The organism is Oleiagrimonas sp. MCCC 1A03011, assembly GCF_003267965.1.
GTDB lineage: Bacteria > Pseudomonadota > Gammaproteobacteria > Xanthomonadales > Rhodanobacteraceae > Oleiagrimonas > Oleiagrimonas citrea.
The window spans coordinates 56913-287598 of the sequence record NZ_MSPY01000005.1; the positions used below are offsets into that span (position 1 = coordinate 56913).

Sequence of the window (230686 nt, forward strand, 5' to 3'; positions counted from 1 at the left end):
CGATAGCGCGGTCGTCGACCAGCAGACGCGGCCGCGGTGCGCCGCTCTGCAGCTTCACGCGCGCATACAGGCCCGGCGTGTACAGGCCGTCGCGATTATCGAACACCGCGCGCAGGCGCATCGTGCCGGAGCCGCTGTGCAGCTGGTTGTCGACGAAGTCGATGCGGCCGCGATGCGGATAGCCGGTCTCATCGGCCAGCCCCATGGTCGCGCCGATGTGCGCGGTGCCGCCGTTCCGCGCCGCCTCGGCGCGCAGGTGGTCGAGCTTGAGCCAGGTCTGCTCGTCGACATCGAAGTACACGTACACCGGATTGACGGTGACCACGCTGGTCAATACGTCGCGGGTGCCGACCAGATTGCCCGGCGTGATGCGGATGTTGCTGACGCGGCCATCGATGGGCGCGCGCACCTTGGTGAAATCCAGTTTCAGCTGCGCCGCCGCCAGCGCCGCGCGCGTGGCGTCGAACGTGGCCTGCGCACTCTGCGCCGCCGTATCCAGCCGATCCGCTTCCTGCTGCGCGATGGCGTGTTGGGCCAGCAGCATCTCGCCGCGACGCTGGTTGGTCTGCGCCAGCGCTCGTTCGGCCTTGGCCTGGGCCAGGCTGGCGCGCAGACGATCCACTTCGGCCTGGTACGGGCGGGCGTCCAGCTGGAACAGCACGTCGCCCTTGTGCACCAGCGCGCCTTCGTCGAAGTGCACCGATTCGACGAACCCGCTGACGCGGGGCCGTACCTGCACCGTGTTCACGGCCTGCAGGCGACCGGTGAAGTCCGCGCTGTCGCTGACCTTGCGGGTCAGCACGCGGGCCACGGTCACCGCGGGCTTCATGCCGGCGCCTGCCGTGCCCGCCGGCGCGCGACCGTGCAGCAGCCATGCGCTGCCGCCCACCGCGATGGCGAGCAGAGGGAGAAATACCCATCGCTTCTTGATCATCTCGAGCTCCCGGAGTCTTTGCGGCCGGGCACGTGCCCGGCGAGGGGTCGAGAGAATAGGTACACTTGCCAGTATAGAAAATACGTTCTACGCTCAATTCACTCTTGAGCCACAGTCACGAATCGACGGGAAAAACCCACGATGGAAGACTTTTCAGCCATATCCGCGTTCGTCCGCGTGGTCGACGCGAAGACCTTCGCCGCCGCCGCCAAGCAGCTCGGCATGACGCCCTCGGGGGTCAGCCGGGCGGTCACGCGCCTGGAGACCCAGCTCGGCGCCCGGCTCCTGTTTCGCTCCACTCGCTCACTACGTTTGACCGACGATGGCGCCGCGTTCTATGCACGTTGCAAGGAGATACTTGCCGATCTCAACGAGGCGACCGAGGCACTCGACCGCGCCAATCGCAAGCCGACCGGCAAGTTGCGGGTGGGCATCTCGCTGTCCGTGGGCCGCGCGGCAGTGATCCCGCGGCTGGACGAATTCGAGCAGCGCTATCCCGACATCCGTCTGGAACTGTCGATGACCGATTCGCCATCCAACCTCAACGGCGAGGGCCTGGATTGCGCGATCCGCGTCGGCCAGCTGGACGATTCCAGCCTGATCGCGCGCAAGATCGGCTACCTGCGCAACATCGTCTGCGCCTCACCGGCATATCTGGAACGCTTCGGCGCGCCGCGCAGCATCGACGACCTGAAGAACCATCGCTGCATCAACTATGTCCTGCCCAACGGGCGACCACGACCATGGCAGTTCGACACGCCCGGCGGCCAGCAGGCCGTCGACATCGACGCGCACATGCTCATCAACGACGGTGAATCAGTGCTGCAAGCGGTGGCGGCGGGATTGGGCATCACCCAGACTCCGCGAATGCTGGCCTCGTGCATGCTCGACAAGGGCATGCTTGAAGTGGTGATGCCGGAGACGATCTCGACCGGCAAACCCGTGTGGATCGTCTATCCGCAGCGCAAGCACCTGTCGGCGCGCGTGCAGGTGTTCATCGAGTGGGTGCGCGAGCTGTTCGACCGCACCAACGAGCCGATGGCGACCAAGCTCGGCAAGCCCGCGAAGAAAGCGCGCCCGCCGGAGCCGGTCGAAGCGTGACGACCCTCGCCGCCGCCCAACGCGGCGGCGAACTGCCTCAGGCGCCGCCCGGAAGCAGCAGCAGCAGGGCCACGCCCAGCGCGATCCGGTAGATCGCGAACGGCGTGAAGCGGTGCGTACGTATGTAGCCGAGCAGCCACTTCACGGCGATGAAGGCGACGATGGCCGAGACCACGAAGCCTACGCCCAGCGCCGTCCAGTCCTCGTGCGCCGCGCCGCCGTCCTGCAGCACTTTCAGCATTTCGTAGCCGGTCGCCGCGTACATGGTCGGGATGCCGACCAGAAATGCGAATTCGGTCGCCGACTCGCGGTTGCTGGTGCCGAACAGCATGGCCGCGAAAATGGTCGCGGCCGAGCGCGATGTGCCGGGGAAGATGCCGGCAACCATCTGCGCGATGCCGACCAGGATCGCCACGGTCCAGGTAATCTCGCGCCGGTCCGGCTTGCGCGCGGCGACCTGCTCGGCCGCCAGCATCCAGAAGCCACCGACGATCAGCGCCCACGCCACCGGCGTCACCGTCTCCGGCAGCTTGAAGCCGTGCTTGACCGCGATCAGCCCGAGCACGGCGGTGATGAGGAACGCGACAATGAGCTTGAACAGGTAGTCGCGGTTGGCCGGATCGCGCCACTGCGTCAGCAGCTGCCAGATGCGCTTCCAGTAGATCAGCGTCACCGCCAGGATCGCGCCCGCCTGAATGCCGACGTTGAACAGATCCGAGCGCGCGCCGAGCCAGCGTTCGGCGATCAACAGGTGGCCAGTCGAGGAGATCGGCAGGAACTCGGTAATGCCCTCGATGATGCCGAGGACGATGACGCGGATCAGGTCGTGCATGGGCGCGGGGTCCGTCGCAAAAAACCGCAGTGTACGCGTAACGTCGTCGGAAATCGGGGCAAAACACGGGCAAATCGCGCAATGAACCCGTCACACGGTGACTTTCGCCTTGGCTCCAGCCGCTTCCCTGCGACATGCCTCGTAATCTGCACCAGCAATTCGCACGATGTGCATGAGGCATGCGGTGCGGGTCCCGCTCCATACGCTCACGGGTGCGCCTGCACCGGTACTTGTGTCTTATCCGCCCGCCGGCCGAATGATCGGCGGGGGACGCTCAGGCCGCCAGCTCATCGAAGGCCGTCGGCGTGCGATCCGCGCCGAAGCGGAAACTCGACGCGGCCACCCCCATGAAGCGCTCGCCATAGACGCATACCGCCGGATCATCCTGCGCCGCGCCCAGCACCACCATCAACGGGATCAGGTGATCCTCGCGCGGATGAGCTTCGCGCGCCGAGGGCGCCTGCGCCCAGTGCATCAGCGCTTCGCGCCGCGCCTCGGGGCCGGCGGCCAGGGTTTGCCGTAGCCAACCGTCAAACTGCATGGCCGGCTCCGCGCCGGCGGGGCCGAACTTCGACAGATTGTGGTAGCTCAGTCCGCTGCCCACGATGAGGATGCCCTCGTCGCGCAGCGGCGCTAGCGCCTGGCCCGCGCGCCAGTGCTCGGCCGGGTCGTAACCGTGTCGCAGCGACAGCTGCACGATCGGCATGTCTGCATCCGGATAGATCGGCTTCATCATGCTGAACGTGCCGTGGTCGAAGCCGCGTTCGGCATCGGCGCGCGCCGGCAGATCCGCCGCGGACAGTAATCCGCGCACGCGCTCGGCCAGCGTCGGCGCACCTGGCGCCGGATACTGGATGTGATACAGGTATTCGGGAAACCCGTAGTAGTCGAACACCATGCCTGGTGCAGGCGAGGACGACACTGTGTATGCGTCTTCTTCCCAATGCCCGGTCACCACCAGTACCGCACGCGGCCGCTCCGGCAGCTGGGCGGGAAGATCCTGCAACGACCGTTCCAGCAGGCGGTAGTGTTCGCGCATCGGCCCTTTCATGTACGGCCAGGGGCCGCCGCCGTGGGAGAGGAAATAGGTGGGAAAACGCGGCGCGCTCATGACGGGTTCTCGTGATGTCGACGCGGGACCGCGAACCCACCGGTCCGGGGTCACGTGCGCGTCCGGCTGGATCTTCCCGCCCAGCTGCCGGCGCGCCACACCGGCGTGCGTCAGGGACCGGTGATGTCACCGATGTTGGCGTCGCGCTGGAAGTTTGCAATCGAAAAAGCGCGAACAAAGCGTTTCCCGATCATGCCGAGCGATCGCCCCAGAGCGAGCGATGCCATCCATGGCGGGCTGGACACGTGCACCGGAATCACCATGCTTGTGCAAGCTGTAGTTCTTTTGCATGAATTTGGTGCAAAAAGTGGCCCTGGCATCCGTCTGCACCGCATGGCGACGCGCTTTGCCCGTGGCATGCCCTATGCTTAAAGGGCACTGTCTCTCACCCATCAACGCTGGATGCCTCCATGACCGCCAACGCCGTACTGAAACTGATCAAGGACGAGAACATCGAGTTTGTCGACTTCCGCTTCGCGGACATACTCGGCAAGCAGCATCACGTCACCTACCCCGCGCACACCGTCGACGAGTCGACCTTCGAGGACGGCAAGATGTTCGACGGCTCGTCGATCTCCGGCTGGAAGGGCATCAACGAGTCCGACATGATTCTGATGCCGGATCCGGACACGGCGCTGATCGATCCGTTCAGCGGTCACAAGCAGCTGATCCTGACCTGCGACGTGCTGGAGCCGTCGACCATGCAGGCCTACGGCCGCGATCCGCGCTCCATCGCGCGCCGCGGCGAGGCCTACCTGAAGTCCACCGGCATCGCCGACTCGGCCTTCTTCGGCCCGGAGCCGGAATTCTTCGTGTTCGATTCGGTGCGCTGGCAGAACGACATGGGCCGCGTGTTCTACGAGATCGAGTCGCAGGAAGCCCACTGGAGCTCACGCTACAAGTACGAGGAAGGCAATGCCGGCCATCGTCCGGGCGTGAAGGGCGGCTACTTCCCGGTCAGCCCGGTCGATTCGCTGGGCGACCTGCGCGCGGACATGTGCAAGGTGCTGGAGGAGCTGGGCCAGGTGGTCGAAGTGCACCATCACGAGGTGTCCAACGCCGGCCAGTGCGAGATCGGCACGCGCTTCAACACGCTGGTGAAGAAGGCCGACGAACTGCTGATGATGAAGTACGTGGTCAAGAACGTCGCCCACGAGAACGGCAAGACCGCCACCTTCATGCCCAAACCGGTGGTCGGCGACAACGGCTCCGGCATGCACGTGCATCAGTCCCTGTCGAAGGGCGGCGAGAACCTGTTCGCGGGCGACCTGTACGGCGGCCTGTCGCAGACCGCGCTGTGGTACATCGGCGGCATCTTCAAGCACGCCAAGGCCATCAACGCCTTCGCCAACGCCACCACCAACAGCTACAAGCGCCTGGTGCCGGGCTTCGAGGCGCCGGTGATGCTGGCCTACTCGGCGCGCAACCGCTCGGCAAGTTGCCGCATCCCGTACGTGTCCAGCCCCAAGGGCCGCCGCATCGAAGTGCGCTTCCCCGACCCGATGCAGTCCGGCTACCTGACCTTCACCGCGCTGATGATGGCCGGCCTGGACGGCATCATGAACAAGATCGACCCGGGCGCGCCCGCCGACAAGGATCTGTACGACCTGCCGCCGGAAGAGGAGAAGAACATCCCGCAGGTCTGCTCCAGCCTGGATCAGGCCCTGGAAGCACTGGACAAGGATCGCGACTTCCTCAAGGCCGGCGACGTGTTCACCGACGACTTCATCGACGGCTACATCGCACTGAAGATGCAGGAAGTGACCAAGTACCGCGCCTCCACGCATCCGCTGGAGTTCTCGATGTACTACTCGTTCTGATCGCCTCGTGGATCGATCATGAAAAAGGGGCGCTTCGGCGCCCCTTTTTCATGAAGCATGACGCACGCCGGATCAGGAACTGTTCGCCTTCTCCGGTGCGGCCAGATGCGCATGCAGAAAGTCCAGCATGTGCGTGTAGAAGTCCTTGATGTCGTCCCGTCGACTCAGGCCATGCCCTTCCCACGAGTATTCGAGGTATTCCACCGGATGCCCCGCATGCCGCATCGCATGCCGCATTTCGCGCGCGTACTTCAACGGTACACGTCCATCCATGGCTCCATGGGCAAGCAGGACGGGCACCTTGATGCGGTCGGCAAGCTCGGCGGGCGAATGCGCCGCCAGCTCGCGCTTGTCCAGCCCGAGTACCGTGTGCAGGTAGTGCATGCCGTAATCGCTGCGATGGATATCTCCCCAGCGATACAGACGGGCGAGATCGTAGACACCCGCGTAGCCGATCGCGCAACGGTAGAGTTTCGGTTGCAGCGCCGCTCCCATCAGTGCCGCGTAACCGCCGTAACTGGCACCGTAGATGCAGATGCGATCGGGATCGGCCAGGCCCTGCTTGATCGCCCAACGCGTCGCGTCGGTGACGTCGTTCTGCATGGCCTTGCCCCATTGGCGATAGCCACGCTCGACGAAATCGAGACCGCTGCCTCCAGAACCGCGAAAATTCACATGCAGCACCGCATAGCCATGCGTCGCCAATAGCTGGGTCTCCGGGTCGAACGTCCAGTCATCGCGAATGAGGTACGGCCCGCCGTGCACGATCACGACCATGGGCGCATGCCCGCTCACGCCACGCGGCAGCGTGACGAAGCCGTGCAACGTGAGGCCGTCGCGCGCTTGCATCGTGAAGGGCCGCGTCGGCAGCAACTGCTTCGAATCCAGGTCCGGACGGGCGTCGAACAGATGATCCAGCTTGTGCGTGGCACGATCGAGCAGATAGAAACGACCCGGGTTGCGGTCACTGACGACACGCACGACGACGATGTTGCCGTTGTCGGAAGCGCTTTCCACGATGACCTTGCCATCGGGGAAGGACTTGTTCAGCGCTTGATGCCATTTGGCATCCACGCCTGTCATGAAGTAACGCGCACGCGGGCGTCCCGGTCCATACCAGGCGCCGATCATGCCGCGCCCGTCGAACGAACGAATCACCGTCAATGGATCGGAATCGGGATCATGTAGCAGCGGTGTGCGCTTGCCGGTGGCGAAATCGTAGCGTTCCAGCACATCGGTACCCGTCACCTGCTCCGTATCCAGCACGGCGCTGCGGTTGTCGCGGGCAATGCCGAGCGGGATCACGTCGACATGGGACACGTCGCTATCGTTGACCAGCTTCCACTTGCCCTTGCCCTGACGCAGGTACAGACGACTGCGCGCGTTCTTGTCCCACCCCAGTGCAAAACGCACGGTCCCGGCGTGATCGATGCTGAACAGATACGTGTGCTTGGGCGCGGTGGCCAGCAATTCGCTTTTTTCGTCGTCATCGAGAAGATTGATGCGACGCACGCAGTTGCCTCCGGGAAAATTCCCGCACGAAGACACCAGGACATGCCGATCGTCGCCATCGATGGTACCGAGAAAATCGTCCGCGAGAATCCTGGGGTGCTTCTTGTGCAAATCGACCAAGTACAACCGCGGCTCGACGATGGAGACGTTGTATCCGGCTAGGCGCCGATTGGCCGACAGCAGCAACCGCTCGTTGCCGAGCCAGGTCAGCTCGCCGACTTCACCGCGCGAACCCGGATCCACCTGTGTGATCGGCTTGCGGGTCGCGCTGTCGATCACAGTCACCCGGGTGCCTTCGTCCACCCGATAGGCAATGGCCAGCTTCGATCCATCCGGCGAAACTTCGACCCGCTCGTATCGGTTCCGCTGAAACAGCTGCGCGACCGTAGGCGGCGCGTGCGCAAGTGCGGCCGCATTCATGGCCAGCACGGCAATGCAAGATGCAATCATTTCCCTGTCCCGCAATCTGGACGGACCTTGGCCTGTTCCAAGCGATCGGAACGGCATGGAGGTGGCGACATCCTACGAATATCACCTGGCTGAGCGCAGCCCCGACCGGTGCGATGTCGCACCGGCCGGGGAATTCGCTCAATGGAACGGCGTCTCGAAGCGGAGCTGGATCGACTGGTCGCGACGGGTCGCGCTGTCGAACTGACTCTGGTACTCGATGCGGAAGCTGGTGCCGCCATCGGTCTGCGTCTCCAGCCCCAGGCCGACCACCGTGTGGTTCTGCGCACGGCTGCCGACATTCACGCGGTACAACGGCCCGGCCAGCAGGTCGGCGTAGCGCATGACCGCGCTGCTGTCGCCCTGGAAGTCATGCCGGTACTCGATGCGCAGCATCGGCACCAGCACGCCGAAGTCACGCTTGAACGCGCGACGCAAACGCACACCCGCCGCACCCGTGGTGGTGTCGATATTCTGGCGTTCGTAATACAGCGAGTACAGGTTGTCGCCGCTCTCGGTGTAGGCATCAAGCGTGGCCGAAGCCATGTCCAGACGACCGTAGGGTGAAACCTGCAGACCGTTGTCGCCGGCGTATTCGTAGGTCAACGTCAGCGCGCCGAAGGACTGCTTGCCGTCACGCTGGCCGTGCACGAGGTTGCCATTGGCCGTGACGTAGCGCCGCGCATCGAAGGACAGCAGCTGATACCCGGCCAACGCATCCAGATACAGCGACTCGGCCGGCTGGTAGCTGGCATAGAACGCCGCGCTGTAGGCATTACCCGTGCTGCGGCTTCCCTTGTGGCCGATGTCGCTGGAATCGTGGCCGAAGCCGATGCCTGCGCCGAGTACGAAACTCGAGGACAGGCGCCGATCCGCACCCAGGCTGATGCCCGACGTGTTGAAGTCGATGCCGTCGACGCTGGTACCCGGTTTCTGCGCACCGAAGTTGACTGCACCGCCGACCCAGAAATGCATGGCGTTCGGATCGGACGCGCCGTGCGTATCGACCGGCGTCTCATCGGCATCGGCCGGCTGCATCAAATAGCGGCGTTGCATCTGCGAGGCCGGCATCAGCTCCATGGCGCCATTCATCGGATTGTTGCGCATCCGGCTGCTGGCGGAGGTGAAGCTCAGGCTGTTGCTGAAGCGCCCTTGGCTTCCGCCTTCGCCGTGCAGGGCTTCGAGGCGACTCTCGAAGTTGTCCAGCTGGCCGCGCGCAAAGCGTCGGGTGCTGTCCGTCTGTGCGTTCAGCAGTCCGCGCACTTCGGCGTCCTTGCTCGGGTCCGGACGCGCGGTCACGTGGATCGTGACCGTGGCGTTCGCCGACGTCGCATACGCGTTCTTCAGCGTATAAACGACCTTCACCGTGCCCGAGTACATGCTGGACGGCGTGAACTGCAACTGATATCCGCCACCGCTGGCCGCCTGAATCTGACCGTTGCCCGCCGTACTCGGCGAGATCGAGACCAGATTCGCGCCGGTGAACGGTCCGCCGGTGGCCTTGTCGGTCAGGTTGACCGTCACCGGCGTGCCAGCCATGGCATTGGCGCTGAGATCAGGCGCCTGCGGCAGTGGGTTGATCTGCACCGCGACCGTCGCCGGCTGCGAGGTGCCATATGCGTTGGTCAGCGTATAGGTGAAGCTGTGCTTGCCGGAAGCCGTGGCCGGCGCGGCATAGGTGATCGTGGTGCCCGAAACGGTCGCCGTCCCCACGTCCGGCAGCGTCGCAATGGCGACACTGGTGTAGGGCCCGCCGCTGGCGCCGGCGGTCGCGTCGATGTTGACCGACTTGCCGCCCAGCACGGTCACCGACTGGTTCTTGGCAGTCGGCACGGCCAGCGCGGTCACCGTCACGGTCACCGTGGCCGCCGCCGAGGTACCGCCCGGTCCGGTGGCCTTGTAGGTGAAGGTGTCGGTGCCGAAGAACGTACCCGTCGGCGTGTACACCACCGACGTTCCATTGACCGTGGCGGTGCCGTGCGAAGGCGTGCTGGCCAGGGCGATGCTGTTGATCGTGCCGCTGTCGTTGCTGGTCACGGGAATAGTGACCGCCTGCTGCGACGGGGTGCTGGCGGTGTCGTCGCTCACGATCGGCGGATTGCTGCCCACGGTGACCGCATAGGCCTGGCTGCCCGAATAGGGCGCGGCACTGCCCGTCGTGGCGTCGGTCGCCGTCACCGTGAAGTTGTAGGGTCCGGCCGCCGCCGGCGTACCGCTGATGAGGCCGCTTGAGGACAGGGCCAAGCCGGTCGGCAGCGAACCCGAGGTCACCTGATAGGTGTAGGGCGCCGTGCCGCCACTCGCGCTCAGCTGCTGGCTGAAGGCCGTGCCCTGCTGCAGGTTCGGCAGCGTGCTCGGCGTCAGCACGATCGTGGGTGCACCCACGGTCAGGTTGTAGGTCACCGATGCGGTAGCTGGCGAACCGGCGCCGGTGCTGCTGTCGGTCGCAGTCACCTGGAACTGGAATGTGCCGGCTGCAGAAGGCGTGCCGCTGAGGACGCCGGCCGCCGACAGACTCATCCCCGACGGCAACGCACCCGAAGTCACCGCGTACGTGTACGGAGCGATGCCGCCGGAAGCAGTGAGCGCTTGATTGTAGGACGTGCCTGCGGTCGCGCTCGGCAACGTGCCCGGCGACAGACTCATCGAAGCCGCATTGATCTGCAGCGCGAACGACTGGTTGACGGTGAACGGCGCATTGGTGCCGGTACTCGAATCGGTACCCCTGACGGCCAGCGTGAAGGAGCCGCTGACCGTGGGCGTGCCCGAGATCGTGATGCTGGTGTTGTTGAAACCGGTGACGCTCAGACCAGCCGGAATGCCGGTGATGCTGTAGCCCTGATACGGCGCCTTGCCGCCGCTGAAGGTGAAAGTCTGCGTGAAGGACTGGCCCACGGTGGCCGTCAGCGACGTGCCGCCGCTCGAACTCGTGATCGCGAGCGTCGGGGCGGAGACGGTGATGCTGGCCGTGGCCGGCGCCGAAGTGCCAGCCGAATTGGTGCCGGTGTAGGTGAACGAATCGGCGCCCGTGTAGCCGGCGGTCGGCGTGTAGGTGATGGTCGTGCCACTGGCCGTTGCGGTGCCGTGGCTGGCAGGAGAAGCGACGGCTACCGACGTGGGCGTGCCGCCGGAGAAACTCGTCGAAACGACATTCGCCGTGCTGCTGTAGGGCACATTGATCGTGACCGGATTGGCCACCGGCACGATCGGCTGGACATCGAGCGTGTACGAACCGGAAACCGTGAACGGCGAGCCCGTCCCCGTCGAGCTGTCGGTCGCGGTCACGGTGAAATTGAACGTGCCGGCCTCCGTCGGCGTACCGCTCAACTGCCCCCCGTTACTCAGCGAAAGACCGTTGGGCAGCGTGCCGCCGGTCACCTGGTAGTTGTAGGGGGTGCTGCCGCCGCTGGCCGTGAACGACTGGCTGTAGCTGCTGTTCTGCGTCGCAGCGGTCAGGGTCGTCCCCGAGACCGGGGAAATCGACAGCGTCGGAGCAGCAACACTGACCGTATATCCCTGTGAGCCGGAGAACGGCGCACCCGTGCCCGTGCTCTGGTCCGTCGCCGTGACCGTGAAGCTAGCCGAACTGGTCGCCGACGTCGGCGTGCCGGAAAGCAGGCCGCTGCTGGACAGACTCAGGCCAGCCGGCACCGTACCCGAGGCCGCGAACGTGTATCCGCTGCCCTGCGTGCCGCCGGATGCGGTGAACTGCTGGCTGTAGGGCACGCCGACTTGCATGTTGGATATCGCACCGGGACCGACCGTGATGGTCGGCGCGTTCACCGTCATGCTGATCGAGGACGTGCTGCCGACAAAGTTGTTCGCATCCTTCGCCTGAACGGTGAAATTGAACGGACCGGCTTCCGTCGGCGTGCCGCTCAGCGTGCCGTTCGACGACAAGTTCATGCCGGCCGGCAGACTGCCCGCCGATACCGAATAGGTGTACGGCGTGGCGCCGCCGCTGGCCGTGAAGGTCGTCGGCGTATAAGCCACGCCCACGGTGGCGTTGGAAACCGTGTTCGGCGTGACCGCGATGGTCGGTGCGTTTACCGTCAAGGCGATCGACGGCGTGGTACCGATGAGATTATTCGCGTCCTTTGCCTGGACCGTGAAATTGGATGTTCCCGCCACCGTTGGCGTGCCGCTCAGCGTGCCGTTCGACGACAAGTTCATGCCGGCCGGCAGGCTGCCCGTCGAGATCGAGTAGGTATACGGCGCGGTACCACCGGTGGCCGTGAAGTTCGTTGAGGGATAGGCCGTGCCAGCAGTACCGGCAGAGACCGTAGTCGGCGTCACGCTGATGGGCGCGGGATTGATGGTGACATTCACCGTGACGATGTAGCCCCCACCGTCATTGAATGTGAACGTGTCCGACGTGGCGCCGTCGCCATTGTTGGCGTAATAGATCTGTACGTTGTAGTTGGGCGGCGCAGCATTGTTGTGCGTAACCGTGCCGTGGGCCGTAGAGACCGGATCGCTCATGATGATGCCGGCAGGTGCACAGTCGTTGTAATCAGCCGTGAGGTCGATGGTGTAGGTCGCCCCCGAGTCCACGGTGATGTTGATCGGGGACTCGGCCGAACAATTGGCAAGCGCCGTTCCCGACCACATCGTTGCAGCGAAAAGCACCAGCAACGCGCTGAACATACGCATACAACCGGACACACGGCTGCGCTTCGTGCGCACACGAAATACATCGGTCATCGACGACAACATGATCCACTCCCTGGCGCCCCGGCGTCGACTCGCCCCGTGCACGGATCCATTCGAGTGATCAGGCACGCCATCTTTCCCCATGAGCAAAACGGTTCCATTCCTAGCGAACCGATCCCCTTATTGCGCGGGCAATTACAACAGTTCTTTTCCACACAAGGAAGTACTTGGCAAAAAAAACAATTTCCGATCACAGCATTACGCTTGGTCAAAATATCGCTTGTCACCGCGATGCAATTGGATGCACACTCAGGAACTCAAATTCAGCCCGGCACCATTGGGGACCCATACGGATGAGGGGGAACGTCGGATGAGCGAAGTATTCCTCGGGCAGATCATGCTCGGCGGTTTCAATTTCGCGCCTGCGCATTTCGCGCTCTGCGATGGACAGATCCTTCCGATCGCGCAGAACCAGGCACTCTTTTCACTTCTCGGTACGCAATACGGCGGCAACGGCACCACGACGTTTGCCCTGCCGGACATGCGCGGGCGCGCGCCGCTCGGCGCCGACCCGAACAACGGCTACGTGCAAGGGCAAGCCAGCGGTGCCGAGAACGTCACGCTGACGAACAGTACCCTGCCGGCACACGTCCATGCCTTCATGGGCAGCACCGCCGACGCCGCGGTTCGATTGCCCACGGATGCGCTCTATGCCAAGACCAGTGGTGAGAGCCTCTACGCCGCGCCGGGTACTCAGGCCACGCTCGCATCGCAGACCGTCACCCCTTCGGGCGGCAGTCAGGCGCATAACAACATGCAGCCCTACCTGGCGACGAATTTCTTCATCGCCCTGAGCGGCATTTTCCCGTCGCGCAGCTGATGCCGGCCGCGGCGTGCCGCGGCCCCAAAGACTTTGGAGCATGACCATGAGCGAACCGTTCGTCGGCGAAATCCGCTTGTTTTCCTTTCCGCGCATTCCCAGAGGCTGGCTTTCCTGTGATGGAACGCTACTGCCCATCTCTCAATACGATGCGCTCTTTTCCCTGCTTGGCACTGTATACGGTGGCGATGGCCGGACCACTTTCGGCTTGCCCGACCTCCGTGGTCGACTGCCGATTGGCTTCGGCAACGGCAATGGCTTGACGCCACGACCGATCGGTCAAAAGGGCGGTAGCGAGACCGTCACGCTTCTCAACACGCAGATCCCGCAACATTCGCACCCTTTCCACGCCACTTCGGCGGCGGCTTCGAGCGATACCCCGTCCCCCAGCGTGCAACTGGGCACACCGAGCAACTCGGACACCATGTACGTCAGCGACATCACGGGACTTTCGCCCTATCCGCTCCAAGCCTCCGCGGTCGGTCCCAGTGGAGGCAACCAGCCGCACGACAATTGCATGCCCACGCTGACGGCTTCGTACTGCATTGCCTATGTCGGCATCTATCCGTCGCGCAGCTGAACCAGACGCAAGCCTGCACATTGTCTTGACGCTTTCGGGGACTTCATCATGACCACACCGTTTATCGGCGAAATCCAGCTGTTCGGCTTCAATTTCGCACCCGTAGGATGGGCGACTTGCGCGGGCAGCCTGCTGCCCATCGCACAGAACACGGCGCTTTTCTCGCTCATCGGCACCGCATACGGCGGCAACGGACAGAGCACCTTTGCATTGCCCAATTTTCAGGGACGCGCACCGACCAACCAGGGGCGCGGACCGGGTTTGAGTACGCGAACGGTCGGCGAGCCGTTCGGCGAACCGCAAGTGAACCTCATCGGCTCGGAAATCCCGGCACATAACCACGAACTCAACCTTTACGTGCAGCGTGATCCGAGCAAACGTTCAACCGACCCCCAAAACGGGTACGCGCTGACTTTCCCGGGTAACGTTCCTGCATTCGTCACCGGAGCGCAGCCGGATACGTCCTTCAATGCGAACAGCATCGGACCGGACGGCGGCAGCCAGGCGCATGAAAACCGCCAGCCCTACCTTGCCGTGAATTTCTGCATCGCCTTGCAGGGCCTCTACCCGTCCTTCAGCTGATGCCGAAGAAGTCGCAGACCCTGCCGGATTTCCCAGCAGGGTCGACGACGCATCTGCAGACGCCCTCGGCGCTGCAGCAGAATGGCTACGTGCTTCGGCACGCCGGCGCTGAGGATATTCCCTTTCTCCGGCACCTGTACGCGCAGACCCGCAGCGCCGAACTGGCCGCAAGCGGGTGGCCACAGGCATTGCGCGAGCGTTTCCTGGCCGATCAGTTCGCGCTGCAGCACACCCATTATGTCCGGCAGTTCGCCGATGCCGAATTCCTGGTGCTACTCGAAGAAACCCGTGCCGTCGGACGACTCTATCTGGATCGCCAGGGCCCCGACTTCCTGATCATCGATATCGCGCTGCTCGACGAGATCCACGGTCGGGGACTCGGCTCCGCTCTCATCATCCACGTACAGCAGACTGCAGCCCGAGCGGGCTGCGGCGTGCGCCTGCATGTGGACCTGCGCAATGAGGCGGCCTACCGGCTCTATCTTCGCCTGGGCTTTCGCGAAACCGGCATCGAAGGCGCCCACCGCGCCATGCGCTGGGACACCGACGTCAGTTGAACACCGCCTGATACAGGAATCCCGCGCGCTCGCGCGCGATCGGCACCAGGAAAATGCCGAATTCGCCGGTCGCCTCGTGATGCATGCGGTAGATACGCTGCGGGAACAGGATCGCTGCCTCGTTGCGGAAAAGCAGTGAGAATGGATCGCGGGCCTGACCGGACTGCGTGGTCGGTGCATTCACCGGTCGCGCTTCGACCAGCACGAACGGCGCGTTGCCCTCTCCCTGATCGAGGCTCACCGTGAACGTCTCGTTCACACGCGATGCGAAATCGCCGAGCTGCATGACCTGCATGTCTTCCTCTCCCTGTTTGATCAATGCAGCATGCCAAGGGCGGCGGCACGGTTCAATGTATTTGTCATCGTGATGCCCGCATCCGTACTTCGCGATGCCACGTTCCGCCCGAGCCACCGCTTCGCGCACAGCCATGCTTGCACGCATGACCTTGCGTTTCCCGATGGCGAATATCCGCGTGTTGCGCGCCTGGCTGACTGCACCGCACACCGTGCGCGCGGACGCGCTGCGCGAATTCCTCTGGTTCGGCCTGAAGGAAGCCGTCAGCTGCAGCTTCGCAGGCGGCTTCTTTCTGGTGCTGGCTGCATCGCGTGCGCTGTCGACTGCGCCTCTACCTCGCTACGACGCCATTCTGCTCGGGGCCATCGCGCTGCAAGCCGCGATGCTGTGGACCGGCCTGGAAACGCGTGACGAACTGAAAGCCATCTGCCTGTTCCACCTGCTCGGCTTCGCGCTGGAGGCGTTCAAGTCCAACCCGGCCATCGGCTCCTGGAACTACCCCGAGTTTGCCTACAGCAAACTGCTCGGCGTACCGCTGTACGCTGGGTTCATGTATGCCGCGGTAGCCAGTTACATGATCCAGGCCTGGCGCCATTTCGATCTGCGCCTGCACGATGCGCCCGATCCGCGACGGAGCGCCGCCGTGGCGATCGCGATCTACGCCAACTTCTTCACCCACCACTTCCTGCCCGATCTGCGCTGGCTGCTGGCCCTGCTGTTGCTCGGACTGTACCGCCGCACGCGGGTGTACTTCACGCCGTGGCGACGACGCCTGTGGATGCCGCTGCCGCTGGCGTTCGTGCTGATCGGCTTTTTCCTGTGGCTCGCCGAGAACGCGGCGACCTTCCTCGGCGCGTGGACCTACCCCGATCAGCACCTGAGCTGGCGCATGGTGCACGCGGGGAAGATCGGTTCCTGGGCACTGCTGGTGGTGATGACCTTTGTGATCGTGGCCGACCTCAAGGGCCTCAAGCAACGCCTGCATCGCGCCGTTCCGCCAGCTGCGCGCATCGGCCGACAAGCACCGTAGGCTAGGTCGCCACGCGCCCGGATGCGACTACGCCGGTCGACGCGGAACGCAACCAGCGTGCACGCAGACCGCGTTCGCAAGGTTGTGAAATCCAGCGCGCCACGACCCAACCCAGGCCTCCGGCCAGCAGCAGAATCGGTGGATACCACAGAAAACCCGTCGCCAAGGGTCGACCCACTGCACGATAAAGATCCACGGCCACGAAGACCACGAACATGTGAGTCAGATAGATCTCGTAACTGAGCCGTCCGCAAGCACGCAGCCAGCCGAAACCCGGAAGCGGCCGCCGTGCAGCCGGCGCTACGGCCGCGCGCGCATGCAGGCCCAGCACCAGCGTCACGGTCGACAGCACCAGCAGCAACATGACGCCGTTGCCCAGATACGGCCACAGCAGATCGCCTCGGAGCAGCAATCCGGTCAGCACCAGCCCGCCGCCGATGACCATCGCCCTTGCTGCCGAAGCGGAAGCCTGCCAGCGCGCGGCCAGCAACGCGCCGAGCACGCCGCTGGCGATCGCCGACATCCCCGGCAGATACGCTTTCTCCATCCAGATCTCGTTGCCCGCAGCCAGACCGCGCGTGTACGGCAGCGACAGCACCAGCAGCACCAACAGCGGCGCCATGAAGCGCACACGCCGCAGCAGCAGACACAGCAACGGGAAACCGAGATAGAACAACTCCTCGATCGACAGCGACCACAGCACATCCCAGTTGCCGGGCAAATAGCCGGTATGCGCCTCGTACACATTCAGATACAGACCGAACGCCGAGGCGACCGCACCACCCAGCGATTGCGTCGAGCGGTGGATCACGTAGTCGTGTACGCCAAGCTCGTGCAACAGTCCGAGCACCGCGATCAGCATCACCAGCAACGGCACGATGCGCGCGAAACGCCGCACGTAAAAGTCGCGCAGATGCACTGCTCCGAGCGTCCCCCATCGTTGCAGCGCGTTGCGCGTGATGAGGAAGCCAGACACCACGAAGAACACATACACCGCCGGCAGACCGTTGTAGATCAGCGCCTTCAGAAACCATGCTGGCAGCACCCCGGCAAGACCCGTGTGATGAAGCGGGATGCGCAGGCCGATGTGATTCATCACCACCAGCAGGATCGACACACCGCGCAGCAGGTCGATGCCGGCGTTGCGATGAGACGGGAAAGCGGCGTTGGGCATCATCGGTGGCGTGCTCGGGTGGAGCAGAGAGTATGTTGCACACGCGCCGCGAACCAAACCAGCGACGAACATGCCGACTTCGAGTCGCAGCATCGTCCCAGATCGAAGCGTCGACGCACAACGCATCGCAACCTTCGCGGCATAACCGTCCGAGCCAACACGCGCCGGGACGGCAAGGAAGGACCCGATAGCCGGCTACAACAATAATTTAAATGGTTGTTTTATATTATTTTTCTTGTGGCACAAACATCGTAAGTATGGCCTGTTTGCAGGCAGGCAGGCCGCCGCCCAAGAATTCGGCATGGATTACCTGCGCGCCCAGCTGTGTGGTTTCCTTAGGAAGTGGACACGCATCTTCCGCCATGTTGCGGAACACCTTTATGTGCTTAAACAAGCATCGCCGAACTTAGGTACGGTTGGTTCGTCGCCAAAACTCAGATTCGAAAGTTGTGGTTCACCGGCCTATGATTCCGTTGTTGGAGCGGTATCGAAGGGAAGGGGGCTATGGAGATTTCAATCGAGGGCATCGTCAGCACCAAGCTTGGGCTGGCGTCGCACCAGAACGCGGTGCCGCTGCTGCGGCAACTGACCATCCAGCACGAGGGTGAGGAAGGGCTGGACGATCTGGTCCTGGAGCTGGAGCCGAGCCTTCCGTTCGCTTCTGCGAAGACGTGGCGGATCGATCGATTGGCGCCCGGGTCCTCACTGGCCATCCCTGACCGGGATGTTGAGCTCAAGGAAGGGTATTTGTCCGACCTGACCGAGAGCATGCAGGCGGCCGTATATCTGCGCTTGCGGTCCGGCACGGACGTGGTGGCAGAGAGGCGATTCCCGGTTGAGCTACTGGCACGCAGTCAGTGGGGTGGCGCGGGCAGCATGCCGGAGCTCCTCGCAGCGTTCTGCATGCCGAATGACCCCGCGGTCGACAAGGTGCTCAAGAGCACGTCCGGTGTCCTGCGTCGAGCCGGTCGCCCTGATGGCATTGACGGCTACAACGCAGGCTCGCGACAACGGGTCTGGGAGCTCGCTTCGGCGGTTTGGTCTGCAGTCTGCGGCTACCAGATCAGCTATGTGCTTCCTCCGGCGAGCTTTGAGCAGGAGGGGCAGAAGATCCGATCGCCTTCACAGGTGCTCGATGGCAGCGTTGGTACATGCCTCGATACGGCCTTGCTCTTCGCCGCTGCACTCGAACAGGCGGGGCTGAACCCGGTCCTGCTGATGACCAAGGGGCACGCATTCACCGGGGTATGGCTACAGCCTCAGGAGTTTGCGCAAGTCCTCAATGAGGACGCTTCCTCGGTGCGCAAGCGCATCGAATTGCAGGAACTGCTCGTCTTCGAGACCACGCTAGCCACCCAGTCCCCCGCCCCGGGGTTCAGCCACGCGGTGGATACGGCCAAGCGCCAGCTGACCGATGAAGATTTCGTGATGGCGGTGGATCTGCGTCGGGCCCGTATGCAGAAGCTAAGGCCGCTTACGGTGACCGCCCAGGCCTCAGAGGCGCCACCCGAGCAAAGTGCCCCAAAGGCGAGTGAAGCGCTTGAATCGGCGCCTGAGCTGCCGGGTTTTGATGTCGAGGTTGAAGAAACTCCGGCGACGCCGGCCGACAAATTGGAGCTGTGGCAACGCAAGCTCCTGGACCTGACCACGCGAAACCGCCTGCTCCATTTGCCTGACCGCGCCAAGGCGATTCGGCTGGTTTGTCCCGATCCCGCGGGTCTTGAGGACGTACTCGCCGCCAACAAGAGTGTGCGCATCGTTCCGATGCCGGATCTTGAAGTAGGCGGTCGGGACAGCGAAATCTACGAGAAGCGCAATCGCGAAAGTCTGGAAGAAGAAGCGTCCCGTCAGGCCATGGCGCGCAACGAAGTGCTCTCCCGCATGGAGAAGGGCAAGCTCGACGCCGCACTCATCGATCTCTACCGCAAAGCTCGGTCCGATGTTGAAGAGGGTGGTTCGAACACGTTGTTCCTTGCTGTTGGCTTCCTGCGATGGAAGAAGGCAGAGGACGATCCCAAGAGCTACTTCGCGCCCTTGATCCTGTTGCCGGTGAAGTTGGAGCGGCGCAGCGTGCTCTCCGGGGTGAAGATGTCCATGCTGGACGACGAGCCAAGGTTCAATCTGACGCTGCTGGAACTCCTGCGCCATGACTTCCAGCTCAGCATTCCTGGTCTGGACGGTGATCTTCCCACCGACGAGAGCGGCATCGACGTCGAGGGAATCTGGAATCGGGTTCGGCGCGCCGTGCGCGACATGCCTGGTTTCGAGGTCACCGCCGATGTCGTCTTGGGCACCTTCTCATTCGCCAAGTACCTGATGTGGCGCGATCTGATCGATCGATCAGATCAGTTGCAGCAGAACGATGTGGTCCGGCATCTGCTCCACCACAAGCTTGGTGGATCCTCGCTGGAGCCTGTGGGCGAGTTCCCGGAGCCCAAGAAGCTCGATGCTGCGGTCGAGCCCGGTGAGCTCTTCACACCACTGCCGGCCGATTCCTCGCAACTGGCTGCTGTCGTCGCGTCGGCTCAAGGTCACAGCTTCGTGCTGGACGGACCACCTGGCACCGGCAAGTCGCAGACGATCGCCAACATGATCGCGCACAACCTGGCTCTGGGCCGGCGCGTGCTGTTCGTGGCCGAGAAGATGGCGGCGCTGGATGTCGTGAAACGTCGCCTGGAGGACAAGGGCATCGGCCAGTTCTGTCTGGAGTTGCATTCGAGCAAGTCCTCCAAGATGCATGTGCTGCGGCAGTTGGATCGGGCGTGGACCTCTCGCGACACGCTGACGGAGGCCGAGTGGAATTCGCAGGCCGAGAAGGTTCGCTCGCTCAGAGATCGCCTCAACGAAGTGGTTGAGGTGCTGCACAGGCGTTGGCCCAACGGCTGGTCGGTGCATGAGGCCATCGGCCGCGTTGTGAAAGATGCGACGTCAGGGACTCCGCGGCTGACATGGCCTGGGGGAACCGAGCACGATGCCGCACAGATGGCGCAACTTCGCGACGTTGCCCGGCGCCTGGACCTGAACCGAGGTGCCGCAGAGGGTGTTGGAGCGCGCATGGCGCTCGTGACACGAACTGAATGGTCCAACGCCTGGCAGGAATCCATCGTCGCAGTCGCCCGGCACGTACTTGCAGCGCTTAAGGCGTGCGATGAGGCATGTGTCCGCGTCGTGCAGAACACCGGGCTGTCGGTGGGAGGCTCGACGCCTGTGGCTTCCAAGCTGCTTGAGTTTGTGAGGCTTTTGCCGGATGCCTATGGAGTGGACCTCCGGTTCGCATTCTCCCCCGCACTCAAGACGATTCGCGACGCAGCCCAGCAAGCGGGATCACTGCTCAAAGAATACGAGGAGTTGGAGAGGGGGCTCTCCCAAAGCTATGCATCCGAGGCCGTCCGTCGCATCGACGTCGAAAGGCTGCAGAGCGACTGGGCGGACGCCTCCGGCAAATTCTGGTTCCTTGCTTCCCTGGCTAAGAAGAAGTTGGCCAAAGCACTAGCCGTCACTGCTGGAACGTCGACTACGCCGGATGTCGAGACGGATCTTCCGAAGCTGGCCGCGATGAAGGCGCTAGTCGCCAAGATCGATGCACTGGACTATGACCTGAAAAACGTTCCTGGCTGGTCGGCGTTGAGTACTGATGCGACGCGCCTGGCCTTCGCGATTCGGCTCGCGGAGGGCCTTCGTTCACACCTGGTGCCACTGGCGGGTTCGCCTGAGCAGCTTGTGAAGCTGCGCCATGAGGTGCAACAGCTGGTGGTCGACGGCAACGACTTGCTGGCGCCAGATGGTCCGATAGCGGAAGCGATCGGTCAGCTGGCCCACCGCTACAAGTCGCTGTTCGATGTAACCGAGCAGTTCGGCAAGGCGGCCGGTAGCGACATCGACCTCAACAAGCAGGTACCCGAACTCTTCGCGAGTGCCGAGGCGGTGGTCGAGAACGAAAAGGCGTTGAATGCCTGGTGCAGTTGGCGGCGCGTGAGGCAGGAGGCTCTTGCCTGTGGTCTGCAGCCCCTTGTCGAGGCGATCGAGGGCAACGTGTTGTCGGATGGATCGGTCTCCGATGTCTTCGAAGTCGCCTACGCCCGCTGGTTCGCTTCCCAGGCGATCGACGCAGAGCCTTTGCTTTGTCACTTCGTACCGGCCGAACATCAGAGTGATATTGAGGCCTACACAGCGGCGGTCGATGAACTGGCTAACCTCACGTCGGCCTATATCCGCGCAAAGCTGTCGGGCAACATTCCCGACAAGAACGGCGTGACGAAGCGCAGTGGTTTCGGCATCCTCAAACACGAGCTGCAGAAGCAGCGCCGTCACAAGCCGGTCCGCCAGCTCGCTCAGGAAATGGGTCAGGACTTCACGATGCTCGCCCCCTGCATGTTGATGAGCCCGCTATCGATTGCGCAGTATCTTCCTGCCGATCATGAGCTCTTCGATCTGGTGATCTTCGATGAGGCCTCGCAGATCGCTCCTTGGGACGCGGTGGGCTCCATCGCCCGAGGCAAGCAGGTGGTGGTCGCCGGTGATCCGCGGCAGATGCCACCCACTAGCTTCTTCAATCGCGGCACCAGTGCCGGTGAGGACGACACCGACGAGGATCTGGAGAGCATCCTCGATGAGTGCATCGGTGCTGGCGTGCCGCAGCACAGTCTGACCTGGCATTATCGCAGCCGTCACGAGAGTCTGATCACCTTCTCCAATTACCGCTACTACGGCGGTAGTCTGATCACGTTCCCGGCCGCCGACACCCGACCGAGCACGGTCTCATGGCGTCAGGTCGATGGTGTCTACGCCCGCGGCAAGGGCGGGCGGCACAATCAAATCGAGGCCAAGGCGATTGTCGAGGAGGTCGTCAATCGGCTGACGGATCCCCGTTTCATTGCGTCCCAGCAGTCCATCGGCATCATCACGCTCAACGCGGAGCAGCAGCAGCTCGTCGATGATCTGCTCGACCGGGCACGGCGCGAACACCCTGCTATCGAGCCATTCTTCAGCGACGGCCTGCCGGAGCCTGTCGTGGTCAAGAATCTGGAGACCATGCAGGGTGATGAGCGCGACCTGATCATTCTCGGCATCGGGTTTGGCCCTACGGAGCCGGGCGCCAACGTGATGTCGATGAATTTCGGCCCGCTCAACCGCGACGGCGGCTGGCGACGGCTGAACGTGGCCGTCACCCGTGCTCGTCGCGAAATGATGGTCTTCACCTCGTTTGATCCGTCGATGATCGACCTCAACCGTACCTCGGCGCGGGCGGTACAGGATCTGCGCCATTTCATCGAGTTCGCTGATCGGGGTCCCAAGGCCATCACTGCCGCTGTGCACGGTTCTATCGGCGACTATGACTCTCCCTTCGAGAAGTTCGTGGCTGACGCCCTACGGGCCAAGGGCTGGGAGACTCATCCGCAGATCGGCGTATCGCGCTTCCGTATCGACCTCGGCGTCGTTCATCCCGACCGCCCGGGGGACTATCTCGTTGGTGTCGAATGCGATGGCGCGACGTACCACAGTGCCGCCACCGCTCGTGACCGGGACAAGGTTCGAAGCGAGATACTTCGCGGGCTTGGCTGGCGGCTGGTTCGGGTGTGGTCAACCGAATGGTGGGTCAATCGCGAGGGCGCATTGGCTCGGCTGCATGAGGCGATCAGTGCCGAACTCGACAATCAACGTGCCATGGCAGCGGAGCTGGAACGGGCGCAGGAAGATGAGGCTGCAGCAGCAGCCAGGGCAGCCGAAGCGGAAGGTGATGCGATCGTTGAGCGGGATGCAGAGGAAGTCCCGGTCGGCGAAGACGAGGTCATCACCGAAGCTGATAGCGCGAGTCTTCAAGAACCTGCGGAGCCAGAGCCCGCACGGTTAGTCGCTCGTGGTCCAGTTCGCGAGGCAGACGCACCAACCAAGCGGGTGTATCGGAAGGCAGATCTCGCGGACATAACGGCGACGCTAGAGCCAGACAAGTTCCACGACACAGCCTACGACGCGACGCTGCTGCAGTGCATTCACCAGGTGTTGGAACAGGAAGCCCCGATTCTGGACAAAGCGCTCGTCGACCGCATCGCACGAGCGCATGGTTTCAAGCGCTCGGGGCGTCTCATTCGGGAGCGCGTCTTGGAGCTCGCGGAGCGTCGGTACCACTTCCGGCCAGATCTTGAACCAGAGCACGGAGACTTCGTTTGGCTTGCAGCAGACGATGCCGAGCGCTGGAACACCTACCGGGTCCCAGAGCAGGACGAAGACGTGCGATTCGTTGAAGAGTTGGCGCCAGAGGAGATTGCCGCAGCAGCGATGGCAGTGAAAGGAGAAGAGCGGGAGATTGAGGTCGCGAGGATCTTTGGAATCCGCAGACTCTCCGCAGCCGCGAAGACCAGGTTGAACGAGATTTTCGATCAAGGCACCAATGGACCCTAAGCAAGGCGCTTAGTGCAAAAAAGGATGTGTCGCGTTAAACGACTCGATCAGATCCGCAGCCAGCATAGGGGTCTCAATCTATCAAGCTGCAGGCGGTTCAAACCACGTCTGGAAAGATTTGCGTGTGCCCTGATGGCGCCGATAGATTGTCCTTGCATGTTCTAGGAATGCATGATTGCTCGACACTGCCGCAAAGAGCTCCATTCTCACCCTGTAAGACATTTTGTTCCTAGACTTCCGCGCATGCGCGCCCACAGCTGAGTGACAAAACCTATGGACAGCATTGTTTCAGCAGTACCTGGCGCATCCAAAATCCTTGGAACGGCCTTGCATCATCTGGATATCGACAACAACACTTGCGATCCTGTTCGAATCCCAGAAGACTCGGACCTAGAGGTGTATCTCGACATCCTCCTCGCAGAGATTGCCGGAAAACCGCAATCGCGGGCTTATACCTTGGTCAGCGACTCGACCGAATGCGCAGTCTCCCTCGCAAAATTCCATGATGCAGAGACATTGGTTAAAGATGCGGCTCAGGCGCTGGCTTCAAGACTGCTTCGTATCGAAATCGCGACTGATGAACGATATGGACATCTGGCGGCCCCCGGAACCACGCATGTTAAGCGGGGAAGCTTTCTCCAATTTCTCTATAAAAGTGCCGGAGTGCTTGGCTATCTTGCAGTGAAAGTGGAGCATCAATCTATCCTCGATGAAACCGACTTCAAGCGTCGGGTGGGGTTGGGCGAGTCTCAAAAAATCTACAAGGCTTGCCGAGTTGGCTTCGATGCCCACGGGAAGCCGCAACAGGCATTGGTGTTTGATACGAACGCAAAGCCATCTGTGTACTGGTGGAATGACGTGTGGGAGCTGGCGCCGGTCCGAAGCGATGAATTGAACACCAAAGAAGCTATTAAGCACGTCGTTCATGCGCTACAGAAAATAAAGAAATATGCGCCGGTTGACTATAATATTTTAAGAAATGCTTCCGTGGCGGCCTTCAAACAGACCGGTGCAATAGATTTCGATAAGTTCGTAACGTCGACCTTTTCTTCTTATTCGCCCGTGGCTGACGACTTGGCTAGCGAACTTCCAAACCTCGTGACGCGGCTTCGCGAATTGCCGAAGAAAAAGGGTTTCGATAGCCATTTCACGCTAGCCCCTGCGGCTGTCCCTTACAACAAAGTCAAGGTCCAACTGAATACTGGTATTAGCCTGTCTTACGATGAAGGTCTGGCCCACCTGAGCGACCGCATTTGGTCAACCACAACGAAAGACGGGAAAGAGGTGGTCGTCGTGGATGCTCCCGGGGCCAGCAAACATTTCCCATCCAAGCCTTGGGAATAAGGAAATGTCGTTTCTTCTGTTTCAAGCCGTAAGTGAGTCGGATCCCGTATCGGAACGCTTTGATCGGTTTGAAGTAACTATCGAGCGTGCCCTCACATCCGTTAAAGCGCACGAGTATGCTAATGCCATTTTTTCATCGCTTGCGCAGCTTCCGGTCCGTGATCGGTTTGCCTTGACAGTCGAAGTGTCTGGTGATGGAAAGCTAATTGGAGAGCTAGCCAAACGTGATGAGATAATTGAGCACATCGAGAGCTATCATGAAGATGGCGAGGTTATATCGTTTCGGATTGAAATCCTGAAGGAGGTCGTCGATCAATGTCTCTCTGTCTATTCGCCGACGGCGTTGGGTGCCTATCTTGAGAGCGCGCCTTTTGAGGATGCGCTCACTGCGTTGTCCAGTCGCTTTCAGGATCGCCTGATCTTTGAGTGCTATTCGGAAACCCCGGGAAGAGGCAGTCCAACGTTGTCCTTCGTCAGGGCTGGGGAAGCTAACCCGGATACTTTAAGCCCCTTCGCCTGGCGTCAGCGAGCGTTGGCTCTCCTCCACGATAACGCTTTCCGCACCAGCAATTTTGGCACGTTGGTGCCACAAGATTTCGCTATCAGCCAACCCATAGGTGTGGTCACGATAGACGCTTTTATTAGCCGTGCTAGCGCGGTCGTATCTGCAATGTTTTTGTCGAACTTCTCGGATCTCAGCGGGGATCAGCTGTCATACCGCATCAGTGGATACAAGCTGCTTTCCGGCACCGTGGACAACTTCTCAAGCCTAGCCGACGATGCGGCGACCTTTCAAAGGGTCGCTGATTGGGCCTATGGTGCGGAAGGAAATTCAGACAAAATCGGATTGGCGCGTAACGTGATCACGCTCTGTGTGGATCGCCTTGAGGATGTGCCGAGCCACCCCGAGATTTGGGATGCAATCCAGTCGAACTACCAGATCTACCTCAAGGAAAACATCGCTACTTACCTTGAGGTGAGGAATAAACTTGCTGAGTTACTTGCCGAATCGACGCACAAAACTCAAGCGCTCGTTGAGGGTTTGCTTGATTCGATTCGCAATGGGGTCTTGGTAATTCTGACCTTCCTGTTGACGGTCGTGGTTATCAATGGCCTCAAAGACACTGGTCTAAAGGTGATTTTTTCAGTCGAATACTTGGCGGTCGCCCTCACGCTACTAGTGCTTAGCTCCTTGGCGATATGGGCATCTTGTCGGGACGCGCGTAGTCGTTTTGAACAAAGCGCGAAAGCGACTGCGGATCTCCTGAGGAGAATGTATGCTCATGTCATGATTGCGAGAGAGTTGGAAGTGCAGGTCGCGCCAACTGTCGATGAAAATCGTTCCTATATTGGGCGTCAGGCAAATAAGTATCTCGGTTTTTGGCTTTGTTTCGCGTTGCTTGTGGCGATTGCGTTCGGCGTTGGGCATGTGGTGTTCGGCGCAACAACCGCTCCACCAGCGAGCGCAAGGGCGCATGTGAACAATGAAAAGCGGACAGGCGTACGCCAAGGTGGGGTGGTGCCACATGCATCGGTCGACGCGCGCCAACAGGCTTTAGCATCTGGTGCTGCTTCGGTAGAGCACCGCTCAAGCGCAGCGGGGCACTTTGCGTCCGGCAGTGGGAGACCCAAGGTGCTGCATCCAGGAGCTGGGCCTTCGCAGCGACACCCGCTCGGGAATCGCGCTGATAGAGCTCCCGTGCCATCCAGTGCCACAAAACGGCTACGGGGTGCAGAGGGCATCGGCCTGAAATCTGTACAGCGCGGTGGGGGGGGGGGTGAGTAGCGCCTTAGAGCGTCGCTGACGGCGAAGGCGGCGTTCTCGATGTCGGCTTAGCACGTGCGGCGCTGTAGCTACCAAGTCAACCAGTTGTCGAGGCGTTTTCCGACAGAAATCAATTGTAGCTGGAGTAGCGCGGTGCCGAGCCGCTGCAGGGCATCCCACGCCAGTAGGTCCAGTGTTGAACGTGCACAGAGGAGAAGGGTAGCGCTCAGCGGCCGTTGTCCTTGTTGGCACGAAACACCAATGTTTGTACGAGGAAGAATCACCATTGTCTGTACATAGCGCACAGACATTGGTGTTTTGCCCACACGACGAACGTGTTCCAGCGCATTGCAGGACACCCGATATCGCACTAGATTGGTGCAATGCCCGCACCGTTTTCAACCGATGCTCTCGCAGCCCTGGCCACCGGCATCGCCTTGCTGGACCGCAATCTGCGCGTGCTCTGGCTGAACGATGCACTAGCCGAGACGCTGGAAGTCGGCGTGCGCAGCCTGCGTGGACAGGACTTCTCCGCGCTGGTGGCCGAACCGGGTTTCGCCGGGCAGGTGGCCCGCGTGCTGGCCGAGCAGCCCCAGGTGCGCCTGCGCGCGGTCACCCTGCACACGCTGCACGGCGGCAGCTTGCGCGCGGATCTGGATCTGCAGGTGCGCGCGCCGGACACGCTGCTGCTGGAAGTCCACGCGCTCAGCGACAACGCCGGCACCGACACGCCGCTGTCGGCCACGCTGCGCGGCTTCGCGCACGAGGTGAAGAACCCGCTCGCTGGTCTGCGCGGCGCGGCGCAACTGCTGCAGCGACGCGTCGCCGATGCCGGACTGGCTGATCTCGCTGGCATGGTCATCGCCGAGGCCGACCGCCTGGCCACGCTGGCCGACCGCCTGCTGCGACACGGCGGCCGGCCGCAGCTCGGTCCGGTCGACATACACGCGGTGCTGGGCCGCGTCGAGGCGGTGCTGGACGGCCAGACCCAGGCCCCGCGCATCGTCCACGACTACGACCCCAGCCTGCCCGCCGGTACCGGTGACGCCGACCGCCTGCAGCAGTTGCTGCTGAACCTGGCGCGCAACGCGGTCGAGGCTGGCGCACAAACGCTCACCTTCCGCACCCGCATCGAACACGGCCTGCGCCTCGGTGACCGCATACTGCGTACGGCGCTGCGCGTGGACGTCATCGACGATGGCGGCGGCGTACCCGAAACGCTACGCGACACGCTGTTCCAGCCACTGGTCTCCGGCCGTGCCGACGGCACCGGCCTCGGCCTGGCGCTGGCGCGCGAAACTGCGCACGAACACGGCGGAGAACTGCGCTGCAGCAGCCGACCCGGCAACACCGTTTTTTCCCTGTACCTGCCGCTGGGCGACGCACATGCCTGACGCAACCCGACCTCGATAGAGTGGCGACTGCCCATGAACCGTGAAATCTGGATCGCCGACGACGACCGCAACGTGCGTTTCGTGCTGGCTGCCGCCCTGCGCGACGCCGGCCACGAAGTGCGTGAGTTCGGCAGCGCCGAGGCGGTGCGCGCCGCCTTGCCCGCCGGCGCGCCGGCGCTACTGCTGACCGACGTGCGCATGCCCGGTGAGGACGGCCTGACCCTGCTGCGCGAACTGCGCGCGCAGAGCGAGACACCAGTCATCGTGATGAGTGCGTTCACCGACATCGCCACCACCGCCGCCGCCTACCGCGCCGGCGCCCTCGACTACCTGGCCAAGCCGTTCGATCTGGATCAGGCCGTGGAAGCGGTCGCGCGCGCGCTAACCGAAGCACCGACCGAAGATCCCGTCGTCCCCGACGCACCGGCCGACGCCCTGCTCGGCGAAAGCGCCGCCATGCGCGAGGTGTTCCGCCTGATCGGACGCGTCGCTGCCAGCGATCTCAACGTGCTGATCACCGGTGAGACCGGCACCGGCAAGGAACTGGCCGCGCGCGCACTGCACGCCGAAAGCACGCGCCGAGAGCGGCCGTTCGTGGCCCTGAACACCGCCGCTATTCCCGCCGAACTGCTGGAGAGTGAACTGTTCGGCCACGAGGCCGGCGCCTTCACCGGCGCGACTCGTCGCCATGCCGGCCGTTTCGAACAGGCCGAGGGCGGCACGCTGTTTCTGGACGAGATCGGCGACATGCCGGCATCGCTGCAGACACGCCTGCTGCGCGTGCTGGCCGAGGGCGAGTTCTACCGCGTCGGCGGCCGCGAACTGCTGCGCTGCGACGTGCGCATTGTTGCCGCCACGCATCAGGACCTGGACGCACTGATCGGCGAGGGCCGTTTCCGCGCCGATCTCAAGCATCGCCTGGATGTGGTGCGCATCGCCCTGCCGGCGCTGCGCCAGCGCCGCGATGACATCCCGCTGCTGGCGCGGCATTTCCTCACTGCCGCCGCACGCGAACTGAAAGTCGCGCCGAAACGCTTCGCCGCCTCGGCCCTGCGCGCGCTGGCTCGACAGGATTTTCCCGGCAACGTGCGTGAACTGGAGAACCTTTGCCGCCGACTGGCAGTGATCGCGCCCGGCGCAGAGATCCGCCCCGCCGACCTCGGCCGCGGCCGCGACGAACCCGCGCCGCCACCCGGCGAAATCTGGAGCGAGGGCCTGCGTGCCTGGGCCGAGCAGGCGCTGGCCGACGGCGAAGCGGACATCCACGCCCGCGCCCGCGACACGCTGGACCGCACACTTCTGGAAACCGCGCTGGCCGCGCACGAAGGCCATCGCGGCCACGCCGCCGAAGCGCTGGGCGTGGGCCGCAACACGCTGACGCGCAAACTGGGCGCTTCGCGCACACGCAAGCCGCATGACGGATAATCCTTCGTGATCGCGTGCTGCGCCTGAACCTGGGCGATCACGCCTCTGCATGCCCACATCGGCTACGCCGCTTACGCACAGACTCGCCCAAGCACGAACGCTTCGATGGCGCGACCTGTTCACCGCAGTTCGCGGCCCGACAGACCGCGCAAGCGACGCAGCATGAAGAACATCGATCACACCATGCGCCATGCCCGCGCCGGGCTGCTAGGCTTGCGCCGAGTTTCCGTGTCATCAAATCCATGACCCAGCCCGCTTCCGATTCTCCCTGCACGGCCCTGCGCGGCGACGTGCTCAGCTTCCGCGGCGATCCGTTCGTCGACGGTCTCGACGCCAGCCTGCAGTACGAGCGCGATGCGCTGGTGGTGATGCGGGACGGCCAGATCGACGCCATCGGGCCTGCTGCCGAGCTGCTGCCGCGGCTGCCGGCCGACACGCCGATCGAACACTATCCGCACGCGCTGATCACTGCCGGCTTCGTCGACACGCACGTGCACTATCCGCAGTTGCCGATTATTGGTGCGCGCGGCCTGCCGCTGCTGGACTGGCTCGAGCGCTACACCTTCCCCGCCGAGCAGGCCTACGCCGACATCAATCACGCCCGCGCCATGGCGCGGCTGTACCTGGGCGAGAACCTGCGCAACGGCATCACCAGCGCGGCAGTGTTCTGCACCGTGCACCCGCAATCGGTGGACGCGCTGTTCGAGATCGCGCAGGGACTGGATATGCGGCTCGTCGCCGGCAAGGTGCTGATGGATCGTCACGCACCGCCGGCGCTGTGCGACACCGCGCAATCCGGCTACGACGACTCCGCCGCGCTGATTGCACGCTGGCACGGACAGGGTCGGCTCGGCTACGCCATCACGCCGCGCTTCGCGCCGAGCTGCTCGCCGGCGCAGCTCGAAGCGGCCGGTGCGCTGTGGCGCGAGCATCCCGACTGCTTCGTGCAATCCCATCTGTCCGAGAATCGTGCCGAGGTGGACTGGGTGCGCGAGCTGTTCCCGGACGCGCGCGACTATCTGGACGTCTACGACCGCTTCGGCCTGCTCGGCCCGCGCGCAATCTACGCGCACGGCATTCATCTATGCGAGCGCGAATACGGACGCTGCCACGACAGCGACACCGCGCTGGCGCACTGCCCGACCTCGAACCTGTTCCTCGGCAGCGGCCTGTTCGATCTGGCCGCCGCCAAACGCGCGGAACGGCCGGTACGGGTCGGACTGGGCACCGATCTCGGCGCCGGGACCAGCTTCTCGATGCTGCGCACCATGGACGAAGCCGGCAAGGTGGCACAGCTGCGCGACGCACCGCTCTCGCCGGCGCACGCGCTGTATCTGTCCACCCGCGGCGGCGCCCACGCGCTGCACCTGGACGATCGGATCGGCAGCATTGCGCCAGGCATGGAAGCGGATCTGGCCGTGCTCGACCTGCGCGCCACGCCGCTGATGGCCGCGCGCATGCAGCATGTCGACAGTCTGGATGAGGCGCTCGCCGTGTTGATGACCCTCGGCGACGACCGCGCCGTGCGCGCCACCTGGATCGCCGGCATCCTGCGCCACGACCGCGATCACGGCGAACCGGTCACGCGCCGCGTGCTCTGAACCGACATCGCGTCGCACGATCCGGTCCATGCGACGTCTCACCTCTTGGGGGACACGTACCGGCAATCGCTGCGACCCGGCCACGGATCCAGGTAAGCGCACCAAAACGTGCTGCGAGACTCCAGCGAACGAACGCGGGTTCCACCGTCACCCCGACGAGCGCATCGCCATCGCGACGGATGCGATCTTGCAGCTCGAATCGTCAGGTATCCGACGTGCGCCCGTGATCGAGATAGTCGGACAGATTGGTGTTCTCGACCAGGTCTTCCCACGTCACCACACCGACCACACTACCGGCGTTCTCCATCGCGCCGTCGCGGGTCATGATGGCGTTGCGGCATTGCTGCTGGCGCAACGCGGCGATCAGGTCGAACACGCGGATGTCGCTCTGCACCACGGCCACGTGCGTATCGGCCAGATCGCGCAGAGGCAGATCGCGCTCCAACCCGCGCCGCGCCGCACGCAGGATGCGCGCAGGCACCACGCCGACCAGCCGGCCATTCTCCACCAGCACCACGCGCGGTGTGCGGTAATGGCCACGGCGAAGGTCCAGCGCCATTCCCAGCGTGGCGTCCGCATCCAGGCACGTGAACGGCGCACGGATGAATTCCAGCGCGCGCCGAGCCAGATAGAGCTGACTCTGGATCGCCACCGGAATGCGCTGTCCGCGCCGGCTCAGCTTCATCGTGTAGATGGTGTCCACCATCAACAGACGGCGCACCGAATAGGCCACGGACACGCTGATGATGAGCGGGATGATCGCGTGGTAGTCGCGCGTCATCTCGAAGATCATCACCACCGCCGTAACCGCCGCGCCGGTGCTGGCGCCGACCATGCAGGCCATGCCGATCACCGCCGTAGTCGCGGGGCTGATGTCGACGCCCGGGAACAGCACATGCAGGCCGGCGGCGAAGGCCGCGCCTAGCGTCGCGCCGATGAACAGCGCCGGCGAGAACACGCCGCCCGACGCGCCCGAGCCCAGTGTCAGCGAGGTCGCCAGCAACTTCAGCACCGCCAGCAGCAGGACCAGTCCGCCCGCGGTCAGGCCGCCGTTGAGGATGTCCTGGATGGTGGCGTAGCCCACGCCCTCGACGTAGTAGTGCCCGGCATGCTGCAGCAGCAGGTACATCATGACGCCGACGATGGCCATGCCGATCACGTGGCGCAGGTAGTCGTTACCGGGCATGCGCTGGAACAGATCCTCGAACCAGTAGATCGAGCGCGTGAACGCCATCGCCGCCACGCCGGTCAGCAGACCGAGCACCACGTACGCGGCCAGCGCCGGCATGCCCGAACCCAGCACCGGGTGATCCAGCACCAGCGGCGGCAGGATGAAGGATGGATGATCACCGAAGAAGGCGCGCCCGATCAGGCTGGCGGTGCCGGTCGCGATCATCACCGGGATCAGCGTGCGCGCGCTGATCTCGACCAGCAGGATCTCGGTGGCGAACAGCACGCCGCCGATCGGCGTGTTGAAGGTCGCGGCAATGCCCGCGCCGCCACCGCAGGCGATCAGGGCCAGGCGCTGCCATTCCGGAATGCGCGTCCAGCGCGCCAGCATCGAACCAAAGGTCGCGCCGATCTGGATGATCGGTCCCTCGCGGCCGACCGCGCCGCCCGAACCGATGGAAATGGAGGACGCCAGCGCCTTGATCAGCGCCACCGGCGCACGGATGAAGCCGCGCTTGAAGTGCACCGCATCGATCACTTCCGGCACGCCATGGCCCTTGGCCTCCGGCGCGAACGTCTTGACCAGGAACGTGACGATGAGCGCGCCGACGATCGGCACGGCGATGATCCACGCGCCCCATGTACTGGCTTCGGCGTGCTTGAGCGCATCGAACGCCGTGCTGAAGCGCCCGAAGAAGAACAGGTTGTGGAACAGCGCGATCAATGCGCGGAACGCCAGCGCGCCGAACCCCGCGACCACCCCGACCGCGACCGCCATCAGGGCCATGCCCGCCTCGATGCGCGCTTCGCGCACCATATCGCGTTGCCCCATGACGATGTTCTTGCGCACGCCTGCCTCCTCGACATCCATTCAGCGCGAATCTCCGCGCGGCCGCTTTCGCCTGCATCCTGCAAGCGCTCAACTCACCCATCCTCCGCCCTGCGGCCATGCATTGCAACGCAGCGGAACGCGAAGCGTGCGTTCGATTCAGGGTTTGGCGCTGGAACCGTCGACCCGCTGCGTCACCGAAGCCACTTCCAGCACGGCACTGATGCGCGTGCCATCCCAGCGGTAGATGTAGTGACCAGCCTGCACGCACGGTGCAACCACATCCGGATAGAACGCAGCCACACACTGGCTTCCGACATCGCGCACGCTGTCGTAGACGATGCCGTTGCTGCCATGGCGGCGAAGTCTCCTGCCCAGCGCCTGACCATATCCGTAATCGTCCGGATCATGCGCCTTCGGCCAGCCGCCGCGCAGGTCGTGCAGGGTGGCCGAGATCGACGTGCGGTAGCAGCGCATCTGCAGATGGATCGGTGGCTCGCGCGTGGCGGCCAGGAAGCATTCGCGGTGATAGACGGTTTCCTCGATCGCCGTGGCGACGCGGTGCGCGGCGTAGAACACGCCGTAGCTGCCGTCGGAAAACCGGCTTCCTTCCGGGTTGAGGTGGGTGAAGGCCGCCATTACCGGCGTGCTGCCCGGACCGCTGATGCGGCGCGACTCGGGCACCAGCGACAGTTCGCCCAGTTCCTGGCGCAGTCGCGGATTGGTCATCGCCTCGATGGCGTAGAGCGCTTCCAGATCGCCCGGTTCGGCGATGCGATCGAAGGCACCGACCGGCGGAAAACGGCTGGATACGATGCGGTAGGCGTGCGTCCATCGCACGCGTTTCTTCGGGGGTTCGTCCATGACTTCAGTCTGCTTGGCCGGCATCTCAGTGTCCGAGAACGGCGCCCGGATCAGCCGCGCTGGGCGTCGAGATACTCGCGCACGACGTAGAGGTCGGCGACATTGCCGGAAAGCATGCGGTCCAGCGCGCTGCGACCGCCGAACGGCGCGGCATCGTTGGAGCGCCGGACCCAGGCATCGGCACGCTCGGGATTCGGCAGCAGAATCTGCAGGTCTTTCCAGATGCCGAGCAGATAGCTGATGCGCTCCAGCGTATCGCGCCCCAGTGCGCCCTCGCCTTCGCGCTTCCATTTGTAGAAGGTCGATTGCGGCGGGTCGCCCAGCAGACGCCGTTGCTCAGCCACGCGCAGTTTCCATGCTTCGGCCAGACGGAAGAATGCGCGAAGGGCCGGGCCGTCGAGGGTGCCGTCGTGCTCATGCAGCGGATAATCGGATGCGGCAAGCGCGGACATGGAACTTCTCCACATGAAGTTATTTTCTACTTTACTCCATTTGTGGAATTTTTGCGCATAGCGCCTCCGGTTGTTCACGCCGTGTTTTTCCTGCGTACACTGGCAGGCAAACTGCCAACCGGGCATGCGCATGAAAAACATCCTCGTACTGGCTTGTCTGCTGACGCCGATCTTCGCGATACCCGCCCGAGCCGACGTCGTGCAACACGCAGCCGACGGTTTCCACGTTCACGTGCAGGTCGATGTGGCCCATGCGCCGAAAAGGGTCTACGCCGATCTTCTTCGCATCGACCGCTGGTGGAGTTCCTCGCACACTTTCTCCGGCAAGGCCCAGAATCTTTCCCTGCAGGCACGCGCCGGTGGCTGCTTCTGCGAACACTGGAATGGCGGTTCAGTCGAGCATGCGCGCGTCATTGCGGCACTGCCCGGCCATGCACTGGTGCTGGAGGGCGCATTGGGGCCGCTGCAGACGATGGCGGTGGAGGGCGTGCTGCGTTTCGCCCTGACCCCGCATGACGGCGGCACGCGCGTCGAGGTCGATTATCGCGTCAACGGATCGTCCCTGAGTCAGCTGAGCGACGTCGCCCCCGCCGTCGACCGGGTCATCACGGAACAGGTGACGCGGTTCGCGCGCTTCAGCGACCGTCCGCGCGCAGCGACCGCACATTGAGCGCGCTTTTCCGCATCGTGCATGCAGCATGCAAAAACCCGCGCCCGACCGTTTCCGGCCGACCGCGGGTCCGTCCCCTACCGGATGCGCTCAGAAGCGGTAGCCCACGGCCACGCCGTAGACCCACGGATCGACATGCACGGTGCCGACCGAAACGCCGTTGACCTTGGCCTTGGCGTCGATGTTGATCCAGCGCGCATCGACCGTGAACAGCCATTTCGGATTCAGACGGAAGTCCAGGCCCGCATGCGCGGCCACGCCGAACGAGTCGTTCACGCTCAGGCGGGTACCGGCCAGCGGTCCGGTGGTGTGTTCGCCGAACACGTAGGTGTAGTTCACGCCCAGACCGACGAACGGCGACACCGTCGCCTGCGGACGGAAGTGATACTGCAAGCTGATCGTCGGCGGCAGATGCTTGAAGGTTGCCGCCTTGACGCCGTTCAGGCGCACCGTGTGCTGGAAGGGCGTCGAAGCCAGCACTTCCAGCCCCACGTGCGGGGTGAAGAAGTACTCGGCCGTGATGGTCGGACGCGTCGAGCTGCCGATGTCCGCCTTCAGGGCGCCGCCCGCGAGGGTGCCGTTATCGGACTTCGGCTCCACCACATGGGCGCCGACCTTCACCACCCAGTCGCCGTCGGCAGCATGCGCCTGACCGACGCCGGCCAGCGCGATGGCCGCGACCAGTGCGGTTCCCATCAACTTTTTCATTGTCGTACTCCTCGGTAGCAGCGTTGGATTTCGGCGAGGAGTGTGTGTCCGGACAGACCGGCGAATGTTGACCAGGATCAAGTACACGCAGCCTGCGACGCGCTGCCGCAGGGGTCCACGAAAGACCTTTGATTGAGTCATGCAAAGCTGCGCCGCGGCGCTGCCTGCGTTGTCAGCGCGTACCCTCGGCACCGTAATCCGGTTCCGGACCGCCCTCGGTGATGAAGCGATCGATGCGACGCGCCAGTACCGGTAATGGCACCGAGCCGGTCGACAACACGGTATCGTGGAACGCACGCAGGTCGAACTTCGGCCCCAGCGCCTTTTCCGCCTTGGCGCGCAGACGGCGGATTTCCAGATAGCCCAGCTCGTAGCTGAGCGCCTGGCCGGGCCAGCTGATGTAGCGGTCGACCTCGTTTTCGATCTCGCGACGGCTGAGCGCGGTGTTCTTCAGCATATAGTCGACAGCCTGCTGACGGCTCCAGCCCAGATGATGGATGCCGGTGTCGACCACCAGCCGGCAAGCGCGCCACATCTGGTAGGTCAGAAAGCCGAAGCGCTGGTAGGGCGTCTTGTAGATGCCCATCTCGTTGCCCAGATATTCCGAGTACAGCGCCCAGCCCTCCCCGTAGGCGGAGATGTAGCCGTCGCGGCGGAAGGCCGGCTGGTTCCTGGCCTCGTCGGCCAGTTCCAGCTGCAGGGCATGGCCGGGATAGGACTCGTGCAAGGTCAGCGCCGGCATGTTGTACAGCGGGCGCGACTTCAGATCATAGGTGTTGACCAGATACACGTGCGGACCGCCGCGACCGGAGGTGTAGTACGGCGCGATATCGGCCGGCACCGGTTCGATGGTGAAGCGCTCGCGCGGCAGGTGGCCGAAGAAGCGCGACAGCTTGCCATCGACCTCCTTCGCCACCCAGGCGGTCTTGTCGAGCAGTTCCTGCGGCGTCTTCGCGTAGAACTTCGGGTTGGTGCGCAGATAGGTCAGAAACTCGGCGAAACCGCCCTGGAAACCCGTCTTGCGCATCGTCGCCAGCATCTGCGCGTGGATCTTCGCGACCTGCTTCAGACCGATCGCGTGAATGGCATCCGGCGTCAGATCCAAGGTGGTGAAGGCGCGGATCTGCTGACGGTAATACGCCTTGCCGTCCGGCAGCGCCTCGGCGGCCAGCGTGGTGCGCGCGTTCGGCACATAGGTGTCGTCGAAGAATTTCAGCAGTCCGGCGTAGGCAGGAATCACGTCGTCGCGAATGACCGACAGCGCACGGTTCTTCAGGTCTTGCGCCTGGTCCGCCGACAGGCTCGCCGGCAGGTGCTCGAACGGTTTGTAGAAGCTGCTGCGGGTCGGGTCCGTAAGGTGGGCCACAGAGGCGATCGACTTGTCGCGCCCGTCCAGTACGGCACGCGGCACGCTGAATCCTCGCGCCAGCCCCAACTTCATGTTGGCTTCCTGCTGCGCGAAGTAGCGCGGTACCTGGCGCAGCTTGGCCAGGTACGCGCGATAGTCGGCCGGCGTGTGCAGGCGACCGGCATTCAGTTCATAGCCCAGGTCCGACCAGAACGCCGAATCGCTGTTGAACGGCATCTGCCAAGCCTTGAAGTTGCCGTCGGCGACGAAGTTGGCGATCTGGCGATGGTAGACCGCATAGTTGATGCGCTCGGCGGGCGAGAGTGCATCCACGTCGAGCGCGTCCAGTTCGGCCAGCACCTTCTTCCAGTACGCCAGTCGCTTGGCCTGATCGGCGGCGTCGACCGTGTCCAGACGGCTGTTGTCGGGCAGATCCATGCTGGCCGGTCCGCGCGAGGCGCCGCTGCGCCAGGCCCATTCCTGCTGGTAGATGGCCTTGAAGCGCGCATCCGGCGACGTCGCCTGCGCGTGCGCCAGCGGCGCCACCAGCAACGCGCCCGCCATCATCCAGCCCAGCCACTGCTTCATCATGTTTCTGCCTGCGTGAACACCCATTCGGCGATGATCGCAGACCCGACCGGCGCGGGCACGTGCCGAAGGTTCGTCGCGCTCAGCCCGGCGCGTGCGGGCGGCGACGGACGGCGGCCAGATACGCCTGCAGGCCGCGCGCCGGATCGTCCTCGAAACATTCGTCGGCATCGTCGATGACGCTGATGCGGTCGAGGCGGAAGTTGCGGAAATCGCCGCGCATACGGCACCACGCGCCCAGCGTCCACTTGCCGCCCCAGAATGCCAGGCACAGCGGTTCGACCACGCGCGCACTGGGTTGCTCGGCCAGATTCCGGTAGCACAGTTGCAACGCCTGCCGTGCGTCGATGGCGGCGTGCAGGCAGTCGATGATCCGGGCGAAATCGGCTTGATGCCGATCCTCGAAAACAGGCGCAAAGATGCGCGTGCGATCGGCGCGTTCGCGCAGGTTCTCGGGCAGCACCGCCTCGATCTTGCGCATGGCCGTGGCCGCGCCGGCGGCCAGTCGCGTGCCGGCGAAAGCGCGGGCGAAGCGCGCGCCGACCACCAGCGCTTCCAGCTCTTCGGGACGGAACATCAGAGGCGGCACATCCGCCCCCTTGCGCAACACGTAGCCGACGCCGGCCTCGCCCTCGATCGGCACACCGGAGCGCTGCAGATCGGCCACGTCCCGATAGACCGTACGCAGTGACACTTCCAGCAGCTCCGCCAGTTGGCGCGCGGGCAGGGCGGTGCGCCGCCCGCGCAGGGCGTGGATGATCTGGAACAGGCGGTCGGCGCGGCGCATGCGCGCATCATCGCGCATGTCGCCGCCGGCCGCGACGGATCAGCCCTCCTGGCTGGCCGCCAGCGCTTCGTCCTTGCGATCCGCACGCTGGATGCCTTCGCGCGAGGTCACGCGCTCGACGTAGGCCCGGAACACCGGCAGATCCGGCACCAGTTTCCACATCAGGAACCAGCGCAGTGCGCAGCCGTACAGCACATCGGCGGCGGTAAAGCGCTCGCCCAGCAGGTACGGCCCCTGTTCGAGCTGTTCGGCCAGCACCCGGATCACGCAGTCGTAGTCGCCGTAGCCGCTCTGCATCGCCGGCACCGGTTCGCGCTTGGCCGAATGGTCCATGACCGCCGGTTCCAGGCAGGACCCGTAGAACACCATCCAACGTAGATACGGGCCGCGCAGCGGATCGCCCAGCGGCGGCGCCAGGCCTTTCTCCGGATACAGATCGGCCAGGTACATCATCACCGCCGGCTGCTCGGTGATCAGCGCATCGCCATGGCGGATCGCCGGCACCTTGCCCATCGGATTGATGGCCAGGTATTCCGCATCGCGCTGGGTACCGGTCTTCAGGTTCAGCACATGCATGTCGTAGTCCACGCCCAGCTCCTCGAACAGGGCGCGGGTACCGCCGGAACGACTGTGCGGGGCATGGAAAAAAGTGACGTACGGGGTCGGGCTCACGGGATCACTCCTCGATCGGTGGGTCGATGCGTGCATCATGCACCGCGCCTGCTGCCAGCGTGGTGTCAGCAGCCTGAACGGGGCGGCGACTTTCGGGGGCGGCCCGCGTCCGCGACAATAGCGCCTTTCTCCGCGACGGAATCCCGCCATGAAGTCCATCACCCTGACCCAGTTCCTGACCGAGGAACGCCGCGCCGGCTACGGCAGCACCGACCTGACCCAGCTGCTGGAAGTGGTCGCGCGCGCCTGCAAGCGCATCGGCGTGGCGACCGGCAAGGGCGCGCTGGGCGGCGTGCTGGGCGAGGCCGGCTCGGACAACGTGCAGGGCGAGGCGCAGAAGAAGCTCGACGTGTTGTCCAACGAGATCCTGCTCGACGCCAACGCCTGGGGCGGGCATCTGGCCGCCTGCGCCTCGGAGGAGATGGCCGACCCGCAGCCGATTCCCGACGCCTATCCCAAAGGCGGCTACCTGCTGCTGTTCGATCCGCTCGACGGCAGTTCCAACATCGACGTGAACATTGCCGTGGGCACCATCTTTTCGGTGCTGCGCCGGCCGCAGGGCCATCGGCAGGACGTGTCGGTGAACGAGTTCCTGCAGCCGGGCACGCAGCAGGTCGCCGCCGGCTACGTGGTCTACGGCCCGAGCACGCTGCTGGTGCTGACGCTCGGCCACGGTACCCACGTGTTCACCCTGGACCGCGAGGTCGGCAGCTTCATCCTCACCCGCCGTGACGCGATGATTCCCGAGGAGACCTCCGAGTTCGCCGTGAACATGTCCAACCAGCGCTACTGGGAAGCACCGATGCAGCGCTACGTCGGCGACCTGCTGGCCGGCAAGGAAGGCCCGCGCGAACGCGACTTCAACATGCGCTGGGTGGCCTCGATGGTGGCCGATGTGCACCGCATCCTGACTCGCGGCGGCATCTTCAGTTACCCGCTGGACAGCAAGATCGCCGCCAAGGGCGGCAAGCTGCGGCTGATGTACGAGGCCAACCCGATGGCCTTCATCGTCGAACAGGCCGGCGGCGCAGCCAGCACCGGCCACGGTCGCATCATGGAGCTGCAGCCCGAAGCCCTGCACCAGCGCGTGCCGGTGTTCCTGGGCTCGAAGGCCGAAGTCGAGGCCGCTGAGCGCTATCATCTGGACGTGTAACCACCCAAACTATCTATTCAAGTATCTATTCTTATTTGTTTCATTTTTTTCATTCTTAGTTGTTTGTAAAGGTTTTTTCTTGTAAAAGTTAATTCATCTATCTATTCACTAAAGTGCGTATGCCTGCACAGACGGACGCCATGGTGGTGGCTTTGCTGAATACCCTACGTCGCCGCGGCCCCAGCGCCGCGGCGGACCTGAGTCGTGAACTCGGGATCAGCCAGCCCACTCTTTCGCGGCGTATCGCGGATGCAGGCGAGCACATCGTGCACATGGGTCGCGCCCGCGCCACGCGTTACGCGCTGGCGCGCGATGTCCGCGGGCTGGGTAGCCGCTGGCCGCTCTATCGCATCGACACGCAGGGTCGTCCCCATCGGTTCGCACTGTTGCATGCGCTGCACAACGATCATTTCTATCTCGAAACCGACCATGCTCCCGCGTGGCTGCGCGGGGAGTTCTCCCGGGGTTTGTTCCCGGGTCTTCCCTGGTTCATGGACGACATGCGGGCACAGGGTTTTCTGGGTCGCGCGTTCGCACAGCGACACGCCAACGAACTGGGTCTGCGCAACGAACTGAACTTGTGGGACGCCGCCGACACGCTCACCGCGCTGCTGTTGCGCGGTGACGATGCGCCCGGCAACTTCGTGGTCGGCGAGAACGCGTTGAAACGCGCCCTGGAAACTCCGCCTCAAACCGTGGATGCCGCACAAAGAGGCTCGCGTTATGCCGAGCTTGCCCAAGCGGCGATGCGGGGCGACCCGGTCGGTTCCTCGGCCGCCGGTGAACAACCCAAGTTCGCGACCAGAATCCTTGCAGATGACGGCTCCGTGCGCGACGCCATCGTGAAATTCACGGAGCGTCTCGATACCGGCGACGCTGTTGCTCGACGATGGGCCGACCTGCTGCATGCCGAGTACATCGCGGCACGTCTCATGAGCGCACACGGCATCGAGTGCGCACTCGTCGACTGCATCGATGCCGATGACAGGCGCTATCTGGAATCGATCCGCTTTGATCGCATCGGAGCACATGGGCGTCGCGGATTCGTCACCCTCGCCGCCCTCGACGATGCCCATTACGGAGAACGTGACGACTGGGCACATGCGGCACTTCGACTGCAAAGGGACGACTGGATCTCCCCGGACGACGCCAGGCAGATGAGCCTGCGCTGGTGGTTCGGCCGCCTGATCGCGAACAACGACATGCATTTCGGCAACCTCGGCTTCTTTCTGGACGACGCGTTGCCACTGCTATTGGCGCCCAGCTACGACATGCTGCCCATGGCTTATCGCCCGAAGACCAGCGGTGCGCTACCCGGTCACGTGACGGAACCGCCTTCGCCGCTTCCGGAGTTTCTGGATGTCTGGCGCGAAGCCGCCTCTTTGGCCGAAGGGTATTGGTGCACGCTTGCCGAAGATTCCAGGATCAGCTCTTCTTTCCATGACATCGCCGGGGCCAATGCCGCCCGCATTCGTGAGACCTTGAAGCGCTTCGGCTGAACATCAGGCCGAACGGTGCACAGAGCGCTGCGCACCGCCCAAATGCTTGCTTCACTCCGCGTTGCTGCGCGCGCGGATCTCCTCGAAGCGCCAGTCGCGCAACAGCTCGCCGTTTTCCCATACCGTCTCCATGGCGTGCGCCCAGCCGACCGGCGGCTGCAGCGCATCGACGCGGGTCAGTTCCGGCGGCACCTCGACGGTCTTCCAGGTGCCGTATTCGCGGTGGCGCAGCAGCGTCAGGCGGCCGCGCTTGGAGTTCTTTCCGGGGTCGGTGACGGGCTGCTTGTAGACGTCGATCCAGCGTCCGTCGACATGCGCCGCCGAGCACTTGAGCGCAAACTTCTGGGTATCGCGATTGAGCTTCTGCAGCAAACCGCCGCCCATGCCGAAGGTGAGGTTGTCGGTGGCGTAGCCGGCCTCGGTGACCCGCTCCAGGATCGCGCGGATGCTGTCCGGATCGACGCCATCGCCCTGGATCACGCGCACGTGGTTGAGCACCTTGAAGCCCTTGCCATTGACGCTGCAGCCAAAGGCTTCGTCGAGCAGCTGCAGGCAGCGCAGCACGACCTCGACCGGGTCGCCCGAGTCGGGGCGGACCACCAGCGTAGCGCCCGAGTCGATGACTTCCTGGCGCAACGTGCGGCCCCAGTGTTCGCGCACCGCGCGGTAGATGTCGTAGCTATCCGACACCACCGCCACCAGGCCACCCTCGCGGCCCAGCCTGCGCAGCATGTTGCGATAGGCGTCGACCTCGCGGTCGCGGCCCCAACTGGTCATGGTGCTGTGTTCCGAGGCCGGGATCGAGAAACCCGCCATCGGCTCGTGGTAGTAGGCCTTCGCCGTGAGCACGCCGGCGATGGTGTCGGTACCGAGGAAGTTCACTAGGTGCGCCGCGCCGCCGAGACCGGCCGACTCGGCGCTCGACACGCCGCGCGCGCCGAAGTCATGCAGCTTGAAGTCCAGCTGGCCGTGCGGGTCGTCACTGGTGCGCTCGAGGAACTCGCCGATCATGCGCTTCACGTGCCAGCTGATGGTGGCCACGGTGACCGGATACCACAGGCGCAGTAGCAGGGTCTCGACGTAGCTGGGCAGCCAGAACGCCTGCGGGTCGGTCGATTCGATGGTCGCCAGCGCGTGGTGCACCGGCACCACGCTGCCCTCGGGCACAGCGCGGATGCGCAGCGGCAATCGCCCGCCGTGGGCGTCGACGATGTGCCGCCATCCGTTCGTGTTGAACGGTTCGCCGTGGGCGTCGAAGAACGCCGCCGCCTCGTCGACGTCAGCATGGGTGACCGGCCATGACAGCCGTTCCTTGAGGATCGCCTGCAGGCCGAAGAACAGCGTGCGGTCGTAACGGCCGCCGCGCGATTCGACGTAGAAGAACGTGCCGTCGGTGTGCGGCGGGTACTGCAGCCAGTGGCTGGCCTTGTAGCTGTCGGTATCGAGGATGAGGTTGTCTAGATGGCGCATGACGAAAAGCTCCTTCTCGTCGGGGAATGAACCGGCGGTCTGTCCGCCGGCGGGATCGACCGCATCAGCTGCGACCGAGGACGAACTCGAGGATATGCAGATGGTCCTCGAACAGGCGCGGGCCCATGTCCAGCGCTTCGGCGACCGGGAACCAGCGCGCCTTCTCGGCATCGTCGCCACCGCGCACACGGGGCAGCTCGCCGCTGGGGAAGTCGAAATGGAAGGCGTGGGTGATGGTGCGCCCGCGCAGCGAACGCTCCGGATGATCGAACACGTGCCGGCCTCTGAGCGACCCGCGCAGCACCGGCAGCGGAAGCTTCAGGCGAGTCTCCTCACGCAGCTCGCGCAGGCAGCTGTCGAGGATGCTCTCTTCCTGCTGCACGAAACCGCCGGGCAGCGCCCACAGCCCCTTGCCCGGGGCCGCGCGGCGACGCACTAGCAGCACATGACCCGAGTGCACCACCACCGCGTCGGCGGTGACGAAGGTCGGCGGGTACGGCGCGTCGGCCCAGCCGGCGCGGTAGTCGCGAATGAAGCGGTATTCCTCGACCAGCTGCGTGTAGGCCGGAGTGTTGCGGCGGAACGCATCGAGCATCTCGAACACCGGCGCGGGTACGTTGGCCTGCAGCAGGCGCATCGCGCCGTTGCCGTCCTCGTCGGCGGCCTCGAACAGGTAGCGCCGCAGCTCGGTGGCCGACAGCGTCTCGGTGCGCTGCACGTCCTGCAGCGGCCATTGCGGGAACTCGCGCAGATAGTAGCTGCTGGCGTCCTTGTCCTGGCCGATCAGCCCGATGCGCGCGTCGCCGACGCCGCCGTCGGCCTGCACGACCTCGGCGACCGCGCGCTGCACGTCGGCCAGCCAGTGCGCCTCGTTGTAGAGATGGTCGCGCAATGGGCGGAACAGCAGGCGATCGGCCACGTCCTCCAGCGCCGCGCGTGCCATGATCTCGCGCTCGGCGACAGTCCAGGGGTTGCGGATGGTACGGGGGGCGTCGGCGCAGCCGACCAGGAAAATGAGCTTGCGCGCGCGGCCCAGGGCGGCGCGGGCGATGGCGGCATGACCGTTGTGGAACGGTTCGAAGCGGCCGATGAAGACCAGATAGTCGTAGTCCATGAGACTCCCTCACGGTGGCGTTGTCACCGCGGGTCTGTCCCGCGGCTCGTTTCCATCGTACGCCGCCACCGGGACGGTGCAAAGGACTTGACTTCACCCCAAGTGTATTGTTGTATTAATACACATGGATGCATCGATCCTCTCCATTCAACCGACGTCGCCAGAACCGATCTACCGGCAGATCGTCGAACAACTGCGGCGCCTGATCGCCGGCGGCCAGCTGACGCCCGGCGAGAAACTGCCGTCGGTGCGCGAGGTGGCCGGCTTCCACGCAGTCAATCCGATGACTGTGTCACGCGCCTACGGTCTGGCCGAATCCGAGGGTCTGCTCGAACGCCAGCGCGGCCGGGGCATGGTGGTGGCGACCGGACAGGGCATCAGCCGCAGCGAGGACGAGCGCATGCAACTGCTGGAACCGCATCTACACGAAACCGCGCGCCAGGCGCGCGAGCTGGAACTGCCCGCCGACGAGGTTCTACGTCGGCTGCAACGACTGCTGGGGGAATAAAAGCATGAACGCCGTACTGCACATGGACGAACCCGCCCTGGACGCGCCGCTTTCGGTGCGCGGCGTCGCCCATGCCTACGAAGGACGCAACGCCCTGCGCGGCGTCGACCTGGACCTGCCACGCGGCAGCGTGCTGGGCCTGATCGGCCGCAACGGCGCGGGCAAGTCCACCCTGATACGCGCCATGCTCGGCCTGCTCGAACCGCTGGCCGGCGAAGCGCTCGTGTTCGGCGAACCGGCCCTGCGCCTGTCCGACGCCGCCAAGGCACGCATCGCCTACGTGCCGCAGCAGCCGGAGGCGCTGGCCTGGCTGACCGCGACGCAGATGTTCGACTATCTGTCGCGCTTCTACCCGAACTGGGACGAGCGCTTCGTCGAACGCACCATGCAGCGCTGGGAACTTCCGACCAACCGCGTAATGGCCAAGCTGTCGCCGGGCGAGCGCCAGCGCGTGGATCTGGTCCGCGCCCTGGCCTCGCAGCCGGATCTGCTTGTGCTGGACGAACCGGCCGCGGCGCTGGACCCGGTGGCGCGCCGCGACCTGCTTCGCGAAGTGGCCCTGCGTGCCGGCGAGGCTGGTGCGACGGTGCTGTTCTCGACCCACATCGTCTCCGACCTGGAACGTGCAGCATCCGAAATCGCCTTCCTGCACGACGGCCAACTGCTGCTGCACTGTGGCCTGGACGAGACCAAGGAACGCTACGCGCGCCTGTGGCTGCCCGCCGGCCAGAGCGCTGCCGCGCCGCCGCACGCCCTGAGCCGCCATCGTCATGACGACGGCAGCCTGAGCGTGGTGGTCGAGCGCGCCGTGGACGGCAGCTGGCCCGAAGCCGCCCGCCTGCCCGGTGCGCGTGTGGATGCGCTGGGTCTGGAAGACCTGTTCGTGGAGATCGCCGAATGAACATGCGCGTTTTTTCCTCCGCGGCGCGATCGCCGATGACCTCGCAGGGCAAGGCATCCCACTGGCCGCTGCGCATTGGACTCATCGGGTTGTGCGTGGTCTGCCTCGCCCTGCTGTTGCACGCCGGTCCCGCCTGGATGGTCTGGTGCGCTTTGCTGCCCGCGATCGGACTAGGTCTGGAGATGAGCCGATGAACACGATCCTGATCACACCATGGCGCGGCACGCCGCCGCAGATGCGCTGGATCGGCGGTGGAGTGCTGGTGCTGTGCGCATTGGGCGCCGCCGTCTCCGGCATCGTCTCGGGCAGTGCCGACTGGCCACTGCTCTCGGCCGCCATTCTCGGCTTCGGTCTCGCCTACGGCTGGGCGTTCCTGATGGCCAGCACGCTTCTGATGGCCGTCGACGCGTATCAGCTTCGGCTGCCCGGCATTGCACGCAGCATCACCCTGAGCCTGCTCTTCTACCTGATCCTCAGCGTGGTACCCGCGACGCTGGTACTGGGCGCATTCGGCGGCCACTACCTGGCGATCGCGCTGATGCTGCTGCTGTTCTGTGTCGGCGGCCTGGCGTTCACCACGCTGCCGCGCTACATCGCCATGTGGATCGCCTTTCTGCCGGCGCTGAACGGCGCCCTGAAGCACGTCGTCACCATTCCGGGGCCGACCTCGCCGCTGTTCTTCGCCTGGGCAGGTCCCGCACTGCTGCTTCTGACCCTGGTGATCGTGCTGCGCTGGCGACGGCTGGTGCGCGCCGAAAAACGCCTGGAGCAGGGCCTGAGCAGCGCGATGGTGATGCAGTTCCGGCGCAAGTCCGGCTGGAACGAATGGAGCATGGCCTGCCAGGACGGCAGCAGCACGCTGCGCCACCGTCCGGACTGGATGCTGCCGCGCGTGGACCTGCGCAACGTCGGTCCGCAGAACGTGCCGCGCGCGCTACGCGTGGCGTTGGGCGGCTGGTACGTGCCGCGCACCTTCATCGGCCACCTGCGCAACCTGGCGCCGGCTTTGCTGCCGATGGTGGTGATTCTTCCCTTCCTGCTGGTGATGCAGGCCGGCGGCAAGCCCATGACCGCCCTAGTACGCGGCTTCAGCGTCGGCATGATCGGGTGGGTCGGCATCTTCGGCGCCGCCATGCTGGCGATCATGAGCGCCGTGACCCTTCGTCGCCGCTGGTCGCAAGTCAACAGCGAGCTTCCGCTGCTGGCCCTGATGCCCGGTCTGGGCGACCCCGCGCAGGTCAAACGCGCGCTTCTGCGCGCCGCCCTGCGCCCGCCCGCCACCGCGCTTTCGGTGGTGCTGGCGCTGATGCTCGTCGCGTCCTGGGCGCTGCATATGCACGCCCTGGGCATGGTCGCCGTGGCCCTTAGCCAGATCGGCTGCGGCCTACTGCTGTTCGCCCTGGTGCTGGACGTGCTCGGCGGTCGTCCGATGCGCTCCTGGAAGCTGGCGACCCTGATCACGCTGACCGTGCTGCTGACCAGTCTGTCGTGCTTCATTCCGATGACCTCGATCGGCCACCACTCGTGGACCTACGCAAATGACCTCACCGGGGTGCTGATCGCGGCGTGGGTCGGCATGGGAACGATGCTCCTTCTGCTCGGCTGGCGCGGGATGAAGCGGTTCCAGGATCGCGCCTACGCCTTCCTGATGCTGGACACGACGGCGCCACGATGATGCATACATTTCTCCATCTCGTGCGTCCTGACTTGCGCGATCTCCGGGACCGGTGATGTCGACGTCGCTACGCAAAGTACCCGTCGAGACCACGCCGTCCACGGCATGCCCGTGGTGGCGCCGACTGCTGGTTCCGCTCGCGCTCGCGGTGCTTGCCGTGCTCGTACTTAGTCCCGAGTTCGCTTTTCTCGGCGTGTTTCTCGACGCGGCCGTGCTTGATGTCCTGCTGATGATGCTGGGCATGCAGCTGCTGCTGTTCCGCGATCAGTGGTGGTCGCTCGCCCGCAGCGGCTGGGCCGCCATGACGCTTCTCTGGCGGAACGCGATGCACCGCTGAACGCGCTCAGTCGGTGCGGAACAGATCGCCCTGCGGTGATGCCTCGCGCGGCGGCCGGAACTGGCGCAGGTCCAGTTCGAGATCCCGCGCGCGACCGAAGCCGTGCCGGCGGCAGGCCACTTCGAAGCGCCGCCGCAGCATCTCGGCGAACACGCCCTGGCCGCGCATGCGGGTGCGGAAGTCGCTGTCGTAGTCGCGTCCGCCGTGCATTTGCTGAATCAGGCTCATCACGTGCTCCGCACGCTGCGGCACGTGCAGCGCCAGCCATTCGCGGAACAGCGTCTTCAGCTCCCACGGCAGGCGCACCGTGGTGTAGCCGGCACAGCGCGCACCGGCCTCGGCCGCCTGCGCCAGCACGGTCTCCATGTCCTTGTCGTTGAGCGCGGGAATGATCGGCGCCACCAGCACCCCCACCGGCACGCCGGCGTCGGCCAGCGTGCGGATCGCGCGCAGACGACGATGCGGCGCGCTGGCGCGCGGCTCCAGCTTCGCGGCCAGACGGTTGTCCAAGGAATTGACCGAAATGAAGACCTGCACCAGTCTCCGCTCCGCCATCGGCACCAGCAAATCCAGATCGCGCTCGACCAACGCGTTCTTGGTCACGATCGTGCACGGATGCCGGCAGTCGGCCAGCACCTCCAGTGCGCCGCGGGTCAGTCGCAGACGCTTCTCCACCGGCTGATACGGATCGGTGTTGCTGCCGATGTTGATCGGGCTGACGCCGTAGCCGGGCCGCGACAGTTCCCGCTGCAGCACCTCGGCCAGATTCTCCTTGGCGCGAATACGGGTCTCGAAATCCAGTCCCGGCGACAAATTCAGGTAGCTGTGCGACGGTCGCGCAAAACAGTAGACGCAGCCGTGCTCGCAGCCACGATACGGATTCATCGCCTGGGTGAAATGGATGTCCGGCGAATCGTTGCGCGTGATGACGCTGCGCGCGCGCTCGGCCGTGACCTCGGTGCGCGGACGCGGTGCGTCGGTGTCGAGCAGTGCGCTCTGCCAGCCATCATCCTCGACCTGATGGCGCACGGTCTCGAAGCGTCCCTCCGGATTGGAAGCGGCGCCGCGTCCCTTGATGGCTTGCGGTCGGTCGGGATCGAAGACGTGCATGCCGCGCAGCCTAGCGCCGCGGCGTCTCAGCAGCGGCGACGCACCGGCTACCTTCGCAGCAGCAGATCCAGCATGCGCCGGAAACGCGCACCGTAGGGCGGATTGAGCAGGCCGACCCCGTTCAGGCGCGCCTGCCGGAACACCGGCAGCATCTTCGAGAACGTGCGGAAGCCCGCCTCGCCGTGGTACGCGCCCAGGCCCGATGCGCCCACGCCGCCGAACGGAAGATGATGCTGGGCGACGTGGTACAGCGTGTCGTTGATGCACATGCCGCCTGCTGCCTGGCTTTGCTCGACACGTCGCTGCACGGCGGAATCATCGTCGAACAGGTACAGCGCCAGCGGATGCGGACGCGCGGCGACATAGGCCAGTGCCTCGTCGAGGGTATCGTAGGGCACCAGCGGCAGCAGCGGACCGAAGATTTCCTCGTCCATCACGGCGGCATCTTCCGGCGTATCCGTCAGCACGGTCGGCGGCAGCACGCGTCCCGCATCGGCCGGTGACGATGCAGCCAGCGCATGGGCTTGTGCACCACCGGCCACGGCCTCGTCGCGAAGCCGGATCAGACGCGCATGCTTGGCGTCGTCGATGATGCTGGCGTACTGGCCGCCGGTCGCCAGCTGCGGGTACATACGCGCTACCACGCGCTGGGCGGTGGCGATGAAGTCGGCTTCACGGCCTCGCGGCAGCAGGACGTAGTCCGGCGCGATGCAGGTCTGCCCCGCGTTCACGCACTTGCCGTAGACGATGCGCTCGACCGCGGACTCGAACCGCGCGCCCGGACCGATGATCGCGGGCGACTTGCCGCCCAGCTCAAGCGTCACCGGCGTCAGGTTCGCGGCCGCCGCGCGCATCACATGCCGGCCGACATCGGTCGAACCGGTGAACAGCAGGTGGTCGAACGGCAGCGCCGAGAACGCGCGCGCCACCCCCGCATCGCCGTTCACGACCCGCACTTCGCCCTGCGGGAAATAGCGCTCGACGAGCTGTCCGAACAAAGCGGAGAAGCGTGGCGTGTACTCGCTCATTTTCACCAGCGCCCGATTGCCGGCCGCTAACGCGTCCACCAGCGGCCCGACGGCGAGGAAAAGCGGGTAGTTCCACGGCACGATGATGCCAACCACGCCCAGCGGACGCGGCACCAGCAGCGTGCGCGCAGGAAGAAACCAAAGTCCGGCCAGGTGACGCTTCGGCTTCATCCAGCGCCGCAGATGCCGTCGGGTATGCGCCAGCGCCTGCAGGGACGGAAACAATTCCAGCAGGTCGGTCTCCTCGGCGGGACGACCCCCGAAATCGGCATCGATGGCCTCGCAGATCGCCGGTCGATTTTCACGCAGCAACGCAGCGAGCGCATCCAGACGAATTCGGCGCAAGGATGCATCGGGATGTGGTTGCTCACGTTGCGCCTGGCGCATGCGCTGCAACAGATCGGTCAGGCCGGAGACGACGGACTCGGACATGCGGTGACTCTCTTTGTATCGGGCGTCGCGGATGCTCCTCACCATACCCGATCCGCGGCACGGCAGGCCTGTGCTGTATCGCACGCAGCACCCGCCCGGACCGAGCTATGATCGGCAGCGTGTCCTTCCTCCGGAATTGCGCGCCATGACACGCTGGATCCTGCTGCTCCTGACTCTTGCCTCGATCCTTTTGATGATCCTCACCTCGTCGCCGGGCTGGATGGCGCTGGGCATCGCCGGCGCGCTGTTCGGCCTGGTCGCCACCGTGCTGGCCTTTGCACATGTGCGCATCGGCGCCGGTTCGCGGCAGGAAGAGCTCAACGATTTCGAGGTCGAGCAGCTGCAGAAGGCCGTGCGCAAGCCCGACGCGGGTGAACCGCCATCGGCCTGAACATGCACTTCACCTCGCGACGCGGTCGGCTACACTGAACCGGCTTGCCCGCCCGCAGGCATGCCCGCGGCGGATCCGTTTCTTTCACGTACGGAGGTGAGAACCATGTCCGAGCTGTACCCGGTGCCGCCTGATTTCGCGGCCGATGCGCGCATCGACAAGGCGCAGTACGAAGAGCGCTACGCGGCTTCGGTGCGCGACCCGGAAGCCTTCTGGGCCGACGTCGCCAAACGCCTGGACTGGATCACCCCGCCCACCCGCATCAAGGACGTCAGCTACGCGCGCGATGACGTACACATTCGCTGGTACGAGGACGGCGTGCTCAACGTCGCCGCCAACTGTCTGGACCGCCACCTCACCGAGCGCGGCGACAAAACCGCGATCATCTTCGAAGGCGACGAACCCGACGACGCGCGCCACATCACCTACCGTGAGCTGCACAGTGAGGTCTGCCGCTTCGCCAACGCCCTGCGCCATCTCGGTGTGGAGAAGGGCGACCGCGTCGCGCTGTACATGCCGATGGTGCCCGAAGCCGCAGTGGCCATGCTCGCCTGTGCACGCATCGGTGCGATCCACTCGGTCGTGTTCGGCGGCTTTTCGCCGGATTCGCTCGCCGGCCGCATCGCCGATTCCGCCTGCAAGGTGGTCATCACCGCCGACGAGGGCGTGCGCGGCGGCAAGAAGATCCCACTGAAGGCGAACGTCGACGCCGCTCTCGAACGCGACGGTACCCGCAGCGTGGAAACCGTGGTCGTGGTGCAGCGCACCGGCGCTGGCGTGCACATGCAGTCGCCCCGCGACCGCTGGTACCACAGTCTGATCGAAGGCCAGTCCGAGGACTGCCCACCAGAACCGATGAACGCCGAGGACCCGCTGTTCATCCTCTACACCTCCGGTTCCACCGGCAAGCCGAAGGGCGTGCTGCACACCACCGGCGGTTATCTGGTCTACGCCAGCTACACCCACGAATGCGTGTTCGATCTGAAGGAAGACGACGTGTACTGGTGCAGCGCCGACGTCGGCTGGATCACCGGGCACAGCTACGTGGTCTACGGCCCGCTGGCCAACGGCGCCACCACGGTGATGTTCGAGGGCGTGCCCAGCTACCCGGACGCCAGCCGTTTCTGGAATGTGATCGACAAGCACAAAGTGACGCTGTTCTACACCGCACCGACCGCCATCCGCGCGCTGATGCGCGAAGGCGACGAACCGGTCACGCGGACGTCGCGCCGCAGCCTGCGCGTACTCGGCACCGTCGGCGAGCCGATCAACCCGGAGGCCTGGGAGTGGTACCACCGCGTGGTCGGCGACGAACGCTGCCCGATCGTCGACACCTGGTGGCAGACCGAGACCGGCGGCATCCTCATCACACCTCTACCGGGTGCCACCGACCTCAAGCCCGGTTCGGCCACCAAGCCATTCTTCGGTATCCAGCCGGCCGTCGTCGACACCGAAGGCAAACCGCTCGAAGGCGCCTGCGACGGCAACCTGGTCATCACCGATTCGTGGCCCGGCCAGATGCGCACCATCTACGGCGATCATCAGCGTTTCGTCGACACCTACTTCAGCACCTACCCCGGCAACTACTTCACCGGCGACGGTGTACGCCGCGACGAGGACGGCTACTACTGGATCACCGGCCGCGTCGACGACGTCATCAACGTGTCGGGCCATCGCATCGGCACCGCCGAAGTGGAAAGCGCGCTGGTCGCGCACGCCAAGGTGGCCGAGGCCGCCGTGGTCGGCTGCCCGCACGACATCAAGGGCCAGGGCATCTACGCCTATGTCACGCTGGTGTCGGGTATCGAACCCGACGATGCGCTGCGTGACGAGCTGGTCCGCTGGGTGCGTGAGCAGATCGGACCGATCGCCAAGCCCGACTTCCTGCAGTGGGCCAACGCCCTGCCGAAGACGCGTTCCGGCAAGATCATGCGCCGCATCCTGCGCAAGATTGCCGAGAATCAGCCCGAAGCGCTCGGCGACACCTCGACGCTCGCCGATCCGTCGGTGGTCGACACCCTGGTGCACGAACGTCTGTCGCAGTAACGCGCGTGCCCGTCTACACCGCCGCCGCACCTGCACGCGCCTCGCGCCATCTCGGCCTGGATGACGTGCATGTGTGGCGGTTGGCGTATCGTCACGATCAAGGGCGGACACCGCTTCGCCAGATGCTTGCCGCTTACCTCGATGTCGATCCGGCCGACGTGCATTTCCATCATGGCGAGCATGGTCGACCCGCGCTCACGGGTCATGCGGAACTCGACTTCAACTGGTCGCACAGTCGGGACATCGCCCTGATCGCCATTGCTCGGTCGTTGCCGCAACTGGGCATCGATGTGGAAGCGTCGCGTCCACGGCCCCGCGCACTGCAGCTGGCCCAGCGCTTCTTCGCTGCATCCGAGCATGAGCAACTCGTCGCCCTTCCCGCTGCCAGCCAGCAGACCGCCTTCCTGCGGCTGTGGACAGCCAAGGAAGCTGTACTCAAGGCACTCGGCGAGGGTCTGCGGTACGGTCTGCACCGAGTGACCTTCGACCTCGGTCGCACTGCTCCGATCGCCCGCAGCTTCAGCGGATCCGCCGCTCCTGTGCATGCCTGGCAGCTCCATGCCATTCAGGATGCCGATTGCACAGCCAGCCTGGCCTGGCGCGGCGATGCACGCCGTGTGTACTGGTTCAGACCGACCGATTCGATCTAGCGGGAACTTTCCCCGATACCGGCAGTCCATAATTCTGCAAGCTCATTGTTGTCTTGCATCGTGGAATGCTGACCACAGGGATGTGGTCCTCTCTTCTCTGGTTTCCCCTCGATTCGAGCGCACGTGACCCACGTGCGCTTTTTTTTGACCTTCGCGGCCGTCCTTTCCCCGACCCTCGATTCTGTTCAGCATCGATCGCTTTGCGTACAGTAGGGGGCCGTCCTGCGGTGGATACCGGCATGACCGTACTCAGCGTCAACCTGAACAAGATCGCCGTGCTGCGCAATTCGCGCGGACACGATCAACCCGACATGGCGACCGCCGCTCGCGTATGCATGGATGCCGGTTGCGGTGGCATCACCGTGCATCCACGCCCCGACCAGCGCCACGTCCGTCCCGACGACGTACGCCAACTCGCCACGCAGACGCGTGACCGCGTCGAATTCAATGTCGAGGGGAATCCCTTTGCCGGCCCTCGCGAAGGCTACCCGGGCTTTCTTGAATTGATTCGCGAGGTCAGGCCGACCCAGGTCACGCTGGTGCCAGACGCCGACGATCAGATCACATCCGATCACGGTTTCGATCTGCGCAACGACATGGAGCGGCTCAAGCCGGCACTTGAGGCTATCCATGCAGCCGGCGCTCGCTGCAGCCTGTTCATCAATGCCGGGCACGACGACGACGAGGGTTTTGCGCTCGCCGAGAAAGCCGGTGTGGCGCGTGTGGAAATCTACACAGGCCCCTACGCGGAAGCCTTCGCTGACGGGACGCCGCAAGTCGAGTTGGAGCGTTGCGCACAGACTGCGCGCCGGGCACATGCCGCCGGACTGGCCGTCAATGCCGGGCACGACCTGAGTCAGGCCAATCTCGGCGCCTTCAAACAGGCGATTCCCGGACTGGCTGAAGTCTCCATCGGTCACGCATTGATCGGAGAAGCGCTTTATGCCGGACTCGATGCCACGGTACGGCGCTACTTGGACATTCTCAGCTGAACGCCGATCCGCGCATCGGATCTCTTGCTTGGCCAAGATCCGTATGCCTGGTTTCAAGAGCACGCGCCAAACATGCTGACATGGCCTGATATCCGCTTCCGGCCTGGATCGTCAGCTGAATACCACTTCGCTTTTCTCGTTGAATTGCCATAAAAAAACGGGCGCCGAAGCGCCCGTCTCACAAACTTGATTGCATCAAGGGTCGTACTTTATTGATCCATGTCGCGGAAGCCGATCTTCTGCATACCGACGCTCTTCGCGTCCGCCAGCACGTGCGCCATCACATCGTACTGAGCGTTGTCATTGGCAGCGATCTGCAGCTCTGGCTGCTTGTCTAGCTCCCTGCTTCCGTAGACTTCCAGCTGTAGCTTCAACCCGGCCTCGCTGATGGGCACGTCGTTGAGGTACAGCGAACCGTCCGCCTGGATCGTCAGCCGCAAGGGTTCCGGCGGATTTTCCGGCGGTTTGGTGTTGGGGTTCGGCTGCGGGAGATCGATGTTGATGTGGTGGGTCAACTGCGGCGCCGTGATCATGAAGATGATCAGCAGCACCAGCATCACGTCCACGAGGGGCGTGACGTTGATTTCCGACATCGCCGAGCCCGAACCTGCGTTGGAACTGAAAGCCATGTTGCATCCTCCGACGCCACGAACCCGTTCGATTCGCCTTGCCCGTAGCTTACCGCTGCCCGGACCGCGTCTGTCTACTTACTGTGATTGTGCTCAGTGGAGAACGGGGCGCATGAAGTCATGCCGCATGACGCCCCGCACGTTGCCGCCCGAAGACAGCTCCGGTCACTTCTTGCCCGTGGAAATGAATGCGGTGTGGACGATTCCCGCGTCCTTCGCATCCTTCAGCACGGCCTTGACGTCACCGACCTTCAACGCTTTGTCGGCACGAATCTGAAGTTCCGGCTGCGGACTCTGCGAGGCCGAAACCTTCAGCTTCGCGACCAGCTCAGCCTTCGTGACCGCACGGTCGTTCCAGTACATGCTGCCATCCGACTTGATTGCGAGATCGATCGGCTTGTTATTGGCCTTTTTCGTCTCGGTCTTCGGATTGGCGTTCGGAATCTCGACCTTGATCTTGTGGGTCAGCAGCGGTGCCGTGATCATGAAGATGATCAGCAGAACCAGCATCACGTCCACGAGAGGCGTGACGTTGATTTCCGACATCACGCCGCCATCATTACCTCCAGCGCTCATCCCCATGATTCAGTCCTCCACTTACTTCTTGGGCTGCGCCGGAGCGTCGACACGCGCACCAGTGGCGAAGAAGTCGTGCAGGTCATGCGCGAATTCGTCGAACTGGGCGTACGTCAGGCGGTTCGAACGCGTGAAGAAGTTGTAGGCCAGCAGGGCCGGGATAGCGGTGAACAGACCGATGGCGGTCATGATCAGGGCCTCACCGACGGGACCGGCCACGGCGGCCATGGAAGCCTCGCCGCTGGCGCCGATGCCGATCAGGGCGTTGTAGATGCCCCACACGGTACCCAGCAGACCGACGAACGGTGCCGAGGAACCGACGGTGGCCAGCAGGGTCATGCCGCCTTCCAGACGCAGGCTCTCGCGAGCCACGGCCTGACGCAGGGCGCGGTCGATGAACTCGGAACGGTTCAGCGACTCGGCCAGGCGACCGCCGTCCGAACGCTGGTGATGGGCCGCGGCCGACGCGCAGTCCAGAGCGATCTTGGAGAACGGCTCCGACCTCGGCTGGGCTTCCATCTCACGGATGGATTCCTGCGCCGACGGATTGTTCCAGAACGCGGCGATGACCTTGTCCGCACGGGAACGGATCATCGAGTTGCGAATGAAGTTCGCGATGATGAAGTACCAGGACAGCAGGGACATCACCAGCAGGGTGATGAACACGATCCACCCGAGCGCGTCGAAGTTGTGGATCAGGTTGTCGAAGCCCATCTGCGAAATGGCTTGGGCGTTGGCGTCACCACCCATGCTGGGCGGCGGATTGGTCGGAGTGGTCTGTTGGAACATAACGCTACCCTTGGAAAGTCAAGCGTGAAATTTTGCTATGGATTCGAAAAGTCTACTGAAACTCAGTAGCCACCAAGTTTGAACACGACCGGGATCTTCGCCCAGCCTTCGAAAGGAACACCGCCGCGGGTGCCGGGGTTGAACTGCCAGCGCTTCGCGGCCTGGATCGCGGCGCGATCCAGCTCGTGATAGCCGCTGGACTGGTCCACCTTCACTTCCTTCGGCGAACCGTCGACACCCACCAGGACCAGCAGAATCACCGTGCCTTCGTGGTGCATGCGTCGTGCACGCGACGGATACCGTGGCGGATGACGCAGCCGGTAGGAAAGATCCTGACCCGGAGCGATCGTGGTCGGCGGCGCCGGCGGTGACGGCGGCGCCGGCGGCGGGGCCGCGACAGCCATCGTCGAAGGCTCGTCGACCGGCGGCGGCGGGGCCGGCGGCGGCGGCGTCGGTGGCGGCTTGACCTGCTTGATCACCTTCGGCGGCGGAATCTTCGGCGGCTGCGGCGGCGGCGGCGGCGGCGGGGGAGGCGGCGGCGGCGGTTCGATGAAGGTCACCTGGACCACCTTGTCCTTCGCCTTCTCCTTGCTCGCCGGCGGCGCCGCTGGCGAAGCCAGCAGCAGGAGCGCGAAACCGTGCAGGGCGATGGTCACCGCCGTTGCCCAGGTCCGTCTCCAGTTGAACGGCACGCGGCCGGAGTTGTCAGTCTGTGAGGCCATTTGTGTCAGTTGCTAAACCCAACGAAATTTTGTTGTCCAGCAGTACAGGGCGACGCGCGGTAGGTTCCGCGTGTCGCCCCATCCGTGGAGCGGAAGTCATCCAAGGTACACCAGCGAAGCGGTTTTGTATAGACCCGGTTCATGTAGGTCAAATACCTTTGGATTCAACACGTTAGATAAAATTAACGTGACGCTTTTTTAAGCCATGCCTGTGCTTTGGCACGCGTGGTCGGATCCTGCTCGGCCTTCTTCATGGCCTTGATGGCTGCCGACTTGTTGTGCATGGCGCGCTCGGATTCGGCAATCACCATGTACGCTTCGCCCTCATGCTTGAGGCCGCGCTTGACGGCACCACGCGCCTTCAGTCGTGCGGCACTGTACTTTCTCTCGCTCAACAGAAGCTTCGCGCTGATCAGATCGATCTCGCCATTGGGGGCATCCTTCGATGCCTTCTCGTAGGCCGTCAGTGCACCCTTGATGTCATCGCTCAGATACGCCGCATCGCCCTCGACCTTGTAAGCCTGGTAGCCCGGCTTCACGACACCCTTGGCGATGCCTTCCTTGATCACGTCCACGGCCGCCTTGGCTTCCGGCTTCGGATTGTCGGAATCCTGCGCCTTCATGAGATGCAGCTTGGCCAGCGTGATGTAGCTCTTGCTCTCGGTGAACAGTCCCTTGCTGTTGGCCTGCTCCAGCAGCTTCATCGCCTCTTCGTACTTGTCGGCGGTGATCAGCAGCGAGACGGTATTGTTCAGCGTGGTCATATCGTCCGGGTGCTTGGCCAGCTGCGCCCGGGCCGAGGCCAGCGCCTCATCCGAATTGCCGGTCTCGGCATAGCTCGCGGCCAGGACCTGGTTCCACACGTCTTTCGGCTTGTCGGTCATCGACATGGCCTTCTTGATCGACGCGATGGCTTTCTCATACTGACCCATCTGGTAGTAGTCGATGCCTTCAAGTCCGTACGAATCGGCCGTCTCCAGCTTGCCGCCGGCACGCCACTTCTCGACGGTATCCACCGACTGCTGGAACTGCTTGTCGGCGTGATAGAACTGCGCCAGTTCGTACTGCAGATCGAAGTAGGTGTCGTTCGGCATCACGTTCAGCGCCAACGCCTTCTTCAGCATGTCGATGGCCTTCTTCACATCGCCCTGCTTGAAGGTGACGTTGGCCATGATCTGCAGCGCGACGACCTGCGCGTACTTGGAATCGGTTGCCGTGCCGTCCACGTACGGCTGCAGCAGCTTCTGCGCCGTGGCGTAGTCACCGGTGTTGTAGGCCTTGGAAGCCTTGTTGATGGTGTCGGCGTCGTCCTGCTTTTTCAGGTCCAGCTTGGGGGCCTTGCGGACCGAATTGGGATACTTCGACTGCTGTTTCTCGCTGGCCGACTGGCTGCCGTGCGCAATGGCCGTACCACCGACCATCATGAACGCCACGGCGCCTGCCAGCAGAACCTTCGAAAACGATACCAACTTCATCGTCCACCTCGTTACGTTGCGGTAGCTGCACACGTTTCGTGCAGCGAAGACTTCAAGAGTACCCGGTCTTTTGCCGTCAGCTCAAGTCAGCAGTACGGCGCTCCGGGATGCCCAGAGTGTTGTTTTTACTGAAATTTTACATTTGCGCGCGGCCTGCATGCGTGCACGACCGCGGCTTCGCGAACCCGCGCACTCCTGCGCGGGGACGGCTCAGATATCGAGATTGGCCACGCGCAACGCGTTGCTCTCGATGAAGTCGCGACGCGGTTCCACCGCCTCGCCCATGAGCATGGAGAACATCTGATCGGCGGCCACCGCGTCTTCGATGCCGACCTGAAGCATGCGGCGGGTATCCGGATTGACCGTCGTTTCCCACAGCTGCTCGGGATTCATTTCGCCCAGACCCTTGAAGCGCTGGATGCTGCGGCCCTTCTTGGCCTCGTCCAGCAGCCACTGGCGAGCGTCGGCAAAATGCAGGACGCCACGCGAGGCATTGCCGCGACGCGCTTCAGCGCCTTCCTGTATCAGGCCATTCAGTGCACGGGCGATATGCAGTATCGGACGGAATTCCGGTCCGGAGAAAAACGGCTGATTCAGCAGCCAGGTGTGCTCGAGGCCGTGCTGGTTGCGCACCACCTCAATCGCCGCCGGCTGTTCGCCGCTGGCAGGACGCAACGCCAGACGGAAGCGCGGCTTGCCCAGGCCGCTCGCGGCCAGGCGCGAGCTGAGTCCATCGAGCCAAGCCTGCATGGCCTTGGCGTCGTCCCACTGTTCCGGTTCAAGCGGCGCGTATTCCAGCATGGCCGTCCAGACCTGCGCATCGCAGCGTGCGGACAGACGCCCGATATGGTTCAGCGCCACTTGGTAATCGCGAAGCAGTTTTTCCAGCGCTTCACCGCTGATCGGCGGCGCATCCGGGGTGTATTGCAGTTCCGCGCCCTCAACTGCGTTAGAAATCAAATAGTTATCTAGGGCTGCGTCATCTTTCAGGTACAACTCGTTCTTGCCCTGCTTGATCTTGTAGAGCGGCGGCAGGCCAATGTAGACGTGACCGCGCTCGATCAGCTCCGGCATCTGCCGGTAGAAGAACGTCAGCAGCAGCGTGCGGATGTGCGAGCCGTCGACGTCGGCGTCGGTCATGATGATGATGCGGTGATAGCGCAGCTTGTCCGGGTCGTACTCGTCCTTGCCGATGCCGGTGCCCAGCGCGGTAATCAGGGTGCCGACCTCAGCCGAGGACAGCATCTTGTCGAAGCGAGCCTTCTCGACATTGAGGATCTTGCCCTTCAGCGGCAGCACAGCCTGGGTCTTGCGGTTGCGGCCCTGCTTGGCCGAACCGCCTGCGGAATCGCCCTCGACCAGGAACAGCTCGGATAGCGCGGGATCCTTTTCCTGGCAGTCGGCCAGCTTGCCGGGCAGTCCGGCGATATCCAGCGCACCCTTGCGGCGAGTCATCTCGCGTGCCTTGCGCGCGGCTTCGCGAGCGCGGGCCGCGTCGACGGCCTTGGAAGCGATCGCCTTGCCCTCGGCGGGATGCTCCAGCAGGAAGTCGCCCAGTTCCTTGTTGACGATCTGCTCGACCACGGTCTTGACCTCGGACGAGACCAGCTTGTCCTTGGTCTGCGACGAGAACTTCGGATCCGGCACCTTCACCGACAGCACCGCGATCATGCCCTCGCGCATGTCATCGCCGGCCAGGTTCACCTTGCCGCGCGACAGACCTTCCTTCTCGATATAGGTTTGCAGCGTGCGCGTCAGTGCCGCGCGGAAGCCGGTCAGATGCGTACCACCGTCGCGCTGCGGAATGTTGTTGGTGAAGCAGAACATCGTTTCCTGGTAGCCGTCGGTCCACTGCATGGCCAGTTCGACGGTGATGCCATCCTGCTCGGCGCTGATGCTGATGACGTTCGGATGCAACGCAGTCTTCAACTGCGCCAGGTGCTGCACGAAGGATTTGATGCCGCCTTCGTAGGCAAACACGTCGTGGCGATCGGTGCGCTCGTCGTGCAATTCGATGCTGACGCCGGAATTGAGGAACGCCAGTTCACGCAGACGCTTCGCCAGCACGTCGTAATGGAATTCGACGTTGGTGAAGGTCTTGGTGCTCGGCAGGAAACGGACCTGGGTACCGCTCTTGTCGGCCGGACCGATCACCTTGATCGGGAACTGCGGTTCACCGTCGGCGTATTCCTGATAATGCTCCTGACCATCGCGGTAGATGGTCAGCCACAGCTTCTCACTGAGCGCGTTCACCACCGACACGCCCACGCCATGCAGACCACCGGACACCTTGTAGGAATTGGCGTCGAACTTGCCGCCGGCGTGCAGCACGGTCATGACGACTTCCGCGGTCGAGCGGCCCTCTTCCGCATGCTGCTTGACCGGAATACCGCGACCGTTGTCCAGCACGCTGACCGAACCATCGTCGTGGATGGTCACGATCACGCGATCACAATGGCCCGCCAACGCTTCGTCGATAGAGTTGTCGACGACCTCGAACACCATGTGATGCAGGCCGGTACCGTCATCGGTATCGCCGATGTACATGCCCGGACGCTTGCGGACCGCTTCGAGACCCTTGAGGACCTTGATGCTGCTGGAATCGTAGGTTTGGTTCATGCTCGACCGCCAAAAGCCCGATCCATGCCGGGCGTGAAAATACAGAGGCTATTAGCCATTCTCTCGAGTATAGCAGGCGTCTCGCGCCACCCAGTGGAGCCTGCGTAACCGTAACGGCGGGCGCTCAGGTCGGCGGATGCCTGCGGACGTCTCCATGTTCCACGTGGAACAAAGTCGCATCGATCCCATCGAGAGCAGGAACGAAATCGGTACCCGTGATGAGTACCTGGGCCTGCACCGAAGCCAATGCAGCCGCCACGCTACGCTGATGCGCCTGATCCAACTCTGAAGCAAGATCATCGAGACACACAATCGGCCATGAACCGGATGATTCTGCATACAGGCTCCCCTGCGCCAACATGCAACCCATTGCGCAGAGTTTTTCCTGACCACGCGAAAGATGCTCTCGCTGGGGCGCGTGCTCGAACACAACATGCCAATCCGCGCGATGTGGACCCGTGGCGGTGTGCCCCCGCATAGCGTCACGCTCGCGTCGTTGCTCGAGCGCTTCCCCGAGTGCCTGTTCCTCGCTCCAGCCACGCCGATATTCGAGGCGCACCGCTCCAAGTTCAGGCACCAGGGCATGCAGATGCTGATCAAGGTGCGGCCGAAGGCGATCGATGTAATCGCGCCGTGCCGACTCCACCGCCTCCCCTGCTCGACTCATCTCAGCCTCCCAGGGTTCCAGCGCTGAAGCATCGAGCATGCGTCCCTGTACACGGAGCGTGGCATTCCGTTGTCGAAGTGCACGCTGATAACGACGCCAGTGCATGAGAAACGTGTGTTCCACGTGGAACACACCCCAATCGAGATAGCGACGGCGCTCTTCTGCAGGTCCAGCGATGAGTGCATGAGAACCCGGCTCGAAACAGATCGCGGCGCAATGGGCCACCAGTTCGCCCATGTTGCGACCCGCCTCACCGTCGATATGGGCCTGCCATCGGCCACCTTGTCGGCCAAGTCCCAGACGGTGATGCCGCTCCGCCGTGTCACTCACCTCGGCGAAGATACTCAGGCCGTCACGTCCGCGCTGAATCAAAGCTTCCCGTGCCCCACTGCGGAAAGAACGGCCATGTGAAAGCAGATAGACCGCTTCCAACACGCTGCTCTTGCCAGCCCCGTTGGGACCGATCAGCAGGTTGAGTCCTGACTCGAGCTCGATGCGGACATCATCGAGGCTGCGCAGGCTCTGAATCTGCAGGCGGCGGATATGCAATCAAACGGCTCCAGAAAAGAGAACGCCGGGCGCGTCCTGCAAGAACGCGCCCGGCGTGGGTCGAATCATACGGAACGAGGATCCGCGATCAGAGGCGCAACGGCATGATGACGTGACGGATACGATCGTCCTCGCTGGACTGCAGCAGGCAGCTGGACTGCGCATCGCGAAGATTCACCTGCACCTTCTCACCGGCCAGTGCACTGAGCGCATCCATCAGGTAGCCGACATTGAAGCCCACGGCGAGATCGTCGACGCCGGTCTCGGCTTCGAGTTCCTCGACGGCCTCTTCCTGCTCCGGGTTGTGCGCAATGATGCACAGCTTGTTCGGGCTGACTTCCAGCTTCACGCCGCGATACTTTTCGTTGGAAAGAATCGCGGCACGTTGCAGCGCAGCGCGCAAGGCATCGCGCTGCAGGTGCACTTCCTTGTCGGCGCCGATGGGAATCACCGCCTCGTAGTCCGGGAAGCGGCCATCGATCAGCTTGGACGTGAACGTCACTTCGCCGCGACGCACGCGTAGGTGATTGCGTCCGAATTCCAGCTCGACTTCGCCTTCTCCGGCCTCGAACAGGCCGATCAACTCCATCACGCCCTTGCGAGGAATGATGATCTGGCGGCGGGAACCGACCCCCGACGACAATGCCGTCTCGGCCAGCGCCAGACGATGACCATCAGTCGCTACGCAGCGCAGCGTGTCCTCGTTGAGATCGAGCAACATGCCATTCAGGTAATAACGCACATCCTGGTTGGCCATGGCGAAGGCCGTGCGGTCCATCAGATCTTTAAGCACCGCTTCGGGGAGACGGACGCGCTCGACCAGCTCGATGTCGTCGATGGTCGGAAACTCGCTCGCCGGGAGCGTAGCCAAGGTGAACCGGCTACGACCGGCTTTCAACGCTACGCGTTCGCCATTGAGGGCCAGGTCGATGTGCACGCCGTCCGGCAAGGCTCGAACGATGTCGAACAGCTTGCGTGCCGGAATGGTCACTTCACCGTCGCTGGCGCCTTCGACCGCGATGTTCGCGACCATCTCGACTTCCAGGTCGGTCCCGGTAAAGGCCACCTTGCCGTCTTGAGCCTGCACCAGGAGGTTGGCGAGGACGGGAAGCGTCTGCCTCCGTTCCACCACACCCACGACCTGTTGCAGGGGCTTGAGCAGCACTTCACGTTGAATCCCGAATTGCATGTCTATGCCCCTTATCCCCAATCCTATAAAAGGGTTATTTAAAGAAAAAGGCTGTAGTGGCTGGTCCTGTGGACGACGGGAAAAGCCTTAAAAGCCTTTTACATTCAGTTTGTTACGGAAAATCTTTCGGTGCGTCGTTTGTTTCGCAAGCTGTGTTTGACCTGTGGATAACTTTCGCGTCTGGCTGCATCCACCGGTTATCCACAGCTTTTCAGCCTGTGAGTATACGGATCAATTGATCCCAGTCCTGCTTCAGGCGAATGTCCTTGTCCATCAGACTCCGGATGGTGCGGCAGGCATGCAGCACCGTGGTGTGGTCGCGCCCGCCGAAGGCCTCGCCAATTTCCGGCAGGCTGTGCTCGGTCAACTCCTTGGCCAGCGTCATGGCCAGCTGTCGCGGGCGCGCCAGCGAACGCACGCGGCGCTTGGACAGCAGATCCGACAGACGCACCTGATAGTAGTCGGCGACCGTCTTCTGGATGTTCGGCACTGTCACCGCCTGTGCGTGCGTGCTGAGCAGATCCCGCAGCGTCTCCTGGGCGAAATCGGCACTGATCGCGCGGCCGAAGAAGTTGGCGCGCGCGGCCAGCGTGTTGAGCGCCCCTTCCAGGTCGCGCACGTTGGAGCGGATGCGCCGCGCCAGCAGCATGGCCACGTCCTCGGGCACATCCACGCCCTTGTCGTGGGCCTTGGACAGCAGGATCGCGGCACGGGTTTCGAAATCCGGCGGCTCGATCGCCACCGACAAGCCCCAGCCCAGACGCGACTTCAGACGCGGCTCGAGCTTGTCCACTTCCTTGGGGTAGCGGTCACAGGTCAGGATGATCTGCTGCTTGCCCTCGAACAGTGCATTGAAGGTGTGGAAGAACTCCTCCTGCGTGGTGTCCTTGCCGGCGAAGAACTGGATGTCGTCGATCAGCAGCGCGTCGACCGAACGGAAGCGGCGCTTGAAGGCATCCATGTTCTTGGCACGCAACGCCTCGATCATGGCGCTGACGAACTGTTCCGAGCGCAGATACAGCACCTTGGTACCCGGCTTCTGCTGACAGATCAGATTGCCGGCGGCGTGCATCAGGTGGGTTTTGCCGAGTCCTGTGCCGCCGTAGAGCAGCAGCGGGTTGTAGGCGCGACCGGGATTTTGCGCCACCTGCATCGCTGCGGCCTTGCCCAGTTGGTTGGACTTGCCCTCGACGAAGGTCTCGAACGTGTAGTGCGGATCGAGATTGTGGGCGGGCGTCTCCACGACGGCATGGCCGTTGACCGCGGGCGCGGCGGTCGGTGCCGTCTTCTCCGCGCGCGGTGCGCCGGCCGAGCCGACACTCAGATAGACGGTGACCGCGGCGCCGTGGATGTGCTCGAGCACGGCGCGGATACGCTCCAGGTAATCGCTGCGCACGACGTCGAGCGTGTAGGCGTTGGGAGCGAACAGGCGCAAGGCCCCCTCATCCTCGCGTGCCTGCAGCGGCAGCAGCCAGGTATTGAGGTCCTCGGCATCGAATTCGCCTTCCAGGCGCTCCAGGCAGCGCCGCCACAAATCACTCATCTAAGCTTCACCGACATCGTTCGCGAATGCGCCGGAGCGCGCAGTTCAAGCGTCCAGTCTAGCAGCATGCGCGCGCGGCTCCGTGCGTGCGAAGCGTGGGTTGGCGGTCGCCGAAAAGCTTGACAGAAGCCGTTTTGCTTCGCATACTCCCGCGTCTTTTTCCCTATATCAGTTCTGGAGCACGCCATGAAGCGGACCTACCAGCCGAGCAAGCTCAAGCGCGCCCGCACCCACGGCTTCCGCGCCCGCATGCGCACCGCCGACGGTCGCAAGATCATCAACGCGCGCCGCGCCAAGGGTCGCAAGCGTCTGATCCCGTAAGCGGGTCGATCATGCTTGATGCCGGCATGCCGCCCTCGTCGCGGCTACGCCGCGCCGCGGACTTTGCCGCACTGCGAAAGCCGACCGGACGTCTCAGTAGCGAATGCTTCCGCATTCGTTACCGGGACAACCAGGTCGGCTTTGCGCGTTTGGGTCAGGCTGTTTCGCGGCGTGTGTCCAAGCGCGCTGTCGACCGTAATCGCATCAAGCGCATCGTGCGCGAGTCGTTCCGGCTTGCCCGCGCGCAGATGCCGCACGTGGACGTGCTGATCATCGCCAATCCCGCGGCCGCGGCGGCCTCGCGCGCTGATCTGCGCGCTGATCTGGACCGTCTCTGGCAACGGCTGCAGCGGCGCGCACGTTGATGCACCGGCCCGCGCCCGGCACAATCGCGGGCTGACCTGTACGTTTCTGCCGATCCGAATGATCGGCCCATGGGCCGCACAGATGCTGCGCGGCCGACACCGGACTTCTCGTCATGCCCCAAACGCGCTCGTTCCTGCTCCTGGCGCTGGCCTTCGTCGGCTACCTGCTGTGGACCCAGTGGCAACATGATTACCACACCCCCGCCCCGGCACAGCCGGCTGCGGCCACCGCCTCGTCCGCGCCGACGCCGTCCGATCTCGATGCCAGCGTGCCCAGCGCCGCCAGCGCGCCGGCGTTGACCGCATCCGCGTCGATGCCGGCCGCGCCGTCCTCGTCGGCCGGCGTGCCCAGCGCGCCGAACCAGCGCGTCGTGGGCGCGAAGGCCGCCGCCAAGCCGACGGCCGAGCACGGCCCGCTGGTCACCGTGACCACCGACGTGCTGCGCCTGACCATCGACAGCCGTGGCGGCAGCATCATCCGCAGCGCGATGCTGAAGTATCCGGCCAAGCTGAAGTCCAAGGATTCGGTGCAGCTGTTCAGCGACAGCGCGAGTCACTTCTTTGTCGCGCAGAGCGGTCTGCTCAGCCGTGACGGTGCCGCGCCCGATCAGCGCGCCTTGTTCCACGCTGCGCGCAGCCACTACACCCTGGAACCGGGCCAGAAGAGTCTGAGCGTCGACTTCACCTGGACCGATGCCAGCGGCGTGAAAGTGGTCAAGCGCTACACCTTCACGCGCGGCAGCTACGTGGTTGGTCTGGATCAGCAGGTCGACAACGGCAGCGCCAAGGCCTGGACCGGCTGGCCGTATCGCCAGCTGCAGCGCGTGGTGCCGCCGGAACCGGTGCACAACAACTTCCTGGCCAAGTGGTCGGACCAGTCGCGTTACAGCTTCTTCGGCGCGGCGTGGTACGGGCCGGAGGCGAAGTTCAACAAGATCAAGTTCGACGATTTCGCCAAGGATGCGCTGAACAAGAAGGTCACCGGTGGCTGGATGGCCATGGAGCAGCATTACTTCATGGCCGCGTGGCTGCCGCAGGAGAAGAAGGCGCAGCAGTTCAGCACGCATGTCGTCGACGGCAGCAACCCGCGTTACCTGATCCGCGAGCTGGGACCGGGCTTCCAGGTCGCGCCGGGCGCGCAGGCCGTCACCCAGTCGCGTCTGTACGTGGGTCCGAAGCTGCGCAACGAGCTGGGCGGCATTGCGCCGGGTCTGGACCTGTCGGTCGACTACGGCATGTTCACCGTGGTCGCCGCGCCCATGCACATGCTGCTGACCTGGTTCCACCGCATGACCGGCAACTGGGGCCTGGCCATCATCCTGGTGGTGCTGCTGATCAACGTGCTGCTGTACAAGCTCAACGCCGCGCAGCACCGCTCGACGGCGAAGATGCGCAAGCTCAAGCCGCGCATGGACGCCCTCAAGGAGCGCTACGGCGACGACAAGCAGAAGCTGCAGCAAGCCACGATGGAGATGTACAAGAAGGAGAAGATCAACCCGGTCGCCGGCTGCTTCCCGCTGCTGGTGCAGATCCCGGTCTTCTTCGCCCTGTACACCGTGCTGCGCGAGAGCGTGGAGCTGCGCCAGGCGCCGTTCATCGGCTGGATCCACGATCTGTCCGCCGCCGATCCGTATTTCGTGCTGCCGATCCTGTACATGGGCGTGATGCTGCTGACCCAGCGCCTGATGCCGATGACCGCCAGCATGGACGCGACGCAGGCCAAGATCATGAAGTGGATGCCGATCATCTACCCGGTGTTCTTCGCCTTCTTCCCGTCCGGCCTGGTGCTGTACTACCTGGTCAACGGCCTGTGCCGCGTGGCGCAGCAGTGGTGGGTGATGCGTCAGTTCGACGCCGGCGACCACCACAAGGGCGGCAAGGGCGGCGGCAAGAAGCTCAAGCCGGCCTGACCGACTCATGGCGCAGCCGTTCGTGCTGCGCCATCATCGTCCGACGTGGACACTCTGACGCAAACGACCGACACCATCGCCGCCATCGCCACCGCGCCTGGCGCAGGCGGTGTCGGCGTAGTGCGCGTTTCCGGTCCCGCTGTGCCAGCCATCGCCACCGCCCTGCTCGGTCGCGAACCGCAACCGCGCCATGCCCACCTGGCTTCGCTGCGCGAGGCCGACGGCAGCCTGATCGACCGCGGTCTGCTGCTGTACTTCCCCGCGCCGCACTCCTACACCGGCGAGCATGTGTTGGAACTGCAAGGCCACGGCAGCCGCGTACTGCTGGATCTGCTGCTGCGACGCGTATGTGCGCTCGGCGCGCGGCTGGCGCGGCCGGGCGAGTTCACCGAACGCGCCTTTCTCAACGGCAAGCTGGACCTGGCCCAGGCCGAGGCCGTCGCCGATCTCATCGCGGCGCGTTCCGAGACCGGCGCGCGAGCGGCGATGCGCTCGCTGGAAGGCGTGTTCTCCGAGCGTGTGCAGACGCTGCTGGAAACGCTGATCGCGCTGCGCGTGCACGTCGAGGCCGCGATCGACTTCCCCGAGGAAGAGATCGATTTTCTGGCCGATCCGGCCATCGCCGAACAGATGCGCGCGGTGCGCGGGCACCTGAATCGTCTGCTCACCGAGGCGCGCCGCGGTGTGCGTCTGAACGACGGCCTCAGCGTCGCCATCATCGGACGGCCCAACGTCGGCAAGTCGAGCCTGCTCAACGCCCTGGCCGGCGCCGAACGCGCCATTGTCACCGACATCGCCGGGACCACGCGCGACGTGCTGCGCGAAAGCCTGGACCTCGACGGTAGCCACATCGAACTGCTCGACACTGCCGGATTGCGCGACAGCGACGATCCGGTCGAGCGCGAGGGCGTGCGCCGCGCACGCGAGCATCTGACCCGCGCCGATCTGGCCCTGCTGGTCACCGACGAAGAACACGCGGTCGCCGATCAGGCCTTGTTCGCGGGTCTCCCCGAACGCGCAGTGCGTGTGGTGATCGTCAACAAGATCGATCGCGACGGTCGCGAGCCACGCCACGAGGAACGCACCGACGCGCACTGGCTGTGGCTGTCCGCACGCAGCGGCGACGGACTTGACGGCCTGCGCCGATTGCTGCGCCGGCAGGCCGGAAGCGATATCGAAGGCGCGTTCAGTGCACGCCGCCGCCACGTGCTGGCACTGGAAGCGGTCGCCGCGCATCTGGCCGCGGCCGATGAGACCCTCGCCACCACCCGCGCCGGCGAGCTGGTCGCCGAGGAACTGCGCCAGGCGCAGCGCGCACTGTCGGAGATCACCGGCGAATACCATGCCGATGATCTGCTGGGCGCGATTTTCGGATCGTTCTGCATCGGAAAATGACTGTTCACCCATTGTGCGCTTGAGACCATGGTCTCGTCCCGCCATGTCGTAGGCAGAGAGGGACCTGCCCCGGCAAGGAGAGACGCACGTGATCGATCTGTACTACTGGCCGACACCCAACGGCCACAAGGTGACGCTGTTCCTGGAAGAGACCGGTCTTCCCTACACCATCCATCCGGTCAACATCGGTCAGGGCGACCAGTTCACGCCCGAGTTCCTGGCCATTTCGCCGAACAACAAGATGCCGGCCATCGTCGACCACAAGCCCGCGGACGGCGGTCTTCCGGTGTCGTTGTTCGAGTCCGGCGCGATCCTGCTGTACCTGGCCGAGAAGACCGGAAAGTTCCTGTCCGACGACCTGCGCACGCGCAACGTCACGCTGGAATGGCTGTTCTGGCAGATGGGCGGACTGGGCCCGATGCTGGGCCAGAACCACCACTTCAACCGCTACGCACCGGAAAAGATTCCGTACGCCATCGAGCGCTACGTCAACGAGACGCATCGCCTGTACCGCGTGCTGGACAAGCGCCTGCAGGGTCGCGCCTTCATTGCCGGCGACGACTATTCGATCGCCGACATGGCCGCCTATCCGTGGATCGTGCCGCATGAAGCGCAGCAGATGGATCTGGCCGACTTCCCGGATCTGAAGCGCTGGTTCGAGACCATCGCCACGCGCGAGGCCACGAAGCGTGCCTATGCGCTGGGCGAGGAATATCGTTCCGACACCACCAGTGCGGAAGCCAGGAAGCATCTGTTCGGACAGCGCTGAGTGCATCGTTCGGCGGCGTGACGGACATCCTCGCGGCGTTCGTCACGCGGTGCGTTGGGGCTGCGCGGACAGTTCGGGCTGGTCTCCGCGCCCGGCTCGCGTTTTAATCGTGCCTTCGTTCCCGCAACGCAAGGTGTACCGATGCGCGCATTCCTGCTCGCCGCCGTGCTGACGGTTGCCGCATTTCCCGTCATGGCCAAGAAACTCACCATCGAACGCATCTACGACGGCGGCAGCCTGTCCGGCGCCACCGTGCGTGGCCTGAAGGTCTCGCCGGACGGCAAACGCGTCACTTTCCTGCGCGCCAAGGCGGACGATCAGCACACCTTCGATCTGTGGGAATACAACCTTGCCGACCAGCGCATGCACATGCTGGTCGACTCGCGCACGCTGGGTGGCGATCAGCACCTGTCCGACGCCGAGAAGGCGCGCCGCGAACGCGAGCGCACCGCCGGCCTGCACGGCATTCTCGATTACCAGTGGTCGCCGGACGGCAGCAAGCTGCTGATTCCGGTCGCCGGCACACTGTATCTGTACGACCTGTCCGCACCAGCGGACAAGGCAGTGACCAAGCTCGACACCGGCGGCGACGCCATCGACCCGAAGATCTCGCCCAAGGGCCACTATGTCTCCTACGTGCGCGACCAGAACCTGTGGGTGATCGATCTGGCCAACGGCCAGAGCACACAGCTTACCCAGGACGGCGGCGGCACCGTGCACAACGGCGAGGCCGAGTTCGTGGCGCAGGAGGAGATGGCGCGCAGCACCGGTTACTGGTGGGCGCCGGACGACTCATCCATCGCCTACGAGCGCTACGATGCGGCGCCGGTGCCGGTCACGCAGCGCATGGAGATCTATGCCGACCACACCGCGATGGTCGATCAGCGCTATCCGTTCGCCGGAGATCCCAATGTCACCGTGAAGCTGGGCCTGGTCTCGCCCAAGGGCGGCGCGACGCGCTGGATCGATCTCGGCGACGACCCGGACAGCTACCTCACACGCGTGAACTGGCTGCCCGACGCCACGCAGCTGAGCTACCAGTGGATGCCGCGCAGCCAGCAGAAACTGGAACTGCGCCTGGTCGATACCGCCACGCTGAAGCAGCGCGTGCTGCTGACCGAGACCAGTCGCACCTGGATCGACCTGAACGACGATCTGCGCTTCCTGCCCGACGGCCAGAGCTTCATCTGGGGCAGCGACCGCAGCGGCTATCACCATTTGTACCTGTACGGACTGGACGGAACGCTCAAGCACCCCATCAGTGCCGGCGACTGGAATCTCGATGGCCTGCTCGCCGTCGACGAGAAGAAGGGGCTCGTCTACGTCAGCTCCAATCGCGATTTCGTGCCGGACCGCCAGGTCTACGCGTTGAAGCTGGACGGCAGTGACGCCGATGCGCCGCAGCGCATCACCCAACGCGACGGCACGCATCAGGTGAAGTTCGCGCCGGACGGCAGCTTCTACGTCGACACCTTCTCCGACCCCAACACGCCGCCGCAGGTCAGCGTGCATCGCGCCGACGGCAGCTTCGTCACCTGGATCGAGGAGAACAAGCTCGACGAGAACCATCCGTACTGGCCGTACATGGACAGCCATGTCACGCCGGAGTACGGCCACATCAAGGCCCTCGACGGCCAGGACCTGTACTACCGCGTGTACAAACCGCTGAACTTCGATCCGAACAAGAAGTATCCGGTGTTCGACACCTTCTACGGTGGCCCGCATGCGCAGGAGGTCACGCGTGGCTGGGTCGACTACTTCGCCGAGTACATGGCCCAGCAGGGCTTCGTCGTGTTCACCCTGGACAACCGCGGCATGGCGCGGCGCGGGCGCAAATTCAGCGACGCGATCTACCATCAGCTCGGTGTCGCCGAGGTCGAGGACCAGATCGCCGGCATCGACTGGCTCAAGCAGCAGCCCTGGGTCGATGCCAAGCGCATCGGCGTGTTCGGCTGGAGCTACGGCGGCTACATGACGCTGATGATGCTGGCCAAGGATTCGGCCGACCTCGCCGGCGGCGTGGCGGTGGCGCCGGTCACCGACTGGACCCTGTACGACACCTTCTACACCGAACGCTACCTGGGCCGTCCGCAGGACAACGAGGCCGGCTACACGCGCAGCTCGCCGATGGCGTGGCTGGACGGCCTGACCGCGCCGCTGATGCTGGTGCACGGCATGGCCGACGACAACGTGCTGTTCCTCAACTCGACCAAGCTGATGTCGGCGTTGCAGCAGCGCGGCATCCAGTTCGGTCTGATGACCTACCCCGGCGGCAAGCACGGCCTGAACTTGCCCGGTCAGCGCGCGCATGTGTATCACCTGATCGACGATTTCTTCGAGCGCACGGTGAAGGATCGCGATCCAGCAGCCGCGCCGGAACCGACGGCGGCCGAGGTCGACGCTGGCGCGGAATGAGCAGCGATCAGCGCCCTCAAGACCTGAATATCGCGCAGACAGGAAAGTGGCTGTATGGCGATACGGTCTTTCTCCCCGTCGACATCATCGCTTTGGACTACGACTTCTGGTACGAAATCGGCAAGGCAGATGACCAGTTGGAACCGGACGAAACCCCGCAGCAGATGGGTTCCGATGGGTATCTGTACTACGTTCGATTCCGGCGGGCCGGTCACCTCGAAGCACCGACATGGGTGGATTCCGGTGGATACGTGTGCATCCAAGATGCCATGACATATGCCGAATCCAGGGTACCGACATGCATCCACTGGAGCGGTATGGCTTCGCGGGGATAAGGATTTCGCCCCGGCTTCTTGGTTTCTTGGCTGGGCGCTGGCTGCAGGCGCTGGTTAGGACAGATGCCCAATGCCGGCGTCGCCCGGCTCCAGCGCCGGTGCGGGACCGGCGACCGCCAGCAGGGCGCTGGCGTAGGGATCGTGCATGCTGACGGTGGAGACCTCGTCCCAGCCGAACTGCGAGACTTCGCGCAGCCATTCGGCGTCGGGACTGATTTCCTGCAGGCCGAAGCTGTCGTCGTCGCTCTGCAGCAGACGACCGATGTAGCAGACCTCGGCTTCGTCCTCGCTGTCCACGTGCACGCCGATCACCGGCGCGCTTTGGGCGGCCGCCTTGATGACCTGCATCACGTCGTCGAGCGGGAAGTCCAGCGGCTGGCGCGGAGCGATGCCCTTCAGCACCACGGCACGATCGATGAAACGCGCGTGGCGATCGGGCAGCTCCAGTTCGGTGACGTCGCGGTGACGCATCGCGTACAGCCCGTCGTCGCTGATGCCGTCGCCGATCACGTGCAGCAGGAAGAACTCGCGCCCGACGCCGGCGACATAGCCGGAAAAGCTGCCGTGCTCGAGATGGCCGCGCCACAGCCGGATCAGCTGGCGCTGTTGTTGGGCCTGGCGCAGACGGGCGCGCTGGCCCCGGTTCTGCATGCGATGAACGGTTCCCATAGCTGTACGATTGTAGCACCGCACGCGGCGGCGCTCGTTAAAGAATGTAGCGGCTGAGGTCCTCGTCCTCGACCAGGCTTACCAGCGTGTTGTCGACATATTCGGCGTCGATCACGTATTTTTCGCCGCTTTTGTCCGTCGCTTCGTAGGAAATGTTCTCCAGCAGGCGCTCCAGCACGGTGTGCAGACGGCGCGCGCCGATGTTCTCGGTGCGGGCGTTGACCTGGAAGGCGACCTCGGCGAGACGGTCAATGCCGGAGTCCTCGAACACCAGATTCACGCCCTCGGTGTCGAGCAGCGCGACGTATTGCTTGGTCAGCGCGTTGTTCGGCTCGCGCAGGATGCGCTTGAAGTCGTCCACCGACAGCGCCGACAGCTCCACGCGGATCGGCAGACGACCCTGCAGCTCCGGAATCAGGTCCGAGGGCTTGGCCAGCGAGAATGCGCCGGAAGCGATGAACAGCATGTGGTCGGTCTTGATCGGACCGTACTTGGTGGACACGGTCGAGCCTTCGACCAGCGGCAGCAGATCACGCTGAACGCCTTCGCGGCTGACGCCCGATGCGCTGCCGCCGCCGAACTCCGAACGCTGCGCGACCTTGTCGATCTCGTCCAGGAACACGATGCCGTTCTGCTCGGCGGCCTCGACCGCGGCGGCGCGGATCTCTTCCTCGTTGACCAGCTTGCTGGCCTCTTCCTCGATCAGCATCGGGCGCGCGTTGGCGATGGTCAGCTTGCGCTTCTGCGTCTTGCCGCCGCCCATGTTGGCGAACATCTGCTGCAGCTGTTGGCTCATCTCTTCCATGCCCGGCGGCGACATGATCTCGACACCGACGTTCATGCTGACGTCCAGCTCGATCTCGCGATCGTCCAGCGCGCCTTCGCGCAACTGCTTGCGCAGCTTCTGCCGGGTATCGCTCTCGATGGCCGTGGGCGATGCCTGGTCCTGGCTCCAGTCGGTGGGTGCGCTGGTTTGGCGGCGGGGCAGCAGGGCGTCGAGGATACGGTCTTCGGCATGGTCCTCGGCCTGCGTGCGCACCCGCTTGGTGGCTTGTTCGCGGGTCAGCTTGAAGGCCTGGTCGGCGAGATCGCGGATGATCGACTCGACGTCCTTGCCGACGTAGCCGACCTCGGTGAACTTGGTCGCCTCGACCTTCACGAACGGCGCGTTGGCGAGTGTCGCCAGACGCCGCGCGATCTCGGTCTTGCCGACGCCGGTGGGGCCGATCATGAGGATATTCTTCGGCGTCACCTCGTTGCGCATCGCCGGTTCCAGCTGCATGCGCCGCCAGCGGTTGCGCAGGGCGATGGCGACGGCGCGCTTGGCGTCGTTCTGGCCGATGATGTAGCGGTCGAGTTCGTTGACGATTTCGCGGGGAGTCAGTTCGGTCATGGGCTTCTTGCCGGCAGAGCAGTCGGGTACGTCGTAAGAGGGTCGAAGGCGGTCGCGCGCAGGCGATCCCGAATCGGGGACGATCAGGCCTCGGCGCCGATCTCCAGTTCTTCGATCGAAGTGTTGTGGTTGGTGTAGATGCAGATATCTCCGGCGATCTTGAGCGCTTTTTCCACGATCGTGCGCGCATCGAGATCGGAACCTTCCATCAGCGCACGGGCCGCGGCCTGCGCGTAGGGGCCGCCGGAACCGATGGCGATCAGACCATCCTCGGGTTCCAGCACGTCGCCGTTGCCGGAGATCAGCAGGGAGTTGGTGTGGTCGGCCACCGCCAGCATCGCCTCGAGCTTGCCCAGGCGGCGGTCGGTGCGCCATTCCTTGGCCAGTTCCACCGCGGCGCGGGTCAGGTTGTGACCGTGCTTGACCAGCTTGTCCTCGAACAGCTCGAACAGGGTGAAGGCGTCGGCGGTGGCGCCAGCGAAGCCGGCCAGGATCATGCCGTCCTTGCCCAGGCGGCGGATCTTGCGCGCGTTGGCCTTCATCACCGTATTGCCGAGCGTCACCTGGCCGTCGCCGCCGATGACGACTTTGCCGTGGCGGCGGACGGAGACGATGGTGGTGGCGTGGAAACTATCCATGGACAAGCCGTTTCGTATCTGGGGAGAAACGAAACATGGGTTGTCGCCGGGCATTTCCAAGGGTGACTTCCGGCGCAGACGCGTCGGTGGGTCGGATGATTCAGGAATCGCCGTGCTTGCGCTTGGCGCGTGGATGCGCGGCATCGTAGACCTTGGCCAGGTGCTGGAAGTCCAGATGCGTGTAGATCTGCGTGGTGGCGATGTCGGCGTGGCCGAGCAGTTCCTGCACTGCGCGCAGCTCGCCGGACGATTCCAGCAGATGGCTGGCACAGGAATGGCGCAGCAGATGCGGGTGGATGCGCTGGGCCAGACCGCGTTCCAGCGCCAGCTTCTGCATCCGTGCCTGGATCGTGCGTGGGCTGATACGCGCGCCCTTGCGTCCGCGAAAGACCGGACTCTCGGGTGCGTCGTCGAGGCTGTCGCGCAGATCCTTCAGCGCGCGGATGGCGTGGCGGCCGACCGGCACGATACGGGTCTTGTTGCCTTTGCCTAGTACGCGCACCAGGCCGTCGTCGAGGTCCAGGTCGCGCCAGTTCAGGCCGACCAGTTCGGACAGACGCAGGCCCGAGGAATAGAACAGCTCCAGTATGGCGCGGTCGCGCAAGCCCTGCGGTCCTTCGATGGGCGTCTCCACCAGTTGCGTGGCGTCGTCCGTGTCCAGCACCTGCGGCAGCTTGCGGCGGGTCTTGGGACCGCGCACGCCGGCGCTGGGATCGTGTTCCAGCATGCCCTCGCGAATCAGTTGGCGAAACAGACTGCGGCACGAGGACAGCAGGCGTTGCAGACTGGTCGGCGACAGGCCCTTGCGATGCTCGGTGGCGACGAAGGTGCGCATGCGGTCGGGCGTCAGCGCGCCGAAGTCGTCGATGTCGCGGTCGCGCATCCAGGCCAGCAGCTTGTCGGTGTCGCGACGGTAGGCGGACAGCGTGTGCGGCGACGGCGCCCGCTCGATGCGCAGGCGTTCCAGCCAGGCGTGCACCTGTTCGGCCGGCCGCGGCATGTCTTCAGTCCGCGTAGCGCTGGATGGCGGCGGTGACGCTTTCGGCGATCAGCTTCAGGAACACCGCGCCCATGCCGGGATGGAAGCGGTTGGCGTCGTGGCTGCCGATGGCCAGCATGCCGTGTTCGCCCAGGCGCATCAGCGCCGCCGATTGCACGCTGTCGGCCTGTTCGCCGAACAGGTACTCCAGCTTGTCCGCAGCCAGCCGGCCGACCATCGGGTCCTTGCGCGCGAAGAATTCGGCGAAGGCCGGCAGGGCGTCGGCGCCGCCGGTCTCGACACGCAGCCAGTCGGCTTCCGGCAGATCCTCGTGCGCACGAAGCAGCACCAGACGCACCAGGTCGGTGTCGAAATCCTCGGTCAGGCCGGCGACCACGCTGCGCACGCTCTCGGCCAGGCTGTCGGCGCGCACCAGACCCAGAGTCAGCGAATGCACGCGGACCATCAGCTGCTCGTTCTCGGCGGCGATCTCGATCAGGTCGGCCAGACGGCGCTCCAGATCACGGTTCTTGTCGCGCAGCACGTCCAGCTGGTAGCTGGCCAGCGAGGCCGCCGGACCGTGCTCGCGCGGCACCGTCAGGCTCATCGCCAGGTCGGGGAAATCCTTGAGGAATTGGGGGTGTTTGCGCAGGTATTCGGCGATGTCCATCGCCTGTAAGCCGTCTTTGAGGGTCATTTCGGCCATGTCGTGCTCCGCGTTGGCGTGCGGCAAGTGTGCGACGTTCGTGCGGCATCGAACAAGTCGCGCGGCAAATTCATTCGGGCCGTGTGCACTTTCCCTCGAACACGAAGGCAGCTGGCCCGGTCATCCACAGGGTGTGGCCGGGGCCGTTCCAGGCGATCTGCAGTGGTCCGCCGGGCAGGCGCACTTCGACCTCGCGGCCGACGCGGCCCTGTGCATGCAGCACGGCCATGGCGGCGCATGCGCCGGTGCCGCAGGCCTGGGTCCAGCCGCTGCCACGCTCGTGCACGCGAAGCCGGATGTGGGCCATGTCTAGCACCGTGGCGAAGCCGGCGTTGCAGCCTTCGGCGAAACGCGGGTGAGCGGTGAGCTGCGGGCCAAGCCGCTCCAGCGATGGCGCGTGCAGGTCGTCGACTTCGACCACCGCGTGCGGATTGCCCATCGAGACCACGCCGACGGAGAGCGACGCGTCGTCCAGTTCGATCGGGTAGCGTTCGGCGCGCTGCGGTGTGTCGAACGGTATCGCGCCGGGCTCGAATTGCGGTTCGCCCATGTCGACGGCCGCGGTCAGCGCATCGATCAGTCGCACGGTGACCGGGCCGGAGGGGCTGCGCAGGCGGACCGTTTCGTCGAGATCGAGCAGCCCCTCGCGATGCAGCCATGCGGCCACGCAGCGCACGCCGTTGCCGCACTGGCCCACGGCCTCGCCGTCGCGGTTCCAGATGCCGTAGGCGTAGCGGCAGTCATCGTGTTCGGCGGCGTTCTCGATGCTGAGCAGTTGATCGAAGCCGATGCCGGTATGGCGATGACCGAGCGCACGGATGTCTTGCGTCGACAACGGCATCGGCCGCTGCCGGCAATCGAGCACGACGAAGTCGTTGCCGAGGCCGTGCATCTTGGTGAAGGACAGCTGCATGCCGCCTCAGTCGTCGTCGGTCGCAGTGCTGGCCGCCGAAGCCGGCTGCGCGGCGCTGGCGGGTGCAGCCGGAGCTACGGATGTGGCGGCAGCGGTCGGAGCGACCGCGGCGGCAGGCGGGTGCGGCCGGTACAGCGGTCCCTTGTTGCCGCAGGCGGAGAGCAGGCACAGCGTGCCGGAAGCGAGCATGAACAGCAGTGAACGCATGGACGATTTTCCTCGGAATCCGCGACCAGTATACGCGTCGCACAACCGTTCCATGGGTATGATGAGCGTCGATCTGTCGCCCGGAACCGTCGCGTGAACTGGACCCAGATGCTGCAATGGCCTGCCACGCTGCTGCTGATCGCAGCCGGCGTGTTGTTGCTTCTGACCATCGGCCATGGCGTGTCCTGCCGTCGCCGATGGCGCGAGGGACGCCGCGCGGCGGCGGCGTGGCGTGCGCTGCTGCTGTTGCTGTTCTTTGTTCTGGCACTGCTGGCCACGGGAGGCGGACTGGCGCTGCGCGGCTACCGCGTGCTGGGCCAGGAAACGCCGGTGGCGACCATCGTCGCGCATCGCGAATCGCCGCAGTTCTGGCATCTGTCCGTGAAACGTCCGGACGGCGAGACCGAAACCCTGCCGCTCAACGGCGACGATTTCCGGCTCGAAGCCGTGGTGGTGAAATGGCAGATGCCGGCGGTACTGTCCGGCGCGCCGCCGCTGTACCGGCTGGACCGCTTGTCCGGTCGCTACGACGACATCGGCCAGGCACGCGAGGCGCGCTCGACCATCATCGACCTGAACCAGGCCGGCGCGCTGGACCTGTTCAATCTGCGCCGGCAGTACCCGGACTACCTGCCGATGGTCGACACCGTATTCGGCAGCGGGGTGTACCTGCCGCTGGTCGATGGTGGCGTCTATCACATCAGTCTGATGGCGACCGGCGCGCTGGTTGCGCGGCCGGATGCGGCGACGCGGATGCGGCTTCGAAGTGGACGTTAGAGCATGTCTATGTGCACTGAAGATTTTATTTTGTATGATTGGTTATATTAATAAGTGGTTTTACATAAAAGTGCTTATGGGGGCTTTAAGTTACAACTGAGGTGTAAAATGAAATTTTGCTATCTCGATGAAAGTGGGACCGGAGGTCAACCAGTTGCAGTGATGGTTGGCGTAATCGCTGACGCCCAACGAATGCACCTTACCAAAGCAGCTTGGTCAGAACTTTTAACCGAATTATCGAAGCTTGTTGGCCAAGAGCTTCAAGAATTTCATGCTCACCGTTTCTACAGTGGATCGGGGGTTTGGAAAGAGCTGGATGGAGAGGAAAGATCAAGCCTGATTGCTGCCATAATAAAATGGATGAAGGCAAGAAAGCATAAAATTGTATATTCTGCTATCGATCAGGCTGTATTCAAGAAAAAAGTTTCAGAAATTTCTGAATTGAAAGGTATGTCGATCTGGAAAACACTTGCCTTGCACTCAGTGCTTGCGATTCAGCGTTCACAGCAAGCAGAGTCTAAAAATAAAGGAAATACCGTTTTAGTTTTTGATGAGGCGGTTAAAGAAAAACAGAGGTTCACGAAGATATTGCTTTCGCCCCCGGATTGGACGGATGAATACTACAGCCGCAAAAGGAAGCAGGCACAATTAGATCAAATTGTTGATGTGCCACACTTTGTGGATTCAAAGCTTGTTCCTTTGGTTCAGGTTGCGGATCTTTATGCATTTCTTTTGCGCCGTTACTTTTCTCTATCATCAGGTCTTGAGGGTGAAAAATATAGAGGTGAGTCGGAGAAGGTTGCTGTATGGGCGAGGGAAATTCTTAATCAAACAGTTGGTAGTGCTCATATATTCCCAAAAATTGGAGTGGGAAAGGCAGCTAAGATTTTCTTGCAAATGTGCCCACAATGTCACAATTGAGTATATCCTCAAACTGGGTTATTCATCGATGGTTTTGTGCGATTAGCTCCCCCTTAAATGTTAATTATAGCGTTAAATTAAGAAGTTTTAGTGTGTGATTCATTCGAGTGATTTTTCGTACAGGATCGCATTAGCACCATCCTCGTAGTACCTCGCGCGCTGTCCGTGCCGTCGGTAACCGCTTCGTTCGTACAGCGCCCGCGCGGCGGCATTGTCGTCGCGTACTTCCAGCCGCACCCGATCGCAGCCTCGTTGGCCTGCATGCTGCTCTACCGCATTCAGCAGCAGGCGACCGATCCCCTGGCCGCGAGCGGCCGCGTCGATGGCCAGCGAGTACAGTCGTGCCGCTCGGCTGGTGCGGCGAAACAGCACCAAGGCTGAACCGATCAGCTGATGCTCGCGAGACGCGGTCAGGATGCAGGCCGTGGCGCTTCGCAGATGCCGACGATACTGCCGGCGGCTGAGCCGATCGCCGTTGAAGCTGCGTTCCTCCAGCGCCAGCAGGGCGTCGAGATCGGTGTCCAGCGCGGGGCGGATTTGAACGGGCGGCGTCGGTTCGGACATGGGCGAACTCTACGCGGGTCGGGTGACTGCGCCCAGCATCTTGAACGGGTGCTGTCGGAGCGCGATGTGCCCTCTTGCGTGCGTCTGCGGTCCTGCCACACTTCGCGAAATGGCCGCATCCGCGGCTGGCGACCGGATCGCGCCCGATGCCCTCCGGCGCGTGGACATGGCGAGGTTGCATGAGCCGGCTGGTGATTGTCGTCGAGAACCCCTCGGACTGGGGGGCGTACTACCCGTCCACGCAAGTGGTCGCTGCGCGCGATTATCTGCGCGAACCGCCGGAAAGCGGCGAACGCACGCACGTCATCAACCTCTGCCGCAGCTACAAGTACCTCGGCAATGGTTACTACGTGTCGCTGCTGGCCGAGGCGCGCGGGCACCGTGTGATTCCGTCAGTGCGCACCATCAACGGACTGCGCCGGCGCGCGCTGTACGGTCTGGACATCGAGGATCTGAACCAGAAGCTGGCACAGGTGCTCAAGGGTCGCGAGCGCGACAGTACCGACTTCGGCATCCTGGTCTACTTCGGCCAGACCGCGCATCCACTGCTACAGGACCTGGCGAGGCAGGTATTCGAGCTGTTCCCCTGTCCCCTGCTGCGCATCGAGTTCCGCCGCGAGCGTGCCTGGCAGATCGGCGCGATCCGCCCGGTCGGCCTGCACACGCTGGACGATGCGCAGGAGGACGCCTTTGCGCAGGCGCTGGACCACTTCGCCACCAAACTGTGGCGCAAGCCGCGTGCGCGGCGCCGCTACCGCTACGACATCGCCATGCTGGTGAACCCGGACGAGGCCATGCCGCCGTCCAACCGCGGCGCGCAGAAGGCGTTCATCGCGGCCGGCAAGCAGCTCGGCGTGGAGGTCGATCCGATCAGCCCGAACGACTACGCCCGGCTGGCCGAGTACGACGGCCTGTTCATCCGCGAGACCACGGCTATCGACCATCACACCTATCGCTTCGCGCACCGCGCCGAGCAGGAGGGCATGGTGGTGATCGACGACCCGGCGTCGATCCTGCGCTGCACCAACAAGATCTTCCTGCACGACCTGCTGGTCTCGCGCAAGCTGGCTGTGCCCAGTACCGAGATCCTGTACCGCGACGATCCGGATTCACTCGATGCGTTGCCGGACAAGCTCGGCTTTCCGATCGTGCTGAAGATCCCCGATGGCGCGTTCTCGCGCGGCGTGGTCAAGGTCGAGACGGTCGAGGCGCTGAAAAAGACGGTGGCCGAACTGTTCGCGCACAGTGCGCTGCTGATCGCGCAGCAATACCTGTACACCGAATTCGACTGGCGTATCGGCGTGCTCAACCGCGAACCGCTGTACGCCTGCCAGTACTTCATGTCGCGCGGCCATTGGCAGATCTACAACCACGGCGGCACCGGGCCGAAGTCCGGCGGTTTCCGCACCCTGCCGGTACGCGAGGCGCCCAGCGACGTGGTGCGTCTGGCGGTGAAGGCGGCCAACGCGATTGGCGACGGGCTGTACGGCGTCGACCTGAAGCAGACGGCCGAACGCGCGGTGGTCATCGAGGTCAACGACAATCCGTCGATCGACGCGGGTGTCGAGGACGCCTACCTCGGCGATGACCTGTATCGCCGCATCATCCAGGAATTCGTGCGACGGCTGGAGCGCAAGCGGCTGGGCGTCACCGACTGACCGGTTCGGACGGGCAGCCGCGATCTCGCAGGCTGCCCGTCGTTGCAATCAATGCGGTCGGCGCAGCCGACGATTGCGCGCCGGCGCCAGCAGACGCAGAGGCAGGCGAGGCTGGAGCGCGATCAGCAGACAGGCCGGGGCGCCGATCAGCCAGAACAGTGTGCTGAAGCCGAGCACGCGATTGGGCCAAGCCAGCGGTGTGCACAGCAGAAGCAGGCCGCAGGCCATCCAGATCAGGGCAATCAGGGCGCGCGCGCGGCGCGGGGTGATGGGTGTATGCATGGCGGTTTCTCCTCCTTGCCACACAGCCTGCCCGGGACGCTTCTCACGGTCTGCGACAGCAGCGCATCCGTTGCTCCGTGTGCCGCGTATCTGCAAGCAGGCCCATCGCAAGGGAGATTCCCGCATGCGCATCCGATCCGTCCCCACCCTGCTTGCACTGACAGCGCTGATGGCGCTGGCCGGCTGCGCCTCGCAGCCTGCACAGATGCCCAGAACCGTCGCCCACGTCGACCTGGACCGTTACATGGGCACCTGGCACGTCATCGCCAACATTCCCAATTTCCTGGAGAAGGGCAAAGTTGCCACGGCCGACGAGTACCATCGTCGCAAGGATGGCGACATCGCCATTACCTACCATTTCCGCAAGGGCTTCGATCGCGCGCCGGACGCCTGGCACGGTAAGGGCTGGCTGCCCGACCCCAAGGACGCCGCGCACTGGAAGGTGCGTATCATCTGGCCGTTCGTATCCGACTACCTGATCCTGGCGCTGGACCCGCAGTACCGCTACGTCATGGTCGGCGTGCCCGACCGCGACCTGCTGTGGATCATGGCGCGCGGCACGACGATGCCGGACGATGTCTACCGGCAGTATGTCGAGCAGGCCCGCGCGCAGGGGTTCCCGGTCGATCAGCTCAAGCGGGTGCCGCAGACCGCGGCGCAGGTCGGTCGACCCGGTTACCAGTAAGACTGGCTACAATTGGCGCAGTCGATCTCGCAAGCAGGGGCACGCATGAGCGAAACCGCATCGCGCTACGCCGTCTTCGGCCATCCCGTCGCACATTCGTTGTCGCCGCGGATTCATCAGACTTTCGCGCGGCAATTCGGTATCGCGCTCGAGTACGAGACGATCGATGTCGCGCCGGACGATTTCGCCAACGCCGTGCGTGACTTTTTCGCCGGCGGCGGCGCGGGCGCCAATGTCACAGTGCCGCACAAGCACGCCGCGCTGGCGCTGGCCGACACGCATAGCGAAGCCGCCGCGCGTTCCGGCGCGGCCAACGTGCTGACCCCGCAGGCCGATGGCGGCCTGGCCGCGCACAACAACGACGGCGTGGGCATGGTGCGCGATCTGACCGAGCGTCATCGTCTGGACCTGCGCGGTCACGACACATTGCTGCTGGGCGCGGGCGGCGCGGCGCAGGGCGTGGCCTGGGCGCTGCTCGACGCCGGCGTCGATACACTGACCATCGTCAACCGCAGCGCCGAGCGCGCCGAGGCACTGGCCGACCGCCTCGGCGAACCGGCGCGCGCGCATGCCCGCTACTGGAACGACCTGGCTTCCATCGGCAGCTTCGATCTCATCGTCAACGCCACGTCGGCGGGTGTCCAGGGCCAGGCGCTGGATCTTCCGTTTGCGATCGTCGGTGCGCGCGCGCTGTGCTACGACCTGTCCTACGGCCAGGCCGCGACGCCGTTCCTGTCCTGGGCGCGCGCGGCCGGTGCGCGCTTCGCGCTGGACGGTCTGGGCATGCTGGTCGAGACCGCCGCCGACAGTTTCGCGCTGTGGCATGGCAAGCGGCCGGACGCCGACCCGGTCTACGACGCGCTGCGCGCGGACGGGGTCTGAACACGTCGTGGATTGCCGTTCCGGGTGCGGCGCGTGCTGCATCGCGCCGTCCATCTCCAGCCCGATCCCCGGCATGCCGCATGGCAAGCCGGCGGGCATCCCCTGCGTGCAGCTGACCGACGACTACCGCTGCGCACTGTTCGGCGACCCGCGTCGTCCGGCGGTGTGCCGGAATCTGCGGCCGGAGCCGACGATGTGCGGCAGTCATCGCGACGAGGCGCTGGCGTACTTGACCGACCTGGAGCAGCGCACCGCCTGATCTGTGCAGTGCATGGCCGTTCGGACGCGTCGAACGGCTGAGCCATCCCCGCGCAATCTTCGCGCAACATGCCCGCCCTACCATCGCCGCGCACCGCACGAGGTGTCTCCGTGACGGAGACACCTCGTCCCCCGTTTTCCCCTCGCAGCGAATATCCATGTCCGACCTCTGCCGAATCCGTCGCATGCGCGGCCGTGCCGCGTTTCCCCTGCTTTCCCTGCTCGTGATCGTGCTCGCGGCCGCTGGCGTGCTGACGCATCGCTGGATGCAGCGCAAGGCCGCCGAGCGTGCGGCGTCGAAGGGTCCGGCCGTCGCGTCCAGCGCACCGCGGCAAGAAGTGGCGGTCACCGCGATGGGCCATGCGCAGCTGCTCGCGGCCGCGCGCCGTGCGTTGGCCGAGCATCGTCTGCTTGCGCCCGAGGGCGATAATGCCTTCGCCTACTATCTGGAGGCGCGCAAGCGTCAGCCGCACAATCGTGTCGTGTCCTCGGCGTTGCGCGAGTTGTTTCCGTTCGCCGTGGAATCGGCCGAGCAGAGCATCAACGCGGGCCGCTTCGACGAGGCCGAACGCGAGATCGCCCTGCTCGATCGCGCCGATCCCACGAACTATTCGCTGAACATCCTGCGCGCCAAGCTGGATGCGCAGCGCAAGCTGGCGCAGACGCCTCCGCCCGCTGCGCACGGACGTTCGAAGCCGGAGGGATCGCGCGTCGCGACGACTACGGCGACGGCTCCGTCGGACGCGCCGTCGCAGACCCCGCCTCCGCCCGCACAAGCGTCCGCGCCCGCCGTCGAGCCGAAACCGGCGGCGCCCGCGCCGCAAATGGCCCAGGCAGCCCCGGTCGCGCCGACCGAGGCGCCGGTACAGCGCACGCCGCCGCTGCTGTTGCGCCGGGTACAGCCGGCCTATCCTGTCGCGGCGCGTCGCGCGCATCGTCAGGGCTGGGTCGATGTCGGCTACACGGTTGACGCCGAGGGTCATGTCGTCGACGCGCACGTGGTCGCGGCCCGACCGCGCCACATCTTCGACGTTGCCGCGCTCAACGCGGTGCGCTACTGGGAATACAAGCCGGCCCTGCGCGACGGCAAGGCCGTCGCGCAGGCGGTGCAGAGCCGCATCCTGTTTCGCCTGTAGAAACGCGTCGACGTCCCGGCGGTGCGTGGCCGCAGGGAGACGCGGCGGTCAGGGCGTCTTTGCCGGAAAGCGTCCGGCGTCGACGTCCTCGATGAACCGGATCACGCCGTCCATGTAGATCTTCTGGTCGTCGTACATCGCCAGATGGCTGCCGTGCGGGCAGTACAGATCGCCCGTGCTGCACCCGCTCGGCCATCCGCTGCATGGCCTTCGGGTCCATCGTGCCGTAGCGCGCGCCGATGGTCAGTGTGGGTACGGCGATGTCTTTGAGCCGCGGGCGGACGTCCCAGTGCTCCAGGCGGCCGCTCAGGCCCATCTCGCTGGGACCTTGCATGAGCGTGTAGAGGGTCTCATTGGCGTGCTTGAGCGCGCGCATCACCGGATCGGGCCACTGTTGCGGTGGCATGCGCAGGACGTGCTTGACGTAGAAGTGCGACATCAGCAGGTCCATGTATTTCGGATCGTGGGTCTTGCCGGCCTTCTCCAGCTTCAGGATCTCGGCCAGTGCTTTCGGGTCCATCTGCGGCATCAGCACCTTGTGCGCGTAGGCGTCGTAGGCCGGCGCGCTGGCCATCATGTTGGAGATGATGAGGCCCTTCAGGTGCTGTGGATACTTCAGGGCGTACTCCAGCGCCAGGATGCCGCCCCAGGAATGGCCGTAGAGATAGAAGTTGTCGCGATTCAGGCCCAGCGCCTTGCGCACTTGCTCGACTTCGTCGACGAAGCGCGGCAGCGTCCACAGCTTGGTGTCCTCGGGCTGGTCGCTGTAGAACGAACCGAGCTGGTCGTAGTAGTAGTACTGGATGCCCGCGCCCGGGAAGTAGCTGTCGAAGGCTTCCAGGTACTCGTGCGTCATGCCCGGCCCGCCGTGCAGCAGCAGTACCTTGATCCGCGGGTTGTTTCCGACGCGCTTGGTCCACACGCGGAAGGTGCCGTCGGGCGTGGTGATCGGGATCATCTTCACGCCGCCGCTGAAGGCGTCGGGGTAGCCGCTGTGATCGTAGTAGCTGGCGGGCGGCGCCTGGGTCGGCGTTTGTGCGCGCACCGGAACGGCGATGAACAGGAACGCGGCGGCCAGCACGGCCGTGCGAGCAAGAACGACGAGTCGTTGCATGAGCTCTCTCCCCGAGTGCGTGTGTCCGCATCCTACGCCGCCCGATGGCGTGGCGCGAGTGGATGCGTCACTCCAGGTAGCGGTCTTTGAGCGTCACGTAGTGCGCGGCCGAGTAGTGCAGTTGCTCGATGGCTTCGGCGTCCAGCGTGCGCACATGGCGGGCCGGATTGCCCAGCCACAGTTCGCCCTCGCCCACGACCTTGCCCGGCGGCACCAGCGCCCCGGCGCCGACGAAGGCATGGCGTTTCACCACCGCGCCGTCGAGCACCGTGGCGTGCATGCCGATCAGGCAGGCATCCTCGATCGTGCAGGCGTGGATCACGGCGCCGTGGCCGATCGTGACGTCGGCGCCGATCACGCAGGGAAAACCGCCCGGCGTGAACGGACCATCGTGGGTGACGTGGACGATGGCGCCGTCCTGGATGTTGCTGCGCGCGCCGACGCGGATGGCGTTGACGTCGCCGCGCAGCACCGCGCCCGGCCAGATCGACACGTCGTCGCCCAGCTGTACGTCGCCGATGACCGTGGCGGCCGAGTCGACGTACACGCGTTCGCCCAGCACGGGCCGTTGGTTCTGATAGCTGCGTAGGGGGTTCATGCGCGCAGTGTAGCGAGTCAGCCGATCGGTTCGGACAGTGCCTGCAGCGTGGCGCGGTAGCCGGCCTCGACCGCGCGGTCGAAGGATTTGAAGTCCAGCAGGCCGATACTTTCCAGGTGCGGCGCGATCACGCGGGTGGCCAGTTCGCGACGCTGGTTGGCCATGGTTTCCGCATTGACCATGCCCGAGCGCAGCAGGATGGAGCCCATGCACGGGTACAGGTCGCGTTGCATCCACTGCCGCCAGATGCCGGGTTGCCAGTCGCGGTCGACGGCGCTGGTCAGCACGTCGTCGGCGCGGATGTCGCAGGCGACGATGGTGGCCATGCCGCGGTCGTACATGACGTCGGTCGGCAGGTTGTTGATGACCGCGCCGTCGACATAGACGTGACCGTCGTGCAGCAGCGGAGGCAGCAGGCCGGGCACCGCGCTGGATGCGCGTAGCCAGCGCCACAGCTTGCCTCCGTGATGCACCGTGGCCATGCCGCGGGTGAGGTCGGACGACACGCAGAAGAACGGCAGTGGCAGATCCTCGATGTCGATGCGGCCGAAGAAGCGCTGCAGCAGCCGCGAGGTGCGCTCGCCACGGCTCAGGGACATCAGCGGCAGGGTCCAGTCGCGCAGCGGCTTGCCGTCGACGAAGGCGCTGCGGTAGTTCGCGCACATGGTCTCGTGGTCCCACTGCATGGCCACGCCGGCGGCGACGATGGCGCCGATGCTGGTGCCGCCGACGCGGTCCACGTCGTAGCCCTGCTCGCGCAGCGCGCGCACCATGCCGATGGCGGCGAAACCGCGCGCGCCGCCGCCGGACAGCACCAGCCCCAGGCTGCGTCGCGCCAGCAGCCGCGCCAGTCGCTCGATGTCGGCCGCGCCGCGCAGATGATGGTGCTGGGACACGCCGTCAATGGCTTCGAGCCAGCCCCGCGCGCGTCCCGGCTCGATCAAGGAGCCGGGGTGCATCAGCAGCAGATGACGCGGACGTTCCAGGTCGGCGTGTCGAAGCAGTTCGGTCCGGTCCGGCCATGCGCTCGGCGCGCGGTCGCTGCGCACCGCCAGCAGCAGCGCGTCGGCCTGGCGGCGACACAGGTCACGCCAGCGTTCGTCACGGCCTTCGTCGACGTAGAGCACGAAGCGCATCTCGCTTTCGCGCTCGGCGAACCACGCCGGTCCGTGATCGCGGCCGAGCGCTTGGTCGATCAACAGGCAGTTGCCGAACGGTAGCAGCGCATGGCGCAGGCGTTCGGCCATGTCGCGCACGGGCACGGAGGCGTCGTGTGGCAGGATTGCGAAGGTACGCGGCAGGATGCGCGGCTCGTCGCCGCCACGGCTGAGCAGGTCGTGCAGGGCCGATTGCGCCGCACCCAGGATCGCCTGCGGATAGCGCTCACTCAGCGCGCGGAAGCTCGCCCGCGACAGACGCAGCAGTTCGGTGTCGCGCAGCGCGCGCACGGTGACCGCGCTGGGCTGGTCCAGCAGCAGGCCGACCGTGCCCAGGGTCTCGCCGCTGCCGGCCACGCCGGCCAGGTGCGGGGAGCCGCCGGCACGCGGTGGACGGAACACGCCGAGGCTTCCCGAGCGCAGCACGTAGAGCGCGTCGGACGGCTCGCCCGCGGCGTACAGCAGTGCGCCGCCGGGCAAGGTCAGCGGCGCCATGTGCTCGGCGACGGAGGCGAGTACGTCGTCCTCCAGTTCGCCGAACACCCGGGTGCGCCGAAGCAGCGTGATCGTGTCGAGGGATCCGGACGCCATGCCGTGCATCGTAGCTTGAATTTCCCGTGCCGCATCACCACGCTTGAATCTCCCTACCGATCCTGTGAATGCGCGCATGACCACCGCCAACCCGCTGCTCGTCGAGTCCGCCCTGCCCGCGTTCGACGCCATCCGCGCCGAACACGTGCTGCCCGCCGTGGAGGCGGTGCTCGCCGAGTACCGCAGCGCCGTCACGGCGATGACGGCGGAGGGCGCTGTACACGATTTCGAGCGCGTGATGCTGGCGCAGGAGCGCCTCGAGCAGCGACTGGGCAAGGTCTGGTCGCCCGTTTCGCACCTGCACTCGGTGGCCGACAGCCCCGCCTTGCGCGAGGCCTACGACGCGGCGCTGGAGAAGATCACCGATTTCTCTGCCGAGCTGGGCCAGAACCGCGCGCTCTACGCCGCGGTGAAGGCGGTGGCCGACGCCGAGGGCGCGACGCTGCCGGCCGATCGCCGTGCGCTGATCGATCATGCCCTGCGCGACTTCAAGCTGTCCGGCGTGGCGCTGGAGGAACCGGCGCGCAGCCGCTTCCGCGCCATCGCCAACGAGTTGTCCAAGCTGGGCACCGGCTTCGCCAACGCGGTGCTCGACGCCACCGACGCCTGGCAGCACCACATCACCGATGAACGCGATCTGGCCGGCATCCCGGCATCCGGTCGCGCGGTGCTGCGGCAGTACGCAAAGGAACAGGATCTGGACGGCTATCTGGTCACGCTGAAGCAGCCGGCGGTGCACGCCGTGATGACCTATGCCGAGGACCGTTTACTGCGCGAGAAGGTCTACTGGGCCTATCAGACACGCGCTTCCGACCAGGGTCCGGATGCCGGCAAATACGACAACTCCGAGCGTATCGAGCGCCTGGTGGCGCTGCGTCACGAGGCCGCGCAGCTGCTCGAATTCGCCAACGCCGCCGAGGAATCGCTGGCGACCAAGATGGCCGAGTCGACACAGACCGTGCTCGACTTCCTCGCCGACCTGGCCGCGCGCGCCAAGCCCGTCGCGCGCAAGGAGCTGGATGCGCTGCGCGCCTTCGCCGCCGAGCGTCTGGATCTGGCCAACCTGGAACCGTGGGACGCCGGCTATGCGTCCGAGAAGCTGCGCCAGGAGCGTTACGCGCTGGACGAGGAGCAGATCAAGCCGTACTTCCCGCTGCCGTCGGTCATCGACGGCCTGTTCGCGGTCACCCAGAAGCTCTACGGCATCGAGCTGAAGCCGCGTGAAGACGTCGCCACCTGGCACGCCGACGCGCGCTACTACGATGTGCTCGATGCCGACGGCCGTGTCTTCGCCGGCGTCTACATGGATCTCTACGCCCGCTCGGGCAAACGCGGCGGCGCGTGGATGGACGTGTGCCGTTCGCGCTTCCGCGATGGCGAGGCGCTGCAGCTGCCGGTCGCCTACCTGACCTGCAACTTCGCCCCGCCGACTGAGCATGCACCGGCGCTGCTGACCCACGACGACGTGCTGACGCTGTTCCACGAATTCGGCCACGGCCTGCATCACCTGCTGACCGAGGTGGACCTGCCATCCGTCGGCGGCATCGATGGCGTCGAGTGGGACGCCGTCGAACTGCCCAGCCAGTTCATGGAGAACTTCGCCTGGAACCGCGAGGCGCTGGACCTGTTCGCCAGGCACTACCAGACCGGCGAGCGCCTGCCCGACGAGCTGTTCCAGCGCATGCTCGACGCGCGTCACTTCCATGCCGGTCTGTTCCTGGTGCGGCAGCTGGAATTCGGCCTGTTCGATTTCCACCTGCACCTGGACTACGACCCCGAGCGCGGCGCGCGCCCGATGGCGGTGCTGGAAGACGTGCGCCGTCAGGTCGCCGTGCTGCATCCGCCGGCGTGGCAGCGCTTCCCGCATGCCTTCACGCACATCTTCGCGGGCGGCTACGCGGCCGGCTACTACAGCTATCTGTGGGCCGAGGTGCTGTCGGCCGACGCCTTCGAGCGCTTCGAGCAGGCCGGTGTGATCGACCGCGCCACCGGCGAAGCCTTTCGCCGCGAAATTCTCGCCGTCGGCGCCACGCGTCCGGCGCTGGAGAGCTTCGTCGCCTTCCGCGGTCGAGCACCGGAACCGACCGCGCTGCTGCGCAGCTACGGACTGGCCGCCTGAGACGCGTCCCGCTCGGCAAGGCCGTACAATGCACGCATGAAAATCGCTTCCTGGAACGTCAATTCACTGAAGGTTCGCCTGCCCCATCTGGAGCAGTGGCTGGCCGAGTCCAAGCCCGACGTCGTCGCGCTGCAGGAGACCAAGCTCACCGACGACAAGTTTCCCGTCGACGAGATCAAGGCGATGGGCTACGAGGTCGCTTTCTCTGGGCAGAAGACCTACAACGGCGTCGCCGTGCTGTCGCGCGAGCCGCTGACCGAGATCGTCACCGATCCGCCCAACCTCACCGATGAACAGCGGCGCATCCTCGCCGTCACCGTCGGCGACGTGCGCGTGGTCAATCTGTACGTGGTCAACGGCAGGGCCGTCGGCGACGAGAAGTACGACTACAAGCTCGACTGGCTGTCGCGCATGCGCGATTTCCTCGAAGGCGAGCTGGCGCGTCATCCGAAGCTGGTGGTGCTGGGTGATTTCAACATCGCGCCGGACGATCGCGACGTGCACGACCCCGAATCCTGGCACGAGAAGATCCTGTGTTCGAAGCCCGAGCGTGACGCGCTGAAGGCGATCACCGACCTGGGCCTGACCGACAGCTTCCGCCTGTTCGAGGACGGCGACGGCCATTTCAGCTGGTGGGACTACCGCCAGGCCGCGTTCCGGCGCAACATGGGGCTGCGTATCGATCTGATTCTGATCAGCGACGCGCTGAAGGCCGCCGCCCGCGCCGCCGCCATCGAGCGCACGCCGCGCACCTGGGAACGGCCTTCGGATCACACGCCGGTGACGCTGGAGCTGGAGGACCGATGAGAACCACCGACTGGCCAAGCTCGCTCACGAACACCGAACTCGACGAGCTCGACACCTTCCTGCGCACCGCGGCCAAGGAGGGCGATCTGCTGCTGGACGGTGTGCACGGCCTGCTCACGGCGCTGATCGTCGGCCCGGAACCGGCGCCGCCGGACGAGTGGCTGCCCGAGGTCCTGCATGCGCCGTTCGCCGATCCGCAGCAGGGCGAGCGCGTGCTGGCGTTGCTGGCCAAGCTCAACGATTCCATTGGCGCCGAGCTGGACGTGGACGCCTACGAGCCGATCCTTGGCGAACTGGAGGATATCGAGGGCCCGACACTGAGCGCCGCCGGCTGGTGTGAGGGCTTCAGTCGCGGCATCGACCTGCGCGCCGGCTTCTGGGAGCACCGCCTGGCCGAGGACGTCGAACTGATCGAGCTGCTCGGCCCGATCATGGCGCTGGCCGTCGACGAAGGCGTGCTGGCCAGCGACGCCGAGTTCGAGAAGCTTTCTGACGAAGAGTACGAAGCCTGCCTGCAGCGCCTGCCCGAGGTGCTGCTGTCCGTGGCCCGCTACTGGCACGAAAAGGCTCCGAGCGAGGACGAGCGCCGCGCCGCGCACGAACGCCAGCCGGAAGAGGCGCGCACTGAAAACAAGCCGCCGCGCCAGCGGGATGGTCATTCCCTGCACTGATCGGTCGTTCTGTTTCACGCACAAAGCTGATTGCGCTCATTGAATTGGTCTTGGATCGCGAACAATGCGTTCGAGGTCCGGGGACTGGTGTTGGCGTGCCACCGGGCGCATCTTGTGCGGCAACGACGTTCCATCAGGAGCCACACATGACCACTCGTACCATCAAGCAACGTGTTCGCGGTCGCCCGACTTCCGACGGCGCCGGCGTCAAGCTGACCCGCGTGATCGGCCAGCCGACGCTGGAGATGCTCGATCCGTTCCTGTTGCTGGACGAATTCGGTTCGGACGCGGCCGACGACTACATCGCCGGTTTTCCGGAGCATCCGCATCGCGGTTTCGAGACCGTCACCTACATGCTCGACGGGCGCATGCGCCACGGCGACAACCAGGGCAACAGCGGCCTGCTCGAATCGGGCAGCGTGCAGTGGATGACGGCCGGGCGCGGCATCGTGCATTCGGAGATGCCCGAGCAGGAAGAAGGCCTGATGCGCGGCTTCCAGCTGTGGGTGAATCTGCCGGCCAAGGACAAGATGACCGCGCCGCGCTACCAGGACATCGCGCCGGAGAAGATCCCCGAGGTCGAGCCGGCCGCGGGCGTGAAGGTGCGCGTGGTGGCCGGTCGTTTCGCGGAGGTCGATGGCCCGGTGAATGGCATCGCGACCCAGCCGCTGTACCTGGACATCGCGCTCGAAGCCGGCGCGTCGCTGACCGTGCCGGTGCCGGCCGGGCACAACGCGTTCGCCTACGTGTTCGAAGGCAGCGGCGTGCAGGTGGCCGACGAGCGTCTGGACCGCAGCGAACTGGCGGTGCTCAACGACGGCGACGCGGTCGTGCTGACCGCCGGCGACGAGGCGGCCCGCGTGCTGCTGGTGGCCGGCAAGCCGTTGCGCGAACCGGTGGCGCGCTATGGACCGTTCGTGATGAACACCAAGCAGCAGATCATCGAGGCCGTCGACGACTTCCGCAACGGCAAGTTCTGAGTCGATCCGCTCGGGATGGCCGTCCGCCGGCATGTCGAAGGGCATGCCGGCTTGCGATCAAAGTGCTGAAAATCTTCGATCATGCAGCCAGCATCTTCGTTGTCACGAGGCCATGATTGCGTCCCGTAAACGCCTGAACGAAGTTGATGCAGGCCGGCCTGTCGCGATTGCGCTTTGCACAGAGTGCGCGATCATGAGGGTTCCCTCGAACCCGGAGTCGCATGATGCCCCGCCCCGATACCGCCTTCCTGTTTGATCTCGACGGCACCCTGGTCGACAGCGTCTATCAGCACGTTCTGGCCTGGAAACAGGCGCTGGATCGTGAGGGCATTGAACTGTCCGTGTGGCGCATCCACCGCAAGATCGGCATGAGCGGCGGCCTGTTCACCAACATCCTGCTGCGCGAAACCGGCGTCGACATCACCGAGGAGCGCGTAGAGCGTCTGCGCCGTTTCCATGCCGAGGCCTACCAGCGTCAGGCTGGCGAGGGCGCGATCCGTCCGCTGCCCGGCGCGCGTGAACTGCTGACCTACCTCACCGAGCAGGAACTGCCGTGGGCCGTCGCTACCAGCGGTCGCATGGAGACCGCGGCGCACAATCTCGAAGCGCTGGGCGTCGACCCGGCGCGCGTGCCCGTGGTTACGCGCGATCAGGTGCGTTTCGCCAAGCCCGATCCGGACCTGTTTCTGGCCGCGGCCGAACGGCTGGACGTGGACATTCAGGACGCACTGATCATCGGCGACAGCATCTGGGACATGCTCGCGGCGAAGCGTGCGCGTGGGCTCGGCGTGGGCCTGCTGTCCGGCGGCTATGGCGCCGAGGAACTGCAGAGCGCCGGCGCGTTCCGTGTCTACGAGGACCCGGCCGACCTGCTCCTGCACATTGACGAGGTCGCCGCGCGGCGTTGAGTAGCATGGAGCGGGCGCAACGATGCCCGGTTCGACCTTTTCTCTTGCGCCGTGTCGGGCGCATGCATGGTGCGATCGAGCTTCGGTGAACAAGGAGCTTCTGCGATGCTCATTGTTCGCATGTCCGGTGTCTCGCGAGGCACGATACGCGTCATGACGCCGGAACGGCAGGAGCGTAGGCTGAAGATATGAAGCCGGGTCTGATCCATTCGAGAGAAACGATGACCGCTCCGACCAGCGTGCTGCGGGCCGTTGCGCAGGGTGTGCTGCTCTGCTTGCTGCTGGCGCTGGCCGGACCTGCCGTGGCGCATCGCGCCGCGCTCGACTATTTCTGGCATCCCGAGCTGGCCCCCGCGGGGCCGCTGGTGATCGTGGTCAGTCTGGACGAGCAGCAGCTGTACGCCTACCGCAACGGTGTGGCCATCGGCGTCAGTCCGATCAGCTCGGGCAAACCGGGCTACGAGACGCCGACCGGCGTGTACACGATCCTGCAGAAGAAACGCCAGCATTACTCGAATCTCTACGACGACGCGCCGATGCCGTACATGCAACGCCTGACCTGGGATGGCGTGGCGCTGCACGCGGGTTCGCTTCCGGGGCATGCTGCTTCGCACGGCTGCGTCCGCTTGCCGCCGGCGTTCGCCAGCCGGCTGTACGGCGCCACGCGGCGTGGCGACGTGGTAGTCGTGGCCGATGCGCGCGTCTCGCCGGCCACAGTTGTGCATCCGTCTGCGGTGGCGCCGATAGATCTGGCCGGGCAGCCCGTGATGCTGCTGGGCAGCCCGTTCGAGGCGGATCCGGAGCAGGATGCCGATGCGGATGCTCCCGTGAGCATCGTCGTCAGCACGACGGACGGCATGGCCTATGTATTGCGCAATGGTCGACTGGTCGCACATGCGCCGGTGACGCTGGTCCCGGGATTGTCCCTGCGCGGGATGCTGCTCTATGTCATGGGCGCCGATCGCGAGGGCGATGCGTCCGCGCAGCCTCGTTGGACCGGCTATCGCATTCTGGGCACCGGGCCGGTACCGGATCCCGATCAACTGGCGCGTCATGTTCAATTGTCGCAGAGCTTCGGTCGCGGTCTGCGCGAGATGTTGCGTCCGGGCACTACGGTGTTGGTGACCGATCTGCCCGGTTATGGCCGTGCGCCACACCCGGTCTACGGCGCGCTGCTGCAATCCGGATCGGTGAAGCCGGCGGATCGCGCTGAACGAACAAAACGCTCGGATTCGAAGCGTCTCACGCACCCCTGATACAGAACTGGGTAAAATATAACCAACAAGTACGTTTGTACCGTCGCGCCCCAACATGAATTTCCCCTCCCCGCGTTTCCCGTGGTGTCGCCTTGTCGTGTTGCTCGTATTCCTGGGCACGGGCGCGTTTGCACAGGCGTCCGGCTCCGGTGGCGGTTCGGGCCATGCGCTGGCCGCGGCCCTGGAAAGGGCGGCGCCGCAGGCCAATCCGCGGGTCATCGCGCTGGCCACGCGCGCCTTGGCCTGCGTGCGCAAGCACAGGACGGTACGCACCCTCAGCGTGATCGACTACTCGCTGCCTTCGACCACGCCGCGACTGTGGGTGTTCGACCTTTCGCAGCGCTCCGTGCTGTTCCATCTGCTGGTGGCACACGGCCGCAATACCGGCGGGCAGTACGCGAAGCATTTCTCCAACCGCGAAGGCAGCCTGATGTCGAGCCTGGGCACCTTCGTCACCGATGGCACCTACGTCGGCCACAACGGTTACTCATTGCGTCTGAAGGGGCTGGACGGCCGCTTCAACGATCAGGCCGAAAAGCGCGCCATCGTGATCCACGGCGCGAGCTACGTCAGCCGCCAGTTCGCCAAGGCGCAAGGACGTCTCGGCCGCAGTTGGGGTTGCCCGGCTGTGCGCAAGTCTGTCGCCAAGCCGCTGATCGACACCATTCGCAAGCAGTCGGTGGTGTTCGCCTACTACCCCGACAAGGACTGGTTGCACGATGCACCGACGCTGGTGGATTGCGGAGATGCATCCACGGGGACGTCGTCCGCCCTCGCTCCCTGAGGGATTACGCTGCGGGATTCCAGCGAAAGCCGTGCGGCAGGATGGCTGGTCCAAACAGGAAATGAAGCACGCGGCGTTGGCCATGGCTTTCGCCGTCGGCCTTCGATGAGGCGTGCAACAGCAGTGGACGCATGACCCAGGCGTCTCCGGTGTCTGCAGTGCAGTATGTTTCACCGATACGGTCGCGAAGCCGGCGGGCTGTCGCGACATCAAGCCGGCCATGACGATGCGAACCGGAAACGACCCGCAGCGGTCCGTTTTCCCGGGTGCAGGCATCCAGGTGTACGCGTACAGCGACCATCTTTTCGAGCACATCGACCGGCGGTTGTGCGAACAGCAAGCCGTCCTTTTCCGACCAGCCGGACCATGCCGGGTGGTCGATGCGATCGGCCACGGGAATGCTCAGATCCTGATGCAGGGGCACCAGCCAGATGTGCTTGTCCGACTTGGCGAAGCGCGTGCATTGCACGACAACCGGCGTTTCGGCCAGCAGAGAAGACAGTGCGGGGTGTTCCCGCAGTGAAGCGGCGAGCGTTGCACACCACGGCTGACGCAGGAGTGAGCGGTCACCTGCGCCGCTTTTCCATGGGCTCTGTGCGCACAGAGCCCTGCACGTGGACGCGTCGAGGACCGAAGGAACATGAGCGAAGCCCGTTTTCGCGAAGGATTCGATCATCTTGGGAAAGTGCCTGTGACGAAGATGCCGTCAGGGTCGATCAGGTTGTCGTGCAAACCACCGAGGTGGCGAGGGCTGGAATCGAGGATCGTGTCCGCGAAGCCGGCGAGCAAGAAGGTGGCAAGCATCGTTCTCGCGTGCTGATCGTGAGTTCGATTTCTCCGGCCCGGCGGTCCGCCGAAAAGGATCAGCTGGGCGCCTCGGCCGCCAGCAATGCGTCGAGATCGTCCTGGTCGAACTTCAACCGATCGCGGCTGCCGCCGCCTTCGAGGACCGCGGCGGCGAGTTCGGCCTTGCGCACCTTCATGGTCTCGATGCGTTCTTCCACCGTGCCGCTGGTGATGAGCTTGTACACGAACACCGGCTTGTCCTGGCCGATGCGGTGTGCGCGGTCGGCGGCCTGGGCCTCGGCGGCGGGATTCCACCATGGGTCGTAGTGGATCACGGTGTCGGCGGCGGTGAGGTTGAGACCGACGCCGCCGGCCTTGAGGCTGAGCAGGAACAGCGGCACTTCGCCTTCCTGGAAGCGGCGCACGGGTTCGGCGCGGTCGCGGGTCTCGCCGGTCAGGGTGACGTAGCGGATGCGCTTGCGGTCGAGTTCGCGGCCGATCAGCTTCAGCATCTCGGTGAACTGGCTGAAAAGCAGCACTTTGCGGCCTTCGGCGATCAGCGCCGGCAGCATGTCCAGCAGCAGCTCCATCTTGGCCGACTCGCGCACGCCGCGCGCGGCTTCGAGCTTGACCAGGCGCGGGTCGCAGCAGGCTTGGCGCAGTTTCAGCAGCGCGTCGAGCACGATGATGCCGCTGTGCTCGATGCCGCGCTGGGCGATGACTTCGCGCAGCTCGTCAGCCAGTGACAGGCGCAGGCTCTCGTAGAGCTCGCGTTGCTTGCCGTCGAGCACCACGCGACGGGTGATCTCGGTCTTGGCCGGCAGCTCGGAGGCGACCTCGGCCTTGGTGCGGCGCAGGATGAATGGTGCGATGCGCTGGTTGAGGCGCTGCTGGCAGGCGGCGTCGTTCTGCTTCTCGATCGGGCCGCGGTAGTGCCGGCGGAAGGCGCGTTCGTCGCCGAGCAGACCGGGCACGGCCAGATCGACCTGCGACCACAGTTCGCCCAGATGATTCTCCAGCGGCGTGCCGGTCAGGCACAGCAGGCGTCCGGCGTTGAGTTTGAGCAGCGCGCGGCGAGCCTGCGTGCGCGGGTTCTTCACCTGCTGTGCCTCGTCCAGTACCACCACTTCAAAGCGTTGCTGTTTCAGGGTGTCGAGGTCGCGCGGCAGCAGGGCGTAACTGGTGAGAATGATGTCGTGCTCGCCGATGCGCGCGAAGTGGTCGCTGCGCTGTGGACCGTGCAGGGTGAGCACCGTGAGCTTGGGCACGAAACGTGCGGCTTCGGCCTGCCAGTTCGGGATCAGGCTGGTCGGCAGCACGATCAGCGCGGGATGCTTGAGCCGGTCGGCTTCCTTCAGCGTCTGCAGATGCGCCAGCAACTGCAGGGTCTTGCCCAGTCCCATGTCGTCGGCCAGCACGCCGCCGACATCGGCCTCGTCCAGTGCGTTGAGCCAGCGCAGGCCTTCGCGCTGGTAGTCGCGCAGCGTGGCCTTGAGGCCCTTGGGCACGGTGTCGGTGGCGCGCTCGGCGGCTTCGCGCAGGCGGCGGGTGAAGCCGCGTAGCGCGCGGGGCGCTTCCAGCTTGCCGTCGCTGGGCAGGGCCTTGGCCAGTTCCTCCAGGCGTCCGGCCTGCACGCGCGGCAGGCGCAAGCGGGTGCGTGGCTTCTCCAGGTATTCGGCCAGCGGCGCCAGCATGGCGCGCAGTTCGCGCAGACGCACGGGCACGCGCTTGCGATCGTCGACCGGGGCGTACCAGACCGCATCCTCGGCCTCGTTGGTGGCCGGCGTCAGGCTGATCTGCTGCTCGCCCAGCGCCTGCGCCACCACCGGCAGCAGGTTGACGCGCTGGCCGTCGACCTCGATGCCGATCTCCAGCTCGAAGCGGTCATCGTCGCGTCCGGCGCTGGCCTCGCCGTACCAGTGCACGGGACCTTCCAGCACCTCGAACGGAAAGCTCTTGTCGTAATCGAGGATGAAGCCGTCGTCCTCGAGTTTGCCGCGCAGCGCCATCCAGCGCGCAGGCGTGTTCACTTCCAGTGCGCCGGTGTGGCCGGTGCCGGGGAACAACCAGGCGTCGTCGGGCAGTGTGTCGGTCAGATCCCAGGGCAGTCCCTCGGTATCGACAGCGGGGGTGAGGCCGGCGTTTTCCAGGCGCTCCATCGCGGCCAGTTCGTCGGCGCGCTGGCGCGTGATCTCGATCAGCTTGCCGTCGCGCACGCGGCGCACATGCGGCTCGCCGCCGCGGCTGGGTAGACGCTCGCCGCCGTAGTCGAAGCTGAGACAGGCGTGCGCCAGCGGCGGCGTACCCGCGGCCAGTCGGGCATGCCGGGTCAGCGCGCGCAGGGTCAGCACGGGCTGTGGTGCAAGACTGCCGGATTTGGCCTTGCTGAGGACGTGCGGCGCAGGAATGCGATCGGCCAGCGGCGAGGCGGCCAGGGCGGCGGCCAGGGCCGCGGCGTCCTCGGGGGCGACCGGGGGTGCGTCGATCAGGCGGGCTTCGTCGGACTCGAGTTCGAGCAGGCCGAGCGCGGCGTTCTCGGGGTCCAGATACCAGGGGGCGCCGATGCGCAGCAGCCGCTGTCCATGCGGTAGTTTCGGCAGCAGGTGCTGCAGTCCCTTGTCGTCGAGCTGCCAGACCCATTCCGGTCGGTGCGGTTTGCCGCGCGTAAGGCGCAGTCCGGCCACGCCGCCGAGGAAGCAGGGCGCGGTGTCGAGGATCTCGGTCAGCAACGCGTCGCCGACGGCGCCGTGCAGGTGAGCGTAGTTGCGGCCCTTGCGCTGGCTGTGCGGCAGACCGAGCAGGCTGGTTGCCAGGCGCTGCTCGGTAGGTGGCAGCTTGGTTTGTGCGAGACGACGCGGGTCCAGCGGCACGGCGTGATATAGGCGCCCCTGCTCGCCGACGCTGAGGAGTACCGGCGCAACTTCCAGGCGCGCGCCGGGATGGTCCTCGCCGTTGACCATCTCCAGGAAGAGGCCGAGCGTGGGGCCGCCGCTGGGGGCCGGTTCCGGCACGCTTGCCGGGCGGCCGTCGAGCAGTCGACGCCAAGCCGTGGGTACGGCGCCTTGCGGTTCCGAATCCTTGTCCTTGCGTGGCCGGGGCGGGGCCCGACGTTCGCCGGTCGGTCGCTGCATCCGTCTCGCTCGCGGATCAAAACATCAAGACTAGCAGCCTGCGCGCCCATGCGTGCAAGCACCGGCGCACAACTCGATGAAAAATTGCGACCGAACTAGTTCGGTGGGAACAGTTCGCTGGCGTATTCGGGTTTCTGTTCGCGCGCCATCAGGGTGCGCAGCGCTTCTCCGGGGGTGACGTCGCCATGCAGCACGGCGCGCACGCCGAAGGCGATCGGCAGGTCCAGGCCGTGCTGCTCGGCCAGGCGACCGACTTCGTCGGCCGTGACCACGCTCTCCACCACCTGGCCGATCTCGCGTATCGCCTCGTCGAGCGGCACGCCGCGACCCAGCGCAAGGCCCAGGCGGCGATTGCGCGACAGGTCGCCGGTGCAGGTCAGCACCAAGTCGCCGAGACCGGACAGTCCCATCAGCGTTTCCGGGCGTGCGCCGAGCGCGATGCCCAGCTGCAGCATTTCGTACATGCCGCGGGTGATGAGGCCGGCGCGGGCGTTGAGGCCCAGTTTCATGCCGTCGGCAACGCCGGTGGCGACGGCCAGCACGTTCTTCATCGCACCGCCGAGTTCGGCACCGAGCATGTCGCTGCCGGTGTAGGCGCGGAAGTCGGGTGCGTGCAGCAGGTCGGCCAGCCGCTGAGCGAAATCGGCGTCGGAGGCATGCACGGTGACCGCGGTCGGCAGACCGGCGACCACCTCGCGTGCGAACGAGGGCCCGGTGATGACGGCCATCGGACGTCCGGGCAGGCGCTCGCCCACCAGTTCGTGCAGGAAGCGTCCGGTGCCGGGCTCGAAACCCTTGGTAGCCCAGCTGACCGCGCACGATGCCGGCAGCAGCGGCGCGATCCGGTCCAGCAGCGCCGCGAAGGCGTGGCTGGGCACCGCGATCAGCACGATGTCCGCCTGCTTCACGGCGGCGGCCAGATCCGGCTCGAAGCACAGCGCCGCCGGCAGCTCCAGATCCGGCAGGTAGCGCACATTGCGGTGCGCCGCCTGCATTTCGGTCAGTGCCTCCGGATCACGCCCCCACAAGGTGGTGGGCGTGCCGTTGCGCGCCAGCAACGCGGCCAGCGCCGTGCCCCAGGAGCCGGCGCCGAGCACGCTGACGCGCGGTTTCGCCTGCGTCATGGGCGTCGACTCAGGAGTTCAGCGTCGGCGCCGCTTCGCCTGCGGCCTGGCGGCGCTGCTGTTCGGCGAACAGGGCGTCGAAGTTGATCGGCTGCAGCAGGAACGGCGGGAAGCCACCATCCTGGATCATCGAGGCGATGGTCTGGCGTGCGAACGGGAACAGCACGTTGGGGCAGTAGCTGCCGATGATGTTCTCTTCGTCCTCGGCCGAGAAGCCGGCCATGCCGAAGATGCCGGCCTGGTGCACTTCGGCCAGGTAGGCGGTCTGGTCGCCCAGCATGCAGGTCAGGGTCAGGGTCAGCACGACCTCGCGGCTGGTTTCGTCCAGCTTGGTCGCCTTGTGGCCCAGGTTCAGCTGCACCTGCGGCTGTTCCTCGGTCTCGCCGATCTGCTGAAAGATGGCGGGCGCGTTGGGCGCTTCGAAGGAGGCGTCCTTCAGATAGACCTTCTGCAGGATCAGTTCGACCTGGTCCTGGCCGTTCGCTTGGATTTCTTCTGCCATGATGTTCTCTGCTTGCGATGATCGAATGCGAAAGAGCGGCATTGTCCCATAGATTGCCTTGCCGTGTACGACCGGGCGAAGCCTCTGCGGTGATGGGCGTGCTTGCGGCGAAGTTGCTTCGTTTGCCATAATGGCGAGCTTGCCTTTCTGTGTCCGATTCTTCGGGCGCTCCTCGCGCGACGCGGCTGCGTGCAGGCAGAGGCAGGTTTCCAGCACGCCGCAAACGGCCCGAACGGCCGTCGCTGGGCCGAAATCGCCCTGGCTAATGGGTGGTCCACACCGTATTCGGAGGTCATCATGGCCCGTGTATGCCAAGTCACCGGCAAGCGTGTGCAGACCGGCAACAATGTCTCGCATGCCAACAACAAGACGCGCCGTCGCTGGTTGCCCAACCTGCATGAGCGTCGTTTCTGGGTGCCCAGCGAAAATCGCTGGGTGAAGCTGCGTGTGTCCAGCAAAGCGCTGCGCACCATCGACAAGAACGGCATCGAGGCCGTGATCGCCGACCTGCGTGCCCGCGGCGAAAAGGTTTAAGGAGACAAGATCATGCCCTCCAAGCGCGACAAGATCCGCCTGATTTCGTCGGCCGGCACCGGCCACTTCTACACCACCAACAAGAACAAGAAGAACATGCCCGAGAAGATGGAGATCAAGAAGTTCGATCCCGTCGTCCGCAAGCACGTCATCTACAAGGAAGGCAAGATCAAGTGATGCCGGGCCGCGCGGTTCCGCGCGGCTTTCCATCTACCCGCTCTGGCGGGGATCGATGCTTCCCGACAAGGCCCGCCCTCACCGGCGGGCCTTGTTTTTTTGTGCGCGGAACCTGTGGCCGAAACAGCGTTTTCCGTGCGTCGCCGTGTTCTCCTGTTGTTTCGTCTGCGCTGGCGGAAACGAAACCGGTGACCATGCGCGGTCGGGGTGTATACGTCGTCAGCCGGTGGTACCGGCTTCGCCCGCGGATCGCGGGCATGAAAAAGGCCCGCCGAAGCGGGCCTTTTCGCATTGCGTGATCGCGCTTGCCTCGATCAGGCGTGATGGCTGGCGATCGAGTAGCCCTTCAGGCGCTGGGCGAAGTCCTGCAGGGCGCGGATGCCGCTCTGCTCGGCTTCGCGGATCCACTGCTGCAGACCCTTCAACGCCGCGTCGGCGCCGCGCTGTTCCATCAATGCCATCAGGCGGGCGCGGTAATCGCAGACCACGCGCAGGCGCGGGCGATGCTCGACCACGGCTTCCAGCTGCGCGCGCTTGTCGCGGTCCAGCCAGCGACCGCCGTCGGCCAGCGCGCGGCGCAGGCGCTTGGGCACGGCCTTGATGCTCTCGCCGGCGTGCGCGGCTTCTTCGCGCAGCGTGGGCACGATGACCTGGCGGTAGTAGTCGGTCATGGCCTGGAAGCGGTGCGTGAGCACGGCCTTCAGGGTGTCGGCGTCGGGCAGGTTCACGTTCGGGCGCACGTCCAGCGACGGCGCCACGCGAAGCACCTTGGCCAGACCCACGGCGCGCAGGCCGCAGATGACCGCCCAGCCGATGTCGAACTCCCACTTGCGCAGCGCGAACTTGGCCGAGCTGGGGAAGGCATGGTGATTGTTGTGCAGCTCTTCGCCGCCGATCCAGAAGCCCCACGGGATCAGGTTGGTGGCGGTGTCCGAACTCTCGAAGTTGCGGTAGCCCCACCAGTGGCCGATGCCGTTGACGAAGCCGGCGGCCCAGAACGGAATCCAGATCATCTGGATGGCCCAGATCGCCAGACCCACCGCGCCGAACAGCGCGATGTTGATGATCGCCATCAGGGTCGGCCCCCAGTACGGGTGCGCGCTGTACAGATGACGCTCGATCCAGTCGTCCGGCGTGCCGCGACCGTACTTCTCCATGTCGGCGCGGTTCTCACTTGCCTCGCGATACAGACTCACGCCGTCCCAGAACACTTTCTTGATGCCGTAGATCTGCGGGCTGTGCGGATCGTCCTTGGTTTCCACCAGGGCGTGATGCTTGCGATGGATCGCGACCCACTCCTTGGTCACCATGCCGGTGGTCAGCCACGACCAGAAGCGCAGAAAATGCGCGATCACGGGGTGGAAGTCCACGCCGCGGTGCGTCTGGCTGCGATGCAGGTACAGGGTGACGGCGAAGATGGTCAGCTGGGTGACGATCAGTCCGTAGACCAGCCAGGTAACCCAACCGGCGCCGGTCAGGCCGCGGGCGGCGAAGTCGAGAAAAGCGTTGAACATCAGTACGTCTCGGAGTATCGGGAGGTCAGTGTACGCGCTGCGCTTCCATACCCGCCAGCATGGCGAGGGAAGCTGGAATGCGTCAGGCGTCAATCGCATTGAACCACATCGGATGTTGCAAAAGTATTGTTGCTACGCACTTTTTTCCGATGCCTGTTGTCCTGAATATGGGTTCCCGGCCAGAATCATCAAGTGAACGACCCTTCCCCGCTGCTTCAACTGGAATGCGTCAGCCGCCGTCTCGGCGGTCGTGATGTCGTGCGCGAGCTCAATCTGACGCTGGCGCGCGGCCAGGTGCTGGGACTGCTTGGCGTGAATGGCGCCGGCAAGTCCACCACGCTGGCGATGATGGCCGGTGCGCAACGACCGGACCGAGGTCGGGTTCGACTTCAAGGCACTGATCTTGCAGAGGAATATCAGTGTGCTCGCGGTGGCGTTGGCTGGCTGCCGGAGCGCGCGCCGCTGTGGCCGGAGCTGACCGTGGTCGAGCATCTGGACGCCACGGCGAGGCTGCGTGGCCTGCGCGGCGCGGCGGTGCGCAAGCGTCGTGACAGCCTGCTCGAACGCCTGCAGCTGACGCGCGAGGCGCGACGACTTGTCGCGGTCCTTTCGCAGGGGCAGCGGCAGCGTGTCGGGCTGGCTTGCGCATTGCTGCATGAGCCGCCGCTGCTGGTGCTGGACGAACCGGGCAACGGGCTCGACCCGCTGCAGGCCGCGCAGCTGCGCGAACTGATCCGCGAACGAGCCGATGCCGGCAGCGGCGTGGTGTTGTCCACGCATCTTTTGCCGGAAGTCACGGCGGTCTGCGATCGCGTTGCGATTCTGCACGAGGGCGTGTTGCGTCACGATGCGCCTCTGCACTCGGGGCAGGAACGCCTCCTGTTGACGCTGGCGCAGCCGGTCGACGCGGCGCGCCTGGCCGCCCTGGCGCCGGTGGCGAAGGTCGAGACGCAGGATGCCTGCCGTCATCGGATCACGCTGCGCGACGGAACCGATGCGCCCACGTTGGCGCGCGCCGTGGTCGAGGCGGGCATGCGGCTGGCCGGCCTGCAGCCCGTCGCGGGCGAGTTGGAGCATGCGTTCATGCATATCGCCACCCGGACGCCGGCCGAAGAGGCGGACGCCGCATGAGTGTGGGAGCCGTGATGCGCTGTGAATGGCGACGCCTGTGGACCCGTCCGCTGGGCTGGGTGCTGGCCGCGCTGACCCTGGCCGGCATGGGTTGGGAATTCCTGCTGATGCTGAACCAGTATCTGGCGCTGCAGGTTCGTCTGGCGGCCGCCGGCAATGCCAGCGGCTTCACCGATCTGGTCACCCTGCCCTGGCTGGCCCTGTTCGTGATTGCCGCGTTCGTGCTGGCGCCGCTGTTGACCATGAGTGCACTGGCGGGCGAGCGTCGAGGCGGCACGTTGTCGTTGTTGTTCGCCTCCGGACTGTCGCCGTCCGCGGTGGTGCTGGGCAAGTATTTTGCGGTGCTGATCTGGCAGTTGCTGATCCTGCTGTTGCTGCTGGCGATGCCGGTGGCGCTGGCGTTCACCACGCACCCGGACTGGGGCAAGCTGGCGGCGGCAGCGCTGGGACTGATGCTGGCGCTGGCTTCGCTGAACGCCATCGGCATGGCGTGTTCGGCCTTTGCCGGCCATCCGGCGTTGGCCGCGGCGGGCGCATTCGTGGTCACGGCGCTGCTGGTCGGTGTCAACAAGCTTTCGCTGGCCGACGGCGTGCTCGGCGGGATCGCCAACTGGTTGGCGCTGTCCACGCATCTGCAGCCGATGGGCCGGGGGCTGGTGAGTACGGCGGATCTGCTGTGGTTCGCGTTGCTGATTGGCGTGGCGCTGCTGCTGGCGATCCGTCGCGTGGGTGACGAAAGGACGCGGGGCTGATGACGAAACGACGCCTGCCGACCTGGCTGTACGCGCTGCTGCTGCTGATCGCGGCCGGTTGCATCGGCTATCTGGGCACGCGGCATGCGCGCGTGTTCGACTGGAGTTCGGGCGATCGCGCCAGCCTGACTGCGCCGACGCGCGCGGTGCTGCAGAAGTTGCACGGTCCGGTGCAGATCACCAGTTATGCCGCGCCGGGCGGTAAGTTGCGGCCGACCATCGCCGCTTTTCTGCAGCGCTATCAGGCGGTGAAGCCGGATATCTCGGTGCGTTTCGTCGACCCGGACAAGAATCCTGCCGCCATGCGCGCCGCCGGCATCGAAGTCGCCGGCGAGATGGTGCTGCGATATGACGGTCGAACCCAGCATGTGCGTGCGCTGAGTGAGGATGCGCTGACCAACGCGATGGAGCGGCTGACGCGCGACGGCGACCGCATCGTCGCGTTCGTGACCGGCGACGGCGAGCGCCGTGCGGACAGTTCGGCCGGCGCCGATCTCGGACTCTTCATCAAGCCACTGGCTGCGCGCGGCGTGCGCGCCGTGCCGTTGAACTTCAGTCAGGTCGGACAGGTGCCGCAGGGCACGCGTCTGGTGGTGCTCGCCAGTCCGCAGTCGGCGTTGCCCAAGCCGGCGGTGCAGGCGCTGGTCGACTACGTGCGCGATGGCGGCAACCTGCTGTGGCTCAGCGACCCCGGTCAGGCCCACCCCGAGCTCGATCCGTTGGCGCATGCGTTGGGCGTGCAGCGGCTTCCCGGCCTGCTGGTCGACGGTCAGGGTGCGGCGCTGGGGTTGAACGACCCACGCATTGTCGCGCTGGGCAGCTATCCGCCGACCGCGATCACCAAGGGATTGGTACAGACCACCGTGTTCGCGCAGGTGCAGGCGCTGGCCAGCATCTCGGACACCGAATGGTCCGCCAGGCCATTGCTGCGCTCCAGTCCGAAGAGCTGGACCGAGTTGCAGCCCATCGACGATCGGCATCCTTCGACCATCCGCTTCGATCCCGCCAAGGGCGAGCTGCGCGGTCCGCTGGACTTCGGCTTCGCGCTGTCGCGGCTGTCGCCCAGCCCGGACAAGAACGAGCAGCGTGCGGTGGTCATCGGCGACGGTGACTTCCTCTCCAACGCGTTTCTCGGCCAGGCCGGCAATCGCGCGCTGGGCGAGCGGGTGTTCGAGTGGCTGCTGGGCGACGATGCCCTGATCGGGGTCGATCGCGCGGCTGCGCCGGATCGCGTGGTGCATCTGTCACGCGGCGGACTGACGATGATGGCCGCCGTGTTCATGATCGGCCTGCCGCTGCTTCTGCTATTGCTGGGCACGGGCATTGCCTGGCGCCGGCGTCGGCGCTGATCGCATGCGCGGTGGCCTGTCCCGTTGGTTGGGCGGTGCGGCGCTGATCGCACTGGTCGGGCTGGCCTGGCTGCAGTGGCGCAGCGACGTCGCCGCCGCGCCGGGCACCTTGCTGAAGATCGATCCGGCACAGGTGCGGCAGATCGAGGTCATCCGTCCGGGGCATTCACCCGTGAACTATCGACGACACGATGGCCACTGGTGGCGGCAGACGCCCGCGGCGCAGCAGCAGGTGGCCGATGCCGAGCGCGTGAACGGAATGGCCGCCCTTGCCGCCGCGCCAGTGCAGCGCTGGCTCGACGAATCGCAGCCCGATCTGCACAACCTGGGCCTGAAACCGCCGCAGCTGATTCTGCGTCTGAACGGGCACGAGCTGGACTACGGCGTGATGACGCCGTTCGGTCCGAATCGCTATGTGCGGGTCGGCGACCGCATTGCCGTGGTGCACGCGCAATACGCGCCACGTGCGGCGGCGGCCAAGCGCATCACGGCCGATTCACAGCCGTAAGTTGCTGCCTGCCGGTTGCGGTGGCTCCGGGAACGACTGTTTACCGGATCAGGCGCGGATGACGTCAATCGTCTTCGGCCAGCCAGTCCTGCGGCTTCAGGTAGGAAGCCAGCCGCGCCTCGGGGCTGCCGGACTCGGGCTCGTAGGCGTATTCGAAGCGCACCTGCGGTGGCAGGCTCATCAGGATCGATTCGGTGCGTCCACCCGACTGCAGGCCGAACAGCGTGCCGCGGTCGTAGACCAGGTTGAACTCGACATAGCGCCCGCGTCGGTACAGCTGAAAATCGCGTTCGCGTTCTTCCCAGGGTTCGTGCATACGGCGCTCGACGATGGGCAGGTAGGCGTCCAGGAAGCCCTGGCCGACATCCTTCAGAAAACCGAAGCAGCGGTCGAAGCCGCCCTCGTTGAGGTCGTCGAAGAACAGCCCGCCGACGCCTCGGGTCTCGTTGCGATGCTTCAGATAGAAGTATTCGTCGCACCAGCGTTTGTACTCGGCGTACACGTTCTCGCCGTACGGTGCGCACAGGTCGCGGGCGACGCGGTGCCAGTGCTTGACGTCGTTGTCGAACGGATAGAACGGCGTCAGATCGAAGCCGCCGCCGAACCACCACACCGGTTCCGCACCGGGCTTGCTGGCTTCGAAATAGCGCACGTTGGCGTGCGTGGTCGGCACGTACGGGCTGTGCGGATGCAGCACCAGCGACACGCCGGTGGCGATGAAACTGCCGCCGGCCAGATCGGGCCGGTGCGCGGTGGCGCTGGGTGGCAGGCGATTGCCGGACACGCGCGAGAAGTTCACGCCAGCCTGCTCGAACACGCCGCCGTTCTTCAGCACACGTGTACGGCCGCCGCCACCTTCGGCGCGCTGCCAGGCATCCTCGACGAAGCGCACGCCATCGCCATCGGAATCGTCGACCGCTTCCAGCGCGGTACACACACGATCCTGCAAGTCGCGCAGGAACGCTTCGACCTGTTGAGCTTGATCTTGCATGCGGTCAGTGTCGGTGGCGGCGGCGAGCTTGGCAAGTCCGCGTTGGCACGCAGGCATGCATGACATGCCTTCAGGGTGCCGCGGCGACGGTGATATCCCACGGCTGCGGCTGCGTGTCTGCGCGCATGTACAGCGGATGCCGTGGCGCGTGATTGCGAGTCAGGCCGAGTACGTGCGGTTCGACGAGCAGATTGCGCACGAAGGCGTCGCGCTGGCGCAGTACGCCGTGATGGCCCCACGCAGCGACGGTGAGTCCGGCCTCTTCCTGCAGAGAGCTCAGCCAGGCGTCGTTGTCGCGCCCGATGGGCGAGCGTGCCCGCTTGAGCTTGTCGGGTGAGGGCGTGCGCCAGGCGAACAGGTTGCCGACCGCGAGCCCGGCGTAGCCCCATGCGCGGGCGAAGCCGATGCAGCGGCGGATGGTGGGGTCGTTCGCCGTGGCGCTGGCGGTCGACGGGTTGAGCATCACGAACAGCGCCGTCGGACCGTCGTCCCAGCGACGCCACAGTGCGTAGCGGTAACGACCGCACAAGGAAAACGCGGCGGCCGCATCCATGTCGCCGATGCGGCCGCGCTGCAGGTCGTGGTGATCCGGGTAACGACTCATCCGTTCGATGCTAATGCAGTCGGATGCCGACCAGAACCATGGTCTCGCCCAGATTCTTGCCGCCGAAGAAATCGCCGTTGGAAATGTGGCGCAGCATGATCTGCCAGCGATGCCCCTGCCAGCCGAGACTGCTGACGAACTGCTCGCTGCTGCTGAGCGCATCGGTGCGTCCGCCGGCGACGCCGAGCTGGAAGCTGAAGAACGCACCGCGCCACCAATCCACCAGGCGAACGCCCGCTGCGCCGACGACGACGTTGTGATCGAGGCGCTCGGTGTGCATGGATCGACCGTCGATCCAGCCCAGGGCATAGGCCGGCTTCCAGTGCACACCATGGAAATCGTGGGTGCTTGTGGTGATATCGACGAAGCCGACGTTGGTCCAGCGGTGCCCCGACGTCGCGCTGCGACCGACACTGATGGCCACCGTGGTGCCTTGATCGCTGGCGTGTGCGGCCGGGGTCAGGGCGATGAAGCTGCATGCACTGAGCAGCAGCGTGAGCATGAGGTGCATGCGATGAAGCATGGCGACTCCTTCCTGTGGTCGAACACCCCTCGGTTTTCCCGCAGCGCCATTTTAGCTGTTCAGGCAAACATTGTCATGGAAGGGAAATCCCCGTCGTGCTTGCCGCGGTACTCAGTGCGCCTTGGCCAACTGCTTGCGGCGCTTGCGTTCGGCCCTGCGGGCGCGACGGGCCGCCTTGCGCACCTGGCGATCGTGATACCCCATGTAGATGGCCGGTGTCGACAGCAGCGTGAGCAACTGCGAGATGGCCAGGCCACCGATCAAGGCGATGCCGAGCGGCTGACGAAGCTCCGAGCCGACGCCGAAGCCGACCGCTAGCGGCACGGCGCTGAGCATGGCTACCAGCGTGGTCATCAGAATCGGGCGGAAGCGGGTCAGAGCGGCTTCGCGGATGGCGTCGAGCGGCGTCAGTCCGCGATTGCGCTCGGCGTCGAGAGCGAAATCGACCATCAAGATGGCGTTCTTCTTGACGATGCCGATCAGCAACAGCACGGCGATGGCGGCGATCAGCGACAGCGGCGTGCGCGTGGCCAGCATGGCCGCGACCGCGCCGACCGCGGCGGCCGGCAGCGTGGAAAGAATAGTCAGTGGGTGGCGCATGCTCTCGTAGAGAATGCCCAGCACCAGATACATGGCGAGGATGGCGGCGAGGAACAGTGTGCCGATGTTCGATTGCAGCTGCTGCAGCCGCTGATTGTCACCGGTGAAGTCGATGTGCACGCTGGCGGGCAATCCCAGCCCTTGCGCCTGAGCCTTGATCAGGGCGATGCCGATACTTTGCGGCGTCTTGTCCTTGAGGCCGTAGCTGATGGTCGAGGCCAGTTGCTGCGACTCGTGCACGACTTGCGGCGGAATCACGGTCGGCTGGATGTGGGCCAGCGCGGACAGCGGCACCAGGCCGCCACCGCTGCCCAGCACGTACAGGTCCAGCAGCGAGGCCGGCGACAGCACTTGCTGCGCGGCGGCGCTGAGGATCACGCGGTAGCTGTTGGTCTCGGAATAGATGGTCGACACGGGCTGCTGGCCGAAGGCGCCGAACAGCACGGCGTCCACGTTCGCCATGCTCACGCCCAGACGCGAGGCGCGGGCACGATCGACCTGCACGGTCTGCTGCACGCTGACATCGTCGTAGTCGCTGCCGATGTCGCGAAGCTGCGGCAGCTTGCGCATGGCGTTCTCGAGTCGCAGCGTCCAGGTCTGCAGGACGATGGGATCATCGCCGCGCAGCTGGAAACTGTATTGCCCCTGGCCGCCGCCGCCGCTGCCGCCGCCGAGAAACTGCACGTTGTTGACGTAGCACTGCACGCCCGGAACCGTGTCCAGGCGCTTGCGCAGACGTTCGATGATGGCCTTTGACTTCAGCGGTCGGTCGCCGGGGCCGTGGCCGAATGGTTTGAGGTCGACGAACAGCTTGCCCTGGTTGCTGGTGGCGCCTGTAGGTCCGCCACCGAGCAGAGTGGCGACGTTGGTCACGGCGGCATCGTGCCGCACGATCACGGCGACCTGTTGCAGGCGCTGGGTCATTTCGTCAGGTGATACGTCGGCGTCGGCGACCACGTTGACGCGTAGCAGGCCGGTGTCCTGGGCCGGCATGAAGGTGCCGCCGACCAGTTTCACCGTGGCGAAGATCAGGCCGAAGGTCAGCGCCAGCAGCAACACCGGCTGCCAGCGCATCAGCCGGCGATGATGCAGCGCCCAGTCGAGGCTGCGTCGATAGAGGCCGAGCACGGCGTCGTCGAAGCGTTCCAGCAGGCGCTGCCAGCGGGTACGTTCGTGCGCATGCGGAATGCTGGCGTGACGAAGGTAGCGTGCGCATAGCGCCGGGGTCAGCGTCAGTGACACCACGGCCGAGATGATCACGGCAGCGGCCAGCGTCACCGAGAATTCGCGCATCAGCATGCCCAGCATGCTGTTCTCGAACAGCAGCGGAGCGAACACCGCCAGCAGCGAGACAGTGATCGAGATCACCGTGAAACCGATCTCGCGCACGCCGCGCAGCGTGGCCTGCATCGGCGTCTCGCCGGCCTCCATGTGCCGCACGATGTTCTCGATCACGACGATGGCGTCGTCGACGACGAAGCCGATGCACACCACCAGCGCCATCATCGACAGGTTGTTCAGCGTGTAGCCCAGTGCAGCCATGGTGACGAAGGCGCCGGCCAGCGACAGCGGCACGCTCAGCGCCGCGATCAGGGTCGGGCCGGTGCGGCGCAGGAACACCAGCATCACCATGATGACCAGGGCGATGCTGATGAGCAGCGTGATCTCGATCTCGTGGATCGATGAACGCGTGGTGTTGGTCAGGTTGAAGATCGGCTGGATGTGCACGTCGGCCGGCAGCCACGCGCTGAGCTGAGGCAGGCGCGCCTTGATGGCGTCGACAGTGGCCAGTGCGTTGGCGCCCGGGCGCTTGCTGATCTGCAGCATCACCGAGCGCTGGCCGTTGAGCCAGGCCGCCTGATGCATGTCCTCGGCACCGTCGTAGACGTGCGCCACGTCGCTCAGGCGTACCGGCGTGCCGTTGCGCACGGCGATGACCAGATGCGCGAAGTCCGACGCCGTATGCAACTGGTCGTTGGCCTGCACGATCAACTGGCGCTGGCCCTCGGTGATCGTGCCCAGCGGTGCATTCACGTTGGCGGCGGTCAGCGCGTTGCGCACGTCGTCGGTGGACAGATTCTTCGCGCTCAGCGCATCCAGATTCATGTCCACGCGGATCGCGGGCGGCGCGCTGCCGAACACCTGCACCCGGCCGACGCCGGGCACCTGCGCAATGCGCGGCTGCAGGAGGCTGTTGGCCATGTCGTAGAGCTTGGCCGGCGTCTGTGCACGCGCAGTCAGCGCGACCAGCAGGATCGGGATCTGGTCGGTGTTGAACTTCAGCACCTGCGGTGCCGTGGGCAGGTTCGAGGGCAAGTCCGGCGCGGCCGCATTGATCGCCGCCTGCACTTCGCGCGCGGCGTCGTCGATGTTGCGGTTGAAGTCGAACTGGACCAGCACGAAGGTCGAGCCTGCGTTGCTGGTCGAGCGCATGTCGCTGATACCCGCGATACGGCCGATGTGGCGCTCCAGCGGCGCGGCCACGGTGGTCGCCATGGTGTTGGCGCTGGCGCCCGGTTGCGAGGCCACTACGAAGACCGCCGGGATGTCCAGCTGCGGCAGCGCGGCCACGCCGAGCCGCAGGTAGGCGACAACGCCGCCCAGCACGAGGCCGATGGCCAGCAGCGTGATGCCGATCGGGCGGCGGATCATGGGCGCGAAAAAGTTCATCGTAGCGAGTTTGCCTATCTTCCCTGCGTCCCCGCGTGTGCTGGAAGTCGCGCGTGACCTACGGCACGTGCGGGGTCAAACCCGCTCAGAATACCTGCGTTGACGGCTCGTGCCGAGGCTCGCATGCTTAGCCTTTTCGCGCGTCGGATTTCTTCCCCATGCACAAACTCGTCCTGATCCGCCACGGCCAGTCGCAGTGGAACCTGGAAAACCGTTTCACCGGTTGGGCCGACGTCGACCTGACCGAACAGGGCATTGCCGAAGCCCGCGAGGCCGGTCGTCTGCTGACCGAGGCCGGTTTCCGCTTCGACCTGGCGCATACCTCGGTGCTCAAGCGCGCGGTGCGCACGCTGTGGCACGTGCAGGACGCCATGGACCAGATGTGGCTGCCGGTGCACACCGACTGGCGTCTCAACGAACGCCACTACGGTGCGCTGACGGGACTCAACAAGGCAGAGACCGCGGCCAAGTACGGGGACGAGCAGGTGCACATCTGGCGGCGCAGCTACGACACGCCGCCGCCGGCGATGGAGCCGCAGGACAACACCTTTGCTACCGACCCGCGTTATGCCGATCTCGACTCGTCGCAGATTCCGTTGACCGAATGCCTGAAGGACACTGTGGCGCGCGTGTTGCCGTACTGGCACGAAACTCTGGCGCCGACGGTGAAGGCCGGGCACAGCGTGGTGGTCGCCGCCCATGGCAATTCCATGCGCGCGCTGGTCAAGTACCTGGACGGCATCTCCGACGACGACATCGCTGGTGTGAACATTCCCAACGGCGTGCCGCTGGTGTATGAATTCGACGCCGACATGAAGCCAGTCAAGCATTATTACCTGGGCGATGCCGAAGCGCTGAAGGCGAAGATGCAGGCCGTGGCCAATCAGGGCAAGGCCAAGGGCTGAGACCCGTGTCGACGGGCGTCGGTGCTACAGCGCGTCGGCGTCCAGCTCGCCAGTGCGGATGCGCACTACCTGCTCCAGCGTCTGCACGAAGATCTTGCCGTCGCCGACCTTGCCGGTGCGCGCCGACTGCTGAATCACTTCCACGGCGCGATCGAGCAGTTCGTCCGCCATTGCCGCTTCGATCTTGATCTTCGGCAGGAAGTCGACCACGTATTCCGCGCCGCGATACAACTCGGTGTGGCCCTTCTGCCGGCCGAAGCCCTTGACCTCGGTGACGGTCAGTCCCTGTACGCCGATCTCGGCCAGCGCCTCGCGCACGTCGTCGAGCTTGAACGGCTTGATGATGGCGGTGATCAACTTCATGCAGGTTCCCGGCGGGCGTCGTGGCGTCTGGGCGCACACTATACCGACTGTGCGGCGGCCTGCGTGCAGCGGGGGTACGGCACAAAGGGGCTGCACACCTTTTTCACGCCGCGTAGGCAAAACCCTACACCTTGTGATGCATTCCGCCGATGGCGTGGCTATCCTGCACGTCTCACACTAACCGCAAGAGTTCGAGGTGCCGCATGATTGATGTCCAGTCCATTGACGCCATCGCGCAGCGGCTCGCGAATGCGGTTCCGCCCGGTCTCGCGCAGGCGCGCGAGGACCTTGCGGAGAACTTCCGCGACGTGCTGGCGCAGGGATTGCGCCGCCTCGATCTGGTGACACGCGAAGAGTTCGACGTGCAGCGCCAGGTCCTCGCCCGCACCCGCGAGCGCGTGGAACAGTGCGAACAACGCATCGCCGAGCTCGAAGCGCGATTGGCCGAAAACGGCCGCTGACCGCACCACACAACCGCCTCCCGGGAGACCGCCTCCGATCCGTCACCTCACCCCGAGTCAACGATCGGGGGCGGCTTTTTTTCGCCCTGAGCGATGTGTCTGGTGCAAGGAGCTGAGCAGCATGCACATCGCATTTCCGGGCGCGCCCGGCTTCCGTTCGACGGAGGCGCGGCGCGCATGAGTCTCTCGGTGGTTCTCAGCCGTGCCCAGGAAGGCGTCAGCGCGCCCCAGGTCATGGTTGAGGTGAATCTTTCCGGCGGTCTGCCCAACACCTTCATCGTCGGTCTGCCCGAGGCGGCCGTGCGCGAGGCACGCGATCGTGTGCGCGTGGCCATCCAGAACACCGCATTCGAATACCCCAGCCGGCGCATCACGGTGAATCTGGCGCCGGCCGAACTGCCCAAGGATGGCGGCCGCTTCGATCTGGCCATCGCGCTGGGCATTCTCGCCGCGGCCAATCAGGTCCCGCGCAAGCGTCTGCACGATTGCGAATTCCTGGGCGAGCTGGCCCTGTCAGGTGAGTTGCGGGCCGTGGCCGGCGTGCTCCCGGCGTTGTTGCATGCCGGCAAGCGCCGACGTCGCGTGGTAGTGCCGCGCGCCAACGCGGCCGAGGCGGCGCTGATTGCCGATGCCGATGTGCTGGTGGCCGATTCGCTGGCCGAGGTCTGCGCATGGCTGCGCGGTGGTGAGGAACTGCAGCGTCCGCAGGCGGCGGTCACCACCTCGGTGCTTCCGGACATGCCGGACCTGGTCGATGTGCGCGGCCAGCTGCAGGCGCGTCGTGCCCTGGAAGTCGCGGCGGCCGGTGGTCATCATCTGCTGCTGGTCGGCCCGCCGGGTACCGGCAAGACCATGCTCGCCGAGCGTTTGCCGGGGATTCTGCCGCCGTTGGGCGAATCCGAAGCCCTGGAGACCTGTGCCGTGCGCTCGGTGGCCGGCGAGGTCATTGATCCGGCGTTGTGGCGAAGGCGTCCCTTTCGTGCACCCCACCACACGGCCTCTGCGGTAGCACTGGTCGGCGGCGGTTCGCGACCGCGCCCCGGCGAGATCTCGCTGGCCCATCACGGCGTGCTGTTTCTCGACGAACTGCCCGAATACGAGCGTCGCGTGCTCGAAGTGCTGCGTGAACCGCTGGAATCGGGACAGATCGTGATTTCGCGTGCCGCGCGGCAGAACACGTTTCCGGCTCAGTTCCAGCTGGTCGCCGCGATGAATCCCTGCCCGTGCGGCTACCACGGCGACCCGGGTGGACGCTGCCGATGCACGCCGGACAAAGTCGCACGATATCGTGGGCGATTGTCCGGCCCCTTGCTCGATCGCATCGATCTGCAGGTCGAGGTGCCGCGCGTGCCGTTGCAGGAGCTGACTACGGCACGACGCGATTACGACGAGGACAGCGCCACGGTGCGTGAACGGGTCATCACGGCGCGGCGCCAGGCGTTGCTGCGCGCGGGGCGTCCGAATGCGGAGATCAGCGTGCGCGAACTCGAACGCGATTGCGCGCTGGGCGCGAAGGAGCGCGTTTGGCTGCAGGACACGCTCGAGCGCCTGCGGTTGTCCGCCCGCGCTTACCACCGCGTGCTGCGCGTGGCGCGCACCCTGGCCGATCTCGATGGTTCGGCCGGTTGCGTCAATCGTGAGCATCTGGCCGAGGCCCTGCAGCTTCGCCGTATCGATGTCTGAGTGGCTGGCTGCGACACTGTGTTCACGTCCGCGAACGGTTCTGCGCTTGACCGGCTTTCATGCCGGGCGGATAATTGAACTGTCGGGTATGCAAAATATCTGACCCGCCGCCCCGGTATCGGATTCCCCTCCCCCTCCCCCGCATCCGATACCGGGGATCGGCCTCTCTTCCTCTTGCTCTCGGTCATCTTCCAGTGTCGTTGCGATCATCGGTTGCCGCGGTGGGTGCATGCGGCCGAATGCCTGGACATGTTGCCGGCGATTGCCGGTACCATCGGCGGCACGACCACTGCGGACGCTGCCACTCGTGATCGTCAATCTCGCGCTCATGCTCACCCTTTTGCTGGTGATCGGCTTCGCTGCGCAATGGCTCGCGTGGCGGGTCAAGTTGCCGGCGATTCTCTTCCTGTTGCTGGCGGGCATCCTGCTCGGTCCGGTCAGCGGTCTGGTGGAGCCGGACAAGTTGCTGGGCAAATGGCTGTTCCCTGCCGTGTCGCTGGCGGTGGCGCTGATCCTGTTCGAGGGCAGCATGACGCTGCGTTTCCACGAACTGCGTGGCATCGGTCGGGCGGTGCGCGGCCTGGTCAGCTACGGTGCCGTGACCGCGCTGCTGATGCTGGCGGCGGCCGCGCACTGGATCGCCGGGCTGGACTGGCCGATCGCGTTCCTGTTCGGCGCACTGGGCTGCGTGACCGGGCCGACGGTGATCGTGCCGATGCTGCGTACCCTGCGACCGGACGCGAAGATCGCCAACACGCTGCGCTGGGAAGGCATCGTCATCGACCCGCTGGGCGCGTTGTTCGCGGTGCTGGTGTTCGAGGCCATCGTCTCGCGCGAGCAGGGACATTCGCTGGGGGTGTTCGCCGCGACCATCGGCAGCGGCGTGGTCATCGGCGTCGTCGGCGCAATCGTGCTGGCCTTCCTGCTGCGTCGCCACCTGATTCCGGAGTACCTGCAGAATTTCGGCACCATGGCCGCGGTGCTGGGCGCGTTCTCGGCTTCCAACGCCATCACGCACGAATCCGGCCTGCTGGCGGTGACCATCATGGGCATCGTCATCGGTAACCGTCGTGACGTGCACATCGATCACATCATGGACTTCAAGGAAGATCTGTCCACGCTGCTGGTATCAATGCTGTTCGTGATTCTCGCGGCGCGGCTGAAGTGGCCGCTCCCGGACGGGATGCTGTTGGGCGGAGCGCTGGTGTTCCTGGCCGCGCAGTTCGTGGTGCGGCCGGTATCGACGTGGCTGGCGACGCTCGGCAGCACGCTGAACTGGCGCCAGCGCGCGCTGATCGCCTGGGTCGCGCCGCGCGGCATCGTGGCCGCGGCAGTCTCGGCGCTGTTCGCCCTGCGGCTGGAGGAACTCAAGGTGCCGGGCGCCGAGGGACTGGTGCCGCTGGTCTTCAGTCTGATCATCGGCACGGTGATCCTGCAGAGCGCCACCTCGCGCCAATTCGCGCGCTGGCTGCGTGTGGCCGAACCCGAGCCCGACGGCGTGCTGGTCTTCGGCGCCGATCCGGTGGCGCGCGCGGTGGCTGCCGCGCTGGCGGCGGCCGATTTCCGGGTCCTGGTCGTTGACGACGACTGGGACGGCATCCGCGCCGCGCGCATGCAGGGCCTGGAAACCTTCTTCGGCAGCCCGACGTCGCAGCATGCCGATCATCACATGGACCTCACCGGCATCGGTCGCCTGCTGGCGATGTCGACACGGCGCGAGCTCAATTCGCTGGCCGTGGTCCACTACCGCCAGGAGTTCGGTCGCGAACGTGTCTATCGCTTGCGCAACCTGGCGCCCGAAGAGCGCCATGACCGCCGCAACTTCGCCGGCAACCTGCTGGCGCCGGCGCTATTCGGCGAGGACATGACCCATGCGCGCTTCGCCGAGATGATGAGCGAGGGCTGGCGCATCAAGTCGACCAAACTCACCGAGACCTTCGACTGGCCGCACTTCGTGGAACAGTACGGTTCCGGTTCGGTGTTGCTGTTCGGCATCGGCGAGCGTGGCGTATTGCGGGTGGTGTCCAGCAAGCGCGAGCTCGATCCGAAGCCGGGTTGGACCGTGATCGTCCTGGTGCCGCCACGTGAACACGAGGATGAAGCGGTGGCGTGATAGGTTAGCGAGCTTGCTTGGTGGGTTCAGACGTTACATCGCACAGGAGTCCTGCATATGCGTATCCGCCGTCGTCGTATCTGCTTCATTCAGATCGCCGACGAACTCGTGCCCGATTTGAGTGCGCTGTTCAGTGGTGATCTGAGACTGGAATCCGAGCCGTCCGCGGAACTGCTTTGTCCCATCAGCGGCGAGCGTTTACGGGTTACCCCGCGCGAACTGGCCCTGTTGGCGCAGATGGTTGCAGGCGAGTGGGTGGATGCCGAGTCGTTTCTTGCGCAGACGCATGTCGATCCCGAAGATCTCCGCGACTTATTGCAACGTCATGTAGTGCTGTCTGATCACAAGGAGGATGTGCTCAGCCGTCAGATCATTGAGAAGGAAGAGCATTTCGAGCAAGTTGGTTGGCTTGATTTGACGGCGATGTATCACGCCATGACGCGTTGGCAAAACGTGGCGAATGACGAGTCGCAAGTGGAGCATACGCCGGAGGCTCATCGCGACCGTCTGAATGAGTGGGTGGAGGAGCGCGGTGCGTTAGTAACGCATTTCCCGCAGCGCGAAGATGCTATCGCTCGGCATGCCATGGAGCTTCCTGCATTTGATTCGTGTCTGGCTGAAATTCTCAAGGCACGTCGGACGACGCGGGCTTTCATCGCCGAGGAAGTTCTGCCGCAGAAGGAGCTTTCCTACGTCTTGTACGGTTGTTTCGGTGCGCAAGGTATTCGCGATCTTGCGCCCGGCGTCACGGCTGTGAAACGCACCAGTGCTTCGGGCGGCGGACTCACGCCCATCGATCCCTATCCGATCATCCTGCGTGTCGAAGGGTTGCGCAGCGGCATCTACCACTACGACATGGGGCGGCATGCATTGGAGCTGTTGGTCGAGAAGACAGAGCAGGAGCTGCGCGATTTCATGCTGGAAATGACGGCGGGGCAGGATTACTTCACACAGATGCAGGCAGCCGTCGTGCACGTGGCGCGCTTCAATCGCCACCATTGGAAATACCGACAGCATGTCAAGGCGTACAAGGCGCTCCTGATGGATTCCGCACACCTGAGCCAGACGTTCTATCTTCTGGCAACGGAACGTAAGCTTGGCGCCTTCTATACGGCAGCCATCAATGATGCGGATCTGGGGGCATGTCTCGGATTGGACCCGATCGAAGCGGCACCCATCGGGATCAGCGGTCTAGGGGTCAAGGCCTCCGAGGAGAACCATGCATTGCATTTCAATCCAGAACCATTTGCTCCGAAATAAAATCTATTATAATCATAAAGTTATATCATGTTATTGACTTTAAAGAAACAACGGGTCCAAGATAGCAGCACAAGGGTATGTCAGCACGAATTCGCTGAGTTGTGAAGAGGCTTGTTGAGTATCGGAATGTGCACGACGTAGCAGTCGCGCTGTGCACATAGGGAGATACACCTCCGAAAACCTCCAGATTCCGTCCGCGACGCACGAGGCATCGTTGGGTCGGAAAAGGAGTCGGGGTCAATGGCGCCTGTGGCTTGATTGGATCAATTTTCTGAGGCGAAAAGACTGCAGTCTGGCTTTGAATCACTTGGGTTAAGCAAGAGCAGTTTCTCTAACACCTGCGAGGATAGGATCATGTTTGATTTCGCTACGAACAACGAAACCATGGGCGCCGCTACCGCAAACTCGAGCAAGAAGGCGTTGGTTCATGCATTCATCGAGCGACTTTCGCGAGACGATGAATTCCGCGCCTATACGGAAGCCAATCCGATAGCCGCAGCTGCGCAGTACGGCTTCGATATGCGTGGCATGGAGGTGCCGGAGGGTGGCATCGTGTTGCCGTCGAAGACAGTTCTCTGCGAGCACCTGGATGCGATTGCGCGCAAGATTGCGGAATCCGCAGTGCCGGTAAAATATTTTCGAATCTGAACTATCGACAAATAAATGGGTGCGAAGAAGCTTTTTAACGCATGGAATCCATGAGGCGGGTTCCATGCGTTTATTTCTGTTCCAGTTAACTATTCGAGGATCACGGGCGATCTGATAATGATCTGGAAGACTTCAAGTTTTCGCTGCTGCTCCATTGCATAAGTTTTTTGGCTGTGATCACAGCCTGTAAGTCGCTGGGCGCTATGCGCCAATAGTCCAGAAATATGCTGGCTTGTCTGGATGCAGCGCTAGGGTCTGTTTTCGATAGCACCTTGGCGTAGTCGAGTACCGCAAAATTCCATTGGATGGCGCGAGTACAGATGCCTAGTTCATTTTCAAACAATTCCCCGAATGCCAGCGGACGTTGCGCGATAACACGCTTATAAGCGGCGGCTGCTCCGGGATCTCCGGCAGCTGCTTTGGCGCGCGCAATAACCTCTAGTAGTTCCCAAAGAGGGTGTGTGTCCGCGCCAGTAGCAATGCGAACGGCTTTCTCGGGGTCGCCTTCCTTGAGGGCAATTTCCGCTTGGGTCACTGTGACTAATTGTGCCCGAATAGGAAAGCCGCGAAGACCTTTGTCGGTATTGATGATTTTAATACTTTGCTTGGCGAGTTGAACATCTCCGAGTCTTGCAGCCCAGCGGCTGAATAGGGCAACTAACACAGGAAAGTCGTAGGGATTGTCGTCGCGCTTGTCTACCGGAATCGACAAAAGCTGTTTCAAGCCGTGGCGCGTCTGATCAAGGGCATCTTGTTCTTTGCCCTGTGCCCACAAGATACCTATGTACTCGAGTCGTAAAGACCACCCGTATGAATTATAGATGGGCTTCGGAATGGTCTGAAGGGCGTGCCGAATATTGTTTTCAGCGCTGCTTAGGTCACCCTGGTCGGCAACGAGAAGCGCACGCCGCGTGGAAAGGCTGACAATGGTGTCTATGTCGCTCGGAACATTGGTTAGGAATGTCGAGGCTTTTGTATATTGACGTGTAGCGACATACGCATCGGCCAGTGCGAGGAAGCGTCCGCGAAAGCCTTCGGCATAGGAGCGTTTGAAGTTCTGAATAGCTTGATCCTCGTGACCAAGCGCAAGTTGGCATGAGGCAAGAATGTAAAGGGAAACGGGTTGAAGTGGCTGGGGCAAGTTCGCGGCGTGTTGCAGATAGGGCAAAGCGGAGTCACAGTCATTCAATTCAGCTGCATAGTTGAGGCCAACATTATTCGCACCAGCAGCATTGTCAGGATAAAGATCCGCGATCATCTTCCATGCTGCCGTTGCGGCGGTACGGGAGGAACGTGCCGTGAGCGCCATGGCTTTCAGCTTCAATAGCTCGAGTGGAGTCAGGTGCTGTTTGAACTTCATCGCCTTGTCAATTTCGCGGCGAGCCTGGGTCATGTTGCCGGTCGCAAAATAGTTAGAAGCTTGAGCAGCGTAAGCGGATGCGAACTTCGGATCTAGTGAAATGGCATGATTGAGCAGGTCCACGGAAAGATTCAGGTCGCCGCGTCCCGCGGCTTGGTCGGCCAAGGAATATGCCCGAAGTGCGTCGAGGTTGGATGTGGTGACTTTGGCGAGTGGGATGCTTGTGGATTTTATTTGTGCCATCGACTCGCCGAGGCTCGCGCGCAAACTGCGCGTGAGGTCGTCGATGGCGGGAACAATTTCGGATTGGCTCTGAATTTTCGTGGAAATTGTTTTGACAATTTTGTTGGTGTTCGAGTCAACGATCTCTGCGCTGAGAACAAGTTCGTGGCCATTGTTGGCCAAGCGAGGGACAATGAGCGCAGAGGCATTGTCTCGCAACGCTACTTCTACGCCAGTTTTTCGGTCGAGTGGTGCAGACGCATCTTTCTTCATGCGCTTCAGCGTCTGTGCAACTTGCTGGGCAGAAATGACATTGACAAAGCGCGACTGCCGAAGACTCATGCGAATCGCGGCTGTGATCGTATTGTCGTAATTATCCTGTCCGGTTTGATTCTGAGTGGCCGCAACGACCACCCAGTCACGCGCAGAGAAGTCGATGGTTGGCGGTTGCCGCACTATGGCCCAGATCGACGTGCCGATTATCAAGGCGATGAGCAGGCTGGCGCCGCTGATCGTGGACGGGCGCCGCCACCACGGCAGGATGCGGCGAGCCACGGAACGTTGCGCGGGGATGGTGAAATCGGCGATGCCGGGTTCGCCGACTTCGAAGACTTCGGTGGCTTCGGCGACGCCGCGTATGCGGTACAGACCGTGTGAGCGCCATTCGGCTTCGGGACAGTCCTCGGCGATCTCCTCGTGGCCGCGACGGGCGATGCTTGCGGCGACGCCGGAAAGCAGGATCTGCTGCGGTCGCGCCAGCGCGGCCAGGCGCGCGGCGACCGGTTTGGCCAGGCCCTCGACCTCGACGGGCTTGGCACCGCGGCTGATGTCTTCGGGACTGTTCTCCCACATCACCACGTCGCCGACATGGATGCCGACACGCGCATGCACCTCGACTTCCTCGGCCTCGGACATGAAGCGCAGGCCGCGCTGGTAGGCCAGCGCGAAGCTGACGGCCTGGGTCGGGCGTTCAAACAGCAGCAGATAGCCGTCGGTCTTGTCGATCTCGCGGCCGTTGTGTTCGTCGATCAGCGCACGCGTCAGGCGGTCGTGCTTGCGTAGTAGCGCGGCGGCACGGCGGTCGCCGAGGCGCTCGACCAGCGCCGTGGAGTCGGCCAGATCGCACACCACCATGGTGCGCAGTACGGGTTGCCCGGCGGCCGTGGCGTGACGCCAGTGAAGGCCGGTGTCCAGGGACTCAGACATGGTCTCAGGTTTCGGCGTCGGTGAGTCCGGCTACGTGCCACCCGTCGCCACCGATGGCCTTGACGCTGTAGAGCGCGCGGTCGATATCGCTGTACCACACCGACCAGCCGTCGATGTAGCGGCACAGGCCGCCGCCGATACTGACGCTGGCGAGCAGCTGCGGTTGATCGACTTCCGCGAAGCCCAGGCGGCGCACGCCCTCGAGGATCTGGTTGGCACGTTCGCACAGTTCGCCGGACGTGTTGACGTGACACAACAGGGCGAACTCGTCGCCGCCGAGGCGGCAGGCGAGATCACAGTTGCGTGTGGCGTCGCTGACTACCCGGGCAACGGCGCACAGCACTTCATCGCCGACCATGTGGCCGCATTGGTCGTTGATCTGCTTGAAGCGATCCAGGTCGATCAACAACAGGCCCAGCTGCAGGTCGCCGCTGGGTGGCGACAGGTTGTCCAGATAGGCGTACAGGCCGCGGCGGTTGCACAGGCCGGTCATGTCGTCGGTGCGCACCTGGTCCTCGGCGCGGGTCAGTTCGCCGCGCGTCTTGCGCAGCGATTCCATGGCGCGGATGAGGTCCTCGTTGCGGCGCTGCAGTCCGAGCACCAATTGCTGCTCGCTGGCGACCAGGTAGGAGAACGAGCGGCGCATGAACTGGACCATGCGGTCGGGCTGACTCTGCAGCAGGATGTCGAAACCGGGCTGGTCCACCGACCACAGTTCGCAGTCGGTCACGGCGACGGCGTCGGCCATGCGCGCGTGATGACCGATAAACAGGGCCAGTTCGCCGAAGAACTCACGCTCGCCCAGCGTCTTGTTCTGCATGTGGCCGGAGAAATCGAGTCGGATCTGCCCGCTGTCGATGATGAACATGCATTGGCCGATCTCGCCGCGGCGGAACAGGACCTGGCCGGCGGCGACGGTGCAGCGGGTGCCCACGGAGCAGAACGAACCCATTTCGGCGCCGGACAGGCGTCGGATGTAGGCGTCGTCGGACAAGTAACCCGAGACGCTCCTGCTGGTTTCGGCATGGGGCGTGACCACAGGCCTGTTCCTCACGAAGACAATTTCCGAGGCTTCATCCTAGCAACTTCGGGCGTTCCGCACACGCGTTTTCGGCAAGAGTGCCAGCGCGGAAAATTCCGCGCTGGCAAGGGCTTGGGTGGGATTCAGGCGGCGTCGGCGTGTGTGGAGGCCTTGAACTGCTCCTCTTCGGTGGAGCCGGACAGGGCCGAAAGCGAGCTCAAGCCGCCGGAAATGGCCTGATTGACGCTGTCGAAGTACCCCGCGCCGACTTCGCGCTGGTGCTTGGCGGCGGTGTAGCCATCCTTCTCGGCGGCGAATTCGGCTTCCTGCAGCTCCACGTAAGCGGCCATCTGCCGCGCCTTGTAGCCGCGCGCGAGTTCGAACATCGAATAGTTCAGCGCGTGGAAGCCGGCCAGCGTGATGAACTGGAACTTGTAGCCCATGGCGGCGATGTCGCGCTGGAACGAGGCGATGGTGGCTTCGTCCAGGTTCTGCTTCCAGTTGAAACTGGGCGAGCAGTTGTAGGCCAGCAGCTTGCCCGGGAACTTGGCGTGGATGGCCTCGGCGAAGCGGCGCGCCTGTTCCAGGTCCGGTGTGGCGGTTTCGCACCAGATCAGGTCGGCATAGGGTGCATAGGCCAGCCCGCGGGCAATGGCCTGATCGATACCCTTGCGGGTTTCGTGGAAACCCTCGACGGTGCGTGTGCCGGTGCAGAACGGCTGGTCGACCGGGTCGACGTCGGCGGTCAGCAGGCCTGCGCCCATGGCGTCGGTGCGTGCCACAATCAGGGTCGGCACGCCGGCGACGTCGGCGGCCAGGCGCGCGGCGACCAGTTTCTGCACGGCTTCCTGCGTCGGCACCAGCACCTTTCCGCCCATGTGGCCGCACTTCTTGGCGCTGGCCAGCTGGTCCTCGAAGTGCACGCCTGCGGCGCCGGCCTCGATCATATGCGACATCAACTCGTAAGCGTTGAGCACGCCACCGAAGCCGGCCTCGGCATCGGCCACGATCGGCACCATCCAGTCGATGTCGTCCTTGCCCTCGGCGTGATGGATCTGGTCGGCGCGCAGCAGCGTGTTGTTGATGCGACGGACCACGCCGGGCACGGAATCGACCGGGTACAGCGACTGGTCCGGGTACATGGTGCCGGCGGAGTTGGCGTCGGCGGCGACTTGCCAGCCGGACAGGTAGATGGCCTGCAGGCCGGCCTTGACCTGCTGCATGGCCTGGTTGCCGGTCAGTGCCCCGAGTGCGTTGACGTAGTCCAGCGAGTGCAGCGAACCCCAGAGGCGCTCGGCGCCCTGGCGGGCCAGCGAGTGCTCGACGTGGACATTACCGCGCAGGCGCACGACTTCGGTGGCGTCGTAGGGGCGGGTGACGCCCTTCCAGCGCGGATCTTCATTCCACTCGCGAGTCAGCTGTTCGGTGGTCGGACGGGTGATGGTGGCGTTCATGATCGTTCTCCGGGTGCGGTGCGGGCGCGGTCAGAGGCGCGCGTAGGCGGGCAGGGTCAGGAAATCGGCCAGGGTGTCGGCGCGGGTCAGTTCAGTGAGCAGCTCGGCGGCCTCGTCGATACGCGCGGCCCCGGGCACGTCGGCATCGCGCAGGCGGTGCGCATGGCTGGCGAGGGCGCGGTCGAACAGGGTCATCGTGATCGGCGCGTGGTCGGTGAATTCCAGGCCGTCGTGGTGCAGCCACTGCCACAGCTGGGCGCGGGCGATTTCGGCGGTGGCGGCGTCTTCCATCAGGTGGTGGATGGGCACGCAGCCCAGGCCGTCGAGCCAGGCGGCGGTGTAGCGCAGCGCCACCTCGACGTTGTTGTCGAAGCCCTCGCGGGTAATGGTGCCGGCGCACGGCGCCAGCAGCTGGTCGCGGCCGATGTCGAGGTTGTCGAGCGGACGGTCGAGCTGGTTGGGGCCGTCCATGTGCGCGTCGAAGATCTCCATCGCCACCGGCACCAGTGCGGGATGCGCGACCCAGGTGCCGTCGTGACCGTCGCGCACTTCGCGCAGCTTGTCGGCGCGGACCTTCTCCAGCGCGGCCTCGTTGGCGGTCGGGTCGTTCTTGATCGGGATCTGCGCGGCCATGCCGCCCATGGCGAACGCGCCGCGGCGGTGGCAGGTGCGGATCAGCAACTGCGAATAGGCGCGCAGGAACGGCACGGTCATGCCGACCTGTCCGCGCTCGGGCAACACGCGCGAGCGGTCGTTCCGGCAGGTCTTGATGTAGGAGAAGATGTAGTCCCAGCGCCCGCAGTTCAGGCCCACGATGCGAGTGCGCAGCGCGTGCAGGATCTCGTCCATCTGGAACGCGGCGGGCAGTGTCTCGATCAGCACGGTGGCCTTCATGCAGCCTGCCGGCAGGTTCAGTTCGTGCTCGGCGAAGGCCATGACCTCGTCCCACAGTGCGGCTTCTTCCATGGATTCGAGCTTGGGCAGGTAGAAGTACGGGCCGCGGTCGCGTTCGTGCAGGGCGCGCGCGTTGTGCCAGGCGAACAGGCCGAAGTCGACCAGCGCCGCGGACAGCGGCAGGCCGTCGAGGGTGAGGTGCGACTCCGGAAGGTGCCAGCCGCGCGGGCGCACGATCAGCACCGCCGGCTTGTCGACAAGGTGGTATTCGCGACCGTCGGGGTTGGTGAAAGCGATACGGCCGTCGACGGCGTCGCGAAGATTGATCTGACCGTCGACCACGTTGGCGAAGGTCGGGGCGTTGGAATCCTCGAAGTCGGCCATGAATACGCGTGCGCCGGAATTGAGCGCATTGATGACCATTTTGCGCGAGACCGGGCCGGTGATCTCCACGCGACGATCGCGCAGCGCTTCGGGGATGGGCGCCACGCGCCAGTCGCCCTCGCGGATGGCGCGGGTGTCCTCGCGGAAGTCCGGCAGTTGCCCGGCGTCGTAATCGCGCTGGCGTTCCTTGCGGCAGGCCAGCAGCTCCAGGCAGCGTGCGTCAAAGCCGTGATGCAGGCGCGCCAGGAAATCCAGCGCGTCGTCCGTGAGGATGGCCGCGCGCTCGGGCGTCATCGGACCGTTGATTTCAATGGTGCCGCGTTCGGGCACGTATTCCTGCAGCACAGACATGGGCCATCTCCGGCAATACGATTCGGAGGTTCAGGCTGCGCCCGGAATATTTATTTGACAAAGTAAATGTTTCAATCCATAACATTGATATGTTCAATGTTATGTGCAAGTCATTGATGCGGCATTGCTAAATCACTCGATTGGGGCAGGTGCATGGCACGAAAGAGTCCCGAAAAAGCCGCCAGACGCGAAACCGGCGCGTCGGAGCAGCGGTTCTACTACAAGGGCAACCGGCACAAGCAGCTGCGCGCCTTCGTGTACACGGTGAAGTTGGGCACGTTCACGCGTGCGGCAGAAGCGCTGTACCTGTCGCAGCCATCGGTGAGTCTGCAGATCAAGGCGCTGGAGCGCGAGTTGGGCGTCACCCTGCTCGAACGCACGCGCCGACGCATCACCGTGACCGACGCCGGCGAGGCGCTGTACGAACTGGCCCGGCCGCTGGTGGAAGGCTGGGAAACGCTGGACCGTGACTTCCATGCCCGCTTGCAGGGCCTGAAGAGCGGTTCGCTGACCATCGCCGCCGGCGCTTCCACCATCCAGTACCTGTTGCCGCCGCTGGTGCAGGCCTACCGCGAACAGATGCCGGCAGTGCATCTGGAGCTGGCCAACGTCACCGGCAAGGACGGCCTGGCTCTGCTGCGCGAGGATGGTGCCGACTTCGCCGTCGGATCGATGCTGGATGTACCGCATGATCTGGCCTACGCGCCGGTCTACCACTTCGACCCGATGCTCATCATGCCGCCCGATCACCCGCTGGCGGCGAAGGACGACATCGCCATCGAGGACCTGTCGCCCTACGGCCTGATCCTGCCGCCGCAGCGGCTGACCACCTATCGCCTGGTCGACCTGGTGTTCCAGCAGCGCCAGGTGCCCTACACCGTCGCCATCGAGGTCGGCGGCTGGGAGGTGATCAAGCATTACGTGGCGATGGGGCTGGGCATCTCCATCGTCACCGGCATCTGCCTGACCGAGGAGGACCACGCACATCTGGCCGTGCGCAACATGCGGCGCTACTTCCCGCAGCGCAGCTATGGCGTGGTCATGCGCAAGGGCAAGTATCTGAGCCCCGAGGCACGCGCCTTCATCGACCTGATCAAGCCGGGGCTGCTGACCCATCGCGAGTACGACGAGTCCGGGCACTCAGCACGCTGAACGAAGCGAGGGCTTTCGGCAATACGATCCGGCGCGAGGTGTTCAAGTCATTGCCGGCAACGGACACTACTCGGAATACGCGGGTACGCCAGCAAGATCGATTACCCATTTCGGCGAAGTCGGTTCGCCGTCGTAGAACTTCCACGACCAGCCCGCGGCAATCGCCCAGCGGTGGATCCAGCTCGTGCCGAGCGCGCCGGTGAATGTGTCCGCACGCTGGTAGGCCGGGTCGCGCATGGCCTCGTCGAGGCTGACGAACCGATAGCCGCGCGCATGCAGTCGGGAGACGAAGTCGGCATAGGTGTCGGCATTGAGCGCATTGGCGTGCAGCAGCATTACTTGTGGCAATGCGTAACCGAGCAGTTTGGTCGAACGGTGCTCGAAATAGTGGACCATCCGCAGCAGGTAGGGGACGTATTGCGCGCGGAGTTTCGCCTGCAAGGCGGTATCGCCGCGGTCGAGCGCCTTGGCGTACGCGGCGGCCCAGATCCAGTCGGAATCGGTGATCGTGACCGGTGCGATGCGATACCCGTGTCGAGTCAGGAACGTCTTGATCGCTGCCTTGTCCTGCAGGGTGCGTCCGGTACGCAGATAGGGGTGGCGGAACCAGTGCGGCTGCAGGTCGCGCTTGGCCAGCAGCGGACGCAACACGGCGTCGCAGGCGAGGATGTCGTTCTCGAAGGCTTGTGTGCCGACCGCGTGCAGGTCGACATGCGTGGCGGTGTGATTACCCAGTTCCAGACCTGCATCGAGCCAGGCATCGAGCATCTCCACGCGGTCCGGCTGCGGTTGGCCGTGAACGAGCAGGCGCGCGGAATTGACGAATCCGATGGCGGGCGCACCCGAATTCTTGATGGCCTGCAGCAGTCGCGTGAATTCGGCGGCGATGCGCGGCGGCACGGTTCCGTGTGCCGGCAGGGGCGTGTCCGGGTCGAGCGTGGCCCAGGGCAGGTCGTCGAAGGTGATGGCGATGCGGCGGTCCGGGGGCTTGGCGACCGTGGCGGTGGTCGCGGACTGTGCCATCGCGGCCGTGAATGGAAGCAGACAAGCGCAAGCCATGCAGGCACGTTGCAACAACCGCTTCATGATTTTCCCCTGTGTGCCAGGAGCGCTCCTATGCGCAACCTGTGTTCGCGGATGCCGCGCACGCGCGTGCGGCACCGTCTTGTTCCGAAGCTCCTCGCTCAATGCACCGATGGGCAGCGATCGGCGCGGAACTCGCAGAAGCGGTAGCGCAGCTGCAAACCGATATTGGTGCCCTCGTAGTACCCCGATTGATTCAGGCGCTGGCTGTAGCCGATGCGGCCGACCAGCTGCCAATGCGTGAAGATGCCCAGAGTCAGTTCGGCGTTGGCGTCGATGGCGCGTTTCCAGGTGCGGAAAGTCTCGTCCTTCTGTCGGCCGAGTGCCGCCGACAGGTACAGCCCGACTTCCTGACCGAAGGGAATGTAGGTGGATGCCGTGGCCGCGAAACGGCGGTAGCGACTGGGGCTGTAATAGCCATTGTTGGTGTTGCGGGAATTGTGCTGCCCTTCCGCCTGCAGGCCGACATCGATCATTGCCCGCTCGCCGCGGTACACCGCGCGGGCATAGCTGGCCAGCAGGGATGTGCGTTGGTTGTGGTCGGCGAAATCGTCGCCGGCGATGCGCGCGTCGAAGCGGTCGCGCAGCGTCGGTGTCCAGTGCAGGTCGACGGCAAGGCCATTACGCATCAAGGGCAGTGCGCGCGGCGAGGCATCGACGCGGTCCCGATCGAGCGTGATCGCATAGCGGAAGGCATCGCTGGTGCGTTGCGAAAGTTGCAGATGGCCGATCACCTTGCTGTCGCTACCGGAGCCGTTGTCGATCCGCGAATTGCCCAGCCACAGTTCCAGTGCGGTGTCGGGCGAAGGCGCGTAGCGCAGGCCGGTGCCGACACGATCCTCGTTGACGTGGTTGTCGCCGATCAGCGGAGCGAATGGACCGCCGAACGTGGCCGAGTGCCTGCGGTGCGAGACACTGGCCAGCAACCGCCAGCGGTCCGATAGCCAGAACATGCTGTCGAGCGTGGTGGTGCGTATTTCGATGTCATCCGAGTCGCTGTATACCGAGGGAGTCAGGCCGACCCAGGAAAACAGCGGCAGGCGTACCGCCTTGGCAAGGTCCATGGTGTCCCGGCTGTCTGGTTTGATCGCCTGCACGGTGGCCAGCGCGGGCAGTGCCTGATGCGGCCACTCGCCCTGACGAAGGATCAGTGCCTGGGTCCAGGCGTTGTCGTAATCGGACGGATCGGCGGCATACAGCGGAGCGTTGAGCGCCAGCGCGGCATTGCGGCGATCGGCCCAGGCCAGCACGCGAGCGCGCAATGCGGTGGCTTCCTCGTCATCGGGGCCGAATCGGGCGAGCGCGTCTTCCGCCTTCGCGTAGTCGCCCATCCAGGCGAGGAAACGCGCACGGTCGAGTTGCGCGGCGTGGTCGCCAGGATGCTTGGCCAGGTAGGCGTCGATGAGGCGAAGCGCCTTGCCGGTGTGGCCGGCCCAGGATGCGTTCAGTGCCGGTTGATAGGCGACCGCGTTCTGGGCGAAAGCCGGCTTCAGGGCAAGGGAGCAAGCAAGCGCGCAGGTGAACAGGCTGATCCGACCCAGCGCCGAAGCGCGGGCCCATGCCCGGCGATGGGAGGTCATTTGCGCCATTTGCGGTTCCTCGTGATCCACAGGTGGACGGTGAACACGCCGATGGTGTAGAGCTCGGCGACCATCAGGAAGTAGCGGAGCGGCGTGATCAGAAGGCCTTTCCCCATCGATTTCAGACGACTTCCGGGCGAGACCACGCCAAGGATGAGCAGTGACAGCAGGACCTCCACCGCGACCGTGACCCACAGCGGTTCCCACCACTGCATCAGCAGCATGATGATGAGCGTGGTCGGGAATCCGAGCTTCTCCACCGCGCCCATGAAGATCACCCAGCCGATCGGGCGGCCGTATTTCTTGGTGACTTCTTCGCCGAACGCCTGGCGGTAGGGTTCCTGAATCTTGCGCATCTCGCGGATGCGTTTCTGCTCGCTGGCCTTCTTCTCGTGCATCCGCTTGGCGAAACGACGGAATGCCTTGAACGGACTGCGCATCAGGTCGTCGAAGTAGAAGCAGCTCTGCAGGAACGAGGACGACCACAGGAACACCTGGCGCGGCAGGCGCGTGGCTTCGGGTTCTTCCGAGCGCGCGATCACGTCGTTGAGCTGGATGTTGCGGTAGCCCTCGTTGTTCAGCGCGAAGCCGATGAAGATGTCCTCGGACGTGGTCAGGTCGTCGCCGAGCAGCGGCTCGTAGTGGTCGAACAGGTTCTTGATGTACTTGCGGCGGTAGGCCACGGCGCAGCCGACCGGGTTGGTGATGCCGCCGAAGAAGACCATCTGGCCGTGGTACACGAAGCCCTGCAGGAAGCGGTACAGGCAATCGCGGTACATGTTGGTCAGGCCCCACCACATCAGGTGCATGCGGCCGCGTTTCTCCATCGGGTCGTGCCAGTCGCCGTCGGCGAGCAGGGGCGCGAATTCCGGGGTCTCGGCGAGTTTGCGGCGATCGCTCAGGCGCATCGGCAGGATGGTGCCGCAGGCGCTGGCGATGCCCACGCCCTGGTACAGCTCCTGCACGCAGCGTTCGATGTAGGTGGTCGATTCCAGGAACGTGTCGCCGTCGAGAATGAACTCGACATCGGCGTCGAATTCGCGTGCCTGACGCTTGATGGTCGGCGTCTTGCCGATCGAGCTGGCCCGGCGGATCACCGTGATCTTGAGGCCGAGCTTGACGGCGGACCGTTCGGCCAGGCCCGCGGTGTCGTCGCCGCTGCCGTCGTCGACCACGATGATGTGGCGCGGCTTGACGGTCTGCCGGGCGAGCGAGGCCAGGCAGTGCGGCAGATTCTCGGTCTCGCGGTAGGCGGGAATGACCACGTCGACCACGGCGGTGCGCCAGTCCTCGGCCGGCGTCGGAACCGTCTTGTCCGGCCCGCGCAGCAGGCCGATGGCGCTCAGCAGTGCGTTAGGACTGATGACAAACCATGGAGCGGTGGCCATGTCCGTTCTCCTTCGACTGATTTTCGCGGCTCGTGCGGATCAACTCGTCGAGCGTGTCCTCCAGCGTGTGTTCGTGCTCGAAGCCGGTCAGTTGGCGCAGGCGGTCGAGCACCGGGCGGCGACGGCGGATGTCTTCGAAATCCTCGCCGTAGGCGGTGACGTAGGGCACGTGCTGAATGATCGAGTCGCTGCCGGCGCGTTCGCGCACCAACTCGGCGAGGTCGTTGACGGAGATCTCGCGGTCGTTGCCGACGTTGACCACCAGGCCTTCGGCGGTCGCCTTGGCGGCGAGCATGTCCAGCGCGCGCGAAGTGTCGCGCACGTCGCAGAAGGAGCGCGTCTGCAGACCATCGCCGTACACGGTGATCTCTTCGCCCTTGACGGCCTGTTCGACGAAGCGCGGCACCACCATGCCGTAGCGGCCGGTCTGGCGCGGTCCGGTGGTGTTGAACAGGCGTGCGATGACGGTCGGAATGTCGAACTTCTGCGCGTAGGAAAGTCCCAGCGCCTCGTCGGCGATCTTGCTGACCGAATAGTTCCAGCGCGTGCCGGCGCGGGTCGACACCGACAGATCCATCTGTTCGTGCAGTTCGCTTTCCAGGCGGTGGCCGTAGACCTCGGAACTGGAGGCGATGACCACATGCGGTTTCCAGCCGCTGGCGGTGACCGCACGCAACAGACGCTCGCAGGCCGCGATGTTGGTGGCCAGCACGCGTGTCGGCTCGGCGATCACGCGGTACACGCCGACCACGGCGGCCAGGTGGTAGATGCGGTCGGCCCAGGCGGCCGCGCGCTCGAGTCCGTCCCATACCAGCATGTCGGCATGGTCGAAACGGAAATTGGGATAGCCCTCGAGGAGCTGGATGTTGGCGCGGTTGCCGGTCGACAGGTCATCGACCACATGAACCTTGTCGCCTCGCGCCAAGTGACGTTGCGCGACATGCGAGCCGATGAAGCCCGCACCCCCTGTAATCAGCACATGCATATCCGACCCCTGTATCCAACGCCGGCGATCCATGGCCGCAATGGTGCGGGACTTCTCGCGCGGCGGGGGTCAATATGTACCATATTTGTGAATCCCATCACAGAAAAACAGTTGACGTTCCTGTCTTGCCTAAGTAATAGGCCGTTTTGCATAGCATAGCGCGTGCGCGCGGTGGCCGCGTGCACGCATTCCGCAATTTGCAGGGGATTTCAGGCGCCGCGGTGCTTGCCGCGCGCGCCTTGGAAGAGCGCGCGAATGCGCGCGAGATCGGCATCCATGTCGCCGCTGGTGTGCTGCAGCGGACCCAGCGTGAAGGTCTTGCTGGGGAAGTCGATCAGCACTGGAAGAATCGGTACCTGCGCCGCATGCGCGATGCGCAGGAAGCCGGACTTCCATCGCTCCACGTGCTTGCGCGTGCCCTCGGGCGTGATGCCCAGCCACATGCGTTCGCGGCCGGCGAAGCGCTGCTGCATCTGCTCGACGACGCCGATGGCGGCCGTCCGGTCGATCGGGATCAATCCGAAGCCGCGCAGGATCGGTCCCAGTGGGCCGTCCATGACTTCGCGCTTGATCATGATGTTGATGTCCAGGCCGAGCGCGGATTTCATCAGCAGCCCCCACACGCCGTCCCAGTAGGACGAGTGCGGTGCACCGATGATGACTAGCTTGGGCACGTTGGGCAGCGTGCCGGCCAGGCGCCAGCCGGCCATGCGCAGCAGCAGTCGGCTGAGTCGCGAGCCGAGGCCGCGACGCGTGCGTGGTGCCTGCGGCGGCATCTCGGGCAGGATGGGTGGACTCATTCGCGGCTCCAGTCACGCGAACGCGTCTGCTTGATGCGTCCGCGCTGCTGCTTGGCCTGCAGGCGGCGTTCCTTGGATGCGCGCGTCGGGCGTGTGGCGATGCGTTTCTTCGGCGCCTGCGTGGCGCTGCGCACCAGGCTTGCCAGGCGCTCGCGCGCGTCTTCGCGGTTGCGCGCCTGGTCGCGGAAACGGCGGGCCTGAATCACCACCATGCCATCGGCGGTGATGCGGCGATCATGGCGATGCAGCAGACGCGTGCGCACCGCTTCCGGAAGCGTCGGCGAATGCGCTGCATCGAAACGCAGCTCGACGGCGCTTTCCGTGCGGTTCACATGCTGCCCGCCCGGCCCCGCCGCGCGCACGAAACGCTCGGTCAGTTCCGATTCGGGAATGGCGATGGAGCGGTTCACGCGAAGCATACGGGCAGTGTAGCGGGGAAGGCGTTGCAGTTCGCCGACAGCCGTTCAGCGGCCGCGTGGCCAGCTGAACACGAAGGCGAGCAGTCCGAGGCCGGCGGCGATGCCGGGAATCCACGGTCCGTGTTGCGGCGCCAGCGACCAGACCAGGGCCGCGCCGAGCACCAGTGTGGCGCCGATCAGGCCGCCCGCCAGCAGGCGGCGCGAGCGGCGCGCCTCGACGTGCAGGCGCTGCAGATCCTCGGAGGCGAAATGCACGCGTGTCTGTCCGGCCACGCTCTGCTCCAGCATTTCACGCGCCAGATCGGGCATGCGCGGTGCCGCGTGCAGCCACTCCGGCAGACGGCGGCGCAGCGTGTGCAGGGCACGGCGCGGGCTGTAGCGTTCGCGCAGGATGCGCTTGAGCACCGGATGGGCTACCGACCAGATGTCGATCTCCGGATCGAGCATGCGGCCTACGCCCTCGATGTTGAGCAGAGTCTTCTGCAGCAAGATCAGCTGCGGCTGCAAGGTCAGTTCGAAGCGGCGCGCGGTGTTGAACAGCTTGGCCACCACCTCGGCCAGCGAGATCTGCGACAGCGGCCGTGTGAAGTACGGCTCGCACACCGTGCGCACGGCGGCTTCCAGTTCGTCCACGCGCACGTGGCGCGGCATCCAGCCTGCGGCCAGGTGCAGTTCGGCGATGCGTCGGTAGTCTCGCTCGAACAGGGCGATGAAGTTCTCCGCCAGCCAGTACTGGTCGGCTTCGGGCAGCGAGCCCATGATGCCGAAATCCAGCGCGATGAAGCGCGGCTCGCGACTGGAGAGGTCGACCCAGATATTGCCGGGGTGTGCATCGGCGTGAAAGAAGTTGTCGCGGAACACCTGCTCGTAGAACAGGCGCACGCCCATCGCCGCCAGCGCGCGTCGGTCGATGCCGGCGGCCTCGATGGCCTCGACATCGTCGGCCGGCACGCCGTGCACGCGCTCCAGGGTCAGCACGCGGGCGCTGGAGTGGTCCCAGTAGACCGCCGGCACCTTCAATTCCGACGAGTGCTCGAAGTTGCGGCCGAGCAGGCTGGCGTTGGCGCCTTCGCGCTGCAGGTCGAGTTCGTTTTCCAGCGTCTTCTCGATTTCGGCGACGACGTCCATCGGCCGGATCTTGTCGGCGTTGGGATGCCAGCGCTGCGCCAGTTCGCCCAGCGCGTGCAGCAGGTCGACGTCGCGGCGGATGCGCTTGTCGATGCCGGGGCGCAGCACTTTGACCACCACGCTGGTGCCGTCGTGCAGTTCCGCTGCATGCACTTGGGCGATCGAGGCCGAGGCCAGTGGTTCCTCGTCGAATCGGGCGAAGAGTTCGGTGACCGGGTGGCCCAGCGATGCTTCGACGATGGCGCGCGCTTCGGTGCCGGGGAATGGCGGTACCTGGTCCTGCAAGGACGCCAGCTCGTCGGCGATGTCCTCGGGAATCAGGTCGCGGCGCGTGGACAGCACCTGCCCGGCCTTGACGAAGATCGGCCCCAGCTCGTTCATGGCCAGGCGCAGGCGTGCGCCGCGCGGCAGGTCGCGTACGTCGGCACGGGCGCGCGGCAGCACCGCGCGGATCAGTTTCAGCGGGCGAAACAGGTGCGCGGCGTCGACCAGTTCGTCGAGGCGATAGCGCAGCAGCACGCTGGCCACGCGTAGCAGCCGCGGGGCAAGACGGAGCGGCGTCATGCGTTCGGCTCCAGCGTGCGGGACAGGCGTTTCAGGCGCGCATCGAGGCGTTCGGCGCGTTCGCGCAGGGCATCGACGTCGTCGAGGAAGTCATCCATTTCCGCGGGCGCGATGGTCAGGCGCGATTCCTCGCGCAGCCAGTCGGCAGTGTCTTCCACGGCATGCTTCGCGCCGCGCCGCAGGTGGTGGACGCCGCGCTGCAGCGTGCGCGCCAGCGGCACGCCGAGCACATCGCCGAAACGTTGTGCGAAGGTTTCTTCGACGTCCGGCGCATAACCGCGCGCGAGCTTTTCGAGTTGGCGCGCGAGACCGGCGTCGCCGGCGATCTCGACCTTGCCCGGCGCGATGCCGTCCTCGCCGCGCTGCGCGGCCATGGCCAGCAGGCTGCCCGGGCTGGCGGTCACGCGCAGTGCGGGCTCGGCGTCCGGCGTCTCCGGTGCCGGGCCGACACGAAGACGGCCGTCCTCGACCTGCACAGACAGTGTCAGTTCCGGGCCGCGCATGTGCACGATCACGCGTCGCCCTTCCAGCGCGCGCATGCGGTCGCGCGTCTCCGGGTCGAGATCGACGGCGCGGTTCAGCGCGCTTTCCAGGGCGCGACCGGCGAGCTTGCGCATCGGTCGCGGCAGCAGCGGTGAGGCTTCGTTCATGCGCCGATTGTACCTGTTGCCAGACGCCGTCCGCGTGGCGTCACGCCGCACCGGGAAAGCCGAGTTGCCGCCATGCCTCGAACACGGTCACGGCGACCGCGTTCGAAAGGTTCAGGCTGCGGCTGTTGGCCTGCATCGGCAGACGCAGGCGCTGGGCTTCGGGCAGGCGTGCGAGCACGTTGTCGGGCAGTCCGGCGGTTTCGCGCCCGAACAGCAGTGCGTCGCCGTCGGCGAACGCGGTGGTGTAGGGCGAGCGCGTGGCGCGTGTGGTCAGGGCGAAGACGCGCGGTGTGCGCAGTGCGTCGAGGCAGGCGTCGAGATCGTCGTGCACGCGCAGCGAGGCGTACTCGTGATAGTCGAGGCCGGCGCGTCGCAGGCGCTTGTCGTCCAGTTCGAAGCCGAGTGGGCGGATCAAGTGCAGCGACGCGCCGGTATTGGCGCACAGGCGGATGACGTTACCGGTGTTCGGCGGGATTTCTGGACAGTGGAGGATGACGTGCAGCATCCGTCCATTATCGCCGCCGTTGCGGTCCGCGTCAGTTCGCGCGGACGCACAGTACGCCGTCCGGAAGCAGCGGGCAGGCCAGCGGGGTGATGGCGCTGGCTTCGACCACGCGGGCCTGCGCTTGCGTGGACGTCTGCGCGGCCACCTGCGAGGCGACCGAGGTGCCGAACAGCATCGAGCCGACGGTGGCGGCGCACAACATCATGCATACGACGAACAGGCCGCGTAACAGGAAGCTTTCGAATTTCATGAGTGTTCTCCATTCAGCGAAGGGGGGAGTCCCTGCATGGATACACTCGCAAGTCGCGTGCCAAGCCTGTAGTGACAAGTAAGTCACTGATTTCATGATGCTTGTCAGATTGCATGTCGATGCATGCAAATGTCCGCGGACGGACAGATGCACGCGGTCGGACACTGCGGACGTCCGCGCCGTCGTCGTGAAATGCGCCGGGCCGGCATGATAGGCGGCGGTGTCTGTGCCATGAGTCATGGGGCGGGTGCGGTCGCTTCAAAAAGCCTTCGAAAAGGCTTTGCATTGGATTATGAAAACGTTTACAGTTGCGCCCGTCTATCAACCGAGGGGCGGGGTGTACCGACATGTCGGTCACGATCAAAGACGTTGCGAAAGCGGCCAATGTGTCCGTGGCATCCGTGTCGCGGGTCCTCAACGGACGCGACAATGTCAACGAGGAGACGCGCAAGCGCATCCTCGCCGCGGTGCGCCGTCTGCGCTACATGCCCAACGGCGCCGCGCGCAGCCTGATCACCCGTCGTACGCACACGCTCGGCGCATTGCTGCCCGACCTTCACGGCGAATTCTTTTCCGAGTTGATCCGCGGCATCGATATCGCGGCCCGCGCCCGTGGACTGCACCTGCTGGTGTCCAGTTCGCACGGCGATGTCGATGAGGCCGCGGCCGCGCTGCGCACCATGCGTGGAAAGGTGGACGGCCTGCTGGTGATGTCGCCGTACGCCGACGCCGACTTCCTTGCCGACAACCTTCCTCCTGCCCTGCCCACCGTGCTCATCAATACGCCGCACACGCCGGATAACTGCATGGCGATGAGCGTGGACAACCACGCCGGCGCGTACGCCATGGTCGAGCACCTGGCCTCGCTGGGCCATCGGCACATTGCATTCATCAGCGGTCCCGAAGACAACTTCGAGGCCCAGAACCGACTGCACGGCTATCGCGATGCGATGGCCGCGCTCCTGCCCGGGGTGCCCATCCAGATTCTGGAGGGCGAGTTCACGGACAACTCAGGCTACCTGGCAGGACAGCATCTGCTGCAACTGGAGCAACGCCCCGATGCTGTATTCGCAGCCAACGACATGATGGCGATCGGCTGCCTGTCCGCCTTGCACGAAGCAGGATTGCGTGTCCCCGAGGACATCGCGCTGGCGGGCTTCGACGATATTCCGCTGGCGCGTTACATCACGCCGAAGCTGACCACGGTGCGTGTGCACATCGCCGAACTCGGCGAACAGGCGCTTGCGCGTCTGGTGCAGGCCATCGAGGACCCCAGCGCGGACGCAGAGCGCGAAAAGACGCTTCAGTCCGAACTGGTGCTGCGGGCCTCCAGCGGAACCAGCGCACAAGAGACGCGGCGAAAGACCGCCCATGCAAGCAAAGTTTGAGGGAGACCCCACCATGCAACGTTCAAGCAAGTTCCAAGGCCGCTCCCACGCGGCGACCATGCGCCTGAAGCGCCGGATGATCGCGAGCCTGATCGCCGCGTCCGTGGCGGCGTCGGTCGCTGCACCGACCGCGGTCTGGGCGCAAAGTGTCAATGCCACCGTGCGCGGTGACGGTCCGCCGAACGCGACCGTGACGGCGTTCAACGTCGCCACCGGCACCACGCGTCATACCCAGGTCAACGCGGACGGGCACTACGCGCTGGTGGGTCTGCCGCCGGGCACGTACCAGATCGACGCTGGTCCCGGCACGGGACGCACGCTGACCTTGTCGGTGGCTTCCACGACCTCGTTGAATTTCCCCAAGAACGGCGCCTCCAAGACGCCGAGCACGGCCAACGCCACCGAGCTGGGCGCGGTGCAGGTCAGTGCGATCAATCTGCCGGAAGTGAAGACGTCCGAAGTCGGCACGACCATCACCCAGCAGCAGATCCAGAGCCTGCCGCAGGCTTCGCGCAACTTCCTCGAGTTCGCGGACATCGTGCCGGGCATGCAGTTCTCCGTCGCCGGCACGTCGAAGAACACCTCCCTGCAGGGCGGTGCGCAGAGCCCCAATGGCGTCAACGTCTACATCGACGGCGTCAGCCAGAAGAGCTACGTGATGGGCGGCGGCATCGCCGGCCAGAACGCCAGCCAGGGCAACCCGTTCCCGCAGCTGGCCATCGGCGAGTACAAGGTCATCACCTCCAACTACAAGGCGGAGTACGACCAGGTGACCAGCGCCGCCGTGACCTCGGTGACCAAGTCCGGCACCAACGAGTTCCACGGCGAGGTCTTCAGCCGCTACACCAGCGACAAGTTCCGCGCGCGCACCCCGTCCGAAAACGCGGCCAACAAGAAGACGACGTCACAGGAGAAGGAATACGGCGTGGCCGTCGGCGGTCCGATCATCAAGGACAAGATGCACTTCTTCTTCACCTATGAAGGCAAGCGCTTCAATTCGCCGACCGCGGTTACGCCCACATCCACGACGGTGGAGGCGGTGCCGTATCTCCCCGCCGACGTACAGGCGCAGTTCGGGCCGGCCAACAATCCGTTCCTGGAGAATCTGTACTTCGGCAAGATCGACTGGGAGCCGACCGACCGCGACCGCTTCGAGCTGACCGCGCGCGTGCGCAAGGAACACACCAACAGCGGCATCGGCAACGGCACAGCCGCTTCGGCAGGCGTGAACCAGATCAACGACGACAAGCGCTATGCGCTGAAGTGGGCGCACAGCGCGGACGCCTGGTACAACGAGATGACCGTCTCGCACCAGAGCACGTTCTTCCAGCCGACGCCGTTGAACTTCGGTAACGGCTCCATTTACACCTACGGCGGCGCCAACGACGCGCAGATCATCGACACGGGACCGGCTTCGCCACTGGCGGCACAGAACAAGGGTCAGAAGGGCTGGTCGTTCAAGGACGACCTGACGCTGAACGACCTGGAGTGGGCGGGCAACCACGTCGTGAAGATGGGCGTGACCTACCGTGACCTGACGCTGACGGCGGCGGATGCCTCCGACATCAACCCGCAGTTCTATTACTACGTCACCAATAGCGGCACCTACAGCACGCCGTACAAGGCGTTCTTCACCAAGCCGGTCACAGGTCTGGGTAGTCTGTCGCCGGTCGTGACCAGCAAGGACAAACAGTACGGTGCGTACATCCAGGATGACTGGGATGTCACCGACAAGCTGCAGCTGAACCTCGGCATTCGCTGGGATTATGAGGACAACCCGTCGTACACCGGCTTTGTCACGCCATCCAACGTGGTCGCCGCCCTGCAGGGCACCAACCCGTATGCCGTGGGCACGCCGTATGAAGGCGAGACCTACGCGCAGGCACTGGCCCGTGGCGGTATCAACGTCAACGACTACATCAGCAACGGCCATCAGCGTTCCAACAAGAAGAACGAGTGGCAGCCGCGACTGGGCTTCTCGTACGACATGTTCGACGACGAGGCGCACGTGTTCCACGGCGGCTGGGGCCGTTCCTACGACCGCAACCTGTACAACTACCTGCAGCTGGAGACCACCAAGTCGGCATTGCCGCAGTTCACGGTGTACTTCCAGAATCCTGCCGACGGTCAGTGCCTGAATGGCGGTACGCCTTGCTATGCCTGGGATCCAAACTACCTGAACGGCCTGTCCAATCTGCAGGCTCTTGTGCAGGCGGGCAACGGCGGCGAGGTCGATCTGCTCAACAACAACCTGAAGGTGCCCTACTCCGATCAGGCCAGCCTGGGCATGTCGAACAAGATCGGTGACTGGCAGACCGACGTCACCTTCACTCGCATTCAGTACCACAACGGCTTCGCGTTCGTTCTGGGCAACCGCTATCCGAACGGCGACTTCTTCCAGAACCACAGCCAGCCCTGGGGCGACGGCGTGCCGGGCTTTGGTGGTCTGATCCTGGGAACGAATGGCATTGAGACCCGCAACAACGAGATTCTGGTCTCGGCGCAGAAGCCGTACACCAAGCAGTCCGGCTGGGGCGCGACGTTCGCGTACACGATGACCAACGCGCACCAGAACCGCAGCGTCACCGAGCACTACTCGTTCGACTACGCCACGATCCAGGACTACCCGTTCGTGACCTCCAATGCGACGCCGAAGCATCGCATCGTGGCCACGGGCACGTTCAGCGGTCCGTGGGGCATCGTGCTGGGCGCCAAGCTGACGCTGGCCACGCCGACGCCGCTCAACAGCAATGTCTGCTACTACCCGAACGACCAGTACCCGGATGGTGTGACCTTCGCCAACGGTAGCTATTGCCACACCGTGGCGGTCAAGCCGCAGGGCGAGGGTCGGTTCCTGGTCGGCGGCAAGATCTGGGGTTATCGCGACGTCGACTTCCAGGCGACCAAGAACTTCGACATCGGTCACGGCGTGACGATGTATGCGCGTTTCGACCTGATCAACGTGTTCAACTGGAAGAATCTGGTCGACACCAACCAGATCAACATCACGGGTGGACCCGGCGCCGAGACGGTGGGCTACAACACGTCCGGAAACATCCAGTACTACCCGCGCACCGTGAAGTTCGAGATCGGCGCACGGTTCTGATCGATCCCCCCGGCGGTGGGATGCGGCTCCCCGCCCATCCCACCGGCTTTTCCGGGCGGGCGACAAGCTGTAGGCAAGACGGCGGGTGTCCTCCGGGGCACCCGTGCGCCATGCTTTGAACCCATCGACACGTCGTGGCGACGTCTTTCATGAGCGACCGACACATCCAGAACATCGTGATCGTCGGCGGTGGCACAGCGGGCTGGATGGCCGCAGCGGCCTTCGCCAAGGTGCTGGGATCCCAGGTCTCGGTGCGCCTGGTCGAGTCCGAGGCCATCGGCACGGTCGGCGTCGGCGAAGCCACGGTGCCGCATCTGAAGCTGTTCAACGACCTGCTCGGCGTCGGCGACGTCGAGTTCGTGCGCAACACTTCGGGTACCTTCAAGCTCGGCATCCAGTTCAACGACTGGGGACGCCTCGGCGATTCCTACATTCACGGCTTCGGCAGTCTCGGCCACAAGGTGGGACTGCTGCCGTTCCACCAGTACTGGATCAAGGCGCGCCAGAAGGGCATCGCTGCCGATCTCGGTGCGTACGCGATCCACACCGCCGCCGCGCCGCGCGGCAAGTTCATGACCTCGGCCCAGGATGCACCGGCGCATTCGCCGCTGGCCGATATTCCCTACGCCTACCACTTCGATGCCGGCAGCTATGCACGCTTCCTGCGCGGATACGCCGAAAAGCGCGGCGTGCAGCGCACGGAGGGTCGTGTTGCCGAAGTGCGACAGCATCCGGAAAGCGGCTTCGTCGAATCGGTGGTGCTGGAAAGCGGCGAGACGATCGCCGGCGATCTGTTCATCGATTGCTCCGGCTTCCGCGGCCTGCTCATCGAGCAGGCCCTGAAGACTGGTTACATCGACTACACGCACTGGCTGCCCTGCGATCGCGCCGTGGCCGTGGGCTGCGAAAGCGCCGGCGATCCGCCGCCGTTCACCCGCGCCACCGCGCGCAAGGCCGGCTGGCAGTGGCGCATTCCGCTGCAGCACCGCATCGGCAACGGCTACGTGTATGCGAGTCCGCACCTCAGCGACGACGAGGCGGCGGCCACCCTGCTGGCGCACCTCGATGGCAAGCCGCTGGGCGATCCCCGCGTGCTGCGTTTCGTGACCGGCATGCGGCGCAAGTTCTGGAACAAGAACGTGGTCGCACTGGGTCTTTCCAGCGGTTTCATGGAGCCGCTGGAATCGACGTCCATCTTCCTCATCCAGTCGGGCATCGCGCGGCTGTTGAACCTGTTCCCGCGAGCCGGTTTCAGCCCGGTGCTGGTCGACGAGTACAACGCCCAGGCGCAGTTCGAGTTCGAGCGCATCCGCGATTTTCTGATCCTGCACTACAAACTGACCGAGCGCGATGACAGCGCGTTCTGGAACGACTGCCGGACGATGTCCATCCCCGACACGCTGCGCGAAAAGATCGAGCTGTTCCGCGACAGCGGCCGGTTTTTCCGCACCGCCGAAGAGATGTTCGCCGAAGTCAGCTGGGTGCAGGTGATGATCGGTCAGGGCCTGATGCCGCGCAGCTACCACCCGCTGGTCGATCAGCTGCCCGAGGCTGATCTGCGCCAGTTCATGGACGGCGCGGCCAAGGTGATCGACAGCTGCGTCGACCTGATGCCTCCGCACCAGGCCTTCATCGACCGGCATTGCGCCGTGGGCGCCTAGTTTCCCCCGCCGCGGCGGGTAGCACACGGACGGTCCGCCGATCCGCCGCATGATCCCCATCGACTTGCAGGACCCCGTTTTTTGATGATCAAGGCACACCCCCTCCATTCCGTCGCGGCGCAGACATTGCTCGCGCTGTTCGTGCTGATCGTCGGCATCCAGTTCCCGGCCACGGCCGCTGCGGACCAGACCCCGGAGACCGTCCCCGTGCACGCGTTGGCGGCGGCGAGTTCCCAGGCCCAGCTCGACGATCTCGAGCGCCGCACGTTCGAGTTCTTCTGGAAGACGACCAATCCCGGCAACGGCTTGGCGCCGGACCACTTTCCGCTGCGTGAACAGCCGTTCGCCAGCATCGCGGCCGACGGTTTCGCACTGACCGCCTACGGCATCGGCGTCGAACGCGGCTACATCACGCGCGAGCAGGCCATCCAGCGCGTGCTGACCACGCTGAAGTTCTTCGCCAACGCGCCGCAGGGCACGTCCGAGGACGGCGATACGGGCTACCGCGGCTTCTTCTACCACTTCCTCGATATGCGCACCGGCAAGCGTTACGGGCGCTGGGTGGAGCTGTCGACAGTCGACACCACGCTGCTGCTCGGCGGCGTGCTGTTCTGCCAGTCCTATTTCGATCGCGATACTGCGCAGGAACGCGAGATCCGCAAGCTGGCCGACACCATCTACCGGCGCGTGGACTGGACCTGGGCGCAGGCGCGTCCGCCTCTGATCAGCATGGGCTGGACCCCGGGCGGCAAGTTCATTCCGCACGACTGGACCGGCTACGACGAAGGCATGCTGATCTACATCCTGGCGCTGGGTTCGCCGACGCATCCGGTGAAGCCGGACGCGTGGAAGGCCTGGACCGACACCTACAGCCGCAGCTGGGGCACCTACCAGGGGCAGACCTATCTGGCTTTCGCGCCGCTGTTCGGTCATCAGTACAGCCATGCCTGGGTCGATTTCCGCGGTATCCAGGACGACTACATGCGCGGCAAGGGCATCGACTACTTCATCAACAGTCGTCGCGCCGCGCTGGCGCATCAGGCCTACGCCATCGCCAATCCACACGGCTTCAAGGGCTACGGCAAGAACGTCTGGGGTCTGACCGCCAGCGACGGTCCGGGTCACTTCACCTGGGTGCACAACGGCGAGACCGTGCATTTCCGCGGCTACTCCGCGCGTGGCGCGGGTCTGTCCGGCAGCGCCTTCGACGACGGCACCCTGGCGCCGACCGCTGCGCTGGGTTCGATCGCCTTCACGCCGAAGCGTTCGCTGGCCGTGCTGGACACGCTGCTGAAGCGCTACGGCAAGGCGATCTACCGTCAGTACGGGTTCGTCGACGCGTTCAATCCCAGCTTCGCGATCAAGGGTGCCAAGCCCAAGCACGGCGATTTGATCCCGGGCGCCGGATGGGTCGATGATGCCTACCTGGGTATCGATCAGGGACCGATTCTTCTGATGATCGAGAACTACCGCAGCGGATTCGTCTGGCGCGTCATGCGCAAGAACCCGTACATTCGGCGCGGTCTGCTCCGCGCCGGCTTCCGCGGCGGCTGGCTGGACAAGGCCGGGACCGCTCCCTAGGCCATGAAAGTCCGGCGCGCGCGCGGTTGGCATCGCACGGCCCTGCTGGCCGTCGCCCTGCTGCTGTGCGCGTGCCGTCACGACGCGCCGCCGTCGACGCAGACCGTGACTTTCTGGGCCATGGGACGCGAGGGCGAGAGCGTGCGCAAGCTGATGCCCGCGTTCGAGCGCGCGCATCCGGACATCCACGTGCGTGTCGAGATCCTGCCGTGGAAGGCCGCGCATCAGAAGCTGCTGACCGCGTTCGCCGGCGACGTCACGCCGGACCTGTGCCAGCTCGGCAACACCTGGGTGCCCGAGCTGGCCGCGCTGGGTGCGCTGCAGCCGCTGGGCGCGCGCGTGCGCGGTTCGAAGCGCATCGAGCCGGGCGACTACTTCCCGGGCATCTGGGACACCAATCGCATCGACGGCACGCTGTACGGCGTGCCCTGGTATGTCGATACCCGGCTGCTGTTCTACCGCAAGGACCTGCTGGCCCGGGCCGGCTTCGACCATCCGCCGCGCAGCTGGAGCGAATGGGCGCGGCAGATGGCGGCGGTCAAGGCCATGGTTGGCCCCAAGCGCTACGCGGTGTTGCTGCCGCTGAACGAATTCGAGCAGCTCGAATCGCTGGGTCTGCAGCAGACGCAGTCGATGTTGCGCGACGGCGGTCGCTACGGCAATTTCCAGTCGCCGGGCTTCAAGCATGCTTTGCGGTTCTATGACGAGATTTTCCGCAAGGACTGGGCGCCGAAGGTGACCAACACCGAGGTGTCCAATCCGTGGGCCGAGTTCGGTCGCGGCTATTTCACGTTCTACGTCTCGGGTCCGTGGAACATCGAGGAATTCAAGAACCGGTTGCCGGCCAGCCAGCAGAACGATTGGGCCACCGCGCCTCTGCCCGGCCCCGACGGTCCGGGTGCGTCGCTGGCCGGCGGCGCGTCGCTGGTGATCTTTCGGGCGTCCAAGCACAAGCAGGCGGCGTGGACGCTGATCGAGTACCTGTCGCGTCCGAATGTGCAGCGGAAGTTCTACCAGCTGGTCGGCGACATGCCGCCGCGGCGTTCGGCCTGGGACAATTCGGCGCTGGCCGACGACCCGCATGCACGCGCCTTCCGTGTGCAGTTGGAACGCGCGCGCCCGGTGCCGAAGGTGCCCGAGTGGGAGCGCATCGCGGCGCAATTGGCGCTGGTCGAGGAGCGCATGGCGCACGGCCGCCTTAGCGTGGATCAGGCGGCACGGACGCTGGACGAACGCGCCGACGCGATCCTGGCCAAGCGCCGCTGGGTGCTGGCGCATGGGCGTTCGCCGCAGCGGGAGCCTTCGCCGTGAAGCCGCGGCGCATGGCCGCCTGGGTGTTCCTGGCGCCGGCGCTGCTGGTGCTGGGCGCATTCTTCGTGCTGCCCGTGCTGGGTGGTTTCGCCCTGAGCCTGACCGACTTCGACCCCTATGCGCTGGCCCATCTGCACAATCTGCGCTTCATCGGGCTGGGCAACTATCTGGCGCTGCTGCAGCGGCCGGAGTTCTGGTCGGCGCTGGGCAACACGCTGTACTTCGTGCTGGTCGGCGTGCCGCTGTCGATGGCGTCGTCGCTGGGCGCCGCGCTGCTGCTCAATCATCGCCTGACGCGCTGGAGCGGATTCTTCCGCACCGCGCTGTTCGCTCCGGTGGTGACCACGCTGGTGGCCGCGGCGGTGGTGTGGCGCTATGTGTTCAACACCCGCTTTGGGCTGGTCAACGGTCTGCTTTCCGGACTGGGGCTGGACCCGGTCGACTGGCTGGGCGATCCGCGCTGGGCGATGCCGACGCTGATCCTGTTCGCGGTGTGGAAGAACCTCGGCTACAACATGATCCTGTTCCTGGCCGGTCTGCAGGCGATTCCGCCCCAGCTGTACGAGGCGGCGCGCATCGATGGCGCGTCGGCGCCGCGCACGTTCTGGCACGTTACCCTGCCGATGCTCGGACCGACCACGCTGATGGTCGGTATCCTCACCCTGTCCGGCTATTTCCAGATGTTCACTGAGCCGTATGTCATCACCGAAGGCGGACCGCTGCAGAGCACCGTCAGCGTGCTGTACCTGATGTACGAGGACGGCTTCAAATGGTGGAACCTGGGCATGGCCTCGGCCGTGGCCTTCATGCTGTTCGTGTTGATGTTCGCGATCACCAGCGGCCTGCTGCTGTTCGCGCGGCGACGGGGGCACGCATGAGCCGCCGTCTTGCCAGCGCCTGCGTCAACGGCGCGCTGATTGGCATGACGCTGGTGGCGTTGTTTCCGCTGCTGTGGATGCTGTCGGTGTCGTTCATGCAGCCGGGCGCGGCCAGCACGCTGCCGCCGCCGCTGCTGCCTTCGCATCCGACCCTGGCGAACTACCGCGCCCTGTTCGCGCAGGCCGGCATGGGCCAGTACTTCCTCAACAGCCTGCTGATCGCGGGGTCGGTGACGCTGGTCTCGCTGGTGTTCAATCTGATGGCCGGCTACGCCTTCGCCAAGCTGCGCTTCGCCGGTCGCGAGCGGCTGTTCCAGGCGCTGATCGGCGGGCTGGTGATTCCGGCGCAGGTGGCGATGATGCCGCTGTTCCTGCTGCTGAAGTCGATGGGGCTGGTCGACACCTACCTGGGCGTGATGGCGCCGATGCTGGTGACCATCTTCGGCATCTTCCTGGTGCGCCAGTACGCACGCTCAATCCCGGATGAGCTGCTGGAGGCCGCGCGCATCGACGGCGCCGGCGAGGGCCGCATCTTCGTGCAGGTGGTGCTGCCGCTGCTCAAACCCATCGTGGTGACGCTGGCGGTGTTCACCTTCCTCGCCAGCTGGAATGACTTCATGTGGCCGTTGATCGTGCTCGCCAGCCAGCAGCACTACACCCTGCCCGTCGCCTTGGCCGCGCTGTCGCGCGAGCACGCGCAGGACAGCGAACAGATGATGGCCGGCGCGGTGGTGACCATGTTGCCGGTGCTGGCGCTGTTCCTGATGATGCAGCGGCATTATCTGCAGGGACTGTTGTTGGGCAGCGTGAAGGGCTGAACGGCCTCAGTCGCCCAGCGACTCGCCGTGGCTGGCGATGACTTCGGCGTAGAATTTCGCGCTGTCCTTGGGAGTGCGTTCGAGGGTCTCGTAATTCACGTGCACGATGCCGAAGCGCTTGGCGAAGCCGAGGGACCATTCCAGATTGTCGAGCAGCGACCATAGGTAGTAGCCGCGCACGTCGACGCCCTGCTTGATCGCGGTGTGCACGGCGCGCAAATGGCGGCGCAGGTAGTCGATGCGCAGCGGGTCGTGCACGCCGTCGTCGGCGGCTACCGGCGGGTCGTAGAAAGCGGCGCCGTTTTCGGTGACGTACAGCGGAATGTCGCCGTAGCGGTCGCGGACCCAGCGCAGGATGTCGGTGAAGCTCTCTTCGTGGACTTCCCAGTCAGTCTCGGTATAGGTCGCTTGCGGTACGCGCACGGTGCGGGCGTACAGCGGCCAGGCCGAGGGATCGTGCGCGGTGAGTCCGCGTGTGTAGTAGTTGATGCCCAGGAAGTCGATCGGCTGGCGGATCTGTTCGAAGTCGGGCGCCGGCCAGTCGGGCCAGGCGTCGCCGAAGATCTCGCGCATCTCAGGCGGGTACGTGCCCTTGAGTGCCGGGTCCAGATACTGCCGGTTCATGTAAGCGTCGGCGCGCTGCGTGGCGGCGCGGTCCTCGGCGCTTTCGCTGGCGGGATACTTGGGTTCCAGATTCACCACCAGGCCGATCTGGTGCGCGCCGACGGCGCGATAGGCCTGTACCGCTGCGCCGTGCGCGCGCATGAGGTTGTGCGAAGCGCGCGCGGTCTCGTAGGGGTTGCGATGGCCGGGCGCGAGCACGCCGTGCAGGTAGCCGCCGTCGGTGACGACCCACGGTTCGTTCAGCGTCACCCACCGCGGCACGCGATCGTCCAGCGCTTCAAAGCAGGTCGAGGCGTACTCGGCGAACCAGTCGGCGCTGTCGCGATTGAGCCAGCCGCCGCGGTCGTCCAGCGCCTCGGGCAGGTCCCAGTGGTAGAGCGTGGCCATCGGCGTGATGCCGCTTTCCAGCAGCGCGTCGACCAGTTGACGGTAGAAGTCCAGGCCCTTCTGATTAATGGCGCCGGTGCCGGACGGAAGAATGCGCGACCAGGCGATGGAGAAGCGGTAGCTGGTCAGGCCCAGATCGCGCATCAGACGCACGTCGTCGCGGAAGCGGCGATAGTGGTCACAGGCGATGTCGCCGTTGTCGTCGTTGTGCATCATGCCCGGGGTGTGCGCGAACCGCTCCCACATGCTGGGGCCAGCGCCGTCAGCGAGCGGCGAGCCTTCGATCTGGTAGGCGCTGGTGGCGCACCCCCAGAGAAAGGATTCGGGAAAGCGCGTGTTTTCCGGCATGATTCGGGAAGCCCCCTGGACGTGCGCGACCGGGTTTGAAAACGATTACATGGCAGAATAGCGCAACCGCCCGTTCGATGGCAGCCGGCAGGACACGACGAGGACAAGCTGTGGGGAGTGTCGTACTCGAAAACGTGACCAAGGCATACGGCGAAGGCGTGTGCGCGGTCGACGATGTCAGTTTCCGTGTCGACGGCGCGCAGCTGCTGGTGCTGCTGGGGCCATCGGGCTGCGGCAAGTCGACGACATTGCGCATGATCGCCGGACTGGATTCGGTCGACAGCGGACGCATTCTGATCGACGGCCGCGAAGTGCACGACGTGGAGCCCAAGGATCGCGATATCGCCATGGTGTTCCAGAACTACGCCCTGTATCCGCACATGAGCGTGGCCGAGAACATGGCCTTCGGCCTGAAGCTGCGCCGTCGCCCGCGCAAGGAGATCGCCCGGCGTGTGCAGGAAGCGGCCACCATGCTGGGGTTGGAGGCGTTGCTGGATCGACGACCGGGTGCGCTGTCCGGCGGTCAGCGACAGCGCGTGGCGTTGGGGCGCGCGCTGGTGCGCCAGCCGCGCGTGTTCCTGCTCGACGAGCCGCTGTCGAACCTGGATGCCGGGCTGCGCGCCAGCATGCGCATGGAGATCGCGCGTCTGCATCGGGCGGTCCGCGCGACCATGGTCTACGTCACCCACGATCAGGTCGAGGCGATGACGCTGGGCCAGCGCATCGTGGTGATGGACGGCGGCCGCGTGCAGCAGGACGACACGCCGATGCGCATCTACGAGCGGCCCGCCAATCTCTTCGTCGCCGGGTTCCTCGGCAGTCCGTCGATGAATCTGCTGCGCGGACGGCTGGAATGCGCCGCGGCCTGTGTGCACGTGGACGGCGCCGGTCGTCTGAGTTTGCCGGACGTGCCGCGCGTGCGCCGGGCGCTGGCCGCCCTCGACGGCCGGGAGATCGTCGTCGGGCTGCGCCCGGAGGCCCTGACCATGGCGGTTGCGGGCGCGGTGGTCCCGGCGAGTCTGGACGCCGATCTGGACGTGATCGAGCACGTCGGCAACGAGGCCTTCCTGAACATGCGTCTGGGCGCACACGTGCTGGTGGCGCGGGTGCCGCCGCAGGCGCTGCCCGAGCCGGGGCGCCGTGTGCGGGTCGCCTACGATCCGGCGCAGATGCATTTTTTCGAAGGCGACAGCGGTCGGCGGATCGAGCTCGACGCGCCGGCCTGAGGTCCTCAGCGCAGGCGACAGCGGCCGTCCAGCTTCGCTTCGCGCGCTGTCCGCAGCCGTTCGGCTGGCACGTCCGTCTCGCGCAGGTCGGGTGGATAGCGCAGCACGACCGTGAGGTTCTCGCCGTGGATGTCGCGCAGATTCGACAATCCGCGGAACCAGCGCAGGCGGTGCGTGTCCCGCGCGTAGCCGACATCGATGTGCGGCAGGGCGAAGGCGAGCCAGCTGTCCAGCCGTAGGCGCAGCACCATCAGGCCCTGACGGGCCGCATCGGGGTCGTGGCGCCGGGCGATGGCGAAATCGAGGAACTTCAGGCGACTGGGCACCAGGAATCGCAGCTTCAGCGTCTGACCCGCCGCCAGTGCGTCCCAGTGCGCGCGCACGAAGGCGTCGAAGCCGCTGTCGATGACCGGCGTCGGCACCATCGGCAGCGGTGCGCTGCGAGTCTTCTTCGCGCCGACCTTGTGCACGTAGACCACGCGCTGGCCGGCCTGCGTGCGCACGCCCTCGCGGTAGCCGCTGCGTGCATCGCGGAAGGCGAAGTCGGGGGCTTGCGGCGTGCGTGTGTCCAGCCACTTCCTCGCGAACGGGCGTCCGTCCGGGCAGCGGTACAGGACCATTTCGCGAGGGCCGTCGGCGCTGTCGAACAGGTAGTGCACTTCGCGGTACAGCACCCTGGCGTCCGGTGCGGCGCGGGCGATGCCCGTGTACTGGCGGATCGGGCCGGTGGGTGTGCCGGCGGAAAGCGCGGCCAGGGACAGCAGCAGGGCGGAAAGCATGGCGGCTCCGTGTGCGAATCGGGTGTGCGCGCGTCGATCGCGGCGTCACTCTCTTCAGCTACGCGTGCCGACCGCGTGCGGATGCGCGGCGCGCTGCGGGATTACGCATGCCTGCCCGGTTCCGGCGGCGGACTTTAAGCCGCAAGTCACGTTCGCGCGGTACGATGCGCGTTGATCCACTGGATGCGTTTCCTTTCTGGAGAATTCCATGCACAAGATTCCGTTGCTCGCGCTGGCCGTGCTGACCCTGACGGTCGCCGGCTGCACCTGGGGCATCAAACTCAACGAAGGCGGCAAGCAGGTGCGCACGGCCTGGAACCAGGATGTCACCCAGTGCAAGCAACTCGGGCGAGTCACGGTGTCGGTGATGGATCGCGTCGGTCCGATCGACCGCAACGACATCAAGGTGCGTGACGAGCTGGAAGTGATGGCGCGCAACCAGGCCGCCAGCATGGGCGCCGACACCGTCAAGCCGTTGGGTGAGCCGCTCGATGGCCAGCAGGCGTGGGGCGCGTACCAGTGCGGCAAGGCGAAGATGACGCCGGCTGCGGCCACGTCGAACACCGATGCGCAACCGCAGAGCGGTTCGGCGCAGACCTATCCGGTCCAGGGCAACTGATCGCGCGGGCGCGGCGACGGTCGCGCCCCGCTCAGGCGTCGAGGTCGGGAATCATTCGGCTTTCCAGCCGCGCGATGCTGTCCTTGAGCAGCAGCTTGCGCTTCTTCATGCGGTTCAGGCGCAGCTGATCGCACAGCGGGTTCGCGCTTAGACGCGCGATGGCGTCGTCCAGGTCGCGATGCTCCAGACGCAAGGCTTCCAGTTGGCGGGCGGTTTCGACCGGATCGGGCGGATGCACGGGATGCTCCGTGGCGGAATCTCCAAGTGCCAAGTGTAGCGCCGTCGACGTCGGTACAATGACTCGCCATGAACGCTCGTGAAATTGCCATCCCGCTCGACGGCCTGCGCGGCGCACGCCGCGGGGAGTCCCTGAACCGCAAGCTGCGTCGGCTGACCGGCAAGGCCATCGCCGACTTCGGCATGATCGAGGACGGCGACAAGGTCATGGTCTGCCTGTCCGGCGGCAAGGATTCCTACACCCTGCTCGATATGCTGCTGCAGCTGCAGGCGCGTGCACCGGTGCGCTTCGAGCTGATCGCGGTGAACCTGGACCAGAAGCAGCCCGGCTTCCCCGAGCACGTGCTGCCGGACTACCTGCGTGCCAGGGGCGTGCCGTTCCACATCATCGAGCAGGACACCTACAGCGTGGTCAAGCGGGTGATTCCCGAGGGCGCGACCACCTGCGGGCTGTGTTCGCGGTTGCGGCGCGGCTCGCTGTACACCTGGGCGGCCGCCAACGGCATCACCAAGATCGCGCTCGGTCATCACGGCGACGACCTCGTCGCCACGCTGTTCCTGAACCTGTTCTTCCAGGCTTCGATGAAGTCCATGCCGCCGAAGCTGCGCTCGGACGACGGCCGCCACGTGGTGATTCGTCCGCTGGCCTATTGCCGCGAACGCGATATCGAGGCCTACGCCACCGAGCAGGGCTTCCCGATCATTCCCTGCAACCTGTGTGGCAGCCAGCCCAACCTGCAGCGCCAGGCCGTGCAGGGCATGCTCGATGCCTGGGATCGCGAACATCCCGGCCGCGTCGACAATATCCTGCGCGCGCTGGGCCACGTCACGCCTTCGCACCTGGCCGATCCGTCGCTGTTCGATTTTGCCGGGTTGCGGGCCGATCCCGGCGCTCACGCCGAATCGTCATAAATCGACGCCCAGCGCGTGTGCGAACAAGCCGTACACTAGGGGTTCTCCATCCCCCGGTTCGCACGAGTTTTGCCATGTCCCTGTTCCGCTCTGTCACGCTGGCGCCCCGCGATCCGATTCTGGGCCTCAACGAGGCCTTCGCCGCCGACACCCGGCCCGGCAAGGTCAATCTCGGCGTCGGCGTGTACTACGACGCCGAAGGCCAGCTGCCGTTGATGCGCGCGGTGCGCGAAGCCGAGCGCGAGCGTCTGGCGACGCCCACTGCGCACGGCTATCTGCCCATCGACGGGATCGCCGCCTACGACGCGGCCGTGCAGCAGCTGCTGTTCGGCGCCGAGGCTGCCGCCGTGACCGAGCGCCGCGTGGTCACCGTGCAGAGCCTGGGCGGCACGGGCGCGCTGAAGGTCGGCGCGGACTTCCTGTATGCGCTCGATCCGTCCGCGAAGGTCGCGATCAGCACGCCGAGCTGGGCCAACCACCGCGGCATCTTCGAGAACGCCGGCTTCGAGGTGATCGACTATCCCTACTACGACGCCGCCCGCCAGGCGGTCGATCTCGACGGTCTGCTCGCCGCGCTGGACGGTTTTGCGCCCGGGACCATCGTGGTGCTGCATGCCTGCTGCCACAACCCGACCGGCGTGGATCTCGATACCGCGCAATGGCGGCAGGTGGTCGAACGCATGCAGGCGTGCGAGCTGGTGCCGTTCCTGGACATCGCCTACCAGGGGTTCGGCGACGGCATCGAACCCGATGCGGCCGCGATCCGTCTGTTCGAGGCCAGCGGGCTGCCGATGTTCGTGGCCAGCTCGTTCTCCAAGTCGTTCTCGCTGTACGGCGAACGTGTGGGCGCGCTGTCCGTCGTCGCCGCCAGCGACGACGAGGCGCGGCGCGTGCAGTCGCAGCTCAAGCGAGTGGTCCGCACCAACTATTCCAACCCGCCGACCTACGGCGCCGCGCTGGTCAGTCACGTGCTGCACACGCCGGCGCTGCGCGCGATGTGGGAGGACGAGCTGGGTGCGATGCGCGAGCGCATCCGCGCCATGCGTCGCGGCCTGGTCGCGCGGCTGGCCGCGCACGGCGCCACCGGCGATTTCGGTTTCATCGAGCGTCAGCGCGGCATGTTCTCCTATTCCGGCCTCGACGCCGCGCAGGTGGCTCGTCTGGCCGAGGAATTCGGTATCTACGCGGTGTCCTCCGGGCGCATCTGCGTGGCGGCGCTGAACGAAGGCAATCTCGACACCGTCGCCGGTGCCATCGCGGCGGTCGGTCGCTGAATCGCGCTGCACGGATACCGGTTGGACCGGGGCGGCCTCGGGTATGATCGTGATCTTTGTTTCCACGGCCCGGCGCACGGCCGGGCTGTCCCGATCACGGACTGCCCATGTTCTTCCGCAATCTCACGCTGTTCCGCTTTTCGCCCGCCGTCGCCGAGAATCTCGGTGAACTGGAAGCCGCGCTCGACGAGCATCGCCTGCGCCCCTGCGGGGCCATGGAGATGTCCACGCACGGCTTCGTGTCGCCGCTGGGACCGGATGCCGAGGCCCTGACGCACGGCGTTGGCGACAGTCTGCTGGTCACCGTCGGCAGCGAAGACAAGCTGCTGCCGGCCTCGGTGGTCAACGAGGAGCTGTCGCGCAAGGTGCGCAAGGTGGCCGAGGACGAAGGCCGCCGCGTCGGCGGCCGCGAGCGCAAGCGGCTGAAGCAGGAAATCCTGGACCAGCTGATGCCGCGCGCCTTCTCGCGCCCGTCGCGCATGCAGGTCTGGCTGCAGCGCAAGCTCGGCTGGGTGGTGTTCGACAGTTCCAGTCGCAAGGCCGCCGAGCAGGGCCTGACCAACCTGCGCGAGGCGCTGGGCAGCTTCCCAGCGCTGCCGCTGGCGCCGGAGAAGTCGCCGCGCCAGATCATGACCGACTGGCTGACCAGCGGTGATCTGCCGGCCGGTCTGACGCTGTCCGACGAGTGCGAATTGCGCGATCCGGCCAACGCCGGCGGCGCGGTGGTCCGCTGTCGTCATCAGGAGCTTGAATCGGACGAGATTCGGGAGCATCTTCGCGGTGGCAAGCAGGTGTTCCAGCTGGGCCTGGAATTCGACGAGCGCATCGGTTTCGTGCTCGGCGAGGACATGGTCATCCGCAAGCTGAAATTCTTCGACGTCATCACCGACGAGCTCGACCATGCCCAGGCCGATTCGGCCGCCGAGGAAATGGATGCGCGCTTCGCGCTGATGACGCTGGAGCTGGAGCGCCTGCTGGCGAAACTGGACGAATGGTTCGGCCTGCCCCGTCCCGACGGGGCCTGACAACGGGCATGCACAAACGATGGTTCGCGAACGGGTAACGGACAACTGGCTGGAGCTCTCCACGGCCAGTGGCGCCCGCATCAAGGTGCTGGGCAACGCGCATCCGCGCTCGAAGCGACTGCGGCTCACCATCACGCCCGGCGGCGCCCGCGTGAGTTATCCGCAGGGCACGCACCCAGCCCGCGTATCGGCGTTCCTGCGTCAGCACGCCGATTGGCTGGAACGCGAACTGGGCGAGCAGCGTCAGCGGCTCAAGCCCCTGTCCCGGCTGAACGTGGGACGCGAGACCGAGATGCCCCTGCGCGGTCGGCAAGTGCCGCTGCGCTGGAGTGAGGGGCCGTATCCGCGTATCCAGCGTGACGCCGACGATGCCGTGGTACTGGTGCTGCCGCGCCTGCAGCCGCGGTTCCTGCCGGTAGCGCGCGGGCTGCTGGCCGCTTTTCTGGAAGACCGCATCCGCCGGGATGTCGGGCGCTGGATGCCGCGCTACGTGCCGCAGCTGGGGCATGCGCCGACGGCCCTGCGTGTGCGACCCATGCAGAGCCAGTGGGGCAGCCTGGACACGCGCGACCGCATCAATCTGGATCTTTCCCTGGCGCTGGCGCCTGCGGCGGCGCTGCGCTACGTGCTGGTGCACGAGCTGTGTCACCTGAAAGTGCGCGATCACTCGCCGCGCTTCTGGCGACAGGTCGGCGAGCTCGATCCGGGCTGGGAGGCGCAGCGCGCCTGGCTGCGCGATCACGGCGCGGAGCTGAAGCTGCAGATCGAGCGCCTGGTGGACGACATCGCCGACTGACGCGTCGCCCGTCCGTCGTGGGCCGTTGGTGACATTCCCGCCTCTTGCCATGCATGGCCGGTGACACGCCACCCCATGTGACCAGCGGGACTGCCCCCGTGACGACCGGAGTCGACGCCGGCCCTCCATCACGGTTCAATGGACGCGATGACGTCGAAACCCTGCCCATCCACCACGCCCGACGTGCCGCACGAGGCGCGCGCGGACGGTTGGCCACGGGTCCGCTTCCTGCTGGTGTACTTCCTGGCCTGGCTGCTGTTGGGTCTGTGGCAGGGCGCCGAGAGCGTGATCAGCCATCGCAGCGATATGCATCCGCCGCCGCACTGGCACATATACGTGTGGGAGATCAGCAGCGCCCTGGTGGTCGGCCTGCTGGCGCTGGTGGTGGCGCGTATCGAGGATCGCTGGCGGGTGACCGGACTGGGGGTGTTGCGCCGGTTGCCGCTGCATGCGGTCGGCGCCGTGGTGTTCTCGGTGGTGCACGTGACCCTGATGGTCTGGCTGCGCAAGCTGGCTTACGCGATCGGCGGCGACCACTACGATTTCGGCCCGGTCGTGGAGGGTTTCTTCTACGAATTCCAGCGCGATCTGGTCACTTACGCCGGCATCCTCATCACCTGCGCGCTGCTGCGCACCGTGCGCGAGCGCCGTCGCCAGCAACTGCGTGAGCTGGAACTGCGCAAGGCCGCCAGCGACGCGCGCCTGGCGCACCTGACGGCGCAAATGGAGCCGCATTTCCTGTTCAACACCATCAACGCCATTTCCAACCGCATGTATGAGGACGTGGCCGCCGCCGATCGCATGCTGGTGGCGCTGGCCGACCTGCTGCGCGCGGCCATGGCGCGCGACGGCGCCGATCGCGTGCCGGTGGCCGAGGATGTGCGCTGGCTGGAGGCCTACTGCCATTTGATGACCGAGCGTCAGCCGGGTCGGCTCGAGGTCGAACTCGACATCGGTGAACGCGCGCGTCGGGCGCTGATCCCGCGCCTGCTGCTGCAGCCGCTGGTGGAAAACGTGTTCCGACACGGGCTGCGCGATGGTCGCGGCAAGCTGACGATTCGGGTGCAGGCGCATGACGACCGCCTGCGCTGCAGCGTGGCCGACAACGGCGTGGGTGTGGGCGAGGATGCCGAACCGGGGCTGGGGTTGGGCAACCTGCGCGAGCGCCTGGCGCTGCTGTATCCGCACGATCATGATTTCACGATCCGGCCGGGTGCCGACGGTGGCGCCGAGGTCGTGGTCGACATGCCGCTGGAGCACGCCGATGACGCTGCGCCTGGCCATCGTTGAGGACGAGGCGCCGGCGCGCGCGCGGCTCAAGCGCTTGCTGGACATGCACCCCGATGTCGAATTGGTACTGGAGGTCGATGGCCTGCGCGAGGCCCTGAACGGTCTGCCGCAATCGGGTGCCGATGCCGTGTTCCTGGATATCGCCCTGGGCCACGCCACCGCCTTCGACCTGCTCGACCGCCTGCCCGAGCCCTGGCCGCTGATCGTGTTCGCCACCGCCTACCACGAGCACGCACTGCGCGCCTTCGACGTAGCCGCGGTCGACTACCTGCTCAAGCCCTTCGACGACCGCCGACTGGCCGCCACGCTGGACCGCCTGCGCGAGCGCCTGGCCGAGACCGACCCGCTGCCCGCCGACGAGGACGTGCGCCGTGTGAAGGCGGCCATGCCGGATCCGCCCGAGCCGCCGCAGCTGGTGGTGCACGATCGCGGCCGCCGCGTGGTGGTGCCGCTGGAGGACGTCGTCCGCATGGCCAGCTGCGGCAACTACGTCGAGCTGCATACCGCCGAACGTCGCTACCTCATGCGCACCACGCTGACCCGGCTGGCTCAGCGGCTGGATCCGGCACGCTACCTGCGCGTGCACCGTCAGCACCTGGTGCGCGCCGACCAGATCGCCGCGCTGGCCCCGCGCGCCCATGGCGATGCCGAACTGACCCTGCGCGACGGCAGCATCGTGCTGGTCAGCCGGCGCTACCGCGAGGCCCTGCCGGAGGCGCTGCGCGGGCGCTGAAAAGGTGCCGGCAAGCCGTACGCGTCGCCGCATGTCCCGGCCGTCACAAATGCGTTGAGCGCACGCAGGACGCAACCGAGGATCGAGGACAACCTCATCGGGAGAAGTGCCCATGCGTGTGTTCATACCGCTCGTCGCCGTGCTCGTCGCCGGCCTGGCTGCCTGCAGCGCGCCGTCCGCTCCGCCGTCGTCGCCCTCCGCCACCGCGCGCGCCTTCCAGTGGTCGCACTGGGGCGGCAGCGCCGGCGGCGATCGCTACGCACCCATCGAACAGATCACCAAGACCAACGTGGCCGGCCTGGAACCGGCCTGGACCTTTCACACCGGCGCCCTGGCCAAGGGCTGGAATGTGTCCGGCAAGCTCACCTTCGAGGCCACGCCGCTGTTTGTCGACGGCACGCTGTACTTCGATACCGCCACCGGCCAGGTGTTCGCGCTCGACGCCGCCACCGGCAAGGCCCGGTGGCACTACGACGCGCACGTCGACCCGAAGGGCTGGTACTCGGAACTGACCTCGCGCGGCGTCAGCTACTGGCGCGACCCGCAGGCCACGGCGGGCAGCCCTTGCGCCGCACGCATCTTCGTGCCCACCATCGACGCACGCCTGATCGCCCTGGATGCGGCCACCGGCAAGCCCTGTGCCGACTTCGGCGACCACGGCCAGATCCGCCTGGCCACGCACCTGCGCGGAACCCATCGTTTCGACTATGAGCTGACCTCGCCGCCGGTGGTGGCCGACGGTACCGTCATCACCGGTATTTCCATCGGCGATAACGGCACCGCTGCCGAGGCGCTGGGCGTGGTCCGCGCCTTCGGCGCGCGCAGCGGCGTGCCGCGCTGGCATTGGGACCCGATCGTGCGCACCGATGCCTCGCATCCGAACCGCAAGCCGTATTCGAAGTGGAACGGCGCGGCCAATGCCTGGGGCGTGTTCTCGGTCGACGTCCAACGTCACCTGGTTTTCATCCCCACCGGCTCGGCCAGCCCGGACCTGTACGGCGGCGATCGGCCCGGCGACGACCACTGGGCCAACTCGCTGGTGGCGCTGGACACGCGGACCGGCAAGCGCGTGTGGAGCCGGCAGCTGATCCACCACGACACCTGGGACTACGACCTGGCCGCCCAGCCGATGCTGATCACCCTGCATCGCCACGGCAAGGCCATTCCCGCGGTGGTGCAGCTGACCAAGAACGGCCAGGCCTTCGTGTTCGATCGCACCGACGGCACGCCGCTTTTTCCGATCACCGAGAAACCGGTGCCCACCGACGGCGTGCCCGGCGAGCACCTGAGCCCGACCCAGCCGTATTCCTCGCTGCCGGCGTTGATCCGTCAGGGCCCGGTCAAGCCGTCCGACGCCTGGGGTCTGACCTTCTGGAGCCGCAACGCCTGTCGCGACAAGATCAGGCATCTGCGCAGCGACGGCATGTTCACGCCGCAGACGCTGCGTGGCAGCATCGAGATGCCCAGCTACGCGGGTGGCAGCAACTGGGGCGCCGGCGCCTGGAACCCGGCCACGCAGACCTTGTTCGCCAACGTCAACGATCTGCCGATGGAGGTGCAACTGTTGCCGCGCGCCGAATACAACCGTCAGCTCAAGGCCGGCGGCGCGCCGGGCTGGGAATATGCGCCGCAGGACAAGACACCGTACGGCATGCGGCGCCGCGCCCTGACCGGACCGACCGGCGCACCCTGCATCAAGCCGCCGTGGGGCCGCCTGGTGGCGCTGGACCTGGCGCACGGTCGCATCGCCTGGAGCAAGCCACTGGGCAACAGCCGCGGACAGGCGCCCTGGCCGTTCTGGTTCCTCAAGGGCGTGCCCAACATGGGCGGTCCGCTGGCCACGCGCAGCGGGTTGCTGTTCATCGGCGCCAGTACCGACGGTTACCTGCGCGCCTATGACCAGAAGACCGGCAAGGTGCTGTGGCGCTACCACCTGTCCGCGCCGGCCATGGCCACGCCGATGACCTACGTGGCCGGCCAGCGCCAGTACGTGGTGGTGGCGGCCGGCGGCCACGGCAAGCTCGGGACCGGAAGTGGTGATGCCATCGTCGCCTTCGCGCTGCCGCAATGAGCGGTGTGCTGCGCTTGTTGGCACTGGCCGCCGCGGCCCCGGCCGCGACGGTGCCGCCGCCGGCACATTCCGTTTCCGTGCAGGCACTGCCGGTGCAGGTGGTCACGGCGCGCGCCACTTCGCCGCGTCCCTTCGACCTGCCGGCCTCGGTCGACCTGATCGATCTGACCGGCCCGGGTCGCGACGTGCCGGGCATCGGCGCGCGGCAGGCACTGCGTGGTGTGCCAGGCCTGTTCGTGGGTGAGCGCCAGAACCTGGCCCAGGATGCACCGGTGTCGATTCGCGGCTTCGGCGCCCGGGCCGCCTTCGGCATCCGTGGCGTGCGCCTGGTCGTGGACGGAATTCCCGCTACCAGCCCGGACGGCCAGGGCCAGCTTTCGAACGCGATGTTCGGCGCCGCCGAACGCATCGAGGTCCTGCGCGGGCCGTTCGCCGCACTGTATGCCAACGCCGCTGGCGGGCTGATCCGCGTGATAACCGCTGCGGGCGACACGCCCGCGCGCCAGCGGGTCGAAGTGGGCGGCGGTAGCCACGGGACCGGCCATGCCGAAGTCGGCGCCAGCGGTCGAGCCGGATCCATTGGCTACAACTTCAATCTGGACCGTACCCACATCGACGGCCAGCGCGGTCATGCCCGCGCGGACCGCAGCGGGGCCGACCTGCGCCTGGATTGGCGGCGCAGCACGCGTCAGCGCTGGACGCTGGCCATGAACGTGTTCGACCAGCCCCGCGCGCAGGATCCGCAAAGTCTCACCCGAGCCCAGTTCCGGGCCGACCCGCAGCAGGCGGCGCCGTCCGCCCTGGCCTACAACACCCGCAAGCGCGTGCGCCAGACCCAGGCAGGCCTGACCCTGCATCAGGCGATTGGCACGCATCAGGCCGTGCGCGCCACGGCGTATGCGGGGCGCCGTGCGGTACGCCAGTACTTGTCGGTGCCCGTGTTCGTGCAGGCCAGTCCGTTCAGCGCCGGTGGTGTGATCGACCTCGACGGTGGCTTTCACGGCGTCGACCTGCGCTGGCAGTGGTGCAGTCGCGCACTGGGCCGTCCACTGAGTGTGACTGCGGGTCTGAACGACGAGGTCGAGGATGTACACCGGCGCGGCTACGACAACTTTGTCGGCGACGTCCTGGGCGTGCGCGGGACGCTGCGCCGCGATGAGCACGACATCGTCGTCTCACGCGGCCTGTACGTTCTGGGCACGTTGCGTCCGGCACCGCGCTGGAGCGTTAGCGCGGGCCTGCGCCGTAGCCAGGTGCGTTTTCGCGTGCGTGATGGTTTCGTCAACGCCGTCAATCCCGACGACAGCGGTCGCATCACCTATGCCGCGACGACGCCGGTGGTCGGACTGCTATTTCGCTTGCGCCGCGATTGGCACGTGTACGCATCCTGGGGACGTGCCTTCGAGACTCCGACCGTCGCCGAACTGGCCTACCGCGCCGACGGTAGCGCTGGACTCAACCTCGCGCTGAACCCGGCACGAACCTCGCAGCTCGAGTTGGGCGCCAAGTGGCGCGGTCGCGGCGGTGCCCGCTTCGATCTGGCGCTATTTGCTGCCGCCACCGCCGATACCCTGGGCGTGGACCGCTCCAGCGGCGGACGTACTACCTACCACAACATCGGCACCAGCCGCCGCCGCGGGGTCGAGCTGTCCGCGCGCTGGCCATTGGTGCGGCACTGGCGGCTGGGTCTGGCCGCCACCGCGCTGACCGCGAAGGTGCGCCAGTCCGACGGCCGGCGCGCACTACTGCCCGGGGTGCCACGGCAACGCCTGCAGCTGGGTCTGGACTGGTCCGGCGCGCACGGCTGGCGCGCCGGTCTGCAGGCCGAGGCACTGTCGGCGGTGCCGGTGGGCGACGCCGACAGTCAGCGTGCGCCCGGCTACGCGCTGTTGGGCGCACATGTGGGTCGCACGTGGTCATTCGGTGAGGTCGAGCTGACCGCGTTCGCGCGCTTGGACAACATCTTTGGCCGTCGCTACGTCGGCGCCGTGGTGGTCAACCAGGCACAGGGACGGTTCTACGAGGCCGGACCGGGCCGGGCCGTGTTCGTGGGTCTGCGTCTGGCCCATGGCGGCGGAGACGAGGCCGCTACGCACTAGCTCTGCAGTATCCGGGTATGGCATGTTCACGGGCCGTTTCCCGTAGGAGGGCCGCGTGCCCGTGATGGCGTCGAACCGGCACTCATGTATGCCGCGGCATATCCGTGTGGCCCGGCTGGAGCCTGCGCGATGAGCGGTCTGGGCCTCGACGCCTGGCTGACGGTCGCGGTGATCGTCGGCACCATGGCGATGCTGGTGTGGGAGCGTTTCGCGCCGGAATTCGTGTTGATGGGCGCGGTGGCCGTGCTGCTGCTGTTCGGCGTGCTGACGCCGGTGGAGGCCCTGGCCGGATTCTCCAACACGGCGGTGCTGACGGTGGCCGTCCTGTTCATTGTCGCCGCCGGATTGCGCGCCACCGGTGCGATCCGCTGGGTCGGTGCATGGGTACTGGGCAAGCCGCGAGGCGCGTTCCTGGCGCAGGCCCGGCTGATCGGGGTTTCGTCGACGCTCAGCGCCTTCATCAACAACACGCCGGTGGTGGCGATGCTGACCTCGGCGGTGGAGAACTGGTCGCGCAAGAGCGGCATCTCCGTGTCGAAGCTGCTGCTGCCGCTGAGCTACGCGACCATCCTCGGTGGGCTGTGCAGCCTGATTGGGACCAGCACCAACCTGATCGTCGACGGTCTGGCGCAGAACTATCCCGGCCTGCCGCACCTGCACATGTTCGATCCGGCCTGGGTCGGTGTGCCGGCGGCGCTGGTCGGTTTCGTCTACCTGCTGACCATCGGGCGCTGGCTGTTGCCCGACCGCCGCGGCGCGATGGAGCAGGCGCGCGACACCAAGGAATACGTGCTGGAAATGCGCGTCGAGGCCGATGGCCCGCTGAATGGGCAGACCCTGGAGGACGCGGGGCTGCGCAGCGTGCCGGGGCTGTTTCTGGCCGAAATCCAGCGCGACGGGCGCCTGCTTCCGGCATTGGCTACATACACCCGCCTGCGTGGCGATGATCGACTGGTGATCGTCGGTTCCGCCGAGCGCCTGCGCGAAGTGCGGCAGTGGCCCGGATTGCGTCATGCCGACGATCAGGTGTTCAAGATCGGCGGCGTCGACGGGCGGCACTTCGTCGAGGTGGTGCTTTCGCGTCTGTCGCCGATGGTCGGGCGCTCGCTGCGTGAGGGCAATTTCCGCCACCGTTACGACGCCGTGGTGGTGGCCGTGAACCGTCACGGGCGCCAGCTGACGGACAAGCCCGGCGACGCGGTGCTGCAGACCGGCGACACGCTGCTGCTGGAGACCACGCCGGGCTTCACCGACCGCTTCGCGCAGTCGCACGAGTTCGCCATGGTCAACCTGCTCGACGACACGCCGCCGGTGCAGCCGCGCAAAGCCTTGCTGTCGCTGGGCATCCTGGGTGCGATGATCGTGGCCAACACGCTGCTGCGCGTGGACATCTTCGTGTCCGCACTGGCAGCGGGGCTGGCGATGCTGGTGAGCGGCTGCCTGCCGTTACGCGATGCGAGAAAATCGGTGGATTTCCCACTGATCGTGGTTATTGCATGCGCATTTGCTATTGGAAAAGCCACTCAAACCACCGGTCTGGCCAATGAAGTGGCTCACCTTTTGCTTCAGGGGGCGAGCGGCGATCCGTTCCGCACGCTGATCCTGCTGTACGTCTGCACGGTGATTTTCACCGAGCTGCTGACCAACAATGCCGCAGCCGTGCTCATGTTCCCGATCGGCATGGCGGCGGCCGCGCAGCTGGGCGTGCTGCCGATGCCCTTCGTGATGACGGTCATGGTCGGTTCCTCGGCTGCCTTCATCACGCCAATCGGCTATCAGACCAACCTGATGGTCTACGGACCGGGCGGGTACCGGTTCATGGACTACGTGAAGGTCGGTACGCCGTTGTCGATCCTGGTCGGCGCTGTGGTCCTGTGGGTGATTCCGCACGTGTGGCCTTTTCACTGAACGAAATGCCGACCTTCGCCGGGTCCGGCGGGCCCAAGCGCGGTACACTTGCAAAGATATGCGAAACGGAAGACCCATGACGGACATCGACACGCTGGCGCGTGGTTCCCACCTCAAGCGCCTGGAAGCCGAGAGCATCCACATCATGCGCGAAGTGGCGGCCGAGTTCGCCAATCCGGTGATGCTGTATTCGGTCGGCAAGGATTCCTCGGTCCTGCTGCATCTGCTGCAGAAGGCGTTCCATCCCGCGCCGCCGCCGATTCCCCTGATGCACGTGGATACGACCTGGAAGTTCCGCGAGATGATCGCCTTCCGCGATCGCCGCGCGAGGGAGATCGGCGCGCGGCTGATCGTGCACACCAATCCGGACGGTCTGCGCGACGGTGTGGGACCGTTCACGCACGGTTCGGCGGTGCACACCGACATCATGAAGACCCAGGCCCTGAAACAGGCCCTGGACCAGTACAAGTTCGACGCCGCCATCGGTGGCGCGCGTCGCGACGAGGAGAAGTCGCGCGCCAAGGAGCGCGTGTTCTCGTTCCGCAATGCGCAGCATCGCTGGGACCCGAAGAACCAGCGCCCGGAGCTGTGGAATCTCTACAACGCGCGCATTCGCAAGGGCGAGAGCGTGCGCGTGTTCCCGCTGTCGAACTGGACCGAGTTGGACATCTGGCTCTACATCTACCGCGAGAACATCGAGGTGCCGTCGCTGTACCTGGCGGCCGAGCGCCCGGTCGTCGAGCGCGATGGCACGCTCATCATGGTCGATGACGACCGCATGCCGCTCGAGGATGGCGAGACGCCGCAGATGCGCACGGTGCGTTTCCGCACGCTGGGCTGCTACCCGCTGACCGGCGCCATCGAGTCGGGGGCCGACACGTTGCCCAAGGTCATCCAGGAAATGCTGGTCGCGACCACGTCCGAACGCCAGGGACGCGTGATCGACAAGGACGCCGGCGCGTCCATGGAACAGAAGAAGCAGGAGGGTTATTTCTGATGGCTACCGATTCCGCCACTGCCGCCATCGACGCCTACCTGCGCCAGCACGAGACCAAGGGCCTGCTGCGCCTGATCACCTGCGGCAGCGTGGACGACGGCAAGAGCACGCTGCTGGGCCGGCTGCTGTACGACACCAAGCTGTTGTTCGACGATCAGCTGTCCGCGCTGGAGGGTGACAGCCAGCGTCACGGCACGCAGAACGGCGAGCTCGACTTCGCGCTGCTGGTGGACGGCCTGTCCGCCGAGCGCGAGCAGGGCATCACCATCGACGTCGCCTACCGCTTCTTCGGCACTGACCGGCGCAAGTTCATCGTCGCCGACTGTCCGGGCCATGAGCAGTACACGCGCAACATGGCCACGGGCGCTTCGACCGCCGATCTGGCCGTGGTGCTGGTCGATGCGCGCAAGGGTCTGCTGACCCAGACGCGCCGGCACAGCTACATCTGCGCGTTGCTGGGTATCCGTCACGTGCTGCTGGCGGTGAACAAGATGGATCTGGTCGACTATGCCGAGGACGTATTCGCCGACATCGAGGCCGGCTACCGCGAACTGGCCGACCAGCTCGGCATCGCGCAGGTCACCGCGATCCCGGTGTCGGCGCTGAAGGGCGACAACGTCAGCGCGGAGTCCGGTGCGATGTCGTGGTACGACGGCCCGACCTTGCTCGAGCATCTGGAGACGGTGACGATCCAGCGTCCCGCGCAGACCCTGGGCTTCCGCATGCCGGTGCAGTGGGTCTGCCGTCCCGACCAGAACTTCCGTGGCTACGCCGGACAGGTCGCGGCCGGCACCATCCGTCCCGGCGACGAAGTGGTGGCGCTGCCGGGCGGGGCGCGTTCGCGCATCGCGCGCATCGTCACCGCCGATGGCGATCTCGACGTCGCGCAGCCCGGCGACGCGATCACCCTGACGCTGGAGGACGAGCGCGACATCAGTCGCGGCGACGTCATCGCCGGCACGGCCTCGCCGCCGCAGGTGGCGGATCAGTTCGCCGCGCATCTGCTGTGGATGGACGGCCATGCGCTGCTGCCGGGGCGTCCCTACTGGCTGAAGATCGGCACCCGCACGGTCAGCGCGCAGATCACCGAGATCAAGCACAAGATCGACGTCAACACGCAGGATCATCTGGCCGCCAAGCGGCTGGAATTGAACGAAGTCGGCTACATCAACGTCAGCGTCGATCACGCGATTCCGTTCGAGGCCTATGCCGATTGCCACGAGCTGGGCGGCTTCATCCTCATCGATCGTCAGACCAACGCCACGGTGGCGGCCGGTGCGCTGGACTTCGCCCTGCGCCGTGCCGACAACATCCACTGGCAGCACGTCGACGTCGACCGCGAGGCCCGCGCCCGCATCAAGGGTCAGCATCCGGCCTGCCTGTGGTTCACCGGCCTGTCCGGTTCGGGCAAGTCGACCGTGGCCAATCTGGTCGAGAAGCGCCTGCACGCGATGGGCTACCACACCATCCTGCTGGACGGCGACAACGTGCGCCACGGCCTCAACCGCGACCTCGGCTTCACCGAGGAGGATCGCGTCGAGAACATCCGCCGCGTGGCCGAGGTGGCCAAGCTGATGACCGACGCCGGACTGATCGTGCTGGTCAGCTTCATCAGCCCGTTCCGCAGCGAACGCCAGATGGCGCGCGCGCTGTTCGACGCGGGCGACTTCCACGAGGTCTTCGTCGACACGCCACTGGCGATCTGCGAGCGGCGCGATCCCAAAGGACTGTACGCCAAGGCCCGCGCCGGCGAGTTGAAGAACTTCACCGGTATCGATTCGCCCTATGAGTTGCCCGAGCACGCCGAGGTGCATCTGCACACCGCCGACACGGCGCCCGACGTGCTGGCGCAGCAGGTGATCGAGGAACTGCTGAAGGACGAAGCGTAGGACCGGCGGGTCGGCTCACCCCGCACGTGCGGGGGAGGTGCGGCATCGCTGCAACGGTGCCGCTCAATGCGCGACGGCGAAACCGGCGAGGATGCGTGCGGTCTCGTCGGGCTTTTCCAGTTCCGGCACGTGACCGCAGCCGTTGAGCACGGTGGCGCTGATGCTCGGGGCGTGGGTCAGGCCGTTGCGCAGCGTGCTCAGCGCGGACACGTCGATGATCTTGTCGTGGCGGCACCACAGACCCAGCACCGGCATGGTCAGTTTGCCCAGGCGCTTGTCGAGAATCGTGTACTGGTCCGGTTGCACCAGTTCCTTGAATACCCTGTTCAGAAACGCGCTGCTGGCACGCTCGCGCTGGACCATCACGTCGGCGAAGCGCGAGGGCATCTTCGGCGGTTGCGCGAAGACCCGGCGCATCATGCGCTCGAAACCGGCGCGGCTGTCGTAGGCGAACGGGTTGTGCCCACTCAGCGCCTGGCGCGCGAAATCGTTCTTCACGAAGTCCAGGCCGAAGCTGCTGACCAGGGCCAGCGCGCTGACCCGGTTCGGGTGCTCGCTGGCGTAGACGCCGGCGATGGCACCGCCCATCGAGTGCCCGACCAGCACGAAGCGCTGCAGTTGCAGGGTATGCACGAACGCCTGCAGGCGTTCGGCCTGGTGGCTGATGTCGTAGTTGTCGCCGGGGTGGCGGGTGGACTCGCCCCAGCCGGGCAGGTCGGGAATGATCAGGTGGAAGTTGCGCGTCAGCGTCGGTGCGACCTTCAGCCATACGTTGCGGTCGGCGCCGTAGCCGTGCAGCAGCACGATGGTCGGTCCCTTGCCGCCTTCGTAGTAGGCCCAGTCGGTGTCGCCGATCTGCACGTGGTGCGTGCTCAGCCCCGCCTGCTCGGCCTTGCGCCAGGTGTTGACCTGCATCAGCCACTGCGGCGCGAACAAGTACAACCCGCCGCCGACCACCGCGATCAGCGCCGCCAGCGCCAGCAGCATCTTCAGGCGGCGCAGCAGCAGGTATTTCCACAGCGGTCGGTCGGTCGGGACGGAATGATTCATGACGGGCGGAAGTCTCGTGTGTCGGAGTGTGCGGGGGCCGTATGCGCGAACGCAGACCCCGCAGGGTCGTGCAAGTTCAGTGATGCATGCGCCGGTCGGCGCGGGCGAACAGCTTCTCCACCGCTTCCTGGGTCAGCGGGTGGTAGCCGGACCGGGCCTGGGCGTAGACCTTCCGCGCGAACGCCAGGCCGTCCGGTGTCTTCGCCAGGGCCCGGTACAGCGGAAGGGTCAGATACAGGCGGCCGATCCGCGTCATGTGCTCGGCGGCGGCCGGCCACACGGCCTTGTCGCCGGCGGCGATGGCGTGGATGTACCAGCGCATGCCGATCTCCGCGTTCGGCGTGCCGGTCAGGTGCCAGGCGGCATCGAGCGCCTTCATCTTCGCCAACGGCGGTGCGTCGGGCAGGCGGTCGAGGAAGTACATCCATTCCTGCGTGTTCCAGTCCTTCGCGTCCAGTTTCGCGGCGGGCAGGGTGCCGGCGAGGAACGCGGCGCGCTCGGTGTCGATGGCGTCGAAGCGCGGCGAATCGGGCAGCTTGGCGTCCTTGGGGATGCCGGTGCCGTAGACCCATTGCTTCACTTCGGCCCAGCTCATCTTGCCCGGGTACTTGTCGATGAGATGGGGCTTGAGGTACGCCAGCATCTGCTCGGTGGTGATCGAATGCCAGGCGAAGTGGTCGAAGTAACCCTTCAGGTAGGCGTCGAAATGTGCGCGACCGAAGCGGCGTTCCAGCGTGCGCAGGAACCACGAGCCCTTGTCGTAGGCGACGTCGGACAGCGAGTCGTCCGCACCGACGCCGCGCGGATCGGGCGCCAGCTTCTGGCTGTTCGGCGGCATGTGGCCGATGTTTTTCTGCAGCGCGCGCGCGGACAGCAGCACTTCCTCATCGGCCAGGCGCTTGCCGTACAGCGCTTCGGTGATGCGGCCCTGCACGTAGGTCGTGAAACCCTCGTTGAGCCAGATGTCGCGCCAGGTCGCGGCGGTGACCAGGTTGCCCGACCACGAGTGCGCCAGCTCGTGCGCGACCAGCGACACCAGACTCTTGTCGCCGACCAGCACAGTCGGCGTGGCGAAGGTCATGTTGGGGTTTTCCATGCCGCCGTAGGGGAAGCTCGGCGGCAGCACCAGGATGTCGTAGCGGCCCCAGCGGTAGGGGCCGTACAGCGACTCCGCGGTGGCGATCATCTTCTCGGTGTCCTCGAACTCGTGCGCCGCCTTGGCGACTACGGACGGTTCGGCATAGACCGCGCTGCGCGGTCCGGTCTGACGCACGTCGATATCGCCGGCCGCGATCGCCATCAGGTAGGACGGGATCGGATGCGTCTGCTCGAAGCGGAAGTCACCGTCGAGCGGATGTTCGGGATCGTTGGGCGCGCTCATCAGTACGCGGAGGTTCTCCGGCGCGGTGATGTGGGCGTCGTAGGTGAAGCGGACCGCCGGCGAGTCCTGCAGCGGAATCCAGGAACGCGCGTAGACCGACTCGGACTGCGAGAACATGAACGGATGCTTCTTGTCCGCGGTCTGCGCCGGCGGCAGCCACTGCAGGCCGCCGGCGTCCGGCGAGGTGGAGTAGGCGATGCGCACCATGCCCGGATGATTCGGCGCGGCGATGGTCAGCTTGCGGCCCATGTTCTTCTGCGGCGGTGCCAGCACGTACGACAGCTTGCGGGTGGTGCCGTCCTCGGACACCGCTTTCACGCTGGCGATCTTCAGATCGCTGGTGTCGAGTACCAGGTCGCGCGCCTTCGGGTCCTTCCAGTGCAGCGACAGGGTGGCATCGCCGCGCAGTTCCCTGTGCGCGAAATCCATGTGCAGGTCGAGATCGAGGTGGGTGACCACGACCTTGTCGGGCTGGGCGTAGGAATGCGGGTCGCCCGCCTGCGCGGTCAGCGGCAGCAGCAGGGCGGTCAGAGCCAGGGTGGCGAGCAGTCGCATGGCAGACATCCGGCGGGAACAGGTGCGCCAGTATGCCATCGCTGCCCAAACGGCTTCGCGTGACGAAGGTCGGGCCGGTCGCCTAGAACTTGTAGCCGCGATGGATCGCGACGATGCCGCCGGTCAGGTTGCGCACGTCGACGCGACCGAAGCCGGCGCGTTCCATCATGCCCTTCAGGGTTTCCTGGTCCGGGTGCTTGCGGATCGATTCGGCGAGGTAGCGGTAGCTGTCGCTGTCACCGGCGAACAGGCGGCCCAGGCGCGGCAGCACCTGGAACGAATGGAAGTCGTACAGCTTGCCGAATGTCTCGTTGTGGACCCGGGAGAACTCCAGCACCAGCAGGCGTCCGCCGGGCTTGAGCACGCGGCACATGTCGGCCAGCGCCTTGTCCTTGTCGGTGACGTTGCGCAGGCCGAAGGCGATGGTCACGGCATCGAAGCTGTTGTCCGGGAACGGCAGCGCCTCGGCGTTCATCTGTGCCCAGCGCAGGCCGCGGACCAGGCCGCGGTCGGTGAGGCGGTCGCGGCCGACCGACAGCATGGCGGCGTTGATGTCGCCGACCACCACTTCGCCGGTTTCGCCCACGACCGGCTTGAGCAGTGCGGCGATGTCGCCGGTGCCGCCGGCCAGATCCAGCACGCGGTCACCCTTGCGCACGCCGCTGACGGCGACGAAGTGGCGCTTCCACAGGCGATGCACGCCGAACGACATCAGGTCGTTCATCAGGTCGTAGTTGCGCGCGACCGAGGTGAAGACCTGGCCGACCAGTTTCTGCTTCTCTTCGACGGGGACGTCGCGGAAGCCGAAATGGGTGGTGGATGACTGCTTATTCATGCCGCGCATGCTACACGAAGCCGGCCTCTCAGGCGCTCGAATCCTTGCCGGGTGGCGACGCGTCCGCGGGCGTTTCGCCGTCGTTCTCGTCGCCGCCGGGCGTGATCTTCAGGATCGAGTGCCGGATGTCGCGGCTCAGCACCACGCGCGCGTCGCGCACCAGGTCGTTGAGCACCGGGTCGAAGTCCAGCTTGCCGTCGTCGTCGGTCCACAGCATCTTGCGCTCGCGCAGCTTCTGGATGAAGCCGCGGAACAGCGACTTGTCGAAGAACTCCGGCGCGGTCAATTCCTGCAGCAGGCCCAGCCGCTGTGCGGTGAGGATGCAGGTCTTCTCCAGTTCGCCCATGGTCAGGGTGCCGGGGCCGTTCTTCACCAGTGCGGCGATGGCGATGAAGTAGCGCTCGAAGGCCTGCATCAGGCTGCGCGCGATGACACGCAGCTGGAAGGCGCTGTCGTCGCCGCCGCGACCGCGTTTCAGCTTGCGCTCGTCGCCCTGCGGTTCCAACAGGCCGCGGCCGAGGAAGAAGTCGATGGTGGCTTGCAGCTGCTCGCGGAAACCGTCTTCGTCCCAGCGCAGGAACAGCTCGCCGCGCAGGAACGGGTAGATGATCTGCCCCAGCCGCAGCACCGACGGGCGGCTCATGCGCTTGTTGTTGAGGAAGCAGGTGGCGACCCACGCCGCGCAGGCGATCAGGTGCAGCACGTTGTTGCGGAAATAGCTCAGCAGCACGGCCTGCTCGTCGTCGACCACGATGACGTCGCCCAGTGGATGCTGCACGCGGCGCACCCAGCCCATTTCCTCGCCGTAGGCAATGATCTGTGCCGGTGTGGACGGGGTCACGGTGACGCGGTCGGAATAGGGCAGTTCGGTCAGCAGGGCCGTGGTCAGCTCCAGCTGCGCCAGCAGGTCGGTCTCGGCCATCGCGTGCTTGGGCGTGGCCAGGAGCGTCAGCGCCAGCAGATTGATCGGATTGACGTCGGCGCTGGCGTTGATGTTGACCTGGATGCGCTCGGCCAGCTGATCGGTGACCTGCGACAGCCATTCGGGCTTGGCTTCCGGGTCCAGCGGTGTGTTCTTCCAGTCTTCGCTGGCCGCGTCCAGCATCGGTGTCAGCTCGATGGGTTCGCCGAAGCTCAGCGCGACATGGCCGAAGTGCTGGCGCAGCACCTGGCGTGCGCCGCGCAGCAGGTTGAACCAGGATTCCTTCTCCTTCGGCTTGCCCGATAGCTCGCCGATGTAGGAGGTGCCTTCCATCAGCTTCTCGTAGCCGATATAGACCGGCTGGAACAGCACCGGGCGGCGCGGCGCGCGCAGGAACGCGCGTACCGTCATCGACAGCATGCCGGCGCGCGGCGTCAGCAGGCGGCCGGTGCGCGAGCGTCCGCCTTCGATGAAGTACTCCATCGGCACGCCGCGATCGACCAGCTGCGCCAGGTACTCCTTGAAGATGGTCGAGTACATCGCATTGCCGCGGAAGCTGCGGCGCAGGAAGAACGCGCCGCCGCGACGCAGGAAGCTGCCGAGCACCGGCAGGTTGAGGTTGGCGCCGGCGGCGATGTGCGGGACCACCACGCCAGACACGTGCAGCTGATAGCTCATCAGCAGGTAGTCGGCATGGCTGCGGTGGCTGGGCACGTAGACCACTTCGTGACCGGGCGCGACGGCGCGCGCCTTGTCGAAGTGGTGCATGGCGATGCCGTCGTACAGCTTGTTCCAGAACCACGAAAGCAGGAACGACGCCGAACGCACGACCGGATGCGAGTAGTCGGCGGCGATCTCGCGGGCCATGGCATAGGCGCGGCGTTCGGCCTTGGCCAGCGCGATCTTCTCGCGCGTGGCGGTGGCGGCGATGGCGGCGCGCACCGGTTCGGCGTTGAGCACGCTGTCGAGCACCGTGCGGCGGTGCGACAGATCGGGCCCGATCACGGCGGCGCGGATGCGGCGGAAATGCGTGCGCAGCACGCGGCCGATCTTGCGCGACAGCCGCTCGACGTCGACCACGTCCTCGGGCGATTCCTCGGCCAGGCTCTGGCGCAGGCTGATCGGTGCGGAGAAATGCACCACGGTGTCGCGGCCGTTCAGCATCAGCGCCAACAGACGCCGGAAACGGCCGACCACGACCCAGTTTTCCGAGAACAGCACGCGGAACCAGCCGCTCTCGCGCGTCGGCGCGCGGCCGACGTAGATCGAGACCGGCACCAGTTGCACGTCCCGGTCGGGCGATTGCTTCAGCGCCTGCAGCAGCTGCGTCAGCGGTGCATGGGCGACGCGCCGACGGCGACCGAAGATCCAGCCGTAGCGGCGACTCAGCGCGAACATCGCACGCTGGCGGCGCAGCGGCAGGCCGGCGATGGCCTGATCGGGATCGGGCAGGCCGGCTTCGTGGCAGGCGCGGTCGAGGATTAGCGCATCGGACAGGCCGTGGCGTTCGATCACGTAGCAAACGGGAACGTCCGGCTGCAGCAGGGCGGCCGGTTCGGCGGGATCGCGCTTGATGCGCACCCAGGGTTCCATGAGGCGCGACAGCAGCGAGCGATGCCAGCGCTGGCCCGCACGCGGCATGCCGCGCTCGGCCGGAGAATCGGGGGTGTTCATGCCGGATATTGTACCGGGGAACGGTCGCGATCCGGCATGCCGTGATCAAGGCATGCCGGATCGCGTGAACGCACTTACTTGGCGCTGCTGGCCGAATCGGCGGGCAGCGCGGCGGGGGCGTTGCCTGCAGTCGCGGTGCTGGAGGCTGCGGCGGGCGCACGTCTGTCCAGCGCCTTGCGCCAGTGGTCCAGCAAGTCCTTGTCGTACCAGCGATCGTCAACCTTGACCAGATCCAGGGTCATGCTCTGCGGCTGGCCCAGCAAGGTGTAGTCGACCTTCACCGTGGCGGTGTGCGCATCGCTGGTCAGCGTCTTGGCCTTGGCCGAATCCAGGGTCTTGTCGAGGGAAAGGCCGTACACCTTCAGCGCCTTCTTCACGCCGCCCCAGACCACGCCGTACTTCTTCATGGACTCGTCGTAGCCCATCGAAGTGGCTTGATCCAGCGTCTTGATGTCGAGCTTGCGCGCCGTGGACGTCAGCACGCCGATGGCCTGCTTGAGCTTGTCCGGGTCGGTCCAGGGCACCTTCTGCGCCCACTGGCCCAGCGCGCTGACCACGTCGGTGGCCTGCTTCTTCTGGTCCGGCGTCAGGTTCTTGGCGTTGCTGATCTGCGTGTCGAGCATGATCTGGCCGACACCGATCATCATCGGCAGCTGGGTCTTGTACTTCTTGTCCAGCTGCTGGAGCTTGGGCTGCGTCTCGGCCCAGATCTTCTGTTCGGCGTCCGGCGCGGTCAGTTTGGCCATGTTCTCGGCGAACTGCTGGCGGTCGTGTTCGCTGATTTGCTTCATCTTGCTGTGCTGCGCCGTCCACTGCGCGCGCATTTCCTTGTAGTCCGCGGGCGGCAGCACGTGCTGCAGCAGCGGGTCGAACTGGCCGTTCTTCAGCAGCTCGATGCTGGTCAGCACGGTCTTGGCCGGCGTAGTGCTGGCCGTAGCCGACTGCTGCGCCGCCTTGTCGCTTTTGCCGCAGGCCGGCAACAGGGCGAAGGCGAAGGCCGCGACCAGCCATCGGGATCGGACGTTGAGCATGCGGGCGAACTCCTGAAAAGGTGTGGACCGGCAGCGTAGAGGCGTGTCCGATCGCAGGCAAGTGTGGATCGACACACGGTCGGAAGTCATGCCTTGGCGGCACCATCGGCATGAAAAAGCCCCGCGTCGATCCCGACGCGGGGCGATCCGGAAACATGCCGGTAGGGAAATGGCCGATCGGGCAGCGCGTGCGGCGGGACCGGCGGTTTCAGCATAGCGAGGCCTCAAACCTGATGCAATACACTAGGTTTAGCTCATAACTTCATGTTCCTATTAGTTATCGGCGTGCAAGGCGTCGATTTTCGCCTTGCGCCGCACGTTGGCCGGCTGCTCCCAGTCGTTGCCGAACATGGCCGGCTCCCACGAGCCGTACATCGGGTTCGGGAACACGTACCAGCGTTCGCCGATCCAGGCCGCGTAGGGCGCCATGGCTTTGCGGCGACCCTCGGTGGTGTTGTTCAGCACAGTCATGAAGTCGCCGACCTGATCGCCGAACTGCATCAGCACGCGGTAGTGCTCGCCAATCAGCTGGCGGCGGCAGGTCTTCTGCGAACCGATCTGCTCGCAGCCCTTGACGAAGGTGCCCAGGCCGAGAAACGCGTTCTTGCCGTGGACCGGGAAGCCGGCCTTGCGCAGGTTCTCCAGCGTGGCCTGGTCCAGATCCTGCGCGCGGTTGGAGATGTAGAACACGCGCACGCCGTGCTTGTCGGCGAACTTGGTGAACGCCAGCGCGCCGGGCAGCGCCTTGGCCTTGGCTTCCTTCACCCAGGCACCCCAGGTGGCTTCGTTGTAGGCCTTGCCGCTCTGGATCAGGCGCGCTTCGTAGGGCGAGTTGTCGAGCACGGTCTCGTCGATGTCGAGAATCACCGCCGGCTTCAGCTTGGCGACCGGACCGGTGCGCTCGTTGTGCGGCAGCGCGTCCCAGTGCTTGTTCTTCAGCGCCTTGAGCAGCTTTTCCTGCGCATCGCGATAGATTTCGCGGAAGACCAGGTCATGCTCGACCGCGTTCTGCGTCCAGGCTGTCGCGTTGAGCAGATCGTTGGGCGCCGGACCGACCGGCTGGGGCGCGGGTGCTGTGACCGGAGCCGGGGCGGGTGCGAGAACGGGCTTGGGTTGCGGCGCGGTCGCGGCGCAGCCGGCCAGCAGCAGACCGGCGAACAGGGGCAGGGCGATCCTCATCAATCTCTCCGTGGGAAAAGTGCACGCCAAAGGCGCAAGTTTCGGCGAAGTGTACGACAGCGTCGTGACAGACGGGCGTGACCGACGGGGCTGGTCACGCGGGGGCGGTCGCTGACAGACTGCCGGTTCCCTGGCCGCGCGTCGCCCCATGAACACCATCGCCTTCTCGTCCCGCAACCTGACCCTGACCAGCTACGTACTGGCTGCGGCCGGCTTGCTGCTGACGCTCTATCTGCACCTGCTGCCGGCGTTGCTGGCGGGACTGCTGGTCTACGAGCTGATCGTGATCTCCACCAACATGCTGCAGCGGCGCTGGATCGGCAGCCGCGCCCGCGCCCGCTGGGTCGTGGTCAGTGTGCTGGCCGTGGTGCTGGTCGGATTGCTGATTCTGGCCGTGCTCGGCATCGTCTCGATACTGCATGCCGAACTGGGCAATCCGCAGGACTTCTGGAGCGACCAGTTGATGCCGCTGGTCGACAAGGCGCGCCAGCAGCTGCCGCCTTGGGTGGTCGACCATCTGCCGGACAGCGTCGACGACTTGCGCAACTCCACGCTGGACTGGCTGCAGACCCACGCCGGCACGTTGCAGCTGGCCGGCAAGGAGGCCGCGCGCGTGCTGGTGCACATTCTCATCGGACTGGTGCTGGGCGCGGTGGTGGCGTTGAGCCACGTGCGTCCGCACGGTGAAGGCGGACCGTTGGCGGAGGCGCTGGCCGAGCGTGCCGAGCGGCTGGCCGGCGCGTTCCACGACATCGTCTTCGCACAGGTGAAGATCTCGCTGGTCAACACGGTGTTCACCGGGGCGTTCCTGCTCGGCGTGCTGCCGCTGTTCGGCGTGCATCTGCCGCTGGCCAAGACGCTGGTGCTGGTGACCTTCATCGCCGGGCTGCTGCCGGTGATCGGCAACCTGATCTCCAACACGCTGATTACGGTGGTGGCGCTGTCGGTGTCGCTGGGCACGGGCATCGCCGCGCTGGTGTTCCTGATCGGCATCCACAAGCTCGAGTACTTCCTCAACGCCACCATCATCGGCACGCGTATCCGCGCCCGCGCCTGGGAATTGCTGATTGCGATGCTGGTGATGGAAGCCGCGTTCGGCCTGCCGGGCGTGATCGCCGCGCCGATTTTCTATGCCTATCTGAAGGGCGAGCTGGAAAAGGCCGCGCTGGTGTAGCGCGGCCGCAGGCGGTCTCTGTTGCGGAATCAGTCGCCCAGCAGCGCGGCGAGCTTGGCGATGTGTGACTCGGCGGTTTCGCGCGCGACCTCGGCGTCGGCGTTGGGGTCTCGGCCCTGCCAGTGCAGTTCGGCCTCGGGCAGTTCCTTCAGGAAGCGGCTGGGCTGGTTGGTCAGCAGTTCGCCGAAGCGGCGCGTACGCGCGCTGAAGGACAGCGTCAGCAGTTCCTTGGCGCGGGTGATGCCGACGTACATCAGGCGCCGTTCCTCGTCGACGCGGCCTTCGTCCATCGCGCCCTCGTGCGGCAGGGTGCCGTCCTCGCAGCCGACGATGAACACGAAGCGGAATTCCAGCCCCTTGGCCGCGTGCAGCGTCATCATGCGCAGCGCGTTGCCGGGGTCGTCGCGGTCGGCGTGGGTCAGCAGCGCCAGCTGCGACGTCAGGTCGCCGGCGCGGCCGCCGTCCTTGCCCATGGCGCGGAACCATTCGACCAGTTCGCGCAGGTTGCCCATGCGGCGTTCGCGCTGCGCGGGATCGGGCGCCTGCGCGGCGAGGTAGGCACCGTAGTGAGTGCGTTCGAGCACGGCTTCGACCAGATCGGCGGCGCTGGAGGTCGCGGCGGTCTGGCGCAGACCGTCGATCAGGCGCACGAAGCCGGCCAGCGCGGCGGCCGGGCGCGAGGCCAGCGCACGCAGCGCGCTGTCGTTGCGGGCGGCGTCGAGCATGGAGGTGTGGCGCGTCTGCGCCAGCGTGCCGAGCTTTTCCAGCGTGGTCGCGCCGATCTCGCGCTTGGGGCAGTTGACCACGCGCAGGAAGGCCGCGTCGTCCGACGGGTTGGCGATCAGGCGCAGGTAGCACAGCACGTCCTTGACCTCGGCACGGTCGAGGAACGACAGCGCGCCGGACAAGTGGTACGGCACACGTGCCAGGCGCAGCGCCTTTTCCAGTGCCCGGGCCTGATGGTTGCCGCGGTAGAGGATCGCGAACTCGTTCCAGCGCGCCTTGTGCTTCTCGGCCAGGTGCGAGGCGATGGAGGCGATGCGCTCGGCCTCGTGGTCGTTGTCGTTGCATTCGAGCACGCGGATCGGCGGGCCGTCCGGCAGCTCGCTCCACAGGCTCTTCTGGTGCAGATGCGGGTTATTGGCGATCAGCGTGTTGGCGGCGCGCAGGATGCGCTTGGCGCAGCGGTAGTTCTGCTCCAGCTTGATGACCTTCAGATTGGGCCAGTCGCGGCCCAGCTGGTCGATGTTCTCCGGGTTGGCGCCGCGCCAGGCGTAGATCGACTGGTCGTCGTCGCCCACGCAGGTGATGCCGCCGCGCGGGCCGATCAGGCACTTCAGCAGGCGGTACTGGGCGTCGTTGGTGTCCTGGTATTCGTCCACCAGCAGGTAGCGCAGGCGCTCCTGCCAGCCGGCGCGCGCCTCGGCGTCGCTTTCCAGTACCTGCAGCGGCAGGCGGATCAAATCGTCGAAATCGACGGCGTTGTAGGCGGCCAGCCGGGCCTGGTAGCGCTCGTAGATGCTGGCGGCCTCCAGTTCCGGCGCGCCGCGCGCGGCATCGGCGGCCTGCTCCGGCGTCAGGCCCGCGTTCTTGGCCTGCGAGACCAGGTTGCGCAGTCGCCACAGTGCGTCCGGCTTGATGCCGGCCGGCGCCAGTTCCTTGATGAGCGCGCCGCTGTCGTCGGCATCCAGCACCGAGAAATTGCGCCGCAGACCGGCGCGTTCGTGCTCGATGTGCAGGAATTTCAGGCCCAGCGCATGGAAGGTGCACACGGTCAGCGCCTGCGCCGCCTCGGCGCTGATCATCTTCGCCACGCGCTCGCGCATCTCGCGCGCGGCCTTGTTGGTGAAGGTGATGGCCGCGATCTTGTGCGGCGCCAGGTTCCGGCGCGCGATCAGGTGGGCGATCTTCTCGGTGATGACGCGGGTCTTGCCCGAGCCGGCGCCGGCGAGCACCAGCAGCGGGCCGTCCACGTATTCGACGGCGGCGTGTTGTTGCGGATTGAGCATGGGAAACCGGGCGGGACTGCAGGCGCAAAGGATCGCGGGGCGTGCCGCGCGATGCAAGCCGGTTCGCAAAGATGTCGGTGGGAAGCGGGTTTTCCGCGGCGATCACCAGTGATGTCCCGGCCATGGGGACGACGAAGAAGGTGAATCGGTGTCTGTCGGAAGCGGGCTCGGCACGGGTGCATCGTTCCCGAGCGCGGGGTCCGGCATGGAGCGCTGATTTTCGTAAAACCCGCAGCGCGCTGTCTGCCGTTCGCACGAGCAGTCAGTCTGCACGGTGTCCCGGACAAGGAAACGGGCTTTGTGGATATCATGCCGGCAACGTTGAATGGGGTGGAGCATCCCGGTCGTGAAGGCCGTTCCGGGGAGTACAGACGAAGTGCAGGCGAGCAGCGCGACAACGACCATGTCGTGTCAGGTACTGGTGATCGGTGGCGGGCCGGCGGGAAGCACGGCTGCCACGTTGCTGGCGCGGCGCGGCTACCGTGTGATGCTGCTGGAAAAGGCGTGTCATCCGCGCTTCCACATCGGTGAATCGCTGCTGCCGATGAATCTGCCGATCTTCGAGCGCCTGGGCGTGCTGGACAAAGTGCGCGCGCTGGGCGTGCACAAGAACGGTGCCGAGTTCGAGGCCGACAACGAGCGCGGTTACAACACGTTCGAGTTCAAGCGCAGTTTTGGCGACAATCCGCCGCATGCCTATCAGGTGCGGCGCGAGGATTTCGACTGCATGCTGTTCGAGCATGCCCGTGCCGAAGGTGTGGATGCGCGCGAGGAGGCCTGTGTAAAGGCGGTGGACCAGCGCGGCCCGCGTGAATCGTGGGTGCATGCGGCCACTGCGCAGGGCGAGATACGTATCCGTGCCGGATATGTGATCGATGCCAGCGGCCGCGACGCCGTGCTGGGCCGTGCGCGCAAGCTGGTGCGCCGCAGTCGCGTGCACCAGACCGCGGCGTTGTTCGGCCACTACCGCGGCGTGCGTCGGCGCGAAGGCGAGGAGGCCGGCAACATCGGCATCTACCACTTCGAGCATGGCTGGATCTGGATGATTCCGCTGCCCGACGGCGTGACGAGCGTCGGCGCGGTGTGCCGCCCGGATTATCTCAAGCAACGACGCGGCGGACGCACCGCCTTTCTGCGCGATACGCTGGACATGCACGGCATTACGCGCGAGCGCATGCGCGGCGCCGAATTGATCGACGGCAAGGTGCATGCCGCCGGCAACTATTCCTACGACTCGCGCCGCATGGGTGGCCCTGGCTGGATGCTGATCGGCGACGCCTTCGCGTTTCTGGATCCGGTGTTCTCGACCGGCGTGTACCTGGCCATGGATGGCGCCGAGCAGGCCGCCGAGGTTGTGGACCGTGCGCTTGTCGATCCCGCTTGCGAGCGGCGTCTGCAGCGGCGGCTGGAACGACGCATGCGCCGCGGCATGGCGCGCGTGGCCTGGTTCATACACCGCTTCAACACGCCTGCGATCAAGAAAATGTTCCGTGCGCCGCGCGACATCCTCGGCGTGGAGCGCGGCGTGATCTCGATGCTGGCCGGCGACGTGTTCGATTCGCGTCCGGTACGCGGTCGACTGCTGCTGTTCAAGCTGATGCACGCGGCCTTCGTGCTGACCGGATTGCGCCGCTGGCACGCAGCGCGGCGCGATCGTCGCGTGCAGGTGAGCAGCCGCTATGCCGAACCAGAGGAACCGGCGGCCTGAGTGTGGTCTTTGCGCGCGCTACACTGTGCCGTCCACGCATCGCCGCGCGATGCACCGTCCAACGACATTTCGGCGATCATGGCCAAACTCTATTTCTATTATTCGGCGATGAACGCCGGCAAGACCACCACGCTGCTGCAGAGCGCGTACAACTACCACGAGCGCGGCATGCGCACGCTGATCCTGACGCCAGCGCTGGACAACCGTTACGGCGAGGGCGTGGTGGCTTCGCGTATCGGTCTGAAGGCGAACGCGCGGCGCTTCGCCGGCGACGCCGACCTGCTGGCCACCGTGCGCAAGGACATCGCCGAGCGTGGCGACCTGCACTGCGTGCTGGTCGACGAGGCGCAGTTCCTGACCCGCGCGCAGGTGTGGCAGATCACCGACGTGGTCGACGCACTCGGCATCCCGGTGCTGGCCTACGGCCTGCGCACCGATTTTCGCGGCGATCTGTTCGAGGGCAGCCGGCACCTGCTGGCCTGGGCCGACAACCTGGAAGAGATCAAGACCATCTGCCACAGCGGCCGCAAGGCGACGATGGTGGTGCGTGTGGACGAGCAGGGTCGGGTGGTCAGCGACGGCCCGCAGGTTGAGATCGGCGGCAACGATCGTTATGTCTCCGTGAGCCGCGCCGAATTCAAGAAGATCATGGCCGGCGAGGGCCGCGTCGAGTTGCAGCAGGATGTGCTGCCGCTGGGCGACCGGGCCGACGACTGACCTTTCACGTACACGGAGCCGACTGATGAGCGACACGCGATCCACCGCGAGCGAATGGCCGCGTCCCAACTGGTCGGCCGGCGACGAACATGCGGTCCTGCTGTTCTTCGTCTTCGGCACGTTCGCCAAGGAGCTGCGCATTCCCGCCGCGCGGCACGGCAGCAAGGGCCTGCCCGCGGGCGTCGAGCTGTTCCGCTATCCGCGCGAGACGCTGGAGCAGTGGGAGGGCTTTCCTCTGCACGGCGCGCTGGGCGAGATGCTGCGGCAGGATCATCCGACCGCGTTCGAGGCCGCGATGGCGGCGCCGGAAGTGCTCAGTGTGCGCGGTCGGCTGGAGGATGCAGCCAGCCTCGACTACCTGCGCGACACCCTGGGCGTGATTGCCGGGCTGATGGATATCGGCGGCGTGGCTGTGGCCGATCCGCAGATCCTGAGCTTGTTCGACCAGGAAACCTGGCAGGATCGCTTCATGGTCGAGGGCGGCGCGCCGCCGCGCCATCACGTACTGATCCTGTGCAACGAGGACGAAGACGCGGGGGGCGGCATGGCCTGGGTACGCACGCGCGGCATGCGCAAGTTCGGTCGCCCCGACATCAGCATCCGCGGCGTGCCGCACAAGCAGGCCGACGCCGCTGGCGAGCTGTGCCTGCGCCTGGTCGAGATGCAGGTCATGGGCACGCATTTCAGCGATGGTCAGGAACTGGAGATCGAGGGCCTGCCGGATGTATTGAAGGCGCGGCGAGGCGGAAGTTTGGACGATCCGCATTTCAACAACACGCACGTCGAGCTGGTCTGGCCGAAGTGATCGCCACACCGCTTCAGGGAAGAGGTTGATGGGTCCGCACGCGCCTGCGCTGAATGCATTGACGGTGGTGGTCGCCGCGGTGGCGCTGGGCGTGCTGCTGTGGCCGACCGTGCGTCGGCGACCTGCCTGGCGGGCGACCGTGACGCCGCTGGCCTCGATCATCGGTTCGGGCTTTCTCGTCGTCGGGCCGGTGCTGGCCGGCGTCGCCGGAAGTTGGGCCACGGCCGCGATGATCGGGCTGTGCGTGCTGGCCTGGCTGTTCGGTTCCGCCATCCGCTTCAACATTGTCCATGCCGAACCATTGCGCGACAGCGAGACGCGTCCGCACCTGCAGGCCCTGGACCGACTTTCCGAGGTGATGCTGGCGTTCGCCTATTTCATCTCCGTGGCCTATTACCTGAACCTGCTCGGCGCGTATCTGCTCAAGGGTTTCGGCGTGGTCGACCCGACCTGGGAGCGCGTGGCGACCAGTGTGATCGTGCTGGCGCTGGGCGTGCTCGGATACTGGCGCGGCTTCAAGGCCATCGAGCGCGTGGAAGTGTTCGCGGTCAGCTTCAAGCTGGCGGTGATCGGCGGCTTGCTGGTGGCGCTGGCCCTGGTGCTGGCGCTCGGCGACGTGCACGGCCATGCGCCGGCCGCCGAGGACGGCACCGGCTGGCACGTCGCGCGCGTGCTGCTGGGCACGGTGATTCTGGTGCAGGGCTTCGAGACGTCGCGCTTCCTCGGCAGACACTACGACGCGACCACGCGTGTGCGCAGCATGCGCTGGGCGCAGTTGCTGTCCACGGGTATCTACGTGGCCTTCATTGCACTGGTGCTGCCGCATGTGCCGCAGCGCGCGCTGGGCCTGGGCGCGGAGACACAGATCGTCGATATTGTCGGCGGTGTCGCCGCCGTGCTCGGTCCGCTGCTGGTGCTGGCCGCGGTGGCCTCGCAACTGTCCGCCGCGGTCGCGGACATGGGGGGCGCGGGCGGCCTGCTGCACGAAGTCACCAGTCAGCGCGTGTCGCCGCGCATGGCGTATCTCGGCATCACGGTGGCGGCACTGATTCTGACCTGGAGCGTCGATATCTTCGGCCTCATCGCCTTCGCCAGCCGCGCCTTTGCGGTGTACTACACGATGCAGTGCCTGCTGGCCTTCGTGCTCGCCGAAGGGCGGCCGTTGCGCCGCGTGCTGTTCGCGCTAGGCGCGGTGCTGGCGTTTGCCGTCGTCGTGTTCGGCATTCCGGCCGGTTGATTTCAGCGCTGGCAGCGCGGGCAGTAGAACGTCGTGCGCTGGCCCAGGGTCACGGACCGCACCGGCGTCGCGCATTGCCGGCAGGGTTCGCCGGCACGGCCGTAAACGGCCAACTCCTGTTCGAAGTAGCCCGGCGCGCCGTCCGGGGCGAGGAAGTCGCGCAGGGTGGTGCCGCCGCGTTCGATGGCGTGCGCGAGAATGCGCCGGATGGCGTCGGCCAGCACGGCGTAGCGTTCGCGCGACACGCGACCCGCGGCTCGCGCCGGGTGGATGCCGGCCGCGAACAGCGCCTCGCTGGCGTAGATGTTGCCCACGCCGACGACCACGGCCTGATCCATGATGAAGGTCTTCACCGCGCTGCGTCGACCGCGCGACAGGTGCCATAGCAGGTCGCCGTCGAAGGCATCCGACAGTGGTTCCGGACCGAGCGAGGCCAGCAGCGGGTGCACCTCACCCGGCGCCTGCCACAGCAGGCAGCCGAAGCGGCGCGGATCGGTGAAACGCAGCGCTTGCCCCGAATCCAGCAGCAGGTCGTAGTGATCGTGGCGACCGACCGGCGTGTCTGGCGGCAGCACGCGCAGCATGCCCGACATGCCCAGATGCAGCAGCGCGCTGCCGGCTTCGGTTTCCAGCAGCAGGTACTTGGCGCGGCGCGTGATGGCGTCGACGGTGCGTCCGGGCAGGCATTCGCCGATCGCGGCCGGGATCGGCCAGCGCAGGTCGGGACGGCGCAGCGTCACGGTCTCGATGCGGCGGCCGGTCAGATGCGGGGCGATGCCGCGGCGGGTGGTTTCGACTTCGGGCAATTCGGGCATGCACGGGTTATGCGGTCTGCGCCGCCGATACGCAAGCGAAGCGTGACTTCATGCCCATGGGGCGCGCGTGGTTCAGGCGTATGCTGAAGGGATGACCGCGTTCGCGGCCGTCCCCCGTTCCTCGTAGGAGAACCTCATGCGTAAATTCGCATCCTGGGCCGCGCTGACCGCGCTGTGCCTGTGCGCGACGCCGATGATCGCCAGTGCCAAAGACGCCAACAAGGCATCGGACGCCGCGTCTTCGCCCGACGCGGCCCTCGCCACACCGCAGAAATCCGTGTCCAGCGGCAGCGTCACGGTCGAAGGCAAACGCATCCAGTACACCGCCGTGGCCGGCACCATCGTCCTGCATGGCAAGGGCGACGACGAGAACACGCCGACCGCCAGTCTCTTCTACGTGGCCTATTTCAAGAAGGGCGCCGACCCGTCGAAGCGGCCGGTCACGTTTCTGTACAACGGCGGTCCGGGCTCGGCCTCGGTCTGGCTGCACATGGGCGCGTTCGGACCGCGCCGCGTGCAGACCAGCGACCACACCCACACGCCGGCGGCACCGTACAAGCTGGTCAACAACGACTACAGCCTGCTCGACGCCAGCGATCTGGTGTTCATCGACGCACCGGGCACCGGCTTTTCGCGTCTGATCGCGCAGACCGGCAAGGACAAGCGCGACGCGCTGATGAAGAAGCGCGCCAAGCAGTTCTACAGTGTAGACGGCGACGGCCAGGCGTTCGCGCAGTTCGTCACCCGCTTCCTGTCGACCTACGGGCGCTGGAATTCGCCCAAGTATCTGTTCGGCGAAAGCTACGGCACCACGCGCTCGGCGGTACTCTCGAACATTCTGGAGAACCAGGATTCGGTCGACCTCAATGGCGTGGTGCTGCTGTCGCAGATCCTCAGCTTCGACAACAGCCCGGACAGCCCGTCGGACAACCCCGGCGTCGATCAACCGTACGTGCTGGCGCTGCCGACCTACGCCGCGACCGCGTGGTACCACCACAAACTGCCGCAGCCGCCGGCCGATCTGCCGACCCTGATGAAGCAGGTCGAGTCCTTCGCGACCGGCGAATACAGCCAGGCGCTGGCCGCCGGCTCCATGCTGGACCCGGCGCGCAAGCAGGCCGTGGCCGAGAAACTGCACCAGTACACCGGCCTGCCGGTGGCCTATCTGGTGAAGGCGGACCTGCGCGTCAGCGGGCCGATGTTCGAGCACGAGCTGCTCAGCAAGGAAGGCGATTCCACCGGTCGTCTGGACACGCGCTTCGCCGGTCCGAGCATGGACCCGATGAGCAAGACCATCCAGTACGATCCGCAGTCCTCGGCCATCAGCTCGGCCTACGTGGCGACCTTCAACAACTACGTGCGCAAGACGCTGAAGTTCGGCCAGAACAAGCACTACCGCCTGTTCGCCGGTTTTGATCACTGGGACTTCACGCATGACCACAACCAGCAGTCGCTCAATGTCATGACCGACCTGGCCGAGGCCATGAAGGCCAACCCGGACCTGAAGGTGATGATGAACGGCGGTTACTACGACATGGCCACGCCGTTCTTCGCCGCCGAGTACGAGCTGGACCATCTGCCGATTCCGCAGCGTCTGCACAAGAACATTTCCGTGCACCTGTACCAGTCGGGCCACATGGTCTACGCGCACCTGCCGTCGCTGAAGAAACTGCACGACAACGTGGCCGCGTTCATCCGCTCGACCGATCACGGCTGATCGGCGTCCTTTGCGCAGGCTGCCGGTCGGTTCCGGCAGCCTGCGCATGATCTCTCCGGTTCGGGCGCTTCAGCCCGACGAACGCCGGCCCGATGGCGCCTGCGCATCGGGTGCGGGCAACGGTGCGGGTGGCTCGGCTCGCGCATCGTGGCGCAGCAGGATCTGCCGCACGGCGGCCTGTTCGGCCGATGAAAGCTCGACGAGCGCCTGGAACTGACCGGCCACCTGTGCCGCGATGGCGATGCCGTCGCGATAGAGGATGCGCGAACCGGTCACGGCCGGAATGCGCTGTCCGCTCAGCAGGGTGCCGACCAGGTTCAGCGGATCGGCGCCGCACACGCACACCAGCGTGCCGTCGGCCTCGCGGCGTCGCGTCTGGCGCAGCAGCTCGATGGCTTCGGGCAGGGCGAATTGCTCGCCGACCAGGCCATCCACGAAACGGCCGCCGCGGATCTCGCCACGCGCTTCCAGTCGGTGATACACGCGCAGCAGCGCACGCCAAGGCGGCAGCCACGGCGCCTCGCGCTGCAGAATGCGCCAGCACACCACGCCATAGCGGCGCAGCAGGGTGCGGGCAATGTGTTCGATCGCGTCCGGATCGGGTTCGGCCGTGGACGCGCGCACCAGCGACCAGCGTCCGGCATCGGCGATCTCGCCCAGTGCGTGATGGCGCACGCGACGGCGTTTGTGCTGGCGGCGCTTGCTGCCGGGGATCAGTAGCGCGCGCAGGCCGGCGAAGCTGTCGGCGGTGACCATGCCGGTGGCGACCAGTTCGCCGAGTGCGTCCTCCAGCTCGACCTGCAACAGCCGCGCGTGTTCGGTGAGTTCGTCGAAGAACAGCGCGCCGTGCTCGGCCAGCGCCTCGGCGACGGCCTGGGCGCGGGAAGACAGCTTCGGCGTCTCGCTAGTGTCGCTGGCGGCGATGGACGTCCACAGCGCACGTTCGCGGCGCGGCAGCAGCACCAGCGGCGTGGCCAGCACCGGGCCGGCGGCGGCGTGCTCGCCGCTGCGTGCGCGCAGGCGCATCCACACTAGCCGACCGGCGCGACATTGCGCGTCCAGCCAGCCGGCTTCGTAGTCGGCTACGCGCATGGGCAGGATCTCGCTTTCCCACGCACCGGCGGCAGCTTCGTAGCCTTCCAGCTGGGTCAGCACGCCGGCCAGCGCGTCCGGACCGCGCACGCGCGCGTCCGGGGCGACGTGCTGCCAGGCGAACAGGAAACGCATGAAGTCGCGCCGCGGCACCGGACGAATCTCGCGGCGCAGGCGGCCCAGCGTGTAGCGGTGGATGCGCGCCAGCAGATGGCGTTCGCACCATTCCTCGGCCTGGGTGTCGGAGGTGAAGCGGCCGCGCATCACCGTGCCTTCGCGTTCCAGCGCGGCCAGGGCGATGGCGATGTCGCCTTCGCCGGCGCCGAGATCGGCGGCCAGCGTGGCGACCGGCGTCGGGCCGAGGCCGCCAAGACGACCGCGCAGCAGGTCCACTAGCGCGGTCTCGGGCGTCCAGTCCTGCGCGGCGTATTCGGCGGGCGCGGCGATGGCCGGTTGCAACGTGGCGTCGGGATGCAGCGCCTGCCAGACCGGCAGGCGTTCGGCAGCGACCCAGCGGACATGGCCGTCGGCGTCGCGTGTGGCCGTGGCGCGTGAAGCCTTCGCCAGCGCGCGCAGCCAGTCATTCCAGCCATCGTGCGCATCGGCTTCGGCGGCGGTGATCGTGCCGAGGCCGGTCAGCGCCTCGTGCATTTCGTCGGCATCGCGCACGTCGGGCCAGGCTTCCTCGCGCACCGCGGCGATGGCTTCGGGATCGAGCGCGGCCAGATCGTCGGCGCTGTCCGGGTCCTGCCAGCGGCGGGTCTGCACGGCCTGGGTGCGACGTTCCTCCAGCGGCGCGTCGTCGAGGAAGGCGTAGGGCGCGGCGTTGAGCACGCCGGCGGCCAGCGGCGAGGGTGTCGGCAGGTCGTGTGTGAGCATGCGGATGGTGCCCGACTCCAGGCCCTTCAGCACGTCGAGCAGACCATCGATATCCATCGCCTCGTGCAGGCAGTCGTGCAGAGTCTGCGCGACCAGTGGATGGTCGGGAATCTCGCGCTCGCCGACGATGTTCTCCAGGCACGCGACCTGGTCCGGGAACACGCTGGCCAGCAGATCCTCGCTCTTCATGCGCTGCAGCTGCGGTGGCACCTTCTTGCCGCCCTGCATGCGCGGCAGCGCCAGCGCGTTGGTGGCGTTCCAGCGCCAGCGGACCGGGAACAGCGGCGCGTCCAGCAGCGCCTGCACCAGCACGTGCTCGGCCGTGTTCGAGTGCAGGTACTGCGCGACCTCGTCCAGCGGAAAGCTGTGGCTGGTCGACAGCGACAGCACGATGGCGTCCTCGGTGGCGGCGGCCTGCAGCTCGAAATTGAAGCTGCGGCAGAAGCGCTTGCGCAGCGCCAGGCCCCAGGCGCGGTTGATGCGACTGCCGTAGGGCGAGTGGATCACCAGCTGCATGCCGCCGGATTCGTCGAAGAAGCGCTCCATGACCAGCGTGTCCAGCGTCGGCAGCGCCCCGAGCACGGCCTGCGCGCCGCCGAGGTAGTCGATGATCTGCACGGCGGCGACCTCGGGCAGGCCGAGTTCGCCCTGCAGCCAGGCGCGCGTCGCATCGCTACCGCCCGCTTGCAGGCGCTCGTCGACAGTTTTGCGCAGCCGCGCCACGCCGGCCGACAGTTCATCGGTGCGACCGGGCGCTTCGCCGATCCAGAACGGGATGCTGGGCGGCAGGCCACGCGCATCCTCCACGCGCAGGCGGTCGCGCTCGACACGCAGAATACGGTAGCTCTGGTTGCCGAGCTGGAAGATGTCGCCGGCCATGCTCTCGACGGCGAAGTCCTCGTTCACCGTGCCGATGATCTGCGCCTGCGGTTCCAGCTCGACGAAGTAGTCGCCGGTGTCGGGAATGGTGCCGCCCGAGGTCAGCGCGGTCAGGCGCGCGTTGCGGCGACCGTGCAGGCGGCCGTGCACGGCGTCGCGGTGCAGGTAGGCCGCGCGTGGACCGTTGCGGGTGGTGAAGCCGTCCGCCAGCATGCGCACGACGGCGTCGTAGGTGTCGCGCTTGAGGTCCGCGTAGGGCTGCGCGCGGCGCAGGGTGTCGAACAGGGCGTCCTGGTCCCAGTCGCGGCAGGCGACCTCGGCGACGATCTGCTGCGCCAGCACGTCCAGCGGCGCGGGTGGCACGAGCAGGGCATCCAGTTCGTCGCGGCGCACGCAGTCCAGCAGCGCGGCGCATTCGATCAGATCGTCGCGCGTACTCGGGAACAGGCGGCCTTTCGGCGTGCCGCCGACGCTATGGCCGGAGCGGCCTACGCGTTGCAGGAAGGCGGCGATGGAACGTGGCGAACCAAGCTGGCAGACCAGTTCGACGTCGCCGATGTCGATGCCCAGCTCCAGCGAGGCGGTGGCGACCAGCACGCGCAGGTCGCCTTGCTTGAGGCGCCGCTCGGCGGCCAGGCGGTGTTCCTTGGACAGGCTGCCGTGATGCGCGGCGACGGCATCCTCGCCCAGCCGTTCGGCCAGCGCGCGCGCGGTGCGTTCGGCCGTGCGCCGCGTGTTGACGAACACCAGCGTGGTGCGATGGCTTTCGACCAGATTGGCGATGCGGTGGTACACCAGCGTCCAGGCATCGCCGGACATCACCGCGTCCAGCGGCAGCGGCGGTAGTTCCAGCGCCAGGTCGCGTTTGCGGGTGTAGCCGACGTCGACGATGGCGCAGTCCGGTGTCGCGTCGCGCGGTTCCTGCGTTGGCGTGTCCACGGGCAGGGCGGCGTGCCGACCCGCGCCGACTAGGAACCGCGCCACGCGCTCGATCGGCTTCTGCGTCGCCGACAGGCCGATGCGCGTCAGCGGTCGCTGGCACAGCGCTTCCAGCCGCTCCAGCGTCAGCGCCAGATGCGAGCCGCGCTTGGAGCCGGCGATGGCGTGGATTTCGTCGACGATGACCGTGGTCGCGGTGGCCAGCGTGGCGCGGCCTGATTCCGAGCCCATCAGCACGTACAGCGATTCCGGCGTGGTGACCAGAATGTGCGGCGGTTGCTTGCGCATCGCCGTGCGCTCGCGCTGCGGCGTGTCGCCGGTGCGCACCGCAGTGCGGATCACCACGTCGGGCAGGCCGCGCTGTTCGAGTTCGGCGCGGATGCCTTCCAGCGGCTGCTCCAGATTCAGGTGAATGTCGTTGGACAGTGCCTTCAGCGGCGAGACGTAGACGACCTGCGTGGCGTCCAGCAGCGTGCCGTCGTGCTCCAGCCCTTCGCGCACCAGCGCATCGATGGCGGCGAGAAAGGCGGTCAGGGTCTTGCCCGATCCGGTCGGCGCGGCAACCAGTGTGTGTTGGCCGGCACGGATCGACGGCCACGCTGCGACCTGCGCCGGCGTCGGCGCTTCGAAGCTGCGCTCGAACCAGGCAGCGACAGCGGGATGGAAGTGCTCTAGAGGCATGGCTGTTGGTCGGGCATGCGCCACGTGTCCAGGATACCCGCTGCGCCGGAAGGCAGCGGAACGAAAAGCTTAAGGCGTGCTGGTCTCAGGGGGCGAGATCCCGGAATCGGGGTGCGCGCATCACGTTCAGCTAATCGAGTCTTCGCTGAACGCGGAAAAAATTTTTCAATATGGGCAGTGGGTTGCACGACCCGTCGCGCAGGGTGCTGTGGGCTGAACGACCGGCCGTGTCCACATTCGTGCATGTGTTGTTCATTTTCACGATGTTTGTCTGAGTCCTGTGCCGAACGACGTGCCTCCCCCACGACGTTCGCTTATCCGGCAGGCACGCCGACTCATCCTCAACAAGGAGAAGACAGCACATGATGACCAAGACGCTTCGCACGACGATGATCGCGGCCGGCTTCGTGGCTGCTTTCGGTTTCAGCACCGGTCCGGCCCTGGCCAGCCCGGCGCCTGACGAGGGCGCGACGGCCGCGATGCATGCCGGCCACGATTCGATGAGCCAGAAGGCTTCGGACACCTGGATCACGACCAAGGTCAAGACCGCGTTCGCCACCACCAAGGGCGTCCGTTTCCCCGACATCTCGGTGGACACCAAGGATGGCGTGGTCATGCTGACCGGCATGGTGCCGTCGCAGGCCGAACGCGAGATGGCGATCCGTACGGCGCATTCCGTCAAGGGCGTGAAGGCGGTGCAGGCCGACAAGCTGAAGGTCGGCGAGGACGATGACCGGACCGCCGACACCGATGGCAGCGGCACCAGTATGGGTCAGAAGGTCACCGATACCTGGATCACCACCAAAGTGAAGACCGCCTTCGCCACGGCCAAGGCCGTGCACATGACCGACATCTCGGTCGATACCACCGACGGTGTGGTCATGCTGACCGGCACCGTCCACAGCGAGGCCGAGAAGCAGCTGGCCATTCGCGACGCGCGAGGCGTCAAGGGCGTGAAGGCCGTCGAGGCCGGCCACCTGAAGGTCGCTTCGAGCGACTGATTCCCTGGTTCCCGCTGCGCGACCGTGGCCGACGGTCGGGCGCGCGGCGGGTGCCGGCTCCCGGAAAGCGCGCGACCCGAACGGCCGCGCGCTTTCGTCGCGCAGGCGCGGGTCAGTCCTTCAGTGCCGCGGCGTGATGGGCGAAGTGCTCGCCCATGTAGCTGGCGATGAAGTAGTAGCTGTGGTCGTGGCCGGGGCGCAGGCGCACGTCGCACGGATGGCCCGCGCGGGCGCAGGCGTCCTCGAGCCATTGCGGGCGCAGCTGCTCGGCCAGGAACGGGTCGGCCTCGCCCTGGTCGATCCGCAGCGGCAGCTTCTCGCCGGCTTGCGCGACGAGTTCACAAGCGTCCCAGGCCTTCCATGCTTCGCGATTGTCGCCGAGGTAGGCCGAGAAGGCCTTCTCGCCCCATGGCACGCGCGTGGGCGCGACGATCGGTGCGAATGCCGACACGCTGCGGAACATGCCCGGATTCTTCAGCGCGATGACCAGTGCGCCGTGGCCGCCCATCGAATGGCCGAAGATCGAGCGGGCGTCCGTTACCGGGAAATGTTCGGCGACCAGGGCCGGCAATTCCCGGGTGACGTAGTCGTACATGCGGTAGTGCTTCGCCCACGGTTCGCGCGTGGCGTTCAGATAGAAGCCCGCGCCCTGGCCGAGGTCGTAGGCTTCGTCGTCGGCCACGTTCTCGCCGCGGGGGCTGGTGTCCGGCGCGATCACCACGATGCCGTGCTCGGCGGCGTACTGCTGCGCGCCGGCCTTGGTGATGAAGTTCTGCTCCGTGCAGGTCAGACCGGACAGCCAATACAGCACGGGGCAGGGGCCCTGTTTTGCCTGCGGCGGCAGGTAGACGCCGAAATTCATGGTGCAGCCGAGCGTCGCCGAGTCGTGCGACCACACTTCCTGCGAACCGTCGAAACTGGCGTGTTGCTCGATACGTTGCATGGTGGAGTACTCCAGTTGAATCTGGGAATCGCGCCGGCTCGGGTATCGCGGCATGACGGGGTGCCGGCGGGCGCTTCGATGCGGTGACGCGGCCGTTCAGTGCCGACGGCGCATCATGTTCATCAAGGCCACTCCGGACACAATGCCCACGAGCAGGCCGATGCCCGCGCCCCAGAGCGCGCCGGCGCGGCCATCGATGGCGTAGCCGATGCCGGTGCCAAGCACGAAGGTCAGGATCAGCGGGAAGCAGCCCATGGCGTGTCCGGTCGGGGAAGGTGGCGGGAGAACCCACAGGGTAGCAATTACGCGGGCCGTCGGGCGCAGCCAATCGGGCGGTGCGTCCCGGCTCGGCTTGTGGCATGTTTCGGAGAACACGCCGCAAGGACGGCACGGCGACCGGAACAGGAACACAACGGATGCGAATGACAAAGGCGGATACGATGATGCGAAGGATGCGAGGCGCTGCGCTGGCGCTGCTGATGCTCTGTGGGCTGGGGATGCAGGCGACTGCGCATGCGGCCAGCATGGAACCGACACTTCTGCCCAACGTGCAGGCCTCCACCTTCGAGGTGGTCGCGCACAAGCCCACGCACGATCCGCTGACCTACGCGCGCAAGCTGCCCATGGAGCTGCTCCCGTTCCAGCAGCGCACTGACAAGTACTACTCGATCGGCACCGCGTTCGCGATCGGACACAACCGCTACGTTACCGCTGGCCATGTGCTCATGGTTGGCCTGGACAGCCTGTGGGGTCCGCTGGCGCTGCGCGACGCCAGCGGCAAGGTCTATCCCATCGACAAGATCCTGAAGTTCTCGCTGCGCAAGGACTTCGTGATGTTCTCGCTGAAGAACCCGCCGAGCGAGGCATCGCTGCCGGTGAACATCCACCCGCAGCTCAACAAGGTGGTCTACGCGGTCGGCAATGCGTTGGGCACCGGTATCGTCATTCGCGACGGCCTGTACACCTCCGACACGCCCGAGCAGCAGGCCGGCAGCTGGAAGTGGATGCGCTTCTCGGCGGCGGCCTCGCCCGGCAACAGCGGCGGGCCGCTGCTGGACACCCACGGCAAGGTGGTGGGCGTGGTGCTGATGAAGTCGGCCAACGAGAATCTCAACTACGCGCTGCCGATCGGCGAAGTGCTGAATGCCCCGGACGACAAGGCCGTCATCGACGAGCGTGTGTCCTACCAGTTCGATGTGTTCGACACCACGTTGCACAACATCTTCAAGGGCACGTTCGCGCTGCCGCTCAGTCAGAGCGGTTTCTTCAAGGCCTACGACAAGCTGCAGCGTGCCTACTCGAAGGACCAGCTCGCGAAGCTGCTGGCGCACGATCCGGCGAAGATGTTCCCCAACGGCGAGGGATCGAACGAGCTGCTGCACGAAGTGCCCAGCATGAGCAACTTCCCCAGCGTCGTCGCGCGCGACAACAACGGGCAGTGGGATCTGTCCGCCAAGCGGCAGCGCAAGGTCACGTTGTCCGACAACGGCTACATCGAGGTCGGCTCGTTCCGCAACAACCTCCTGATGCACCTGCGCAAGCCGGACAGCTTGTCGGCGACCAAGCTGTACCACGATCCGAAGACGCTGATGGACCTGATCCTGCGTACCGGCTACATGAAGCGCCGGGTGGGCAACGACCGGGTGAAGATCACCTCGATGGGCGAACCGGTGCGCGATTTCGTCCACGAGGACAAATGGCATCGACGCTGGCAGATCCGCATCTGGCCGATGCCCTACGCCAATACCAACGTGGTACTGATGACTTTGCCGGTGCCGGACGGCTATGTCGGCATGATGCAATTCGCCAAGGCCTCCCAGACCTACGACTACCTGATCAATGCCGAGGCGCTGAGCGATTTCATGTACGTCACCTACGACGGCATGCTCAAGCAGTGGAAGACTTTCCTGACGCAGCGCGACCTGCTGCCGGATGCGTTCAAGCACATTCACATCGATTTCGACTACGGCAAGCGCTTCGACTACCGTTCGAAGCAGCTCCAGCTCTCGTGGACGCCGAAACTGCAGAAGATCGATCCGGAGAGCATGCTCACCCTCGGTTTCAGTTTCTTCAAAGACCACGGCAAGGTGGTGTGGGACGTGGCCGATGTGTGGGCCGCGCCCAATCCCTATGATCGCGACGCCATCAACGTGGCGCGGGTGGCGCAGCCGACCGCGGACATGGAGGACAGCTTCAAGAGCACCTGGCACAAGGTCGAGCATCGTCGGCATCCCTATGACGGCGTGGCTCGCAACGACGACGACATCATGAAGATCACGTCGGTGGCCGGGCCGGTGGCCGAAGCCGATCCGCAGGTGCTGTATCCGGTCTACTATCACAGCGAGGGCGCCCAGCCACAGCCGAAGATGGCAGCGAAACTCAAGCTGCTGATGAGCGGTCTGAAGATCCGGGATCGTTGAGATGCCGCGCGCGGGAAGCCGCTGGGCGGTGGGGCGATATCGTGCCCTATACTCGTCGGCACGCGTGTCATGCGCGCGCTTGCCGATGCAGACCCGGCCGGCGTCCCGCCTATCTCGCGTGTTCGGGTTGCAGGTGCGTGGGTTGAAATGAATTTCACGGTTCTACCGGATTTTCTGGCGATCGGCGGTCTGGTTGCGGCTTTCTGGTCCCTGCTCAAACGCACACAGCAGACCCGACTGCGCTATTGGCTGGTGGGTTGGGTGCTGATCCTGATCCATATCGCGGCTCAGTTCGTCAGCCAGAACGTTCCGGCCGTGGCCGAGTCGGCCAGCGCGATCTCGGTGGTCATGCTGCTGTTGACCAGTCTGGCCTTCATCTGGGCCGGCAACGACATGCGGCGCGATGCCGGATCACACGATCTGCCGCTCACGCTGCTGTCCTCGATTCCGGATGCGCTGTTCTACGTCGGGCTGATCTACGGCGTGGAGCAGGGAGCGCTCTACTACGTTCTGACCGCGGCCGGCCTGGCGTCATCGTTGTGGGTGTTCTGCAGCGGGCGACGTCTTGACGACCGGACCGAGCGCCGCATGCGTGGCGCGATTCTGGTGCTGGTCTATGCCGTGCAGGCCGTTCTGCTGTACCTGGAACAGGGCGGGATGGCATTGAACTGGTCGCTGTTCTGGCACTACCTGGCGGCCGCAGTGTTTTTCCGCATGGCCAGCGACCAGCCCGGTGTGGGCGTGCGCTTCACGACGCTCAGCTTTCTGGCCTGGTCGCTGGCGTTCCCGGTCAGCGTGGTGATTCGGATCTTCTGGCCGCATCTTCACGTGGAGCACGAAGTCTGGAACCTGCCCAAGTTCCTGGTCGCGACCGGCCTGATCTTCACCTTGCTCGAAGAGCAGATGAACAAGGCCGAGCATGCGTCCCTGCATGATGCGCTGACCGATCTCCCGAACCGGCGCCTGTTCCTGCGCTATCTGCTGCAGGCCGTGCGCGAGAGCCGCGAGCGGAAATCGAAACTGGCCGTGCTGGTCATCGATCTGAATGGTTTCAAGCAGGTCAACGATCTGCATGGGCATGCAGTCGGGGATCTTCTGCTGCAGGGCATCACGCAGCGCTTCGCGGCCTGCATGCGCAAGCGTGACATGCTGGCGCGCCTGGGTGGGGACGAGTTCGCCGTCATTCTGACGGACCTGCCAAACCGCGACGCTGCCGCGCGGGTCGCGGAGAAACTGCGGGACGTGCTGAAGACGCCGATCGAGGTCGAGTCGTTCTCGTTGCAGGCCAGTGCCAGCATCGGGGTGTCCGTCTACCCCGATGACGGGGACGATGTCTCGCGCCTGTATGCCTCGGCCGATCGCGACATGTATTCGCACAAGCATGCGGTGCAGCCGTCCGGAGGCGCATGAACGGTGCGCGGACGTGTTCGGCTGCGGTGTCGGGTGACGTGCCGCATAATGGGGCGGTGTTCCTGATGCCCTGATGCCGCATGCCAGCAGAATCCCATCTCCCCATGCACACGGCGCGTCTGCGCCTGGATGCGCTGCGCGAAGAGGATGCGCAGGATCTGTTCGCGTACCGCAGCGATCCGCGCATCGCGCGGTACCAGGGCTGGCGTCCGGATGCCGTGGAGGACGCCGCTGCGTTCATTGCGCGTCAGTCGACACGGCGATTCGCCGAACCCGATGGCTGGAATCAGCTGGCGATTCGTCTGCGTGAAAGCGGGGAGCTGATCGGCGACCTGGGCATCCATTTTCCGCCCAGCCAGCAGGATGCCGTCGAGTTGGGTATTTCACTGATGCCGGCACACCAGGGCAGCGGCTATGCGCGCGAAGCCATGCGGGCTGTGATCGGACATCTCTTCGGCGAGTTCGGTTATCGGCGCATCGTGGGGTCGGTCGATCCGCGCAATCACGCCAGTGTCGCGTTGCTTCACGCGCTCGGCTTTCGCAAGGAGGCGCATCACGTGGAGAGCCTGTATTTCCGCGGCGAGTGGGTGGATGATCTGGTCTTCGCGCTGCTGGCGCGCGAATGGAGCGACCAGGCGGTCGCGAACGATACCCGTTGATGGTGGGACGATGACTCCCGCAGCGCGTTCATGTGTTGCGGCTGCGAGGGACGGCATCACGTCCTGAAGCCGCTTCCGGCGCGATGCGCGCGGAACCTTCCGGGCGATGAAGGTCCCGCGCGTAGAGGGCTACATTTCTTCCGTGCTGATCCGTCGCGGGTATTCGTGGGGACGGCCATACACGTAGATATAGGCATGGGAGACGCCCGCATACTGCGGCGCCAGGCCACGCGTGAAGAGCACATATTCCATCGGCGAGATCTGCCCGTTGTGATCGAAGTCGGCGCGCAGGAAGTTCCGGCGCAGATCACGCAGGTCGAGCGGCAGCTCGGCGCGGCTGAGCAAGCCGTTGTGGTTGCGATCCAGCTGATCGAAGAAATACACCTTGCGAACTGTCACGACGATGCGGGAAGACGAGGCGTCCGTCGTGGTCTGCGGCGTGGATTGCGCGATGTTGACGGAAGCTCCCGCTGCGTGAGCAGCGAACGCCGGCACGGCGGCGAGGCACAAGGCCAGGGCGGTCATTGACGTCAGGGATTTGGTGATTCTCATAGCAATATCCTCCGTGTGAGCGGAGCCGCGTGGCGCGCGATTGCCATTCATATGTCCTCCTTGACGGGCAAGGCTGCGAGCCTGCGCGGACTGGAGGCGCAGGTCGAGGGGATCGTCCTGCGTCGATAAAAAACATACTCCGCTGTGCGCCGCAGTGGCAAACGATTCGATCGTTTTTCTTTATTGTTTCCTTGGTCATAAATCACAAGAGGTTGATTTATCTATATTTTAATGAAAATTTAAATTAACCGGGAGAGGCCTTTTTTGTGCAACGTATCACTATTTTGGACGTATAAACTTCTATCTATTATCTCGCGCCATGTCGCTCTCACGGCATGGTGCGAGAGAGCGGTCAGCATGTTTGAAATGCGCTCGACGTCTCCTTTGCGCATCCCTGGGCGCGTCTAATCGGTGGCCGGTTCCGCCATGATGAAGCGGTAGCCGACGCCGGGTTCGGTTTTCAGCCAGCGCGGCGAGGACGGGTCGTCACCGAGCTTCTGGCGCAGGCGGCCGATCACGACGCGGAGATAGTGCGTATCGTGCACATGCGTTGCACCCCAGATCTTTCGCAGCAGCAATTGCTGAGCGACCACGCGGCCGGCATGCGCGAGCAGCATCAAGAGCACCGCGTACTCCTTGCGTGTGAGCTCGACGGGTTGTCCGTCCAGGTGAACTTCGCGACGCAGCATGTCGATGCGCAGGCAGCCATCGTCATACAGGGGCGCGTTCTCGCCATCTCCCTCGACCCGGTTGCGCAGCAGCACGCGCAGTCGCGCCATGAGTTCCTGGATGCCGAAAGGCTTGGTCACATAGTCGTGGGCGCCAAGGTCTAGTGCGCGAACTTTCTCGGCTTCGGCATCGCGCACGGAGAGCATGAGCACGGGCGTCGAGCTCCACTGCCGTAGCTCCGCGAGCACCTCGTGTCCCTCGCGATCGGGCAGTCCGAGATCAAGGACCACCACGTCGGGTTCCTGCGTAGCAGCCAGGTTCAGGCCTTCTTCGGCGCTGGCCGCCAGCAGCACTCGATAGCCTTCGGCACGCAGGCCGATGTCCAGAAAGCGGCGGATCTGCGGCTCGTCGTCGATGACGAGGATGCGCGGCGCGATGGCGTTCATGCGTCCATCTCCGGTCGGTCGGGCAGCGGTAGGCTGATGCGCAGCATGCTGCCGCCGTGTGGCGTGGATAAAGCTTCGACGCGACCGCCGTGTGCGCCGATCAGGCCCCGACAGATCGACAGTCCAAGCCCGGTGCCGCGCGCTTGGCGATCGCCGCGTGCAACCGAATAGAAGGTGTCGAAGATGCGTTCGCGTTCGGCGTCGGGAATGCCAGGGCCGCGATCAATGATGTCGATGTGCAGCCAATCGTCGTGCAGCGTGATATCCATGTCGATGGGCTTATGCGGTGGCGAGACGTGCGCTGCGTTCTCCAGAATATTGAACACTGCCTGTTCGACCAGGGCGGGATGCACGTACAGCAGCACCGTGTCGCGTGGCAGTCGCGATTCGACCGTCTGTTCCGGGTGCATCCGGTGCAGACGCGCGACGGCGGCCACGGCGATTTCGGCGGCATCGACCCAGTCTCTATGCAGCTTCAACTCGCCATGTCCGAGCCGCGCCATGTCGAGCAGGTTCTGAATGTAGCGATCCAGTCGCTTGCCTTCTTCGATGATGGCCTCAAGCAGCTGGCGGCGTTCCGGTTCGGGAAGGTCCCGGTCGTAGTTGGACAAGGTGTCGGCGGCGCCGATCATCGACACGAGCGGCGAGCGCAGGTCGTGCGAGACCGACGACAGCAGGGCGTTGCGCAGGCGCTCGGTCTCGCCTTCCACGCGTGCTTTTTCCAGCGCCTCGGTCAGTCGTGCGTGTTCCAGCGCCTGCGTGATCGTGCGCACGAATGCCTCGGCAAGGTGGCGCTGCTCGTTGTCTGGCAGGTCGCGGCTCTCGGCGTCGAACAGCGCCAGCACGCCGTGACGTCGGGTTTCGGCATGCAGCGGGATCATCCAGCCGCGCGCGCGCGAGGCGCGCCGGGTGCCGCGTCCGGCCGGTGCGGCAAGGCGGTCGCAGAAGTCGGCGGCGGCGAGGTCTTCCGGGGACAGCGTGGGCATCTGCGGCGCGGATGCGGCCACGCGCCAGGTGGGCGGTTCGCCATCGCGCACGAGCAGGGCGGTCGTGGTCTGCAGCGTGCGTGCGGCGATCTCGACCGTGACCCTGTGCAGGGAGGTTTCGTCGCTATCGGCTTTCAGTCGCTGTCCCAGCTCCAGCAGTGCGCCGGCGCGTACCTGCGCCGCGCGCAGGGAGGCGACCTTGTCGGCCAGTTGCGTCGCGAGTCGACTGCACACCAAAGCTACGATCAGAAACAGACCGACGGTAAGCACATCGTCGGCGGAATCAATGGTGAAGGTGTAACGCGGCGGTGTGAAGAAGAAGTTGTAGCCGAGAAAGCACAGCACCGCCGTGTAGGCCGCCACGCGCATGCGCGTACGCACGGCGACGGCGAGGACGGCGGTCAGGAAGATCAGCGCCAGGTTGGCGACGCTGAGATAGTGGTCGGCGAGGAAGGCGAGCACGAACGCGAGCGCCGTCGCCAGTGTCGCGTAGACATACGCGCCGAAACCGCTGTGCCGGCGGGACGGCAGTGGTTCGGTGACGGCGTCGGAAGCGTGGGCGCTCATGCTTGGTGCGTAAGCCTAATGCATCCGTGAGGCTGCGGATATCGGTCTGTCGCAGGCGTGATGCGGGAGCGGCGCACGACTCAGATTTCCACGTGTGCGCCCAGCTCTATCAGGCGGTTGCCGGGGATGCGGAAGAACGCTGTGGCGGTCATCGCGTTGCGCGACAGGAATGCGAACAGGCGGTCGCGCCAGGTCGCCATGCCACCGGCATGATGGCCGGAGACAACGGTCTCGCGCGACAGGAAGAAGGTGGTGTCCATCAGGTCGAAGCTCGCGCCCACGGTCCCGCACTGCAGCAGCGTGGCGGGCACGTCCGGGTCCTCGTCGAAGCCGTAGCGCAGCTGCAACCGGTACATGCCGTGGCCGAGGTCGTGTAGGGCGATGCGTTCGTCGGCGTCGGCGGTGGGCGTGTCCAGCGTCTCCACGGTCAGCAGCACGTTGCGTTCGTGCAGGACCTTGTTGTGCTTGAGGTTGTGCAGCATCGAGTTCGGTACCTGCCCGGGGTCGGCGGTCATGAAGATCGCCGTACCCGGCACGCTGTGCGGCGGATGTTCGGCCAGGCTTTGCAGGAACGGCTCCAGCGCCACGCCTCCCTGGCGGATCGTGCGTGCGACCAGAGCACGGCCCCGGCGCCAGGTCGTCATCAATGCGAATACGAACAGACCCAGTGCCAGCGGGAACCAGCCGCCGCTGGCGATCTTCATCGCGTTGGCGCTGAAGAAGCCCAGATCCACGCTGAGCAGTCCCGCGCCGATCAGCACGATGACCGGCCAACGCCAGCCCCAGCGGAACCGCGCGACGACCAGCGCGAGCAGCGAGGTGATGACCATGGTGCCGGTCACGGCGATGCCGTAGGCCGCGCCGAGGTTGTCCGAGGAGCGGAAGCCGATCACCGCGCCGATCACCAGCACCAGCAGGATGCGATTGATCCACGGCACGTAGATCTGGCCGGACATGCTGCGCGAGGTGTGCACCACACGCATGCGCGGCAGGTAGCCCAGTTGCATCGCCTCGCGCGTCATCGAGAACGCGCCGGAGATCACCGCTTGCGAAGCGATCACCGTGGCGACCGTGGCCAGCGCGATCATCGGGTACAGCAGCGCGCGTGGCACCAGGTGGTAGAACGGATTGGCGACGGCTGCCGGGTGCAGCATGAGCAGCGCGCCCTGGCCGAAGTAGTTCAGCAGCAGCGCCGGCAGCACCACCGCGAACCATGCACTCTGGATCGGGCGTTTGCCGAAGTGGCCCATGTCCGCATACAGCGCCTCGGTGCCGGTGACGGCCAGCACCACGGCGCCCAGCGCGAAGAACGCCTGCGCGCGGTTATGCACGAAGAAGTCGACGGCGTAGGTCGGCGACACCGCGCGCAGCACGCCCGGCTCCTGCGCGATACCGTGCACGCCGAGCGCGGCCAGGCACAGGAACCACAGCACGCAGATCGGTCCGAACACCGCGCCGATGCGCTCGGTGCCGTGCTTCTGCAGCGCGAACAGCGTGACGATGACCAGCAGCGTGATCGGCACCACCCAGTGGGCCAGGCGCGGCGCGGCGACTTCCAGTCCCTCGACCGCCGACAGCACGGACATCGCCGGGGTGATGACGCCATCGCCGTAGAACAGCGCCGCGCCGAACAAGCCCAGGATCGCGATCGCCGATACCAGCCGCGGGCGGCTGCGCGCGCAGCGCTGCGCCAGCGCCATCAGGGCGACGATGCCACCTTCGCCCTTGTTGTCGGCGCGCAGGATGAACAGCAGGTACTTCACCGATACCACGACGATCAGCGACCAGAAGATCAGGCTCAGTGCGCCGAGCACGTTCTGCGGCGCGGTGGCGATATCCTGGGTGCCGAAGATTTCCTTGATCGTGTACAGCGGGCTGGTGCCGATGTCGCCGTAGACCACGCCGATGGCGCTAAGCGCCAGCGTCGCGAAGCGTTTTCGATGAACCGGATTCACGTCGTGAGCGTCGCGTCGGGCCAGCGAGGTCGAGACCATGTCTTGATGCCTGTCCGTGATGGGCGAGGCGGCACTCTAGGCGCGGTGGCGTAAAGCGCGGATAGCGCATCGTCGCTCGGGCGTAAACGCAGCGTAAAAAATCGCGCTTGGATCGAATGCAGGCAGGTTGCTATGTCGCTGCGGGTGCAGCGATGAGCGGGGATTGCGGTGGACATCGCCCTCGTCGAGGCCGCGAGCGAAAGGACCGAAGTTCAGCACGGGGACAGAGGTACGAGCCTCGATCGCTGGCTAAAAATCAGGTCGGAAAGGTTTGATTTACTACGGTGGACATGAACGACTCTGGCGTCGATTCCGGACGCAGCCTCTGAACGGCGTCTCGATTTCGAGTTCAGTCAGAAATTCCCCATCCAGTCATGTGTGCGTGGATGTTGGCCTGTATAAATGATTCACCACACGAAACTGGTGGCTACCGTATCTCTGGCCAGTGTCTTGAAGCCGACTTCGAACGAGCGCCCTTCGACAAGAGATGGGCAAAGGGTTTGCATGAGTGTCAGCGTGAGGCGCCCTGCATCGGTATCCAGGCCGGAAACGCGCACGGCGTCGAAGTCGAAGTAGCGACCCACGACAGCGAACACGCCTTTGAAGAAGCTCTCCTTGGCGGAAAAGCCGGTGATGAGAAGCATGTTGGTGGTCAGGTGTCCACGTCGGGCTTCCATTAGCCGCTGCTCGTCGGGCGTTAGCGCGAGCGCACGAATGGCGTCGCGCGTTTCGGCGTTAGGGACCTTCTCGATATCGATACCGACTCCGGTCACGGTTGGCGCTGGGACAGCAATCGCGGCGGCGATGTCATCGGTGTGCGAGATGCTTCCGGTCACGCCTGCTTGCCACAGCGGTTCTCTCGAGGCGCCGATGCCGGGGGTGGAGGCGGCGATACCCAGTCGTTCGATGGCCTGGTGGGCGGCGAGGCGCCCCATGATGAATTCGGCCTGTCGCTTTGCAACGGAGCGGTGAAGTTGCTCGGGGAGCGGAATGCGATATCGCTCGCACGCCGATAGAGAGAATGCCTCTGGGAAAAATTCGATCACGATGGCGGGAGGCAATCGCGAATCCTGATTGCCTAGATCAAGCCGACGTATGGTGCGAAGCATGGCGTCATGCGCGACTGCTGAAGATGATGGATGCATATCCGGGTTGGCGCATTTTGTGGGTTCGGGGGAGGTTTGATGCATGCGTCAATGTCCTGTGCGCTTCATATCGGGGCGGCAATGGTCTGCTTTGAATTGTATGTGGGGGGGGCAAGGCGACGCAATCTTGTTCCGGCATGGATTCATGGTGCTGCATAAGCGGTGATTGGTGCCAACATAAAAAAAGCTGGAAATCAAGTTGCGGGGATGCTTGTTCAAGAATTATCCTGATCGGCTAAGGACAAAAGCTCATAATCACAAGAAAGTGTGGGGGTAGACGTTGAATAATTACAAGAATCAGAAAAATGCTTCGTTCCAGTTGCAGGAAGCTTTCTGGGAAGTCGAGTTGCTGGATATTCCTGAAATTTCGACGATTTATGCGGATTATCCGCGGCCAGCAGCATTGGGTTTTGACCGGGGTGTAGTCAAGTTCACTCTTGATAGGACCCTGAAGGTGGCCCTTGAAAAGATGGGGCGGGGTCATGGCGTAACGCAACATACTGTCCTCCTGGCGGGGTGGGCGGCGCTGCTGGCGCGTTTTTCGCGGCAGGACGATGTAGTGATCGGAATGGCCATGCCGCTTGCTGAGCGCGTGCAGCCGGTCGGGACAGGCAAGTCACCGGTTGACGTGCTCGCGGTGAGAATGCGTCTTTCCGGACAGCCGACAGTGGCTGAGATTCTCGATCACGCGAAGATGCAAATGCGTGCCATTCGGTCCAATGGCCACGTTCCTTACGATCGGGTCGTGGAACTGGCGGGCCTGACTCGAAATGCTTCTCATCATCCCTTGTTCCAGACCATGCTGGTGTTGGGTTGTGACGATGAGAGAGAAGAGTCGTCCGACTGGGTAGTGAACCAGCCTGAATCGGGACGACAAGATGCCCATTGCGACCTGGTTCTGTCGTTCCGAGAATCCGAGGAAGGAGTTGCGGGCGAGTTCTCCTATGCCGCGGCTCTGTTCGAGCATGAAACCGTGCAGCGTCTCGCAGATAGCTACCGCCTTCTGTTGGAAGACATGGCCGCAGATGAGACGAAGTGCGTCCAGCGTCTACGCATTGTTTCCGATGCAGAACGTCGTTGTGTCGTCGAAACGTGGAATGCAACGAATGTGTCCTTTCCAAAAGGCTGGTGCATCCACGAACTATTCGAACAGCAAGCTGCCTGCAATCCAGAACGTGAGGCGGTGGTATTCGGCGACGAGCGACTGACTTACAGTGAACTGAACGTTCGTGCAAACCGTCTTGCGCACCGGCTACGACATCTCTGTGTAAAGCCGGGCAGTTGCGTAGCGGTCTGTGGGAAGCGCAGTCTCGAGATGGTGGTCGGATTTCTCGGAATCCTGAAGGCGGGAGGCTGCTATGTGCCGCTTGACCCAGATTATCCCGAGGATCGGTTGCGTTTCATGATGATGAACAGCGCGCCGGTCGCGCTGTTAACCCAGGAGGGGGAGGCCTCTGCGTGGGCACATGACGTGCCCGTACTCGATCTCGATAGCGATTTCGAGGAGCAGCCAGGCACGAACCTGGATCCTGTTGACGCAGATGACGCATCCGGCACACCTGCCTACGTGATTTACACCTCCGGATCGACCGGCACGCCGAAGGCTGTGGTGGTGGAGCACAAAAATCTCGTCAACCTGCTTTTCGATTGGAAGGCTCGATTCGAGGATTTTCATCGAGCTGACTCTTTCCAGGCCTCGATGTGGACCAGCTTCTGTTTCGATGTTTCTGTTTTCGAGATTTTCGCGACGCTTTCATATGGCGGAACCCTGAATATCGTGCCCGACACCGTTCGGTCCGATCCTTCCGCACTTTTGGAGTGGCTCGTGAAAACGCGGGTCGAATTCGGCTATCTGCCGCCATTTTTCGTGCGTAATTTGAAAGGGTTGCTGGAAAAGACGGGCGAGACCTTGCCCCTCAAGCATCTGCTGGTGGGCGTGGAGCCGCTTTCCGAGGCCGACCTGTACTGGTTGCAAAGTGTCACGCCCGGACTCACGGTCGTGAATGGATACGGTCCCACGGAAACTACCGTGTTCTGCACGGCCTACCAGGACATCGCCGACCGGCATCGCAACGCGCCCATCGGCCGCCCGGTCGCGAACACGCGTGCCTATGTACTCGACGGACAGCGTCAGCCGGTGCCCGTGGGCGTGCCCGGGGAGCTCTACGTTGGCGGCGCAGGCGTGGCGCGTGGCTATCTGAACCAGTCCGCACTGACTGCGGAGCGGTTCGTCGACGATCCGTTCGTCGACACGCCTGACGCACGAATGTATCGGACGGGCGATCTCGTGCGGTGGCTGCCGGATGGCAACCTCGAGTTTCTGGGACGCAACGATTTCCAGGTGAAGATCCGCGGTTTCCGCGTCGAACTTGGTGAGGTAGAGGCCTGCCTGGGCGAGCACCCGGAAGTCGTTGAGGCGGCCGTGCTGGCGCGGGAGGATGCGCCCGGCAGCAAACGGTTGGTGGCGTACTGTGCCGGGACCGGTGAGCTGGATGTCGCGATGCTCCGCCGCTATCTGTCCGAGCGCATGCCCGAGTACATGGTGCCGGCTGCGTTCGTGCGCCTGGACCGGTTGCCTCTGACGTCGAGCGGCAAACTCGACAGCCGCAGCCTGCCTGCGCCGAGGCACGAGGATTTCGTGCATCACGCGTACGAAGCGCCTCAGGGCGAACTGGAGAAGACGATTGCGGGGGTCTGGTCCGAGCTGCTGCAACTGGATCGGGTCGGCAGGCAGGATCGCTTCCTGGACCTGGGTGGCAATTCGCTGCTGAGCATCCAGGTGGTCGCGCGTCTGCGTGATGCCCTGGAGCGGGACGTACCGCTACGCGCGCTCTTCCTCGACGCCACGCTCGCCGAGTTCGCCGGCACGGTGGCCGAGGCGGTGCCGACGCAGCGCCAGGCGATCAGCGCCCGGGTGCGGGCCGCGTACGAAACGCCTTCGTTCGCGCAGCAGCGCCTGTGGTTTCTGGCGCAGGTGGAGGGCGCGAGCGAGGCGTACCATCTCGCTTTCGGTTGGAAACTGCGCGGGGCGCTCGACGCCGAAGCACTGCGCCGGGCTCTGGACGGCATCGTGGCGCGTCATGAGAGTCTGCGCACCACCTTCGTCGAGGTCGACGGAAAACCGATGCAGTGCATCGCCGCCGTCGAGGAAGCGGGCGGCATGGCATGCGTCGAGCAGCAGGCGGCTTCGGCCGAGGATGTCGTGCGCCTGGCCGACGAAGAAGCGACGCATCCCTTCGATCTGGAGCACGGCCCCCTGATTCGCGCGCGCCTGGTTCGCGAGGATGCGGATCGCCACACGCTGCTCGTCACGATGCATCACATCGTGTCCGATGGGTGGTCGATGCGGGTGTTCATGCGGGAACTGAACACCCTCTACGCAGCGTTCATGGACGGGCGAGGCGATTGCCTGCCACCACTGGAGGTCCAGTACGCCGATTATGCGGTGTGGCAGCACACTGGGCACTCGGATGATGCGCTCAGGTCCGGCGAGGACTACTGGAAGGAGGCTCTGTCCGGTGCGCCGGAATGCCTGGCTCTGCCGCTCGATCATCCCCGTCCGGCGAAGCAATGCTACGCCGGCGCACGCGTCGGGTTCACCCTGGACACCGCACAGGCGAAGGCCTTGAACGCGTTGAGCCGGGAGCAGGGCACGACACGCTTCGTCACCTTCCTGGCGGCGTGGGCGGCGCTTATGTCCCGGCTTTCCGGTGAGGAGGACATCGTCATTGGCACGCCGTCCGCCAATCGCGGTCGTGCCGAGCTCGAGGGGCTGATCGGTTTCTTCGTGAACACGTTGGCGCTGCGGGTGGACGTATCGAACAATCCCACGGTCGCCGAGCTTCTCCATCGTGTGCGCGATCGCGCGCTGGAAGCGCAGGAATATCAGGACATTCCTTTCGAGCGCGTGGTGGAACGGGTCAATCCGGCGCGGAGCCGTTCCTATACCCCGTTGTTCCAGGTGATGTTCGCGTGGGAGGACGATGACGGGCTGCGTATTGAGTTCCCCGGCCTGGACGACGCCTCGCCAATCGAGATCGCGCAGCGGACTGCGCAGTTCGACCTGATCCTGACCATGCGCGAGACGTCGGCCGGCATCGAAGGCGAGCTGGAATACGCGACGGCGCTGTTCGAGCGGGAAACCGTCGAGCGGATGATTGGGCACTACCAGACGTTGCTGGCCGGCATGGCGTCGGATCACGCCCGGCGCATCACGGACATCCCGGTGCTCTCCGAGGCCGAGCGTCAACGGGTGCTGCGGACCTGGAATGCGACCGATCTGCCGCATGCGGATGGGTCCTGCATCCATGTGCTGTTCGAGGATGAGGTGCGCCGGACGCCCGATGCGATCGCGGTGATGCATCAGGATCAGACGCTGACCTATGCGGAACTCGATGCCCGCGCCAATCGTCTGGCGCACCGGCTTCGCGCGCTCGGCGCGGGACCGGAACGCGCGGTGGCGATCTGTGTCGAGCGCAGCCTCGACATGGTGGTGGCGCCGCTGGCCGTGCTGAAGACTGGCGGCGCATACGTGCCGCTGGACCCGGCGTCCCCCGTGGAACGTCTGCACCAGATGCTGGACGATTGCGCCCCGGTGGCGGTGCTGACCCAGGGTACGGGGCCGGAAGCGCTCTCGGCCGTGGACATTGAGGGAATGGCCAGAGTGGACCTGTCCCGGTCGCTCGAGTCCTGTCCAGATACCCCGCTCGATGCCAACGGCGACGAACCGGGACCGCAGAGCCTCGCGTACGTGATCTACACCTCCGGTTCCACCGGAAAGCCCAAGGGCGTGATGGTTGAGCATCGCAATCTGGTGGCCTCGACGCGTGCGCGGCACGCCGCATACGGAGATGTCGGCCGTTTCCTGCTGCTGTCGCCCATCTATTTCGACAGTTCCGTGGCGGGTCTCTTCGGCACACTGACGGCTGGCGGCACCCTCGTAGTGGCCGAGCAGGCCGCGATCCGGGACCCTTCGCGGCTGGGCGAGGTACTCGAACGTCACCGGATCGACACGCTCCTGTGCGTGCCCTCGCTGTACGCGAACTACCTGGAATTCGCCGGTGACGCGGGCAGGCACGACTCATTGACCAAGGTGATCGTCGCGGGCGAGACCTGCCCTCCGGCGCTGGTGGCGAAATCCGCTGTGCGTGCGCCGCGGGCTTCCCTGTTCAACGAATACGGTCCGACCGAAGGCACAGTCTGGGCCACGATGCACGCCTGTGGCGAAGAAGACACCGGACGCAGTGTGCCCATCGGCCGTCCGGTCGCGGGTGCGCGGGTCTACATCCTGGACGCACAGGAACGCCCCGTGCCGATCGGCGTGACGGGGCAGCTCCACATCGGCGGTGCCGGTGTCGCGCGCGGCTATCTCCATCAGCCCGCGATGACGGCGGAGCGCTTCGTCGATGATCCGTTCAGCGCCGAACCCGGGGCGCGCATGTACCGTACCGGCGATCTCGGACGCTGGCTGCCGGACGGCAGCATCGAGTTCCTGGGGCGCAATGATTTCCAGGTGAAGATCCGCGGCTTCCGCATCGAGCTCGGCGAGATCGAGACGGCGCTTCTGGAGCACCCGGCCATTCGCGAGGCGGCGGTGATCGCGCGGCAGAGCGGGTCGGGCGAGCCACAGCTGGTCGCCTATGCGGTGGGCCGCGAGGACCTCCGGGTCGAGACATTGCGCAGTCATCTCGCGCAGCGCGTGCCCGAGTACATGGTGCCGCGTGCCTATGTGCGCCTTCAGGCTCTGCCGCGGACGCCGAACGGCAAGCTGGACAGCGTGGCCCTGCCGGCCCCGCAAGAGGATGCCTATGCCACGGGTGAGTACGAAGCCCCCCGGGATGCGGTCGAGACCGTGGTGGCGTCGATCTGGTCGTCGCTTCTGGGCGTGGAGCGCATCGGTCGCCGCGACAGCTTTTTCGCGCTGGGCGGCCATTCGCTGCTGGTCGTCCAGGTGGTCGCGCGACTGCGCGAGGCGTTGCAGGTCGATGTGCCGCTGAATGCGCTCTTCGCGTCGCCCGTGCTGGCCGATTTCGCGCGCGAGGTGGAGGATGCGGCGCCGGCGCGCTTGCCCGCGGTCCGGAAGGTGGTGCGGGAAGCGCGGATTCCGCTGTCGTTCGCGCAGCGGGGACTGTGGTTTCTCGCGCAGATGGACGGCGCCAGCGCGGCGTACAACATCCCCTTCGAACTCAGCTTGCGCGGGCCTCTCGACACGCGTGCACTGCGTCGTGCCCTGGACCGGATCCTGGAGCGACACGAGGCGTTGCGCACGACTTTCACGCTGTTGAACGGCGAACCCGTGCAGCGCGTGGAGCCTGCGGAGGCGCACGGTTTTCCGCTGATCGAATGCGAGGCGAATACCCCGGACGACGTTGCCCGGCTGGCGCAGGAGGAAGAGGCGGCATCCTTCGATCTGGAACGGGGCCCCCTGATTCGCGGTCGTCTGGTGCACGAAGCCGAGGAGCTGTACACGCTGCTGGTCACCGTGCACCACCTCGTCTCGGACGGGTGGTCGATGGGCGTGTTCGCCGACGAGCTGAGCGCACTCTACGGCGCGTATGCGAAGGAGATCGCCGATCCGTTGCCGCCGTTGCCCGTGCAATATGCCGACTACGCGATCTGGCAGGAGACGCACCTGGCCGGTCGCATGCTGGAGGCGCAGTCGGCGTACTGGAAGGCGAAGCTGGCCGGCGCGCCGGAGCTGCTTACGCTGCCCACGGATCATCCGCGCCCGGCGGAGCAGCGCTATGAGGGTGGCACGCTGCCTTTCACGTTGGACCCTTCGCTGACCGAAGCCTTGCAGGACCTGAGCACGCGTCACGGAACGACCCTGTTCATGACGCTGCTCGCGGCGTGGGCCATCCTGTTGTCCCGTTTCTCCGGACAGGAAGACATCGTCGTCGGGACTCCGACGGCGAACCGCGGGCGCACGGAGATCGAGGGGCTGATCGGGTATTTCGTCAACACTCTGGCGCTGCGGCTGGATCTTTCCTACGAGCCGTCGGTGGCCGAATTCCTCCGACAGGTGAAAGCCTGCGCGCTGGAGGCGCAGGGACACCAGGACATTCCGTTCGAGCAGATCGTCGAGCAGGTGAACCCCACGCGCAGTCTGGCGTACAACCCGATCTTCCAGGTGATGTTCGTCTGGGGCGACGCCGGTACCGGCGATCTTGCGTTCCCGGGACTGCAAGCACAGGTGCGCCGACAGGCAGACTACCGGATTTCCAAGTTCGACCTGACCCTGTCGGTGAAGCCGTCGGCTTCCGGTCTGGACGCCGAGCTCGAATACGCCACGGCGCTGTTCGAGCCGGAGACGATCGCGCGGATCGCCGACAGCTACCGGACCCTGCTCGAAGGCCTGGTGGCGGATGACCAGCGAAGCGTCTCGCGTCTCCCGCTGCTTTCCGGAGCCGTGCGTCGACAGGTCCTGGAGACGTGGAACGCGACCGAAGCGTCCTATCCGAAGGATCGGTGCATCCATGAATGGTTCGAGGAACAGGCGCAGCGCGTGCCATCGGCCACGGCGGTGGCGTGCGGGCAGGCTTCGCTGAGCTATGCCGAGCTGAATCGTGTGGCGAATCGCGTGGCGCGTCGGTTGCGCGCGCTGGGCGTGAAGCCCGATGCGCGGGTGGCGATTTGCGTCGAGCGCGGCATCGACATGGCGGTCGGGGTCCTCGGCGTGCTCAAGGCCGGCGGTGCGTACGTACCGCTCGATCCCGCCTATCCCGAAGAACGTCTGCGCTACATCGTGGCGGACAGTGAGCCGGTGCTGTTCCTGACCCGTGGCGCGCATCCCGATGTCGCGGGCGGGGTGCCGGTGGTCGATCTCGACGACCTGCCGGACGCCGATGAGAGCAATTTGTCCGTGGACGAGATCGGCCTCGCGCCGACGCATCTCGCCTACGTGATCTACACCTCCGGTTCTACGGGCAAGCCCAAGGGCGTGATGATCGCGCACCGCAATGCAGGCAGCCTGGCGGCCACGCAGATCGCGCGTTTCGAGCCCGGACCGGGCAGCCGGGTGCTGCAGTTTGCCTCGTTCAGCTTCGATGCCTGCGTCTTCGAGATGCTTCTGGCGTTCTGCAGCGGCGCGACGCTGGTCGTGCCGGCCTCGGATACGCCGCTGGCCGGCGAGAATCTGGTGCGGATCGTGGAGGAGACGGCGATCACGCACACGCTGCTTCCGCCCGCCGTGCTGGCGGCGATTCCGGAGCAGGAGACACTTGAGTCGATCCGCTACCTCGTCGCGGGTGGCGACGTGGTGACAGAGGATCTGGTGCGCCGGTGGGCGCGCGGACGTCATCTGATCAATGCCTACGGCCCGACCGAGATCACCGTCGCGGCCACCATGCACGAATGCGATGCGGGTGACGTCGGTGCGCCGCCGATCGGGCGCCCGATGCCGAACACCCGTATCTACATTCTGGATGCCCATCGCGAGCCGGTGCCGGTCGGTGTGGCCGGCGAGCTCTACATCGGCGGTGCGGGCGTGGCGCGCGGGTACCTGAACCGGCCCAAGCTGACCGCCGAGCGGTTCGTCGCCGATCCGTTCGGTTCGGATCCGGACGCCCGGTTGTACCGGACGGGTGATCTGGGGCGCTGGCGGCCGGACGGCGTCATCGAGTTTCTCGGCCGCAACGATTTCCAGGTCAAGATCCGCGGCTTCCGCATCGAACTCGGTGAGATCGAGGCCCGACTGCGCGCCTGCGACGGCGTGCAGGAAGCCGTGGTCCTGGCGCGTGAGGACGTGCCGGGAGACAAGCGACTCGTCGCCTACTATGTCGGGGACGAGAACATACAGGTCGAAGCGCTTCGCGGCGATCTTTCCGGGCATCTTCCGGGGTACATGGTTCCCGCTGCGTTCGTGCGCATGGAGACGTTCCCGCTCAGTCCGAACGGCAAGCTGGACCGCAAGGGCCTGCCGGCGCCCGAGGGCGATGCCTATGGCTCGCGCGCCTACGAGGCTCCCCGCGGCGAGTGCGAGGCGGTGCTCGCTGAGATCTGGACGACGTTGCTGCATGTCGAGCGAGTCGGGAGGCACGACGATTTCTTCCAGCTGGGCGGGCATTCGCTGCTGACCGTCAAGGTGATGTCCCGACTGCGCGCGCGATTGGGTGTCGATGTGCCGGTCAGCGCGCTGTTTGCCCGGCCGACGCTCGCGGAATTCGCCGGCTACGTGGCCGAGGCGACGCCTTCCGCGCTTCCCGAGGTGACGCCGGCCGAGCGCGGTGCGCAGTCGCCGGCTTCCTTTGCCCAGCGCCGTCAGTGGTTCCTGGCACAGATGGACGGTGCGGCCACGGCGTATCACGTGCCCTACGGCCTCAAGCTGCGCGGTCGGCTCGATACGCAGGCGCTGCGCCGCGCCCTGGACCGAATCGTCGCCCGTCACGAGTCGCTTCGCACCACGTTCGTCCAGATCGACGGTGAGCCGGTTCAGCGCATTGCGTCGGCGGAGGACAGCCGGTTCGCGTTGGTCGGGGAGACAGCGGTCGGACCGGAGGCGGTAGCTCGCCTCGCACAGCACGAGACCATGGCCCGGTTCGATCTCGAACAGGGTCCCCTGATTCGCGGTTTGCTGATCTGCGAAGCAGACGATCGGTATACGCTCCTCGTGACCATGCATCACATCATTTCGGACGGCTGGTCGATGGGGGTGTTTGTCGGGGAGCTGGAAGCGCTCTACAGCGCCTACGCCAAGGGACAGTCGGATCCGCTCGCTCCGCTGGAGCTGCACTACGCCGACTATGCGATCTGGCAGCGGAAATGGATGTCGGGCGCATACCTCGAAAAGCAGGAAGCCTATTGGGAGGCCTCCCTGGCCGGTGCGCCGGAGCTGATTGCGTTGCCGACCGATCATCCGCGACCGCCGGAGCAGAGCTACGCAGGCGACCATGTGCCGGTGGTGGTGGACGAGACGCTGACGAAGTCCTTGAAGGACCTGAGCCAGCGCCACGGCAGCACGCCGTTCATGACGCTGCTGGCCGGATGGGTGGCTCTGCTCTCGCGGCTTTCCGGACAGGAGGATCTCGTCGTGGGCACGCCGACGGCGAATCGCGGACGCGCGGAGATTGAGGGGCTCATCGGCTTCTTCGTGAACACGCTGGCGTTGCGCATGGACCTCACGGGCGACCCGACGGTCGGCCAGCTGCTGGATCGGGTCAGGACTTGCTCGCTGCGCGCGCAGGAAAACCAGAACATCCCGTTCGAGCAGGTGGTGGAGCGGGTCAATCCCACGCGCAGCATCGCGCACACGCCGTTGTTCCAGGTGGTGTTCTCCTGGGAGAATGACGATGCGATGCATCCGCGGTTGCCCGGCGTGGATACCGAGCTCATGGATGGCGCGAACTACAAGGTGGCCAAATTCGACCTGACGCTGTCGCTGAGAGAGTCGAACGGACGCATCGAGGGCGCGCTGGAATATGCGACGGCGCTGTTCGAGCGCGAGACCATCGAGCGGATCGCGGGTTACTACCAGGCAATGCTGAAAGGCATGGCGGCGGATGCCGCGCGGCCCGTCGGTGCGATCCCGATCCTTGCCGAGGCCGAGCAGAATCTCGTGTTGCGGACATGGAACGCCACGGCGTTGCCGTCTGCGAGCGACTGCTGCGTGCACGAACTGTTCGAGGAGCAGGCGGCGCGGACGCCAGATGCCACTGCCGTCGTCTTCGAGGATACGAACCTCACGTACAGCGAGTTCAATCGCTCGGCGAATCGCCTCGCCCATCGGCTGCGCTCGATGGGTGTCGGGCCGGATGCACGCGTGGCAATCTGCATGGAGCGCGGTCTCGAAATGCTGGTTGCCCTCATGGGCATCCTCAAGGCCGGTGGTGCCTACGTGGCGATGGATCCCACGTATCCGGAGGAACGGTTGCGGCATATCCTCGTCGACAGCGCGCCGATGGCCTTGCTGACACACGGCGCGCTTCCCGAGGGTGTGGGTGACGTGCTGGATGACACGTTGCCGGTCCTGGATCTGGCCCGGACCTTCGAGGACCAGCCGGACACAAACCCGAGCGCAGCCGATGTCGGGCTCGGACCGGCGAACCTCGCTTATCTGATCTACACCTCCGGTTCTACAGGCACGCCCAAGGGCGTCATGGTCGAGCACCGGAGCGTCGTGAATCTGATCGCCGACTGGCGGCACCGCTTCGAGGATTACGGCCGGGACGGATCGCTGCAGGCATCGCTGTGGACCAGCTTCAGCTTCGACGTGTCGGTGTTCGAGCTGTTCACGCCGCTGACCGCAGGCGCGACGGTGCATGTCGTTCCCGATGCCATCCGCGGCGAACCGACGCGCCTGTTCGACTGGTTCGTGCAGCATCGGATCGGCTCGGCCTATCTGCCGCCGTTCTTCGTGCGGCAGATGGACGAACTGATGGAGAACGCCGGCGAAGCGCTGCCCTTCGACTACCTGCTGGTCGGCGTGGAGCCGCTGCTCGAGGCGCAACTGCACCGTATGCAGTCGTCCCGTCCGGGGGCGGGGATTCGGATCGTGAACGGCTACGGGCCGACCGAGACGACCGTGTTCTCCACCTCGTACCAGGACATGAAGGACGTTCATCGCAATGCGCCGATCGGACGCCCTGTTGGCAACACCCAGACCTACATCCTCGATGCGCATCGGCAGCCGGTGCCGGTGGGTGTGGTCGGTGAGCTGTTCATCGGCGGCGCGGGTCTCGCTCGCGGCTACATGAATCTTCCCGAGCTGACCGCGGAGCGTTTCCTGCGCGACCCGTTCAGCGAGGAGCCCGGCGCGCGCATGTATCGCACCGGCGATCTCGCGCGATGGATGCCGGACGGCAACATCGAGTTCCTGGGTCGGAACGACCACCAGGTGAAGATCCGCGGCTTCCGCATCGAACTCGGAGAGATCGAGACGGCCCTGATCGAACATCCAGACATCCGCGAAGCGGTCGTGATCGCGCGCGAGGATGCGGCGGGTGACAGGGCGCTGGTCGCCTACTATGTCGGTGCGGGGGGCTTGGCGGCGGACACGCTGCGGACTCATCTCTCCGAGCGCCTGCCGAAGCACATGATTCCCATGGCCTTCGTCGGCATGGAGGCCCTGCCGCTGCTGCCCAACGGTAAGCTGGATCAGCGCGCGCTTCCGGCCCCGGATCTTGCGCCGGTCCGGTCCGAGTCGGACTTCGTCGCACCGCGCAACGAGCATGAAGCGCGCATCGCGGCGATCTGGTCCGAGGTGCTCGGCATCCCGGACATCGGCATCGACGACAACTTCTTCGACCTGGGCGGCGAATCCTTCAAGGCATTCCGCGTGATCGGCCGGATCGGCGACGGCATGGGCGTGACGGAACTGTTCAAGTATCCGACCGTGCGGCAGCTGGCCGAGCGCATTTCGGGTGGCCGGTCGGATTCGGAGGACCTGCTGCACGAGCTGTCGCGTCCGGTGCCGGCCAAGGAGAAGACGTTCACGCTCGTCTGCATTCCGTTCCCCGCGGGCGGGCCGATTTCGTATCAGGCGCTGGCCAAGGAGATGCCCAGGGGATGCACGGTGCTGGGCCTGGAAATGCCCGGACACGATTTCGGCCGGCGTGAAGAACAGCCGCTGCCGATCGATGAGCTGGCGCGGCGTTGCGCCGAGGAGATCGAGCGCAAGGTCGAGGGCCCGATTGCCATCTACGGACACTGTGCCGGTGGCGCCCTCACCATCGCGCTGGCGGCCGAGCTCGAAAAACGGAACATCGACATCACCCGGATGTTCATCGGCGGGCACTTCCCGACGCCACACTTGCCTGGAAAGCTGCTCGCGTTCCTGCGCCGGATCCTGCCGATCCACAAATGGGCCTCGCAGCGTTCCGCCTTCGACATCCTCAAGTCCTTTGGTTTCTTCGACGAGATCAACGATCCCGAGCAGCGGGATTTCGTCATGGCGAACTTCGTGCGCGAGCATCAGGAGATCGAGGACTACTACACCGAACTCTATGCCGCGCCCTATCGCAAGCTGAAGACGCCCTTGACCTGCGTCATCGGCGAGATGGACCGCGCCACCGAGCTGTACGAAGAGCGTCATCTCGAGTGGACGTACTTCAGCGAGTCAGTCGACGTCGCGCTCATTCCGAAAGCTGGGCACTACTTCATCAAGCACCAGGCCGACGATCTCGCGGAGATCATCGAGGATGCAGTCGTGGAGGGTCGCGACGCTCCGGAAGCTTCGTCCGAATCTGTCGCCGAAACCCCGGTCGAGGAGACGCCGGCCGTGGCTGCCGAGCCAGTGAAGCGGCCGAGTCTGGCGACCTTCTTCACCGTTGCCATCGGCGAGATCATCTCAGTCATCGGCAGCACGCTGACTTCGTTCGCGCTAGGCGTATGGGTCTATCAAAAGACCGGACTCGTCTCGACCTACGCCATGATGATGGTCTTCGTCATCGTGCCAGCGATCGCGCTCGCGCCGGTGGCCGGCACGCTCGCCGACCGTATCGACCGGAAGAAGATCATGATCGCCAGCAATTGCCTGGCCGGGTTTTCGACCATGGCGGCGGCGGCGTTGATCTGGACCGGTACGCTGCAGATCTGGCAGGTCTACGTGCTGGCCGGTCTGACCGCCATCGCGAACGCCTTCCGCTTGCCCGCCTACACGGCCATGATCACGCAGATCGTGCCCAAGCGGTATTACGGCAAGGCCAATGGTTTCGTGCAGATCGGCACCGGCATGGGTACCTTCATCGGACCGGCACTGGCCGGTGCGCTAATGGGCCTGATCGGACTCAAGGGCATCGTGATCACCGACTTCACGACGTTCCTGGTCGCGATCTCGACGCTGCTGTACGTGCGCTTCCCGAATACCCTGTTCGGACGGCGCGAAGAGCCGTTCTTCCGGGAAATGATCGGAGGCTGGCATTACATCATCAAGCGGCACAGCCTGGTCGCGATGATTGTGATGGTCACCATCGCCAATTACTTCGTGGGCCTGATCGAATCCCTGATCACGCCGCTGGTACTGGTGTCGGGCAATCCGGAAGCACTGGGCATCGTGATGGCTTCGAATGGCGCCGGCATTCTGATCGGCAGCGCGCTGATGAGTCTGTGGGGCGGTACCGAGCGACGCATCAACGGCATCCTGGCAAGCACGTTGCTGGCGGGTGTGTGTATTGCCATCGCCGGCCTCAGTCCGGACATGTCGGTGCAGGCGACTGGCATGTTCGGTTTCGGCTTCGCGTTGGCGCTGGTCAACGCGCACTGGATCTCGACGGTGCAGACCAAGGTTGGCATGGAGCTTCAGGGACGAGTGATGGCCACGAACTTCATGCTGATGGAAGCCATGGTTCCGCTCGGTTACCTGAGTGCCGGGCCGCTGGCCGACAAGGTCTTCGGGCCCCTGATGGACAAGGGAGGGGCCTGGGTTCCAGTTCTCGGCAGCTTCATCGGATCGGGGCCGGGACGCGGCATCGGGCTCGTTCTGGTGCTCTCGGGCCTCTTCGTGGCGCTCTGCGCCATCGCCGCGTACCTGTACCGACCGATTCGGTGTCTGGAGGACATTCTGCCCGACGCCCGCGCGGATGAAGTCATCGAGGCCGACAAAGATAAGTTGCAGGAAAAAGCGGATCTTGCCCTGGATTCAGTCGGGTGATCGTACTTTGGCATGGAGGCTGCGAGGGAAATGCGTGAATTGCCGCGTCGTTTGTGATTCATTGACGTAAGTGCGGACAGAGACATGGTTGGAACGGCTGACGTATTGGAAGCCGTTCCAACCGTGGCTTACTGGCAAAACCCGATCCCCATGTTGCACGCTTTTGGTTTCTGCGAGTAACGGCATTGATCTATATCTGAGTGCGTGGTTGTTGCGTTTGGAAATAACGAGCGCATGTTCGGCCATAATGATCTGTGCGTTCATAACGGTCGGACGAGCTACCAGCGGTTCGCGAGCTTTGAGCGCTTGGCCATGCAGCGGGCAGATATGCCTGCGCAGATGCTTGAATCTCGTCGTTCAGAGATACAGCTCGGTATCGATGCCGTCCGGGGGAAGGTCGATGCTTGCGGGATCGTCGCACCAGGCCGACATCAGGTGTCTGCGCACGATGTCGCAGCGCGTGACGATGTCCTGCCGGTCGCCGAACAGGTGCGTGTTGTCGGCCTGCCAGCCGAGCATGCGCGCGTCCTGTTTCGCGACGCGTCGGATGAACGGCCACAGGAAGAGCCGCACCGCCCAGGCCGGCACTCGGCGGCCTTGCACATGCAGCATGCCGATCAGGTGCGTGTTGCGGTCGTCCTGGGGACTGAAGTGCAGCGAGATGCAGGCCCGACTGCCGTTGCGATAGCGGTACTCCAGCTGCGCCGTGCCCGGCGCGCAGAAATGGGCGCGCTCGGATTCGCGCGGGGATTCGAACAGACGGTAGAGCAGGCCCGATTGGGTTTCATGACCGGAGTAGTCGACCGTGAAGCCCTCGTTGTTCGGTTGCAGGCGCACGCGCATGGCGCAGCGTTCGCCACCCTTGCGCACCAGCCCCGGATGCACGAAATGGGTGTGCAGCGGATCGAGCACGTTCTCCAGCGCGTCGACGATGTTTCCGCGCCACACGGTCTGCCACAGGAACTTCCGGTTCCAGGTGTCCATGCTCCGGACCCGCTCGGGAAGATCGTGTTCGTCATCGTCGCACTCGCGTATCCAGATCACGCCGTCGCGCTCGGTCACGCGGACCCTGCGTGCGTGAATGCCGGGCAGGCGCTGTCCGGGTGGAGCGCCGGGCAAGGCCTGCAGGCGGCCCTGCGCGTCGAAGCGCCAGCCGTGATACGGGCATTGCAGTTGACCGTCGATGCAGCGTCCCTTCGACAGTGGCGCGTGGCGGTGCGGGCAGCGATCCTCGAAGCCGACGACGCGTTGTCCGTCCAGACGCGCCAGCACGATCGGGCGACCGAGCAGCAGAAAGCGTTTCGGCGCACGGCCGACCTTGCGCGACAAGGTCACCGCGAACCATTGGCTGCGAAGGTGCGAGGGCCAGGAGGTCATAGCCGGAACCTTTTCATGACGGGGACGCCGATGCCGCGCAGGATGCCGCCGAGTGCGCGCAGCGCATGGCGGCGCGCGCGCGGCAGGTGATCGACCAGGACGACGCTGTACTCGATCGCGGGACGGCCGCCACGCTGGCGCTTGAAGTCGGCCACGCCGGCGCTGAGGTTGACCAGGTCGTCCTGCTCTGCGGCCTCGTGCAGTACCCGCGCGGCGAGCCGGCGGTACAGGCCGAGCTTCTGCGGCAGGGCGGTGTTGTAGCCGACGATGGGCGAGGTCAGAAGGTTGCCCATGCGCAGGATGCCGACCACACCCTGCAGCACGCCGCGATCATCGCGCAAGCCATGCAGGTGCAGCAGTCCCGCGTGGCTCCAGGCGCGCAGCAGGTCGCTCCGATACTGCGGGTTGAGCGGCGAGTACTTGCGGACGTAGAGTTCGTGATAGAGCGCGGCGGCGCGGTCGTGATCGTCTTCCTGCAGTGGTGCGCAGGTCACGCCTTCGCCTTTGCGCAGCAGAGCGAGGTCGCGTTTCAGGTCCCGGTGTCGATGGGCCAGCGACGCCACGTCGTCGAACAGATAGACCTGCCGGCTCGGCAGCAGCACGCCGCCGAGCCGGATCAGCGCGCGCAGCCAGTCGGCGTGATGCGCCGTGTTGAGCGAGCGGAACCACAGGGCATGGTCCGGCCAGCGATCCTTCGCCTCGGTGATGGCTCGGTCGAGATCGACGTCATGCAGACATGGGTAGCTGTTGGTCGAGACAAGCCAGTGGTTGAGGGTGACGGCGCGATCGATGCGGCTGCGGCGAAGCAGCGCTCCAGCGCCGTGGATCAGCAGGCGCAGGGGCGCCGAGAGCAGCGGATGACCGAATCGCGCGACTTCCTCCAGCGCATAGCGGTAGTAGGTGGTGTACGGCGAGCAGATCCACGCCTGCTCGTCCTCGTCGTCGTTGATCGTCGCCGGCAGGCGCACATTGCCGGCTGTCACGGCGTCAACGCGGGCATGCACGTTGGCGATCAAGGAGTGGGTCGGCCGTGAGCAGTGCACGCCGAGAAAGGCATCGACCTGGGCGTTGAAGGCGTCCGGTGATACGTGCGGCGCGATGCTCATGGCCACTCCATGCGTTCGCCGTCCCATTCGGTGTCCCGCGTCGAGGCTTCGCGCATCGAGCAGCGCTGCCGTGCGGCCAGTCCCGCGTAGGACGCCAGGTCGGCCAGGCCGCCCAGCAGCGGACATCGGTCGCCTTCCACACCGAGCACGTCGCGCGCGGCGCGCAGGTCGCGCCACCATTGGCGCAACGGGACCGTTCGCAGCGACGGCGACAGCGCTGCGGCCAGCATGACGGGTCCGATCATGCGCAAACTGCTGAAGTCCGGCTGCACGCAGGTATCCGTCTCGCCCATCAACGCGGCGGGCAGGGCCGCGTCGCGTGCGAAGAGGTGCACGCCGCTCACTGCGCGCGGATTGCATTCCAGGACCGCGTACTGATTGGGTTCGGCGGACATCCAGTCGAACGAGAGCTGACCAGTACAGGCGGTCTTGCACGCAAAGGTGCGGACGAAGGCCTCGATCTCCGGCGCTTTGCAGGCCTGGAAGACATAGCCGGAGCTGCCCCGGATGCGGTACACGGGCCGATAGGTTACATGGGCCAGCAGGCGGCCACGGTCGACGACACTGTACGAACACCGTTCCTCGCCGCGGCAGTAGGCTTGCACGACCCACTTCTGTTGTGTGGCAAAGCGCGCGGCGCGGTGCGGGATACCTTCAGGGTAGCGGCGCACGTGAACGCCGAAGCGAGAGAACTCGGGCTTGAGGACGACCGGTCGCCCCGCCGCCCATGCGCGCGCTTCGTCGATATCGTCGACGAGCGCGCTGTCGGGCACATGGATGCCGCAGTCGCGCGCGGCGTCTAGAAAGCGCCATTTGCTGTGCAGCATGGCCAGGGTGTCGAACGGCGGCGCGACGACACGCACGTCCTGCGGCAGGCGCGCACGGCAGCGCGCCACGTAGAACACTTCCTCGCAGGTCGGCAGCACCAGGTCGATCCGGTGTATGGCGATGATCCGGTTCAGCGCCTTCGCGTAGGCGTGCAGATCGCCGCGCGCGGACGGCAGGGATTCGCTGGCATGGACGCCACGCGACCAGCGCGTGATGCGGCAGGGCACGCTGTCGGCCACGACCACGCGCCAGCCCTGCGCGGCGAAACGGCGCGCGTGATCGAGCGCCACCGGTGAGCGTGCGCCGAGGATCAGCACGCTACGCATGTTCCGTCTCCCGGGTCGGTCGCAGTCCGCGCACGCGACGGCGCTTGTGGGTGAGCGCATGCGCGGGCATCTCGGCAAAGATCAGGTCGGGCATGTCGGCATCGAGCCGTTCGCAGAGTGCATGCAGCGCGTCGCGCAGTAGCTGTTCGCGCGATGCGTCCAGTGCGGGCTCGATGGCGATCCGCAGCGCATTCGGCGCGATTTGGTCAACCTGGTAATCCGTGATGGCCGGATCCGCAATCAACAGAGCACGCGTCAGCGCATCCGCGAACAGCGGAATGGATGCATCGCCGGTACGGGCTCGCAACCACACGATGTCGTCCTCGCGCCCCTCGATGCGATCCAGCGCCATGTGCGCGGACCCACAGGAACAGGGCAATTCGCGCTGCACCAGCACGTCGTTGAGGCGGTAGCGGACGACCGGCTGCGTGCGGCGATACAGGTCAGTGACGATGGGCACGAAACGACGTTGCGCACGGTCGATCCATGCGCGTTCCACAATCAGGCCGTCCTCGTTCAGATGCAGTACGCCCTGCGCGCAGGTGTGGCCGAGAAACCCCTCGGTTGCCTGATAGATCTGTTCGATTGCGATGCCCCAGGTCTGCTCCATGCAGGTCCGATCGATGGGATCGAGCACCTCGGCGGCCGAGATCACCCGGCGTGGCGCGATGCGTGCGCGGCCCTGCGAGCGAAGGCGTGCAAGCAGCGCCAGGGCCTGCGCCGGTCCGACCAGAATGGTCGGTGCATAGGCGTCGAGTTCATCGACGAGTTCGTCCAGCGGTTGCACCAGATCGAAGTAGCGGAAGGTGAGCCGAGCGCCCTGGATGGTGTCGTACAGATTGCTGCCGGCGCGAAGCAGCAGCGCGATCCGCTCACGGGCCAGCAGGCCGCCGGGCAGCAGCTTGGCGAGCATCGCGCCGGCCCAGCGGCGGCGCTCCGACGCGCTGGCCAGGAACACGCCGCGCGCCCCGGAGGTGCCGGTCGACAGACCCACGCTGATGCCGTCGAGGGTCGGCTGGAAGTCGCGGCTGCGTTCGGCGCGTTCGGCCACGTTATAGGCGTCGTGCAGGGCGATGCCGGCAGTGTTGAGGGTGTCGAAATGCTGCATCCACCGCGACTTGTCCATCATGGGCCAGCACTCGAACGGCTGTCCGGCGCATGCGGCATAGAACGGTGCATGGGCAGTCAGCCAACGGCTCAGCGCTCGCCAGCGTCGCGCCTGATGCGCGCGGATCTGCTCGCGTGTGCGCAGCCGGTTCCGCTTTCGCGCTGCCAGATAGGCCAGCGCCACACCCGCTTTTTCGGCCCATTGCTGCGTCATGGTCGATGTTCCGCGCAATGAGACGGCACCATGCGCAGCTGCGGCCAGGCGCGATGCAGGCGCGCAAGGCGTTCGAGCGTGGTGCGGTAGGCGTCGGTATCGCCGAGCCAGGAGGTGACCATGGCCGGCGGCGGCACGCCGTCACGCAGTGTGCGCGAGGACCACACGGCATCGGCGACGAGCAGCACCGGCTCGTGATCGCTGCTGTGAAAGAACAGGCCGAAGTGGCCCGTCGCGTGACCGGGAAGTTCGATCGCCGTCAGGCTGCCGTCGCCGAACAGGTCGTAGCCGGGAGCCAGTTCCGCGAACGCATCCGGAAGCATGGCGGCGCGCGGCGCATCCTCGATCCAGCGAACGCGCTTTGGGAAATCACTCGGAAGCAGGTCGTGCAGCAGTCCTTTCCGCACGGCCGCCAGGCGACCGCGTCGTTGCAGGTCCTGCCAACCTTCGCGGGCGCAGAAAATGGACGAGAAGGGAAAATCCCGCAGCCCGCCGACATGATCGCCATGCAGATGCGAGAGCACGATCGCATCGATGTCATTAGCGTCAATGCCGTCGCGCTGCAGCTGGCTTAGCAGGCTCTCGTTGTCCTTCAGCCGCGGTGGCGTGACGGTACGGTAGAGCCGTTCGGGCATGTGCTCCGTGGCGCTGAAGAAATGCTCGCTGTATCCGGTGTCGAACAACACGGCGCCGCGCTGCGGGTGACGAATCAGGAAGGCCAGCGCGGGAAAGCGCGTCATGCGCCAGCGCCCGCCCTTGCGCACGCTGCATTCCGGGTGCAGGCAGTGGCCCACCTCGTAGGCGCGCCATTCAAGCGCCGTCATGATGCGACCATCCTTGCGCGAAGCGACGAATGCCTTCGCGGACCGACACGCTCGGGCGGTAGCCGAGCACGCGTCGGGCACGGGTGATGTCGAACGTTTGCGAATAGCCGAGCACGCCGACACCGTAACGGCTCAACCGTGGTTCCGGCCGGCCCGGTTTGAGCCGTGCCGCGGATTCGGCGGCCGTGCCCAGCGCCAGGGCCAGCGTGCGCGGCAGGTGCACCGGGCGCACGTGCATGTGCAGCGCGTCGAACAGTTCCTGCAGCAGTGTGCGGACGGCCATCGGTTCGCCGTTACTGAGATTGAACACTTGCGGATCGCGCGACGCGGGAAGGTCCAGCGTCGCCAGCACGGCGTCGGCGACATTGCCGACGTAGGTCGTGTCGATGCGTGCGTGCCCGCCGGCGATGTAGGGAAACCAGCCGCGTGAGGCCAGCGCGAGGATGCGTGGAAAAATCGCACGGTCGCCTTCGCCGAACACTGCGCGCGGGCGGAGGATGATGCGCGTCATGTCGGCATGACAGTCATCGGCGACGCACTGTTCGGACTGCCATTTGCTTTCCGCGTAGGCGTTGATCCAGCGCGCGGGCGGTTCGAAAGATTCCTCAATGTCGAATTGATCGGCCAGGCGGAAATAGATGCTGGGCGAGGAAAAATGCACGAAGCGTGGAACCCGATGGCGCCCGGCCGCGCGAAGCAGACGCTCGGTCGCGACGACATTGGCACGTTGGAACGCCTCGCGCGGCCCCCATGGTGCGGATAAGGCCGCGCAATGCACGATCGCGTCGCGTCCGGTCACCAGAGGGTCCAGCGCATCGTCCGCCAGATCGGCGGTGGCGATGTCCGCGAACGAGCCGGCAGCGGCAGTCAGGCGGTCCGGGTTGCGCCCGCTGGCGAGCACTTCGTGCCCGGCGGCCGCCAGTGTGCGGGTGACGTGAGCGCCGATGAAGCCGGAGGCGCCGGTGACCAGGATACGTGCCATGTCAGTAGGTCAGCACCGCGCCGCCGAACGAGAGGCCGGCGCCCGAGCCGATCAGCGCGATCGTGTCGCCGCGTTTCACCCGTTCCGTGGTCACCGCATGATGCAGCGCCACCGGGATCGATGCCGCCATCTGGTTGCCGCGTTCGCCCAGGGTGCGCACAAGATGATCGGTAGGCAGTTTCAGCAGCGCTTGCAGATGGGTCAGCGCCTTGGCGCTGGCCTGGTGCGGAATGATCCGGTCGATGCCTTCCAGCGACACGCCGGCGCGTTCGAACAAGCGCGCGATGAACGCGGGAAGGCGTTGGGCGGCCATGCGATAGGTCTGGCGTCCGCGCATCTGGAAGCACGCGCCGTCCAGGAATGCCTGCATGTCCTCGCGCGGGCGGATGCGCGTGCCGCCCGCGCGTACCTGGCACAGCTCGGCGCCGACGCCGTAGGTCTCGAAGTGTGTGCCGAGGATGCGGCCCGGACCTTCGTCCGCGCAGGCGCCAATGACCACGGCGCCCGCGCCGTCGCCGAACAGCATCGATGTTTCCGCATCGTCCTCCGGCAGGCCGGCGCTGGCGATCTCGCTGGACACGATCAGTACGCGCCGGTAGCGGCCAGCGTCGACGGCCATGCTTAGGGTGTCCAGTGCGGCCAGGAAACTCAGGCAGGTCGCATTGATGTCGAACGCGGGAATGCCGCTCTCGCCCAGGCCCAGCTGCCGCTGGATCAGCGCGGCCGAACAGGGGATGGCCTGTTCCATCACGCTGCAGGCTGAAACGATGCAGTCGAGCTGGTCGGGTGCGAGACCGGCGGCGCGAAGAGCCGCCTCGGCCGCCTGCGCGGCCATGCCGGATGTCGTCTCCCCGGCGTCGGCGTAGTAGCGCCGGGCAATGCCGGCATGCCGCTGGGTCCAGCCGGAGGGCTTATTCCAGCGCGCATCCAGTTCCGACGACGACACGCAACGGCGGGGCACATGCTCGCCTGTACCTAGAATCTGGACCGACATCGTCAACTTCTCCCTATGATCCGCCGACCGCGTTCTTCGGCGTGCGATGCATCTTGCGGCAGCCACGCGGACCGGACAACGCATCCGTGCGGACCGATCAGCGCGAGCGTCGCAAGGTATCAGAAACTGATACTTTTGATGAATAAGGATCACGGAGGACGACATGTCCGCTACCGCCATTCTCGTGCAGGCCATCCGTTCGGAGCTGCGTCATCGCGGCATCACCTATCGTGAACTCGCGGCCCGGCTCGGCGTCAGCGAGCCCACCATCAAGCGCCATCTCGGCAAGGGCGGCTTCACGCTGCAGCGGCTGGACGAGATCTGCGACGTGCTGGGCACCGATCTCGAGTCGCTGCTGCGCCAGAGTCATGCCGACCGGCGCGCCGTGACCGAACTGAGCAAGGCGCAGGAAACTTCCCTGGTCGCCGATCCCAAGCTGCTGCTGACCACTTACCTGATCCTCAACAACTGGCGTTTCGGCGAGATCATGGCGACGTTCCGCATCGACGAGAACGAGTTGGTCTCGCTGCTGCTGAAGCTGGATGAACTGAAGATCATCGAATACCGGCCGCCGCAGCGCATCAAGAAACTGACCGCCCGCAACTTTTCCTGGCGCAAGGACGGCCCGGTGCACCGCTTCTTCATGTCGCGCGTGCTGCCGGAATTCTTCGGCGAGCGCTTCGACGGCACCAGCGATGCTTTTCACTTCGTCGGCGCGACCTTGTCCGAAGGCTCCCGCGCACGCATGCAGGCGGCCATTGCGCGCCTGGTCGAGGAATTCGAGCAGCTGGCGCGCATGGACGCGCGTCTGTCGCTGGACGTGCGCGACGGCTGCTGTGCCGTGCTGGCATTCCGCAAGTGGGAGTTCTCGGAATTCACACGTCTGCGGCGGAAGCGAGTGGCAACGGCTCGCTCGTAGTGCGAACCGTGCCGGTGCGACGCGAAGCCGTCCCGCGAAGTTCGATTGGTAGCAACGCGGCAGTTCGAGCCATGCCGCCCCATGCCCGGCCATGCCCAGGCGAAGGACGAGGACGATGTCGTCCGTGCTCCACGCCGGACGACTTCTCTGTGACACACTCGAGCATCGAAGTGTTGCGGTTCCAGAAACCCGGGTCAGCGTGCACTTCAGCGACTGCTCGTGGCCGAACGCTGCCTTGCGATCAAGCTGGCTATCTTCGATTCGAAGCGGGTATTCGCCATCCCGTGTCCTTGTTCAGGCCTCTGTCTCGTCGAGAGACGGCGTCCGTCGGTTGATCGGTCCGGCAGGTGTGTTGTCTTCGCTCGGCAGCCAGCGGTCCATGACGGTGCTCGCGGCCAGATCTCCGCACACGTTGACCGAGGTGCGGCTCATGTCCAGCACGCGGTCGACACCCAGCAGCAGGGCGATGCCGGCCACGGGGATGTTCGCCGATTCCAGCACCATGGCCAGGATCACGATGCCCACGCCCGGCGTGGCGGGGGCGCCGATGGAGGCGCCCACGGCGGTGATGATGATCAGCAGCATGCCGCCGGTGCCGATATCCACGCCAAACACCTGGGCCAGGAAGATGGCAGCCACGCCTTGGTACAGCGCGGTGCCGTCCATGTTGACGGTGGCGCCGAGGGGGATGACGAACTGGGCGACGGAGCTGCGGATGTGGAGCTTTTCCTGCGCCGTCTTCATGGTGACCGGCAGCACCGCCGCGGAACTGGAGGTCGAAAAGGCCAGCAGCATGACTTCGCGCGCGGCGGACAAAAACTGGATCGGGCGCGTACGGCCGACCACCAGCACCACCGCCAGATAGAAGCCGAGCAGAAGCGCCAGGCCCAGCAGCACGGTACCCACATACACCGCCATGCCCAGCAGCGCATCCAGGCCGATCTTGGTAGTCAACTGCGTCATCAGGCCGAACACGGCATAGGGCGCCAGGCGCATCGCCACGCGCACCACGGTCATGCACACTTCCAGCAGCGAGCCGAGTACATCCAGCATGGGTTTGGACTTCGATGCAGGCATCATCACCAGTGCCACGCCGAAAATGATGGCGAATAGCACCACCTGCAGCATCTGTCCCTCCACCATCGAAGTGAGTGGGTTGGAAGGCAGGATCGTGATCAGCTTTTGCGGCAGCTCGCTCAGCCCGGGCATGCCCGGCACTGTCGTGGGCAGCGCTTGTGCAGGACTGCTGCCGATGGCCTGCTGGACCATCGCGCTGTCGATGTAGTGGCCGGGCTTGATGATCAGCGCCACAGCCAGCCCGATGCTGATGGCCACCGTGGTGGTAAACACGAAATACAGCGTCACACGCAGGCCAAGGCTGCGCAGCTGCTCCAGGCTGCCTCCTGACGTGAGGCCGCGGATCACCGAGGCGAATACCAGCGGAATAACGATCATCTGGATCAGAAGCAGGAACAATCGCCCGGGCAGCGCCAACCAGTTGCCGATCGCGGACGCGGTGTCCGGCGCCACCAGGCCGACCGTGGGGCCGAGCACGATGCCCGTGGCCACACCCAGCACCATGCCGATGATGACCTTCAGCCACAGCCGTCCCTTGGTCAGCTTGTCCAGATAGCTACTCAGGTACGCAAGCGAGCGTGGATGAAGACGTCTTGCCCGGTCGTTCTGCATGGCGATGGTGTTCTCCCACGAGCAGGAAAAGTGGCGTCATGCCCGATGATACGGCTCTTGTATGGCTGTTTCTTCTGAACCAGTCCAATCATAGGCACGAAGTGTCTACCGCATCGGGGAAGTCCATCGCGTAACCCGGACTGCGTCTTTTCGGCCGCTGCACCCGGTGCCTTCGTGGGGATGGTTCGTGATCTTGTGAGTCGGACGCAGTTCGTCCAGGAAGTGGGGGATTGTTTCCATGTGCGCCAACAGCCGACACGTGTGCTCGTCACGTCTCTACTGCGCCTTGCAGAGTTCTTTCGGGTGCCGTTGCGAAGCATTCTGCTCGATCCTGCAGACGCCGCGGCCATTCGCCCTTTGTATGGTGTGGAACCCAGGCGAATTCGTAGCCCTGATGGGCAACTACGCCGGGCACCTGAAGGCAAGGAAAGGTTGCATAAAGCGTTGAAGGAAGCGCTCGGTCTCGGGTTGGCTGGCAAGTCGCTTGCCTGGATATGCAGAGAGCAGATGGTCGCCGTAAGTAGTGCCCGGCACTGGTTCCCTGACTTGGCATCCGCACTGGTTGCGCAGCAAAAAAGACTTCGGCGCGAGCTGAGTGAGCGGCAGCAGGAGCGTCTTCAGGCTTTGACGGTGGATGATCTCAAGCGGCCGGATCTAGCGGGGCTTCGATGGCACGTCAAAGCCGAGGTCATTGCGGAGCGGCTTGTGGTGCCTATCTACATGGCTCGAGCAAGACTTGCGGAGCTGTGGAACTTACAACGTCCGAGCGCTCGCTCGCGCTCGTCTCGCGGACCACGCACTGACATGCACTAATCTTCAGGGGGAACGTTGACTAAAGGCGTCGAGACAATGATGGATTGTCATCGCAAGTTGGGACAACGGCCGCAATCGGCCAATAGCAGTCGTTCAAGGACCTACTGCTAGAAAAGTCATTGCAGCAAGGTACGTTCGCCACCAAGCAGGGCATCCCTGTTAGGAATCAATCAATCTCTTCCATTCAGATAGTGCTATGGCGCAGGCAGATTCAACCCAATCATCGAATCGCTGCTCGATGCTATCAGTTGCTTCAGCATAATTAAATTGGAATATCTCGGGAGTACAGGCCCTAATATTTACAAACTCTGAGCCCTGTTCCTCTGTCGCAACACGCTGAAATGTGAATGCCGTCGCAGCAAGCACCCCATTCCTACCTGAGCCATATCCGTGAATACTTATTACCAGCTCAAATATAT

Annotated in this window: 184 protein-coding genes (2 of these 184 only partly in view); 92 read left to right on the forward strand and 92 right to left on the reverse strand. The window is 65.2% G+C overall.

What is annotated here, in order from left to right:
• Window positions 1–934, reverse strand: partial view of an efflux RND transporter periplasmic adaptor subunit gene (locus BTJ49_RS10955; RefSeq protein ID WP_113065449.1) — the 5' portion only. The gene continues 332 nt to the left of window position 1, outside the view; 934 of the gene's 1266 nt are visible here — the first part of the coding sequence; the start codon lies at window positions 932–934; the stop codon falls past the left edge of the window.
• 141 nt (window positions 935–1075) lie between these two features.
• Here BTJ49_RS10955 and BTJ49_RS10960 point away from each other — a divergent pair, with 141 nt between their 5' ends.
• A complete protein-coding gene (locus BTJ49_RS10960) occupies window positions 1076–2035 on the forward strand; it encodes a LysR family transcriptional regulator (protein ID WP_113065450.1) in 960 nt (319 codons plus the stop codon).
• Window positions 2036–2072: 37 nt separating this feature from the next.
• Here the strand turns inward: BTJ49_RS10960 and BTJ49_RS10965 are convergent, their stop codons facing one another.
• Both BTJ49_RS10965 and BTJ49_RS10970 read right to left on the reverse strand, forming a co-directional pair.
• Complete coding sequence (locus BTJ49_RS10965; protein WP_113065451.1) at window positions 2073–2867, reverse strand: undecaprenyl-diphosphate phosphatase; 795 nt, start codon at window positions 2865–2867, stop codon at window positions 2073–2075.
• A 274-nt stretch (window positions 2868–3141) separates the two neighbouring features.
• Window positions 3142–3978, reverse strand: coding sequence for a class III extradiol ring-cleavage dioxygenase (locus BTJ49_RS10970; RefSeq protein WP_113065452.1), 837 nt, complete (start codon window positions 3976–3978; stop codon window positions 3142–3144).
• Between the two features lie 54 nt (window positions 3979–4032).
• Between BTJ49_RS10970 and BTJ49_RS15535 the strand changes: the two genes are divergently transcribed.
• Together BTJ49_RS15535 and glnA are read left to right on the forward strand one after the other, a co-directional pair.
• Entirely contained in the window at window positions 4033–4350 is a 318-nt protein-coding gene (locus BTJ49_RS15535) for a hypothetical protein (RefSeq protein WP_146742326.1), read from the forward strand.
• Between the two features lie 38 nt (window positions 4351–4388).
• Complete coding sequence (glnA, locus tag BTJ49_RS10975; protein WP_113065453.1) at window positions 4389–5798, forward strand: type I glutamate--ammonia ligase; 1410 nt, start codon at window positions 4389–4391, stop codon at window positions 5796–5798.
• Between the two features lie 72 nt (window positions 5799–5870).
• Here glnA and BTJ49_RS10980 read toward each other — a convergent pair whose 3' ends face one another.
• Both BTJ49_RS10980 and BTJ49_RS10985 read right to left on the reverse strand, forming a co-directional pair.
• Entirely contained in the window at window positions 5871–7760 is a 1890-nt protein-coding gene (locus BTJ49_RS10980) for an alpha/beta fold hydrolase (RefSeq protein ID WP_168184720.1), read from the reverse strand.
• 138 nt (window positions 7761–7898) lie between these two features.
• On the reverse strand, window positions 7899–12473 hold the full coding sequence (locus BTJ49_RS10985; protein WP_168184721.1) for a putative Ig domain-containing protein: 4575 nt from the start codon (window positions 12471–12473) through the stop codon (window positions 7899–7901).
• 307 nt (window positions 12474–12780) lie between these two features.
• Here BTJ49_RS10985 and BTJ49_RS10990 point away from each other — a divergent pair, with 307 nt between their 5' ends.
• Genes BTJ49_RS10990 through BTJ49_RS11005 form a run of 4 tightly spaced genes read left to right on the forward strand, consistent with a single transcriptional unit; the run spans window position 12781 to window position 15009 of the window.
• Window positions 12781–13290: a tail fiber protein gene (locus BTJ49_RS10990; RefSeq protein ID WP_113065456.1), complete on the forward strand. Its 510-nt coding sequence runs from the start codon at window positions 12781–12783 to the stop codon at window positions 13288–13290.
• 46 nt (window positions 13291–13336) lie between these two features.
• Window positions 13337–13870, forward strand: a complete 534-nt coding sequence (locus BTJ49_RS10995; RefSeq protein WP_113065614.1) for a tail fiber protein — start codon at window positions 13337–13339, stop codon at window positions 13868–13870.
• 48 nt (window positions 13871–13918) lie between these two features.
• The gene (locus BTJ49_RS11000) at window positions 13919–14452 is read left to right on the forward strand and encodes a tail fiber protein (RefSeq protein WP_113065457.1); all 534 of its coding nucleotides are present in this window, start codon (window positions 13919–13921) and stop codon (window positions 14450–14452) included.
• The gene (locus BTJ49_RS11005) at window positions 14452–15009 is read left to right on the forward strand and encodes a GNAT family N-acetyltransferase (protein WP_113065458.1); all 558 of its coding nucleotides are present in this window, start codon (window positions 14452–14454) and stop codon (window positions 15007–15009) included. The genes BTJ49_RS11000 and BTJ49_RS11005 overlap by 1 nt, the downstream gene beginning before the upstream one ends.
• On the opposite strand, the gene BTJ49_RS11010 is transcribed toward BTJ49_RS11005, so the two are convergent.
• Window positions 15002–15304: a hypothetical protein gene (locus BTJ49_RS11010; protein WP_113065459.1), complete on the reverse strand. Its 303-nt coding sequence runs from the start codon at window positions 15302–15304 to the stop codon at window positions 15002–15004. The genes BTJ49_RS11005 and BTJ49_RS11010 overlap by 8 nt on opposite strands.
• 145 nt (window positions 15305–15449) lie before the next feature.
• On the opposite strand from BTJ49_RS11010, the gene BTJ49_RS11015 reads away from it, so the two are divergent.
• Entirely contained in the window at window positions 15450–16334 is an 885-nt protein-coding gene (locus tag BTJ49_RS11015) for a DUF817 domain-containing protein (RefSeq protein WP_168184722.1), read from the forward strand.
• A 1-nt stretch (window position 16335) separates the two neighbouring features.
• Here BTJ49_RS11015 and BTJ49_RS11020 read toward each other — a convergent pair whose 3' ends face one another.
• A complete protein-coding gene (locus BTJ49_RS11020; protein ID WP_113065615.1) occupies window positions 16336–17511 on the reverse strand; it encodes an acyltransferase in 1176 nt (391 codons plus the stop codon).
• A gap of 501 nt (window positions 17512–18012) precedes the next feature.
• Between BTJ49_RS11020 and BTJ49_RS11025 the strand changes: the two genes are divergently transcribed.
• The 6 genes from BTJ49_RS11025 (at window position 18013) to guaD (ending at window position 31436) form a co-directional block, all read left to right on the forward strand.
• On the forward strand, window positions 18013–23907 hold the full coding sequence (locus BTJ49_RS11025; protein ID WP_113065461.1) for a DUF3320 domain-containing protein: 5895 nt from the start codon (window positions 18013–18015) through the stop codon (window positions 23905–23907).
• A 273-nt stretch (window positions 23908–24180) separates the two neighbouring features.
• Window positions 24181–25251 carry a hypothetical protein gene (locus BTJ49_RS15540; RefSeq protein ID WP_146742327.1) on the forward strand — a complete coding sequence of 357 codons (1071 nt, stop codon included), beginning with the start codon at window positions 24181–24183 and terminating at the stop codon, window positions 25249–25251.
• A gap of 4 nt (window positions 25252–25255) precedes the next feature.
• On the forward strand, window positions 25256–27037 hold the full coding sequence (locus BTJ49_RS11035) for a hypothetical protein (RefSeq protein ID WP_113065463.1): 1782 nt from the start codon (window positions 25256–25258) through the stop codon (window positions 27035–27037).
• A 362-nt stretch (window positions 27038–27399) separates the two neighbouring features.
• Complete coding sequence (locus tag BTJ49_RS11040; RefSeq protein ID WP_113065464.1) at window positions 27400–28410, forward strand: ATP-binding protein; 1011 nt, start codon at window positions 27400–27402, stop codon at window positions 28408–28410.
• Between the two features lie 33 nt (window positions 28411–28443).
• The gene (gene ntrC / locus BTJ49_RS11045) at window positions 28444–29835 is read left to right on the forward strand and encodes a nitrogen regulation protein NR(I) (protein WP_113065465.1); all 1392 of its coding nucleotides are present in this window, start codon (window positions 28444–28446) and stop codon (window positions 29833–29835) included.
• A gap of 242 nt (window positions 29836–30077) precedes the next feature.
• Window positions 30078–31436 (forward strand): guanine deaminase, encoded by a 1359-nt coding sequence (guaD, locus tag BTJ49_RS11050; protein WP_113065466.1) that lies wholly within the window; start codon window positions 30078–30080, stop codon window positions 31434–31436.
• 202 nt (window positions 31437–31638) lie between these two features.
• Here the strand turns inward: guaD and BTJ49_RS11055 are convergent, their stop codons facing one another.
• The 3 genes from BTJ49_RS11055 to BTJ49_RS11065 all read right to left on the reverse strand — a co-directional run bounded on the left by BTJ49_RS11055 (window position 31639) and on the right by BTJ49_RS11065 (window position 34751).
• Window positions 31639–33456, reverse strand: coding sequence for a chloride channel protein (locus BTJ49_RS11055; RefSeq protein ID WP_206098403.1), 1818 nt, complete (start codon window positions 33454–33456; stop codon window positions 31639–31641).
• Between the two features lie 138 nt (window positions 33457–33594).
• Complete coding sequence (locus tag BTJ49_RS11060; RefSeq protein ID WP_240151785.1) at window positions 33595–34299, reverse strand: RES family NAD+ phosphorylase; 705 nt, start codon at window positions 34297–34299, stop codon at window positions 33595–33597.
• Window positions 34300–34349: 50 nt separating this feature from the next.
• On the reverse strand, window positions 34350–34751 hold the full coding sequence (locus tag BTJ49_RS11065) for an MbcA/ParS/Xre antitoxin family protein (protein ID WP_113065468.1): 402 nt from the start codon (window positions 34749–34751) through the stop codon (window positions 34350–34352).
• A 130-nt stretch (window positions 34752–34881) separates the two neighbouring features.
• On the opposite strand from BTJ49_RS11065, the gene BTJ49_RS11070 reads away from it, so the two are divergent.
• Complete coding sequence (locus BTJ49_RS11070) at window positions 34882–35421, forward strand: ATPase (protein WP_146742328.1); 540 nt, start codon at window positions 34882–34884, stop codon at window positions 35419–35421.
• A gap of 90 nt (window positions 35422–35511) precedes the next feature.
• On the opposite strand, the gene BTJ49_RS11075 is transcribed toward BTJ49_RS11070, so the two are convergent.
• The 4 genes from BTJ49_RS11075 to BTJ49_RS11090 form a co-directional block, all read right to left on the reverse strand.
• A complete protein-coding gene (locus BTJ49_RS11075) occupies window positions 35512–36129 on the reverse strand; it encodes an OmpW family outer membrane protein (RefSeq protein ID WP_113065470.1) in 618 nt (205 codons plus the stop codon).
• A 172-nt stretch (window positions 36130–36301) separates the two neighbouring features.
• A complete protein-coding gene (locus BTJ49_RS11080) occupies window positions 36302–38041 on the reverse strand; it encodes a DUF885 family protein (protein ID WP_240601821.1) in 1740 nt (579 codons plus the stop codon).
• Window positions 38042–38147: 106 nt separating this feature from the next.
• Window positions 38148–38852 (reverse strand): YafY family protein, encoded by a 705-nt coding sequence (locus BTJ49_RS11085; protein ID WP_113065618.1) that lies wholly within the window; start codon window positions 38850–38852, stop codon window positions 38148–38150.
• 39 nt (window positions 38853–38891) lie between these two features.
• Complete coding sequence (locus tag BTJ49_RS11090; protein WP_113065471.1) at window positions 38892–39524, reverse strand: glutathione S-transferase family protein; 633 nt, start codon at window positions 39522–39524, stop codon at window positions 38892–38894.
• A gap of 148 nt (window positions 39525–39672) precedes the next feature.
• Here BTJ49_RS11090 and BTJ49_RS11095 point away from each other — a divergent pair, with 148 nt between their 5' ends.
• On the forward strand, window positions 39673–40677 hold the full coding sequence (locus BTJ49_RS11095; RefSeq protein WP_113065472.1) for a class 1 fructose-bisphosphatase: 1005 nt from the start codon (window positions 39673–39675) through the stop codon (window positions 40675–40677).
• 140 nt (window positions 40678–40817) lie between these two features.
• Window positions 40818–42176: a type II toxin-antitoxin system HipA family toxin YjjJ gene (yjjJ, locus tag BTJ49_RS11100; RefSeq protein WP_113065619.1), complete on the forward strand. Its 1359-nt coding sequence runs from the start codon at window positions 40818–40820 to the stop codon at window positions 42174–42176.
• Between the two features lie 51 nt (window positions 42177–42227).
• Here the strand turns inward: yjjJ and BTJ49_RS11105 are convergent, their stop codons facing one another.
• Window positions 42228–43646, reverse strand: coding sequence for a nicotinate phosphoribosyltransferase (locus tag BTJ49_RS11105; protein ID WP_113065473.1), 1419 nt, complete (start codon window positions 43644–43646; stop codon window positions 42228–42230).
• Window positions 43647–43710: 64 nt separating this feature from the next.
• Window positions 43711–44760 carry a bifunctional nicotinamide-nucleotide adenylyltransferase/Nudix hydroxylase gene (locus tag BTJ49_RS11110; protein WP_113065474.1) on the reverse strand — a complete coding sequence of 350 codons (1050 nt, stop codon included), beginning with the start codon at window positions 44758–44760 and terminating at the stop codon, window positions 43711–43713.
• A 124-nt stretch (window positions 44761–44884) separates the two neighbouring features.
• On the opposite strand from BTJ49_RS11110, the gene BTJ49_RS11115 reads away from it, so the two are divergent.
• Genes BTJ49_RS11115 through BTJ49_RS11135 form a run of 5 tightly spaced genes read left to right on the forward strand, consistent with a single transcriptional unit; the run spans window position 44885 to window position 48181 of the window.
• A complete protein-coding gene (locus tag BTJ49_RS11115) occupies window positions 44885–45268 on the forward strand; it encodes a GntR family transcriptional regulator (protein WP_113065475.1) in 384 nt (127 codons plus the stop codon).
• 4 nt (window positions 45269–45272) lie between these two features.
• Complete coding sequence (locus BTJ49_RS11120; RefSeq protein ID WP_113065476.1) at window positions 45273–46169, forward strand: ABC transporter ATP-binding protein; 897 nt, start codon at window positions 45273–45275, stop codon at window positions 46167–46169.
• 2 nt (window positions 46170–46171) lie between these two features.
• Window positions 46172–46363, forward strand: coding sequence for a hypothetical protein (locus BTJ49_RS11125; protein WP_146742329.1), 192 nt, complete (start codon window positions 46172–46174; stop codon window positions 46361–46363).
• The gene (locus BTJ49_RS11130) at window positions 46360–47844 is read left to right on the forward strand and encodes a hypothetical protein (RefSeq protein ID WP_113065478.1); all 1485 of its coding nucleotides are present in this window, start codon (window positions 46360–46362) and stop codon (window positions 47842–47844) included. Before BTJ49_RS11125 ends, BTJ49_RS11130 begins: the two co-directional genes overlap by 4 nt.
• A gap of 55 nt (window positions 47845–47899) precedes the next feature.
• Entirely contained in the window at window positions 47900–48181 is a 282-nt protein-coding gene (locus BTJ49_RS11135; protein WP_113065479.1) for a hypothetical protein, read from the forward strand.
• 6 nt (window positions 48182–48187) lie between these two features.
• Here the strand turns inward: BTJ49_RS11135 and BTJ49_RS11140 are convergent, their stop codons facing one another.
• Complete coding sequence (locus BTJ49_RS11140) at window positions 48188–49291, reverse strand: PA0069 family radical SAM protein (protein ID WP_113065480.1); 1104 nt, start codon at window positions 49289–49291, stop codon at window positions 48188–48190.
• A gap of 47 nt (window positions 49292–49338) precedes the next feature.
• Entirely contained in the window at window positions 49339–50751 is a 1413-nt protein-coding gene (locus BTJ49_RS11145) for a coniferyl aldehyde dehydrogenase (RefSeq protein WP_113065481.1), read from the reverse strand.
• A 145-nt stretch (window positions 50752–50896) separates the two neighbouring features.
• Between BTJ49_RS11145 and BTJ49_RS11150 the strand changes: the two genes are divergently transcribed.
• The 4 genes from BTJ49_RS11150 (at window position 50897) to BTJ49_RS11165 (ending at window position 54830) form a co-directional block, all read left to right on the forward strand.
• Window positions 50897–51142: a hypothetical protein gene (locus tag BTJ49_RS11150; RefSeq protein WP_113065482.1), complete on the forward strand. Its 246-nt coding sequence runs from the start codon at window positions 50897–50899 to the stop codon at window positions 51140–51142.
• Between the two features lie 105 nt (window positions 51143–51247).
• Entirely contained in the window at window positions 51248–53188 is a 1941-nt protein-coding gene (gene acs, locus BTJ49_RS11155; protein ID WP_113065483.1) for an acetate--CoA ligase, read from the forward strand.
• Between the two features lie 5 nt (window positions 53189–53193).
• The gene (locus BTJ49_RS11160; RefSeq protein WP_240601815.1) at window positions 53194–53838 is read left to right on the forward strand and encodes a 4'-phosphopantetheinyl transferase superfamily protein; all 645 of its coding nucleotides are present in this window, start codon (window positions 53194–53196) and stop codon (window positions 53836–53838) included.
• A 239-nt stretch (window positions 53839–54077) separates the two neighbouring features.
• Entirely contained in the window at window positions 54078–54830 is a 753-nt protein-coding gene (locus tag BTJ49_RS11165) for a pyridoxine 5'-phosphate synthase (protein ID WP_113065620.1), read from the forward strand.
• 209 nt (window positions 54831–55039) lie between these two features.
• Here the strand turns inward: BTJ49_RS11165 and BTJ49_RS11170 are convergent, their stop codons facing one another.
• The 9 genes from BTJ49_RS11170 to dnaA all read right to left on the reverse strand — a co-directional run bounded on the left by BTJ49_RS11170 (window position 55040) and on the right by dnaA (window position 65588).
• On the reverse strand, window positions 55040–55459 hold the full coding sequence (locus BTJ49_RS11170) for a biopolymer transporter ExbD (RefSeq protein ID WP_113065485.1): 420 nt from the start codon (window positions 55457–55459) through the stop codon (window positions 55040–55042).
• 165 nt (window positions 55460–55624) lie between these two features.
• Window positions 55625–56041, reverse strand: a complete 417-nt coding sequence (locus tag BTJ49_RS11175) for a biopolymer transporter ExbD (protein WP_113065486.1) — start codon at window positions 56039–56041, stop codon at window positions 55625–55627.
• 15 nt (window positions 56042–56056) lie between these two features.
• Window positions 56057–56824: a MotA/TolQ/ExbB proton channel family protein gene (locus tag BTJ49_RS11180; RefSeq protein ID WP_275690280.1), complete on the reverse strand. Its 768-nt coding sequence runs from the start codon at window positions 56822–56824 to the stop codon at window positions 56057–56059.
• A 62-nt stretch (window positions 56825–56886) separates the two neighbouring features.
• Entirely contained in the window at window positions 56887–57546 is a 660-nt protein-coding gene (locus BTJ49_RS11185; protein ID WP_113065487.1) for an energy transducer TonB, read from the reverse strand.
• Window positions 57547–57728: 182 nt separating this feature from the next.
• Window positions 57729–59021, reverse strand: a complete 1293-nt coding sequence (locus tag BTJ49_RS11190; RefSeq protein ID WP_113065488.1) for a hypothetical protein — start codon at window positions 59019–59021, stop codon at window positions 57729–57731.
• Window positions 59022–59231: 210 nt separating this feature from the next.
• Complete coding sequence (gene gyrB, locus BTJ49_RS11195; protein WP_113065489.1) at window positions 59232–61640, reverse strand: DNA topoisomerase (ATP-hydrolyzing) subunit B; 2409 nt, start codon at window positions 61638–61640, stop codon at window positions 59232–59234.
• A gap of 124 nt (window positions 61641–61764) precedes the next feature.
• Complete coding sequence (gene recF / locus BTJ49_RS11200) at window positions 61765–62856, reverse strand: DNA replication/repair protein RecF (protein ID WP_113065490.1); 1092 nt, start codon at window positions 62854–62856, stop codon at window positions 61765–61767.
• A gap of 88 nt (window positions 62857–62944) precedes the next feature.
• Window positions 62945–64045, reverse strand: a complete 1101-nt coding sequence (dnaN, locus tag BTJ49_RS11205; RefSeq protein ID WP_113065491.1) for a DNA polymerase III subunit beta — start codon at window positions 64043–64045, stop codon at window positions 62945–62947.
• A 211-nt stretch (window positions 64046–64256) separates the two neighbouring features.
• On the reverse strand, window positions 64257–65588 hold the full coding sequence (gene dnaA / locus BTJ49_RS11210; RefSeq protein WP_113065492.1) for a chromosomal replication initiator protein DnaA: 1332 nt from the start codon (window positions 65586–65588) through the stop codon (window positions 64257–64259).
• 186 nt (window positions 65589–65774) lie between these two features.
• On the opposite strand from dnaA, the gene rpmH reads away from it, so the two are divergent.
• The 7 genes from rpmH to BTJ49_RS11245 all read left to right on the forward strand — a co-directional run bounded on the left by rpmH (window position 65775) and on the right by BTJ49_RS11245 (window position 73098).
• Complete coding sequence (gene rpmH, locus BTJ49_RS11215) at window positions 65775–65909, forward strand: 50S ribosomal protein L34 (protein WP_113065493.1); 135 nt, start codon at window positions 65775–65777, stop codon at window positions 65907–65909.
• An 11-nt stretch (window positions 65910–65920) separates the two neighbouring features.
• Complete coding sequence (gene rnpA, locus BTJ49_RS11220) at window positions 65921–66274, forward strand: ribonuclease P protein component (RefSeq protein ID WP_113065494.1); 354 nt, start codon at window positions 65921–65923, stop codon at window positions 66272–66274.
• A 113-nt stretch (window positions 66275–66387) separates the two neighbouring features.
• The gene (gene yidC / locus BTJ49_RS11225; protein ID WP_113065495.1) at window positions 66388–68184 is read left to right on the forward strand and encodes a membrane protein insertase YidC; all 1797 of its coding nucleotides are present in this window, start codon (window positions 66388–66390) and stop codon (window positions 68182–68184) included.
• A gap of 54 nt (window positions 68185–68238) precedes the next feature.
• Entirely contained in the window at window positions 68239–69579 is a 1341-nt protein-coding gene (gene mnmE / locus BTJ49_RS11230; protein ID WP_113065622.1) for a tRNA uridine-5-carboxymethylaminomethyl(34) synthesis GTPase MnmE, read from the forward strand.
• An 88-nt stretch (window positions 69580–69667) separates the two neighbouring features.
• Window positions 69668–70348 carry a glutathione binding-like protein gene (locus BTJ49_RS11235; RefSeq protein ID WP_113065496.1) on the forward strand — a complete coding sequence of 227 codons (681 nt, stop codon included), beginning with the start codon at window positions 69668–69670 and terminating at the stop codon, window positions 70346–70348.
• A 141-nt stretch (window positions 70349–70489) separates the two neighbouring features.
• Complete coding sequence (locus tag BTJ49_RS11240; RefSeq protein ID WP_113065497.1) at window positions 70490–72763, forward strand: S9 family peptidase; 2274 nt, start codon at window positions 70490–70492, stop codon at window positions 72761–72763.
• Window positions 72760–73098 carry a hypothetical protein gene (locus BTJ49_RS11245; RefSeq protein WP_113065498.1) on the forward strand — a complete coding sequence of 113 codons (339 nt, stop codon included), beginning with the start codon at window positions 72760–72762 and terminating at the stop codon, window positions 73096–73098. The genes BTJ49_RS11240 and BTJ49_RS11245 overlap by 4 nt, the downstream gene beginning before the upstream one ends.
• A gap of 54 nt (window positions 73099–73152) precedes the next feature.
• On the opposite strand, the gene BTJ49_RS11250 is transcribed toward BTJ49_RS11245, so the two are convergent.
• The 7 genes from BTJ49_RS11250 to BTJ49_RS11280 form a co-directional block, all read right to left on the reverse strand.
• Window positions 73153–73767, reverse strand: a complete 615-nt coding sequence (locus tag BTJ49_RS11250; protein WP_113065499.1) for a hypothetical protein — start codon at window positions 73765–73767, stop codon at window positions 73153–73155.
• Window positions 73768–73804: 37 nt separating this feature from the next.
• Window positions 73805–75160, reverse strand: coding sequence for an ATP-dependent protease ATPase subunit HslU (gene hslU, locus BTJ49_RS11255; RefSeq protein ID WP_113065500.1), 1356 nt, complete (start codon window positions 75158–75160; stop codon window positions 73805–73807).
• A gap of 83 nt (window positions 75161–75243) precedes the next feature.
• Window positions 75244–75798, reverse strand: coding sequence for an ATP-dependent protease subunit HslV (gene hslV / locus BTJ49_RS11260; protein WP_113065501.1), 555 nt, complete (start codon window positions 75796–75798; stop codon window positions 75244–75246).
• 100 nt (window positions 75799–75898) lie between these two features.
• Window positions 75899–76798 (reverse strand): tyrosine recombinase XerC, encoded by a 900-nt coding sequence (gene xerC, locus BTJ49_RS11265; RefSeq protein ID WP_113065502.1) that lies wholly within the window; start codon window positions 76796–76798, stop codon window positions 75899–75901.
• 4 nt (window positions 76799–76802) lie between these two features.
• Window positions 76803–77483, reverse strand: coding sequence for a DUF484 family protein (locus BTJ49_RS11270; RefSeq protein ID WP_113065623.1), 681 nt, complete (start codon window positions 77481–77483; stop codon window positions 76803–76805).
• Window positions 77484–77553: 70 nt separating this feature from the next.
• Window positions 77554–78396 (reverse strand): diaminopimelate epimerase, encoded by an 843-nt coding sequence (gene dapF / locus BTJ49_RS11275; protein WP_113065503.1) that lies wholly within the window; start codon window positions 78394–78396, stop codon window positions 77554–77556.
• 6 nt (window positions 78397–78402) lie between these two features.
• Window positions 78403–78603, reverse strand: coding sequence for a lipoprotein (locus BTJ49_RS11280; protein WP_113065504.1), 201 nt, complete (start codon window positions 78601–78603; stop codon window positions 78403–78405).
• Between the two features lie 93 nt (window positions 78604–78696).
• Here BTJ49_RS11280 and BTJ49_RS11285 point away from each other — a divergent pair, with 93 nt between their 5' ends.
• Window positions 78697–79380 (forward strand): hypothetical protein, encoded by a 684-nt coding sequence (locus tag BTJ49_RS11285; protein ID WP_113065505.1) that lies wholly within the window; start codon window positions 78697–78699, stop codon window positions 79378–79380.
• 108 nt (window positions 79381–79488) lie between these two features.
• Window positions 79489–80301: a DUF3800 domain-containing protein gene (locus tag BTJ49_RS11290; protein ID WP_113065506.1), complete on the forward strand. Its 813-nt coding sequence runs from the start codon at window positions 79489–79491 to the stop codon at window positions 80299–80301.
• A 99-nt stretch (window positions 80302–80400) separates the two neighbouring features.
• Here BTJ49_RS11290 and rimI read toward each other — a convergent pair whose 3' ends face one another.
• On the reverse strand, window positions 80401–80865 hold the full coding sequence (gene rimI / locus BTJ49_RS11295) for a ribosomal protein S18-alanine N-acetyltransferase (protein WP_113065507.1): 465 nt from the start codon (window positions 80863–80865) through the stop codon (window positions 80401–80403).
• Window positions 80866–81044: 179 nt separating this feature from the next.
• On the opposite strand from rimI, the gene BTJ49_RS11300 reads away from it, so the two are divergent.
• Complete coding sequence (locus BTJ49_RS11300; RefSeq protein ID WP_113065508.1) at window positions 81045–82523, forward strand: RimK family protein; 1479 nt, start codon at window positions 81045–81047, stop codon at window positions 82521–82523.
• A 48-nt stretch (window positions 82524–82571) separates the two neighbouring features.
• On the opposite strand, the gene BTJ49_RS15750 is transcribed toward BTJ49_RS11300, so the two are convergent.
• Window positions 82572–82805 (reverse strand): hypothetical protein, encoded by a 234-nt coding sequence (locus BTJ49_RS15750; protein WP_168184723.1) that lies wholly within the window; start codon window positions 82803–82805, stop codon window positions 82572–82574.
• Between the two features lie 124 nt (window positions 82806–82929).
• On the opposite strand from BTJ49_RS15750, the gene BTJ49_RS15755 reads away from it, so the two are divergent.
• From BTJ49_RS15755 to BTJ49_RS11320, 4 genes are all read left to right on the forward strand, one after another.
• On the forward strand, window positions 82930–83490 hold the full coding sequence (locus BTJ49_RS15755) for a lipocalin family protein (protein ID WP_168184724.1): 561 nt from the start codon (window positions 82930–82932) through the stop codon (window positions 83488–83490).
• Window positions 83491–83535: 45 nt separating this feature from the next.
• Entirely contained in the window at window positions 83536–84372 is an 837-nt protein-coding gene (gene aroE / locus BTJ49_RS11310; protein WP_113065510.1) for a shikimate dehydrogenase, read from the forward strand.
• A 7-nt stretch (window positions 84373–84379) separates the two neighbouring features.
• Window positions 84380–84631 carry a YkgJ family cysteine cluster protein gene (locus tag BTJ49_RS11315; RefSeq protein WP_146742330.1) on the forward strand — a complete coding sequence of 84 codons (252 nt, stop codon included), beginning with the start codon at window positions 84380–84382 and terminating at the stop codon, window positions 84629–84631.
• 157 nt (window positions 84632–84788) lie between these two features.
• Entirely contained in the window at window positions 84789–85766 is a 978-nt protein-coding gene (locus tag BTJ49_RS11320; RefSeq protein WP_113065512.1) for an energy transducer TonB, read from the forward strand.
• Here the strand turns inward: BTJ49_RS11320 and BTJ49_RS11325 are convergent.
• The 3 genes from BTJ49_RS11325 to BTJ49_RS11335 all read right to left on the reverse strand — a co-directional run bounded on the left by BTJ49_RS11325 (window position 85672) and on the right by BTJ49_RS11335 (window position 89226).
• Entirely contained in the window at window positions 85672–86880 is a 1209-nt protein-coding gene (locus BTJ49_RS11325) for a proline iminopeptidase-family hydrolase (RefSeq protein WP_240601816.1), read from the reverse strand. The genes BTJ49_RS11320 and BTJ49_RS11325 overlap by 95 nt on opposite strands.
• A gap of 67 nt (window positions 86881–86947) precedes the next feature.
• On the reverse strand, window positions 86948–87478 hold the full coding sequence (locus BTJ49_RS11330) for a gamma carbonic anhydrase family protein (RefSeq protein ID WP_113065513.1): 531 nt from the start codon (window positions 87476–87478) through the stop codon (window positions 86948–86950).
• A 17-nt stretch (window positions 87479–87495) separates the two neighbouring features.
• On the reverse strand, window positions 87496–89226 hold the full coding sequence (locus BTJ49_RS11335; RefSeq protein ID WP_168184725.1) for a patatin-like phospholipase family protein: 1731 nt from the start codon (window positions 89224–89226) through the stop codon (window positions 87496–87498).
• A gap of 76 nt (window positions 89227–89302) precedes the next feature.
• On the opposite strand from BTJ49_RS11335, the gene BTJ49_RS11345 reads away from it, so the two are divergent.
• The 7 genes from BTJ49_RS11345 to BTJ49_RS11375 all read left to right on the forward strand — a co-directional run bounded on the left by BTJ49_RS11345 (window position 89303) and on the right by BTJ49_RS11375 (window position 96751).
• Entirely contained in the window at window positions 89303–91345 is a 2043-nt protein-coding gene (locus BTJ49_RS11345) for a M3 family metallopeptidase (protein WP_113065625.1), read from the forward strand.
• 36 nt (window positions 91346–91381) lie between these two features.
• Window positions 91382–92152: an exodeoxyribonuclease III gene (gene xth / locus BTJ49_RS11350; protein WP_113065514.1), complete on the forward strand. Its 771-nt coding sequence runs from the start codon at window positions 91382–91384 to the stop codon at window positions 92150–92152.
• Entirely contained in the window at window positions 92149–92823 is a 675-nt protein-coding gene (locus BTJ49_RS11355) for a YecA family protein (protein ID WP_113065515.1), read from the forward strand. Before xth ends, BTJ49_RS11355 begins: the two co-directional genes overlap by 4 nt.
• Before the next feature lie 146 nt (window positions 92824–92969).
• Complete coding sequence (locus BTJ49_RS11360) at window positions 92970–93803, forward strand: pirin family protein (protein WP_113065516.1); 834 nt, start codon at window positions 92970–92972, stop codon at window positions 93801–93803.
• Between the two features lie 224 nt (window positions 93804–94027).
• Window positions 94028–94711 (forward strand): HAD family hydrolase, encoded by a 684-nt coding sequence (locus BTJ49_RS11365; protein WP_113065626.1) that lies wholly within the window; start codon window positions 94028–94030, stop codon window positions 94709–94711.
• A 221-nt stretch (window positions 94712–94932) separates the two neighbouring features.
• The gene (locus BTJ49_RS11370; protein ID WP_113065517.1) at window positions 94933–95967 is read left to right on the forward strand and encodes a L,D-transpeptidase family protein; all 1035 of its coding nucleotides are present in this window, start codon (window positions 94933–94935) and stop codon (window positions 95965–95967) included.
• A 112-nt stretch (window positions 95968–96079) separates the two neighbouring features.
• Complete coding sequence (locus BTJ49_RS11375; RefSeq protein ID WP_343125529.1) at window positions 96080–96751, forward strand: murein L,D-transpeptidase catalytic domain family protein; 672 nt, start codon at window positions 96080–96082, stop codon at window positions 96749–96751.
• Between the two features lie 4 nt (window positions 96752–96755).
• Here BTJ49_RS11375 and BTJ49_RS11380 read toward each other — a convergent pair whose 3' ends face one another.
• The 5 genes from BTJ49_RS11380 to secB all read right to left on the reverse strand — a co-directional run bounded on the left by BTJ49_RS11380 (window position 96756) and on the right by secB (window position 102294).
• Window positions 96756–97427 (reverse strand): phytanoyl-CoA dioxygenase family protein, encoded by a 672-nt coding sequence (locus BTJ49_RS11380; RefSeq protein ID WP_113065519.1) that lies wholly within the window; start codon window positions 97425–97427, stop codon window positions 96756–96758.
• Window positions 97424–97555: a hypothetical protein gene (locus tag BTJ49_RS16050; RefSeq protein ID WP_255420383.1), complete on the reverse strand. Its 132-nt coding sequence runs from the start codon at window positions 97553–97555 to the stop codon at window positions 97424–97426. The genes BTJ49_RS11380 and BTJ49_RS16050 overlap by 4 nt, the downstream gene beginning before the upstream one ends.
• A gap of 59 nt (window positions 97556–97614) precedes the next feature.
• Window positions 97615–100668, reverse strand: a complete 3054-nt coding sequence (locus tag BTJ49_RS11385; protein ID WP_113065520.1) for a DEAD/DEAH box helicase — start codon at window positions 100666–100668, stop codon at window positions 97615–97617.
• Window positions 100669–100763: 95 nt separating this feature from the next.
• Window positions 100764–101792, reverse strand: coding sequence for an NAD(P)H-dependent glycerol-3-phosphate dehydrogenase (locus BTJ49_RS11390; RefSeq protein WP_113065521.1), 1029 nt, complete (start codon window positions 101790–101792; stop codon window positions 100764–100766).
• Window positions 101793–101802: 10 nt separating this feature from the next.
• Entirely contained in the window at window positions 101803–102294 is a 492-nt protein-coding gene (gene secB / locus BTJ49_RS11395; RefSeq protein ID WP_113065522.1) for a protein-export chaperone SecB, read from the reverse strand.
• A gap of 297 nt (window positions 102295–102591) precedes the next feature.
• Between secB and rpmB the strand changes: the two genes are divergently transcribed.
• The gene (rpmB, locus tag BTJ49_RS11400) at window positions 102592–102828 is read left to right on the forward strand and encodes a 50S ribosomal protein L28 (protein WP_113065523.1); all 237 of its coding nucleotides are present in this window, start codon (window positions 102592–102594) and stop codon (window positions 102826–102828) included.
• A gap of 12 nt (window positions 102829–102840) precedes the next feature.
• The gene (gene rpmG / locus BTJ49_RS11405) at window positions 102841–103005 is read left to right on the forward strand and encodes a 50S ribosomal protein L33 (RefSeq protein WP_113065524.1); all 165 of its coding nucleotides are present in this window, start codon (window positions 102841–102843) and stop codon (window positions 103003–103005) included.
• 314 nt (window positions 103006–103319) lie between these two features.
• Here the strand turns inward: rpmG and BTJ49_RS11410 are convergent, their stop codons facing one another.
• Complete coding sequence (locus tag BTJ49_RS11410) at window positions 103320–104519, reverse strand: fatty acid desaturase (RefSeq protein ID WP_113065525.1); 1200 nt, start codon at window positions 104517–104519, stop codon at window positions 103320–103322.
• 192 nt (window positions 104520–104711) lie between these two features.
• On the opposite strand from BTJ49_RS11410, the gene BTJ49_RS11415 reads away from it, so the two are divergent.
• From BTJ49_RS11415 to BTJ49_RS11430, 4 genes are read left to right on the forward strand one after another with little or no spacing between them, the layout of a single operon-like run.
• Window positions 104712–105650, forward strand: a complete 939-nt coding sequence (locus BTJ49_RS11415; RefSeq protein ID WP_240601817.1) for an ABC transporter ATP-binding protein — start codon at window positions 104712–104714, stop codon at window positions 105648–105650.
• Window positions 105647–106402 carry an ABC transporter permease subunit gene (locus BTJ49_RS11420; RefSeq protein ID WP_113065526.1) on the forward strand — a complete coding sequence of 252 codons (756 nt, stop codon included), beginning with the start codon at window positions 105647–105649 and terminating at the stop codon, window positions 106400–106402. Before BTJ49_RS11415 ends, BTJ49_RS11420 begins: the two co-directional genes overlap by 4 nt.
• Entirely contained in the window at window positions 106402–107751 is a 1350-nt protein-coding gene (locus BTJ49_RS11425; RefSeq protein ID WP_113065527.1) for a DUF4350 domain-containing protein, read from the forward strand. Before BTJ49_RS11420 ends, BTJ49_RS11425 begins: the two co-directional genes overlap by 1 nt.
• Window positions 107752–107755: 4 nt before the next feature.
• Entirely contained in the window at window positions 107756–108259 is a 504-nt protein-coding gene (locus tag BTJ49_RS11430; protein ID WP_146742332.1) for a hypothetical protein, read from the forward strand.
• A gap of 64 nt (window positions 108260–108323) precedes the next feature.
• On the opposite strand, the gene hemF is transcribed toward BTJ49_RS11430, so the two are convergent.
• From hemF to BTJ49_RS11450, 4 genes are all read right to left on the reverse strand, one after another.
• Window positions 108324–109250, reverse strand: a complete 927-nt coding sequence (hemF, locus tag BTJ49_RS11435) for an oxygen-dependent coproporphyrinogen oxidase (protein WP_113065628.1) — start codon at window positions 109248–109250, stop codon at window positions 108324–108326.
• A gap of 70 nt (window positions 109251–109320) precedes the next feature.
• Window positions 109321–109854, reverse strand: a complete 534-nt coding sequence (locus tag BTJ49_RS11440) for a DUF1643 domain-containing protein (protein WP_205300842.1) — start codon at window positions 109852–109854, stop codon at window positions 109321–109323.
• Window positions 109855–109864: 10 nt separating this feature from the next.
• Window positions 109865–110377 carry a lipid A 3-O-deacylase gene (locus BTJ49_RS11445; protein ID WP_113065529.1) on the reverse strand — a complete coding sequence of 171 codons (513 nt, stop codon included), beginning with the start codon at window positions 110375–110377 and terminating at the stop codon, window positions 109865–109867.
• A gap of 111 nt (window positions 110378–110488) precedes the next feature.
• Window positions 110489–113647, reverse strand: a complete 3159-nt coding sequence (locus BTJ49_RS11450) for an efflux RND transporter permease subunit (RefSeq protein ID WP_113065530.1) — start codon at window positions 113645–113647, stop codon at window positions 110489–110491.
• A gap of 158 nt (window positions 113648–113805) precedes the next feature.
• Here BTJ49_RS11450 and gpmA point away from each other — a divergent pair, with 158 nt between their 5' ends.
• The gene (gene gpmA, locus BTJ49_RS11455) at window positions 113806–114552 is read left to right on the forward strand and encodes a 2,3-diphosphoglycerate-dependent phosphoglycerate mutase (RefSeq protein WP_113065531.1); all 747 of its coding nucleotides are present in this window, start codon (window positions 113806–113808) and stop codon (window positions 114550–114552) included.
• A gap of 24 nt (window positions 114553–114576) precedes the next feature.
• On the opposite strand, the gene glnK is transcribed toward gpmA, so the two are convergent.
• Complete coding sequence (gene glnK / locus BTJ49_RS11460) at window positions 114577–114915, reverse strand: P-II family nitrogen regulator (RefSeq protein WP_043099000.1); 339 nt, start codon at window positions 114913–114915, stop codon at window positions 114577–114579.
• Between the two features lie 203 nt (window positions 114916–115118).
• On the opposite strand from glnK, the gene BTJ49_RS11465 reads away from it, so the two are divergent.
• The 5 genes from BTJ49_RS11465 to BTJ49_RS11485 all read left to right on the forward strand — a co-directional run bounded on the left by BTJ49_RS11465 (window position 115119) and on the right by BTJ49_RS11485 (window position 121080).
• Window positions 115119–115376, forward strand: coding sequence for an accessory factor UbiK family protein (locus BTJ49_RS11465; RefSeq protein ID WP_113065532.1), 258 nt, complete (start codon window positions 115119–115121; stop codon window positions 115374–115376).
• Between the two features lie 177 nt (window positions 115377–115553).
• Window positions 115554–117059: a YifB family Mg chelatase-like AAA ATPase gene (locus tag BTJ49_RS11470; protein WP_113065533.1), complete on the forward strand. Its 1506-nt coding sequence runs from the start codon at window positions 115554–115556 to the stop codon at window positions 117057–117059.
• A 307-nt stretch (window positions 117060–117366) separates the two neighbouring features.
• Window positions 117367–119172, forward strand: coding sequence for a sodium:proton antiporter (locus BTJ49_RS11475; protein WP_113065534.1), 1806 nt, complete (start codon window positions 117367–117369; stop codon window positions 119170–119172).
• Between the two features lie 57 nt (window positions 119173–119229).
• Entirely contained in the window at window positions 119230–120432 is a 1203-nt protein-coding gene (locus BTJ49_RS11480; RefSeq protein ID WP_113065535.1) for a putative peptide maturation dehydrogenase, read from the forward strand.
• Window positions 120433–120786: 354 nt separating this feature from the next.
• Entirely contained in the window at window positions 120787–121080 is a 294-nt protein-coding gene (locus tag BTJ49_RS11485; RefSeq protein ID WP_113065536.1) for a hypothetical protein, read from the forward strand.
• Between the two features lie 100 nt (window positions 121081–121180).
• On the opposite strand, the gene BTJ49_RS11490 is transcribed toward BTJ49_RS11485, so the two are convergent.
• The 4 genes from BTJ49_RS11490 to aceB all read right to left on the reverse strand — a co-directional run bounded on the left by BTJ49_RS11490 (window position 121181) and on the right by aceB (window position 127972).
• Window positions 121181–123868 (reverse strand): putative peptide modification system cyclase, encoded by a 2688-nt coding sequence (locus BTJ49_RS11490; protein ID WP_113065537.1) that lies wholly within the window; start codon window positions 123866–123868, stop codon window positions 121181–121183.
• A gap of 4 nt (window positions 123869–123872) precedes the next feature.
• Window positions 123873–124862 (reverse strand): GGDEF domain-containing protein, encoded by a 990-nt coding sequence (locus BTJ49_RS11495; RefSeq protein WP_113065538.1) that lies wholly within the window; start codon window positions 124860–124862, stop codon window positions 123873–123875.
• 170 nt (window positions 124863–125032) lie between these two features.
• Window positions 125033–126343 (reverse strand): isocitrate lyase, encoded by a 1311-nt coding sequence (aceA, locus tag BTJ49_RS11500; protein ID WP_113065539.1) that lies wholly within the window; start codon window positions 126341–126343, stop codon window positions 125033–125035.
• Between the two features lie 30 nt (window positions 126344–126373).
• The gene (gene aceB / locus BTJ49_RS11505) at window positions 126374–127972 is read right to left on the reverse strand and encodes a malate synthase A (RefSeq protein WP_113065540.1); all 1599 of its coding nucleotides are present in this window, start codon (window positions 127970–127972) and stop codon (window positions 126374–126376) included.
• Between the two features lie 153 nt (window positions 127973–128125).
• Here aceB and BTJ49_RS11510 point away from each other — a divergent pair, with 153 nt between their 5' ends.
• Window positions 128126–129124, forward strand: a complete 999-nt coding sequence (locus BTJ49_RS11510) for a LysR family transcriptional regulator (protein ID WP_113065541.1) — start codon at window positions 128126–128128, stop codon at window positions 129122–129124.
• Window positions 129125–129190: 66 nt separating this feature from the next.
• On the opposite strand, the gene BTJ49_RS11515 is transcribed toward BTJ49_RS11510, so the two are convergent.
• The 10 genes from BTJ49_RS11515 to BTJ49_RS11560 all read right to left on the reverse strand — a co-directional run bounded on the left by BTJ49_RS11515 (window position 129191) and on the right by BTJ49_RS11560 (window position 138476).
• Window positions 129191–130210, reverse strand: a complete 1020-nt coding sequence (locus BTJ49_RS11515) for a polysaccharide deacetylase family protein (protein ID WP_113065542.1) — start codon at window positions 130208–130210, stop codon at window positions 129191–129193.
• Window positions 130211–130308: 98 nt separating this feature from the next.
• A complete protein-coding gene (locus tag BTJ49_RS11520; protein ID WP_113065543.1) occupies window positions 130309–131796 on the reverse strand; it encodes a hypothetical protein in 1488 nt (495 codons plus the stop codon).
• The gene (locus BTJ49_RS11525) at window positions 131784–133175 is read right to left on the reverse strand and encodes a glycosyltransferase (protein ID WP_113065544.1); all 1392 of its coding nucleotides are present in this window, start codon (window positions 133173–133175) and stop codon (window positions 131784–131786) included. Before BTJ49_RS11525 ends, BTJ49_RS11520 begins: the two co-directional genes overlap by 13 nt.
• The gene (locus BTJ49_RS11530) at window positions 133141–134160 is read right to left on the reverse strand and encodes an NAD-dependent epimerase/dehydratase family protein (protein WP_113065545.1); all 1020 of its coding nucleotides are present in this window, start codon (window positions 134158–134160) and stop codon (window positions 133141–133143) included. Before BTJ49_RS11530 ends, BTJ49_RS11525 begins: the two co-directional genes overlap by 35 nt.
• A 209-nt stretch (window positions 134161–134369) precedes the next feature.
• A complete protein-coding gene (locus BTJ49_RS11535; protein ID WP_113065546.1) occupies window positions 134370–134960 on the reverse strand; it encodes a 1-acyl-sn-glycerol-3-phosphate acyltransferase in 591 nt (196 codons plus the stop codon).
• On the reverse strand, window positions 134957–135379 hold the full coding sequence (gene arfB, locus BTJ49_RS11540; protein ID WP_113065547.1) for an alternative ribosome rescue aminoacyl-tRNA hydrolase ArfB: 423 nt from the start codon (window positions 135377–135379) through the stop codon (window positions 134957–134959). Before arfB ends, BTJ49_RS11535 begins: the two co-directional genes overlap by 4 nt.
• A 45-nt stretch (window positions 135380–135424) precedes the next feature.
• Complete coding sequence (gene ubiB / locus BTJ49_RS11545) at window positions 135425–137071, reverse strand: ubiquinone biosynthesis regulatory protein kinase UbiB (protein WP_113065548.1); 1647 nt, start codon at window positions 137069–137071, stop codon at window positions 135425–135427.
• Window positions 137068–137721 (reverse strand): SCP2 sterol-binding domain-containing protein, encoded by a 654-nt coding sequence (locus tag BTJ49_RS11550; protein WP_113065549.1) that lies wholly within the window; start codon window positions 137719–137721, stop codon window positions 137068–137070. The genes ubiB and BTJ49_RS11550 overlap by 4 nt, the downstream gene beginning before the upstream one ends.
• 40 nt (window positions 137722–137761) lie before the next feature.
• Entirely contained in the window at window positions 137762–138226 is a 465-nt protein-coding gene (trmL, locus tag BTJ49_RS11555; RefSeq protein ID WP_113065550.1) for a tRNA (uridine(34)/cytosine(34)/5-carboxymethylaminomethyluridine(34)-2'-O)-methyltransferase TrmL, read from the reverse strand.
• 31 nt (window positions 138227–138257) lie between these two features.
• Window positions 138258–138476: a hypothetical protein gene (locus BTJ49_RS11560; RefSeq protein ID WP_113065551.1), complete on the reverse strand. Its 219-nt coding sequence runs from the start codon at window positions 138474–138476 to the stop codon at window positions 138258–138260.
• A 347-nt stretch (window positions 138477–138823) separates the two neighbouring features.
• Here BTJ49_RS11560 and BTJ49_RS11565 point away from each other — a divergent pair, with 347 nt between their 5' ends.
• The 7 genes from BTJ49_RS11565 (at window position 138824) to BTJ49_RS11595 (ending at window position 149219) form a co-directional block, all read left to right on the forward strand.
• The gene (locus BTJ49_RS11565) at window positions 138824–139864 is read left to right on the forward strand and encodes a LacI family DNA-binding transcriptional regulator (protein WP_113065552.1); all 1041 of its coding nucleotides are present in this window, start codon (window positions 138824–138826) and stop codon (window positions 139862–139864) included.
• Window positions 139865–139922: 58 nt separating this feature from the next.
• On the forward strand, window positions 139923–142970 hold the full coding sequence (locus BTJ49_RS11570) for a TonB-dependent receptor (protein ID WP_113065553.1): 3048 nt from the start codon (window positions 139923–139925) through the stop codon (window positions 142968–142970).
• A 149-nt stretch (window positions 142971–143119) separates the two neighbouring features.
• Window positions 143120–144631 (forward strand): tryptophan halogenase family protein, encoded by a 1512-nt coding sequence (locus BTJ49_RS11575; protein ID WP_113065554.1) that lies wholly within the window; start codon window positions 143120–143122, stop codon window positions 144629–144631.
• A gap of 84 nt (window positions 144632–144715) precedes the next feature.
• Window positions 144716–146212 carry a glucoamylase family protein gene (locus BTJ49_RS11580; RefSeq protein ID WP_113065555.1) on the forward strand — a complete coding sequence of 499 codons (1497 nt, stop codon included), beginning with the start codon at window positions 144716–144718 and terminating at the stop codon, window positions 146210–146212.
• A gap of 3 nt (window positions 146213–146215) precedes the next feature.
• Window positions 146216–147523, forward strand: coding sequence for a sugar ABC transporter substrate-binding protein (locus BTJ49_RS11585; RefSeq protein ID WP_113065556.1), 1308 nt, complete (start codon window positions 146216–146218; stop codon window positions 147521–147523).
• Window positions 147520–148401, forward strand: coding sequence for a sugar ABC transporter permease (locus BTJ49_RS11590; protein WP_206098404.1), 882 nt, complete (start codon window positions 147520–147522; stop codon window positions 148399–148401). Before BTJ49_RS11585 ends, BTJ49_RS11590 begins: the two co-directional genes overlap by 4 nt.
• On the forward strand, window positions 148398–149219 hold the full coding sequence (locus BTJ49_RS11595; RefSeq protein ID WP_113065557.1) for a carbohydrate ABC transporter permease: 822 nt from the start codon (window positions 148398–148400) through the stop codon (window positions 149217–149219). Before BTJ49_RS11590 ends, BTJ49_RS11595 begins: the two co-directional genes overlap by 4 nt.
• Window positions 149220–149225: 6 nt before the next feature.
• On the opposite strand, the gene BTJ49_RS11600 is transcribed toward BTJ49_RS11595, so the two are convergent.
• Window positions 149226–150578 carry a GH1 family beta-glucosidase gene (locus BTJ49_RS11600; protein WP_206098405.1) on the reverse strand — a complete coding sequence of 451 codons (1353 nt, stop codon included), beginning with the start codon at window positions 150576–150578 and terminating at the stop codon, window positions 149226–149228.
• A 110-nt stretch (window positions 150579–150688) separates the two neighbouring features.
• On the opposite strand from BTJ49_RS11600, the gene ugpC reads away from it, so the two are divergent.
• Window positions 150689–151804, forward strand: coding sequence for a sn-glycerol-3-phosphate ABC transporter ATP-binding protein UgpC (gene ugpC / locus BTJ49_RS11605; RefSeq protein WP_206098406.1), 1116 nt, complete (start codon window positions 150689–150691; stop codon window positions 151802–151804).
• Window positions 151805–151809: 5 nt separating this feature from the next.
• Here the strand turns inward: ugpC and BTJ49_RS11610 are convergent, their stop codons facing one another.
• Window positions 151810–152583 (reverse strand): hypothetical protein, encoded by a 774-nt coding sequence (locus tag BTJ49_RS11610; protein WP_113065560.1) that lies wholly within the window; start codon window positions 152581–152583, stop codon window positions 151810–151812.
• Between the two features lie 208 nt (window positions 152584–152791).
• Between BTJ49_RS11610 and BTJ49_RS11615 the strand changes: the two genes are divergently transcribed.
• Window positions 152792–153202: a DUF4156 domain-containing protein gene (locus BTJ49_RS11615; protein ID WP_113065561.1), complete on the forward strand. Its 411-nt coding sequence runs from the start codon at window positions 152792–152794 to the stop codon at window positions 153200–153202.
• Window positions 153203–153233: 31 nt separating this feature from the next.
• Here the strand turns inward: BTJ49_RS11615 and BTJ49_RS11620 are convergent, their stop codons facing one another.
• On the reverse strand, window positions 153234–153440 hold the full coding sequence (locus tag BTJ49_RS11620) for a YdcH family protein (protein ID WP_113065562.1): 207 nt from the start codon (window positions 153438–153440) through the stop codon (window positions 153234–153236).
• A gap of 68 nt (window positions 153441–153508) precedes the next feature.
• Here BTJ49_RS11620 and ttcA point away from each other — a divergent pair, with 68 nt between their 5' ends.
• The 11 genes from ttcA to cysN all read left to right on the forward strand — a co-directional run bounded on the left by ttcA (window position 153509) and on the right by cysN (window position 168433).
• Window positions 153509–154351 (forward strand): tRNA 2-thiocytidine(32) synthetase TtcA, encoded by an 843-nt coding sequence (ttcA, locus tag BTJ49_RS11625; protein ID WP_113065563.1) that lies wholly within the window; start codon window positions 153509–153511, stop codon window positions 154349–154351.
• Window positions 154352–154425: 74 nt separating this feature from the next.
• Window positions 154426–155625 (forward strand): amino acid aminotransferase, encoded by a 1200-nt coding sequence (locus tag BTJ49_RS11630; RefSeq protein ID WP_113065564.1) that lies wholly within the window; start codon window positions 154426–154428, stop codon window positions 155623–155625.
• A gap of 107 nt (window positions 155626–155732) precedes the next feature.
• Complete coding sequence (locus BTJ49_RS11635) at window positions 155733–156650, forward strand: recombination-associated protein RdgC (RefSeq protein ID WP_113065565.1); 918 nt, start codon at window positions 155733–155735, stop codon at window positions 156648–156650.
• Window positions 156651–156669: 19 nt separating this feature from the next.
• Window positions 156670–157446 (forward strand): SprT family zinc-dependent metalloprotease, encoded by a 777-nt coding sequence (locus tag BTJ49_RS11640; RefSeq protein WP_113065566.1) that lies wholly within the window; start codon window positions 156670–156672, stop codon window positions 157444–157446.
• A gap of 147 nt (window positions 157447–157593) precedes the next feature.
• Complete coding sequence (locus tag BTJ49_RS11645) at window positions 157594–158736, forward strand: histidine kinase (RefSeq protein ID WP_168184726.1); 1143 nt, start codon at window positions 157594–157596, stop codon at window positions 158734–158736.
• Entirely contained in the window at window positions 158711–159469 is a 759-nt protein-coding gene (locus BTJ49_RS11650) for a LytTR family DNA-binding domain-containing protein (protein WP_168184727.1), read from the forward strand. Before BTJ49_RS11645 ends, BTJ49_RS11650 begins: the two co-directional genes overlap by 26 nt.
• A 112-nt stretch (window positions 159470–159581) precedes the next feature.
• Window positions 159582–161540 (forward strand): pyrroloquinoline quinone-dependent dehydrogenase, encoded by a 1959-nt coding sequence (locus BTJ49_RS11655; RefSeq protein ID WP_113065569.1) that lies wholly within the window; start codon window positions 159582–159584, stop codon window positions 161538–161540.
• Window positions 161537–163639: a TonB-dependent receptor gene (locus BTJ49_RS11660; protein ID WP_113065570.1), complete on the forward strand. Its 2103-nt coding sequence runs from the start codon at window positions 161537–161539 to the stop codon at window positions 163637–163639. The genes BTJ49_RS11655 and BTJ49_RS11660 overlap by 4 nt, the downstream gene beginning before the upstream one ends.
• A 129-nt stretch (window positions 163640–163768) precedes the next feature.
• The gene (locus tag BTJ49_RS11665; RefSeq protein ID WP_206098407.1) at window positions 163769–165547 is read left to right on the forward strand and encodes an SLC13 family permease; all 1779 of its coding nucleotides are present in this window, start codon (window positions 163769–163771) and stop codon (window positions 165545–165547) included.
• 76 nt (window positions 165548–165623) lie between these two features.
• Window positions 165624–166544 (forward strand): sulfate adenylyltransferase subunit CysD, encoded by a 921-nt coding sequence (gene cysD / locus BTJ49_RS11670; RefSeq protein WP_113065571.1) that lies wholly within the window; start codon window positions 165624–165626, stop codon window positions 166542–166544.
• A complete protein-coding gene (cysN, locus tag BTJ49_RS11675) occupies window positions 166544–168433 on the forward strand; it encodes a sulfate adenylyltransferase subunit CysN (RefSeq protein ID WP_113065572.1) in 1890 nt (629 codons plus the stop codon). The genes cysD and cysN overlap by 1 nt, the downstream gene beginning before the upstream one ends.
• Window positions 168434–168496: 63 nt before the next feature.
• Here cysN and BTJ49_RS11680 read toward each other — a convergent pair whose 3' ends face one another.
• The 6 genes from BTJ49_RS11680 to BTJ49_RS11705 form a co-directional block, all read right to left on the reverse strand.
• Window positions 168497–169483 (reverse strand): alpha/beta fold hydrolase, encoded by a 987-nt coding sequence (locus BTJ49_RS11680; RefSeq protein WP_240151762.1) that lies wholly within the window; start codon window positions 169481–169483, stop codon window positions 168497–168499.
• A gap of 76 nt (window positions 169484–169559) precedes the next feature.
• On the reverse strand, window positions 169560–171419 hold the full coding sequence (locus tag BTJ49_RS11685) for a M1 family metallopeptidase (protein ID WP_113065573.1): 1860 nt from the start codon (window positions 171417–171419) through the stop codon (window positions 169560–169562).
• An 82-nt stretch (window positions 171420–171501) separates the two neighbouring features.
• Entirely contained in the window at window positions 171502–172254 is a 753-nt protein-coding gene (gene ubiE / locus BTJ49_RS11690; protein WP_113065633.1) for a bifunctional demethylmenaquinone methyltransferase/2-methoxy-6-polyprenyl-1,4-benzoquinol methylase UbiE, read from the reverse strand.
• Between the two features lie 28 nt (window positions 172255–172282).
• Entirely contained in the window at window positions 172283–174817 is a 2535-nt protein-coding gene (plsB, locus tag BTJ49_RS11695) for a glycerol-3-phosphate 1-O-acyltransferase PlsB (RefSeq protein WP_240151773.1), read from the reverse strand.
• A 107-nt stretch (window positions 174818–174924) separates the two neighbouring features.
• Complete coding sequence (locus BTJ49_RS11700) at window positions 174925–175881, reverse strand: hypothetical protein (RefSeq protein WP_113065575.1); 957 nt, start codon at window positions 175879–175881, stop codon at window positions 174925–174927.
• A gap of 273 nt (window positions 175882–176154) precedes the next feature.
• Window positions 176155–177060, reverse strand: coding sequence for an HAD family acid phosphatase (locus BTJ49_RS11705; protein ID WP_113065576.1), 906 nt, complete (start codon window positions 177058–177060; stop codon window positions 176155–176157).
• A gap of 148 nt (window positions 177061–177208) precedes the next feature.
• On the opposite strand from BTJ49_RS11705, the gene BTJ49_RS11710 reads away from it, so the two are divergent.
• A complete protein-coding gene (locus BTJ49_RS11710) occupies window positions 177209–178234 on the forward strand; it encodes an AI-2E family transporter (RefSeq protein ID WP_113065577.1) in 1026 nt (341 codons plus the stop codon).
• 29 nt (window positions 178235–178263) lie between these two features.
• On the opposite strand, the gene BTJ49_RS11715 is transcribed toward BTJ49_RS11710, so the two are convergent.
• Window positions 178264–180243 carry a UvrD-helicase domain-containing protein gene (locus BTJ49_RS11715; protein ID WP_113065578.1) on the reverse strand — a complete coding sequence of 660 codons (1980 nt, stop codon included), beginning with the start codon at window positions 180241–180243 and terminating at the stop codon, window positions 178264–178266.
• A 403-nt stretch (window positions 180244–180646) separates the two neighbouring features.
• Between BTJ49_RS11715 and BTJ49_RS11720 the strand changes: the two genes are divergently transcribed.
• The 4 genes from BTJ49_RS11720 to BTJ49_RS11735 all read left to right on the forward strand — a co-directional run bounded on the left by BTJ49_RS11720 (window position 180647) and on the right by BTJ49_RS11735 (window position 184710).
• Window positions 180647–181951 carry an NAD(P)/FAD-dependent oxidoreductase gene (locus BTJ49_RS11720; RefSeq protein ID WP_113065579.1) on the forward strand — a complete coding sequence of 435 codons (1305 nt, stop codon included), beginning with the start codon at window positions 180647–180649 and terminating at the stop codon, window positions 181949–181951.
• A 78-nt stretch (window positions 181952–182029) separates the two neighbouring features.
• A complete protein-coding gene (locus BTJ49_RS11725) occupies window positions 182030–182668 on the forward strand; it encodes a thymidine kinase (RefSeq protein WP_113065634.1) in 639 nt (212 codons plus the stop codon).
• 25 nt (window positions 182669–182693) lie between these two features.
• A complete protein-coding gene (locus tag BTJ49_RS11730) occupies window positions 182694–183473 on the forward strand; it encodes a hypothetical protein (protein WP_113065580.1) in 780 nt (259 codons plus the stop codon).
• 28 nt (window positions 183474–183501) lie between these two features.
• Window positions 183502–184710 (forward strand): hypothetical protein, encoded by a 1209-nt coding sequence (locus BTJ49_RS11735; protein ID WP_113065581.1) that lies wholly within the window; start codon window positions 183502–183504, stop codon window positions 184708–184710.
• 2 nt (window positions 184711–184712) lie between these two features.
• Here the strand turns inward: BTJ49_RS11735 and mutM are convergent, their stop codons facing one another.
• Window positions 184713–185525 (reverse strand): bifunctional DNA-formamidopyrimidine glycosylase/DNA-(apurinic or apyrimidinic site) lyase, encoded by an 813-nt coding sequence (mutM, locus tag BTJ49_RS11740; protein WP_113065582.1) that lies wholly within the window; start codon window positions 185523–185525, stop codon window positions 184713–184715.
• Between the two features lie 136 nt (window positions 185526–185661).
• Here mutM and BTJ49_RS11745 point away from each other — a divergent pair, with 136 nt between their 5' ends.
• The gene (locus BTJ49_RS11745) at window positions 185662–187242 is read left to right on the forward strand and encodes a peptidase S10 (RefSeq protein ID WP_113065583.1); all 1581 of its coding nucleotides are present in this window, start codon (window positions 185662–185664) and stop codon (window positions 187240–187242) included.
• 69 nt (window positions 187243–187311) lie between these two features.
• Here BTJ49_RS11745 and BTJ49_RS11750 read toward each other — a convergent pair whose 3' ends face one another.
• Entirely contained in the window at window positions 187312–191712 is a 4401-nt protein-coding gene (locus tag BTJ49_RS11750; protein ID WP_113065584.1) for a DEAD/DEAH box helicase, read from the reverse strand.
• Between the two features lie 362 nt (window positions 191713–192074).
• Here BTJ49_RS11750 and BTJ49_RS15970 point away from each other — a divergent pair, with 362 nt between their 5' ends.
• Window positions 192075–192713: a BON domain-containing protein gene (locus tag BTJ49_RS15970; protein ID WP_113065585.1), complete on the forward strand. Its 639-nt coding sequence runs from the start codon at window positions 192075–192077 to the stop codon at window positions 192711–192713.
• Between the two features lie 112 nt (window positions 192714–192825).
• On the opposite strand, the gene fghA is transcribed toward BTJ49_RS15970, so the two are convergent.
• Entirely contained in the window at window positions 192826–193656 is an 831-nt protein-coding gene (gene fghA, locus BTJ49_RS11760; RefSeq protein ID WP_113065586.1) for an S-formylglutathione hydrolase, read from the reverse strand.
• Window positions 193657–193752: 96 nt separating this feature from the next.
• On the reverse strand, window positions 193753–193911 hold the full coding sequence (locus BTJ49_RS15765; RefSeq protein WP_168184728.1) for a hypothetical protein: 159 nt from the start codon (window positions 193909–193911) through the stop codon (window positions 193753–193755).
• 185 nt (window positions 193912–194096) lie between these two features.
• Between BTJ49_RS15765 and BTJ49_RS11765 the strand changes: the two genes are divergently transcribed.
• The 3 genes from BTJ49_RS11765 (at window position 194097) to BTJ49_RS11775 (ending at window position 198145) form a co-directional block, all read left to right on the forward strand.
• A complete protein-coding gene (locus BTJ49_RS11765) occupies window positions 194097–196076 on the forward strand; it encodes a serine protease (RefSeq protein ID WP_240601819.1) in 1980 nt (659 codons plus the stop codon).
• Between the two features lie 147 nt (window positions 196077–196223).
• Window positions 196224–197486, forward strand: a complete 1263-nt coding sequence (locus tag BTJ49_RS11770; protein ID WP_168184729.1) for a GGDEF domain-containing protein — start codon at window positions 196224–196226, stop codon at window positions 197484–197486.
• A 104-nt stretch (window positions 197487–197590) separates the two neighbouring features.
• The gene (locus BTJ49_RS11775) at window positions 197591–198145 is read left to right on the forward strand and encodes a GNAT family protein (protein WP_240601820.1); all 555 of its coding nucleotides are present in this window, start codon (window positions 197591–197593) and stop codon (window positions 198143–198145) included.
• A 129-nt stretch (window positions 198146–198274) separates the two neighbouring features.
• Here BTJ49_RS11775 and BTJ49_RS11780 read toward each other — a convergent pair whose 3' ends face one another.
• The 5 genes from BTJ49_RS11780 to BTJ49_RS11800 form a co-directional block, all read right to left on the reverse strand.
• Window positions 198275–198748, reverse strand: a complete 474-nt coding sequence (locus tag BTJ49_RS11780) for a hypothetical protein (protein WP_146742333.1) — start codon at window positions 198746–198748, stop codon at window positions 198275–198277.
• Between the two features lie 353 nt (window positions 198749–199101).
• On the reverse strand, window positions 199102–199812 hold the full coding sequence (locus tag BTJ49_RS11785) for a response regulator transcription factor (protein WP_113065590.1): 711 nt from the start codon (window positions 199810–199812) through the stop codon (window positions 199102–199104).
• Complete coding sequence (locus tag BTJ49_RS11790; RefSeq protein ID WP_113065591.1) at window positions 199809–201365, reverse strand: DUF4118 domain-containing protein; 1557 nt, start codon at window positions 201363–201365, stop codon at window positions 199809–199811. Before BTJ49_RS11790 ends, BTJ49_RS11785 begins: the two co-directional genes overlap by 4 nt.
• Before the next feature lie 80 nt (window positions 201366–201445).
• Complete coding sequence (locus BTJ49_RS11795) at window positions 201446–203359, reverse strand: potassium transporter Kup (RefSeq protein ID WP_113065592.1); 1914 nt, start codon at window positions 203357–203359, stop codon at window positions 201446–201448.
• A gap of 407 nt (window positions 203360–203766) precedes the next feature.
• On the reverse strand, window positions 203767–204549 hold the full coding sequence (locus BTJ49_RS11800; protein ID WP_113065593.1) for a 4'-phosphopantetheinyl transferase superfamily protein: 783 nt from the start codon (window positions 204547–204549) through the stop codon (window positions 203767–203769).
• A gap of 235 nt (window positions 204550–204784) precedes the next feature.
• Here BTJ49_RS11800 and BTJ49_RS11805 point away from each other — a divergent pair, with 235 nt between their 5' ends.
• Window positions 204785–219088: a non-ribosomal peptide synthetase gene (locus BTJ49_RS11805; RefSeq protein WP_113065594.1), complete on the forward strand. Its 14304-nt coding sequence runs from the start codon at window positions 204785–204787 to the stop codon at window positions 219086–219088.
• A 357-nt stretch (window positions 219089–219445) separates the two neighbouring features.
• Here BTJ49_RS11805 and BTJ49_RS11810 read toward each other — a convergent pair whose 3' ends face one another.
• Genes BTJ49_RS11810 through BTJ49_RS11840 form a run of 7 tightly spaced genes read right to left on the reverse strand, consistent with a single transcriptional unit; the run spans window position 219446 to window position 226846 of the window.
• Window positions 219446–220465 (reverse strand): Rieske 2Fe-2S domain-containing protein, encoded by a 1020-nt coding sequence (locus BTJ49_RS11810; RefSeq protein ID WP_113065595.1) that lies wholly within the window; start codon window positions 220463–220465, stop codon window positions 219446–219448.
• On the reverse strand, window positions 220462–221571 hold the full coding sequence (locus BTJ49_RS11815; protein ID WP_113065596.1) for a GNAT family N-acetyltransferase: 1110 nt from the start codon (window positions 221569–221571) through the stop codon (window positions 220462–220464). The genes BTJ49_RS11810 and BTJ49_RS11815 overlap by 4 nt, the downstream gene beginning before the upstream one ends.
• Complete coding sequence (locus BTJ49_RS11820) at window positions 221568–222725, reverse strand: ATP-grasp domain-containing protein (protein WP_113065597.1); 1158 nt, start codon at window positions 222723–222725, stop codon at window positions 221568–221570. Before BTJ49_RS11820 ends, BTJ49_RS11815 begins: the two co-directional genes overlap by 4 nt.
• A complete protein-coding gene (locus tag BTJ49_RS11825) occupies window positions 222718–224046 on the reverse strand; it encodes a F390 synthetase-related protein (protein WP_113065598.1) in 1329 nt (442 codons plus the stop codon). Before BTJ49_RS11825 ends, BTJ49_RS11820 begins: the two co-directional genes overlap by 8 nt.
• Window positions 224043–224870 carry an MBL fold metallo-hydrolase gene (locus tag BTJ49_RS11830; protein ID WP_113065599.1) on the reverse strand — a complete coding sequence of 276 codons (828 nt, stop codon included), beginning with the start codon at window positions 224868–224870 and terminating at the stop codon, window positions 224043–224045. The genes BTJ49_RS11825 and BTJ49_RS11830 overlap by 4 nt, the downstream gene beginning before the upstream one ends.
• Entirely contained in the window at window positions 224857–225852 is a 996-nt protein-coding gene (locus BTJ49_RS11835) for an NAD(P)-dependent oxidoreductase (RefSeq protein ID WP_113065600.1), read from the reverse strand. The genes BTJ49_RS11830 and BTJ49_RS11835 overlap by 14 nt, the downstream gene beginning before the upstream one ends.
• 1 nt (window position 225853) lies before the next feature.
• Window positions 225854–226846: a beta-ketoacyl-ACP synthase 3 gene (locus BTJ49_RS11840; protein WP_113065601.1), complete on the reverse strand. Its 993-nt coding sequence runs from the start codon at window positions 226844–226846 to the stop codon at window positions 225854–225856.
• Window positions 226847–227009: 163 nt separating this feature from the next.
• Between BTJ49_RS11840 and BTJ49_RS11845 the strand changes: the two genes are divergently transcribed.
• A complete protein-coding gene (locus BTJ49_RS11845) occupies window positions 227010–227765 on the forward strand; it encodes a helix-turn-helix transcriptional regulator (RefSeq protein ID WP_113065602.1) in 756 nt (251 codons plus the stop codon).
• Between the two features lie 294 nt (window positions 227766–228059).
• On the opposite strand, the gene BTJ49_RS11850 is transcribed toward BTJ49_RS11845, so the two are convergent.
• On the reverse strand, window positions 228060–229454 hold the full coding sequence (locus BTJ49_RS11850) for a dicarboxylate/amino acid:cation symporter (protein WP_113065603.1): 1395 nt from the start codon (window positions 229452–229454) through the stop codon (window positions 228060–228062).
• Between the two features lie 972 nt (window positions 229455–230426).
• Window positions 230427–230686, reverse strand: the end of a protein-coding gene (locus tag BTJ49_RS11860; RefSeq protein WP_113065605.1) for a Fic family protein. The gene runs 1216 nt beyond the window's last position; 260 of the gene's 1476 nt are visible here — the last part of the coding sequence; its start codon lies beyond the right edge, outside the window — the gene reads right to left on this strand; the stop codon is at window positions 230427–230429.

Excerpts from the sequence above, each read along its gene's own strand:
- BTJ49_RS10960 (WP_113065450.1), top strand. The coding sequence starts at position 1,076 with ATGGAAGACTTTTCAGCCATATCCGCGTTCGTCCGCGTGGTCGACGCG.
- BTJ49_RS10965 (WP_113065451.1), bottom strand. The coding sequence starts at position 2,867 with ATGCACGACCTGATCCGCGTCATCGTCCTCGGCATCATCGAGGGCATT.
- BTJ49_RS10970 (WP_113065452.1), bottom strand. The coding sequence starts at position 3,978 with ATGAGCGCGCCGCGTTTTCCCACCTATTTCCTCTCCCACGGCGGCGGC.
- glnA (WP_113065453.1), top strand. The coding sequence starts at position 4,389 with ATGACCGCCAACGCCGTACTGAAACTGATCAAGGACGAGAACATCGAG.
- BTJ49_RS10980 (WP_168184720.1), bottom strand. The coding sequence starts at position 7,760 with ATGATTGCATCTTGCATTGCCGTGCTGGCCATGAATGCGGCCGCACTT.
- BTJ49_RS10985 (WP_168184721.1), bottom strand. The coding sequence starts at position 12,473 with ATGTTGTCGTCGATGACCGATGTATTTCGTGTGCGCACGAAGCGCAGC.
- BTJ49_RS10990 (WP_113065456.1), top strand. The coding sequence starts at position 12,781 with ATGAGCGAAGTATTCCTCGGGCAGATCATGCTCGGCGGTTTCAATTTC.
- BTJ49_RS10995 (WP_113065614.1), top strand. The coding sequence starts at position 13,337 with ATGAGCGAACCGTTCGTCGGCGAAATCCGCTTGTTTTCCTTTCCGCGC.
- BTJ49_RS11000 (WP_113065457.1), top strand. The coding sequence starts at position 13,919 with ATGACCACACCGTTTATCGGCGAAATCCAGCTGTTCGGCTTCAATTTC.
- BTJ49_RS11005 (WP_113065458.1), top strand. The coding sequence starts at position 14,452 with ATGCCGAAGAAGTCGCAGACCCTGCCGGATTTCCCAGCAGGGTCGACG.
- BTJ49_RS11010 (WP_113065459.1), bottom strand. The coding sequence starts at position 15,304 with ATGCAGGTCATGCAGCTCGGCGATTTCGCATCGCGTGTGAACGAGACG.
- BTJ49_RS11015 (WP_168184722.1), top strand. The coding sequence starts at position 15,450 with ATGACCTTGCGTTTCCCGATGGCGAATATCCGCGTGTTGCGCGCCTGG.
- BTJ49_RS11020 (WP_113065615.1), bottom strand. The coding sequence starts at position 17,511 with ATGATGCCCAACGCCGCTTTCCCGTCTCATCGCAACGCCGGCATCGAC.
- BTJ49_RS11025 (WP_113065461.1), top strand. The coding sequence starts at position 18,013 with ATGGAGATTTCAATCGAGGGCATCGTCAGCACCAAGCTTGGGCTGGCG.
- BTJ49_RS15540 (WP_146742327.1), top strand. The coding sequence starts at position 24,181 with ATGGACAGCATTGTTTCAGCAGTACCTGGCGCATCCAAAATCCTTGGA.
- BTJ49_RS11035 (WP_113065463.1), top strand. The coding sequence starts at position 25,256 with ATGTCGTTTCTTCTGTTTCAAGCCGTAAGTGAGTCGGATCCCGTATCG.
- BTJ49_RS11040 (WP_113065464.1), top strand. The coding sequence starts at position 27,400 with ATGCCCGCACCGTTTTCAACCGATGCTCTCGCAGCCCTGGCCACCGGC.
- ntrC (WP_113065465.1), top strand. The coding sequence starts at position 28,444 with ATGAACCGTGAAATCTGGATCGCCGACGACGACCGCAACGTGCGTTTC.
- guaD (WP_113065466.1), top strand. The coding sequence starts at position 30,078 with ATGACCCAGCCCGCTTCCGATTCTCCCTGCACGGCCCTGCGCGGCGAC.
- BTJ49_RS11060 (WP_240151785.1), bottom strand. The coding sequence starts at position 34,299 with ATGGACGAACCCCCGAAGAAACGCGTGCGATGGACGCACGCCTACCGC.
- BTJ49_RS11065 (WP_113065468.1), bottom strand. The coding sequence starts at position 34,751 with ATGTCCGCGCTTGCCGCATCCGATTATCCGCTGCATGAGCACGACGGC.
- BTJ49_RS11070 (WP_146742328.1), top strand. The coding sequence starts at position 34,882 with ATGAAAAACATCCTCGTACTGGCTTGTCTGCTGACGCCGATCTTCGCG.
- BTJ49_RS11075 (WP_113065470.1), bottom strand. The coding sequence starts at position 36,129 with ATGAAAAAGTTGATGGGAACCGCACTGGTCGCGGCCATCGCGCTGGCC.
- BTJ49_RS11080 (WP_240601821.1), bottom strand. The coding sequence starts at position 38,041 with ATGGCGGGCGCGTTGCTGGTGGCGCCGCTGGCGCACGCGCAGGCGACG.
- BTJ49_RS11085 (WP_113065618.1), bottom strand. The coding sequence starts at position 38,852 with ATGCGCCGCGCCGACCGCCTGTTCCAGATCATCCACGCCCTGCGCGGG.
- BTJ49_RS11095 (WP_113065472.1), top strand. The coding sequence starts at position 39,673 with ATGAAGTCCATCACCCTGACCCAGTTCCTGACCGAGGAACGCCGCGCC.
- yjjJ (WP_113065619.1), top strand. The coding sequence starts at position 40,818 with ATGGTGGTGGCTTTGCTGAATACCCTACGTCGCCGCGGCCCCAGCGCC.
- BTJ49_RS11105 (WP_113065473.1), bottom strand. The coding sequence starts at position 43,646 with ATGCGCCATCTAGACAACCTCATCCTCGATACCGACAGCTACAAGGCC.
- BTJ49_RS11110 (WP_113065474.1), bottom strand. The coding sequence starts at position 44,760 with ATGGACTACGACTATCTGGTCTTCATCGGCCGCTTCGAACCGTTCCAC.
- BTJ49_RS11115 (WP_113065475.1), top strand. The coding sequence starts at position 44,885 with ATGGATGCATCGATCCTCTCCATTCAACCGACGTCGCCAGAACCGATC.
- BTJ49_RS11120 (WP_113065476.1), top strand. The coding sequence starts at position 45,273 with ATGAACGCCGTACTGCACATGGACGAACCCGCCCTGGACGCGCCGCTT.
- BTJ49_RS11125 (WP_146742329.1), top strand. The coding sequence starts at position 46,172 with ATGCGCGTTTTTTCCTCCGCGGCGCGATCGCCGATGACCTCGCAGGGC.
- BTJ49_RS11130 (WP_113065478.1), top strand. The coding sequence starts at position 46,360 with ATGAACACGATCCTGATCACACCATGGCGCGGCACGCCGCCGCAGATG.
- BTJ49_RS11135 (WP_113065479.1), top strand. The coding sequence starts at position 47,900 with ATGTCGACGTCGCTACGCAAAGTACCCGTCGAGACCACGCCGTCCACG.
- BTJ49_RS11140 (WP_113065480.1), bottom strand. The coding sequence starts at position 49,291 with ATGCACGTCTTCGATCCCGACCGACCGCAAGCCATCAAGGGACGCGGC.
- BTJ49_RS11145 (WP_113065481.1), bottom strand. The coding sequence starts at position 50,751 with ATGTCCGAGTCCGTCGTCTCCGGCCTGACCGATCTGTTGCAGCGCATG.
- BTJ49_RS11150 (WP_113065482.1), top strand. The coding sequence starts at position 50,897 with ATGACACGCTGGATCCTGCTGCTCCTGACTCTTGCCTCGATCCTTTTG.
- acs (WP_113065483.1), top strand. The coding sequence starts at position 51,248 with ATGTCCGAGCTGTACCCGGTGCCGCCTGATTTCGCGGCCGATGCGCGC.
- BTJ49_RS11165 (WP_113065620.1), top strand. The coding sequence starts at position 54,078 with ATGACCGTACTCAGCGTCAACCTGAACAAGATCGCCGTGCTGCGCAAT.
- BTJ49_RS11170 (WP_113065485.1), bottom strand. The coding sequence starts at position 55,459 with ATGGCTTTCAGTTCCAACGCAGGTTCGGGCTCGGCGATGTCGGAAATC.
- BTJ49_RS11175 (WP_113065486.1), bottom strand. The coding sequence starts at position 56,041 with ATGGGGATGAGCGCTGGAGGTAATGATGGCGGCGTGATGTCGGAAATC.
- BTJ49_RS11180 (WP_275690280.1), bottom strand. The coding sequence starts at position 56,824 with ATGTTCCAACAGACCACTCCGACCAATCCGCCGCCCAGCATGGGTGGT.
- BTJ49_RS11185 (WP_113065487.1), bottom strand. The coding sequence starts at position 57,546 with ATGGCCTCACAGACTGACAACTCCGGCCGCGTGCCGTTCAACTGGAGA.
- BTJ49_RS11190 (WP_113065488.1), bottom strand. The coding sequence starts at position 59,021 with ATGAAGTTGGTATCGTTTTCGAAGGTTCTGCTGGCAGGCGCCGTGGCG.
- gyrB (WP_113065489.1), bottom strand. The coding sequence starts at position 61,640 with ATGAACCAAACCTACGATTCCAGCAGCATCAAGGTCCTCAAGGGTCTC.
- dnaN (WP_113065491.1), bottom strand. The coding sequence starts at position 64,045 with ATGCAATTCGGGATTCAACGTGAAGTGCTGCTCAAGCCCCTGCAACAG.
- dnaA (WP_113065492.1), bottom strand. The coding sequence starts at position 65,588 with ATGAGTGATTTGTGGCGGCGCTGCCTGGAGCGCCTGGAAGGCGAATTC.
- rpmH (WP_113065493.1), top strand. The coding sequence starts at position 65,775 with ATGAAGCGGACCTACCAGCCGAGCAAGCTCAAGCGCGCCCGCACCCAC.
- rnpA (WP_113065494.1), top strand. The coding sequence starts at position 65,921 with ATGCTTGATGCCGGCATGCCGCCCTCGTCGCGGCTACGCCGCGCCGCG.
- yidC (WP_113065495.1), top strand. The coding sequence starts at position 66,388 with ATGCCCCAAACGCGCTCGTTCCTGCTCCTGGCGCTGGCCTTCGTCGGC.
- BTJ49_RS11240 (WP_113065497.1), top strand. The coding sequence starts at position 70,490 with ATGCGCGCATTCCTGCTCGCCGCCGTGCTGACGGTTGCCGCATTTCCC.
- BTJ49_RS11245 (WP_113065498.1), top strand. The coding sequence starts at position 72,760 with ATGAGCAGCGATCAGCGCCCTCAAGACCTGAATATCGCGCAGACAGGA.
- BTJ49_RS11250 (WP_113065499.1), bottom strand. The coding sequence starts at position 73,767 with ATGGGAACCGTTCATCGCATGCAGAACCGGGGCCAGCGCGCCCGTCTG.
- hslU (WP_113065500.1), bottom strand. The coding sequence starts at position 75,160 with ATGACCGAACTGACTCCCCGCGAAATCGTCAACGAACTCGACCGCTAC.
- hslV (WP_113065501.1), bottom strand. The coding sequence starts at position 75,798 with ATGGATAGTTTCCACGCCACCACCATCGTCTCCGTCCGCCGCCACGGC.
- xerC (WP_113065502.1), bottom strand. The coding sequence starts at position 76,798 with ATGCCGCGGCCGGCCGAACAGGTGCACGCCTGGCTGGAACGCCTGCGC.
- BTJ49_RS11270 (WP_113065623.1), bottom strand. The coding sequence starts at position 77,483 with ATGGCCGAAATGACCCTCAAAGACGGCTTACAGGCGATGGACATCGCC.
- dapF (WP_113065503.1), bottom strand. The coding sequence starts at position 78,396 with ATGCAGCTGTCCTTCACCAAGATGCACGGCCTCGGCAACGACTTCGTC.
- BTJ49_RS11280 (WP_113065504.1), bottom strand. The coding sequence starts at position 78,603 with ATGCGTTCACTGCTGTTCATGCTCGCTTCCGGCACGCTGTGCCTGCTC.
- BTJ49_RS11290 (WP_113065506.1), top strand. The coding sequence starts at position 79,489 with ATGAAATTTTGCTATCTCGATGAAAGTGGGACCGGAGGTCAACCAGTT.
- rimI (WP_113065507.1), bottom strand. The coding sequence starts at position 80,865 with ATGTCCGAACCGACGCCGCCCGTTCAAATCCGCCCCGCGCTGGACACC.
- BTJ49_RS11300 (WP_113065508.1), top strand. The coding sequence starts at position 81,045 with ATGAGCCGGCTGGTGATTGTCGTCGAGAACCCCTCGGACTGGGGGGCG.
- BTJ49_RS15750 (WP_168184723.1), bottom strand. The coding sequence starts at position 82,805 with ATGCATACACCCATCACCCCGCGCCGCGCGCGCGCCCTGATTGCCCTG.
- BTJ49_RS15755 (WP_168184724.1), top strand. The coding sequence starts at position 82,930 with ATGCGCATCCGATCCGTCCCCACCCTGCTTGCACTGACAGCGCTGATG.
- aroE (WP_113065510.1), top strand. The coding sequence starts at position 83,536 with ATGAGCGAAACCGCATCGCGCTACGCCGTCTTCGGCCATCCCGTCGCA.
- BTJ49_RS11320 (WP_113065512.1), top strand. The coding sequence starts at position 84,789 with ATGTCCGACCTCTGCCGAATCCGTCGCATGCGCGGCCGTGCCGCGTTT.
- BTJ49_RS11325 (WP_240601816.1), bottom strand. The coding sequence starts at position 86,880 with ATGCAACGACTCGTCGTTCTTGCTCGCACGGCCGTGCTGGCCGCCGCG.
- BTJ49_RS11330 (WP_113065513.1), bottom strand. The coding sequence starts at position 87,478 with ATGAACCCCCTACGCAGCTATCAGAACCAACGGCCCGTGCTGGGCGAA.
- BTJ49_RS11335 (WP_168184725.1), bottom strand. The coding sequence starts at position 89,226 with ATGGCGTCCGGATCCCTCGACACGATCACGCTGCTTCGGCGCACCCGG.
- BTJ49_RS11345 (WP_113065625.1), top strand. The coding sequence starts at position 89,303 with ATGACCACCGCCAACCCGCTGCTCGTCGAGTCCGCCCTGCCCGCGTTC.
- xth (WP_113065514.1), top strand. The coding sequence starts at position 91,382 with ATGAAAATCGCTTCCTGGAACGTCAATTCACTGAAGGTTCGCCTGCCC.
- BTJ49_RS11355 (WP_113065515.1), top strand. The coding sequence starts at position 92,149 with ATGAGAACCACCGACTGGCCAAGCTCGCTCACGAACACCGAACTCGAC.
- BTJ49_RS11360 (WP_113065516.1), top strand. The coding sequence starts at position 92,970 with ATGACCACTCGTACCATCAAGCAACGTGTTCGCGGTCGCCCGACTTCC.
- BTJ49_RS11365 (WP_113065626.1), top strand. The coding sequence starts at position 94,028 with ATGCCCCGCCCCGATACCGCCTTCCTGTTTGATCTCGACGGCACCCTG.
- BTJ49_RS11370 (WP_113065517.1), top strand. The coding sequence starts at position 94,933 with ATGACCGCTCCGACCAGCGTGCTGCGGGCCGTTGCGCAGGGTGTGCTG.
- BTJ49_RS11380 (WP_113065519.1), bottom strand. The coding sequence starts at position 97,427 with ATGATCGAATCCTTCGCGAAAACGGGCTTCGCTCATGTTCCTTCGGTC.
- BTJ49_RS16050 (WP_255420383.1), bottom strand. The coding sequence starts at position 97,555 with ATGCTTGCCACCTTCTTGCTCGCCGGCTTCGCGGACACGATCCTCGAT.
- BTJ49_RS11385 (WP_113065520.1), bottom strand. The coding sequence starts at position 100,668 with ATGCAGCGACCGACCGGCGAACGTCGGGCCCCGCCCCGGCCACGCAAG.
- BTJ49_RS11390 (WP_113065521.1), bottom strand. The coding sequence starts at position 101,792 with ATGACGCAGGCGAAACCGCGCGTCAGCGTGCTCGGCGCCGGCTCCTGG.
- secB (WP_113065522.1), bottom strand. The coding sequence starts at position 102,294 with ATGGCAGAAGAAATCCAAGCGAACGGCCAGGACCAGGTCGAACTGATC.
- rpmB (WP_113065523.1), top strand. The coding sequence starts at position 102,592 with ATGGCCCGTGTATGCCAAGTCACCGGCAAGCGTGTGCAGACCGGCAAC.
- rpmG (WP_113065524.1), top strand. The coding sequence starts at position 102,841 with ATGCCCTCCAAGCGCGACAAGATCCGCCTGATTTCGTCGGCCGGCACC.
- BTJ49_RS11410 (WP_113065525.1), bottom strand. The coding sequence starts at position 104,519 with ATGTTCAACGCTTTTCTCGACTTCGCCGCCCGCGGCCTGACCGGCGCC.
- BTJ49_RS11420 (WP_113065526.1), top strand. The coding sequence starts at position 105,647 with ATGAGTGTGGGAGCCGTGATGCGCTGTGAATGGCGACGCCTGTGGACC.
- BTJ49_RS11425 (WP_113065527.1), top strand. The coding sequence starts at position 106,402 with ATGACGAAACGACGCCTGCCGACCTGGCTGTACGCGCTGCTGCTGCTG.
- BTJ49_RS11430 (WP_146742332.1), top strand. The coding sequence starts at position 107,756 with ATGCGCGGTGGCCTGTCCCGTTGGTTGGGCGGTGCGGCGCTGATCGCA.
- hemF (WP_113065628.1), bottom strand. The coding sequence starts at position 109,250 with ATGCAAGATCAAGCTCAACAGGTCGAAGCGTTCCTGCGCGACTTGCAG.
- BTJ49_RS11440 (WP_205300842.1), bottom strand. The coding sequence starts at position 109,854 with ATGAGTCGTTACCCGGATCACCACGACCTGCAGCGCGGCCGCATCGGC.
- BTJ49_RS11445 (WP_113065529.1), bottom strand. The coding sequence starts at position 110,377 with ATGCTTCATCGCATGCACCTCATGCTCACGCTGCTGCTCAGTGCATGC.
- BTJ49_RS11450 (WP_113065530.1), bottom strand. The coding sequence starts at position 113,647 with ATGAACTTTTTCGCGCCCATGATCCGCCGCCCGATCGGCATCACGCTG.
- gpmA (WP_113065531.1), top strand. The coding sequence starts at position 113,806 with ATGCACAAACTCGTCCTGATCCGCCACGGCCAGTCGCAGTGGAACCTG.
- glnK (WP_043099000.1), bottom strand. The coding sequence starts at position 114,915 with ATGAAGTTGATCACCGCCATCATCAAGCCGTTCAAGCTCGACGACGTG.
- BTJ49_RS11465 (WP_113065532.1), top strand. The coding sequence starts at position 115,119 with ATGATTGATGTCCAGTCCATTGACGCCATCGCGCAGCGGCTCGCGAAT.
- BTJ49_RS11470 (WP_113065533.1), top strand. The coding sequence starts at position 115,554 with ATGAGTCTCTCGGTGGTTCTCAGCCGTGCCCAGGAAGGCGTCAGCGCG.
- BTJ49_RS11480 (WP_113065535.1), top strand. The coding sequence starts at position 119,230 with ATGCGTATCCGCCGTCGTCGTATCTGCTTCATTCAGATCGCCGACGAA.
- BTJ49_RS11485 (WP_113065536.1), top strand. The coding sequence starts at position 120,787 with ATGTTTGATTTCGCTACGAACAACGAAACCATGGGCGCCGCTACCGCA.
- BTJ49_RS11490 (WP_113065537.1), bottom strand. The coding sequence starts at position 123,868 with ATGTCTGAGTCCCTGGACACCGGCCTTCACTGGCGTCACGCCACGGCC.
- aceA (WP_113065539.1), bottom strand. The coding sequence starts at position 126,343 with ATGAACGCCACCATCACCCGTCCGACCACCGAACAGCTGACTCGCGAG.
- aceB (WP_113065540.1), bottom strand. The coding sequence starts at position 127,972 with ATGTCTGTGCTGCAGGAATACGTGCCCGAACGCGGCACCATTGAAATC.
- BTJ49_RS11510 (WP_113065541.1), top strand. The coding sequence starts at position 128,126 with ATGGCACGAAAGAGTCCCGAAAAAGCCGCCAGACGCGAAACCGGCGCG.
- BTJ49_RS11515 (WP_113065542.1), bottom strand. The coding sequence starts at position 130,210 with ATGAAGCGGTTGTTGCAACGTGCCTGCATGGCTTGCGCTTGTCTGCTT.
- BTJ49_RS11520 (WP_113065543.1), bottom strand. The coding sequence starts at position 131,796 with ATGGCGCAAATGACCTCCCATCGCCGGGCATGGGCCCGCGCTTCGGCG.
- BTJ49_RS11525 (WP_113065544.1), bottom strand. The coding sequence starts at position 133,175 with ATGGCCACCGCTCCATGGTTTGTCATCAGTCCTAACGCACTGCTGAGC.
- BTJ49_RS11530 (WP_113065545.1), bottom strand. The coding sequence starts at position 134,160 with ATGCATGTGCTGATTACAGGGGGTGCGGGCTTCATCGGCTCGCATGTC.
- BTJ49_RS11535 (WP_113065546.1), bottom strand. The coding sequence starts at position 134,960 with ATGAGTCCACCCATCCTGCCCGAGATGCCGCCGCAGGCACCACGCACG.
- arfB (WP_113065547.1), bottom strand. The coding sequence starts at position 135,379 with ATGCTTCGCGTGAACCGCTCCATCGCCATTCCCGAATCGGAACTGACC.
- ubiB (WP_113065548.1), bottom strand. The coding sequence starts at position 137,071 with ATGACGCCGCTCCGTCTTGCCCCGCGGCTGCTACGCGTGGCCAGCGTG.
- BTJ49_RS11550 (WP_113065549.1), bottom strand. The coding sequence starts at position 137,721 with ATGAACGAAGCCTCACCGCTGCTGCCGCGACCGATGCGCAAGCTCGCC.
- trmL (WP_113065550.1), bottom strand. The coding sequence starts at position 138,226 with ATGCTGCACGTCATCCTCCACTGTCCAGAAATCCCGCCGAACACCGGT.
- BTJ49_RS11560 (WP_113065551.1), bottom strand. The coding sequence starts at position 138,476 with ATGAAATTCGAAAGCTTCCTGTTACGCGGCCTGTTCGTCGTATGCATG.
- BTJ49_RS11565 (WP_113065552.1), top strand. The coding sequence starts at position 138,824 with ATGTCGGTCACGATCAAAGACGTTGCGAAAGCGGCCAATGTGTCCGTG.
- BTJ49_RS11570 (WP_113065553.1), top strand. The coding sequence starts at position 139,923 with ATGCGCCTGAAGCGCCGGATGATCGCGAGCCTGATCGCCGCGTCCGTG.
- BTJ49_RS11575 (WP_113065554.1), top strand. The coding sequence starts at position 143,120 with ATGAGCGACCGACACATCCAGAACATCGTGATCGTCGGCGGTGGCACA.
- BTJ49_RS11580 (WP_113065555.1), top strand. The coding sequence starts at position 144,716 with ATGATCAAGGCACACCCCCTCCATTCCGTCGCGGCGCAGACATTGCTC.
- BTJ49_RS11585 (WP_113065556.1), top strand. The coding sequence starts at position 146,216 with ATGAAAGTCCGGCGCGCGCGCGGTTGGCATCGCACGGCCCTGCTGGCC.
- BTJ49_RS11595 (WP_113065557.1), top strand. The coding sequence starts at position 148,398 with ATGAGCCGCCGTCTTGCCAGCGCCTGCGTCAACGGCGCGCTGATTGGC.
- BTJ49_RS11600 (WP_206098405.1), bottom strand. The coding sequence starts at position 150,578 with ATGCCGGAAAACACGCGCTTTCCCGAATCCTTTCTCTGGGGGTGCGCC.
- BTJ49_RS11610 (WP_113065560.1), bottom strand. The coding sequence starts at position 152,583 with ATGCTTTCCGCCCTGCTGCTGTCCCTGGCCGCGCTTTCCGCCGGCACA.
- BTJ49_RS11615 (WP_113065561.1), top strand. The coding sequence starts at position 152,792 with ATGCACAAGATTCCGTTGCTCGCGCTGGCCGTGCTGACCCTGACGGTC.
- ttcA (WP_113065563.1), top strand. The coding sequence starts at position 153,509 with ATGAACGCTCGTGAAATTGCCATCCCGCTCGACGGCCTGCGCGGCGCA.
- BTJ49_RS11630 (WP_113065564.1), top strand. The coding sequence starts at position 154,426 with ATGTCCCTGTTCCGCTCTGTCACGCTGGCGCCCCGCGATCCGATTCTG.
- BTJ49_RS11635 (WP_113065565.1), top strand. The coding sequence starts at position 155,733 with ATGTTCTTCCGCAATCTCACGCTGTTCCGCTTTTCGCCCGCCGTCGCC.
- BTJ49_RS11640 (WP_113065566.1), top strand. The coding sequence starts at position 156,670 with ATGGTTCGCGAACGGGTAACGGACAACTGGCTGGAGCTCTCCACGGCC.
- BTJ49_RS11645 (WP_168184726.1), top strand. The coding sequence starts at position 157,594 with ATGACGTCGAAACCCTGCCCATCCACCACGCCCGACGTGCCGCACGAG.
- BTJ49_RS11650 (WP_168184727.1), top strand. The coding sequence starts at position 158,711 with ATGACGCTGCGCCTGGCCATCGTTGAGGACGAGGCGCCGGCGCGCGCG.
- BTJ49_RS11655 (WP_113065569.1), top strand. The coding sequence starts at position 159,582 with ATGCGTGTGTTCATACCGCTCGTCGCCGTGCTCGTCGCCGGCCTGGCT.
- BTJ49_RS11660 (WP_113065570.1), top strand. The coding sequence starts at position 161,537 with ATGAGCGGTGTGCTGCGCTTGTTGGCACTGGCCGCCGCGGCCCCGGCC.
- BTJ49_RS11665 (WP_206098407.1), top strand. The coding sequence starts at position 163,769 with ATGAGCGGTCTGGGCCTCGACGCCTGGCTGACGGTCGCGGTGATCGTC.
- cysD (WP_113065571.1), top strand. The coding sequence starts at position 165,624 with ATGACGGACATCGACACGCTGGCGCGTGGTTCCCACCTCAAGCGCCTG.
- cysN (WP_113065572.1), top strand. The coding sequence starts at position 166,544 with ATGGCTACCGATTCCGCCACTGCCGCCATCGACGCCTACCTGCGCCAG.
- BTJ49_RS11680 (WP_240151762.1), bottom strand. The coding sequence starts at position 169,483 with ATGAATCATTCCGTCCCGACCGACCGACCGCTGTGGAAATACCTGCTG.
- BTJ49_RS11685 (WP_113065573.1), bottom strand. The coding sequence starts at position 171,419 with ATGCGACTGCTCGCCACCCTGGCTCTGACCGCCCTGCTGCTGCCGCTG.
- ubiE (WP_113065633.1), bottom strand. The coding sequence starts at position 172,254 with ATGAATAAGCAGTCATCCACCACCCATTTCGGCTTCCGCGACGTCCCC.
- plsB (WP_240151773.1), bottom strand. The coding sequence starts at position 174,817 with ATGCCGCGTGCGGGCCAGCGCTGGCATCGCTCGCTGCTGTCGCGCCTC.
- BTJ49_RS11700 (WP_113065575.1), bottom strand. The coding sequence starts at position 175,881 with ATGCTCAACGTCCGATCCCGATGGCTGGTCGCGGCCTTCGCCTTCGCC.
- BTJ49_RS11705 (WP_113065576.1), bottom strand. The coding sequence starts at position 177,060 with ATGAGGATCGCCCTGCCCCTGTTCGCCGGTCTGCTGCTGGCCGGCTGC.
- BTJ49_RS11710 (WP_113065577.1), top strand. The coding sequence starts at position 177,209 with ATGAACACCATCGCCTTCTCGTCCCGCAACCTGACCCTGACCAGCTAC.
- BTJ49_RS11715 (WP_113065578.1), bottom strand. The coding sequence starts at position 180,243 with ATGCTCAATCCGCAACAACACGCCGCCGTCGAATACGTGGACGGCCCG.
- BTJ49_RS11720 (WP_113065579.1), top strand. The coding sequence starts at position 180,647 with ATGTCGTGTCAGGTACTGGTGATCGGTGGCGGGCCGGCGGGAAGCACG.
- BTJ49_RS11725 (WP_113065634.1), top strand. The coding sequence starts at position 182,030 with ATGGCCAAACTCTATTTCTATTATTCGGCGATGAACGCCGGCAAGACC.
- BTJ49_RS11730 (WP_113065580.1), top strand. The coding sequence starts at position 182,694 with ATGAGCGACACGCGATCCACCGCGAGCGAATGGCCGCGTCCCAACTGG.
- BTJ49_RS11735 (WP_113065581.1), top strand. The coding sequence starts at position 183,502 with ATGGGTCCGCACGCGCCTGCGCTGAATGCATTGACGGTGGTGGTCGCC.
- mutM (WP_113065582.1), bottom strand. The coding sequence starts at position 185,525 with ATGCCCGAATTGCCCGAAGTCGAAACCACCCGCCGCGGCATCGCCCCG.
- BTJ49_RS11745 (WP_113065583.1), top strand. The coding sequence starts at position 185,662 with ATGCGTAAATTCGCATCCTGGGCCGCGCTGACCGCGCTGTGCCTGTGC.
- BTJ49_RS11750 (WP_113065584.1), bottom strand. The coding sequence starts at position 191,712 with ATGCCTCTAGAGCACTTCCATCCCGCTGTCGCTGCCTGGTTCGAGCGC.
- BTJ49_RS15970 (WP_113065585.1), top strand. The coding sequence starts at position 192,075 with ATGATGACCAAGACGCTTCGCACGACGATGATCGCGGCCGGCTTCGTG.
- fghA (WP_113065586.1), bottom strand. The coding sequence starts at position 193,656 with ATGCAACGTATCGAGCAACACGCCAGTTTCGACGGTTCGCAGGAAGTG.
- BTJ49_RS15765 (WP_168184728.1), bottom strand. The coding sequence starts at position 193,911 with ATGGGCTGCTTCCCGCTGATCCTGACCTTCGTGCTTGGCACCGGCATC.
- BTJ49_RS11765 (WP_240601819.1), top strand. The coding sequence starts at position 194,097 with ATGATGCGAAGGATGCGAGGCGCTGCGCTGGCGCTGCTGATGCTCTGT.
- BTJ49_RS11770 (WP_168184729.1), top strand. The coding sequence starts at position 196,224 with ATGAATTTCACGGTTCTACCGGATTTTCTGGCGATCGGCGGTCTGGTT.
- BTJ49_RS11775 (WP_240601820.1), top strand. The coding sequence starts at position 197,591 with ATGCACACGGCGCGTCTGCGCCTGGATGCGCTGCGCGAAGAGGATGCG.
- BTJ49_RS11780 (WP_146742333.1), bottom strand. The coding sequence starts at position 198,748 with ATGAATGGCAATCGCGCGCCACGCGGCTCCGCTCACACGGAGGATATT.
- BTJ49_RS11785 (WP_113065590.1), bottom strand. The coding sequence starts at position 199,812 with ATGAACGCCATCGCGCCGCGCATCCTCGTCATCGACGACGAGCCGCAG.
- BTJ49_RS11790 (WP_113065591.1), bottom strand. The coding sequence starts at position 201,365 with ATGAGCGCCCACGCTTCCGACGCCGTCACCGAACCACTGCCGTCCCGC.
- BTJ49_RS11795 (WP_113065592.1), bottom strand. The coding sequence starts at position 203,359 with ATGGTCTCGACCTCGCTGGCCCGACGCGACGCTCACGACGTGAATCCG.
- BTJ49_RS11800 (WP_113065593.1), bottom strand. The coding sequence starts at position 204,549 with ATGCATCAAACCTCCCCCGAACCCACAAAATGCGCCAACCCGGATATG.
- BTJ49_RS11810 (WP_113065595.1), bottom strand. The coding sequence starts at position 220,465 with ATGACCTCCTGGCCCTCGCACCTTCGCAGCCAATGGTTCGCGGTGACC.
- BTJ49_RS11815 (WP_113065596.1), bottom strand. The coding sequence starts at position 221,571 with ATGAGCATCGCGCCGCACGTATCACCGGACGCCTTCAACGCCCAGGTC.
- BTJ49_RS11820 (WP_113065597.1), bottom strand. The coding sequence starts at position 222,725 with ATGCGTAGCGTGCTGATCCTCGGCGCACGCTCACCGGTGGCGCTCGAT.
- BTJ49_RS11825 (WP_113065598.1), bottom strand. The coding sequence starts at position 224,046 with ATGACGCAGCAATGGGCCGAAAAAGCGGGTGTGGCGCTGGCCTATCTG.
- BTJ49_RS11830 (WP_113065599.1), bottom strand. The coding sequence starts at position 224,870 with ATGACGGCGCTTGAATGGCGCGCCTACGAGGTGGGCCACTGCCTGCAC.
- BTJ49_RS11835 (WP_113065600.1), bottom strand. The coding sequence starts at position 225,852 with ATGGCACGTATCCTGGTCACCGGCGCCTCCGGCTTCATCGGCGCTCAC.
- BTJ49_RS11840 (WP_113065601.1), bottom strand. The coding sequence starts at position 226,846 with ATGTCGGTCCAGATTCTAGGTACAGGCGAGCATGTGCCCCGCCGTTGC.
- BTJ49_RS11845 (WP_113065602.1), top strand. The coding sequence starts at position 227,010 with ATGTCCGCTACCGCCATTCTCGTGCAGGCCATCCGTTCGGAGCTGCGT.
- BTJ49_RS11850 (WP_113065603.1), bottom strand. The coding sequence starts at position 229,454 with ATGCAGAACGACCGGGCAAGACGTCTTCATCCACGCTCGCTTGCGTAC.